This window comes from Caulobacter sp., from assembly GCF_039596335.1.
Classification (GTDB): Bacteria; Pseudomonadota; Alphaproteobacteria; order Caulobacterales; family Caulobacteraceae; genus Caulobacter.
Genome location: NZ_JBCNJZ010000002.1, coordinates 1 through 221,043 on the forward strand (window position 1 = coordinate 1; position 221,043 = coordinate 221,043).

Here is a 221,043-nt window from a genome sequence, read left to right on the forward strand (position 1 = left end):
GTTTCTCTTTCCAAATCAACAATGTCAAAGACCCGAACCGCTTCTCAGCGGAGCCACTCGTTTAGCGCCCGGTGTCGGCGGAGGCGGCTATCTATCCAACCTCGAATTCCGTGTCAAATCGTTTTTTTCAAAACTTTCTGACCCAACCAACGAAACCCAAAAACCGGATCCGCCAGAGCCGGCAGCTTCTAAAGAAACCACCAAAACCAGTCAAGCAATTGTTTCGAAGAAAGTTCGAAGTGATTACCTGGCCAGTCAGCAATCCCGCCGCTGAATTCTTGCGAACTCTTGGCTGAAATGCTTCGGAGCGGCGCTTCTAAAGAGGAGCCATTCCGAAATCAACCGTCTCTTTTCGTTATTTTCAGATCCCGGAGACCGGGGTCAGAAAGACAACAAAAGGATCCCCAGGGCTGCCGAAGCCGCCCTTGCGGATCCATCATCGAGTCGATTGGAGCGCGGTTTCTAACGAAGCGTCTGAACCGATGCAACACCCTTTGAAGGGGCCGCGTCGTCCGGTCGCGATGTCTTCCGTGCGAGGCGGTGATCTAGTCCCACCCCTGACGAATGGCAACCCCTTCGCGACGATATAACGACGCTCTTTTGAAGGGGCTGCGACCTCGTCCTTGGCGACGGCTTAGTGCTGGCTTTCCGGCAGCCGCACGACCAGGCCGTCCAAGGCGTCGCTGACCTTGATCTGACACGACAGGCGGCTGTTAGGCTCGACGTTCTCGGCGAAATCCAGCATCGACTCTTCCATGGCCGACTTGTCGCCGGTCTTCGAGAGCCAGGCGTCGTCGACATAGACGTGGCAGGTCGCGCAAGCGCAGGCCCCGCCGCAGTCGGCGTCGATGCCCGGCACGTTGTTCTTCACCGCGCCTTCCATGACCGTCAGGCCCGGCTTCACGTCCAGGACGTGTTCGGCGCCGTCGTGTTCGATGTAGGTGATCTTGGCCATGCGTCTCTCTTATCCCCTTGGGCGGCCTTAAGCCGCCACTTCCTTCATGGACACCGTGAGATCGGCGAGCTTGTCGGCGCTTACCGGTGTGCGTTTGGCGATCAACAGCTTGCCGGCCATGAACTCGGGCGGCGCATTGACCGCCTCGACGGCCTGGATCAGGTCGCCCTTCATATGGAAGACCGCGAACTTGGCGGCGGCGACGTCGCCACGCACCACCTGGCGGTCGGCCTCGAACGGCAGGCCGGCGATCTGCAGCTTCAGATCATACTGGTCGGACCAGAACCACGGCACCTCGGGCGCCGGACCTGGGCGGCCCATGATCGCGGAGGCGGCCTGCTTGGCCTGCTCCAGCGCATTGGGCACGCTCTCAAGGCGGAACTGGCGCTCATAGAGCGGCAGCGGACGATGAGTGACGTCGCCGATTGCGAAGATCGATGGATCCTCGGTGCGCGCCTCCAGGTCGACGACCACGCCATTGGTCGTGGCCAGACCCGCGTCCTGGGCCAGCTCGTCATTGGCGATGGCCCCGACACCGACCAGGGCGACGTCGCAGGCGATCACGCGGCCGTCGGTGAACTTCACGCCGGTGACGTGACCGTTCTCGCCCTCGAAGCCCGCCACGCCGGCGTTCAGCTCGAAGCCGACGCCGCGCTGGCCGTGATAATCCTGGAAGAAGGTCGACAGGGCGTCGCAGGCCACCCGGGCCAAGACCCGGCTCTCGCGCTCGACGACCAGAGCCTCGGCGCCGAGCGCCCGGGCCGAGGCCGCGGCTTCCAGGCCGACATAGCCGCCGCCGATGACGGCCAGGCGCTTGCCCGGACCGAGCGCGTGCTTCAGCAGCTCGGCGTCGGCCGCCGTGCGGAGAGAGAGCACGCCGGCCAGGTCCGAACCCGGGATCGGTAGGGCGCGGGCGCGGGCGCCAGTGGCCAGGATGAGGAAGTCGTAGGGAATGACCTCGCCCGAAGCGAGCGTCACGGTCTTCTCGGAGCGGTTGATCCGCTGGGCCACACCCTCGAGGCGCAGCATGACGTTGTTCTCGGCGTACCACTCGGAAGGCTTCAGCGAGAGCGAGTCGGCGTCGGCCTCGCCCTTCAGCCAGGCCTTGGACAGCGGCGGGCGCTGATAGGGCAGCAGAGGCTCGTCGCCGATCAGGACGATACGGCCCTCGTGACCGTACTGCCGCAGGAACGCCGCGGCCGAGCCGCCGGCATGACCCGCGCCGACGATGACGACGCACGCGTTCTGATGACTGTCAGCGCTCAATGACGCCCTCCCTTTCGTCAAAAATGACGCCGGCGTCACCTATTGGCAAGCACCTTCGAAACCAGGCGGCATAGATAGACAGAAAAACGGCGGCCGAAACCCTGTCTCGGCCGCCGCTTTCATAAGCAGAGAAACTGCGAGCCCGTCAGACGACGCGCTCGACCATCATCTTTTTGATCTCGGCGATGGCCTTGGCCGGGTTCAGACCCTTCGGGCAGACCTGGGCGCAGTTCATGATCGTGTGGCAGCGATATAGCTTGAAGGGATCTTCGAGCTGGTCGAGGCGGTCGCCGGTCGCTTCGTCGCGGCTGTCGATCAGCCAGCGATAGGCGTGCAGCAGGGCCGCCGGGCCCAGATACTTGTCGCCGTTCCACCAGTAGCTAGGGCACGAGGTCGAGCAGCAGGCGCACAGGATGCACTCGTACAGACCGTCGAGCTTTTCACGGTCCTGCGGGGACTGTTTCCACTCGGTCTGCGGCTCGGGCGTGTCGGTGTGCAGCCACGGCTCGATCGAGGCGTACTGCGCGTAGAACAGCGTCAGGTCCGGGATCAGGTCCTTGACCACCGGCATGTGCGGCAGCGGGGCGATCTGCACGGCCTTGCCTGGGACTTCGGCCCAGCCATGGGTGCAGGCCAGGGTGTTGCGGCCGCCGATGTTCATCGAGCACGAGCCGCAGACGCCTTCCCGGCACGACCGGCGGAAGGCCAGGGTCGGGTCGATGCTGTTCTTGATGTACAGCAGCGCGTCCAGCACCATAGGGCCCACGGCGTCCATATCGACGTCGTAGGTGTCCCAGCGCGGATTGCCGCCCGATTCCGGATCGTAACGGTAGATCTTGAAGGTCTTGACCTTCTTGGCGCCCGCAGGGGCCGGCCAATGCTTGCCCGACTTGACCTGCGAGTTCTTGGGGAGTGCGAGTTCGACCATCGTACCCTCAGTAGACCCGTGCTTTAGGCGGGATGTAGGCGATGTCGTCGGACATCGTGTAGCTGTGCACCGGACGGTAATCGATCTTCACCTTGCCGGACTCCATGTCGAGCCAGGCCAGGGTGTGCTTCATCCATTCGGTGTCGTTGCGATCCGAGAAGTCCTCGCGGGCGTGGGCGCCGCGGCTTTCGGTGCGGTTGGCCGCGCCGTTCACCGTCACGACGGCCTGACCGATCAGGTTGTCGAACTCCAGGGTCTCCATCAGGTCGGTGTTCCACACCAGACCACGATCGCTGACCTTGAGATCGCTCTTCTTTTCCCAGACCTTGGCCAGACGCTCGACGCCGCTGTCCAGGCTTTCGCCGGTGCGGAACACCGCGGCGTCTTCCTGCATGGCCTTCTGCATTTCGAGGCGCAGGTCGGCGGTCGGGGTCGAGCCCGAAGCGTTGCGGAACTTGTCGAAGCGCGCCAGGTGGGCGTCGGTCTGCGAGGCCTTCAGCTCCGGCTGGGTCGCGCCCGGCTTGATGATCTCGGCGCAGCGCAGGCCGGCGGCCCGGCCGAAGACCACGAGGTCGATCAGCGAGTTGGAGCCCAGGCGGTTGGCGCCGTGCACCGAGACGCAGGCGGCTTCGCCCACGGCCATCAGGCCCGGAATCACCTGGTCGGGGTTGTCGCCCGACTTGGTGACGACTTCGCCGTGATAGTTCGTCGGGATGCCGCCCATGTTGTAGTGGACGGTCGGCAGCACCGGGATCGGCGCCTTGGTGACGTCGACGCCCGAGAACACCTTGGCGGTTTCCGAGATGCCCGGCAGACGCTGGTGCAGGATCTTCGGGTCCAGGTGGTCCAGGTGCAGGAAGATGTGGTCCTTGTTGGGACCCACGCCGCGGCCTTCGCGGATCTCGATGGTCATCGCGCGGCTGACCATGTCGCGGGGCGCCAGGTCCTTAACCGACGGAGCATAGCGCTCCATGAAGCGCTCGCCTTCCGAGTTGGTCAGGTAGCCGCCTTCGCCGCGGGCGCCTTCCGTGATCAGGCAGCCGGCGCCGTAGATGCCGGTGGGGTGGAACTGCACGAATTCCATGTCCTGCAGCGGCAGGCCGGCGCGCAGCGCCATGGCGTTGCCGTCGCCCGTGCAGGTGTGGGCCGAGGTGGCCGAGAAGTAGGCGCGGCCGTAACCGCCCGTCGCCAGGACCACCATCTGGGCCTGGAAGCGGTGCAGGGTGCCGTCGTCGAGCTTCCACGCGGTCACGCCGCGGCAGACGCCATCTTCCATGATCAGGTCGAGGGCGAAGTACTCGATGAAGAACTCGGTGTCGTGGGCCAGCGACTGGCCGTACATCGTGTGCAGCATGGCGTGACCGGTACGGTCGGCCGCCGCGCAGGTGCGCTGGATCGGGCCTTCGCCGTAGTTCTTGGTCATGCCGCCAAAGGCGCGCTGATAGATCTTGCCGTCCTCGGTGCGCGAGAAAGGCACGCCCCAGTGCTCGAGCTCATAGACGGCGGCCGGCGCGTTGCGCGTCAGATATTCGATGGCGTCCTGGTCGCCCAGCCAGTCCGAACCCTTGACGGTGTCGAACATGTGCCAGCGCCAGTCGTCCTGGCCCATGTTGCCCAGCGAGGCCGAGATGCCGCCCTGTGCGGCCACGGTGTGGCTGCGGGTCGGGAACACCTTGGTGATGCAGGCGGTCTTGAGGCCGGCTTGCGCGGCGCCCAGCGCGGCGCGGAGGCCCGAACCGCCGGCGCCGACGACGACGACGTCGAACTTGTGGTCGATGAACTTGTAGGCCGACATACTAGGCTCCGGTCACGGTCAGGGCGACCTTGAGGATCGAGAAGATCCCCACGGCGCCGGCGGCCACGCAGACGAAAAGATTGCCGATCACCAGGGCCGACTTGCCGGCGAAGCCGTGGATGTAGTCCTCGATCACCACCTGGACCGCAGCCTGCAGGTGAATGAGGGCCGAAACCAGCAGCAGGCCCAGCAGCACGGCGTTCAGCGGCTGACCGATCCAGGTCGCGACCGTGTGCTGATCGGCGCCGATCATCTTCAGGGCGGCGAACACGCCCCAGATGCTCAGCGGCGCCAGCGCCAGGCCCGAGACGCGCTCGGTGATGAAGTGGCCCACGCCGTGACGCGAGGCGCCCATGCCGCGGGCGCGCGACAGCGGGGTGCGGAACTGGATGGGCTGGAAGAGCTCGTTCTTGCTCATGATCAGAACGCTCCGTTCGCGCCGGCGATGACCCAGGTGACGATCGTCGCCACGACGGCGAAAGCAATCGACATGGCGCCGGTCATGTCGGCGATGCGCGGGGCGAAGCCCTTGCCGATATCCCAGAAGGTCTGGCGGACAGTGTAGGCGATCAGGAAGAAGACCGCGAAGGTCTCACCCAGCAGGACGAGCTTGCCGATCGGCGAGCCCAGGATGCTAAGGAAGCCGGCATAGGCGTCCGGCCCCGAGGCCAGGGCGGCGGCCCAGGCGGCCAGGATCACGGCGCCGACCCACAGGGCGACGACGCAGCCACGGTGCAGGATCGAGCAGGCCATCGTGATGTGCCAGCGCCACACCGTCAGGTGCGGAGACATCGGGCGCTCAGGCAGCCCCCGGCTCGTGTCGGTCATGAAAGGTCCAACCTCGGTAGCCTTTGTGCGTTGCGGGACGCTTTTAAGCGCGAAGGCTTGGGTGTCAATTAAACGGCGCCATGTTGAGAAACGTTCGCACATCCCGTTCCGGGGACAGATCGGAACAATGCCGGCCAAGGTTGCGTTACGGTCCGTCGCTTTAGGGGAAGCACGTTCAGGATGAACGGTCCGATCGATTTCAAGGCGGTGTTCGACCGAATACCCACGCCTTACATGATGATGGACCACGACCTCTTCATCGTGGAGATGAACCAGGCCTATCTGGATGTCACCGGACGCTCGCGCGAAGAGATGGTCGGACGCTACGTGTTCGAGGCCTTCCCGGCGGAAGGCGAGAGCCGCCGCCTTCTGGAAGAGTCCATTCTTCGCACCCGCGACACGGGCGAGACGGACGTCATCGCCGTACTGCACTACGCCATTCCCCGCGCCGAGAGCGTCGGCGGCGGTTTCGACGATCGTTATTGGAGCTGCACCCACACCTGGGTAGCCGGTGAGGCCGGCGGCTTCGTACTGCAGAACACCCAGGACATCACGGACCTCAAACGCCTGAAAGACGCCGCCTTCCGGCCGGAGGCGACGCCGACCACCGCCATGCTGGGCGACAGCGTGCTGCGCCGGGTCGAGACCCTTCAGTCCCAAAGCGTGCAGATCCGCCGCCTGTTCATGCGCGCGCCCAGCTTCGTGGCCGTCTTGCGCGGCCCCGATTACGTCTTCGACTTCGCCAACGACTCCTATCTACGGCTGATCGGCCGCCGAGACATCATCGGCCAGCCGCTGGACGCGGCCATGCCGGAAATCCGCGAGCAGGGCTTCATCACCTTGCTCGACGAGGTCTGTCGCACCCGCGAGCCGTTCCTGGGCCGCGAGATGCCGGTGATGCTAGCGCGCGAGCCGGGCGGGATCTTGGAGGAGCGCTTCCTCGACTTCATCTATCAGCCGATGATCGACGCTGACGGCTCGGTCTCGGGGGTGTTCGTCGAAGGCACCGACATGACCGACCGCGTGCTGGCCAACCAGCGCCAGCGCCTGCTGCTGGACGAGCTGAACCACCGCGTGAAGAACACCCTGGCCACGGTCCAGGCCATCGCCCAGCAGACCCTGCGCGGCGCCAAGACCGCCGAGAGCTTCGCCGAGGCTTTCCAGTCGCGCCTGTTGGCGCTGTCGCACACTCATAACGCTCTGACCGACAGCCAGTGGGCCGGGGCCGGCCTGCGCCAAATCCTGGAACAAGAGCTGGGTCCCTATGGCCCCGAACGCATTCGGCTGGACGGACCCGACGTCCATTTGCCGGCGCGACTGGCCCTGTCCTTGGGCCTGGTCTTTCACGAACTGGCCACCAACGCCGCCAAGTATGGCGCGCTGTCGACCGGCGGCGGCCGCCTGCTGCTGAGCTGGTCGTTGCTGGGCGATGGCGACGCCCTGGAGTTCGGCTGGCGCGAGACTGGCGGACCGGCGGCCACTGCGCCCCTGCGGCGCGGCTTCGGTTCGCGCCTGATCGAACGCAGCATCACCGGCGAGCTGCGCGGCCGCTTCGAGGCGGACTACGCCGAAGGCGGACTGACCGTCCGCTTTGAGACACCGCTAGCCCGCGACTTCGCCTAGGCGCGGAACACCGTCAGGGCCAAGTGCTGCAGCAGCATGATGGTCTTGGCGTCGCGGATGCGGCCGTCGGCGATCATGGCCAGAGCCTCGTCGATCGACGGCTCTAGCACCTCGATATCCTCGCCCTCGTCGGGATGACCACCGCCCTCGCCGATCCGCATCGAGGCGTCGTACTCGGCCACGAAGAAGTGCAGGATCTCGGTCACCGAGCCCGGGCTCATGAAGGCCTCGAACACCTTGCGGACCTCACCCAGGCGATAGCCAAGTTCCTCCTCGACCTCGGCGCGGATACGCACTTCCGGCTCGGCGTCGTCCAGCAGGCCGGCGGCCGCCTCGATCAGCAGGTCGTCATGGCCGTTGACGAAGGCCGGATAGCGGAACTGCTTCACCAACAGCACCGTCCGGTTCGCGAGATTGTAGGGCAGCAGCACCGCCCCGTTGCCGCGGTCGTAGTGCTCGCGGTTCTGGGTCTGCCAGGTCCCGTCGCGGCGCTTCCAGTCGAAGCGCGTCGTCTTCAGGACGTACCAGTTGTCGGAGAGCAGCTTGGTCTCCTGGACGCGAACCCGATCCTTCACCGACATCTCTGTCTCTCCTAGTCGCGGACCCGCGCCACATAGTCGGCCGAACGCATTTCCTGCAGGCGCGACACGGTGCGCTCGAACTCGAACGCGCCATCGCCGGCCGGATACAGCAGCTCCGGTTCGGCTTCCGCCAGCGCCACCAGCTTCACGTCGGCCTCGTACAGGGCGTCGATCAGGGTGTTGAAGCGCTTGGCCGCGTCGCGCCGCTCGGGCGTCAGGTTCGGCACGTCTTCCAGGAACAGCGTGTGGAAGCGCTCGGCGATGGCCAGGTAGTCCTGCGGGCCCAGCGCCTGCTGGCACAGGCTGGCGAAGGACGAGCGCAGCAGGCCACCGGCGGCGCGCGGCAGGCGCATCTTCCGGCCCAACACCTCCAGCGTCGCGCCGGTCTCGGCCGCACCGTCCAGCATGTCGGCCCAAAGGCGCTCGAACTCGGCCTGGGTCGCCGTGTCGTTCGGCGCCAGCCAGGTGCGGGCCGCGCGCAAGCGGTCCAGCCGGAAGTCGACCGGTCCCCGGATGGCGACGACATCCATGGCCGACTTCAGCATGTCGATGAACGGCAGGAAGAGCTGGCGGTTGAGACCGTCCTTATAGAGATCCTCAGGCGGCCGGTTCGAGGTGACGACTAGCGTCACGCCGCGCGCGAACAGGGCGTCGAACAGCCGCCCCAGGATCATGGCGTCGGCGATGTCGGTGACCTGAAGCTCGTCGAAGCATAGCAGGCGCGCATCCTGGGCGATCCGCTCGGCGGTCGGCACGACGGGATCATCGCCCTTGTGCTGGCCGAAGCGGGCCTTGCGGGCCGCCGCGTCGCCCTTGCGCCAGGCGTCGATGTCGGCGTGGACCTCGGCCATGAAGGCGTGGAAGTGGATGCGCCGCTTCCTCGCCACGGGTGCGCTGTCGAAGAACAGGTCCATCAGCATGGACTTGCCGCGTCCGACCGGACCCCAGATGTAGATCCCGCGCTGGCTCTTGGGCTTGCGTCCGAACAGCGAGAAGCCGGGCTCCCCGGCGTTGTCCAGGTCGGTCTCCAGCCGCGACAGGGTTTCGACGGCTGCGGCCTGAGCCGCGTCGGGCCTGATCTCGCCTTGGGCCAGGCGCTCGCGATAGGCGGTGCGTAGGGAAGTCGGCATCCGGTGCGGTTATCGCGTGAGGGCCGGCATTGGAAGCCCGAACCGACCCGCTCCGTCTGCTGACAGAACGGTCCGACGCGCTTAAGCTCCCTTCATGGTTCATGTTCCGGCCGTCGGGGTGGTCGGCGCGAAAGTGGCCGCCTCGCCCCACATCATCGACACCCTGATCGCCGAGCGCGCGCCGCGGCTGACGGCGTCGGCGGTCTGGCCGCTGGTCCGGCCGGGGCTCTACAAGCTGCTGGACTACAGGAAGGCCCGGCGGATGGCCGAGACCATCTGCCAGCTGGGCGGCCGGGCCGCGCTGGATCACGTGTCCGAGCTGCTGGCCCTGAAGGTCGAGGTGTCGGGTCTGGAGAACCTGCCGGCGAACGGTCGCGTGATTATCGTCTCCAACCACCCCACCGGCATCGGCGATGGGGTGGCGGTCTATGACGCCATCAAGGCCCGGCGGCCGGACGTGGTCTTCTACGCCAATGCCGACGCCCACCGGGTGTGCCGCCGCTTCGACGAGGTGCTGATCCCGGTCGAATGGGTCGAGGAAAAGCGCAGCCGCGAGCGCATGCGCCTGACTCTCACCATGACCCGCGAGGCGATGGAGGCCGAGCGCGCCCTGATGATCTTCCCGGCCGGCCGCCTGGCGGTGAAGGACGCCGAGGGCCAACTGCGCGACCCGCCCTGGATGACCTCGGCCGTGTCGATCGCCCGCAAGTACGCAGCCCCGATCGTCCCGATCCACCTGACCGGCCCATGGTCGACCCTGTTCCATCTGTTCGATGGCCGCTGGCAGGAGCTGCGCGACATCACCCTGTTCCACGAGCTGCTGAACAAGAAGGGCCGGGAATTCTCGCTGATCGTCGGCGAGCCGATCGACGCCGAGGCCTTGCCGCACGATGCTGGGGAAGCCACGGAGACCCTGAAGCGCTATGTGGAGCGCGTGTTGCCCGCTGATCCGACGAGCCGCCTGACGTGACTGAAATTCTCCTCGCCGACGAGGCCGCGACCCAAGGCCTGGGCCGCAAGCTGGCCGCGTCCCTCAAGCCGGGCGACGCCCTGTGCCTGACCGGGCCGCTGGGGGCCGGCAAGTCGACCCTGGCCCGCGCCCTGATCCGCGCCCTGACCACGCCGGACGAGGAAGTGCCCAGCCCGACCTTCACGCTCGTCCAGTTCTACGAGACCGCCGCCTTCCCCCTGGCCCATTTCGATCTCTACCGCCTGTCGGACCCCGACGAGGCCTATGAGATCGGCCTGGACGAGGCCCTGGACGAGGGCGTGGCGCTGATCGAATGGCCGCAACGGCTGGAAGGGCGTTTGCCGGCGAATCGGCTCGATATAGACATCGCTCTCGACGGCGACGCACGGCGCGCCGTCATCGTGACGCACGGCGATTTCGAAGGACGTTCCCTTGAGTTCTGAGCGTGAGACGGCCAAGGCCGCGTTCCTGGAAGCCCGCGGCTTCGGCGACGTCCGCCGCGAGAGCCTGGGCGGCGACGCCTCGACGCGGTCGTACGAGCGCCTGCACCGGGGCGACGACAGCTTCATCTTCATGGACCAGCCGCCGTCGGTCGAGACCGCGCCTTGCCCGCCGGACGCCTCGCCTGAACAACGCGCCGCCCTCGGCTACAACGCCCTGGCCCGCCTGGCCGCCGGCCGCGTGGACGCCTTCGTCGCCTGCGCCGGCTGGCTGAACGCCCAGGGCCTCTCCGCGCCCAAGGTGCTGGCCGCTGACGCCGCGATAGGCCTGGCCGTGCTGGAGGACCTGGGCGACGACCTTTACGCTCGCCTGATCGAGACCGGGACCGACGAGGCCGCGCTGTACGACGCCGCCATCGACGGCCTGCTGGCGATCCACGCCGCGCCCGCGCCAGACCTGCTAGACTATGACGGCTCGACCTGGCCGCTGCTGACCTATGACGACCTGGCCCTGAAGACCGCCCACGACATCTTCGTCGAGTGGCAGCCGCAGTTCCGCGACATCACCTTCGACGACGCGGCGATCGCCAAATGGGAAGCAATCTGGGCGCCGATCCGCAAGCACGGCGAGGCCGGCGCGACCGTCTTCTGCCATCGCGACTATCACGCCGAGAACCTCATTTGGCTGCCGCAACGCGACGGCGCGAAACGGGTGGGCATGCTGGACTTCCAGGACGCAGTCCGGGCCCATCCGGCCTGGGACCTGTCGATGCTGCTGCACGACGCCCGCCGCACCGTCTCGCCTGAGCGTGAAGCCGCCTGCCTCGACCGCTACCTGGCCGCTCGCCCTGACCTCGATCGCACCGCCTTCCTGGCCGACTATCACGCGCTGGGCGCGCTCAACATCATCCGGATCCTGGGCATCTTCGCCCGTCTGGTGACCCGCGACGGCAAGCCCCGCTACGCCGACTTCATCCCGCGCCTGTGGGTCTATCTGAACGTCTGCTTCGCCGATCCGGCCCTGGCCGACCTGAAGGCGTGGTTCGACCGCTACGTGCCCGTGGAGACCCGCCGATGAGCGCACCTAAGATCGCCATGGTGCTGGCGGCCGGTCTCGGCACCCGCATGCGGCCGCTGACCAACGACCGGCCCAAGGCCCTGGTCGAGGTCGCCGGCAAGGCGTTGATCGACCACATGCTGGACCGCCTGGCCGCCGCCGGCGTCGAGACGGCTGTGGTCAATGTCCACGCCTTCGCCGATCGGTTGGAAGCGCATCTGAAAGCCCGCACCACGGCCCCCAAGATCGTCATCTCCGACGAGCGCCCCGAAGCGCTGGAGACCGGCGGCGGCTTGAAGCAGGCCCTGCCCCTGCTGGGCGATGGCCCGGTCTGGGTCGCCAACATCGATTCCGTCTGGATCGAAGACGGCGTTCCCGCCCTCGACGCCATGGTCGCCGCCTGGGATCCGAGCCGCATGGAAGTCCTGCTGATGCTGGCTCCGACCGCGACCTCGCTAGGCTTCCACGACAGCGGCGATGTCTTCCTGGAAGACGAGGGTTCGGTGCGGTTCAAGGCCGCCGGCGAGACCGGGCCTCTGGTCTATGTCGGGGTCCACATCTGCGATCCGGCCATCGTCCGGGACGGTCCCGAAGGTCCGTTCTCGCTGACCCCGCTGTGGAAGACCCTGGCCGCCGACGGCCGCGTCCACGGCGTCACGCCCGACGGCCTCTGGATGCACGTCGGCGACCCGGTCACCCGCGACAAGGCCGAGGCGAGGCTGGCGACGGCATGACCGGACCGGCCCCCTTCTTCGAAAGACCGGGGCCGCGCTGGTTCTCGATCGCCGCCCACCGGCCATTCGTCGACGAGCTGGCGCGCGGCCTGCTCAACGCCCTGGAGCCGCTGGGCCCCGAGGCCCTGCCCCGCGCCACCGTCCTGACACCGACCCGGCGCGGCGCCCGAGCCCTGGCCGACGCCTTCCTTGCGGTCGGCGGTGGGCGGGCGCTGCTGCTGCCCCAGATCCGGCCGCTGGGCGACCTGGACGAAGGCGAGCCGCCGTTTGAACCCGGTGAACTGTCCATCGACCTGCCGCCGGCCATTTCCTCGCGCCGCCGCCGGTTCGAACTGGCGCGACTGGTCGTCGACCACGGCGACAAGCTGTCGTTCAAGCCCGGCCCGGTCCAGGCCCTAGAGCTGGCCAAGGCGCTGTCGGACTTCCTGGACAGCTGCCAAATCGAGGAGATCCCGTTCCACGACAAGCTGGACGGTTTGGCCGAGGGCGACCTGGCCCAGCACTGGCAGGTCTCGGCCAAGTTCCTGAAAGCGGTGCTGACCGCCTGGCCGGAGCGGCTGACGCATCTGGGCCTGATCGACGTCTCCGAGCGCCGCGTACGCCTGCTGCGCGCCCTGGAGAAGCAGTGGAAGAACGATCCGCCGACGGAGGTGCTCGTCGCCGCCGGCTCGACCGGCACCGCGCCCGCCACCGCCGACCTGCTGCGCGTCGTGGCCGCCGCGCCCAAGGGCGCCGTGGTCCTGCCCGGCCTCGACGAAGACCTGGCCGACAGCGCCTGGAGCCAGATCGAGGGCACGCAGGGCGAGCAGCATCCGCAAGGCGCGATGAAGCGCCTTCTGGATAGGGCCGGGGTCTCTCGTTCCGACGTCCGCGCCTGGGTCCCCGACGTCGACAGCCGCGGCCGGTGGCGCCGACGGATCGTCAACGAGGCCCTGCGCCCTGCCGAGGCCACCGCCGACTGGCTGGCCCAGATCGCCGCCCTGCGCGCCGAGGCCAAGGATGTGGACCCCATCGCCGAGGGCCTGACCGGCTTTTCGGTCATCGCCGCCCGCGCCGAGGAAGAGGCCGCCGGCGCCTGCGCCCTGCTGCTGCGTGAGGCGCTGGAGGATCCCGAGCGAACCGCCGCCCTGGTCACCCCCGACCAGACCCTGGCCCGCCGGGTGATGACCCGCCTGCAGCGTTGGGGCGTAATCCCCGACAGCTCGGCCGGCGCGCCGCTGGCCGCCGCCGGCTCGGCGATCCTGGCCCTGCACCTGGCGCGTCTGGTCGAGGATCCGCTCAACCCCGTCCGCCTGCTGGCCTTCGCCAAGCACCCGTTGGTGCTGGGCGAGGACGAGGCCACCGCCGCCGCAATGCTGGAACGCAAGGGCCTGCGCGGCGCCGCGCCGGGTTCCAAGGACGTGCTGCGCGCCCGACTGAAGGACTTCCCCGAGGCCCTGGAGCTGTGCGACCGCGTGCTGGCCGCCGTCGATCACGCCGCCGCGCCCTATACCGACGGCTACGCCCCGCCCTGCCGCGCCGCCCAGGCCTTGGTCGAGGCGCTGGAAGGCCTGATCGCCGTCAACCGCCTGTGGGCCGGCGGCGCGGGCGAAAGCCTGGGCGGGCTGATGGCCGCGCTGATCCAGGACGGCGAGCCCCTGCCCGACGCCTCGCCCCAAGCCTTCGCCGACATTCTCGATCGCCTGGTCAACGAGGAAACCGTTCGCGTCGGCGGCGCCACCCATCCTCGCCTTCGCATCCTGGGCGCCATCGAGGCCCGTCTGGTCCGCGCTGATCGGCTGGTGCTGGCCGGGCTGGAGGAAGGCGTCTGGCCACAGGGTGCGCCGATCGACCCGTTCCTGTCGCGGCCCATGCGTAGCCGGCTGGGCCTGCCGCCGCCCGAGCGCAAGGTCGGCCTGACCGCCCACGACTTCGCCCAGGCCGCCAGCGCGCCCGCCGTGGTGCTGGTCCACTGCGAACGCCGTGGCGGCGCGCCGGCCGTCGAGTCGCGCTGGTTGTGGCGGCTGAAGACCCTGGCCGCCGGCGCGGGCCTGTCCCTGCCCCGCCGCGACGACGTGCTGGACTGGGTCCGCGCCCTGGACGCGCCCGATCCCTACGCCCCCATCGGCCGCCCCGCACCGACGCCGCCGGTCGAGGAGCGTCCGCGCAAGATGGCCGTCACCCGCGTCGAGGCCCTGACCCGCGACCCCTACGCCGTCTGGGCCCGCGACATCCTCAAGCTCTACCCGCTGGAGCGCCCCGACGAGCCCGTCGAGGCCCGGGCGCGCGGCACCGCCATCCACGCCGCCTTCGAAAAGTTCGCCGAGACCTACCCCGACGCCGTGCCGGTCGAGGCCGCCGGCGTGTTCGAGCGCTTCTATATCGACGCCCTGGTCACCGCCGGCATGCCGCCGACCGCCCTGGCCCGCGAAAAGGCCTTGGCTCGCGAGGCCGCCCTGTGGGTCGCCGACTGGGAGCGCGCGCGTCGGACCACGGCCCGCAAGGTGATCGTCGAAGCCGCCGGCGAACTGACGCTCAGCATCAACGGCCGACCCTTCATCCTGACCGCCAAAGCCGACCGCATCGAGCCGACCGCCGACGGGACCGCCCACATCCTCGACTACAAGACCGGCGCCGCCCCGTCGCAGAAGCAGGTCGACACCGGCTTCTCGCCGCAGCTGACCCTGACGGCGGCGATCTTGATGCACGGCGGCTTCCCGGACCTCGGCAAGCCCACGCCGGGCGACCTGACCTATGTCCGCGTCACCGGTCGCAAGCCGGCCGGCGAGGAGCAGGTCCGCGCCCTGGCCGGCGAGGAAAGCAGCGCCGCCGCCAACAAGGCGCTGGAGGGACTCTCCGAGCTAATCCGACGCTATGACAACCCGGAGGAGCCCTATCGTTCACGGGTCGCGCCGCAGTTCGTCAAGGAACACCCCGGCGACTACGCCCACCTGGCGCGGGTGTTCGAATGGTCGACCAGCGGCGATGACGGAGACGGCGAATGAGTGCGCCCGACTATCAACGCATCGCCGCCGATCCGACCATCTCGGCCTTCGTCACCGCCAATGCCGGCTCCGGCAAGACCAAGACGCTGATCGACCGGGTCGCGCGCCTGCTGCTGGCCGGGGTCAAGCCCGAGGCGATACTGTGCGTGACCTACACCAAGGCCGCCGCCGCCGAGATGCAGCGCCGCCTGTTCGAGCGGCTGGGCAAGTGGTCGGTGACCAGCGACGCCGACCTGCGCGCTGAGCTGGTGAAGCTGGTTGGCGAGGCGGAGGCCATCTACGACGCCCGCCGCCTGTCCGAGGCCCGCGCCCTGTTCGCCCAGGCGCTGGAGACGCCCGGCGGCCTGAAGATCCAGACCATCCACGCCTTCTGCGAGAAGCTGCTGCGGCGCTTCCCGCTGGAGGCCGGGGTCTCGCCCGGCTTCACCGTCATGGACGACCAGGCCGGCGCCGCCATCGCCCGCGCCGCGCGCCGCGCCACGGCCCAGTGGGTCGACACGCACGACGACGCGTTCGCCGAGGCCTATGCCCGCTTCTCGGTCGCGCTGGATTTCCAGAGCTTCGAGAACATGTTCGCCGGCTTCGAGGCGCGGCGCGGTCAGATCATGGCCTATGTCGCCAGGAGCGGCAGCCTGTCTGAAGCGATCGCCGACGCCTGGGAACGGTGCGGTTTCGATGCGCCGACCTCCGCCGGAGACCTGGCCGCCCAGGCGATGGCCCGGCTAGACCTCGTCGCCTGGCGGGAGGCCGCCGCCCTGCTGTTCGACGGCGGCGGCAAGGCCGACGCCAAATATGCCGAGGCCCTGGCTGCCGTGGCCCGCGATCCGGACGCAACGCTGGACCTGGCTCTACGCGCCCTCTTCACCGAGGGCGGCGAAGGCACGCCGGCGACCTGGCCGGCCAAGACCTCGGGCCTGAAGAGCCGGCCCGACCTGCGCGACGCACTCGTCTTGGAACAGGCCAAGCTGGAGGCGGCCCGCGAGCGGGTCCGCGCCGCGAAGGTGGCCGAGGACACCGAGGGCGCCCTGCGGCTGGCGGTGCTGTACGTCACCTCGCACCAGATCGAGAAGGACGCCCGTGGGGCGCTCGACTTCACCGACCTGATCGACAAGACCCGGGTGCTGCTGACCGAGAAGGTGGAGGCGGCCTGGGTGCTCTACAAGCTGGACGGCGGCATCGACCACATTCTGCTGGATGAGGCCCAGGACACCGCGCCTGAGCAGTGGGAAATCCTGTCGGCCCTGACCGCCGACTTCTTCGCCGGCGAGACCGCGCCGGGCCGAGGCGGCGAGCGCCGGGCCGAGCGGACCCTGTTCGTGGTCGGCGACGAGAAGCAGTCGATCTATTCATTCCAGGGCGCCGACCCGCAGAGGCTGCTGGTCGAGACCCAGAACTACATCACCCGCATCGCGGCCGTGGGCGCGGTCGGCAAGGGCGTACCGCTGACGGTGTCGTACCGCTCGACCCGCGAGGTGCTGAGTTTCGTCGACGCCCTGTTCTCTGATCCCGATACCCGAGAGGGCGTGCCGCCGCCGGTCGGCCAGGACCTGGTCCGCCACGAGCTGTTCCGCCACGGCCATCCCGGCTGCGTCGACCTGTGGCCCCTGACCCGCGAACTGCCCGGTGAGGAGCGCGAGGCCTGGGAAGCGCCGGTGGACTCCGAGAGCGAGCGCAGCGCCAACCGCCGCCTGGCCGAGGCGATCGCCGCCGAGACGGTCGCGATCCTGCAGCGCGGCGACGCCATCTTCGATAAGGAGATCGGCCGCCATCGCGCCGCCCATGCCGGCGATATCCTGGTGCTAGTCCGTCGCCGCAAGGTGCTGTTCGAGGAGATCATCCGGGCCCTGAAACGGCGCGGCGTGCAGGTGGCCGGGGCCGACCGGCTGTCGCTGTCCAGCCACATCGCCTTCGAGGACCTGCTGGCGCTGGGCCGGTTCATCCTGTTCCCGGACGATGACCTGACCCTGGCGGCCCTGCTGAAGACGCCGTTCTGCGCGCTGACCGACGAGGACGTCTACGCCCTGGCCAAGGGCCGACGCGGCGCGCTGTGGGCTGAGCTGCAACGTCGGTCGGAAGAGCGTCCCGAATGGCTCGCCGCGCGGACCGTGCTGGACTGGGCCCTGACCGAGGGCCGCAAGCGCCAGCCGTTCGAGTTCTTCGCCGGCTGGCTGGGCCTGGCCGACGCCGACGGCCGCTCGCACCGCGCCAAGGTGCTGACTCGCCTGGGCGCCGAGGCCGAGGAGGCTCTGGACGAGTTCCTGGCCCAGGTCATGGAGGCCGAGCAGCGCGGGGTGCGTGACCTCGAGGCCCTAGTCGCAGACTTCGCGGCCCTGGACATCGTCGTGAAGCGCGAGATGGAAGGCGCCCGGCGGGAGGTGCGGGTGATGACCGCCCACGGCTCCAAGGGCCTGGAGGCGCCGATCGTCTTCCTACCAGAGACCACGGTGAAGCGCGGGGCCGGCGGCTCGCCGCTTCTGGCCACGGAGGACGGCGGCCTGCTGTGGGCTTCCAGCGCCAAAGGCGACTGCGAGGCCTCGGCCAAGGCCCGACGCTTGCGCGAGGACAAGGAGAGCCAAGAGGCTCTGCGCCTGCTGTACGTGGCCCTGACCCGGGCGCGGGAGCGGCTGATCCTGTGCGGCCGCATCGACGCCCGGACCAAGGACGACAAGGTCGGCGGCTGGTACGCGTCCGCCCGCGCCGCCTTCGACCATGCCGACATCGCGCCGGACGTTCGGCTGATTGGCGACGAGGAGACCGGTTTCCTGCGCTATGGCCCCGATCCGCTGACCGCGCCGCGCGTCGAGGAGACCGAGCGTGCGACAGCGACCGCGCCCGCCTGGATCAAGGCCGTGGCTGCCCCCGAGCCGGCGGCGGCCCGCTACGCCGCCCCGTCGCGGATCGAGGACAACGCCCGCGTTCCCGCGCCCTCGCCCCTGGCCCGGGTCGCGGGCCTGGGCCGCTATCGCCGCGGCGAGATCGTTCACAAGCTGCTGCAGCTGCTGCCCGATGTCGCGCCCGACCAGCGCCCCGGTGCGGCCCGCCGCCTGCTGGCCAGCGAGCGCGACCTGACGGATGAACAGCGCCAGGAGATGGCCACCGCCGCCTTCGGCGTGCTGGATGACGCGCGCTTCGCCGCCGTGTTCGGTCCCGGCTCGCGGGCCGAGGTCGCTTTGGCCGGGACCAGCGCCTACCTCCCCCAGGGCCTAGCGGTTTCGGGCCGCGTCGACCGGCTGGTGGTCGATGATCGCCGCGTGCTGGTCGTCGACTACAAGACCAATCGCCCTTCGCCCGACGCCATCGAGGACGCCGATCCGGCCTATCTGGCCCAGATGGCGGTCTATGCCGCGGTGCTGCGCGAAGTGTTCCCGGGACGGACCGTGGAGGCGGCCCTAGTCTGGACCGACGGCCCCAAACTGATGCCGGTCCCAGAAAAGGTGATGGAGGCCGCACTCGCCAGACTGGCGTAAGGCCGTTGCCGGACGTTCCTTGTGATCCTACATCTTCTGCAACCGTCCGGAACGAGTCTGGGCGCCCGAACCTTATTCGCGTCCTCCGCGCCGACCGCGTGACGCCACACAGGAGCAGACCATGAGCACCGTCACGGTGACTGACGCCACCTTCGAAGCCGACGTCCTGCAAGCCAGCAAGCCCGTCCTGGTGGACTTCTGGGCCGAGTGGTGCGGACCCTGTAAGCAGATCGCCCCGGCCCTGGAGCAGATCTCCGAAGAGCTGGCCGACGTCGTCACCGTCGCCAAGGTCAATATCGAGGACAGCCCCACGACCCCGTCGCGCTATGGCGTGCGCGGCATCCCGACCATGATGCTGTTCCGCGATGGCCAGATGACCTCGATGAAGGTCGGCGCCATGCCCAAGCAGAAGATCCTGGAATGGCTGAACGAAGCCGGCGTCCAACCGGCCTAAGCCGCCTTCAAGGCTCAGATCGAAACGCCCGTCCCGGTCGGTCCGGGGCGGGCGTTTTGCTGTCAGGTCGGCCAGGTCTCTTCGCTCAGGGCCAGGATTTCCCCGGCCAGGTAGAGCGAGCCGCAGATCAGGACGTGCGGCACCGGGTCGATCGCCAGGGCCCGGTCCAGCGCGTCCTCGACGCTGTCGCAGGCCGCGGCGCGCAGGCCGGCCAGTTCGGCGGCGGCGGCGATCTCCGCGGCGCTGGCGGCGGCGTGGCCCTCGAAGGTGACGGTGAAGACCTTGGCCGCCACGCCCCGGAAGGCGCCGAAGAAGCCGCTGGCGTCCTTGTTGGCCAGCAGACCGGCGATCAGCACGACGGGCCGGCCGTCGCGAGCGGCGAGATCGGCGACGGCGCGGGCCACCGCCCGGCCGGCATGCGGATTGTGGCCGCCGTCCAGCCAGAGATCCGTGCCCCTAGCGCGCTCAGCCAGAGGACCTGCGGTCAGGCGCTGGAAGCGGGCGGGCCAGACGGCGCCGGCGATCCCTTGCCCCATGGCCGCCTCGCCGATCCGGTCATCGGCCAGGGTTAGCAGCGCCGCGACGGCCAGGCCGGCATTGGCGAACTGGTGCTCGCCCGGCAAGGACGGCGCGGGCAGGTCCAGCAGGCGGTCCTGCATCTGCACCAACAGTCGGCCGCGCTCGCCCCAGGCGTCGAAGTCGCGGCCCATCAGGGTCAGCGGAACGCCGGCCTTGTCGGCGGCGGCCTCGATCACGGCCTCGGCGTCTTCCTGCTGGCGGGCCGAGACCGTCGGCGCGCCGGGCTTGATGATCCCGGCCTTCTCGACCGCGATCTTGGCGAGCGTGTCGCCCAGGAACTCGCGGTGATCGATGTCGACCGGAGCAATGACGCTGACCTTGGGCGTCACGACGTTGGTGGCGTCGAGGATCCCGCCCAGGCCGACCTCGACGATGCAGAGGTCGGCCGGAACCTCGGCGAAGGCGACGAAGGCCGCGGCCGTGGTGATCTCGAAGAAGGTGATCGGCAGGCCGGCATTGGCCTGTTCGACGCGGTCCAGCACGCCGGCCAAGTCCTCGTCGGTGATCAGGGTTCCGGCCAGGCGGATGCGCTCGGCGAAGCGGACCAGGTGCGGCGAGGTGAAGACGTGGACCTTCAGGCCCGCCGCCTCGGCCATGGCCCGCAGGTAGGCGACCGTCGAGCCCTTGCCGTTGGTGCCGGCCACGTGGATCACCGGCGGCAGGCGGTCTTGCGGATCGCCCAGGGCGGCGCACACCCGCCGCATCCGGTCCAGCGACAGGTCGATCAGCTTGGGATGCAGCGCCTGCAGCCGCGCCAGGGCGGCGTCATGGGCGCGGAGATGGTCGCTCAAGACGGCCCTCAGGCCGCCTTGCGGTTGCGGCCCATCATCAGGGTGCCCAGCAGCGAGCCCAGGACCTGGGGGAGGTCCTTGCGGTGGGTGACGCGGTCGACCATGCCCTTTTCGACGAGGTATTCCGAACGTTGGAAGCCCGGTGGCAGGGTCTCGCGGATGGTCTGCTCGATGACGCGCGGACCGGCGAAGCCGATCAGGGCGCCCGGCTCCGCCAGATGGATGTCGCCCAGCATGGCGTAGGAGGCGGTGACGCCACCGGTGGTCGGGTCGGTGAGGACCACGACGTAGGGCAGGGCCGCGTCCTTCAGCTCGTTAATGGCCAGGGTCGTGCGGGCCATCTGCATCAGAGACAGCGCGCCTTCCTGCATGCGGGCGCCGCCGGCGGCCGTGTAGGCGATCAGCGGAACTTCACGCTCCAGCGCAGCCTTGGCGGCGGCGATGAAGCCTTCGCCGGCAGCCATGCCCAGCGAACCGCCCATGAAGGCGAAGTCCTGAACCAGCACCACGGCGTCGACGCCGCCGACCTTGCCATAACCGATGGCCATAGCGTCCGGCTCGCCGGTCGCCTTGCGGGCCGCGGCCAGGCGGTCCTTGTAGGGCTTGCCGTCCGAGAACTTCAGCGGGTCCTCGACCACCGACGGAGTCGGCAGGGCCTCGAACTGGCCTTCGTCGAAGGTGGCCTTGAAGCGGGCTTCCGGGCCGATCCGCATGTGACGACCGGACGGCGTGACCCACAGGGCCGCCTCCAGGTCGGAGCGGAAGATCATCTCGCCCGTATCGGGGCATTTGACCCAGAGGTTCTCGGGCGTCTCGCGTTTGGCGAACGCGCCGCGCACACCGGGCGCGATGCGCGACAGCCAGCCGCCGCCACGACGGTCGCCGCTCTTGGATTTGTCGCCCTTTTTCGGGTCCTGGGGTTCAGCCATAGCCATAGCCTTAGAGCCTCACTTCGTCCCGACTCGCGCCGAACGCACAGCCTTAGCCAGCTCCGACGCCTTGAGAAGAACCTTCTCAGTCACGTTTTCGTTCAACTTGGTCGCCGCCTCGATCTCGTCGATCAGGGCCGAGCCCACGACAGCGGCGTCCGACACGCGCGCCACCGCAGCGGCGCGTTCGGCGGTGCGGATACCGAAACCGACGGCCACGGGCAAGCCCGAGGCCTTGCGGATGCGCTCCACGGCGGGCGCCACGGCGTCCGCATCGGCTTCCTTCACGCCAGTCACGCCGGCGACCGAGACGTAATAGACGAAGCCCGAGGTGCGGCGGATCACGGCCGGCAGGCGCGCGTCATCGGTGGTCGGCGAGGCCAGGCGGATCAGCGACAGGCCTTCGGCTTCCAGGGCGTCCGACAGCGGATCGGCCTCTTCCGGCGGGCAGTCCACCACGATCAGGCCATCGACGCCGGCGTCGTTGGCTTGCTTGGCGAAGGTCTCGAAACCGCGGTTCACCAGCGGGTTCAGATAGCCCATCAGGATGATCGGCGTGTCTTGGTCGCCTTCGCGGAAGGCGCGGACGATGTCCAGCGTGCCGTTCAGCGTCATCTTCTGGACCAGGGCGCGCTGGCTGGCGCGCTGGATGGTCGGGCCCTCGGCCACCGGGTCCGAGAACGGAAAGCCCAGCTCGATGATGTCGGCGCCAGCGGCCGGCAGGCCCTTGACGATCTCCAGCGCGGTCGCCGCGTCCGGGTCCCCGGCCATGACATAGGCCACGAAAGCGGCGCGGCCCTCGGCCTTCAGCGCCGCGAAGCGACGGTCGATACGGTCCTTGGTCATGGGATCCCTAGATCGAACGCCCGAGGGCGTCGGCCACGGTGAAGATGTCCTTGTCGCCCCGGCCCGACAGGCACAGCACGATCACGCCGCCCTCGCCGATCTCCTTGGCCAGCTGAGGCAGCTTGGCCAGGGCGTGGGCGCTTTCCAGGGCGGGAATGATGCCCTCGAGCTCGGCGCACAGCTGGAAGGCCTTCAGGGCCTCGTCGTCGGTGCAGGTCAGGTACTGGGCCCGGCCGATGTCGTGCAGGAACGAGTGCTCCGGACCGATGCCCGGATAGTCTAGGCCGGCCGAGATCGAGTGTGCGTCCAGGATCTGGCCGTCGTCGTCCTGCAGCAGATAGGTCTTGTTGCCGTGCAGCACGCCCGGGCGGCCGCCGGTCAGCGAGGCAGCGTGCTTGTCGGTGTCCAGACCGTGGCCCGAGGCCTCGACGCCGTAGATCTTGACGTTCTCGTCGCCCAGGAACGGGTGGAACATGCCGATGGCGTTCGAACCGCCGCCGACGCAGGCGACCACCGCATCGGGGAGACGGCCTTCGATTTCCTGGATCTGTTCGCGGGTCTCCGACCCGATCACCGCCTGGAAATCACGGACCATGGCCGGATAGGGGTGCGGGCCGGCGGCGGTGCCGATCATGTAATAGGTGTCGTCGACATTGGTGACCCAGTCGCGCATCGCCTCGTTCATGGCGTCCTTGAGGGTCGCAGCCCCCGAGGTCACCGGACGCACTTCGGCGCCCAGCAGGTTCATGCGGAAGACATTGGGCTTCTGGCGGGCGACGTCGACGGCGCCCATGAACACCACGCAGGGCAGGCCGAAGCGAGCGGTGACGGTGGCCGAGGCCACGCCGTGCTGGCCGGCGCCGGTCTCGGCGATGATCCGGGTCTTGCCCATGCGCTGGGCCAGCAGGATCTGGCCCATGCAGTTGTTGATCTTGTGCGCGCCGGTGTGGTTCAGCTCTTCGCGCTTGAAATAGATCTTCGCGCCGCCGAGGTGCTTGGACAGGCGTTCGGCGAAATAGAGCGGCGACGGGCGACCGACATAGTGGGTCAGATAGCCCTTCAGCTCCTTCTGGAACTCCGGATCGTTCTTGGCCTCGGTGTAGGCCTTGTCCAGCTCCAGCACGAGCGGCATCAGGGTCTCGGCCACATAGAGGCCGCCGTAGTCGCCGAAGCGGCCCTTGGCGTCGGGCTGGGCCGACCAATCATTGGGCTTGGAGGGGACGTTCACGAGCTCATCCAAAGGCTAGGCGCGTTTGACGGCGTCGAGAAACGCCGAGATCAGAGCGGGGTCCTTTAGGCCCGGACCGCGCTCCACGCCAGAAGAAACGTCCACAATGGGGGTTCCGGAGACCTTCACGGCCTCGCCCACGTTCCACGGATCCAGCCCGCCGGCCAAGAAATGCGGGCGAGAAAATCGCCGGCCGGCCAGCAGTCCCCAGTCGAACCTTGCGCCGGTGCCGCCAGGCAGGGCGGATCCTTCCACCGGCTTGGCGTCGAACATCAGGTGCTCGGCAACTGTATCGAAGGCGCCCGCCTGGTCGACGTCGGCGCTGGTGGACACCGAGAAGGCCTTGATCACCCCTACGCCGGCGCGGACGGCGATCTCGCGGACCCGCGAGGGCGTCTCCTTGCCATGGACCTGGATCAGGTCAGGACGCATCGTGGCCATCAGGCGGTCGATCAGGGCGTCGTCGGGATCGACCGTGACGGCCACGGTCTTGATCCCGCGGTTGCGAACCGGCTCGATGAGGCGCGCGGCGACCTCGGGCGCGACGTTGCGCGGGCTCTTCTCGAAGAACACGAATCCCAGGAACGCCGCCCCGCCATCGAAGGCGGCCTTGACGGTTTCGGAGGTGGAAAGGCCGCAGATCTTTGCCGTGGTCATGGATGGGGAGTTACGGGCGGGGAAGTTGGGATGCAAGGGCAGGGAATCTGGAGGGGAGAACAGATCCTCCCCCGCGCTGCGGGGGAGGTGGCCCGGAGGGCCGGAGGGGGCGAGCTGGATGCAGGCCGCATTAGCCCCCTCAGTCACTTCGTGACAGCTCCCCCGCATCGCGGGGGAGCATCTGACTGGACACAGGTCCGCCGCTTCACGCGACCGCTCGCTGAAGTCACAGAAAGGGAAGCGGAGCGCCCGGACAGCGTCCGGAGTGTGAGTAGTGAAGTACCGTTTCGACGAAGCCCAAGCGCTCCGCGCAGCCGTTATCCGGTGAGCCCTCGACGCGCGGGGTCTTAACCCGCTTCCGAAGGAGGCCCCCGACGGGCGGGCCGGGGCGACGACCCCGGTCCCGGAACGCGCAGATGATTTCACCCTGCGCCTGCTGCTCTCATTGGCCCGACATCCCACATCGTTTCTGTGTTCCAGGGCCGACCGCCGCCAGAGGGATGCAGTTGCGGAGTTTCCCCCCGCACCAACGAGCGCTACCCGCTCGACCACCCCTGACAGCCGCCACGATCGCCGGCCGGACGTCCCTTTCAAGCCGTCAGGTGGATTAAGTATGGGGCCGTGCTGAACGCCGAGGATGGAATGGCGCGAGAAATCGACAAACGCTTGATTTCTATGCCTTCGAGATCGCCAACGCCGGGGATTGAGCCATGCCAATGCCCGTAAATTCTTCCCTGCGAAACCCTCGCAAGAGATTCCCTTCATCACACGCAGCCTCTACAGAGACGACGCTTCGCCTTGTGGCGACGAAACATGACGGGTGATCTTGATGCACGATCGGGCTGGACTTCGCGCACTACCGGAAGACCTGATCGACCTGGACGCCTTGCTGCGCGCCTATTTCGAGATCAAGCCGGACGTCTCCGATCCCGGCCAGAAGGTGGTGTTCGGCACCTCGGGTCACCGGGGCTCCAGCCTGGACGGCGGCTATAACGAGAACCACATCCTGGCCATCACCCAGGCCGTCGTCGAGCATCGCGCCGCCCAAGGCGTGACCGGCCCGATCTTCGTCGGTCGCGACACCCACGGCCTGTCCGAGCCGTCGTGGCGCACGGTGCTGGAAGTGCTGGCCGGCAACGGCGTCACCGCCCTGATCGACACGCAAGGCGGCTACACCCCGACCCCGGCCGTGTCGCACGCGATCCTGACCTATAACCGCGAGAACACCGCGCAAGCCGATGGTTTGCTGCTGACCCCCTCGCACAACCCACCGCGCGACGGCGGCATCAAGTACAATCCCCCCAGCGGCGGTCCGGCCGACAGCAGCGCGACCTCGGCCATCGCCGCCCGCGCCAATGAGCTGCTGGCCCAGAACCTCTCGGGCGTGAAGCGCGTGAGCTTCGACGAGGCCGTGAAGGCCGCCGGCCGCTACGACTTCCTGGGTCGCTATGTCGACGACCTGCCCAGCGTCATCGACATAGAGACCATCCGCGCCGCCGGCGTGCGCATCGGCGCCGATCCCCTGGGCGGCGCGGCCGTCGCCTACTGGGGCGCGGTGGCCGAGCGCCACAAGCTGAACCTGACCGTGGTCAACGAGGCGGTCGATCCGTGCTGGGCGTTCATGCCGCTCGACACCGACGGCAAGATCCGCATGGACTGCTCGTCGCCCAAGGCCATGGCCAACCTGATCGAGATCATGCAGGGCGGGGCGGCTTATGACGTGGCCACCGGCAATGACGCCGACGCCGACCGCCACGGCATCGTCACCCCCGACGGCGGGCTGATGAACCCCAACCACTACCTCGCGGCGGCCATCTCCTACCTGTTCTCGAACCGTCCCGGCTGGGGCGCGGACGTCGCCGTGGGCAAGACCCTGGTCTCGTCGTCGATGATCGACCGCGTCGTGTCGGGCCTGGGCCGCCGCCTGCTCGAAGTGCCGGTCGGCTTCAAATATTTCGTGCCCGGTCTGCTGGACGGCTCGGTCGGCTTCGGCGGCGAGGAATCGGCCGGCGCGGCCTTCCTGCGCCACGACGGCAGCGTGTGGACCACCGACAAGGACGGCCTGCAGCTGGCTCTGCTGGCGGCCGAGATCCAGGCCAAGACCGGCCAGAGCGCCAGCCAGCTCTATGCCGGCCTGACCGAGCAGTACGGCGCCCCGGCCTATGCCCGCGTCGACGCCCCGGCCTCGCGGGAAGAGAAGGCCCGCCTGGCCAAGCTCAGCCCCAGCGACGTCGCCGCCAAGACCCTGGCCGGCGAGCCGATCAGCGATATCCTCACCAACGCCCCCGGCAATGGCGAGGCGATCGGCGGCCTGAAGGTCTGCACGGAAAACGCCTGGTTCGCCGCCCGGCCCTCGGGCACCGAGGACGTCTACAAGATCTACGCGGAGTCGTTCCTGGGTCCGGATCACCTGAAGCAAGTCCAGGCCGAGGCCCGCGAGGTCGTGGCGGGCGCGTTGAAGGGCTGATCCCCTAACCTGTCATCCCGGCGAAAGCCGGGACCGCCGGAAACGCCGAGCTTGCCGCGGTCCCGGATAGCCTCTGCGAGGCTTCCGGGATGACAGTTGGAGAGGCAAGGTCTATACGCGCGGCCATGTTTGAAGGCCTTTCCCCCCTCGCCCGCGAAGCCCGCTCCTGGCCGTTCGAGCAGGCGCGCGCCACCATCGCCCGCGTCCTGCGCGTGCGCCTCCCCGACCGCGCCGATCAGGAGGCCGCGAAAGCCCTGATCGACGCCGGCAAGGCGGACGAGGCGGTGAAAGCCTATCCGGCCCTCTCCAAGGCCGTGATCTTCGAGACCGGCTACGGTCCGTCGGGCCTGCCGCACCTGGGCACGTTCGGCGAAGTGGCGCGCACGACCATGGTGCGCCAGGCCTTCCGCGCGCTGGTCGACGACCACATCCCGACCCGCCTGATCGCCTTCAGCGACGATATGGACGGCCTGCGCAAGGTTCCCGACAACATCGAGAACAAGCAGCCGCTGATCGAGGACTTGGGCAAGCCGCTGACGGTCGTCCGCGACCCGTTCGACACCCACGACAGTTTCGGCGCCCACAACAACGCCCGCCTGCGCGCGTTCCTGGACGGCTTCGGTTTCGAATACGAGTTCGTCAGCTCGACCGACTGCTACAAGGGCGGCCTGTTCGACGCGACCCTGCTGACCGCCCTTGAGCGCTTCGACGCCATCCAGAAGGTCATGCTGCCGACGCTGGGCGAGGAGCGCCGCGCGACCTATTCGCCGTTCCTGCCCATCAGCCCCACCACCGGCAAGGTGCTGCAGGTCCCGACCCTGGAGCGCAATGTCGAGAAGGGCACGATCGTCTTCGAGGACGAGGATGGCTCGAAGGTCGAGGTCCCGGTCACCGGCGGCCACGTGAAGATGCAGTGGAAGCCTGACTGGGCCATGCGCTGGACCGCCCTGGGCGTCGACTACGAGATGTCGGGCAAGGACCTGATCGACTCGGTCAAGGCCTCGGGCGCGATCTGCAAGGCCCTGGGCGGCGTGCCCCCGGAAGGCTTCAACTACGAGCTCTTCCTGGACGAGAACAACCAGAAGATCTCCAAGTCCAAGGGCAACGGCCTGTCGATGGAGGACTGGCTGCGCTACGGCGCGCCCGAAAGCCTGTCGTACTACATGTTCCAGAGCCCCAAGTCGGCCAAGAAGCTGTATTTCGACGTCATCCCCAAGGCGACCGACGAATATCTGCAGCAGCTGGACGCCTATCAGCGCCAGGAGCCGGCCAAGCAGCTGGACAACCCGGTGTGGCACATCCACGCGAGCCGTCCGCCGCAATATGGCTCGCCGGTGTCGTTCAGCCTGATGCTGAACCTGGTGTCGGCCGCCGACGCCTCGACCAAGGAGATCCTCTGGGGCTTCCTGTCGCGCTACATCCCGGGCGCCAGCGCCGAGACCCAGCCGCTGCTGGACCGCCTGGCCGGCTACGCGATCAACTACTACGAGGACTTCGTCAAACCGACGAAGTCCTTCCGCGCCCCGACCGATCAGGAGCGCGCGGCGATCCTGGACCTGCTGGCCAAGCTGAAGGCTATGCCGGCCGGAACGCAGGACGCCGAGCTGATCCAGAACGAGGTGTTCGAAGTGGGCAAGACCCACAGCTTCGACCCGCTGCGCGCCTGGTTCCAGGCCCTGTACGAGGTCCTGCTGGGCCAGAGCCAGGGCCCGCGCTTCGGCTCGTTCGCGGCGATCTTCGGGATCGACCGGACCATCGCCCTGATCGAAGAGAAGTTGGGCTAACCACCGCCCCTGCCCCGTCATCCCGCGCCTTGTGCGCGGGACCCATCCGTCCGCCGCAGGTGCGGAGCGGAAGAACGCTCTCACGTGTAAGCTGAACCATGGGTCCCGCGCACAAGGCGCGGGATGACGACGGGTGGCTGGGCAAAGCTTTCGCGCGCTGCGACACCATGCCTCGCAAAATGAACGAAGTCTGAATTCGTGGTTAAGGGTTTGTCCGCCCTTCGGAGTCTAGGCTTACGACCATCAGAACCAAGATTTAAACCTCAAGGTTATTCTCATGGCTTCGTTCACTCTGCGTCCCACCGACCGTCAGGAATTCGATTCCCTGCTCGGCGGCATCGTCCAGCAGTTCCCCGACGCGCACGTCGAGGCGGCTCACAACGACACCTGGGCGTCCTATCGCCTGGACGTCTCGTGCGAGGATCCCTCGGCCGGCCCGCTGATCGCCTGGCTGCTGGACAGCCACGCCAGCTGCCCGCGCACCTGACCCCTACTGGCTGACCCAGACGATCCGGCCGACCCAGGCGACGTCGTCGCGGGCGAGCAGGCGCTCCTCGCCACGACCGCCTAATGGCGTCAGCTCGATCGTCCGGGCCGTGACCCGTCCCAGTTCGCGCACCAGGATCTCGCCGGCGCTCGTCTTGGCCACCACGCGGTCGCCCTTGCGCGGCTCCACGGTGGGCGAGACCAGCAGGCGGTCGCCGTCGCGATAGACCGGCGCCAGCGCGTCGCCCGTGACTTCGAGCGCGAACAGCCCCTCGCCCAGATCCGGCGCAGCAATCTCGTCCCAACCTTCCCCGGCCGGCGCGCCCGCCTCGTCGAACAGCCCCTCGCGCCCCGCCTCAGCCAGACCGATCAGCGGCGCGGCCTTTCTCGCGCTCGCCGGCGCGAACGTCGCCTGCTCCGTCAGGGCGGCGAACTCTGAGAAATTCACCCCTGTCGCTTCGAGCAGCTTGGCCAGACTCTCGGTCGAGGGCCAACGCGCGCGGCCGTCGGTCTCGGCGGAGCCGCGCTTGGAACGGTTGAAGCTGGTGGGATCCAGGCCCGCCATCCGGGCCATGGCCGACGGCGTCATGTCGAAGCGCTCGGCGAGAGCGTCGATCGCGCGCCAGATTTCGCCGTGAGAGAGGGTCGCCATGAGGCTCTCCTTGGAACGGCCTTCCCCGTGAAGCTACGCCCTAAGGTCTAGGAAAGTAAACCTATCAACCGCGCTAAAGTTGACGTTTACGTAAGCGTTGACGCTCGCTCCAGATCGGGTTTAGGGTGATCGCCGATAACAAAGCGGCCCGGCCGCGGTAGCCAGGCCCTCTTCATTGGGAGGTTTCCAACCATGGCCGACCTGCGTCGCCCCGAGCGGACCTTTACGATCCGCCAGCTCTGCAACGAATTCAAAGCCACGCCGCGCGCCCTTCGCTTCTACGAGGACAAGGGCCTGCTCAATCCGGCCCGCGAAGGTCTGAACCGGGTCTATTCGCACAAGGACCGCGTCCGCCTGCAGCTGATCCTGCGCGGCAAGCGCGTGGGCCTGTCGCTGACCGAGATCCGCGAACTGCTGGACCTCTACGACGAGAACGACGAGGGCGCGGCGCAGATGGCCCGCTCGCTGAAGAAGTTCCGCGAACGCGCCAACGCCCTGGAGCAACAGCGCGACGACATCGACAACGCCCTGATCGAGCTGCGCGAGGCGTGCAATCGCCTGGAGCGTCGCCTGACCGAAATTCGCCCCGACCTGCTGCCACGCGCGGCCGACTACGAGCAGGTGCTGCGCGCCCGCCTGGACGGTCACAGCGAAGCGATGCTGGGCAAGTAAGACACACTTTGTCAGCGCCGGTTTCCGTCCAGACGGAAGCCGGTCGCCCCTCTAGCCGTTTCCTCCCCCGACCGATCCAGGACTGCCCATGACCTATCAGCCGCCCGTTCGCGATCACGCCTTCATCCTGCGCGACGTGCTCAACATCGATCAGCATGGCGCCCTGCCCGGCTTCTCGGACGCGCCGTTCGAGACCGTCGAGCAGATCCTGGAGGCCGCGGCCCAGTTCACCGGCGAGGTCCTGGCCCCGCTGAACACGGTCGGCGACAAGAACGGCTGCAAGCTGGACCCGGCGACCAACGTCGTCACCACGCCCCCCGGCTTCAAGGATGCCTACAAGCAGCTGTGCGAAGGCGGCTGGACCGGCCTGGGTTCGGACCCGGCCTATGGCGGCCAGGGCCTGCCGCACGTCGTCAACCTGGCCTTCAGCGAGATGTCGAGCTCGGCCAACATGGCGTTCTCGATGTATCCGGGCCTGGCGCACGGCGCCTATTCGGCCATTCACACCGGCGGCACGGACGAGCAGAAGCAGACCTACCTGCCCAAGATGGTCACCGGCGAGTGGACCGGCACCATGAACCTGACCGAGCCGCATTGCGGCACGGACCTGGGCTTGCTGCGCACCAAAGCGGTCCCGCAGGCCGACGGCAGCTACAAGATCACCGGCCAGAAGATCTGGATCAGCGCCGGCGAGCACGACATGTCGGACAACATCATCCACCTGGTGCTGGCCCGCATCGAGGGCGCCCCGGCCGGCGTGAAGGGTATCTCGCTCTTCATCGTGCCGAAGTTCTTCCCCAAGGACGACGGCTCGGTCGGCGACCGTAACCAGGGCGTCAAGTGCGTGGGCCTGGAAGAGAAGATGGGCATCCACGGCAACGCCACCTGCGTCATGCAGTACGACGACGCCGAGGGCTATCTGATCGGCGAGGAAAACGCCGGCCTGAAGATCATGTTCGTCATGATGAACGAGGCCCGCCTGGGCGTCGGCATGCAGGGCGTGGCCCAGGGCGAGGCCGCCTATCAGGCCGCCGTCGCCTTCGCCAAGGACCGCCTGCAGGGCCGCTCGCTGACGGGCCCGAAGAACGCCGAAGGCCCGGCCGATCCGATCATCGTCCACCCCGACGTTCGCCGCATGCTGCTGGAGAGCAAGGCCCTGATCGAGGGCGGCCGCGCCTTCCTGTTCTGGACCGCCCTGCACGGCGACCTGTCGCACGTCCACCCGGACGCGGCGGTGCGCGAGAAGTCGGCCGACTACATGGGCCTGATGACGCCGGTGCTGAAAGGCTACCTGACCGACAAGGGCTTCGAGGTCTGCTCCAACGCGGTGCAGGTCCACGGCGGCAGCGGATTCACCGAGCACTTCCCGGTCAGCCAGTTCATGCGCGACTGCCGCATCGCCCTGATCTACGAAGGCACCAACGGCGTGCAGGCCCTGGATCTGGTCGGCCGCAAGCTGGCGGCCAAGGGCGGCCGCGCGGTCATGACCTTCTTCCAGGAAGTCGACCAGTTCATCGGCGAGAACGACGCCGACGCCGAGCTGAAGCCGTTCATCGACGCCCTGTCGGGCGTGAAGGCCCAGCTGCAGGACGGCACCATGTGGCTGATGCAGAACGGCCTGCAGAACCCCGACAACGCCGGCGCGGCCTCGACCGACTACATGCACCTCTTCGGCCTGACGGGCCTGGCCTACATGTGGGCGCTGATGGCCAAGGCGGCCAACGCCAAGATCGCCGCCGGCTCGTCGGACCCGTTCTTCACGACCAAGCTGACCACCGGTCGCTATTTCATCGAACGCATCTTGCCTGACGCGGCGGCACACCTCGCCAAGTTGAAGACGGGTTCGGCGACCCTGATGGCGCTGCCCGCGGAGGCTTTCTGATCATGAGCGTGCTCAACGTCGAAAAACCGGCTTTCATGGCCGAGGAAGACATCGCGATCTTTGCGGACGCGGTGGGCAAGTTCTTCGATGAGCACGCGCCTGAAGCCAAGGTCGCGACCTGGCGCAAGAACCACTGCGTCGATCGCGACATGTGGACCAAGGCGGGAGAGGCCGGACTGCTCGGCCTTTCCACGCCCGAGGAATACGGTGGGGCCGGCGGCGACTATCGTCACGAGGTCGTGCTCATGGAGCAGCTGGGGCTTAAGGGCGTCGACGGCTTCGGCGCCAGCCTGCACAACGCCATCATCATGCCGTACATCTTCCACTACGGCACCGAAGAGCAGAAGCAGCGCTGGCTGCCGCGCCTGGCCACCGGCGAGCTGGTCGGCGCCATCGCCATGACCGAGCCGGGCGCCGGTTCAGACCTGCAAGGCATCAAGACCACCGCCAAGAAGGCCGGCAACCAGTACGTCATCAACGGCTCCAAGACCTTCATCACCAATGGCCAGACGGCCAATCTGATCATCGTCGTGGCCAAGACCGATCCAACCGCCGGGGCGCGCGGGACGTCCCTGCTGATCGTCGAGACCGACGGCGTAGAGAGCAAGGAGGGGGGTTTCGAGCGCGGCCGCAACCTCGACAAGCTGGGCCAGGAAGCCCAGGACACGTCCGAGCTGTTCTTCAACGACGTGAAGATCCCGACCGAGAACCTGCTGGGGACCGACGAGGGCCAGGGCTTCTTCCAGCTGATGGGCCAGTTGCCGCAGGAGCGGCTGAACATCGCCGTGCAGGGCATGGCGACCATCGAACGCGCGCTGGAACTGACCATCGCCTACGTCAAGGACCGCAAGGCGTTCGGCAAGGCGGTCATCGATTTCCAGAACACCCAGTTCGTCCTGGCCGAGTGCAAGACCGAGGCGACGGTCGCCCGGGTCTTCGTCAACCACTGCATCGGCCAGCACCTGGATGGCAAGCTGGACGCCGCCACCGCCTCGATGGCCAAGTACTGGGTCACCGATCTCGAGGGCAAGATCGTCGATCGCTGCCTGCAGCTGTTCGGCGGCTACGGCTTCATGAACGAGTACCCGATCGCGCGCATGTACAAGGACAGCCGCATCCAGCGCATCTACGGCGGCACCAACGAGATCATGAAAATCCTGATCGCGAGGACGCTGTGATCACTTCCGCCGTCACGAGCCTGACCCTGGTCGCCCTGCTGGCCGGCCTGCAGAGCGGCCCCAAGCCTCCGCCCCCGCCGGCCGCCGCGGACAATGACCGCTCGGCCGTCGTCTGCGTGCGCGCCGTGCCGGGCCCGCGCCCCCTGACCTTCTCGGGCGAACTGGTCGGCAAGCGGCCCCAGCCGGGCGCCTTCAAGCTGCCGCTGAAGCCCAAGGCCGACGTGTGCCACACCCTGCTGCGCTCCAAGATCGCCGAGTGGCGCCTGGAGGTCACGACCTCGGGCTTCACCGCCTGCACGCTGCCGGCACCGGCGTTCGGCAAGCGCGTCTACTACAGCGCCCAGGCTTCGGCCCGCGGCCTGATCTGCAAGCCGATCGGGACCTATCCGATCGGCAATTGGAGACCCTAGCGACAGGCCACTCCGGCCGCCCGCTAGACAAACATAAGACCATCGCTTCGCAGGAAGGAGCCAGTCCATGGCTGACGCTTACATCTTCGACGCCGTGCGCACGCCGCGCGGCAAGGGCAAGAAGGACGGCTCGCTGCACGAGACCACCGCCCTGTCCCTGGCCACCCAGGTCCTGGAAGCCCTGCGCGACCGCAACGGCCTGGACACCAGCAAGGTCGACGACGTCGTCCTGGGCTGCGTCTCGCCCGTCGGCGAGCAAGGCAGCGACATCGCCCGCACCGCCGTCTTGACCGCCGACTACGCCGAGAGCGTCGCCGGCGTGCAGATCAACCGCTTCTGCGCCTCGGGCCTGGAAGCCGTGAACATGGCCGCGGCCAAGGTCGCTTCGGGCGAAGCGGGCCTGGCCATCGGCGGCGGCGTCGAGAGCATGAGCCGCGTGCCCATGGGCAGCGACGGCGGCGCCTGGCCGACCGACCCGTCCTCGGCCTTCAAGACCTATTTCGCCCCGCAGGGCGTCTCGGCCGATCTGATCGCCACCCTGTACGGCTTCAGCCGCGACGACGTCGACGCCTACGCCGTCGAGAGCCAGAAGCGCGCCGCGGCCGCCTGGGCCGACAACCGCTTTTCCAAGTCGGTCGTGCCGGTGAAGGACCAGCTGGGCCTGACCCTGCTGGCCCATGACGAGACCGTGCGCGGCGCCACCACCATGCAGACCCTGGCCGCCCTGAACCCGTCGTTCACGGGCATGGGCGAGATGGCTTTCGATGCGGTGGTCACCCAGCGCTATCCGCAGGTGGAGAAGGTCAACCACGTCCACCACGCCGGCAACAGCTCGGGCATCGTCGACGGCGCCGCCGGCGTCCTGATCGGCACCAAGGAAATGGGCGAGGCCCTGGGTCTCAAGGCCCGCGCCCGCATCAAGGGCGCGGCCTCGATCGGCTCGGAACCCTCGATCATGCTGACCGGCCCCTCGCTGGTCTCCGAGAAGCTGCTGAAGAAGCTGGGCATGGAGGTCGGCGACATTGACCTCTACGAGCTGAACGAAGCCTTCGCCTCGGTCGTGCTGCGCATGATGCAGGCCCTGGATATCCCGCACGAGAAGATGAACGTGAACGGCGGCGCCATCGCCATGGGCCACCCGCTGGGCGCCACCGGCGCCATGATCCTGGGCACCGTCCTGGACGAGCTGGAACGCTCGGACAAGGAAACCGCCCTGATCACCCTGTGCGTCGGCGCCGGCATGGGCACCGCCACCGTCATCGAACGCGTCTAAGACCTAGGAGCTAGCACCATGGAAAACTTCAAGATCGAGGTCGATTCCGACGGCGTGGCCCTGGTCACCTTCGACGTGCCCGGCCGCTCGATGAACACCCTGACCGCTTCGGTCATCAAGGAAATCGGCGAGGTGGTCGAGACCATCAAGTCGGACGCCGCCATCAAGGGCGCTGTGATCACCTCGGGCAAGACCACCGGCTTCTGCGCCGGCGCGGACCTCGGTGAACTGGGCGGTTCGGGCGGTATCGGCGGCGCGGGTTCGGGCGAAGAAGGCCTGAAGGCCGCCTTCGAAGCCGGCTTCGCGCTCAACAAGGCGTTCCGCGCCCTGGAAACCTGCGGCAAGCCGGTGGCCGCCGCGATCAACGGCCTGGCCATGGGCGGCGGTCTCGAGATCGCCCTGGCATGCCACTATCGCGTGGTCGCCGACCATCCGAAGATTCAGCTGGCCCTGCCGGAAGCCAAGGTCGGCCTGTTGCCGGGCGCCGGCGGCACCCAGCGCCTGCCGCGCCTGGTGGGCGTGATGGCCGCTGCGCCGTACCTGCTGGAAGGCAAGTCGATGAAGCCGGCCGAGGCCCTGGCCCTGAAGGTCGTGCACGAGGTCGTCCCGGCCGATCAGGTCGTGGAAGCCGCCAAGACCTGGATCAAGACCAAGGGCGATCCGGTCGCCCCGTGGGACAAGAAGGACTTCAAGCTCCCGGGCGGCGGGCCCTACACCCCGACCGGCAGCCAGGTCTTCATCATGGGCAACGCCATGCTGCGCAAGCAGACCTATGGCAATTACCCCGCCCAGCTGAACATCCTGAAGGCGGTCTATGAGGGCACCCAGGTGCCGTTCGACGCGGCCATCCGCATCGAGACCCGCTACTTCCTGAAGACGATGATGTCGCCTCAGGCCAAGGGCATGATCCGCACCCTGTTCCTCAGCCTGCAAGAGCTGGGCAAGGGCGCGGGTCGTCCGGCGGGCTTCGCCCCCTCGGAAGCCAAGAAGGTCGCCGTCCTGGGCGCCGGCATGATGGGCGCGGGCGTGGCCTATGTCCAAGCCATGGCCGGCATCGAGACCGTGCTGATCGACCAGTCGCAAGAAGCCGCCGACAAGGGCAAGGCCTATGCCGAAGGCCTGGTGAAGAAGGCCATTTCGCGCGGAAAGATGACCCAGGAGAAGGGCGACGCCGTCCTGGCCCTGATCACTCCGACCACCGACTATGACCTGGTCAAAGGCAGCGACCTGGTCATCGAGGCGGTGTTCGAGAACCGCGACGTCAAGGCCGACGTCACCAAGAAGGCCGAGGCCCAGCTGGCCGAGACCGCCATCTTCGGCTCCAACACCTCGACCCTGCCGATCACCGGCCTTGCCAAGGCGTCGGTGCGTCCCAAGAACTTCATCGGCATCCACTTCTTCTCGCCGGTCGACAAGATGGGCCTGGTCGAGATCATCATGGGCGAAGAGACGTCCGACGAGGCCCTGGCCAAGTCGATCGACTACGTCCTGAAGATCAAGAAGACCCCGATCGTCGTCAACGACAGCCGCGGCTTCTACACCTCGCGCTGCTTCGGCACCTTCGTGCAGGAAGGCCTGGAGATGATGGCCGAGGGCATCGCACCCGCCATCATCGACAACGTCGGCCGCGCCACGGGCATGCCGCGCGGCCCGCTGGAGATGAACGACGACGTCGCGCTGGACCTCTCCTACAAGATCGGCGAGCAGACCAAGAAGGACCTCGGCGACAAGTACGAGGAGCGTCCGTTCGCGCCGGTCCTGGAAAAGATGGTCGTCGAGCTGGGCCGCCTGGGCCGCAAGAACGGCAAGGGCTTCTACGACTATCCGGAAGGCGGCCAGAAGACGATCTGGAAGGGCCTCGCCGATCTGGCGCCGGTGACCACCGCCGACGCCGACCAGGCGCTGATCCAGGAGATCCGCACCCGCCTGCTGTACCGCCAGGCTGTCGAAGCCGCCCGCTGCTTCGAGGAAGGCGTCATCACCGACCCGCGCGAGGCCGATGTCGGCGCCATCCTGGGCTGGGGCTTCGCGCCCTGGACCGGCGGCCCAATCAGCCTGATCGACGGCGTCGGCGCCAAGGCCTTCGTCGAGACCCTCGACGCCCTGGCCCAGAAGTTCGGCACGCGGTTCACCCCGCCGGCCCTGCTGCGCGAGATGGCCGAAAAGGGCGAGACCTTCTACGGCCGCTTCGGCGGCAAGGCGAAGGCCGAAGCCGCCTAAGGCCAAGCTTTGCAAGACTGAAACAACGGAAGGCCCGGCGTCACCGCCGGGCCTTTTTGTTGTCCCGTAAAGCCACGCTCGCGCCCCATCCCCCGCCTACCTCCACCGGGCGCCGCAGCGCCTGGAGAGACGATGACCCCGGCGATCGCCACTGGAACCTGGCGACGTCGCTCGCGTCGGGCGTTGCGGCGCAACCTCGTCGCGCTGGGCGCGGTCGTGGTGGTCCACGCGCTGGTGCTGCTGGCCCTGATCGCCGGCGTTCATCCGGCGCCGCGGCTGGTTGAGCCGCCGGTCATTGAGGCCCTGCTGATGCATCCGCCGGTGGCGAGGTCCGCACCGACTGCTCCAGCGCCCATCGCCAAGGTCGCAACCCGATCTCCGCCAGCGCCCCCGACGCTCTCACCCGTGGTCAAGCCATCGCCCGCTCCACGCGGCATCATCGCCCCGCCCGGCTTCACGGCCCGCAAACTGGTCGAGCAAAGCGATGAAACGCGCGAGGCGCTGCGCGAAAGCCTGGGCTGCCGGAATCCGAAGACCGCCGGCCTCAATCGCGATCAGAAAGCCGCCTGCGCCGAAGCTGCCGGCGAGCGCTCTCGCACCGCTCCGATGTATGCCGCCATCGACCCGTCCAAGAAGGCGGCATTCGACGGCGACTGCTCCAAGGACGACGAATGGTGCCTCTACCGCGTGGGCAAAGGCCCCTACCCCGGCATCTTCGCCCTGGGCCGCAAGAAGAAGCGGCCAGGTTGGGACGACTAGGCCTTGGAGACGTCCATGCCCAGGGTCGGGCCGATGCCGTCGGGATGGTCGCCGAAGTAGTTTCCGCCGCGCTCGCGGGCCACTTTCTCCAGGCGGCTGCGGAACGTGTCGTCCAGCTGCAGGGTCGGCGCATCCTGGAGATCGTCGCCCTCGTCCAGCGGGATCGACGCGGCGATCACCTGCCTCAGCCGCTCGCCGAACCGGTCGTCGTCGGCGCTGCCGGGCTCGGGCGGGGCGTCCAGGAAGGTCATGACTTCTTCGAGGGCGGTGTCGTTGTCGACGCTCTTGGGCATGCGGGTACTCCTTCGAGACTTCAACGGTTCCGCACGGCCCCGGTTGCCGCTCTAAAGCGGCGAAAACCCGGTCTCGGTCAGGTTCAACCGCATCAGGTCCAGCCCCATGCCCTGGGCGCCCTGGTTCACCGCCGCGCCGACCTTCTTCATCTACGCCGCATCCGTCTTGGCCTGGTCGACGGCGGCGTCGATCAGCAACGTCTGGATCAGCAGCGATTCGGTCAGCTCCTGCCTCACGGGATCGCCGGCGCCTACCAGGATAGCCTTGCCGCCCAAGGCCTGGGCCGTCTGGCGCGCACGGCCTTGACCGTGGCCGGGCTGACGTCGTCGTTGCTGCCGCGCGTCGCCTGCCAGGCGGTGGTCCACCAGATAGTATAGGCGTCGGCCGGGTTGTCGACGCGCAGGCCGTACGGGCTCAGCGCCTGACCGGTCATCTCGATGATGTCGCCCTGGGCGAACAGCGCCTCCAGGCTCGCGGCGGCAGCCGGATCAGCCTTGCGGCTCTTGGCGACAAACTGAGCCAGGTTGGCGCGGCGGCGCTCCAGGTCGGGACGATAGGTCAGCGAGCCGGCCTCCACGGGCGCGGCCGCGCGGCGCTCTCGCCCGGCCTCCTGGGCGTTGGCATGGTCCTGGTAGCTCTTGACCGGCCCGTAATAGAGCATCGGGCTCAGCATCTGGTACTGGGCCTGCGCCGCGACCGGCGCGAGGGCGACCAGGCAGGCGAGAAGGATCGGCTTGACGGTCATACGCGTCTCCAAACCCCCGCAACCCGCAATAGAGTACGGCGCACGAAGTCGATCCTGGGGCGAGCGCCCGGATGGCTATCGATCTTGGAGGGAGAAGAAGTGGTGCCGCTTAGGTGACTCGAACACCTGACCCCATCATTACGAATGATGTGCTCTACCAGCTGAGCTAAAGCGGCCCACGTCGCTTCGGACCGTGGTCCGACCGCGAGGAGCGCCTACTTAGCGGGACGCGAGCCACTTGCCAAGCGCCGTCTTGCACCTGAATTGCGACGGGGCGCCGGACCGCCGCCGAGCGGGCCGTCCGGCGGGTCGGAAATCGGCGGCGCGTCATACAGCCCAGGGTCATCGGGCACCGGCATCAGGGCCCCGCCGGTCTCGGCCGCATGGATGAACGGCGTCGACTTGGCGTAGTCGGCATAGGCCGAGGGCAGTTCTGGCAGGTCGTTCATCGTCCGCTCACGACGCTCGTGGCGCGGATGGATCAGCTGGCCGGTCTCGGCATAGCTGACCGCCAGGCGGGCCCAGTCCTCGCGCTGATAGGCGAAGGCGCGGCCTTCGGGGTCGAGGTCGGACCAGTCGGGTTCCTGCGGCGCCTCCAGGCCCTGGGCGACCCAGGCGCGGGCCTCGTCGCCCTGGCCGTTGGCGGCGGCGACGCGGGCCATCAGGCCGGCGAAGCGGGCAGTCGGAGCCTCCTCGTCCAGCAGCCGCGCGGCGGCGCGGGCGGCCACCGGATCGCCGCCGATCAGGGCGCTCTCGACGCGCAGAATGCGGCTTTCGCGCGCCTCGGGCTTCATCGCCGCCAGAGCCGCCAGGCGCTGGGCGCGGGCCTTGGGGGTCTCGTTGGTCTTCAGGTCGCGATAGGCCAGCCACAAGGCCGGATGCGGCTGAGCCTTCCAGGCGGTCTCGATCAGGGCGCCGGCCTTTGCGCCCTTGCCGTCATCGGCCAGCAGGCGCGCGGCCATGACCACGCCGGGGGCGAAGTCGGGCTTCAGCTTCACGGACTGGACGGCGAAGTCCAGGGCCTGGGCGCGGGCGGCCGGGTCGGCCTCCTCCAGGCTGGCGGCCGAGGCGGCCAACAGGGCGGCGCGGCTGCGCTCGGCCACGACCGGCGAGACGATCTTGCGGTCCAGGGCGCTCTTGACCAGGTCCAGGGCGGCGGCCCAGTCGCCGGCTTCCAGCTTGGCTTCCAAGAGGGCCAGCCAGGCCCAGCGGGCGGTGCGGGCCAGGCCGTAGGCAGTCTCAGCGTGACGCACAGCAGCGGCCTTGTCGCCCTCGGCCAGTTCGGTCTGCATCAGGCCGCGTAAGCCCGCTAGGCGCATCTCGGGAAAGCCCAGCATGGCGTTGTAGGCGCTCTTGGCCGCGGCCGTGTCACCGGCGGCTTCGGCGGCCTGGGCGGCCAGGACGCGAACCAGGGCCGGGGCGTCCTCGGCTAGCTCAGCCGACTTCTGGGCCAGGCGGCGGGCCTCCGAACCATCACCGGCGGCCACGGCGAGAAAGCCGCGCGACAGAGCTTCGATCGCCTGCTTGCGCTTGGCCTCGGCGCGCGCGCGGGTGGCGCGGCGGGGGGCCTCGACGATCCAGATCACGCCCCGCCACAGCAGGGTGAACAGCAGGGCCGAGGCCAGGGTCAGCAGGGCCGCGGCGGCGGCGGTCATCTCGATGCGCCAGCCCATCCACTCCAGCCAGGCGCGACCCGGTTCGCCGGTCAGGGCCAGGACCCCCACGGCGACGGCGGCAACCAGGAAGAGGGCGAAGGCGACGCGGGTCATCAGACGCCGGCCCGGGCGACGCGGGCCAGGCCCGCCAAGGCCTCGGTGCGCACGGCCGCCACTTGGCGGTCGATCTCGATGCGGCGGCTGGCGGCGGCGAACCACGGGCCCAGCACGTCGCGGGCGGCGTCGGGCAGCGGGTCCAGGGCGGCGACCGCGCCCTCGATATCACCCTCGTCCAGCAGCGCCTGGGCGCGGGCCAGCATGGCGTCCGGCGTCGTGCCCTTCGTCGAGCCGACATGGCGGATCGAGACGATGCTGGAAAGCGCATAGCGGATGCGGGCGAAGAGGTCAGCCTCAGCCCCCGGATCGCGCGAGGCGCTGGCGGCGCGGCCGGCCAGGTTGCCGAACTGCACGGCCAGGCCGGCGCGCGTCGGCGCTCCGGTACGCGACAGCGGTTCCAGCGCCCGCAGGTTCGGCGAGCCGGGCAGCACCCGCTCCAGCCGGGCCAGCTCGGCGGCGAACGGACGCGAGGTCCCGGCGGCTTCGGCCAGGGTCGAGGCGGCCAGGGCGGCGGCCGCGGCGTCGGTCACCCCACGCTGGCCCGACTCCAGGGCTGTGATTCGCTCGTCCAGACGCTCGACATCGGCGGCCGGCGCGGCCAAGGCTGTCTCGCCGGTCTCGACCGGCAGGGCCGAGCCGGGAGCCAGGCGCTCGGCGACCGGGCGGGAGCTGGGCTGGGCCGAGACCGAACCTTCGGCGGGGCCGCTCTTGAACAGGGCCGGCCCGAAATGGGCGACGCCGGCGCCCAGGCCGATGCACAGCACGCAGAGGATCAGCCAGACCCAAACCCCGGGCCCCAGCACGCGGCGACGGGCGTAGAGCGCCGGATCGCTGGGCGCGACGATTTCAGCGGGATCGGGAGCGGCGGTCATGCTCCATTCGTGCCTGAGGCCGCTGCGCCGCGCAATGTCGCGCTCAAGCTGTAAGCAGCTCCAGCATCGCGGATTCGTCGGGACGCGGCGCGACGGCCACAGACCCCGGTTCGACCAGGCCCGCCAGCGGCGCGGCGACGGCCTTGGAAAGGCACAGGACGCGCAGGTTCGGCGCGGGTCGCTCGGCCAAGATCGCCGCCAATCCGCGGGCCGCGCGCGGCGAGTGCAGCAACACCGTCGTCGCCGTCGTCAGGGTCGCCTTGGCCGGCGCGCGCTCGACCGTTTCGTAGACCGCGATCCCGTGCGCCATCACCCCGCATTCGCGGAGCATCCCGACAAGGTCTCCGGCCGGTTCCTTGGCCCCGGCCCACAGCACCGGACCGCCGGCCGCGCCGACGACCAGGCGGGCCAGGTCCTCGACATCGCCGTCGGCGCTGGAGACGCTGCGAAAGCCCAAGGTCTCGGCCGCCCGGGCCGTGGCGCGCCCAACGGCGAAGACCGGCAGGAAGCGGGCGTCGTGCAAGCGGGCGAAGGCCTCGACCCCGTTGGCGCTGGTGAAGGCCAGGGCGGCGACGTGGTCCAGGTCAATCTCGACGTCCAGCGCCGCGACCGCCAGCAGCGGGTCGATGAGGGGCGTGAAGCCCAGGGCCTGCACGCGTTCGGCCGTGGCCTCGGCGCCAGGACGGGCGCGGGTGATCCAGACCGGCGCGCCTGCTTCCATGGTCTATTCCGGCAGGACGATCGCGTCGCCGCCGGCCTCGCGGACTTCCGCGCCCAGCTTCAGGCCCAGGGCCCGGGCCTCGCCGATGTCGTCGGCGCCGTTCAGGGCGACTTCGCCCTCGCGACGGAAGCGCTGGGCGCCGTCGGGGGTCAGGGCCTCGACGATGATGGACAGGTGCGCGCCCTCCAGCACCGCGCGAGCGCCGATGGCGGTGCGGCACGAACCTTCCAGGGCGAAAAGCGCCCCGCGCTCGGCGGCGACGGCGATGGTGGTCTTGCGGCAGCTGACGGCCTGCAGCCAGGGAGCGTGGGCGTCCTCCAGCCGGGTCTCGATGACCAGGGCGCCCTGGCCGGGGGCCGGCGGGCAGGCCACGGGGTCAAGCCAGCTCTTGGTGATGTGACCCAGGCCCAGGCGGTTCAGGCCGGACTGAGCCAGCAGGATGGCGTCGGCCTCGCCACGCTCCAGCTTGGCCAGGCGGGTGTCGACATTGCCGCGCAGCATGACGATCTCGAGGTCGGGCCGCACGTGCAGGGCCTGAGCCTGGCGACGCAAGGACGCGGTGCCCAGACGCGCGCCCTTGGGGAGGTCTTCCAACCGCTCGCAGACGTGGCTGATGAAGGCGTCGCGTGGGTCTTCTCGCTCGGGCGTAGCGGCCAGGATCAGGCCCGGCGGCAGTTCGGCCGGCATGTCCTTCAGCGAGTGGACGGCGCAGTCGATGCGGCCGTCCAACAGGGCTTCCTCGATCTCCTTGGTGAAGAGGCCCTTGCCGCCGATCTCCATCAGGCGGCGGTCCTGGATGCGGTCGCCGGTGGTGACGATCGGGATCAGGGGCGCGAAGGCCTCGATCTCGTCCTTCGACGCGCCTTCGGGGGCGCCGAGCGCGGCGGCGATGCGCGCCTGCATCAGGCCCGACTGGGCCAGGGAGAGCTTGGAGCCGCGCGCGCCGATGCGGATGGGAGGTTGCCGGGACACGGTCGGAACGTTACCTGCGGTGATGAAATTTCCTCTTCGCTGCTACAGGAGCAGTGGGAAGCCCGCAACTGATGACACCCCTTAAGACACTGACCATCCTCGGCCTTGAGACCAGCTGCGACGAGACCGCGGCCTCGGTCGTGCGTCGCGATGCGGATGGGACAGTCACGGTGCTGTCCTCGGTGATCGGCGCCCAGTTCGAGAAGCACGCCCCGTTCGGCGGCGTGGTGCCCGAGATCGCCGCCCGCGCCCATGTCGAGTCGATCGACGCCATCGCCGCCGAAGCGGTCCGCGCCTCGGGCGTGACGTTCGGCGAGCTGGACGGCGTGGCCGCCACCGCCGGTCCCGGTCTGGTCGGCGGGGTGATGGTCGGCCTGGCGTTCGGCAAGGCCGTGGCCCTGGCGCGCAATGTGCCCCTTGTCGCCGTCAATCACCTGGAAGGCCACGCGGTCTCGGCCCGCCTGGGCGCCGACATCGCCTATCCGTTCCTGTTGCTGCTGGTCTCGGGCGGACACTGCCAACTGCTGGAAGTCTCGGGCGTCGGAGCCTGCAAGCGCCTGGGCACCACGATCGACGATGCAGCCGGCGAGGCCTTCGACAAGATCGCCAAGAGCCTGGGCCTGCCTTATCCGGGCGGTCCGGCCCTGGAGAAGCTGGCCGTCGGCGGCGACGCCGAGCGCTACAAGCTGCCGCGCGCCCTGCTGGGCCGCAAGGATTGCGACTTCTCGTTCTCGGGCCTGAAGACTGCGGCGGCGCGGATCGCCGAGACCCTGACGACCGACGACGAGCGCCGCGACCTGGCCGCCGGCGTTCAGTTCGCCATCGCCCGCCAGCTGTCCGAGCGGGTGCAGAGGGCGATGATGCTCTACAAGGAAAGCCACGCAGGCGATGACCTGCGCTTTGTCGTCGCCGGCGGCGTGGCGGCCAATGGCGCGGTGCGGGCGGCCCTGCTGGCCGACTGCGAGAAGAACGGCTTTTCCTTCGCCGCCCCGCCGCTGGCCTATTGCACCGACAACGCCGCCATGATCGCCCTGGCCGGAGCCGAGCGCCTGGCCCTAGGGATTTCCGACGACCTCGACGCCGTCGCCCGTCCACGCTGGCCGCTGGACGAAGCCGCGGCGCTGGCCAATCCCGCCAACGCCTATGGACGCAAGGGAGCCAAGGCATGACCTTCAAGCATGTGGGCGTGATCGGCGCCGGGGCCTGGGGCACGGCCCTGGCCCAGGTCGCCGCCCGCGCCGGCCTTCAAGTCACCCTGCAGGCCCGCGAGCCCGAGGTCGTGGAAGCGGTCAACGAACGCCACGAGAACGCGGTGTTCCTGCCTGGCATTGCGCTGGAGCCGGGGATCAAGGCGGTCACCGAACTCTCCGGCCTCGCCACGTGCGACCTGATCCTGGCCGTCGCGCCGGCTCAGCATCTGCGCGCGGCCCTGACCGCCTTTGCTCCGCATCACCAGGCCAGCGCGCCTATCGTGCTGTGCTCCAAGGGCGTCGAGCAGGGCTCGCTGAAGCTGATGACCGACGTCGCCGCCGAAGCCCTGCCGGGCGCGCCGATCGCGGTGCTGTCGGGCCCCAGCTTCGCCGGCGAGGTGGCCCGCAACCTGCCCGCCGCCGTCACCCTGGCCTGCGAGGACGAGGCCCTGGGCAAGGCCATCGCCGAAGCCATCGCCATCCCGACCTTCCGCCCCTACACGGCCAACGACCTGATCGGGGCCGAGGCCGGCGGGGCGGTCAAGAACGTGCTGGCCATCGCCTGCGGCATCGTCGAGGGCAAGGGCCTGGGCCGCAACGCCCACGCCACCGTCATCACCCGCGGCTTCGCCGAACTGACCCGCCTGGCTGTGACCCTGGGCGCCAAGCCCGAGACCGTCGCGGGCCTGTGCGGCCTGGGCGATCTCGTTTTGACCTGCTCCAGCCCGCAGTCGCGCAACATGAGCGTCGGCCTGGCCCTGGGCCAGGGCATGACCCTGGAACAGGCCCTGGCCGGCAAGGTCTCGGTGGCCGAAGGCGTCGCCTCGGCGCCGGCCGTCCGCGCCCTGGCCCGCAAGGTCGGCGTCGAGGTCCCGATCTGCGAGGCCGTGGCCGCCATCCTGGCTGGCGAGGTCGAAATCGACGCCGCCATCCAGGGCCTGCTGTCGCGCCCCCTGAAATCCGAAGCTTAAGGTAAGGACCGCCGCATGGCCCTCTTCGTCGTCTACTGCAAGGACAAGCCCGGCGCGCTCGAGACGCGCATGGCCACCCGCCCGACCCACCTCGACTACCTAAACAGCGTGACCGCCCTGAAGGCCGCCGGCCCGCTGCTGGACGACGCCGGCTCGCCGATCGGCTCGCTGCTGATCTTTGAAGCCGAGGACAAGGCTGCGGTGCAGGCCCTGGTCGACAACGACCCCTACACCAAGGCCGGCCTGTTCGAGAGCGTCGCCATCGACGGCTGGCGCGTCGGCGTCGGCTCGATCACCGGCTGACTTGAGAACCGACCCGGACAACCCCGCCCGCCCCGCGCCGGGCACGGTGCTCTGCGCGCTGGACGAGATCGCCTCGCCTGGCTCGAAGGGCTTCCGCTGGCGCGAGGGCGACGCAATGTTCGCCGGCTTCGTGGTCCGCAAGGACGACGTCGTGGTCGGCTATGTCGACAGCTGCCCGCATGCCGGCTGGCCGCTGGCGGGGTTCGCCGGACGCTATCTGACCCGCGAGAACGACCTGATCCTGTGCGCCGGCCACGCGGCCCTGTTCAAGATCGAGGACGGGGCCTGCGTCGCGGGCCCCTGCCCCGGCGACAAGCTGTTCCCCTGGCCCGTCGCGGTCCAGGACGGCCAGATCATCGTCGCTTAAGACCTTTGTTTTACGGTCCCCGCCAATGATTGCGGGAGACCGGCCATGACCGACATGCACTTCGACGCCGAGACGGTCACCCACCGCGCCGGCCTGGCCAAGCTGCGCTCGATCACCAAGATCAATCCGCGCCTGGCCGCGCCCCTGGCCAAGACCATGCTGGGCGGCCAGCGCGACGCCGCCGTGGTCGACGCCTTCAACGCCCACGCCGAACAAGCCGGTTTCGAGTTCACCTCGACCTGGGCCAGCAACAACATCCCGTTCGTGGCCCCGCTGCTGCGCGACTTCGCCGCCAAGCGTCCGGCCGGCGAGACGATCCGCTACATGGAGATCGGCGCCTATGAGGGCCGCAACCTGGCCTTCATGGACTGGCTGCTGCCCAATCGCCTGGCCGTCACGGTCATCGACCCCTGGTTCGACGAGGCCCTGAACCCGGAAGAGAAGTACCACGCCGTCGAGCCGCGCTTCCAACGCAACATGGCCAAGTGCGGCTTCAAGAGCCTGGACACCCACAAGGGTTTCTCGACCTACGTCCTGCCCCAGATGCTGGAGCGCAACGAGCAGTTCGACCTGATCTATGTCGACGGCAGCCATACCGCCCTGGCGGTGCTGATCGATCTCTGCTTCTGCGCCAGCCTGCTCAGCGTGGGCGGCATGATGGTGTTGGACGACTACTGGCACGACATCAGCGAGATCGGCGGCCCCGGCGTGAAGCAGGCCGTCGACCAGTTCCACGCCGCCTTCGGCCGCTACTTCGAGATCGCCGCGGTCTACCGGCAGGTGGCCCTGGTGAAGACGGCGGAGATCCCGCGCTAGGCGACCCAGTCCCCCGACTTGCCGCCGGTCTTTTCCAGGAGGCGCACGGTCTCGATGACCATGCCCTTCTCGGCGGCTTTCAGCATGTCGTAGATCGTCAGGCAGGCCACCGAGGCCGCCGTCAGGGCCTCCATCTCGACGCCTGTGGGGCCGGTGGTCTTGACCCGTGCGGTGACGGTCAGGCCGCCCTCGGCCGGCTCGACCTCGACGACCACCTTCGACAGCGCCAGCGGATGGCACAGCGGGATCAGGTCCGAGGTCTTCTTCGCCGCCATGATCCCGGCCAGCTCGGCTACGGCGCGGACGTCGCCCTTACGGCCCTCGCCCGACGCCGCGAGCGCCAGGGTCTCGGCGCTCATCCGCACGAAGCCGGTGGCCACCGCCTCACGCGCCGTCGCCGGCTTGTCGGAGACGTCGACCATGCGAGCTCGGCCCTCGCTATCGATGTGGGTCAGCTTGCTCACTGTTCCAGAAGCCCTATTGCTCAAGAAGTCGGGGCATCAGCTCGACCATGTTGCAGGGCTTGTGGCGGCTATCCAGCTGGGCGGCGATGACCTTGTCCCAGCCGTCCTTCACCGCGCCATTGCTGCCCGGCAGGCAGAAGACGAAGACGCCGTCGATGATCCCGGCCGTGGCCCGCGACTGCAGGGTCGAGAGGCCGACCGTGGCGTAGCTGACCAGGTGGAAGATCACCGAGAAGCCGTCGATGGTCTTGTCGAACAGCGGCTGCAGCGCCTGGACCGTCACGTCGCGGCCGGTCAGGCCGGTGCCGCCGGTGGTGACGATGGCGTCGACGGCCTTGCTGTCGATCCAGTCGCGGACCTGAGCCCGCACTAGCTCGACATCGTCGCGCACCACCGCCCGGCCAGCGAACGCGTGGCCGGCGTCGCGGACCCGGTCGATCAGGATCTGGCCCGAGGTGTCGGTGCTCTCGTCGCGGGTGTCGGAGACGGTCAGCACGGCGATGCGCACCGGCTTGAACGGCAGTTCCGGCTTGATCCCGCCACCCGGCTTCAGGCCTTCCGACATTCGCGTACTCCTAGTCCCAGCGTTCGGCGTCGGTCCTATCGCGGTCCGTCGGCTCGATCCAGCGCGCGCCGTCCGGACCGTGCTCCTTCTTCCAGAAGGGCGCGCGGCTCTTGAGATAGTCCATCAGGAAGTCGCAGGCCTCGAAGGCCTCGCGGCGATGGCCGGCGGCCGTAGCCACGAAGACGATGGCCTCGCCCGGCGCGATGCGACCGGTGCGATGGACGATCTTGACGTCGTGGAGCTTGAACCGCTCGATCGCCGACGCGGCGATCTCGCCGATCGCCGTGTCGGTAAAGCCGGGATAGGCCTCCAGTTCCAGGGCCGCCGCCGCGCCTTGCTCGGCACGCGCCAGGCCGACGAAGGTGGCGACCGCGCCGGTCTCCTGGCGGTCCGCGCAGAAGGCGGTGACCAGCGCGCCGGGCTCGAAGGGCTCGCTGGTGAGGGTGACGGTCATCCGCCGCTCATCGGCGGCAGGAAGGCGACTTCGGTGTGGACGGCCAGAACCGCCTCGCCGCGCACCAGCACCTTGTCGACGGCGATCTGCACGCCGGGACCGGCCAGGGCCTCGCCCAGCGCGGCGTCATCGGCCGTCAGGACGCCACGCAGGCCCGCGAGATCTGCGGCCTCGACGTTGCGCTCGCGCCAGCCGGCCTGGTCGGCCAGGCGTCCGAACAGCAGCACCCGCGCCATCTAGCCTCCGGTCGTCGACATATGGCGGGCCACGGCGGGGCGAGCGGCGGCGATCTGGAAGTCGTGGCCCTGCGGCTTGGACCCGATCGCCGTGAAGATCGCCTGGCGCAACTCGCCGTCGTTGGCGCCCGACCGCAGCACGGCCCGCAGGTCGCTGGCGTCGTCGCGGCCCAGGCAGGTGTGCAGCGTACCGGTGCAGGTCAGCCGCACCCGGTTGCAGGTGTCGCAGAAGTGGTTGCTGAGGGGGGTGATGAAGCCCAGCCGTCCGCCCGTCTCGGCCACGCGCGTGTAGCGGGCCGGGCCGCCGGTCGCGTGATGGATGTCGTCCAGGGTCCAGAACGACGACAGCGTACGGCGCACGTCCTTCAGCGACAGAAACTGGTCGGTGCGGTCCTGCTCGACCTCGCCCAGGGGCATGGTCTCGATCAGGGTCATGTCGCAGCCGCGCGCGTGGGCCCAGGCGATCAGGTCCGGAAGCTCGGCGGCGTTGTCGTCCTTCAGGGCGACGGCGTTGATCTTGATGGCGATGCCTGCGGCCAGGGCGGCATCAACGCCGGCGATCACCTGGGCTAGGTTGCCGCCCCGGGTCAGCTTGCGGAAGAGATCGGGCTTCAGCGTATCCAGCGAGACATTGACCCGCCGCACGCCGTGCCGGGCCAGCTCGGCGGCGTGCTGCGCCAGCTGGGTGCCGTTGGTGGTCAGGGTCAGCTCGTCCAGCGCCCCCGTCCGCAGGTGGCGCGACAGGCTGGCGACCAGTTGCATGAAGCCCTTGCGCACCAGCGGCTCGCCGCCGGTCAGCCGCAGCTTGCGCACGCCCAGGCCCACAAAGGTCGACGCCAGGCGGTCCAGCTCCTCCAGCGTCAGCACTTCCGCCTTGGGCAGGAAGGTCATGTGCTCGGCCATGCAGTAGACACAGCGCAGGTCGCAACGATCGGTGACCGAAACCCGCAGATAGGTTACGGCGCGGCCGAACCCGTCGATCAGGCGGGGCTCCGTGCGGACCGCTTGCGCGGGGCTGTCGTCATAGGGCGTCATGTCCAGGATCAAGAATAGGCGCTGGGGCCCATGACGCAAAGCGATACCGGAGCATTGGACGCCATCGTGCTGGCGGCGGGGCGCGGCGCCCGTTTCGGTGGCGGCAAGCTGCTGGCCCCGCTCAACGGTCGGCCGCTGGTCGCCGGCGCGCTACGCACGGCCCTGGCCGCGCCGGTGCGCCAGGTCCTGGTGGCGGTCGGCGATGATCCGGCGCTGCATGAGGCCGTCGCCAGCGTGTCCGAACGCCTGGTGCTGGTCCCGGTCCCCGACTCGGCCGAGGGCATGGGCGCCTCGCTGCGGACGGCGGCGGCGCGGGTTGCGGACGACACCGCCGGCGTCTTCGTGTTCCTGGGCGACATGCCGGCCATCGACCCGGCCACGGCGGCGGCGCTGGCCGATGCGCTGGACGCGCCCGACCACATCGTCGCCCCCGTCTTCGACGGCCAGCGCGGGCATCCGGTGCTGTTCGGCGCGGCCTGGCTGCCGGCCTTGCGGGCGTTGTCCGGCGACGAGGGCGCCCGCGTCCTCCTGAGGAATGCTAGCGACCGGCTGACGCTGGTCGCCGTCGCCGACCCCGGCGTCTTGCTGGACGTTGATCGGCCCGAGGATCTCGCGCGGCTCTAGTGCAGCGGCGCGGGCTTGGCGACCAGCACGCGGCGTACCTGGTCGACCAGGGACAGCGCCGCATCGGTGTCGCCGCGTTCCTCCAGCGCCATCAGCCGGGTCATCAGGGCTGCCAGGATCCGCTTGTGATCGTCGCCCACCCGCGCGAAGCCGCGGCGGAACTCGGCCATTTCCAGGTCGTCGGCCGGCTCGACGTCATGACCAAACTTCTTCATTGGCCCGCCTCCGGTCGCGCAGCGTCACCCTGACGGCGACGATGAGCACGGCCATCTGGCACAGCACGAGGACATTGTTGGCGGCCAGAAACCCGTAGCGATGCACCTCCGGATCGACCACCGCGATGACACGAGCCATGACCGGCAGCAGCATCAGCGCCCCCAGCACGGCCGCCCATAACCGTCGCCAGCGCAGCGACACCCAGACGACCAGCAGCGCGACATTGGTGTCGATCACCGCCACCGGCATGTCCCAGTCGCCGCGGCTGAGGTTGGACACCGCCGGCGTCAGCATCCAGCCGATGATGAACGCGCCCGCCGACCAGCGCAGCGGCGCGTCGCCCTTCCAGATCGCCGTCCCGCAGATCGCCAGGGCGACCAGATACAGGACGTAGGGCAGCAGCAGAGGCACGGTCCGATCCCGAAGCAGGAGAAGGTGTCCGGACAGATGAAACGCATGATGGGGTCATGCCGCAAGGTTCCTGTCGCGCGGCTGTGCGGACCGCGCGTCTTGGGTTCGAGACGCTTACAGGGAAGTCGAGCTAGACGCGGTGTTGCAGCGTCAGCATCAGGCTGCGCAGGGCCACGGCGATCACCGCCAGCAGCACCGCAGAGGCCGCGGCGATGGCCAGCACCATGCCCAGCCACTGGAGGGGATTCAGCTCATGGCGCCAATCCCGCCTCCCAGCGGTCGATCGTCGGTCAGGAAGGCCGTCGCCGCCAGCACCCGCAACAAGGTCTTGGACGGCGGCTCGCCAGAGGCCTGGGCCTTGCGCAAGGCCGACACCGCTTCCGGCACCAGGGCTCCACGCTCGGGGGTCCCCGCCAGCATGGTCAAACCCTCCTCCAGCGCGCCCCAGCTGGCCACGAAGAAGGCCGGGCCCGTATGCGGTGGTGTCGTCAGGGTCTCGCTCATGGCCGGCTCCGATCTCGCTCTCAGCAAGCGGCGCCGCCTCAAGCTGGGCCAGATCGTCTGGTCGCCTACGGTAGTCATTACCGGGGTCCCCGCCTTCCCAGGCCACGAAGGCCAGGGCCGCGTCGCGACGGCTCATTCCGGCCAGGCGCCGGCGCGCGCTGAGCACGTGCATCTCGACAGTTTTCGGAGACAGGCCCAGCGCTCTGGCGATCTCCTTTGACTGCAGATGCGCCGCGATCAGCCGCAGAATCTCGCGTTCACGCGGCGTGAGCTTCTCGAAAGCCGTAGTGCGATCGACCATGGCGCGAGCATGCTTGGCCACGCGCGCCGCGTCCAGCACGTCACGCGAGAACCTTTTGAGACGCGGGGGCCCGCCTAGAGCGTGGCAGCCAAAAGTGTAAGCGGTTTTGGCGTTTGCCACGCTCTAAATGTTTGAATTAGAGCCTGTTTATCCGTTTCTGATGTTTCCATCAGAAACGGACAGGCTCTAGGCCCGGACAAACGGCAGGCGGGTGGTCGCGGTCTTGTTCAGGGCCAGTAGCGCATTGGCCACCGCCGGGCCGATCACCGGCGTGCCCGGCTCACCCACGCCGCTGGGCGGATTGCCCGACGGCAGGATGTGGGTCTCGACGGTCGGGGCCTCGTTGATGCGCAGCACGCGATAGGTGTCGAAGTTGCTCTGATCGACCTTGCCGTCGGTCAGGGTCACCTCGCCGAACATGAAGCCCGACAGGCCGTAGCAGGTCCCGCCTTCCATCTGGGCGGCGATCTGGTCGGGCGAGACAGCCACGCCGCAGTCGATGGCGGTGACCACCCGGCCCACGCGCGGCGCGCCGTTCTCCAGCTTGACCTCAGCCACCTGGGCGACGACCGAGCCGAAGCTCTCGTGCACCGCCACGCCGCGGGTCCAGCCGGCCGTAGCGCTGGGACCGGCTTTCTCGACGGCCAGGTCCAGCACGGCCAGGTGCCGGTCGGCGCCGGCCTTCTTGTACAGCGCCCGGCGGTACTCGATCGGATCCTGACCGGCCTTCAGGGCCAGCTGGTCGATGGTGTGCTCCATCACGAAGGCGGTGTGGGTCGCGCCCACCGACCGCCACCACAGAACCGGCACGCCCACCTCGGGCAGGGCCAGCTGGGCGTCGACCACGGGCGTGGCCTTCAGATAGGGCGAGCCGGCCGTGCCCTCGATCGCGGTCTGGTCGGGTCCCTTCGAGGGCATCGGCGAGCCCTTCATGATCGACTGGGTGACGATGCGGTGACGCCAGGCGGCCGGATAGCCGTCCTTGTCCAACCGCACCTTCAGGGCGTGTACGGTCAGCGGCCGGAAGTAGCCGGCCTGCATGTCGTCCTCGCGCGTCCAGACCAGTTTCACCGGCCGGCCCTTGCCGACCTTCTTGGCGATGTGGACGCATTCGGACGCGTAGTCGGACTGGAAGTTGGCGCGCCGGCCGAACGAGCCGCCGGCGAACAGGGTCTCGATCTCGACCGAACCCGGCAGGCAGCCAACGATCTTGGCGGCGTTAAGCTGGTCCAGCGTCTGGCCCTGAGACCCGAAAACAAGCTTGACCTTGTTGCCGTCCACCGAGGCCACGCAGTTCATCGGCTCCATGGTGGCATGGGCCAGGTAGGGGAACTCGTAGGTCGCCTCGAAGACGTCCTTGCCGGTCGCCGTGTCCAGCCCGGTCGCATCGCCGCGCTGGTCGAAGGCCTCCCACTTGGTCTCGGTGTTCTTGCCGGCCGCGATGTCGTTGAACAGCTGGGCGATGGCGGGCGAGCCGCGCTTTTCGGCCTTGTCCTCGTCCCACTCGACGCTCAGCGCCTCACGGCCCATGCGGGCGGCATAGGTGTTCTGGGCCACGACGGCGATGCCGGTCGGGATCTCGAACACGTCGACCACGCCGGCGACCTTCTTGGCCTCGGCGGCGTCGAAGCTTTTGACCTTGGCCCCGAACCGCGGGGCGTGGGCGACCACCGCCGTCAGCATGTCGGGCAGACGGACGTCCTGGGTGTAGCGAGCGGTGCCGTCGCTCTTGGCCTGGGCGTCCTTGCGGCGCACGCGGTCGGTGCCGATCAGGGTGAAGGTCTTGGGGTCCTTCAGCCTGACGTCGGTCGGGGCGGGAACCTTGGCGGCGTCGGCCAGCAGCTCGCTGAAGGTCGCGCTCTTGCCAGAGGTGTGGCTGACGACGCTGTCCTTCACGGTGATCTCGCCGACCGCGACGTTCCAGCGGTTGGCGGCGGCCTGGACGAACATCGCCCGCGCGCCGGCGCCGGCCTTGCGCAGCTGGTCCCACGAGTTGGAGATCGCCGACGAGCCCCCGGTCAGCTGGGCCCCGGCCGTGGCGTTGCCATAGAGCTTGGCGTTGGCGGGCGCGTGCTCGACCAGCACCCGCGTCCAATCGGCGTCCAGTTCCTCGGCGACGATGGCCGCCAGGCCCGCGTGATTGCCCTGGCCCATCTCCTGGTGCTTGTTGATCACCGTCACCACGCCGTCCTGCGCGATGCGGATGAATGGTCCGAAGGCCCCGACCTCGATGTCCGAGCCGGCGCTCATCAGGTCGGCGGGCGAACAGCCGACCACCAGCGCCCCGCCGACCAGGGCCGAGGCGACGACGACGTCGCGGCGGCTGGGTTGCTTAAAGGGCGCGTTCATTGGCCGGCTCCGCGCTGGGTCGAGCCCGAACCGGCGACGATGGCTGCGTCGATATCGGCATGGGGCTCGCCGCGCGGCGGACCGGTGTCGGCCGCGTCCTTGATCGCCGCCCGGATCCGCTGATAGGCGCCGCAGCGACAGATGTTGCCGGACATGGCGCTGTCGATGTCCGCGTCGGAGGGCTTGGCCTGGCGTTCCAGCAGGGCGACCGCCGACATGATCTGGCCCGACTGGCAGTACCCGCATTGGGGAACGTCGTGGCGCACCCAGGCCTGTTGCACCGGATGGCTGCCGCCCAGACCCTCGATGGTGGTGATCTTGGCCGACCCGACCGCCTCGATCGGCGTCACGCAGGAGCGTCTCGGCTCGCCGTCGACATGCACCGTGCAGGCCCCGCATTGGGCCAGACCGCAGCCGAACTTGGTGCCCGTCAAGCCCAGTTCATCGCGCAGAACCCAGAGCAGCGGGGTGTCCGGGCTGGCCTGTACGGCCACGGGCTTGCCATTGATGTCGAGCGTCACGGCCATGCTCTTCGCCTCCCAGCGAGCGTTCCGGAGAATGATAACACTGTTCACATCCGGCTTGGCCAGAGCGATCTGGAGACAGAACGCGCGGGAACGGCCGATCGCTTCCCTGGCGCGCCGGGGACGAAACCCGTTATGCTCCAGGCCTCGCACAGCCTGGAGGTCTCCGACTTGCGCCGCCTTCTCCTTCCCCTCTCCGGCCTGGCCCTTTTCCTGGCCGGCTGCGCCACGGTCGCCCCGATGGACTCGACAGACGCTCCGATCCGCTACAGCTGCAAGGCCGGCAAGCGCTTCACCGCGGCCTACGCCCTGCATGGCAAGCGCGTGGTGGTCACGGCCGGCGGCGCGACCAAGACCCTGAAGCTGGCTCGCTCGGCCTCGGGCGCCCGCTACACGGCCGGCGACGCCGAGATCTGGAGCAAGGGCGCGGACGCCATGCTCAAGGGCTTCCCCGGCGGCCCCTATCAAGATTGCCGCTCGCAGTAGAGCGTTTCGCGACCTGACTGTGTCAGGCCGCGAGCTCTAGTCTTTTATTTTGACGCATTTTTCTTCACGCGAACCGGGACCACTTCGCTCGAAAAATGCTTGGTTCCGAGGACAAGCGTTGAATTCCTTCCCCGCCTATTTCCCCCTGGACGGCCGCAAGGTGGTGATCGCCGGCGTCGGCGAGGCGGCCGAGGCCAAGGCCCGGCTGTTCGACGGCTCGCCCGCGACCCTGATCCGGCTGGAGGGCCACGACGCCTATCTGCCCGGCTCGTACACCGGCGCGACCCTGGCCTTCGTAGCCAGTCCCGACGAGGTGTTCGTGCAGGCCGCCGCCAGCGCCGCCCGCGCCGCGCGGGTGCTGGTCAATGTCGTCGACCGACCCGACCTGTGCGACTTCACCACCCCGGCCGTGATCGATCGCGGCGAGGTGGTGGCGGCGGTCGGCACCGGCGGCGCGTCGCCCGTGCTGGCGACCATGCTGCGCAACGACATCGAGGTTCAGGTGCCCGAAGGCACCGGCCGGGTCGCGGCCCTGCTGCAGAAGTTCCAGACCGAAGTGCGCGGCGCCCTGCCCGCCCTGCACGAGCGCCGGGCCTTCCTGCGAGACGCAGTAATGGGCGAGGCCGCCGAGGCCGCTCGGGCCGGCGACATGGACAAGGCCGGCCAGCTGTTCCGCGAGGCCTTGAGCCGCGGTTCGGCCCGTAAGGGCGTGGTGCGGTTCGTGGCCGGCAAGGGTCCCGCCGATCTCCTGACCCTGCGCGCCGTCCGGGCCCTGGGCGCGGCCGACGCCCTGGTGCTGGACGCCGACGCCGATCCGGAGGTCGTGAAGATGGCCCGCCGCGACGTCGAACGGCTGGACCCGGCCGCGACCAGTCCCGAACAGCTGGTGCAGCTGGCCCGCGAGGGGCGTCAGATCGTGCTGCTGATCACCCACGCGGTCGACCCGACCCTGGTCCAGGCCCTGACCCAGGCGGCGGTGACCGTCGAGGTGCTGCCCTCGGCCAGCTAGGCGACGGCGCCGCGCGCGCCGGGTTCGGTCTCGGCGCTCGACAGCCGTAGGATTTCGGCCACCAGGGCGGCGGGCGAGATCGGCTTGGCCACCACGCCGTCCATGCCGGCGGCGCGATAGGCGGCCCGCTGATGGGCCATGACATTGGCGGTCAGGGCGATGATCGGCGTGGTCGCAGCCACGCCCGCCAGGGACCGGATGCGGCGCGACGCCTCCAGCCCGTCCATGCCGGGCATCTGCACGTCCATCAGGATCAGGTCGAAGCCACCGTCGCGCACCGCCTCAACGCCGGTCGCGCCGTCGTCGGCGACGCTGACCACCGCGCCCAGCTGCTGCAGGATGCGGCAGGCCACCAGCTGGTTGGTCGGATTGTCCTCGACCACCAGCACCTTCACCCCCGCCAGGATGTCGTCGGCCTCGGCTTCGGTCGCGCCCGGCGCCTGGGCGGCCGGCGCGGCGATGGTCAGGGTGAAGGTCGATCCCTCGCCCGGGGTCGAGAAGAAGGTGATGTCGCCGCCCAGCATCTCGGCCAGCTTGCGGCTGATGGCCAGGCCCAGACCAGAGCCACCGAACCGACGCGTCGTGCTGGCGTCGGCCTGCTGGAAGCGTTCGAAGAGCCGCGTCTGGGCCTCGATCGGCACCCCGACGCCGGTGTCGGTGACGTCGAACACCAGCTTCGCCTCAGGGTCGCCGTAATAGGACGTCCCCAGAACCCGCCGCGCTCGTACGGTGACCGCGCCCTGCAGGGTGAACTTCACAGCGTTGCCGATCAGGTTGAACAGCGCCTGGCGCACGCGGGTCGGATCGGTCTGCACCCAGCCCAGGTCGTCGGCGAGGTCCAGCTCCAGCCGCAGCCCCTTGTGCGCCGCCTGGCCGGCCAGCAGCCGCGCGACGCTGCGCACCAGTTCGCGCGGGTCGACGGCCTCGCAGGCCAGTTCCAGCCGCCCCGCCTCGATGCGCGAGATGTCGATGACGTCGTCGAGCAGCGTCGACAGCATCTGGCCGGCAGCCAGGGCCTCGCCCAGCAGCTTGGCGCTGTCGCCCGCCGGCAGTTCCCGCTTCAGCACGTGCATGACGCCCAGCACGCCGTTCATCGGGGTGCGGATCTCGTGGGACATGTTGGCCAGGAACTGGGCCTTGGCCTCGTTGGCCGCCTGGGCCGCGCGCTCGGCGGCGACCAGGGCCAGTTCGGCCTTCTTGCGCTCGTCGATGTCCAGCACTAGGCCGACCGCTTTTCGGGCCTTGCCGGCGTCGTCGCGGCGCACGTCGTGGAAGACGCGAATCCAGCGCACCTCGCCGTCGGGGGTCACCAGCCTCACATCGTATTCGTGGCCGCCCCAGCGACCGATGCGCCGGTTCGCGGCGGCGGCGGCATAGAGCCGTTCGCGATCCTCGGGATGGATCATCGGCCAGACCGCCTCGCGGACGTCCTCGTAGACGATCTGCCGGCCCAGGATGCGGTGGAACTTGGGCGAACCCCAGAAGCTGCGAGTCTGGTGGTCGATCTCGTAGACCCCGGCCCCGGCCGCAGCGAGAGCGACCTTCAGGCGTCGGGCGTTGATGCGCGCCTCGCGCCGCGCCGCCGTCAGGGCGGTGATGTCGTCCATGTAGGTGATGACGCCAACGATCTCGCCGCTGCCGTCACGCCAGGGACGCGCTTCCCAGCGCAGGGTGTGCTCGACGCCCTCGGCGTCATGCAGGCGATCCTCGCGCCGGGTGACGACCTCGCCGGCGAGAGCCCGGCTGACCGCCGAGACGAACCGGCGGCGACCGTCCTGGGTCAGTTCCGACAGGGTCTTGCCGATCACCTGGCCTTCGGTCGACTTGAAGATCTCCAGGAACCGCGGGCTGACCAGGCGCAGGCGCAGGTCCATGTCGTAGACCGCCACGGCGAACGGCGCGTCTTCGATCAGGCGGCGCGCCCGACGCTCGCTCCAGATCGCCTTGTCGCGGCTGCGGGCCATGTCGGTGATGTTCTGCGAGATGCCCTTCAGGGCGAAGCGGCCCGACGGTCGCGGCTCGGTATGGAACGTGCTGCGGAAGGTGTGCCAACGGCCATCGTCGCTGCGCACCCGGTATTCCAACGTGCCGCCTGCGCCGGTTGTCACCGACTTGTGGAAGGCGGCGTTGGTCTCGTCGCGCTGGTCATCGGCCAGGCGGGCCAGGAACAGTTCGGGCGTGGCGACGGCGGCCGGCGAGATGCCGACGGCAACCAGGGCGTCGGGCGACCATTCGATCCGGCCCGCGTCCGGGTCATAGCTCCAGACCCCGACCCCGGCGGCCTCGGCCAGAAGGGTCCGCGTCCGCCGCGCGGCCGCCAGTTCGGCGCGGGCGTTCACCTCGCCGGAGATGTCGTGCATCAGGCCGATCATCTCGCCATTGGGCCCCAGGCGCGAACGGCCCTGCACCCAGACCCAGCCGCCGTCCTTGCAGCGGATGCGCAGCTCGTTGATGACCGCGCCGCTCTCGCGCATCCGCCGGGCGGAGTCGATCAGCTCGGCCTGGCTGTCGGGATGGGCGAACTTCACGGTCGGCTGACCGATCAGCTCCTCCCGCGTCCAGCCGGTCAGGGCGGTCCAGGCGGCGTTGACCGAGACGAAGCGGCCGTCGGGCGAGACCACGGTGAACAGGTCGCTGGCGTTGTCGAAGAACCAGCGCGCGGCCTCTTCCTCGCCGAGGGGCGAGGAGGCGCTGCGGGTCTCAACTATGGGCGACGCGTCGAGCATTCGGTCTCCGCCAAGTTGGACGGATCGTGCAACGCAACCGTAAACTTATGGTTCGCGGACGTATCGTTGTTCTACGAATGGTGGTTCCCGCAACCCGATCTCGGTATTCGGGTCGCGCCCTAGATCTCGGCCCATTGGCGCAGCAGGTTGTGATAGACGGCGGTCAGCGACAGCACGCCCTGCTCGTCGGCCGACAGCTTCTGAGACAGGTGCTGGATGGCCGCGTCCATGTCCAGCAGCAGGGTCCGCTTGGCGTCGTCGCGCACCAGGCTCTGCATCCAGAAGAAGCTGGCGACGCGGGCCCCGCGGGTCACCGGCGTGACGTGGTGCAGGCTGGTGCTGGGATACAGGATCATGTCCCCTGCCCCCAGCTTGACGACGTGCTCGCCATAGAGGTCGTTCACCACCAGCTCGCCGCCGTCATAGTCCTCGGGCTCGGCCAGGAACAAGGTCGCCGACAGGTCGGTGCGCAGGCGGCGGCCGGTGACCGGATCGCGGCGGATGGCGTTGTCGACATGGTCGGCGAAGCCCATGCCCTCGCCATAGCGGTTGAACATCGGCGGCAGGATGACGTGCGGCAGGGCCGCCGACATGAACAGCGGATTGGCTTCCAGCGCCCGCACGATCCGCGCCCCGACCTCGCGCGCTTCGGGGCTCTCCTGCGGCAGCTGCTGGTTCAGCTTGGCCAGCGCCGCCTGCGGACCCGAGGTCAGATTGCCGTCCACCCAGGGACCAGCGTCCAGGATCGCGCGGCACTCGGCCACCTGGGCCTTGGTCAGGACTTGCGGAATCTGCAGCATCATCGGAGCGCTCCTTGGCGAGCCCGGCTTAGGGCGCCCCGCCGAGGGCTTCCTTGATCAAGGTCACGGCAGGCGAGCTGGTCTTAGCTTTCTTGCGATCCAGTCGCAAGAATACCGCACCGGTCGCGCCCCTCCCCATGCTAGAGCTTCTTTCCTCAACGGAGCCCGACCATGCCCGACGCCAAGACCTGGATCGCCTTCGCCCTGGTGTGCCTGGGCATGGCCCTGACGCCGGGGCCGAACATGCTGTATCTGGTCAGCCGCTCGATCTGCCAGGGACGCTGGGCCGGGATCGTGTCGCTGATCGGCACGGCGGCGGGCTTCATCGTCTATCTGTTCTGCGCGGCGCTGGGCATCACCGCCCTCTTGATGGCCGCGCCGATCGCCTATGACGTCCTGCGGTTCGGCGGCGCGCTGTATCTGGCGTGGCTGGCCTGGCAGGCGATCAAGCCGGGCGGCGCCTCGCCCTTCCAGGTCCGCGAACTGCCCAAGGACAGCCCGGCCAAGCTGATCACCATGGGCTTCGTGACCAACATGCTGAACCCCAAGGCGGCGATGCTGTACCTGTCGCTGCTGCCGCAGTTCATCAAGCCCGAGCACGGCGACGTCTTCACCCAGTCGCTGGCCCTGGGCCTGACCCAGATCGTCGTCAGCCTCAGCGTCAACGGCGCCATCTGTCTGGCCGCCGGGACCATCGCCGGCTTCCTGGCGACCCGTCCCAGCTTCGCCCTGATCCAGCGCTGGCTGATGGCCTCGGTGCTGGGCGGCCTGGCCGTGCGCATGGCCACCGAGGCCCGTCGCTAGAGCGTGGCAGCCAAAAGTGTAAGCGGTTTTGGCGTTTGCCACGCTCTAAATGTTTGAATTAGAGCCTGTTCATCCGTTTCTGATGTTTCCATCAGAAACGGACAGGCTCTAGACCTTGCCTTGACGTCGGACGCGGCGCGGGTCCCTATCCGCGCCGTTATCCGGAGCCCGTCATGAAGACCGTTCTCGCCGTCGCCGCCGCCGTCCTGTCCCTGGCGAGCGCCGCCCAGGCGTCCAGCCTGAAGTCCTGCGCGATCCCGCCGAATGTCACGCCGGCCCCGACCGAGATTCCGCCGGCCGACGAGATCCATCCCGACGTGCCGATCGCGGCCTATCTGCTGGCGCTGTACTGGTCGCCCGAGGCCTGCCGGGCCGGCATTCCGGAGTCGGACAAGAAGATCCAGTGCGAGGCCAACCGCTTCGGCTTCACGGTGCACGGCCTGTGGCCCAACGGCCCGGACAAGGTGCATCCGCGCTACTGCCGCTCCAGCCCCCCGATGAGCGTCAAGACGGTCAAGGCCAATCTCTGCATGACGCCCTCGCCGTGGCTGCTGCAGCACGAGTGGCAGGCGCACGGCACCTGCCAGTGGGACACGCCGGAGGCCTATTTCAAGCAGGCCCGGGTCATCCGCGACCGCCTGAACGTGCCGGACCTGAAGCCCGGCGCCGACCAAGCCATGACCGCCGGCCAGATCCGCGAGGCCTTCCTGAAGCGCAATCGCGGCCTCAGCCGTAACGGCCTCAACGTCCGGGTCAAGGACGGCCGGCTGACCGAGGTCTGGGTCTGCATGGACAAGGGCTACAAGTGGGCCGCCTGCCGAGGCGGCAACGGCGCGCCCGACGCGGCGATCGTGAAGGTCACGCCGCGCCGGTAGCCTAAGGGTCGATCAGCCCTCGATGAAGGCCAGCAGGTCGGCGTTGATCGTGTCGGCGTGGGTCGTGGCCATGCCGTGCGGCAGGCCGGGATAGGTCTTCAGCGTCCCGTTCTTGACCAGCTTGATGGCCAGGCGGGCGCTGTCGTCGATCGGCACGATCTGGTCGTCCTCGCCGTGCAGGATCAGCACCGGAACGTCGATGGCCTTCAGGTCCTCGGTGAAGTCGGTTTCCGAGAAGGCGGTGATGCAGTCGTAGTGGGCCTTGGCCCCGCCCATCATACCCTGGCGCCACCAGTTCTCGACCGTGGCCGGCGAGACCTGCGCGCCGTCGCGGTTGAAGCCGTAGAACGGACCGGCCGCCACATCGTGGAAGAACTGGGCGCGGTTGGCCAAGAGGGCCTGGCGGAAACCGTCGAAGACCTCTTTCGGCAGGCCGCCCGGATTGGCGTCGGTCCTCAGCATGATCGGCGGCACCGCGCCGACCAGCACGGCCTTGGACACCCGGCCCGGCTCGGCGCGGGCGACATAGCGGGCGACTTCGCCGCCGCCGGTCGAGTGGCCGATATGGACGGCGTTCTTCAGGTCCAGATGCTTGGCCAGGGCGATGACGTCGGCGGCGTAGGTGTCCATCTCGTTGCCGGTGTCGGTCTGGTCCGAACGGCCATGACCGCGGCGGTCATGGGCGATGACGCGATAGCCCTTGTTCAGGAAGAACATCATCTGGGCGTCCCAGTCGTCCGACGACAGGGGCCAGCCGTGGTGGAAGACGACGGCCTGGGCGTCCTTGGGACCCCAGTCCTTGAAGAAGATGCTGACGCCGTCCGTGGTGGTGAAGAAGCCGCTGCTCATGTCCGTCGTCCTGGTTGGGGAGGCGGCCCGTGGCCGGCCCTCGTGTCTGACAAGGCAAGAATGGACGCGACATCGGGTCGCATAAATGGAAATCATAGAAAGTCATGGTTTCCATTTATGCATGATCAGAATGAAACCGGGACCAGCCCACGACGTGTCCGGCGCTGAACATAGCTCAACGTCAAGACGATCACGAGAACGCTCCCCAGCGCGGCCAGCAGGAACGGTCCGCGCGCCGGCTTGGATCCGGCGAAGATCGCCATGACGTCGCCGGCCTCGCGCCAGCGCCAGCCCAGGGCGCCCAAAGCCAGGGCCAGGGAAACGAGGGTGATCAGCAGCAACAGAAGCTTGGTCGTGCGGTTCACCCCTTTTCCTCCCTGGGTGTGACGGTCGTGGCGGCGGCCGGAGCTCTCCCCGCCCCGATGCCGAAGGTCTCGGCGAAGGCCAGCAGGCCGTCTTCCAGCACCGACAGTTTCAGGCTGTAGGTGATGGTCGTGCCGCGCTTGTCGCTGGCGACCAGGTCGGCCTCGCGCAACACGGCGAAGTGGGCCGACATGGTCGCCTTCGAGAACGGAAACCGCTCGGCCAACTCGCCAGCCGTCATCGGCCGCTCCCGCAACAGCTGCAGCACGCGACGACGGGTCGGGTCGGCCAGGGCCTTGAAGATCTCGCTCATATTTTATATTTAGCTAAATAACGAAATAAGAGTCAAGACGGCGCCCCCGTCGGCCGGACCGGCGGGTTGGAGGGAGGCGGCGGAGCGTCCGGGCGCAGCCCGGAAAACGAGGATGGAGTACCGTTTCGGCCGGGGCCGGAGCGCTCCGCGTGACCGTTATCCGATGAGCCCTCGGCGCGCGGGGTCTTAACCCGCTTCCGAAAGAGGCCCCCGGCGGGCGGAGGGACAAGCGCGCCCTCCGGACCGCGCGGGCGATTTCAGCCCGCGCCTGCCGCGTTGGTCGAACCCTCCACCGCCCGGCTTTCGTCCCGATGTTTCAGGGAGCCCGTCCGGATCCGTCGTGAAGAGGCGTCCTTGTGGGACGCCGACCAGCGCTTCCCGCTCGATCATCCCCGCCGCTCGTTCGGTCGCCAGCTGAACGCCCTCCCCCGCGACGGGGCGAGAAAAAGTATGGATCGGTTTCGAACGCGGATCACACACGCACATCCAGATTTCGTAAGACTTTGATTTCGTACGGCTCCTGATTGGCAACGCCGAGCATTCAGAGCGCTCTATGCCCGTACCGGCGGTCACGCAGACGCCAATCCACCGGACGGCCAGGGCTCATGGCATGTGGCGATTTTTTCCACATTACAATTTCTACGCTAAACTTGCTGATGCCTTGCGTTGGGTATGGTAGCGCTTTCTCAGCCTGAGGTGATCGTATGCGTTACACAGTCCGCAGCGTGTCGGAGGCACCTGAGCTCTCGGGGCGGCGCGCCGTTCTTTGGACACTCGCTGCAGCGCTAACCCCGTTGGCGGGGTGCGGGCTGATCGGGTCACGACACCGTTTCAGGCTGACGGTCGAAGTCGAAGTTGAAGGTCGGCGCTACACGGGCTCCGGCGTTCGGGAGGTCGTTTCGCGTGAAGTCAGCGCGTTCCCTCAAAGCGGAACGAACGTTCTATCGGATGTGCGCGGCGAAGCGTTCTGGATCGATATTCCGGGCAAGCCCACAATATTCGTCACTCTGAAAGAAGTGGAAGGCGGATGGTCTAGGTACTGGATGCCTGGGTCATCAGTAGACGCTCCCGGGGAAGCTGCGTTCAGGCCATCACCGATCCCGCCTAGTCGAGGTCCTGCGCTCGTCTATTTCGAGGACATCAACGATCTATCCTCCATTAGGGCGGTTCGGAGCGAAGTGCTTCCAGACCGATTTGGTCGCGGCGCGAGGGTTGTTGGAATTTCTGTAGCTAAAACCCGAGACCCCTTAAGCATTGGAATACTAGAAAAGCTACCATGGATGGCCCTTGAGCTCTCCGATTACAGGAGACGTCCATCAATATACAGTCATCCATCTAAATACATATTCAGTGTGACCCAGTTTTATCTGAAGTGACAGATTGAGCGACGCTCTTGTGTCGGCCATTTTTGGCCATGGATGCGATACAATCGCGGACCCAATGCGCGCCTGGGAGACGCCGCCGCACTTTCTTTGTTCCTCACCCTTCCGGGAAGTTGGTCGCGTCCGCTTCTGGGCGTCAAGCACCCCTGGCATAGTGGGCGCTGGCCATCCATTGGGTTGGCGCGCTGTACTTGAAGAGCGCCAAGTTTGAAGGAGGAGGGCCTGTATGACGTTCGCGCGTCCAGACCTGTGGGCCATTCTCGGATTGGTGTCCGTCGCGGTGTGGGCGCTGTCGTTGTTCCTGCCGATCGGCGGCGGCTACACGGGCATGGATGTCCTGACGATCGGCTGGCTGGGCGTGATCATCGGCAAGTACGGCTATCTGGCCAACCTGACCGTCTTTCTCGGGCCGCCGTTGTTGATCCTGCGCCAGACGCCCCAGCCGTGGTCGTCGCTGGTGCTGGCGGTCTTCACCGCCTTCACCGGCTATTTCGCCGTGGTCTGGGACGGCATCCTGCTCGGCGACCACATGGAGCTGGTGCGCCTGCGGCCGTTCGGCCCGACCTATTATCTATGGTTGCTGGCGGTGCTCGTCGCGGGCTTCGCGCCGCTCGCGCGCGAGATGACGCGGCGCAAGCCATAGGCCTCAACGCAAAGCGGGCGGCCCCTTTCGGAACCGCCCGCTCGCTTATTCAGTCACTTCGAAAGAAGCGCGGCGCTTATTCCGCGGCGCCTTCCGGGGCCTCTTCGGCCTTCTTCGACAGGTCTTCGCCGGTCTCTTGATCGACGACCTTCATCGACAGCTTGGTCTTGCCGCGGTCGTCGAAGCCCAGGAGCTTCACCTTGACCATCTGGCCTTCCTTCAGCACGTCCGACGGCTTGGCGACGCGTTCGTTGCTGATCTGGCTGACGTGGACGAGGCCGTCCTTGGCGCCGAAGAAGTTCACGAAGGCGCCGAAGTCGACGACCTTCACGACCTTGCCGTCGTAGATCTTGCCCACTTCAGCTTCGTCGGTGATCGACTTGATCCAGTCGATCGCGGCCTTGATCTTGGCGCCGTCCGAGGCCGAGACCTTGACCGTGCCTTCGTCGTTGATGTCGACCTTGGCGCCGGTGGTGGCGACGATCTCGCGGATCACCTTGCCGCCCGAACCGATCACTTCACGGATCTTGTCGGTCGGGATGGTGATGGTCTCGATCTTCGGGGCGAAGTCGCCGACCTCTTCACGCGGGGCGTCCATGGCCTTGTTCATTTCGCCGAGGATGTGAGCGCGGCCTTCCTTGGCCTGGGCCAGGGCCTGCTCCATGATCGCGGGCGTGATGCCGGCGATCTTGATGTCCATCTGCAGCGAGGTCAGGCCTTCGCTGGTGCCGGCGACCTTGAAGTCCATGTCGCCCAGGTGATCTTCGTCACCCAGGATGTCCGACAGAACCGCGAAGCCGTCCTTTTCCAGGATCAGGCCCATGGCGATGCCCGAGACCGGACGGACCAGCGGCACGCCGGCGTCCATCATGGCCAGCGACGAACCGCAGACCGTGGCCATCGACGACGAACCGTTCGACTCGGTGATCTCCGAGACCAGGCGGATCGTGTAGGGGAAGTCTTCCTTGGCCGGCAGCATCGGGCGCAGGGCGCGCCAGGCCAGCTTGCCGTGGCCGATTTCGCGGCGGCCCGGCGAACCCATGCGGCCCGTCTCACCGACCGAGTAGGGCGGGAAGTTGTAGTGCAGCAGGAAGGATTCCTTGTAGGTGCCTTCCAGGGCGTCGATGAACTGCTCGTCGTCGCCGGTGCCCAGGGTGGCGACCACGATCGCCTGGGTTTCGCCGCGGGTGAACAGGGCCGAACCGTGGGTGCGCGGCAGGATGCCGACTTCGCCCAGGATCGGACGCACGGTGCGGACGTCACGGCCGTCGATGCGCAGGCCGGTGTCCAGGATGCCGCGACGCACGACGTCGGCTTCCAGTTCCTTGAAGATCGCGCCCAGCTTCAGCGGGTCGTAGCCGGCCGGGTTGGTGTCCGACAGGCCGAGGGCCGCGACGGCCTTCTTCTTGGCGGCGCCGACGGCTTCGTAGCGGTCCTGCTTCTTCTGGATCTTGTAGGCGGCGGCGATGTCGGCGCCCACGAGGCCCTTCATCTCGGCCTTCACCGCGTCGGTGTCTTCCGGCTCGAACGCGAAGGGTTCCTTGGCGGCGTGCTCGGCCAGCTCGATGATCGCTTCGATCACCGTCTGCATTTCCTTGTGGGCGAAGTTGACGCCGCCCAGAACGATCTCTTCCGAGAGCTCCTGGATTTCCGACTCGACCATCATGACGGCGTCGGTGGTGCCGGCGACGACCAGGTCCATCTTGCTGTCCTTCTGCTCGTCGAGCGTCGGGTTCAGCACGTAGGCGTCATTGATCCAGCCGACGCGAGCGGCGCCGATGGGGCCCATGAACGGGGCGCCCGACAGGCACAGGGCGGCCGAGGCGGCGACCATGGCCAGGATGTCGGGATCATTCTCGAGGTCGTGCTGCAGCACGGTGGTGACGACCTGGACTTCGTTCTTGAAGCCCTTGACGAACAGCGGACGGATCGGACGGTCGATCAGGCGGGAGACCAGGGTCTCCTTTTCCGACGGACGGCCTTCACGCTTGAAGAAACCGCCGGGGATCTTGCCGGCCGCGAAGGTCTTTTCCTGATAGTTGACCGTCAGCGGGAAGAAGTCTTGGCCCGGCTTCTGGGTCTTGGCGAACACGGCGGTGGCCAGGACGACAGTTTCGCCCATGGTGGCCAGAACGGCGCCGTCGGCTTGACGGGCGATGCGACCGGTTTCGAGGACCAGCGTCTTGCCGCCCCACTCGATCGTCTTGCGCTTGATATCGAACATTTTTGCTTCTTTCGGTTCCGAAGGACCCATTTCCTTCAGGACGGACAGGGGCGGGCGGCCGAAGGGCGGTCCCGAGATTTCCTCATCCAGTTCGACAGGCGTCCGAAGATCGTGATCTCCGGCTACGTGTTCGGATCATGCCTACAGCGGATCCGCGACAACCTTTCGTTTCGGCCTGTCTCGAAACGGAAGGTTGGAAAAACGTTCGGCCGCCCTACCGGAGCAGGGCGGCCGAATTGTGCCTTAGCGACGCAGGCCCAGCTTTTCGATCAGGGACTGGTAACGGGCGACGTCGGACTTCTTCAGGTGGTCGAGGAGACGGCGACGCTGGGAAACCAGCTTCAGCAGGCCACGACGGCTGTGGTTGTCCTTCTTGTGCGTCTTGAAGTGCTCGGTCAGGTTCGAGATGCGTTCCGAGAGGATCGCGACCTGGACTTCAGCGCTGCCGGTGTCGCCTTGCGTGCGGGCGTGTTCGGCGATGAGAGCGCTCTTGCGCTCGAGAGTGATCGACATCGGATTGTCTCCGCTCAGGTGAGTTGGAAGACCCGCACCGGATTGAGCTTCCCGGCGCGCATCTCGCACAGGGCCACCAACCTGTCGCCAGACATGGCGGAAACGGTGCGATCGCCGGGCGGAAGCTCGGCTTTCAGCGTTTCAACCTGCCTAGGAAGCAGGACGATGGCGCGTCCCTGTGCAAGCCGGAAGGCGTCTTCATCGGTCACGGCCAACGCCGGGATGTCGTCCAGCGCGGTCTCGACCGGAAGCAATGCCTCCGACAGCCGGGCCTCATAGCTCAAATTCTCGAGGGTTTCCAGCGATATCGAGCCGCTCTCGGTAAACCCGCCCACCCGCGTTCGGCGAAGCTCGGCGACATGTCCACAGGTTCCCAGCGCCTTGGCGAGATCCCGGACCACGGCGCGGACATAGGTGCCCTTGCCGCATTCCATCTCCAGGGTGACGTGGTCGGCGTCGGCGGCGCCGGCGACCTTCAGGTCGAAGATCCTGACCTTGCGGGTGGCCAGCTCGAACTCGACCCCATCGCGGGCCAGGTCGTAGGCGCGCTCGCCATCGACCTTGATGGCCGAAAAGTTCGGCGGGATCTGATCGACCTCGCCGATGAAGGCGGGGAGAGCGGCCTCCACCTGCTCGACCGTCGGGCGCACGTCCGAGGTCCCGGTGGTCTCGCCCTCGCGGTCCAGGGTCGTGGTGTCGCGCCCCCAGGCGATGGTGAAGCGGTAGGCCTTGTCGGCGTCCATCAGGAACGGGACCGTCTTGGTCGCCTCGCCCAGGGCGATGGGCAGGATGCCGGTGGCCAGCGGGTCCAGCGTACCGGCGTGGCCGCCCTTCTGGGCGTTGAACGCGCGGCGCACGCGGCTGACGGCCGTGGTCGAGGTCAGGTCGTAGGGCTTGTCCAGGCACAGCCAGCCCGAGATGGCGTCACCCTTCTTGCGGCGGGCCATCCCTAGTCCTCGTCGTCTTCGACGATGTCCGAGAGGCGGCGGGTGTCCTGCTGGACCCGCGGGTCCAGGAACAGGTTGTCCATATAGGCCGCCGCGCCGAAGCTCTCATCGTGGATGAACTTCAGGTCCGGCGTGAACTTCATGTCGATCGAGCGGCCCAGCCGCCCGCGCAGGAACTTCGACACCCGGTTCAGGCCCTTGATCACCTCGGTGGTGTCCTCGCCCGTCAGGCCCGCGCCCAGCGGTTCGACGAAGCAGACCGCGTGCTTGAGATCGGGGCTCATCCGCACTTCGGAGACGGTGACCGAGACGCCGGTCAGGGCCTCGTCGGCCAGCTCCTCCTCGCGGAGGATCTCGACCAGGGCGTGGCGGATCAGTTCGCCGGCGCGGAGCTGGCGTTGCGAAGGACCCGTCAGGGCGCCCTTCTTATTGTCGGCATGGCGCTTCATGGCGCGAAATCCTTGCGGCCCGGCCGGCGGATCGAACGCCGGTGCGCGGGGAAAATCGGAAGGCGGGGTGTCTAGGCGCGTAACGCCCGAAAGTCCAGCCTGGACCCCTTCCGCGCGGCTCGCAGCCAAAATCAGCCGGGCTGGTTCATGTTGTCGGTCCAGTCCTCCATCGGATCGGGCCGGCGGTTGTCGGGCAGGCGCCACTCACCGCGATAGGTGAAGTCCAGGGTGCCGCAAAGACGCGCCGCACCCGCCTTCTTGGGGTCGTCGCCGAACGCCTGGATGCGCAGGTCGCGGCGGATGGCGATGGTGCTGAACGACAGCCACAGCCGCGTCGAACCCGGGCAGAAGGCCCGGACATAGACCTTGCCCTGGGCGGCCTTGGCGTCGACTTCGAACAGCGCGACCTTGTCGTCGACGCCGTCCATGGCCGCCAGGCCGCCGGGACCCAGGTCCTTCTGGCGACCGCTGGTGAGGCGGGCCTCGGCCGGCACGCCGGTGGCCAGCACCTTGAGCGGGCGGCCGGTCCCCATCAGGCCCTTGTTGAACAGGATGGTGACCCCGGCCCCGGTCAGCCGCTTGGCGTCCGGCGAGATCGGGTCGTACGAGAACATCCGCAGCTCGGCCCGCGCCGCGCCGGCGGCCAGCAAGGCCAGGGCGACGCCCCCCCAGGTCGCGCGGCTCATCGCTTCAGGTAGAGATTGGCCGCCTGCGCATCGAAGCTGGACAGGCGCCAGCGATCGCCCTCGCGGGTGAAGGTCAGCATGCAGGGGCCGTCCTTCTTGGCCGCGCAGACCCGGCCGTCGCCGGTGGGCCGCAGGGTGCTGGCGATCGCCACCCGGCCCGGGATCGGCCGGTCTGGGGTGTAGCCGTAATAGTTGGCGGCGGCATGGAAGGTCTCGGGCCGGATCAGCGCCTCGCCGGCGACGTCGGCCAGCGGCCCCGCGGCCAGGGCGGCGAGCGCCATCACGCTATTGCTCTGCCCACCGCGCTGGCGGGCCTCGTCCATCAATCGGGACTCGATCTGGTACTTCAGCGCCCGACGGTCGACATGGGCGTCGAACGTCGCCCGATCGTTGTCGCGGATCGCCACCAGCAGGTCATGGACATCGCCCGCCGCGTCGAGACGGGTAGTGGTCGCGCAGGCGCCCAGGGCGCCGGCGACGAGGGTCAGGGCAAGGAGAGCTTTGAAGCGCATGGGAAAATCCCTAGCCCGCGATTGGGGCGATTTCCAGTCTGGGTTAGCGCGGCCAGACTTCCACGCCTCTACCTCGCGCCGCGGCGGTCAGTTGGGTGTCCAGCGTCAATAAGGTCGCGTCCAGGCGCAATGCCAGTTCCAGATAGGCCGCGTCATAGATGGTGAGCTCTTCCTCACGCGAAAGCGCCAAGGTCTCGGTCCACGCGCGGGCGTCGGTATGTGGGTCGAGCATGATCGACATCCGCGACAAGTCAGCCAAGCACTCGTCTACGAGACGCGGGGCCACGACACCTTTGCGCACAAGGGTTCTGAAGACGTTGGCGACTTCGAGCCGCCAAAGCGACGGAACCCAGATTGGCCGCCCGCCCGCTTCGATCATAGCGGCCTGCGCGTCGGCGGTCCTGTGCTCCACGACCATCGTGGCCACTGTCAATGAAGCATCAAGGACGATGGTCAACGACGGCCTTCGTCGATGAGCTCACGGATTGAAAGGCCGTGCAGCGGGATCTTTCTGGAACGCTCGAATATCCGTTCCAAAGCCTCGGCGCGAACCTTCGCCTCGTCGATCGACGTGGAGCGATGCAGAAATATGCCCCCGTCCTTGATCGCGATCTCAACGGGCTCGCCTGTAAGTCCCGCAGCCTGGACGATCTCCTCCGGTACAGTCAGGCCCTGCCCCGGGGTATTGACTATGATGCGGCTCATGGCGGTCTCCTGCGAGACGATCATGCCACAGCGACCTGCCGGAGTCGAAAACGCTCAAAGACAAAGGGCGCGGACCTTGCGATCCGCGCCCTCTAACTTCTCGATCTGGCGACCGGCTCCTAGTCGAGCTGGCGCTTGATCTCCTCGACGGTGAAGCACTCGATCGTGTCGCCGACTTTGATGTCCTGGAAGCCCTGGAACATCATGCCGCACTCCTGACCGACGGGGACTTCGTTGACCTCGTCCTTGAAGCGCTTGAGCGTCTGCAGGGTGCCCAGTTCCAGAACGACGATGTCGTTGCGGATGATCCGGACCTTGGCGCCCTTGCGGACCACGCCTTCGGTGACCTTACAGCCGGCGACCTTGCCGATCTTGGAGATGTCGAAGGCTTGCAGGACCTCGGCGTTACCCAGGAAGGTTTCGCGCTGGATCGGGGCCAGCATGCCCGAGAGCACGCCTTTGATGTCGTCCAGCAGGTCGTAGATGATCGCGTAGTAGCGGATCTCGACCCCTTCGCGTTCGGCCAGGGCCCGCGCCTGCGCCGAGGCGCGGACGTTGAAGCCGATGACCGGCGCGCCGGCGCCCTTGGCCAGCATGACGTCGCTTTCGCTGATCGCGCCGGCGCCCGACAGGATGATCCGCGCGCGGACCTCGTCGGTGGCCATCTTGTCCAGCGAACCGATGATCGCCTCGGCCGAACCTTGAACGTCGGCCTTGATGATCAGCGGAAGCTCTTTCAGCTTCTTGTCCTGCAGCTTGGCCATCATGTCGGCCATCGAAGCGCCGGCGCCCACCGGGGCCAGCGACTTCTCGCGCTTCAGGCGGATACGGTACTCGGTCAGCTCGCGAGCGCGGGCTTCGTTCTCCACGACGGCGAACGCGTCGCCGGGCGAAGGAACGCCGTCCAGGCCGAGGATCTCGACCGGGGTGGCCGGACCGGCTTCGGTCAGCTGCTCGTTGCGCTCGTTCAGCAGGGCGCGAACCCGGCCGAACTGGCTGCCGGCGACGACGATGTCGCCGCGCTTCAGCGTGCCGCGGTTGACCAGGACGGTCGAGACGGCGCCGCGACCCTTGTCCAGCTTGGCCTCGATCACAACACCATCGGCGGTGCGGTCGGGGTTGGCCTTCAGGTCCAGCACTTCAGCCTGCAGCAGGATGGCGTCCAGCAGGTCGTCGAGACCCGTGCGCGCCTTGGCCGAGACCTCGATGATCTGGGTGTCACCACCCAGGCTTTCGACGACGATCTCGTGCTGCAGCAGCTCGTTGACCACGCGGGTGGCGTCCGAGCCCGGCTTGTCCATCTTGTTGACGGCGACGATGATCGGCACTTCGGCGGCCTTGGCGTGTTTGATCGCCTCGACCGTCTGGGGCATGACGCCGTCGTCACCAGCCACCACCAGCACCACGATGTCCGTGATGTTGGCGCCGCGGGCGCGCATCGACGAGAACGCGGCGTGGCCGGGCGTGTCGAGGAACGTCACGCGCTGGCCATCCTTCAGGCGAACCTGATAGGCGCCGATGTGCTGGGTGATGCCGCCGTGCTCGCCGGCCGCCACGTCCGTCGAACGCAGGGCGTCCAGCAGGCTGGTCTTGCCGTGGTCGACGTGACCCATGATCGTCACGACCGGAGGACGCGCCTCCAGGTGATCGTCGATGTCCTCGGCGCCGATGAAGCCTTCTTCGACGTCGGCTTCCGACACGCGCTTGACGGTGTGACCGAACTCGGTCGCCACCAGTTCGGCGGTGTCGTTGTCGATGACGTCGTTGATCTTCAGCATCACGCCCTGACGCATCAGGAACTTGATGATGTCGACGCCGCGCACGGCCATCCGGTTGGACAGTTCCTGCACGGTGATGACGTCGGGAATGACGACTTCACGCGCGACACGAGCCTGTTCGGCCACGCCGCCACGGCGCTTTTCCTTCTCGCGTTCGCGGGCCCGGCGAACCGAGGCCAGCGAGCGCATGCGATCGGCGGAATCCCCGTCGCCGCCCACGGCCTGGATGGTCAGGCGGCCTTCGCGGCGCTGAGGGGCGCCCTTGACGCGCGAGACGGCCTTGTTCGGCGCGTTCGCGGTCTTGCGACGATCGTCGTCCTCGTCGGGACGACGGCCGACTTCGCCACCGGGACGCGGGGCCGAGCGCATGGCGCGCTGGATTTCCGGCGTGGCCGGAGCCGAGGGCGCGACACCGGGACGCGGGCCACGCGGCGGACCGCCGGGACCACGGGCGCCCGGCGCGGGACGCGGCGCGAGGGCCGAGTAGCGCACGGTCTGCTGCGGACGATCGCCCTGCGGACGATCACCCTGCGGGCGATCGCCGCGGTAGCCGCCGCCACCGCCGGGACCGCGATCGCCTTGCGGACGATCACCGTCGGGACGCGGACCGCGCGGACGGTCGCCTTCGGGACGGGGAGCCCGTTGACCGAAGTTGGCGCCGGCGTCGGGACGGGGCGCGCGTTGATTGAACGGACGGTCACCCTGCGGAGCCGGACGATAGGTCGTCGTGCTGGAGCGGTCGTCGCGACGGTCGCGGCTGGGCTCGTAGGTGCGGGTCTGGCCGGGGGCCGACGGACGCGGAGCCTCGTTGCGCGGCGCGTCCTGGCGCGGAGCCTCTGCGCGCGGAGCGGCCGGGGCTTGAGCCTGGGTCACGGGACGCGGAGCCGGGGCGGCCGGAGCCGGCGCGGCGGGCGCTGCCGGAGCAGCGGCCTGCACGGGCGGAGGCGGCGGCGGCGGCGCAGCGGCCGCGCGCTCGGCTGCGGCCTTGGCCGCGGCTTCACGCTGGGCGGCCTCGGCGGCGGCGCGGGCGCGAGCCTCGGCGGCGGCCTGATCAGCAGCCTGACGGGCTTGGTTCTCGCGAGCAGCGTCGACGACGCGCTGACGGGCGCGCAGTTCTTCCTGCGAGAGACCGCCGGCCGAACCGCCACCTGCCGGGGCGCCACCTTGCGGCTGCGACGAACGCGGCGGCGGGGCGTCGTGACGACGCTCGGCCGAAGACGGCGCGGCCAGGTTGCCGCTCGCTGGCGCATGCGGACGCGTGCGCTTGGTTTCCACCACCACCGTCTTGGTCCGGCCGTGGCTGAAGCTTTGCTTCACGACCCCGGCGCTCACCGAGCCCTGGCGGGGCTTCAGCGTCATCGGGGGTCGATTGCCGTTACGGCCGTTTTCGTTCTCGTCGCTCATGCGCTCGCTTGTACTTCCGCCGGGCGGTACCCGGCTAAAAAAACCGTTCTTTCCATGTGAGAAAGGGGCCTGGACGTACCTGCCGAAGCAAGCGCGTTTCCCGACCCTTCACTCACGGACGCAGCCCGGATGACTACGCCCCACGTCAAAGATTCTAGAGTTTTTCGATCGCATCGATCGCGCGGTGCGATCGAAAAACTCTAGCTTTCCTCTCGTCCGTTCGCCGACCATTCGGGCGGCAGAAGCGGGCGGAAGCCTGATAAACGCTCGACGTCCAAAGTCCAACGTTCGACGCCAGGCCCGGCGAGGAGCGCCGTGTGTATCACATTCTCCCCACCCAAGGCCAAACCCAATTCGTCCGAAGTGAACGCGCCCAGTAAACGGGGCGGTTTGGGAGCCTTTCGCGCGGCGGAAAGGATCTTGCGGCGACCGTCTTCGGCGCTGTCGGACGCCTCGATCAGCCAGGCGACCTTGCCGGTCGCCACGGCGGCGACCACCTTTTCGAAGCCTGAGATAATGGTCCCGGCCTTGCGCGCAAGACCCAGGCTGTCCAGCACACGCCGGGCCAGCAGCGCCTCAACCTGGTCGGCCAGGTCGGCCGGCGCGGTCAGCTTGGTCTTGGCCGAGCGCGAGAAGAGACCCTTCTTGGCCGCCATCGTCACGGACTCCCGGTCCGCGCCGACCCAGATCCCCCGGCCAGGCAGCTTACGCGCCACGTCCGGCACGACCACACCGTCAGGGCCCGCCACGAAGCGGACCAGACGCGCCTCGTCGGTCGCCTCGCCCAGGACGATGTCCTTGCGCTGACGATTGGCTTCGGCGTGGGTCTTGGGAGAGGCGGTCTCGGTCATGATCTTTCTGGAAGAGCGAACGGCCCCGCGGATCGCTCCGCGAGGCCGTCAATTCACGCTCCGAAGGGCTTAGGCCTCTTCTTCGGGGGCGGCGGCGGAGGCGTCTTCCGAGGCGGGCTCCTCGGCCTCGCCTTCAGCCTCGACCTCTTCGTATTCCGGCTCCGGCGGGGCTTCGACCCAGCCCATGATGATGCGGGCGCGCATGATCAGGGCCTCGGCGTCTTCCGGCGACAGGTTGAAGCTTTCCAGGATGCCCGGCTCGCGCACGCGCTCGCCGCCCTTGTTCTCGAACCAGCCACGCATGTCGTCGGGCACCAGGCCGGCGAAGTCCTCGACGGTCTTCACGTCGCCTTCGCCCAGGGCCACGGCCATGGCCAGGGTCACGCCCTCGATGGCCAGAACCTCGTCCTGCACGCCCAGTTCGACGCGCTTGGCGTCCAGGGCGGCGGCTTCCTTTTCCAGGAATTCGCGGGCGCGGGCCTGCAGTTCCTCGGCGGTCTCGTCGTCGAAGCCTTCGATCGAACCGATCTCGTGCGGCTCGACATAGGCGACGTCTTCCACCGCGGCGAAGCCTTCGGTGACCAGCAGCTGGGCGATGACCTCGTCGACGTCCAGGGCTTCCTGGAACAGGCTGGTGCGCTCGGCGAACTCGCGCTGACGGCGCTCGCTCTCCTGGCTTTCGGTCATGATGTCGATCTGCCAGCCGGTCAGCTGCGAGGCCAGGCGGACGTTCTGACCGCGACGGCCGATGGCCAGCGAAAGCTGCTCGTCCGGCACCACGACTTCGACGCGCTCGTCTTCCTCGTCCATGACGACCTTGGAGACTTCCGCAGGCGCCAGGCCGTTGACGATGAAGGTGGCTTCATCTTCCGACCACTGGATGATGTCGATCTTCTCGCCCTGCAGCTCGGCCACGACCGCCTGCACGCGCGAACCACGCATACCGACGCAGGCGCCGACGGGGTCGATCGAGCCGTCGTTCGAGATGACGGCCATCTTGGCGCGCGAACCCGGGTCGCGGGCCACGGCGCGGATCTCGATGACGCCGTCGTAGACTTCCGGCACTTCCTGGGCGAACAGCTTGGCCATGAAGCCGCCGTGCGCGCGGCTCAGCATGATCTGCGGGCCCTTGGTCTCGCGACGGACGTCGTAGATGTAGGCGCGGATGCGGTCGCCGACGTTGAAGTTCTCGCGCGGGATCGACTGGTCGCGGCGCATGATGCCTTCGCCACGGCCCAGGTCGACGATGACGTTGCCGTACTCGACGCGCTTGACGCTGCCGTTGACGATCTCGCCGACGCGATCCTTGTACTCGTCGAACTGACGCTCGCGCTCGGCTTCGCGGACCTTATGCATGACGACCTGGCGGGCCATCTGGGTCTGGACGCGGCCGATCTCGAACGGCGGCAGGGCTTCTTCGTAGACCTTGCCGATCTCGGCGTCGCGCCAGGTGCGCTTGGCGATCGACAGCTGGACCTTGCCGATCTCGCCTTCCAGCTCGGCGTCGTCCGAGACGACCTCGATCACGCGCTTCTGCGTCGTTTCGCCCGTACGCGGGTCGATCTTGACGCGGATGTCGTGCTCGGCGCCGTAGCGAGCGCGGGCAGCCTTCTGCAGGGCGTCCTCGATGGCCTCGATGACGACTTCCTTCTCAATGCCCTTTTCGCGCGCGACGGCGTCGGCGATCTGCAGCAGTTCAAGCCGGTTGGCGGCGATGCCGATGGCCATGGTCAGTCCTCTTCGCTTTCGGACAGGTCTTCGTTGTCGGATTGAAGACGGGCGGCGCGCTGCTTGGCGCCCCGCTCCATCAAGGTGTCGGTCATGACGAGCTTGGCGTCGATGATCCACTCGAACGGGAAGTAGACGGTAACGTCGTCCTCGCCCTCGATGTTCATGCCCACCTGGTCGTCCTCGACGCCGGCCAGCTCGCCCTTGAAGCGCTTGCGGCCCTCGGCCACGCGGTCGAGTTCGATGCGGGCCTCCAGGCCGGCATAGTCGTCGAAATCCTTCAGGCGGGTCAGCGGACGGTCGATGCCGGGGCTGGAGACTTCCAGCGTATATTCGCCGGCGATCGGGTCGGCGGGGTCGAGAATTTCCGAGAAGCCACGCGACAGGCGGGCGCAGTCCTCGACGTTCATGTCGCCGCCGCTGCCGTCTTCCTGCAGCGGATGCTCGGCCATGATCTGCAGGCGGCGCTGCTCGGTCCCGCCCATCAGACGCAGGCGGACGATCTCATAGCCGAGGCTCTCGGCGATGGGATCGAGCATCTCGATCAGGTCACGATCTTCCTGCGTCTTGCCGCGCACGTTCTCTCAACTCACTCGGGGCTGTCGGTTCGCGCTCATCTGAGCAGACCAACGGCCAAACAAAAAGCGGCAGCCTTTCGGGCCGCCGCTCGAAAGCGCCATCTAGCGCTGACGGACGATGTAGGACGGTTTATAGGCGACCGAACCCGCCTTGTCGACTCTCCGGGGTGAAATCTCCGACACCGGCTTCCGCGCCGCAGCAATTCTGGCCTATAGAAGCCCCGCGCAGGCCGCCTCCCCGCGGTCCTCAAAGATCAAAAAGAGTCAAAATGGACCTTTCCAAGATTCCGACCGGCGAGAACCCGCCTTACGATCTCAACGCCATCATCGAAATCCCGCAGGGCGGCGAGCCGGTGAAGTACGAGATCGACAAGGCCAGCGGCGCCCTGATGGTCGACCGCTTCCTGCACACGGCGATGTTCTATCCGGCCAACTACGGCTTCATCCCGCACACCCTGGCCGACGACGGCGACCCGGCCGACATCATGGTTGTGGGCCCGACCCCGGTGGTGCCCGGCGCGATCATCCGCTGCCGCCCGATCGGCACCCTGATGATGGTCGACGAGGCCGGTTCGGACGAGAAGATCCTGGCCGTGCCGGTCGACAAGCTGCACCCGTTCTACACGGGCGTGACCAGCTGGCGCGACCTGCCGACCATCCTGACCGAGCAGATCGCCCACTTCTTCCAGCACTACAAGGACCTGGAAAAGGGCAAGTCGACCAAGATCAGCGGCTGGGCCGACATCGACGAGACCGCCGAGATCATCCGTACGGCGATCAAGCGCTACAACGAGACGTACTGAGTTCTTAAAGGGTCGGCGGAAACGCCGGCCCTTTTTCCGTTTCAGGCCCGGATGAAGTCCAGGAACACCGGGGCGCAGTCGCCCAGCTTCTTTTCCTCGTAGCGCGTCGTGACGTGGTCCGCCGGGATCGCGTTGCGATCGGCGCTGTCGTCTTCGAAGCGGAAGTTCGGATCGGCCAGCACCCGCTCGGTCGTCCACTCGCCGTAGTCGGCCCAGTCAGTGGCGAAGCGCAGACGCCCCCCCGACTTCAGCACCCGCGCCAGCCTGGCGACGAACTCCGGCTGGATCAGGCGGCGCTTGTTGTGGCGCGCCTTGTGCCAGGGGTCGGGGAACATGATGAAGACCCGGTCCAGGCAGGCGTCGGGCAGCCAGTCCACCACGTCGCGGGCGTCGCCTTCGTGGATGCGAACGTTCTTCAGAGCCTGCTCCTCGACGTGACGCACGGCGCTGGCCACGCCGTTCACGAAGGGCTCGGCGCCGATGATCAGGGTCTCAGGGCTGCGACCGGCCTGCTGCGCCATATGCTCGCCGCCGCCGAAGCCGATCTCCAGCCACACGGCCTTGGCCTCGGGCATCAGGTCCAGGGGCTGGAACGGCCCCTGCGGCACGGCGATCTCGGGCAGCAGGGTGTCGAGCAGGGCCTGCTGGCGCGGCTTCACCGGGCGCGACTTCAGACGGCCGAACGAGCGCAGCGGGCCATGGGGTTGAGTGGGATTGGTCATGGGGCGGCGTCTTAGAGCGTTGAGCGTGAAATGAAAACGGGCTCCGACCCGTGAGGATCGGAGCCCGCTTCGAAGTTCAGGAGGTCGTGGCTTTTACGCCAGGCCCTTCAGGTCGCCCACGAGATCGGTCTTCTCCCACGAGAAGCCGCCTTCGTTGTCCGGCGTGCGGCCGAAGTGGCCGTATGCGGCGGTGCGGGCGTAGATCGGACGGTTCAGCTGCAGGTGCTCGCGGATGGCGCGCGGGGTGGCGCCGCCGATCAGCTGCGGCAGGGTCTTTTCCAGCACCGCCGGATCCACCTTGCCGGTGCCGTGCAGGTCGACGTGGAACGAGACCGGCTGGGCCACGCCGATCGCATAGGCGATCTGGATGGTGCAGCGGTCGGCCAGGCCGGCGGCCACGACGTTCTTGGCCAGGTAGCGGCAGGCATAGGCGGCCGAGCGGTCCACCTTGGTCGGATCCTTGCCCGAGAACGCGCCGCCGCCGTGCGGGGCCGCGCCGCCATAGGTGTCGACGATGATCTTGCGGCCGGTGACGCCGGCGTCGCCGTCCGGGCCACCGATCTCGAAGCGGCCGGTCGGGTTGACCAGCCACTGGGTCTTCTTGGTGATCAGGCCGTCCGGGAAGATCGGCAGGATGTGCGGCTTGATCAGGTCCAGCACGCGCTTGGAGGTCGCGGCCTTGCCGTCGATCTTCTTCTTGTGCTGGTGGCTGACCACGATCGAGACGACGCGGACCGGGCGGCCGTTGCCGTCATATTCCAGCGTCACCTGGCTCTTGGCGTCGGGCTCCAGCTCCGACAGCTCGCCGCTGTGGCGCAGTTCGGCCAGGCGCTTGAGGACGTTGTGGCTGTACTGCAGCGTGGCCGGCATCAGCTCCGGGGTCTCGGTGCTGGCGTAGCCGAACATGATGCCCTGGTCGCCGGCGCCTTCGTCCTTCTTGTCGGTGGCGTCCACGCCCTGGGCGATGTGCGCCGACTGGCCGTGCAGGAAGTTCGAGTACTTGGCCTTCTCCCAGTGGAAGCCCTTTTGCTCGTAGCCGATGTCCTTGATGGCGGCGCGAACCTTGGGCTCCAGGGACTTCAGGATGTCCTTGGTCAGCTCCTTGTTGGCCTTCTTGTCGCCGTCCGGCTTGCCGGCGCGGACTTCACCGGCCAGCACGATGCGGTTGGTGGTGACCAGGGTCTCGCAGGCGACGCGCGCCTCGGGGTCGGCGGTCAGGAAGGCGTCGACGACGGTGTCGCTGATACGGTCGGCGACCTTGTCGGGGTGGCCTTCGGAAACGCTCTCGCTGGTGAAGATGTAGGACGAACGGCTCAAGAGACAGCTCCGATCATGACACGCGCGGACGGATTCACCGTCCCATTCGGCGTCCAGTTAGACCGAAACCATATAAAGATATGTTTATGCCAGCAAGTCAGAGAACCTGCAGGCGCCCTCAGAATCCGCGAAAATCGCGCGAAACCCGCCTTTTTTAGTCGTTTAGCCCGCCCTGGGCTTCTTCCTCGGCCATCGAACGCACCAGGTCCAGGATCTTCCGCCGCACCTTGGCGCGGCTGATGCGCGGGAACACGGTGGCCAGTTCCAGCCCCTCGTCGGTCATCAGGAAGTCGTGGACGAAGGCTTCGCCCGTCTCCGACATGCCGGTATTGGCGTCGACCAGGCCCTCGAAGAAATAGCCGACCGGCGACTGCAGGCTCTTGGCGATTTCGTACAGCTTGCTGGCGCTGACCCGGTTGGCCCCGCGCTCATATTTCTGGATCTGCTGGAAGGTCAGGCCCAGATCGTCGGCCAGACGCTCCTGGCTGACGCCCAGGATCTTGCGGCGCATGCGGATGCGCGCCCCGACGTGAAGATCGACGGGGTTGGGGTGACGCTCGGTATCCGCAGACTCGCTCATACGCACGCTTAATCGCTGAAATTGCGATTTTAATTCAGCTCAAGTCGCCCGTGCGCGCAATAGAGAATGAGTTTTTACCTGCCCTCAGGCGAACTGACGCAACCGCAGATATCAGTAGAAGCGCCCAGAACGGCCAATCCCCCAAGTTATCGAAGGGTGTAGACTCACCCTTCCCCGGTATAAGCGAATCGATCACTCCGCTTTTGCCTAGATCCAGGCGGGTTCCGGGGATGATTCGACCACGCGCGTCGATCACGGCGCTGACCCCGGTGGGGGTGGCGCGCAGGATTGGGCGCGCGCTTTCGATGCCGCGATAGCTGGCCAAGTTCAGATGCTGCAAGGGCCCGGACGTCACGCCGAACCAGGCGTCGTTCGAAACATTGATCAGCACCCGGACGTCTGGATCCTTGCGGGCCAGGCCGGGGAACAGGCTCTCGTAGCAAATCAGCGGCTGGACCAGCAGGTCGGGCAGCACCCGCAGCGGCGCGGGCCGCGGGCCCGTCTCGAAGCCGTCGCCCAGGTGAGCCATGCTCTTGAAGCCGATCGCGGTCAGGAAGGCGTCGGCCGGCAGGTACTCGCCGAACGGCACCAGCCGGTGCTTGTCGTAGATCCCTACCACCTCGACGTCGTCGGCCGTGCGGCGCAGCGCGGCCAGACTGTTGTAATAGATCGGCTTGTCGATCGGGCCGTCCTGGCGATAGCCGCCGATCAGCAGGGTCTGACCGGGCTGCAAGGCGTCGGCGATGGCCTTGCGCGTCCAGATCCCGGGGGCCAGGACCTCGTTCAGCGAGGCCGGCAGGGCGCCCTCAGGCCAGATGACGATGTCGGCGGGCTTGCCGGCATAGGGCTTGGCGGTCAGCGAGACATAGGCCTGGACGATCTGGGCGAAGCGGACCGGGTCCCATTTCAGGTCCTGCTTGATGTCGGCCTGGACGATCCGCACCGTGACCGGCGCGCCCTGTACTGTCGGGCGAGCAATGGCGATCGCGCCGTAGCCGTAGAGGGCGACCAGGCCCGCGGCGGCGGCGCCCAGGGCGACCTTGCCCGCCCTACCCTGCCGCCAGACAGCGGGGGCGGCGGCGATGGCCAGGGTGATCCAGGTCAGGCCATAGGCGCCGACCAGGGCGGCGGTCTGCGACGGCAGGCTGCCCGCCTTCCAGGTCTCGCCCGGCAGATTCCAGGGAAAGCCGGTCAGCACGTGGCCCCGCGCCCATTCCAGGGCCGCGAACACGCCGGCGAAGGTCAGGACCCGCCAGGCGCTCTGCGGGCTGACAAGACGATAGAGCAGACCGGCCAGGCCCCAGAACAGCGCCAGGCCGCCGGCCATGGCCCCGATCGCGAACGGCGCCATCCAACCCTGGTTGGCGGCGTCGACCATGAAGGCTTCGCCCAGCCACCAGGTGCTTAAGCCGAAATAGCCCACGCCCGCCAACCAGCCCCGCCAGAAGGCCGAGCGCAAAGGCTTGTCAGGGCTGGCGTCGTCCAGCAGATGCAGCAGCAGGGCATAGCCCAGCAGGCCCGGCAGCACCCCGAACGGCGGATGGGCCAGGGCGGCGGCGAGACCCGACAACAGGGCCAGCAGCGGCCCGCTCCAGGGCCGCGTCCGGAAGCGGGTCCAGGCTGCGATCACGAGGTGGCGGCGCCCACGACAGCGGGCTCGGCCAGGGCCACCGGCGCCGGGCGCACCCGCACACGGCGGATGCGGCGCTGGTCGACCTCGAGCACCTCGAACAGATAGCCGTCCGGATGGGCCACGACCTCGCCACGATGCGGCACCTGGCCGGCCAAGGCGACGACGAGGCCGGCGACCGTGTCGATCTCTTCTTCCAGGTCGGCCAGGGCCAGTTCGCGGCCCAGGGCGGCTTCCAGCTCTTCCAGCGGCGCGCGGGCGTCGGCGTCAAACACGCCATTGGGACGGGCGATGACACTGGCCACAGCGACGGCGTCGTGCTCGTCGTCGATCTCGCCGACCACCGCCTCGATCAGATCTTCCATCGAGACCAGGCCGTCGGTGCCGCCGAATTCGTCGATGACCAGGGCCATGTGGATGCGCTTGGTGCGCATGCGCAGCAGCAGGTCGGCGGCCTTCATCGAGGCCGGCACATAGAGGGCGTCGCGACGGAGGGTGTTCAGCACCTGGTCGCCGGGCGCGGGGATCTGCTCGTCATCGGCCAGCAGCCGGAAGACGTCCTTGATGTGGACCACCCCGACGGGCGCATCCAGGTTCTCGTCGTAGATCGGCATGCGGGTGTGCTCGGTCTCGACAAACCGGGCGACCACCGCCTCGAACGGCGTGGTCAGCTCGACCGCCACGATGTCGGGACGCGGGGTCATCAGATCTGCGACCCGCAGCGTCTTGAACGCCTCGGCCTGGTCAACCATGTCCACCGCGCCGGGCTGGACCGGCGGCTCGAGCGCGCGCGGCGAGGCGCCGCCCACGGCGATCAGCTGCTTTCGCATGCGTCGGAAAAACGCCCGCACGCCCCGGCTGCGTCGAACCGGTTCGGCGGGCTGTTGACTAGGCTCGTCGCTGGGCATGGCCCGTTAGCGTTCCTCTTCATCCCCGGCATACGGATCTGGAACGTCCAGGCCCGCCAGGATCTCACGTTCGAACGACTCCATCGCCTCGGCGTCAGCGTCGTCCTCGTGATCGTATCCTAGGAGATGTAGCACGCCATGCGCCACCAGATGTTGCAGGTGGTGCGCCAGCGTCTTGTTCTGCTCGGCCGCTTCGCGCGCGCAGACGCCATAGGCCAGGGCGATGTCGCCGATCTGGCCTTCCGGATTGGCCTCCGGTCCCTTCGGCGAGGGGAAGGACAGGACGTTGGTCGCGTAGTCCTTCTGACGGAAGTCGCGGTTCAGGGCCTGGACGCTGTCGTCGTCGGTCAGCAGGATCACGATCCCCTGGCCTTCGATGTCCTCATGGGCGTCCAGCACGGCCTGGGCCGCGCGCCAGACCAGGGCCTCGGCCTCCGGCGCGGCGGCCGTCCAGGCTTCGTCCTCGATCTCGATGTCTACGGTGATGGTCATGTTAGCGGGGTGTATTCTGCGCCGCGTCCGCGTCATAGGCCTTAACGATCCGCTCGACGAGCGGGTGGCGCACGACGTCGGCCGAGGTGAAGCGCGAGATCGACACGCCCTCGACCCCTTCCAGGATCGAGACGGCGTGAGCCAGGCCCGAATCCCGCGGGTTCAGCAGGTCAACCTGGGTCGGGTCGCCGGTGACGACCATGCGCGCGCCCTCGCCCAGGCGGGTCAGGACCATCTTCATCTGCAGGCGCGAGCAGTTCTGCGCCTCGTCGACGATGACGAACGCATGGGCCAGGGTGCGGCCGCGCATGAAGGCGATCGGGGCGACCTCAATCTCCAGCTTCTCGCGGCGGCGACGCAGCTGGTCGGCGCCCATGATGTCCGTCAGGGCTTCCCAGACCGGGGCCATGTAGGGATCGACCTTCTCGTTCAGGTCGCCCGGCAGGAAGCCCAGCTTTTCACCGGCCTCGACGGCGGGACGGGTGACGATCAGGCGATCGACCTCGCCGCGCAGCAGCATGCCCGCGCCGTGGGCCACGGCCAGGAAGGTCTTGCCGGTGCCGGCCGGACCCAGGCCAAAGCTCAGCGGATGGCTGGCCATGGCCTCCATGTAGCGGGCCTGGCCCTTGGTCTTGGGCGAGACATTACCCTTGCGCACCGCGCGGGGCGAGGCCTGGCCGCCGGTCTCCTGCGCGCTGCCGATGGCGATGCGGACGTCGGCCTCGACCACTTCCTCGCCGGCGTCGGCGCGATCGGCCAGGCTCTGTAGCACCCGCTTGGCGCCGGTGCGGCCGCGCGCGTCGCCGGTGATGGTGACGCCGCCGCCCGGCGTCTCGATCAACACCTTGAAGGCGTCCTCGACGAGCGCCGCATGGCGCCCGGAAGGTCCGGAAACAGCGTGGACCGCGTCGTCGGACAGCGGCAGGAACTCAGGGGTGCGGCTCAAGCGGTCTCCAGGGTCGGTTGGCTTTCCAGAACGCCGCCCAGGCTCATCTTGGCGGCGCTCTCGATACGGACGGGTGCGATCGTCCCGATCAGGCTTTCAGGGCCTTCCACGTGGACGGCCTGCAGATATGGGCTGCGACCCACGACCTGACCAGGGTGGCGGCCGGCCTTCTCGAACAGCACCGGCAGCACCTTGCCGACCTGGCCGGCGTTGAAGGCGCGTTGCTGGTCGTCCAGCAGCTGGTTCAGGCGCTCCAGGCGCTCGGCCTTGACCGTCTCGTCGACCTGGCCGGGCATGGCCGAAGCGGGGGTGCCGGGGCGGCGCGAATATTTGAACGAGAAGGCCGAGGCGAAGCCGACCTCGCGGACCAGCTCCAGCGTCTTGTCGAAGTCGCCGTCGCGCTCGCCGGGGAAGCCGACGATGAAGTCGCCGCTCATGGCGATGTCGGGCCGGGCTGCGCGGATCTTCTCGATCAGCTTCACATAGCTCTCGGCCGTGTGGTCGCGGTTCATGGCCTTGAGGATCTTGTCGCTGCCCGCCTGCACCGGCAGGTGCAGATAGGGCATCAGCTCCGGCAGCTCACCGTGGGCCTCGATCAGATCGTCACCCATGTCGCGCGGGTGGCTGGTCGTATAGCGGATGCGGTCCAGGCCATCGATCCTGGCCAGCTGACGCACCAGCTTGGCCAGGGTCGAGCCGTCGCCGTCGTAGGCGTTGACGTTCTGGCCCAGCAGGGTGACCTCGCGCACGCCGGCGCCGGCCAGGCGCTTGGCCTCCTCGACGATGTCGTTGACCGGCCGCGACCACTCGCCGCCGCGCGTGTAGGGCACCACGCAGAAGGTGCAGAACTTGTCGCAGCCCTCTTGCACGGTCAGGAACGCGGTGACCCCGGTCACGTGGCGCTCGGCCGGCAGGGCGTCGAACTTCTCGTCGGCGGCAAAGTCGGCAGCCAGGCGCTCGCCGGTCGCCCGGTGGGCGCGAGCGATCAGCTCGGGCAGTTGGTGATAGGCCTGCGGGCCGACAACCAGATCCACCGCCTGCTGGCGATGCATGATCTCCTTGCCCTCGGCCTGGGCGACGCAGCCGGCCACGGCGATGGTCATGCGACCGCCGTCCTTGGCCTTCCGATCCTTCATCTGCTTGATGTAGCCGAGCTCGGAATAGACCTTCTCGGTCGCCTTCTCGCGGATGTGGCAGGTGTTCAGCACCACCAGGTCCGCGCCTTCGGGGTCATCGACCACGCCATAGCCCAGCGGGCGCAGGACATCGGCCATGCGCTCGCTGTCATAGACGTTCATCTGACAGCCGTAGGTCTTAATAAACAGGCGCTTCTGCGGGGTCTCGCTCATCCCGCGAGGTTATGGGGTCGAGGACCCCGCTGCGCAAGGGCGCGGAGGTCACACCTCCGCGCGCCCTACTCCTCCAGCGGCATCCCGTAGAGTTCCAGCCGGTGGTCCACCAGCTTGTAGCCCAGCTTGCGCGCGATCGCGTGCTGCAGGGCCTCGATCTCCTCGTCCACGAACTCGACGACCTTGCCGGTCTTCATGTCGATCAGGTGGTCGTGGTGGTGGTCGGGCGTCTCTTCGTAGCGCGAGCGGCCGTCGCGGAAGTCGTGGCGCTCGATGATGCCGCTCTCTTCGAACAGGCGCACGGTGCGATAGACCGTGGCGATCGAGATGTGCGGGTCGATGGCGTGGGCGCGGCGGTGCAGCTCTTCCACGTCCGGGTGGTCCTCGGCCGACGACAACACGCGCGCGATCACGCGGCGCTGGTCCGTCATGCGCATGCCTTTTTCGATGCAGGCTTTTTCAAGTCGATCCAAGGCGGAGCCTCCGTCTGAGTCGCGGCAAGATAGGCAATCGGCTCTTAAGTGTTAAGCGCCCGCCGCATCACAAGCGCGTCCTTGGCGCCATCCGGATGGGGATAATAGCCCTTGCGTAAGCCGACCTTGAGAAATCCGGTCGCCTGGTAGAGCGCGATGGCCGCCAGATTGTCGGCCGCAACCTCCAGGAACAGGGCCTCCGCGCGGGTTTCGGTCGCGATCCCGGCCGCCATCTCGACCAGGGCCGCGCCCCAGCCGCGCCGGCGGGCGGCGGGATCGACGGCGATGGTCAGGATCTCGGCCTCGCCGGCGATCGAGCGGCACAGGATGAAGCCCTTGGACTCCGCAGGCTCGCCGGCCTCCCCCAGCACGGCGAAGGCGCCGGGGGATTTCAGCAGCTCGTCCAGGTCCACGGCCGTCCAGGGCCGGTCGAAGGCCTTGTCGTGCAGGTCGGCGAGATCGAACGCGGCTTCGGAGCCGACAGGACGCAGGTTCATGCGGCGGGCAACGTCGCATAGGGCGCGCGCAGATAGAGCGGCCGAGGCGAATGGGCGGGGGTCGGGCGCGCGGCGGCCAGACGGGCCACGGCGACCGGATCGGGCGCGGCCGGGGTCAGGATCGCCGCCCCGCTCATCGTGTCGGCCAGCAGCGGCGCGCCGGAGCCGACCAGGGTCGCCGGACCGCCCGAATGCAGCTCGGCCAGCCGCGCCGCGGCCTCGCCCAACTCGAGAGCGTCAGGGGCCATCAGCGAGACGCCGTCCGCGAACACCTGGATGTAGACCTGGCTCATCCGCGCATCGAGCACCGCGGCGGTGAAGCCCGGGATGCCGAAGGCCAAGGCCTCCAGGGTGGTGACGCCCACGCAGGGGATCGACAGGGCCGTGGCCAGCCCCTTGGCGAAGGCCAGACCCACGCGCAGGCCGGTGAACGAGCCGGGACCAACCGTGACGCCGATGCGGGTCAGGTCCTCGAAGGCAATGCCAGCTCCCGACGCCACCTCGCGCGCGATCATGCCGATGCGCTCCTGGTGGCCGCGGGTCATCGGTTCGGACTTGGTCGCGAGCACGCGCTCGCCATCCAGCACGGCGACCGAGCTGGCGCCGAGGCAGGTGTCGATCGACAGGATCATGGATCAGCCGGCGCCGACCACAGCGCCTTCGGTCGGCCGCCAGATGAACTGGTTCAGCTGGCCCTTGGCCTTCAGCGTCGCCTCGGGCGGCACGGTCTTGCCGGTGAAGCCCGGGACGCCAAACACATACGAGACGGTCGGGGCGTCGGGACGCACGCAGATCGTCATATTGACCTCGCGGCCCTCGCCGGCGCGGCACTGGGCGACGGTGAAGTCCAGCTCGCCCCACTTGGCCAGCAGCTTCTCGTCGCGCGGACCGGTCACGGGGTCGGAGGCGGCGGCGATGTAGCCGATCGCGCCCTCCTCGCCCTTGCCGATCTCCAGCAGCGGGACGTTGTCCTGCTCGACATTGATGATCGGCAGGGCCGGACCCTGGCCGAAGTGGATGAAGGCCTGCTCGACCTTGGCCTTCGGGAACAGGGCCTGAATGGTGGGGATGTCGAAGGCGGTGGCGGCGGTGATCGGGCCGACGCTGTCCTTAGTGATCTTCAGGGTCCCGCCCGTATAGGGCGTGACGGCCAGGGTGGCCGGCGTCTTGGTCTCGGCCGCTTCTGGCGCGGGGGCGGAGGCCGGAGCCTCGTCCTTCTTGGCCGGCCCGCAGGCGGCCAGCGCGAGCAACGGCAGGGCGATCAGGGTGTGGCGCAGGGTCATGGGATCAATCTAGCCAATGTGCGCCAGATGCACAAAACACTTGTCATCCCGGCCGCAGCGCAGCGGAGAGCCGGGACCGCGGAAAGCTCAACGCTTCCGGTGGTCCCGGCTCGGCGCGCTTCGCGCTTGGCCGGGATGACAGGCTTCTACAGGATCTGCGCCGCTTCCTCGAAGTCCAGGCGCGGATTGCGCGGGAACAGGCCTTCGTCGGTGCCGTAGCCGATCGAGGCGATGAAGTTGCTCTTGATGTTCGTGCCGGCGAAGAACGCGGCGTCGACGCCGGCATTGTCGAAACCCGACATCGGACCGACGTCCAGGCCCAGGGCCCGCGCGGCGAGGATGAAATAGCCGCCCTGCAGCGAGCTGTTGCGCAGCGCGCCCCACTCCTTGGCGACCGGGTCGTTGAACCAGTCCTTGGCGCCCGGGGCGTGCGGGAACAGCTTGGGCAGGGTCTCGGGGAAGTCGAGGTCGTAGCCGACGATCACCGTCACCGGGGCCGCCAGGATCTTCGGCGCGTTCGAGCCCGACGACAGCGCGGCCAGCTTGGCCTTGGCTTCCGGGCTGCTGACGTAGATGAAGCGCGCCGGCGTGGCGTTGGCGGCCGTCGGGCCGAACTTCACCAGGTCGTACAGCTCGCGCAGCACGTCTTCCGGAATGGAATCCGGCTTCCAGCCGTTGCGCGTGCGCGCTTCGGTAAACAGTTGAGCGAGCGCAGCGGTTTCGAGCTTGGCCATGGGTGATCCCTGACAGGCAATTAGCAACTTGTCAGGTTACAATAAGAGCTCACCTGGCCGCCCGCAAGGCGCCCCTAGCCGAGAGTCTGCTCGACCCGGGTCACTTCCGGCACATAGTGCTTGAGCATGTTCTCGACGCCCGACTTCAGGGTCGCCGATGAGGACGGGCAGCCCGAACAGGCGCCGCGCATGTGCAGCCAGACGACGCCGGTCTTGGGCTCGAAGCGCGAGAAGACGATGTCGCCGCCGTCCTGGGCCACGGCCGGACGGATGCGGGTGTCCAGCAGCTCCTTGATCTCCGAGACGATCTGCGAGGTTTCCTCGTCGTACTCGCCCTCGTCATGGCCATCACCGGTGGCGGCGTCTAGCATCAGCGGCCGGCCGCTGGTGAAGTGGTCCATGATGGCGGCCAGGATCGGCGCCTTCAGGTGCGGCCACTGGGCTTCGTCGCCCTTGGTGACGGTCAGGAAGTCGGGACCGAAGAACACCCGCGTGACGTCGCCCAGGTCGAACAGGGCCTTGGCCAGCGGCGAGGCGTCGCCTTCCTCGGGCGTGCGGAACTCGCGCGCGCCCTCGCCCAGCACTTCACGGCCGGGCAGGAACTTGAGGACCTCGGGATTGGGCGTGGTTTCGGTCTGGATGAACATGGGCGACAGATGGACCTGACGAAGGCGTGACGCAAGGGCGCCGAAAAGCCGCACAAAAAAGATGACACCAGCGTCATTTTCTGACGTCATGGTCGAAAGAACAATGATCCTTGGGAGGATCCATCATGAGCGACGGTTCAGTTGACCTGACGGAAGCCGCGCGGGCCCAGGCCTATGCCATCCCGCTCGAGGACTATCACGTGGCCGATCCGGCCCTGTTCCAGGCCGACGCGATGTGGCCCTATTTCGAGCGTCTGCGGAAAGAGGACCCCGTCCACTGGTCGAAGGGCAATGAGGAGACCGGGCCCTACTGGTCGATCACCCGCTACAACGACATCATGACCGTCGACACGACCCACCAGGTCTTCTCGTCGGACGCTCACCTGGGCGGCATCACCATCCGTGACTTCGACGAGGACTTCGTCCTGCCGATGTTCATCGCCATGGACCAGCCCAAGCACGACATCCAGCGCAAGACGGTCAGCCCAATCGTCTCGCCGCAGAACCTGGGCCGGCTGGAAGGCGTCATCCGCGAGCGGGTCTGCCAGATCCTCGACACCTTGCCGATCGACGAGCCGTTCGACTGGGTCGACAAAGTCTCGATCGAGCTGACCACCCAGATGCTGGCCACTCTGTTCGACTTCCCCTGGGAAGAGCGCCGCAAGCTGACGCGCTGGTCGGACGTCGCCACCGCCTCACCCGAGAGCGGCATTGTCGAGAGCGAAGATGCCCGCCGCGCCGAGCTGCTGGAGTGCCTGGGCTACTTCACCAACCTGTGGAACGAGCGAGTCAACCAGACCGAGCCGGGCAATGACCTGATCTCGATGCTGGCCCACGGCGAGGCCACCCGCGACATGCCGCCGATGGAGTATCTGGGCAATGTCATCCTGCTGATCGTCGGCGGCAACGACACGACCCGCAACTCGCTGACCGGCGGCCTCTACGCCCTGAGCCAGAACCCTGCGGAAGAGGCCAAGCTGCGCGCCGATCCGTCGCTGATCCCCAACATGGTCTCGGAGATCATCCGCTGGCAGACCCCGCTGGCCCACATGCGCCGCACGGCGCTGGAGGACTTCGAGCTCGCTGGCAAGACTATCAAGAAGGGCGACAAGGTCGTCATGTGGTACGTCTCGGGCAACCGCGACGACACGGTGATCGAAGACGCCGACGCCTTTATCATCGACCGCCCCCAGGCCCGCCGCCACCTGTCGTTCGGCTTCGGCATCCACCGCTGCGTGGGCAATCGCCTGGCCGAGATGCAGCTGAAGATCGTCTGGGAAGAGGTGCTGAAGCGCTTCCCCAAGATCGAGGTCCTGGAAGAGCCCAAGCGCGTCTACTCGACCTTCGTGAAGGGCTATGAGCGGATGATGGTCCGGATTCCGGAGCGCAACTAAAACCTGTCATCCCGGCCAAGCGCGCAGCGCGCCGAGCCGGGACCGCCGGAAACGCCGAGCCTGTTGCGATCCCGGGTCTTCGCCCGGGATGACAATCAAGCCAGCGCCTCGATATCCGCGTCGGTCAGGTCGCCCGGCACCACGGTGACCGGCAGCTTGCGGCCGCTGAACCCCACCCCTTCCTTGGCGATGGCCGAGATCAGGGGGCCGGGACCACGGCCGGAGGTCGAGGCGGCCAGGATCAGGATCTTGATGGTCGGGTCGGCCCCGACCACGGCCTTCAGCGCCGCGCGGACGCTGTCGGCGTGCTTGATGATGAACTCGGGCGGCAGGCCGGTCTCGGCCATGACCTGACCGGCCAGGCTCTGCAGCAAGGTCTCGGCCTCGGCGCGCTCCTGGCGCTCGATCTCCTCGCGCACGCCGCTCCAGTGTTCGAACTCGGCGGGCGAGATGACCTTCAGCATGGCCACGTGACCGCCGGTCGAGCGAGCCCGGCGGCAGGCGTATTTCAGCGCCGCCGCGAACTCCGGGCTGTCGTCGGCGACGACCAGGAACTTGCGGCGGCCCCCTGAGACCTGAGTTGAAGCAGCGTCGGTCATGGAGCCAGAAAACGCCGCTTCAACGTCGATCTCAAGTCCAGTTTCTAAGCCCCCCAGAAGCCGACCAGCTTCTTGACCTCGGCCACGGTCGGGGCGGCGGCTTCGCGGGCCTTTTCCGCGCCCTTGGCCAGGATGGCGTCCAGCACCGCGGGATCGCCCAGCAGGCCGCGCATCTTCTCGCCGACCGGGGCCAGCTTTTCGACCGCCAGCTCGGCCAGGGCCGGCTTGAAGGTTCCGAAGCCCTTGCCGGCGTACTCGGCCAGCACCTGCGCCTTCGTCTGACCCGACAGGGCGGCGAAGATACCGACCAGGTTGTCGGCCTCGGCGCGGGCGGTCAGTTCTTCCAGGGTCTCGGGCAGCGGTTCCGGGTCGGTCCGGGCCTTCTTGACCTTGGCGGCGATGGTGTCGGCGTCGTCGGTCAGGTTGATGCGGCTGTAGTCCGACGGGTCGGACTTGCTCATCTTCGCCGAGCCGTCGCGCAAGGACATGACCCGCGCGCCCGGGCCCTGGATCAGGGGTTCGGGCTGCGGGAAGAAGGCCGGCTGGCCGGCCGGGATGCCGAAGTCGTGGTTGAACTTGCCGGCGATGTCGCGGGTCAGTTCCAGGTGCTGCTTCTGGTCCTCGCCCACCGGCACGTGGGTGGCCTTGTAGACCAGGATGTCGGCCGCCTGCAGCACCGGGTAGGTGTAGAGGCCCACCGAGCTGCGCTCCTTGTGCTTGCCGCTCTTCTCCTTGAACTGGGTCATCCGGTCCAGCCAGCCCAGGCGGGCCGTGCACTGGAAGATCCAGGCCAGCTCGGCGTGCTCGCGCACGGCCGATTGCGGGAAGATCGTCGCCTTGTCCGGGTCCAGGCCCGCGGCGATGTAGGCGGCGGCGATCTCGCGGGTCTGCTGGGCCAGCAGCGCCGGGTCCTGCCAGACGGTGATGGCGTGCAGGTCGGCGACGAAGATGAAGGTGTCGATCTCGTGCTGCAGGCGGGTGAACTTCACCAGCGCGCCGAGATAGTTGCCGAGATGCAGGGCGCCCGAGGGCTGGACGCCCGAGAGCACGCGGGAGGGGCCCGTATAGGTGACGGGAGCTTGATCGGTCATGACTTCAGCCTTGGCTGTCAGAATCTGGAAATGGCGAGGCGCAGGCGCGCAAACCGCATCGCGAGGATGCGGTGATCAAAGTCAGTTGGAGCCGCGCCATCGCGGCGAGAAGAGACCGATCGGAGCCATGCCTTGCTGGTTAGCCCCAGGCTGGACGCGGATCAAGCCTTGCCCCTCCTTAAGGCCGCCTTCAGCTCGGCCGGCTTGACCCCGCCGAACAGGAACAGCAGTGGCGGATAGACCGCCAGGCCCGCCAGGCAGGTCAGGGCGAGGGCGAATTCCTTGGCGCCGATGGCGTGGCCGGTCAGGCCGATCCCGCGCAGCGGCGCCTCGATCAGCGGCCGCCAGTGTGAGGCGGCGGCCAGCAGCAGGCCCATACCGAGGCTGGCGATCAGGATCCGCGCCAACCGCGACCAGGTGTCCAGCGAGGGGTTGTAGTGGCCCTTGCGATAGAGGCCGAAGGCCATCTGCCCGACGTTCAACCACGAGGCCACGGCGGTGGCCGCGGCGATGCCCTTCACCCCGAACAGGTTGAAGAACAGGATGCCCAGGATGATGTTCACGGCCACCGAGACCAGGGCGAACCGCATCGGGCTCTTGGTGTCGCCGCGCGCGAAGAAGGCCCGCGAATACAGCTGCTGCAGCACGAAGGCCGGGGTGCCCAGGCCGTAGAAGAACAGCGCCGAGGCCGTCTGGCTGGCGTCGAAGGCGGTGAACTCGCCGCGGGTGTAGAGGCCGTCCGACAGGAAGCCCGGCATGGCCACCAGGGCCGCGGCGGCGGGGAGCGTCAGGGCCATGGCAAGAGCGATCGCCTGGTCCATCGCGCCTTGCGCGTCGTCCTTGTCCTCGGAGTTCACGGCGCGCGCCAGGCGCGGCAGCAGGGCCACGCCGATCGCCACGCCCACCAGGCCCAGCGGCAGCTGATAGAGCCGGTCGGCAGTGGCCAGCCAGGAGCGGCCGCCGGGCACGTGGCTGGCCAGGTTGCCGGAGATGAAGATGTTGACCTGGGTGGCGCTGGCCGCCAGGGCCCCGGGGATGGCCTTTCCGATCAGCTCGCGCACTTCCGGCGTCAGGCGCGGCAGCCGCCAGTGGACCTTGGCCCCCGACTTGTTGACGCCCCAGACCAGCAGGGCCGCCTGGGCGACGCCGGCCACGACGACGCCGACCGAGCCCCACTGGGCCGCGCCCACCGCCGTGGTCTGCGGCAGGATGAAGATCAGGGTGGCGATGTTCAGCAGGATCGGCGCCCCGGCCGACAGGATGAATTTATCGCGGGCGTTCAGCACCCCCGACAGGTGGGCCACGATCGCCATACACGGCAGGTAGGGCATGGTGATCTGGGTCAGCAGCACCGCCAGCTTGTACTTCTCGGTGCCCCAGCCAAAGCCCGGGCTGATCAGCATCATCAGCCAGGGCATGGCCAGCTGGCAGATCACGGTGATGATGATGGTCGAGGCCGCCAGGGTGGCCATCGCGTCGGCGGCCAGGATATCGGCCTTCTCCTCGCCATCGCGCTGCAGCGACTTGGCGTAGGCCGGGACGAAGGCCGCGGCGAACGCGCCCTCGGCGAAGAACCGGCGGAAGAGGTTCGGGAACGCCAGGGCCGCGTTGTAGGCGTCCGCTGCCGGGGTGGCGCTGGCCCCCATGCGGTACGAGACCGCCAGGTCCCGGAAGAAGCCCATGAACCGGCTGACCAGGGTCAGGCCCGAATAGATCGCCGACGATTTCAGCAGCCCTCCGCCCTTCTTGGCAGGCGGCGGCGGAGCGTCTTGGGCGGCGGGGGGAACGACGTCGGTCACCCGGCGCTTCTGGGCGCTTGACGAGAGGGCGTCAAGGGCGGCGACGCGCCCCTACCGCGCCACGCTGGCTCGCGCCCGGCGCAGGCCCGGCCGGGCCGCCGGGGCGCCTGCTTCGTTCTGCTCCAGGGCGGCCAGCAGGTCCGCCTTCAGGGCGTTGATCTTGCGGGTCTCGGTCACTTTCCCGCCCTGCGCGGTCTGGACATAGAAGGCGTCGACCGCGCGCTCGCCATAGCCGTCGATGTGGGCCGATTGGATGGACAGGCCGCTGTCGGCCAGGGACTTGGCCAGGGCGTGCAGCAGGCCCGGACGGTCGCGGCCTGAGGCCTCGACCACGGTGGCGTCGTTGGAGGCCTCGTTGTCGACCACCACCGTCGGGGCGATCGAGAAGGCGGCGGCGCGGGACTGCTCCGAGCCCCGGCGCGGCTCGACGGATAGGACTTCGCCCCGGCCGGCGGCTTCCAGGGCGTCAGCCAGACGGCGCAGGGCCCGCGGGTTCTCGCAGCCCATCGGCGCGCCGGTCACGTCCTGAACGTAGAACACGTCCAGCGCCTGGCCCTGACGCGAGGTGAAAACCCGCGCCCCGACAACATTGCCGCCCAGGGACGAGATGGCCAAGGCCAGATCGGCGAACAGACCGCGCCGGTCCTGGGCCGCGACCACGATCTCGGCGGCGTTCTGGCCGGAGCGCACCCGGCCCTCGGCCGCCGCCCCGCCCTGGATCGCCGCCCGCCGCGCCAAGCCGGCGTGCTCGAGCAGGTCTTCCGGCGGGAAGGCGCTGAAATAGGCGTTTTCCATCGCCGTCGCCCAGCCCATGGCGGCCGGATCGACCTCCAGCAGGGCGGCGCGGGCGGCCTCGGCGGCGTTCTCCTGGTGACGCACCACATTGGCGGCGGCGTCCTTGCCGCGCCCGCCCCGGAACACCGCCTCGGTGGCGTTGTAGAGCTCTCGCAGCAGCTGGCCCTTCCAGCCGTTCCAAACGCCCGGCCCGACGGCGCGGATGTCGGCCACGGTCAGCACCAGCAGCAGGCGCAGGCGCTCGGGGTTCTCGACGATGCGGGCGAAGGCCGCCACCGTGCCGGGGTCCGACACGTCGCGCTTCTGGGCGAAGTCGCTCATGACGAGATGGTTCTCGACCAGCCAGGCCACCAACTCGACCTTGGTGCGCTCCACGCCCAGTCGCTCGCAGGCGCTGCGGGCGGCGCGGGCCCCGGCCTTTTCCTGACCGCCGACCCCGCCCTTGCCGGTGTCGTGCAGCAGCATGGCCAGGAACAGGGCCTCGCGGTCCTCGATCAGCGGCATGATCGACACGGCCAGCGGATGGTCCTCGGCCAGGCGGCCGGCGGCGATGTCGCCGATCACGCCCATGGCCCGCAGGGTGTGCTCGTCCACCGTGTACGAGTGGTACATGTTGAACTGCATCTGGGCCACGACCCGCCCGAACTCGGGGATGAAGCGGCCCAGCACGCCGGCGTCGTTCATCAGGGTCAGGGTGCGGTAGCTGCGCTTGCCGCGCGCCAAGAGGTCCAGGAAGGTGGCGGCCGCCTCCTCGTCGCGCCGCACCTTGGAGGTGATCAGCGACAGGCTGCGGGTCACGGCCGTGAAGGCGTCGGGGTGCAGATCAAGGTCGCGCTCGTCGGCGATCTTGAACAGCCGGATCAGATTGACCGGATCGGCCTCGAAGATCGACTGCTCCTCGATGTTCAGCCGGCCGCCGTCTTCGTAGAAGCCCTCGACGTCCAGCGCCTTGCGCTTGGGTCGCGCGCCCGGAATGAACCGCGAAATGCCCTTGGGCTCGTTCTTGAAATGCTCGGCTTCCAGCTTGGCCGAGAAGGCGCGGGTCAGGGCCCCGACCTCCTTGGCGATCAGGAAGTAGCGGCGCATGAACCGCTCGACCGCCGGCGCATCGCCCCGGTCGCCATAGCCCATGCGGCGGGCGATCTCGGGCTGCAGGTCGAAGGTCAGCCGCTCCTCGGGCCGGCCCGTCGTGAAGTGCAGGTGGGCCCGCACCGCGTGCAGGAAATCGAAGGCCCGGATGAAGGTCTTGATCTCGCGGCTGGAGAAAATCTCCAGCTTGAAGACGTCCTCAGGCTTGTCGACGGGGTGCAGATATTCGGCGATCCACATCAGGGTGTGGAGGTCGCGCAGGCCCCCCTTCCCTTCCTTGACGTTGGGCTCGACCATGTAGCGGCTGGCGCCGGCGCGGGCCTGGCGGTCGTCGCGCTCCTTCAGCTTGGCGGCGACGAACTGGGCGCCGGTGCCCTTCACCACGTCGTCGCGGAAGCGCTTCTTCAGATCCTCGGCCAGACGCTCGTCACCGGTCAGGCGGCGGGCCTCCAGGATCGAGGTGCGGATCGTGAAGTCTTCCTTCGAGAGGCGCACGCACTCCTCGATCGTGCGCGAGGCGTGGCCGACCTTGAAGCCCAGGTCCCACAGCGCATACAGCATGAACTCGATCACGCTCTCGACGTGCGGCGTCTGCTTGTAGGGCCGCAGGAACAGGAGATCGATGTCCGAGAACGGGGCCAGGGTCGAGCGGCCATAGCCGCCGACGGCCAGCAGGCACAGGCGCTCGCCCTCGGTCGGGTTGCGGGCCCGGAACACGTGCACCGTCGTGAAGTCGTAGAGCGCGGTGATCACCTCGTCGGTGACGCCGCTGATCAGGCGGGCGGTCTCGACGCCGCTTGCGCCGTTCTCCAGCCGCTCCTTGGCGATCATCCGGCCGCGAAACAGCGCCTGCTTGAGGATGTCGATGGCGCGCGCGCGCTGGTCGGCCTCGTTGCCGATGGCGTCCAGCGCGGCGGCCGAAAGCCGCGCACGCAGGGCGTGACCGTCGACGACATGTTCCAGGCGGGTGGGGCGAAGGCGACGGGGCATGACGGCTATATAAGACTTCTCGTTAGGTCTTGAGCAGACCCTTCAGACGATAGAGGGCCTCCAGGGCCTCGCGCGGGCTCATGCCGTCAACGTCGAGATCGCTCAGCGTGTCCTCGACGACACTCGGCGCCGCTTTGGAAGGCGCCGGCGCCACGGCCGCGGCCTGGCTGACGGCGAACAACGGCAGGTCGTCCAGCTTGGCCGGCGACTGGTCCTTGCTCTCCAGGCGATCCAGCACCTCGCGGGCGCGGACCACCACGGGGCCGGGCACGCCGGCCAGCTTGGCCACCTGCACGCCGTACGAGCGGTCGGCCGGGCCGGGCGCGGCCTCGTGCAGGAAGACCAGATCGCCGTTCCACTCCTTGGCCCGCAGAGACAGGTTGGAGACATAGGCCATCCGCTCTTCCAGGGTCGCCAGCTCGTGATAGTGCGTGGCGAACAGGGCGCGGCTCTGGTTGGTGTCGTGCAGGGCCTCGGCGCAGGCCCAGGCGATGGCCAGACCGTCATAGGTGGCCGTGCCCCGGCCGATCTCGTCCAAAATGACCAGCGAGCGCGGGCCGGCCTGGGTCAGGATAGCGGCGGTCTCGACCATCTCCATCATGAAGGTCGAGCGGCCACGGGCCAGGTCATCGCCGGCGCCGACGCGGCTGAACAGGCGGTCGACGACACCCAGGCGGAAGCTGGCGGCGGGTACGTAGCAACCTGACTGGGCCAGGATGGCCAGCAGGGCGTTCTGGCGCAGGAAGGTCGACTTACCGGCCATGTTCGGGCCGGTGACGATCGACAGCCGCGCACCGGTCTCGCCCGAGGCGTCCAGGCAGCAGTCGTTGGGGGTATAGGGATCGCCGGCGCGCTTGACGGCGGCTTCCACCACCGGGTGGCGCGCGCCCTTGGCGTCGAAGGCGTAGGACTTGTCGACGATCGGACGCACCGCGCCGGCGTCCTCGGCCCATTCGGCTAGGCCGGAGGCGACATCGATGCGGGCCAGGGCCTCGGCGGCGATCTGGATGGCGTCGGCCAGCTGGCGGGCCTGCTCGCGCCAGTCCTCGAAGGCGGCGACCTCCATGGCCAGGGCGCGCTCGGCGGCCTGGGCGATGCGAGCGTCCAGATCGGCCAGCTCCACGGTGGTGAAGCGCACCTGGTTGGCCAGGGTCTGGCGGTGGATGAAGGTGGCGTTCAGCGGCGGCTGGAACAGCGGATCGGCCTTGCCGGCTGTGGCCTCGACGAAATAGCCCAGCACGCCGTTGTGGCGGATCTTCAGCGGCACGCCGCTTTCGGCGGTCAGCTGGGCCTCCAGGGCGACGATGACCTTACGGCTGTCATCGCGCAGGCCGCGGGCCTGATCCAGCTCGGGCCGAATGCCGGGGGCGACGAAGCCGCCGTCGCGGGCCAGGGCCGGCAGGTCGGGACCCAGGCCCTGCTCCAGGATCTCCAGATACTGCGACAGGCCGTCGTGCAGCGCCGGGGTCAGGGCCTTGAAGGCGTGTTCAAGCTCGAACGGCGGCGGCGACAGCGGGTCGGGCGAGCCCCCCGCCATGCCAGCCAGGCGCTCGCCGCACTTCAGCGTGTCGCGCAGGCAGCCCAGGTCGCGCGGACCGCCGCGGCCGAGGGCCAGGCGGGACAGCGCGCGGGCCATGTCACCGGCGCCCTTCAGCACCTCGCGCAGACGCTGACGCAGCTGGCGGTGCTCGACGAACCACTCCACTGCGTCCAGGCGCTGGTCGATGGCGGCGGTGTCCAAGAGCGGCCGGGCCAGGCGCGAGGCCAGCATCCGGGCGCCGCCCGAGGTCACCGTGCGGTCGATACAGGCCAGCAGCGAGCCGTTGCGGTCGCCGGTCTGGGTGCGGTCGATCTCCAGGCTGCCGCGCGTGGCCGGGTCGATGGCCATGACGTCGGCGTCGGCCGCGCGACGCGGTGCCCGCAACGCCGGCAGCTTGCCGGCCTGGGTCATTTCCAGGTGGGCGGCGATCAGGCCCAGGGCGCCGATCTCGGCCGGCGTAAGCCCGCCGAAGCCGTCCAGGGTCTCGACGCCATAGAGGCGCTTCACGCGGGCTTCCGAGGCCTGCGGTTCGGACAGGGCCGAAGGCATCGGCTGCACCAGGCCGCCGCAGATCTTCAGGGTCTGGGACAGGTTGTCGTCCGACAGCAGGCGGTCGGCGACCAGGGTCTCGGACGGGGCCAGGGCCGCCAGGATCGGCGCGACGCCTTCCTTGGCCAGGGCGAAGACCTCGACCTCGCCGGTCGACAACTCGACCGACGCCACGGCGGCCTGCCCGGCGCGCAGAGCCACGGCCGCCAGGCGGTTGGCGCCGCGGGCGTCCAGCAGGCCGTCCTCGGTCAGGGTGCCGGGCGTGACCACGCGGACGATGTCGCGGCGGACCACCGACTTGGAGCCGCGCTTCTTGGCCTCGGCCGGGTCTTCCATCTGCTCGCAGACGGCGACCTTGAAGCCCAGGCGGATCAGCTTGGAGAGATAGGCTTCGGCCGCATGCTGCGGCACGCCCGCCATCGGGATCGGCTGGCCCGCATGGGTGCCACGGAACGTCTGGCTGATGCCCAAGGCGGCGGCGGCGCGATAGGCGTCGTCGAAGAACAGCTCGTAGAAGTCGCCCATGCGGAAGAAGATCAACGCATCGGGCTGCCGCGCCTTCATCTCGAAAAACTGCTGCATCACCGGCGTCGCGCCGGTGGGGTCGAGCAAGTGCGCAGGGGTGGACGTATGGGCGTTCATGACGCGCGAAACTACAGAGCGTCGCGGATCGCGTTAAGAGGCGGCGTTAAGGTTTTCCGGGGATGGAACACGGTTCGGCCGACGTTTCATCCGCTCTTGACGCGCAGTCGGCTCAAGGTTGAGCTTGGCGCATGACAAACGCCACGCCTGTCCCGCTTGCCTCCCGGCCCGCCATGCCGGCGCCGTCCCGTCCGGACTGGCTGGAAAAGCCGACGAGCGAGGATCTGGCCGCCTACTATCCGCGCCAGGCTCAGCGCAAGAACCTCTCCGGCAAGGTGATGATGAGCTGCACGGTCAAGGCCGACGGACAGCTTGAAGCTTGCGAGATCCTCGAGGAGACCCCGCCCGGCGAGCGGTTCGGCGAAGCGGCGCTGAAGATGGCGCCGAAGTTTCGGATGACGCCTCCCGGCGACACCAGCACGCCTAGCGAGGTGACAATCCCGCTAATCTTCGAGGTTCCGCCGCCTGTACAGCCGACGCCGAGGGACTACGAGATGATCAAGGTCGTCGGCTTGGGCATCGCCGGCGTTTCGGCGCTGCTGCTGGTGGGCCTGATCGTGTTGCTGGGCCGCTATCATAGTCGCGCGGCCCGGGGAGGGAGCGCAAAGCCCTAGTTCCCCGTCACCTCTTCCCAGAAGCGCTTGGCCTTGCCCGCGAAGCTGGACGACTTGGGGTTCTGCTTTTCGCCGCACAGGCCGGCCAGTTCGCGCATCAGTTCCTTCTGACGGGCGGACAGGTGGGTCGGGGTTTCGACGAACAGTTCGACCACAAGATCGCCGCGCTGGCGGCTGCGCAGGGACGGCATGCCCTTGCCCTTGAGGCGGACAGTCTTGCCGGTCTGGGCGCCTTCGGGGACGGCGACGGTGATCTTGCACTCGCCGTCGCAGGTTTCGCCGCCCAGCAGGCACGGGGCTTCGATCTCGCCGCCCAGGGCGGCCGTGGTCATCGGCACCGGCACGGTGCAGAGCAGGTCCAGGCCGTCGCGCTCGAACAGCTCGTGCGGGATCACCGACAGGAAGATGTAGAGGTCGCCGCGCGGGCCGCCGCGGCCGCCCGCGTCGCCCTCGCCCGCCAGGCGGATACGGGCGCCGTCGTCCACGCCCGCCGGGATACGGACCGACAGGATACGCTCGCGGCGCACCTGGCCGTGGCCATGGCAGTTGGAGCAGGGATCCAGAACCAGACGGCCCGAGCCGCCGCAGCGCGGGCAGCCGCGCTCGACCGCGAAGAAGCCTTGCGTGGCGCGGACCCTCCCTGCGCCGCCGCAGGTGCCGCAGACGGTGGGATTGGTGCCCGGCTTGGCGCCCGAGCCCTCGCAGACCTCGCAGGTCATGGCGGCCGGGACGGTGATCTCGACCTCGGCGCCGGCATAGGCCTGCTCGAGGGTGATCTCCAGGTCGTAGCGCAGGTCCTGGCCGCGCTGGGGACCGTTCGATTGGCGACGACCGCCGCCGAACATTTCGCCGAACACGTCCCCGAAGACGTCGTTGAAGATGTCGCTGGCGTCGAAGCCCTGGCCACCGAAGCCGCCGGCGCCGCCTTGCGGACCGTTGACGCCCGCATGGCCGAAGCGGTCATAGGCCGCGCGCTTCTGCGGGTCGGAGAGGACGCTGTACGCCTCGTTGATTTCCTTGAAGCGACCGGTCGCGTTTTCGCAGCCGCCATTGCGGTCGGGATGGTGCTCCATCGCCAGCTTGCGGAACGCGGACTTCAGACCAGCTTCATCGATGGTCCGGGTCACGCCGAGAATTTCGTAATAGTCGCGCATCGTCAGCGTCTGGCGCCCAAAAGGCCCACGAAAGTGGCGGTGATAGTGAGAGAGGTGGGATAGCGCGCGGCCCGGCGCAAGGCGTCTTCGGGCGTAGCGTCAAGAGGTCGCGGCCGCGGAACAGACCTTTGGAGCATGTTCCGCGGCGCGCGCATGGCGAATTACTTCGCCGACTTGTCGTCGTTGTTGTCGACTTCCTCGAACTCGGCGTCGACGACGCCATCGTCCGCGGCTTCGGCGCCTTCGCCGTCACCCGAGCCCTGCTGGGCCGAGTACATGGCTTCGCCCAGCTTCATCGAAGCCTGGATCAGCGCCTGGGTCTTGGCCTGGATGGCCTCGACGTCTTCACCTTCCAGAGCGGTCTTCAGATCGGTAATGCCGGTCTCGATCGCGCCCTTCTCGGCCGCGCCAACCTTGTCACCGTGCTCGGCCAGGGCCTTCTCGGTCGAGTGCAGGATCGCCTCGCCCTGGTTCTTGGCCTCGACCAGCTGCTTCTTGCTTTCGTCCGCCGCCTTGTTGGCCTCGGCTTCCTTGACCATGCGCTCGATGTCCGCGTCCGACAGGCCGCCATTGGCCTGGATGCGGATCGAGTGCTCCTTGTTGGTCGCCTTGTCCTTGGCGTGGACCTGCACGATGCCGTTGGCGTCGATGTCGAAGGTGACCTCGATCTGCGGCACGCCGCGCGGCGCCGGCGGGATGCCGACCAGGTCGAACTGACCCAGCACCTTGTTGTCCACGGCCATCGGGCGTTCGCCCTGGAACACGCGGATCGTCACGGCCGACTGGTTGTCGTCGGCGGTCGAGAAGGTCTGCGAGCGCTTGGTCGGGATCGTGGTGTTGCGTTCGATCAGCGGGGTGAACACACCGCCCAGGGTCTCGATGCCCAGGGTCAGCGGGGTGACGTCCAGCAGCAGCACGTCCTTGACGTCGCCTTGCAGCACGCCGGCCTGAACGGCCGCGCCCAGCGCCACGACTTCATCGGGGTTCACGCCCTTGTGGGGTTCGCGACCGAAGAAGTCCTGCACCGCCTGCTGAACCTTGGGCATGCGGCTCATGCCGCCGACCAGGATCACTTCGTCGATGTCGCTCTTCTTCAGGCCGGCGTCCTTCAGGGCCTGTTCGCACGGACCGATGGTGCGGGCGATCAGGTCGTCGACCAGGGCTTCCAGCTTGGCGCGCGACAGCTTGATGTTCAGGTGCAGCGGACCCGAGGCGTTCATGCTGATGAACGGCAGGTTCACTTCGTACTGAGCGGTCGACGACAGTTCCTTCTTGGCCTTTTCGGCCTCTTCGCGAAGGCGCTGCAGGGCCAGCTTGTCCTTGCGCAGGTCGACGCCCTGCTCCTTCTTGAACTCGTCAGCCAGGTAGTCGACGATCCGAAGGTCGAAGTCTTCACCGCCCAGGAAGGTGTCGCCGTTGGTCGACTTCACTTCGAAGACGCCGTCGCCGATTTCCAGGATCGAGACGTCGAACGTGCCGCCGCCCAGGTCGTAGACGGCAATCTTCTTGCCGTCGTTCTTGTCCAGGCCATAGGCCAGGGCCGCCGCGGTCGGCTCGTTGATGATGCGCAGGACTTCCAGGCCGGCGATCTTGCCGGCGTCCTTGGTCGCCTGACGCTGGGCGTCGTTGAAGTAGGCCGGAACCGTGATGACCGCCTTGGTCACCGTCTCGCCCAGGTGGGCTTCGGCGGCTTCCTTCATCTTCTGCAGAATGAAGGCCGACACTTCCTGCGGGCTGTAGTCCTTGCCGTGGGCCTTGACCCAGGCGTCGCCGGTCGGACCCTTGACGATCTCGTAGGGCACCATGCCCTTGTCCTTCTCGACCACCGGATCGCTCGCGTTGCGGCCGATCAGGCGCTTGATCGCGAACAGCGTGTTGGTCGGGTTGGTGACGGCCTGGCGCTTGGCGGGCTGGCCGATCAGGCGCTCGCCATCTTCCTGGAAGGCGACCACGGAAGGGGTCGTACGAGCGCCTTCGGCGTTCTCGATCACCTTCGGGTTCTTGCCGTCCATGATGGCCACGCACGAGTTCGTGGTGCCAAGGTCGATACCGATAATCTTGCTCATCTTCGTACCTGTCGCTCCTGTAGGCGGACGGCGGTGACAAGGGCCTTCTCTGAAGCGCCCCGGTTTTTCTCGCTCCGTCCCCGTGGTTCGCACTCTCTCGGGTTTACGTTCCACATCCTGTTCCACCGGCGAAAGCCGAGCGGGCAGAATGCGTTGTGCGAAGTCGACGAGCCCGTCAACCCCGCTTCGAAGGCGGATATGGGGGACGGCTGCTGACACACAAGGCCATAACCCCATACGACTAAGGGGAAATTGCCTGAAAACCGCAGAAAAATGGCCGCACCCCCGGGGAGCGCGGCCATGAAAACCCTAGATCTGTCGGGTGCTTAGTTCGCTTTGGCGGCCCAGGCGGTGATGGCCGGCAGGCGCTGCTCGCGGATCTTGGCGCGGTTCATGACCGCCGCGACGGCCTTGTCGGCTTCCTTGCGCGACCCTTCAGCAATATTGGCCGCGGCATAGGCTTTGATCTTCTCGGCCAGGGCCGGGGTGGCGCCGCCGGCGCCCAGGCCCGGGATGAACCGGGTGCGGGCGCTGTTGTCGACCTTCTCGTTGACCTGGTCCTTGTGAGCCACGGCCCAGTCGAAGGCCAGTTCCGGATGCTGGCCGGCCACGCGCGAGATCATCGTGCTGGACAGGGTCTCGCCCGGCTCCGGGGTCAGGGCCAGATCCAGCGCCTGGCGGGCCAGGGCCGGGTCGGCCGCACCGGCCAGCTGGGTGTAGAGCTGGGCGCGGATCAGCGGCGTCTTCTCGGCCTGGGCCTGGGCGCGGATGGCGTCCCAGGTGACCTGATCGGCATGCTTGGCGACGACGGCCAGGATGGTCCGGCGCAACGGACCCGGCACGGCGGTCGGATCGGTTTTGTCGGCGGCGTAGCGGCGACGAGCCTCGGCCAGCGCCTTGGGCTCGCCCAGGCCGGCCAGGGCGCCGATCAGCGATCCGCGCAGGATGCCGACATTGTCCGGCTCGCCGGCCTTGGCCGTCCAGCCGACCTGGTCCAGCAGCGGCGACAGGCGCGCATACACCACCTTGCGGAACGCGGCCTGCTCGGCCGGCATGCCGTCATAATAGCTGTCGATCGCCTCCATCACGCTGACGATCTTGGACAGCACCTGCGGATCGGCGCTGTCGGGCGTGGCCTTGGCCAGGTCCAGGAAGTCGGTGGCGGGCTGGTAGCCGGCCAAGCCCATCGACCAGGCATCGCTCATCACGCCCAGCTGGTCGATCGACGGCAGCTTGGCGAAGTCCTTGGCGATGGCGGCGAAGTCGGCCGGGCGATACTGGACGCGGAAATAGCCGCTCTGGCCGGCGTTGACGACGACCGGGCCACAGCCGTCAACCGTGACCGAACCCTTGCCGCCGGTGACCAGGGTCTTGGCCTCGCCCCCGCCGACAGCCTTTACAGTCACCGGAACGCGCCAGGTCAGAGGCTTCTTGTCGGGCGCATCCTTGCTGAACTGCCCTTGCGTCAAGGTCAGGGTGGTCTTGCCGGCCGCGCAGGTCGCGTCCGTCACCGTGATCAGCGGCACGCCCGGCTGCAGGGTGAAATCGTGGGCAATGTCGAGGATCGGCTTGCCGGCCGACGCTTCGACGGCGCTCCACAGGTCGTCGCTGACCGTGTTGCCGTGCGCGTGCTTCTTCATGTAGGCGCGCACGCCGGTGCGCCAGGCGTCGTGGCCCACATAGCTTTCCAGCATGCGGATGACGGCCTCGCCCTTCTGGTAGGTGATGCCGTCGAAGGCCTGGCTGGCCTGCTCGACGGTCTCGACGTGCTGAACGACCGGGTGGGTGGTGACCAGCGCGTCCAGGCCCATGGCGTATTCACGCCCGCCGACCGCGGCCAGGGCCGAGTTCCATTCCGGGTGGAAATGCTCGGTGGCCCGGCCTTCCATCCACGAGGCGAAGCCCTCGTTCAGCCACAGGTCATCCCACCAGGCCATGGTGACCAGGTCGCCGAACCACTGGTGGGCCATCTCGTGGGCCACGGTGGTGAAGACGTTCTTCTTGTCAGTCTGCGTGGAGATCTTCGGGTCCAGCAGCATGGCGTATTCGAAGTAGAAGATGGCCCCCCAGTTCTCCATGGCGCTGAAGAACTGGCTGCGGCCGGGGGCGGCGATGTTGTCCAGGGCCGGCAGCGGATAGGCCGTGCCGAAATAGTCGTTGAACCACGGCAGCAGGTCGGCCGCCGAGGTCAGGGCGAACTCGGCCTTGGGCGTGTCGCCCTTCTTGGTGACCACGCCCACGTCGACGCCGGCGACCTTCCTGGTCGCGCGATCGAACTCGCCCAGGCCGAAGAACAGCAGATAGGTCGACATCTTCGGCGAGGTCGCGAACTTGACCAGGGTCTTGCCGCCGCCCAGGTCCTTGGAGGACGCGATCGGCATGTTGCCCAGGGCCATCTGGCCGGTCGGGATTGTCGCCTCGACGGTGTAGGTGGCCTTGTAGAACGGCTCGTCCCACGAGGGGATGAAGCGGCGGGCGTCGGAGTTCTCGAACTGGGTGTAGAGCGCGCGCTTCTTGCCGGCCTCGGTGTCGTAGTCGAGCGCGAACAGGCCGGCGGCCTGCTTGTAGATTTTGCCGGCATAGTCGAGGGTCAGGACGTACTTGCCCTTCGACAGCGGCTTAGCGAACGTGAAGGCGGCGGTCTGGGCCTCCTCGTCGACCTTGATGGTCGCCGAACCCACCCCGGCGATCTGCGCCTTCGAGAACGTCAGGTCGGCGGCCTGCAGGGTCACGGTGCTGGTGGGCTCGACCACCTCGATGGCGATCTTCACCGTCGCGGTGAAGGTGAGCTTGTCGACATCGGGCGTGAAGGCCAGATCATAGTGCGACGGCCGGACGTTGCGCGGCAGCTGGGTAGTGACCGAGGCGAAGGTCGCGCCCTTCGAACCGGGCGCGGCCGGCGTGGCGGCCGCCGCGCTGCCGGCGGCGAAAAGCATCACGGCGACGGCCGCGGAGGACAGAAGACGACGCATGTTGAGCCTTGAGCTGGAAAATTCACCCGGCCCCCTCAGCCGGCGGCGCAAACCAACACCCTTCGTCCGGCCCCGGCGCGTTAATTATCGGTAATGTCCCAGCCTCTGACCGTCATTCCGGGTTTCGACCTGTGGCCCGGCCTCCTGGACCTCGCGACCCAGAAGGCCCTGGTCGAGGCCGCCCTCGCCGCCGCGCAGACCGCGCCGTTCGCGAACTACGAGACCGGCTATGGCAAGGCGATGAGCGTGGCCATGACCGCCTTCGGCCCGCTGGGCTGGACCAGCGACAAGACCGGATACCGCTATGCCGAACAGCATCCGGGAACGGAGCGACCCTGGCCGGCCATGCCCCAGGTCCTGCTGGATCTCTGGACCCGGCTGGGCGATGCGGACACGCCGCCGGACTCGTGCCTGATCAACCTCTATCGCGATGGCGCGCGCATGGGCTTGCACCAGGACCGCGACGAGGCCGACCCCGCCTTCCCGGTGCTGTCGATCTCGCTGGGCGACACCGCGGTGTTCCGGATCGGCGGGACCAGCCGCAAGGACCCGACCCGCAGCCTGAAGCTCACCTCAGGTGATGTCTGCCGGCTTGCGGGGCCCGCGCGTCTGGCCTTCCACGGCGTCGACCGGATCCTGACCGGCTCCTCGGGACTGGTCCCCGGCGGCGGGCGGATCAACCTGACGCTGCGGCGAGCGCGGCTTAGTGCGAAACAGACCGCACCTCAACCTTGACGATAGCCTCACCCGCCGTACCTTGGCGAAGGGCGTTTCGGAGGCTGACGTGTCGGTTCTGGCTTTGATTGTGAGCGGCCTGCTGGCGAGCCAGGATCCGTCGCCAACCACGCAGGCGTCACCGCCGGCGAAAAGCGCCGAAATTCAGCTTCACGGGCGCTTTGTCCCCCTGGCCGCCCGCAAGACCGCCTCCTACGAGCTCGTCCAGGGCCATATTATCTTCAAAGCCGTGGTGGCGGGACGCGACGTCTGGGCCCTGCTCGACACCGGCGCGGAACGCAGTCTCATCGATACGGCCCTGGCGACCAGCGCCGGCCTCCACATCGGCGACCCGGAAGGAAGGCTGCGGACCTCGACGGGCTCCTTCATTCCGAAGCGACGCGTCTCCGATGTTCGGATCGCCGTCGCCGACCAACTCGAGATCCAGAGCCCCGCCGTGGCCGGCATGGACATGACCGCGCTCTCGAAGGCGGTCGGCAGAAAGGTCGAGTTCGTTCTGGGGGCGGAGTTCCTGTCCCTGACCGCACTCAAGCTGGATCCGGCCAAGCGGACCCTAGACCTCTACCCCTCAGGCGCGCTGCGACCGCCCAACGGATTTCCCGCCCTGCCCCTCAAGGGCGGCTACAGGATCGAAATCCTCGTCGACAACAAGCCCGTCCTGGTCGACCTGGATCTGGGTGCGGCGGGCGCGCTCACCTTGGAGCCGGAAGCCTGGGCGCGTGTCGGACCGGCCAACGCCAGGGTCGTGACGGGACAGACCCGGGGCGCCGACGGCCAGGGCCGCGCCGCCGACTTCGGCGTCTTGCCCCTGGTGGTCCTCGGCGACAATCGCTTCACGAACGTGCGGACCAAGATCATGTCCTGGTCCGACAAGGATACCGAGGGCGCCATCGGCATGGAGCTTCTGGACCAGCTGTTCCTCGTCCTGGACGCCAGGGCCGGAAAGATGTGGCTGGCGCCGCGGCGCGGACCACCGCCGAGCCCCTAGCCCAACGCGGCGCCGACGATGAAACTCCACCCAAAGAAAAAGGCTGTTTTCACGTTGAGTGTGGGTGGGTTGGTTAACCGCTAACAGGACTTGGGCGGTACCAAGCGTTTGCGTTCCGTCTCAAGTTGGTCGCGAAGCTCCCCAAGAGCCTTATCGGCCTCTTCCAGAGCTTTGATGGCGGCTTCCTCGATGGAGTCCTCCACCACATGAACATCGAACACGTAATCGCGCGGTCTGGCGGTAGTCACCGTGACGGTGAGAACGCCATACCATTTCCGAGTGTAGCTGAGTTCGAGGTTGTCTCTACCAGTGATGGTTACGGGCATAATGATCCCACACGCTTGAACTAAGCGAGTGATGATGGGCGACTATTTCGCGATCATTGCGGCGAAAACTACTCTCGCTGGCCTATTTCATCAAGAAATCAGCGGCCATGCAGACCGGCACTTTGAAAGAAATGCGATGCGTCACCTGCGATGATGCAGAGTTTTTGGCGTCGTCCTTGCCGCCACTCTTGCCGCTCACGCCCACAGACATAACCTTGAGATCGCCTCCGAACCCTTTTTCCTTCGAGGATGAGGCTTCGGAGGCGTCTGACACTGCAACAGACACGTCGAACTCGATGTAGGTGATTTCGGCGACCATTTTCCCGTCGAGTGTTCCGGGTGAAATGGCGAGAACGCTTCTGGATTTCTCCTTCGCGTTTTTCACGCCGATAGCGATTTCGCTCAATGTGCCTTCGATAAATTCGCTGAGACGCATGTGCCGTGCCTTATGCGAAGATAAATAGCTCTATGGAAAAACTCGAAACTGACCAATGCCCCATCAGAGAAATTATGGGCTACATTCAAGGTATCATTGATAGCAACAATGAAATGATTGCTGAGATCAAGAAGAACAACCGTGAGCTTACCGAGAGCCTTTCTCAATCCGCTCTAAGGCTTCAAAAACCTTCTTAAGCGCAGCGTTTGCCTGCTCGGCATTGCGCTCAATTGCCTTTTCATTCTTGTCGATCACGTCTTTGATGTGGCGGATGTCTTTCTCAATGCGGTCAAGACGGCTTTCGACGCTCTGGTCACTCATGCAGGGCTCCTTCCACTAAGCCGTCAAAATCTCCCCCAACAGGTCGTTGCCGAACGGCTTGTGCTGGGTGATTCGACGAGCCCAACCAAAGTAGTTCATCAGGTAGCGAGTGCCTACGCCCATACACCGCCGGTTGACCAAGTTCTCAATGTCCCGGTGGTAGGCGTCGATACGACCGATGCTCAGATTGCGGGTGTTCCCGCCACCGCCGCCCTTCTTGACGACCATGTGCTCGCAGCCCGTTTGACCCGCCACGCGGGCATAGGCGCCGTTGCCGTCCGAACAGATCATCGACTCCGCTTCGACCCACGGCTTCATAGTCTCGCCAATCGAGACCCATCGCGTATCGGGAAGCTGCGTCTGGAAAATCGTCCCTGAACGATCCAGAGCCGTCAGAACGGGCACTTGCTGATCGCCAAGGCCACGTTGGTCCGCACCGCCACGGCGACGCACCTTGCGTTCTTGCGGACGCGCACCGCGCTTCCAGCCGCGAGAGCCCTTGTAGGACGTGCGGAAGAATTTCTCGTCGGCCTCGATCAGCCCCGCCAGCTTTCCGGTCGGATTAGCGACCAGAGCCGTCAGGAAACGGTGACGCCAGCGATGCAGCGTCGGCAAGCTCAGGTCGATGCCGTGCTGTTCGCGTAATTTCACCAGCGGAATGTGCGTGGTCATCAGGCCAAGATACTTCGACCACAGATGGCGATTGCGAAGCCGATAGAGCGGTGTTCCGGTGGTCGCGCCGAAAGTTGCCTTGCAGTTCCGGCACTTGAACCGTTGTGTGCCGCTATTGGCGCGGCCCCATTGGACAAGACAGGCGAATCCGCAATGGATGCACTCGGACTTGAGAACGGCTTGGCTGCGCTTGGTCAGTGCGACTTGAACCGCTTGGTTCTGGACGTGATTGCCGATGAAGCTGCTGATATCCAAAATATCGGACACCGGAAGCTTCGCAATCACACCCTTTATCGCGCTGATCTTTGACATATCACCCTTTCCGCTTCTAGCAGACGGGCAATATACATAGGCGATACGTCAGAAATGGACGTGTATTTTTGCGAATACAGTTAGTGGGCGATTAACCAGACCGTCCACACTTAACGTGAAAACAGCCAAGAAAAAAGGGCCGCCCCTTGCGGGGCGGCCCTCTTCTCAAAACCGGTTCGACCAGGATCAGCCGCGCAGTTTGCGGGTGATCACTTCCAGGTCGTGGTTCAGGGCGCTGTCTTCGGCGCGCAGGGCTTCGATGCGGCGCACGGCGTGCAGCACCGTGGTGTGGTCGCGGCCACCGAAGCGACGGCCGATGTCCGGCAGCGAACGGGTGGTCAGCTGCTTGGCCAGCCACATGGCGGCCTGACGCGGACGGGCCACGGCGCGGTTGCGGCGCTCGCTGAGCAGGTCGGCCTGCTTCATGCCGTAGTGCTCGGACGTCGCCTTCTGGATGTCGTCGATGGTGATGCGCTTTTCGCCGGTCCGCAGGTGCGGGCGCAGGATGGCCTGCACCTCGTCCAGGGTCAGGCGCGACAGGCCTTCGCCGGCGCGGGCCGACAGAGTGTTCAGCGCGCCTTCCAGCTCGCGGACGCTGTCGGTGAAGCGGTCGGCCAGGAATTGCAGCACGTCCGGACGCATGGTGGCGTCGAAGCCCTGGCCGCCGGCCAGGGTCTGGATCTTGCGCTCCAGGATGCCGATGCGAAGGCTGCGGTCGGCCGGCTCGAGGCCGCAGACCAGGCCCGCCGACAGGTGCGAGCGCAGGTGTGCGTCCATCTCGGTCATGGCCGACGGCGGACGGTCGGCCGAGAACACCACGCGGCCGCCTTCACCAACCAGGGCGGTGAGCGTGTGGAACAGCTCTTCCTGGGTCGATTGCTTGCCGGCGATGAAATGGACGTCGTCGATGATCAGCAGGTCGGCCGTGCGCAGCTCTTCCTTGAAGGCCGCGGTCTGGCGATCCATCACGGCGCGCACGAAGGTCGACAGGAAGCGCTCGGCGGTCAGATAGACCACGCGCTTTTCCGGCGCATTGCGCATGGCTTCCCAGGCCAGGGCATTCAGCAGGTGGGTCTTGCCGAAGCCGTAGGGGCCATGGAACAGCACGGGATTGAAGTGGCCGTCGGCCCAGTTGGCGATGCGGCGCGCCACGGCGTGGGCGAACTCATTGGCCGGACCCGGGACGAATGTCTCGAAGGTGAAGCGCTCTTGCAGACCCTGCGTGCGCGTGGACTTCGCGCTCGTCGGGGCCAGAACGGGGGCGGTGTCGCTGGACACCGGCAGGACGATCTCGATCGGTTCGGCGGCGACGGGAGCAGCCTTGGGGGCGGCCTCCACGTAGGCGCCGGCCGAAGCTTCGAATTCCAGACGCGACTTCAGGTCGATGCGACGACCGGTCGTGTCGCTGGCCGCCCACAGCTCGCCGATACGGCGCCAGGCGCTGCGACGGATCCAATCGCGCGCGATGCCCGTCGAGGTCACCACGACGACATCGCCGGAGGCAGCCTCGCGCAACATCGCCGGCGCGATCCATGACCCGAAGGCCGCATCGCCCAGCTCACGCTTCAGCGCCACGCACACTTTCGACCACACGGTCGCGGCCGGCTCGCAAGCCACCGCCATCGTCGTCGAGAAGTCCTGGCTGGCCACCCCGCCCTTCATCGTCATTCGTCCACCGCCTTGCACAAAAACAACCGCCGCATGAATCCGGCGCTCGCCCCCCATGGCGCTCGACCGGCTTTCCTCAACGCACACAGGTTCTTACTCGGCGAACACAGTTGTTCCGCCGCCGCCTTGTTTTTCCAAGACTGGAGAAGCGTTGAGACGCTCAAACTAGCCACCAGCCCGGGCCGGTCAAACGGAAAACTTGAGTCCGATCGCGGATATTTCTGTTGACTCGCGAGCGCGCCTCGCCCGCCAAGGGAATAGTACAGCCGGACGCTCAGATCACAGATTGCAACGACAAAAGCAGAGCGTTGAATCCATAGAAAAAGCCGACCAGGCTTACCTGATCGGCTTATCTAAATACTTGAATTCGCTTGACGAACGACGTTCGTCAGAATTCTGGACTAGGCGGCGGCCTTATCCAGCTTCTTCAGGCGAGCGGCCAGACGCGAGACTTTGCGCGAGCCGGTGTTGGGGTGAACCACGCCCTTCGAGACAGCGCGCATCAGCTCCGATTGAGCCTCCACGAACGCGGCCTTGGCGACGGCCACGTCGCCCTTGGCGATGGCGTCTTCGAACTTGCGCAGGAAGGTGCGCACGCGCGAACGGCGGGCGGTGTTGACTTCGGTGCGACGGGCGATCTTGCGGATCGCTTTCTTGGCGCCGGGATTATTGGCCATAAGGTTGGACCTTCAAACGGACAGCCCGCGGGCGGCCGCGAAGCAGTTGAAATCGAGCGCGCGGATATACGGGAAGCGCTGGGCGGGGTCAACGGTCCACAGGCGGATTCCTGCGGGCCATGTCCACGCAAACGTTTACTTCCCTTCGAATGCCGGTTTGCGCTTCTCGACGAAGGCCGCCATGCCTTCCTTCTGGTCCTCGAACGCGAACAGCGAATGGAACAGCCGGCGCTCCAAGGCGACCCCCGTCGTCAAGGTCGTCTCATAGGCGGCCTCGACCAGCTCCTTGTTCATGGCAACGGCCAGCGGCGACTGGCTGGCGATCTTGGCCGCGATGGCCAGCACCTCGTCGACCAGGCTGTCGGCCGGGAAGACCCGCGACACCAAGCCCGAGCGCTCGGCCTCGGCGGCGTCCATCATCCGGCCGGTCAGGATCATGTCCATGGCCTTGGACTTGCCGACAAAGCGGGTCAGGCGCTGGGTGCCGCCGATGCCGGGCGCGACGCCCAGATTGATCTCGGGCTGGCCGAACTTGGCGGTGTCGGCGGCCAGAATGAAGTCGCACATCATGGCCAGCTCGCAGCCGCCGCCCAAGGCGTAGCCGGAAACGGCGGCGATGATCGGCTTGCGGCACTGCTCGATCGCCCGCGCGCCCGCCGTAAAGAAGTCGGCCTTGAACATCTGGGCGTAGGTCTTGTCCGACATCTCCTTGATGTCGGCGCCGGCGGCGAAGGCCTTGGCCGATCCGGTCAGCACGATGCAGCCCACGCCGTCGTCGGCTTCCGCCGTCGCCAGCGCCTGGGCCAGCTCGCCCAGCAGAGCGGTATTAAGAGCGTTCAGCGCTTCGGGCCGGTTCAGCCGGATCAGGGTCACCCCGGGCGCGGCCTCGGGGCTCTCGATGATCAAGGTCTGGTAGTCGGCCATGCGCGGTCTCCTGCTTGAGCGCTGCTTTTATAAAGAGGCTCGCGCGCTTGGGGAGTCCCCAACACCGCTGACGTGGGGCCCCGTAAGGGGTTTCACGGGCCCGTCACGACCACCGCCTAGCTTGCCGGCTCCTAGAGTAATGCATAGAGACGCGTCCATGAGTGAGATCGCCATGCAGCCGGGGGCGGTCGCTCGCCCAGACTTGGACAAGGGCCTTGGCGTGGCCGGTCGACTGGGCATGGGGGCCGCCATCGTGGTCACCCTCGTCTACGTCGCCTGGAGCGTCTATTCCGACGCCGAGGCGGCCGGGGTCGGCATCACCGCCTTCCTGCCGTTCGCCCTGCTGTTCCTGGCGCTGCTGATCGCGCTGGGCTTCGAGTTCGTGAACGGCTTCCACGACACCGCAAACGCCGTGGCCACGGTAATCTACACCAACTCGATGCCGGCCAATGTGGCCGTGGTCTGGTCGGGCTTCTTCAACTTCCTGGGCGTCTTGCTGTCGACCGGCGTGGTGGCCTTCGGCATCATCTCGCTGCTGCCGGTCGAGCTGATCCTGCAGGTCGGCTCCTCGGCCGGCTACGCCATGGTGTTCTCGCTGCTGCTGGCGGCGATCATCTGGAACCTGGCCACCTGGTACTTCGGCATTCCCTCGTCCAGCTCGCACACCCTGATCGGCTCGATCATCGGCGTGGGCGTAGCCAACGCCATCATGCACGGCCGCAGCGGCACCGCCGGCGTCGACTGGACCAAGGCCACCGACATCGGCAAGGCCCTGCTGTTCTCGCCGCTGGTCGGCTTCACCCTGGCCATGCTGCTGCTGCTGGCCATGAAGGTGCTGGTCCGCAACAAGGCGCTCTATGAAGAGCCCAAGCCCGGCGTCGCCCCGCCGATGTGGATCCGCGGCCTGCTGATCTTCACCTGCACCGGCGTCTCGTTCGCCCACGGTTCAAACGACGGCCAGAAGGGCATGGGCCTGATCATGCTGATCCTGATCGGCACCGTGCCCACCGCCTACGCCCTGAACCGCGCCGTGCCGCAGGCCTATGTCTCGGAATTCCACGCCAGCTCCACCGCCGTCGCCGGCATTCTGACCGCCCGCGCCCCGGCCGACCCCACGGTGGCGACGCCGGTCCAGGCCCGCCAGGCGGTCACCCGCTACATCGCCGAAAAGACCTATGCGCCCAACGTGGCCCCGGCCATGGCCGTGCTGGTCACCGACATCGACCGCCAGGTCCAGGAATACGGCTCGCTGGCCAAGATCCCGGCCGCCTCGGTCGGCAATGTCCGCAACGACATGTACTTGGCCGCCGAGGGCGCCAAGCGCCTGACCAAGGAGCCGGGCCTGGCCTTCGCCGAGGCCGACAAGACCGCGCTCAATGAATACCGCGCCGACCTGGACAAGGGCACGCGCTTCATCCCGACCTGGGTGAAGATCGCGGTGGCCTTCGCCCTGGGCCTGGGCACCATGATCGGCTGGAAGCGCATCGTCATCACGGTCGGCGAGAAGATCGGCAAGTCGCATCTGACCTATGCCCAGGGCGGCGCGGCCGAACTGGTGGCCATGGGCACCATCTTCGCCGCCGACGGCTTCGGCCTGCCGGTCTCGACCACCCACGTGCTCAGCTCCGGCGTCGCCGGGACCATGGTGGGCAACGGCTCAGGCCTGCAGATGTCGACCCTGCGCAACCTCTTGATGGCCTGGGTGCTGACCCTGCCGGTCTCGATCCTGCTGGCCGGCGGTCTCTATTTCATGCTGTCGAAGGTCTTCTAGGCCGGATCCCGCGCCGCGATCATCCCGACCTTCAGGTCGTTGGCGGTGTAGACGCACTCGCCGTCAGCGATCAGTCGGCCATTGGCCAGGCCCAGGGCCAGCTTGCCGCGCCGCACCTGGCGCAGGCTGACCTCGTAGCGGACCAGCGTCGTCGCCGGCGTGACGTCGCCCCGGAACTTGGCCTCGCCCACGCCCAGCGCGCGGCCCTTGCCGGGCGACCCCGACCAGCCCAGCCAGTAGCCGATCACCTGCCACATGGCGTCCAGGCCCAGGCACCCGGGCATGACCGGATCGCCCGGGAAGTGGCAGGCGAAGAACCAGAGGTCAGGCGTGATATCCAGCTCGGCGGCCACGAAGCCCTTGCCGAACTCGCCGCCATCCACGGTGATTTCGGTGATCCGATCCATCATCAGCATCGGCGGGGCCGGCAGCTGGGCGTTGCCCGGGCCGAAATAGCCGCCCAGACCCGACTGGATCAGGTCGGCCTTGGTATAATGGTCCTTGGGCGTGTGGTGGTCGTGCGGATTGGCCATGACGTCCCTCCCCGGAGGTCGCGACGCCTCCTTGTGATCGGAGGCTGCGGGCGCCGGGGCGAGATCGTCAAGATTGCGCGGTCACACCTGGCAGAGCGGGCAGAAGAAGGTCGAGCGGCCGGCCTGGACCTCGCGGGCGATGACGCCCTTGCAGCCGGGGGTCGGACACGGCTCGCCCTCGCGGTCATAGACGCGGAAGCGGTGCTGGAAATAGCCCAGGGCCCCGTCGGCGGCGGCGAAGTCCTTCAGGGTCGAGCCACCGACCTCAACGGCCTCGGCCAGCACATCCTTGATCGCCGTGGTCAGGGGGGTGAGGCGCTTCTTGGCGATGCCGCCCGACGGCTTGAACGGCGAGATGTGGGCGCGGTGCAGGGCCTCGCACACATAGATATTGCCCAGGCCCGCCACAGTCTTCTGGTCCAGCAGCAGGGTCTTTGGGCCTTGCTTGCGGCCCGCGAAGGCCTTTTCCAGCGTCCTGGCGTCGAAGCCCTCGCCCAGCGGCTCGGGGCCCATGGTCGCGAACCAGGGGTGGCGATCGACGCGGTCGATGGCGATCAGGTCCATGAAGCCGAACCGGCGCGGGTCGTAATAGGTGACTGTCGCGCCCTCTTCGGTTTCAAAGACGACGTGGGCGTGCTTGTCGCCGGGCTTGACCTCACGAGCGAAGTCTCCAGGGCGAACCGCCCCTTCCGGTGCGGCGATCTCGAAGCGCCCGGTCATGCCCAGATGCATCACCAGGGTGTCGCCACGGTCCAGCGGGGCCAGGATATATTTGGCGCGGCGGTCCAGGCGCAGGATCCTCGCCCCCGTCAGCCGCTGGACGAAACCGTCGGGCAGCGGGAAGCGCAGGTCGGGCCGATTGGCGCGAACGCGCGACAGCCGCGCGCCGGACAGGGCGGGCTCCAGGCCGCGGCGGACGGTCTCGACTTCGGGCAATTCGGGCAAGGATCATTCCTTAAGGCGATGACTAGGCGCGCGGGCCGGTCTAAGAGCGGACGTTCATATAGTAGAGCGCGACCCAAAGACGTCATGAGCAACTCGGCCAGCTTCGGATTCAAGGATGTCGACGCCTCGTTGAAGGCGGGCCTGGTGCGCGGGGTCTTCGACCGCGTCGCCAAGAACTACGACGTCATGAACGACCTAATGAGCGGTGGCGTGCACCGCCTCTGGAAGGACGCCGTGGCCGCGCGCCTCAATCCGCAGCCGGGCGAGGTGATCATCGACTGCGCCGGCGGCACCGGCGACATGGCCCGCCGCTTCGCGAAGATGGCCCGCAACGCCCAGGAACGCCGCGGCGGTCCGGACGCCACCATCAACATCGTCGACTACAATGCCGAGATGATCATGGCCGGCATCGAGCGCGGCGGCGAACCGGAGATCACCTGGACCGTCGGCGACGCCCAGCGCCTGCCGCTGCCCGACGCCTATGCCGACGCCTATGTGATCTCGTTCGGCATCCGCAACGTCACCGACATCGACGCGGCCCTGCGCGAGGCGCGCCGGGTGCTCAAGCCCGGCGGCCGCTTCCTGTGCCTGGAGTTCTCGCGTCCGGTCACCGAAGCCCTGGCCAAGGCGTATGACGCCTACAGCTTCAAGGTCATTCCGCAGGTCGGCGAGTGGGTCGCCAAGGACCGCGACGCCTATCAGTATCTGGTCGAGAGCATCCGCCGCTTCCCCGACCAGCGCACCTTCGCGGGCATGATGGAGAACGCCGGCTTCAAGCGGGTGACCTTCACCAACTTCACCGGCGGCGTCGCAGCTCTGCACCAAGGCTGGGCGCTCTAAAGCTGTGGCAAGCTTCGACGCCTTCTGGCGGCTGACCGGAGCCGGCTGGGCCCTGGTGCGGGCCGACGCCCTGGTTCCGCGCGAGGTCGAGCCGCTGCTGCCGCCCTCGGCGCGCTGGGCGGGTCGCCTGCTGCGCCTGTTCGCCGGTCCCGCCGCCAAGCACGGACGCCCGGGCGAGCGCCTGGCGCGGGTGCTGGAAAAGCAGGGGCCGGCCGCGATCAAGATGGGCCAGTTCCTGTCGACCCGCGCCGACATCTTCGGAACGGACTTCGCCGAAGACCTCAGCCACCTGAAGGACCGCCTGCCGGCCTTCCCGCTGGAGGTCGCCCGCGCCGAGATCGCCCGCAATCTGAGCCAGCCCCTCGACGCGCTCTTCCGCGAGATCGGCGAGCCCGTCGCCGCCGCCTCCCTGGCCCAGGCCCATCCGGCCGTTCTGGTCGATGGTCGCAAGGTGGCGGTCAAGGTGCTGCGCCCCGGCGTCGAGCGCCAGGTCGCCCAGGACAGCGGCGTGCTGCGCCTGGCCGCCCGCCTGGCCGAGAAGCTGGCCCCGGCCTCGCGCCGCTTGCGCCCCACCGAGTTCGTCGAGGTCGTGATCCGCTCGCTGGAGCTGGAGATGGACCTGCGCTTCGAAGCCGCCGGCTGCGCCGAGCTGGGCGAGGCCATGGCGCTGGATCCCTATATGCGCGCCCCGGGCGTGATCTGGGATGGCGTCGGCAAGCGGGTCCTGACCCTGACCTGGGCCGAGGGTACGCCGCTGTCCGAAGCCGCCGCTCTCGAACTGCCCGGTTTGGACCGAAAGACCCTGGCCGAGAACGTCACCCGCGGTTTCCTGGCCCAGGCCCTGGACCACGGTCTGTTCCACGCCGACCTTCACGAGGGCAATCTGTTCGTCGCCGCCCCGGACAAGGTCGTGGCCGTCGACTACGGCATCGTCGGGCGTCTGGGTCCCGGCGAGCGCAAGTATCTGGCCGAGATCCTGTACGGCTTCCTCAATCGCGACTACGTCCGCGTGGCCAAGATCCACTTCGACGCCGGCTATGTCCCCGCCCACCAGGACATGGACGCCTTCGCCCAGGCCCTGCGCGCCGTCGGCGAGCCCGTCTTTGGCCGCAACGCCCACGACGTCTCGATGGGCCGCCTGCTGGCGCAGCTGTTCGAGATCACCGCCCTGTTCGACATGGCCCTGCGGCCGGAACTCGTCCTGCTGCAGAAGACCATGGTCACCGTCGAGGGCGTGGCCCGCCGCATCGACCCGACCCACGACCTGTGGGCCGCCGCCGACCCGGTGGTGCGCCGCTGGATCGGCCGCGAGCTGTCGCCCGCCGCCAAGGCCCGCGACTTCGCCGAGGACGCCCTGCGCGCCATCAAGGCCCTGGCCCGCCTGGCCGAGGCGCCCCCGGCCCCGGCCCTCACGGTCGTCGAGCGTCCCCACGCCCGGCCTGTGTTGTGGTTCCTGATCGGCGCAGCGACCGCTGGCGCAGCCTTTGCCGCAGGCGTGTTCCTAGCCAGTTAGCCGCTTTCGGCCTGGTCTCGAGACTTGGCGGCTGAGGCTCGGCGGGTCTCGCGGCTCTTCTGCTGCGCCCAGTAGTCCGCCCCCTCGTCAGGCTTGAACATCGTGCGCGGCGCACCCTCGCGCGAGACCACCGCGAAGACATTGCCCTTGGGATCATAGATCAGCAGGTCGCCGTTCGAACGCTTCAGGGTTTCAGACCCCTTGGGTGGATCGCTGACGAAGGCATGGACCTTGGCGACATAGTCGTCGGCCGACTTGGCCTGGAAGGTCGCGCCGTTGCGCTCGAACGACCGCTGAGCGTTCTCCTCGGCCGAGCGGGTGCGGTTGGCGGCCCAGAACGGCTTGCCGGCCACCAGCTTGACCGGCGCATCGCGCGGGTCCGAGCGACCAGGACCGGTTTCGCCGGGTGTCTCCGGCGCCGCCGGCGCCTGGGTCTGAGCCCGCTCCCCGCCCGTCGGCGCCTTGACCGCCGAAGCCCCGCTGTCGCACGCCGCCAGTCCCGCCAGCAGCAGAAGAGAGACATATCGCACAATCTTCATGATCGTATTCGCCCCATATTTCTACTTTAACGATTGATGAACGAAAGCGGAACGCGAGTCGAGTCTCTTTCTTCGCGCTGCGATTGCCGCGCGATTGCCTCTGGCGCTTCGGCCCCGGCATGGGCATGTGCAGGGCGAGTGAACGCGGCAGGCGGAGCGTGACGTGAGCGGCAAGACCGAGGGCAAGCGGGTTCTTCTGATCGTCGGCGGCGGGGTCGCGGCCTACAAGTCGCTGCTGCTGATCCGGCTGCTGCGCAAGGCGGGCATCGGCGTGCGGCCGATCCTGACCAAGTCCGGGCGCGAGTTCGTCACCCCGCTGTCGCTGTCGGCCCTGGCCGAGGACAAGGTCTATGAGGAGCTGTTCTCGCTGACCGACGAGGCCGAGATGGGCCATATCGAACTGTCGCGCTCGGCCGACCTAGTGGTCGTGTCGCCGGCGACCGCCGACCTGATCGCCAAGGCGGCCCACGGCCTGGCGGGCGACCTGGCCTCCACCACGCTTCTGGCAACCGACAAGCCGGTGCTGATGGCGCCCGCCATGAACGTGCGGATGTGGCTGCACCCGGCCACCCAGCGCAACATCACCACGCTGAAGGCCGACGGCGTCAGCTTCGTCGGGCCCGAGGAAGGCTCGATGGCGTGCGGCGAGTTCGGCTACGGGCGCCTGGCCGAGCCGGAAGAGATCTTCGCCGCCATCGTCGCTATGCTGGAAGGACCCGCCGCTCGTCCGCTGGCCGGAAAGAAAGCCCTCGTCACCGCCGGCCCGACCTTCGAGCCGATCGACCCGGTGCGCGGCATCACCAACCGCTCCAGCGGCAAGCAGGGCTTCGCGATCGCGCAGGCGCTGGCCAAGCTCGGCGCCGAGGTGACCCTGATCGCCGGCCCCGTGAACCAGCCGACGCCGGTCGGGGTCAAGCGCGTCGACGTCGAGACCGCTCGCCAGATGCTGGCCGCCAGCCAGGCCGCCCTGCCCGCCGATGTCGGGGTGTTCGTGGCCGCCGTCGCCGACTGGCGCGTGGACGAGGCCTTCGGGACCAAGCTGAAGAAGGAAAAGGGCGGCCCGCCGGCCCTGACCTTCGTCGAGAACCCCGACATCCTGGCCACCCTGTCGGCCACCGGGCCGACGCGGCCGCAGCTGGTCGTCGGCTTCGCGGCCGAGACCAACGACGTCGAACAGCACGCCCGCGCCAAGCTGGCTCGCAAGGGCTGCGACTGGATCATCGCCAACGACGTGACTGAACCGGGCGTGATGGGCGGCGGCGAAAACGCCGTCCTGCTGATCACCAAGGAAGGGACCGAGCGCTGGGACCGCGCGGCCAAGGACCAGGTGGCGGCGCAGATCGCGGCCCGGATCGCGGCGGCGCTGGGTTAGGCCGGCAAGGCGAAGGCTGGGCCAAGCTTAAGCCGATTTAATGCCGGTCCGCGCACCGATCAGCGCACAGTGCGCGCGCCCGCTGTCGAAGCGCGACGGCATTGCTGCGTGGGGACCCCGATTGTCGAGAAACAGCCTTCGCACAGGCCTGAGTGGCGTACTCGCAGGCTTGGTCGCTCTTCTCCTGCAGACCACGCCGGCCCTGGCTCAGAGCCCGGAGCGCATGGACCGGATCGTGCGCGCCTCTGCCGAGGCGAACGCATTCTCAGGGTCTGTTCTGGTCGCGCGCGATGGCCAGGTCCTGCTCGACAAGGGCTATGGCCTCGCCAATCGCGAATGGCTGATCCCCAATGACAGCGACACCAAGTTTCGCCTGGGCTCGATCACCAAGCAGTTCACCGCCGTCGCCATCATGATCCTGCACGAACGCGGCCTGGTCGATCTGGACGCGCCCGTGAAGACCTGGGCGCCGGATGCGCCCAAGGCCTGGGACGCGGTTACGGTGAGACGCCTGCTGGCCCACACCGCCGGCATCCCCAACTTCACCAGTTTCGACGACTTCCAGTCGACCAAGGCCTTGCCGACGACGATCGACAGTCTCATTGCCCGGTTCCGAGATCGGCCCCTCGATTTCCAGCCCGGCGAGGGACGGAAATACTCCAACTCCGGCTACGTCCTGCTGACCGCGGTCATCGAGAAGGTCAGCGGGAAATCCTATGCCGACTTCCTGTCCGAGACCGTCTTCCAGCCCCTGGGCATGAGCAGCACGGGCTATGACCGCAACGCCGTCATCCTGCCGCGTCGCGCATCGGGCTATACGCCGACCGCCAGTGGCGTGATCAATGCCGAGCACTGGGACATGAGCATTCCGCAAGGCGCTGGCGGGCTCTATTCCACCACCCATGATCTGCTGAAGTGGGAACAGGGGCTGTTCGGAGGCCGCGTGTTGCGGCCCGCCTCCCTGAAGCTGCTCACCACGCCGGTCCGCGACGGCTACGCCTTCGGCGTGTTCGCCGTCGAGACGGAGGGGAACACGACGATCGCCCATTCGGGTGGGCTGCATGGCTTCAACACCTTCATGGCCTACGATCCAGCTCGCCGCCTGACGGTCGTGGTCCTGGGCAACCTCAACGGACCCGCGCCCGATCTTCTGGGCGGATCCCTGCTCGCGCTCGCCCGCGAAGACGCCGGGAGTAAACGCGGCGCGGCGCTGCCTGCGGCGTCGAACCTGCAAGACTATGCGGGCGCCTATGAGCTGACGCCCAGCACGTCCATTGCGATCTCGGCCGTGAACGGGGGACTGGTGAGCCAGGTCTCCGGCCAAGGCGTCGTCCCGCTCGATGCGAAATCAGGCGATGTCTTCGGCCTGCCCGGCGGCGACGCCCGGATCACCTTCACCCGCGACGCCTCTGGCGCGGTCGCCGGGCTGATCCTCTCTCAGGACGGCCAGGATCGGATCGCCGGCAAGTCATAGGGGTCGAGGCCCTGGCCCGCCCCCCGCCAAATCAGCTACAGGCGGGCGGTCCTTCAGGAGAACCGTCCATGTCCGCCATCCCCGCCGGTCTCGCTATCCGTTTCAAGCGCTGGGAAGGCAATGCCGACCTGCCGGTTCCGGCCTACGCCACGGCGGGCGCGGCGGGTTTCGACCTGCGGGCCCACGTGCCGGAAGATGAGCCGATCGTGCTGAAGCCGGGTTCGCGCTGCATGGCGCCGACCGGGTTCTCGGTGGCGGTCCCCGACGGCTATGAAATGCAGGTGCGCCCGCGCTCGGGCCTGGCGTTCAAGAACGGCGTGACCGTGGTCAACGCGCCGGGCACCGTCGACAGCGACTATCGCGGCCAGGTCTGCGTGCTGCTGATCAATCTGGGCGAGGAAGACTTCACCATCCGTCGGGGCGACCGCATCGCCCAGGGCGTGATCGCGGCGGCCCCGCAATGGCAACTGGTCGAGGTCGAGGATCTGGACGCCACCGAGCGCGGCGCTGGCGGCTTCGGCTCGACCGGCGTTTAGAACGCCGGGGCTACCTGGGCGGCCTTGAGGCCCAGGAACAGATAGCCGCCGAAGCCGGTCGCAAAGGCGGCCGCGGCCATCCACAGCACCGGGCGGATCATGTCGAGCGGGGTCTGGCCAGTCTGAGGCTTCATCGGGAACTCCGGCGGCCTTGAGCGAGGCCTTGGATACGCACCGAGTGAGATACGCACGCCAAGCGCGATGGTTGCGCTGGCGGGCGGCTTTTAACGTGTCGTGATTCCGACACAATGAAAATCCTCATCCTCAAGTCCGGTTTGTAACCGTTGATTTCTGGACGACTGCGTCCATTTATCCCTTGAAGCGCGCCCGAGACCCGACTATCCGGCGCTCGAAATCGCATGGATCGCGTTGGGATAAGGGTTGCACATGGCCTCGCCGGAAACGTCGCCGAGCAAGAAGAAGCTGATCCCGATGGTCATCGGCGGGGCGGTCGCGATCGCCGTGCTGGTGGGCGGGGTGCTGTGGTTCCTCGACCGGCAGCACTTCGAAAGCACCGACAACGCCTTCGTCCAGGCCGACACCGTGCAGGTCAGCCCGCAGGTCTCCGGCTATGTGGCCGAGGTCCTGGTGGCCGACAACCAGCGCGTCGAGGCCGGCGAGATCCTGGCCAAGATCGATCCGTCGACCTTCCAGGCCCGCGTCGACCAGGCGATCGCCAACGCCAGCGCCGCCGACGCCGCCATCCGGTCGATCGACGACAAGAACAATCTCGAGCAGGCGATCATCGCTCAGCGCGCCGCCGGCGTGACCAGCGCCCAGGCCGACGCCAGCCGGGCCAAGGCCGACCTGGAACGCTACAACAGCCTGGCCAGCCAGGGCTGGGTGTCGCAGCAGAAGGTTCAGACCGAGCGCGCGACCGCCACCCAGACCGCCGCCGGCGTCGCCAGCGCCCAGGCCGCCCTCGAAGCCGAGCGCCGCACCGCCCAGTCCCTGGGCTCGGCCAAGGCTCAGGCGATCGCGCAAGCCGCCGCCGCCAACGCCGCCGTCGCCCAGGCCAAGCTCGACCTGGAGCGCACCGTGATCCGCGCCCCGGTCGCCGGCGTGGTCGGCGCCCGCTCGGTGCGCCCGGGCCAACTGGTCCAGCCGGGCGTCGCCCTGATGTCGGTCGTGCCACTGGGCCAGGCCTTCATCGTCGCCAATTTCAAGGAGACGCAGGTCTCGCGCATCCGCATCGGCCAGCCGGTCGAGCTCCGCGCCGACGCCTTCGGCAAGGACAAGATCATCGGCAAGGTCGACAGTTTCGCCCCGGCCACCGGCCAGGAGTTCGCCCTGATCCCGGTCGAGAACGCCGTCGGCAACTTCACCAAGATCACCCAGCGCCTGCCCGTGAAGATCGTGGTCGACCGCAGCCAGCTGGGCGCGGCCCTGCGTCCGGGCTTGTCGGTCGAGATCAAGGTCGACGTCCGCGACGACTCCGGCGCCTCGTTCGCCGAGGCCGGCGGCGCGCCCAGGCCGGCCGCCCGTCCGAGCCCGGCGCGCTAAGCCCCCATGTCGGACGCCGCCATCCCCGCTGACGGGTCCGGACCCAAGGGCCCCGCGCCCGCGGCCGCCGCGGCCCCTCCGGGCGCGCCTCAGGTCGAAACAAACTGGACCAAGCTGATGCTTGGTTTCGGGGCGATGGTCATCGGCCAGTTCATGGCCATCCTCGACATCCAGATCGTGGCGGCCTCGCTGCCGCAGATCCAGGCCGGGGTCGGAGCCAGCACCGACCAAGTGAGCTGGATCCAGACCGCCTATCTGATCCCCGAAGTCGTGATGATCCCGCTGTCGGGCTATCTGTCGCGCCTGTGGGGCACTCAGCGCCTGTACCTGGCCTCGTGCGTCGGCTTCATCGTCATGAGCGTGCTGACGGGCCTGTCCTCGTCGATCGACATGATGATCCTGACGCGGGCCCTGCAGGGCTTCATCGGCGGGGCGATGATCCCGACGGTGTTCGCCGTGGCCTTCACCGCCTTCCCGCCCGAGAAGCGGATCACCGCCAGCGTGGTCATGGGCCTGATCGTCACCCTGGCCCCGACCGTTGGCCCCACCCTGGGCGGCCACCTGACCGAGTGGCTGTCGTGGCGCTGGCTGTTCTTCATCAACGTGCCCACGGGCCTGATCGTGCTGTTCGGCGTGGCCCGCTGGGCCGACTTCGACAAGGGCGATCCCAGCCTGTCCAAGGGTTTCGACTGGTTCGGCCTGGCGGTCATGGCCATCTTCCTGATGAGCATGCAGTTCGTGCTGGAAGAAGGCGCCAAGGACGACTGGTTCGACGACAGCCTGATCCTGTGGCTGACCGTCACCGCCGTTATCGGCGGCGGCCTGTTCATCTGGCGGCAGCTGACCTATCGCAACCCAATCGTCGAGCTGCGCGCCTTCGCCAACCGCAACTTCACGGTCGGGGTGGTGATGACGGCCGTATCGGGCGCCAGCCTGTTCGGCGGCACCTTCCTGCTGCCGCAGTTCCTGGGCCGGGTGCGCCACTATTCGGCGTCGGAAGTCGGCACCACCATGATCATCTCGGGCCTGTCGATGTTCCTGACCGGCCCGATCGCCGGCCGCCTGGTGCGCAAGACCGACCCGCGCCTGCCGATGTGCATCGGCTTCCTGATGGCCGGCTGGGGCATGTACATGGCCCACGGCGTGACCAAGGACTGGGGGTTCTGGGAGTTCGCCGGGGTCCAGGCTTGCCGCGGGGTCGGCGTCATGATCGCCATGATCGCGACCCAGCAGATCACCATGAGCACCCTGCCCCCGCACATGATCAAGAACGCCTCGGGCCTGGTGAACCTGTCGCGCAACACCGGCGGGGCCATCGGCCTGGCCCTGCTGGCGACCTCGATCACCCAGCAGACGGCGCTGTACTACGACGACATGTCCTCGAAGGTGATGGCCGGCGGCAACGCCGCGTCCATGCTGGCGGGACTGACCCAGCGCATGGCCCAGCTGGGCGTGGCCGATCCGGCCGGCGCGGCCCGCAAGGCCATTTCCGGCATGATGCAGCAGCAGGCCACGGTCATGGCGTTCGGCGACAGCTTCACCCTGCTGGCGATCGGCTGTTTCGTGGCCGCCTTCGTCTCGCTGCTGGCCGCGCCGGTCAAGAACGCCCCGCCGCCGCCCTCGGACGCCCACTGATGCCGCGCGTACCCGGACAAATCGACGTCGCCAAGACCGAGGCCATCCTCGACGCCGCCGTCGAGGTGATCGGCGAACGCGGCCTGGCCGCCCCCATGGAGGCCATCGCCCGCCGGGCCGGGGTCTCCAAGCAGACGGTCTATAACCACTACGGCTCCAAGGCCGAGCTGATGCGGGCCCTGATGCAGCGGCGGGTCGACATGATCACCGCGCCCCTGCGCGACAGCGGCGCGGTCGATAATCCGACCGAGACGCTGGAGGCCTATGCCCGCTCTCTGCTGGAGACGGTGATCACCAACAAGAGCTACTCGATGATGCGGGTGGTGATGCTGGGCGCGGGCGAGATGCCCGACGTGGCCCAGGAGGTCTATGAGGCCGGCCCGTTGAGCGCCCGCCGGCAGCTGGCGGCCTTCTTGCAGGCCGAGACGGAGCTGGGCCGCATGAAGGTCGAGGACTTCGACCAGGCCGCCGAGATCTTCTCAGGGATGGTCATGGGCCAGACCCAGATGCGCTCGCTGCTGCGCCTGCCGTCGGAGAAGACCCCAGACGAATACGGCCGCCTCGCGAGGGAGGCGGCCGTCCGTTTCATGCGAGCTTACGCGCCGTAGAAGCTTAGGCCTCTTCGGCGTCCGGCATGCCCATCATGTGGAAGCCGGCGTCGACGTGGACGACTTCGCCCGTGGTCGACTTGCCCAGATCCGAGGCCAGCCACAGGGCGCAGCCCGCGACGCCTTCCATCGAGGTGTCTTCCTTCATGGCGCTGAACGCGCGGCCTTGGGCGATCATGCCACGGCCGCCCGAAATGCCGGCCAGGGCCAGGGTGCGCATGGCGCCGGCCGAGATGGCGTTGGCGCGGATGCCCTTGGGGCCCAGGTCGCGGGCGATGTAGCGGGTCGAGGCTTCCAGAGCCGCCTTGGCCACGCCCATGGTGTTGTAGTTCGGGATGGTCCGCTCCGACCCCAGATAGGTCATGGTGATCAGCGAGCCGCCGTTCGGCATGATCTTCGAGGCGCGCTTGGCGACGTCCACGAAGCTGAAGGCCGAGATGTTCATGGCCAGCAGGAAGCCTTCACGGGTGGTGTTCTCGACGAACGACCCCTTCAGCTCGTTCTTGTTGGCGAAGGCCACCGAGTGGACGACGAAGTCCAGCGTGCCGAACTTGGCTTCGATGGCGGCGAAGGCCGCGTCCATCGAGGCGTCGTCGGTGACGTCGCAGGGGATCATCGTCTCAACGCCGATGCTTTCGGCCAGCGGACGCACGCGGCGCTCCAGCTCTTCGCCCTGATAGGTGAAGGCCATCTCGGCGCCCTGGGCGGCCAGTTGGCTGGCGATGCCCCAGGCGATCGAGTTGTGATTGGCCACGCCCATGACGAGGCCCTTCTTGCCCCGCATCAGCTCGCCCTTGGGGAATGCGTAGTCGTCGGCCATGTGTCGGGCCCTCTTCAGGAAATCGTTGCCTGCTGGGTTAGCAGGGCTCGCCGTCCGGCGGAACCCTGCCACTTGAACCCTAGATCTTGCTGATGATCAGCGTGCCGTTGGTGCCGCCGAAGCCGAAGCTGTTGGACATCACCGTTTCCATCGGCTTGTCCGACCGCTGGCGCAGGATCGGCAGGTCGGCGAACTCGGGATCCAGCTCTTCGATATGAGCGCTTTCGGCCGCGAAATCGTTGTTCAGCATCAGGATCGAATAGATCGCTTCTTGCGCGCCGGCGGCGCCCAGGCTGTGGCCGGTCAGCGACTTGGTCGACGAGATCATCGGCGGCTTGTCGCCGAACACCTCGCGCACCGCGCCCATCTCCTTGCTGTCGCCGACCGGCGTCGAGGTGCCGTGCGGGTTCAGATAGTCGATGGTGCGGTTGCCGGCCTCGGCCATGGCGATCTTCATGCAGCGCGCAGCGCCCTCGCCCGACGGGGCGACCATGTCGAAGCCGTCCGAATTGGCGGCATAGCCCACGACTTCGCCGTAGATCTTGGCCCCGCGCGCCTTGGCGTGCTCGTACTCTTCCAGCACCACTATGCCGGCGCCGCCGGCGATCACGAAGCCGTCGCGGGCCTTGTCATAGGCGCGGCTGGCCACGGCCGGGCGGTCGTTGAAGTTGCTGCTCATGGCGCCCATGGCGTCGAACAGGTTCGACAGGGTCCAGTCCAGCTCCTCGCAGCCGCCGGCGAAGATCACGTCCTGCTTGCCCATCTGGATCTGTTCGGCGGCCGCGCCGATGCAGTGGGCGCTGGTCGCGCAGGCCGAGCTGATCGAATAGTTGACGCCGCGGATCTTGAACCAGGTCGACAGCACAGCCGACGGACCCGAGCTCATGGCCTTGGGTACGGCGAACGGACCGATGCGCTTGGGACCCTTCTCGACCGTCGTGGCCGCAGCCTCGACGATGACGCGGGTGGACGGGCCGCCCGAGCCCACGATCAGGCCGGTGCGCTCGTTGGAGATCTCGCTCTCCTCGAGACCCGAGTCCGCGATCGCCTGCTCCATGGCAATGTGGGCATAGGCCGTGCCGGGCGCGAGGAAGCGCGCCGCGCGACGGTCGACCAGGCTTTCCCACTCGATCTGGGGCGCGGCGTGAACCTGGCAGCGGAAGCCGCGCTCGGCGTATTCCGGCGCGAAGATCACGCCGGACTTGGCTTCGCGGAGGGAAGCCAACACCTCATTGGCGTTGTTGCCGATGGACGAGACGATCCCCAGTCCGGTGACGACGACGCGACGCATGCTCAATTCCTCTTCTCCCCCCATCCCGAACCGAAACTCGGGCCGGCTCTCGGGGGCCGGTCTCGTCTAAAACGCGTTAGGCCATCTGCTCGGGCGTGAACAGCCCGACCTTCAGGTCCTTGGTTTCGTAGATCACCTTGCCGTCGGCTTCCATGACGCCATCGGCGATTCCCATGACCAGCTTGCGCATGATGACCCGCTTCAGGTCGATCTTGTAGACGACCTTCTTGACGTCCGGGGTCACCTGGCCGGTGAACTTCACCTCGCCGACGCCCAGGGCGCGGCCGCGGCCAGGACCACCCGACCAGCCCAGGAAGAAGCCGACCAGCTGCCACAGGGCGTCCAGGCCCAGGCAGCCGGGCATGACGGGGTCACCGATGAAGTGGCAGCCGAAGAACCAGAGGTCCGGATTGATGTCGAATTCGGCTTCGACATAGCCCTTGCCGTACTTGCCGCCCTCGGACTCGATCCGGACGATCCGGTCGAACATGAGCATCGGCGGAGCCGGCAGCTGAGCGTTGCCGGGGCCGAACAGTTCGCCGCGGCCGCAAGCCAGGAGTTCTTCGAAGGTATAGGCGTTCTTCTGCATAGGGGACGCCCTAGCACGGCGGTGGGTCAGGTCTCAACGTTTCCCTGAAGAGGTGCGTTCCGGTTTCCGGCCGGCGTCCGGACCTATCCCTTGCGGCACTGGATGGCCGGATCGGCGCCCCAGATGTCGCTTTCGCGCGCCCAGCCCGATGATCCGTCGGCGCGCAGCCGGCACCAGCCGTCCTCGCACTTGTCCAGGCTGGCCGTCGATCGGCCCTTCAGATAGGCGCTGACCTTGGCGTCCGGCTTAGGGGCGCTAAGCAGCGGCAGGTTCTCGGGTTTCACCCGCATGGCCGAGCGACGGCCGTCGATGACCCGCCGGTGCACCCAGGCCAGGCCGCCTTCCGGGTCGCAGATCCGCCGCCACTCGCGCGTTTCAGCCACGATCTGCACCGGCAGACCCTTGGCGCGGTAGATCCACAGCAGGCGCTGGGCCTCGTCGGGACCGTTGCGCGCATTGACCTCGGCATATTTCAGCGAGACGTAGCGCGGCACTTCCAGGCCCGACGGCGTGATCTTCGGCGCGGCCTGGGCGGGCGCCGCCAGCAGCATGGCCGCCACGGCTCCCAGCGCGAACCCAATCCGCGGCGAACGTTGTTCTGTTTTCGACGCCATGTTGCTTGGCCCCTTCGGGCCCCTTTGATACAGCTTTCAAACGCCCGTCAGTGAGAGCTTTTCAAACCGCCCATGGCCGCCCGCAAGCTCAAAGTCGTCGTCACCCGCAAACTCCCCGATCCGGTGGAGACGCGCATGTGCGAACTGTTCGACACCGAACTGAACACAACCGACAAGCCGATGTCCGCCGACGAGCTCGTCGAGGCCATGGGCCGGGCCGACGTGCTGGTGCCGACGATCACCGACCGCATCGACTCGCGTCTTCTGTCGCGATCCGGCGACCGGCTCAAGCTGATCGCCAATTTCGGCGCCGGCGTCGACAATATCGACGTCGCCACGGCCAACGCCCGCGGCATCATCGTCACCAATACGCCGGGGGTCCTGACCGAGGACACCGCCGACCTGACCATGACCCTGATCATGGCCGCATCCCGCCGGATCGTCGAAGGCGCCGAGGTGGTCAAGGCCGGCGGCTTCCAGGGCTGGTCGCCGACCTGGATGCTGGGCCGCCGCCTGTGGGGCAAGCGCCTGGGCATCATCGGCATGGGCCGTATCGGCCAGGCCGTCGCCCGCCGCGCCAAGGCCTTCGGCATGCAGGTGCACTATCACAACCGCAAGCCGGTCAGCCCCCGCATCGCCGAGGAGCTGGGCTGCACCTATTGGGAAAGCCTGGACCAGATGCTGGCCCGGATGGACTTCGTCTCGGTCAACTGCCCGCACACGCCGGCCACCTATCACCTGCTGTCGGCCCGCCGCCTGAAGCTGCTGCGGCCCCATTCGGTGATCGTCAACACCGCCCGCGGCGAGGTCATCGACGAAGGCGCGCTGGCCAACATGCTGGCCAAGGGCGAGATCGCCGGCGCAGGCCTGGACGTCTACGAGCACGAGCCCGCGATCAATCCCAAGCTCCTGAAGCTGCCCAACGTCGTGCTGTTGCCCCACATGGGCTCGGCCACGGTCGAAGGCCGTATCGACATGGGCGAGAAGGTCATCGTCAACGTGAAGACCTTCATGGACGGGCATAGGCCGCCAGACCGGGTGATCCCGTCGATGCTCTGACGCCTCAGTGCGCTCGCATACCTGACGCCATTCGACCGAAAACCTCGTTCAGGGCTTCGGCCAAGTCCGCATCGACCTCGACCTGAGCCAGGGCGCGCTTCATCGCGTCGGTCCACTGGCCGGCGGTGGCGGCGTCGATCGGCATGGCGCGGTGCATCGACATCATGCAGACGCCCGGATGCTGGGCGAACCAGTCGCGCGAACCGCCCAGCCAGCCGGTCAGCCAGCCCTTCAGCGAGGCCCGCACCGGGGTCATGTCGGCCGCGTGCATCGCCCTAAGCTCAGCATAGGCTGGATCGGTCTCGATGAAGTCGTAGAAGGCTTCGACCAGGACGTCGATGCGGGCGGCCCCGCCGATCTGGTCGAAGGCGGTGTCCTGGGTGTCGACGCTCATCGCAGGCTCCGGCGAAAACGCCAGGATCGGCGCGATCCGAAGACCGCGCCTTGACCTGCCTCAAGCCTTTTACGCCCGCATGTCGCCCTTCTCGACGAACCGCTGGTGCCAGGCGAAGGCCTCCATCAGCAGGGTCGGCGATTGCTGGCCGTAGGAGTCGCGACGAGCGCGGGCCAGATAGTCCTTCAGCGCCGGGCGATAGTCCGGGTGCGAGCAGTTTTCGATGATCACCTCGGCCCGCTGGCGGGGCGACAGGCCGCGCAGATCGGCAAGGCCCTGTTCGGTGACCAGGATCTGGACGTCCTGGTTGATGTGGTCGACATGCGGGGTCTTGGGCACGATCGTCGAGATCTTGCCGCCCTTGGCCGTCGAGGGGGCCATGAAGATCGAGACATAGGCGTTGCGGGCGAAGTCGCCGCTGCCGCCGATGCCGTTCTGGATGCGAGAGCCCATCAGGTGGGTCGAGTTCACCGCCCCGTGGATGTCAGCCTCGATCATGCCGTTCATGGCGATGCAGCCCAGGCGGCGGATCACCTCGGGGTGGTTGCTGATCTCCTGCGGGCGCAGGATTAGACGATCGCGATAGGCGGCCATGTCGGCGTTCAGCTCGCGGGCGGCCTCGGGGCTGAGCGAGAAGGCCGTGGCCGAGGCGCTGAGCAGCTTGCCCGACTTCATTAGCTCCAGCATCCCGTCCTGCAGCACCTCGGTATAGGCGGTCATGCTGTCGAACGGCCCGTCAACCAGACCGAACATCACCGCATTGGCGATGTTGCCCACGCCCGACTGCAGCGGCAGCAGAGTGGCCGGCAGGCGACCGCGCGCCACCTCGTGGCGGAAGAACTCCATGATGTGGCCGGCGATGGCGCGATGGTCCTCACCAGGGGCGTCGAACGGCAGGTTGCGGTCGGGCGCGTCGGTCTCGACCACCGCCACGACCTTCGAAGGATCACAGCGGAAATAGGCCTCGCCGATGCGATCGTTGGGCTTCTTCAGCGGGATCGGAACGCGGTTCGGCGGCAGGGCCGTACCGTAGTAGATGTCGTGCATCCCTTCCAGCGCCGGGTTCTGCCAACGGTTGACCTCCAGGATCACCTTCTCGGCGCGGTCGATCCAGGTCTTGTTGTTGCCCACCGAAGAGGACGGGATCAGCGAGCCGTCCGGGCGAATGCCGCTGACCTCGATCACCGCCGTGTCCAGCGGGCCCAGGAACCCCTGCCAGGCCATCGGGGCCACTTGGGAGAGGTGCATGTCGAAATAGTCCATCTCGCCGCGATTGATCTTCTCGCGGGCGATGGGGTCGGAATTGTAGGGCAGGCGGAACTCGATGCCGTCGGCCTTGGCCAGGGCGCCGTCCAGCTCCGGGCCGGTCGAGGCGCCGGTCCAGACCCGCAGGCGGAACGGATTGCCCGCCGCGTGCTCGGCCTCGATGCGGCCAGCCAGGGCCAGCGGCACGGCCTTGGGATAGCCCGAGCCAGTGAAGCCGCTCATGCCGACGGTGCTGCCGGGGGTGATCAAGGCCGCGGCGTCTTCCGCCGACATCACCTTGGACTTCAAGCTTTCCAGTTCGATCCGAGCGCCAGCCATCAGGATCCTCCGTTACTGTCGGGGAGGCCTTACCCCAAAGGGATGACGGCCGCGCCTCCGTAAAGTCCCGGACATCTAGGAACGCGGCGGGTGCGACACCAGCCAAGCCTTGAGGTCGGCGGCCGAGCGTTCGGGGATCTGCTCCATCGGCACGTGGCCGACGCCGGGGTAAATGATCAGGGTCGCGCCCGGTATGGCCTTGTGGAACTTCTCGCCGTCGGCGGCCGGGATCAGCCGGTCGTCCTGGCCGAACAGGATCAAGGTTGGGACGTGGATGCGCGAGAGGTCCGCCGCCCTCGCCTCACGCCGCGGGCCGGTCTGCAGCGACAGCATGATGTCGCGATGGCCGGGCGCGCGGGCCAGGTCGGCATAGCGGTTGATCAGGGCCGGGGTGACCAGCCTGGGATCCAGATACGCCGCCCGCAGGCCCTGGGCGATCAGCGGCCGGGTGTCGATATCCTTTAGCAGCGCCCGGCCGAGCGGCATGCGCATGATCGAGAAGATCGCCGCGCCGCTGGGCTTGTTCGCCGGCCAGCCCGCGGCGTCGACCAGCACCAGGCGCTCGACCTTGTCCGGATGGTCCAGGGTGTAGACCCAGGCGACACCACCGCCCATGGAATTGCCGCCCAGGGTGAAGCGGGTCAGGCCCAGATTGCGCGTCACGCCATCGACCACCGCTCCGAAGCCGTCGCGACCGCCGACCAGCGGACCTCGGGTCAGGCCGTGGCCCGGCAGGTCCAGCACGACCACGCGGTAGTCCTGGGCCAGCGCGGCGATCCAACCGTTCCAGGCATAGGTCGAAGACGAGAAGCCGTGGACCAGGACGATGGCGGGCGCGTCGCGGGGGCCCAGGTCGCGGTAGTGCGCTCGTACGCCGCCGGGCAGGTCCATGTACTGGCTGTCGGCGTGGCCATACCGCTGCTCGAGCGTGGCGTAGGGGATGTCGGGCCGCTGCAGCAGAAACCACGCCCCGACCAGCAGCACGACGACCACGCCCAGGCCGATCAACAGTCCGCGCGCCAGCCTGCTCATTCCGCCCTCCCCGCCGAGACGCTCAGCGAACCGCGCCAGAGCTTGCGCGTCAAGAACCGCAGGCGGGACAGGCCGGGTCGGCGCCGATGCGCACCGTGCGGGTCTCGGCGGCCAGGGCGTCGTAGATCAAAAGCCGGCCCGAGAGGGGCTGACCGGCGCCGACGATCAGCTTGATCGCCTCCAGCGCCATCATCGAGCCGATCACCCCCGCCAGAGCCCCGACCACCCCGACCAGCGAACAGGTCTCGGCGTCCGGCGGGACTTCCGGCACCAGGCAGCGGTAGCAGGGCTGGCCGTGGAACACCCCGACCTGACCGGTCCAGCGGCCCAGGGCCCCACTGACCAGCGGCTTGCCATGGGCCAGACAGGCGTCGCTGACCGCGAAGCGGGTCTTAAAATCGTCGGTGCCATCCAGGACAAGGTCATACTGCGCGACCACCGCGCCGGCGTTGGTTTCGTCCAGCCATAGCGGATGGGTTTCGACGGTCGTGTGCGGGTTCAGAGCGCTTAAGTGCTCGACCGCCGCCTCGACCTTGGGCCGGCCGACATCGCCCGTGGCGTACAGCACCTGGCGCTGCATATTGGACAGCGAAACCGTGTCTGGATCGACCAAGCCAATGGTCCCGACGCCCGCCGCGGCCAGGTACAGCGCGGCCGGCGCGCCCAGGCCGCCGGCTCCGACCATTAGCACCCGCGCGCCCTTCAGCTTCTGTTGTCCCGGACCGCCGACCTCGCGCAGGACCAGGTGGCGGGCATAGCGCTCGACCTCTTCCGGCGTGAAGCTCATCCTTGATCTCCGGGAAAAGCCTCGCCACATGCGAAGCCATGCAAAACTCGAATTCCTTCCCGGACTGGCACGGCACGACCATTCTGGCGGTGCGCAAGAATGGACAGACCGTGATCGCCGGTGACGGACAGGTCTCCATGGGCCCAACCGTCGTCAAGGGCAACGCCCGCAAGGTGCGCCGCCTGGCCGGCGGCAAGGTCGTGGCGGGCTTCGCCGGCGCCACCGCCGACGCCTTCACCCTGATCGAGCGTCTCGAGGCCAAGCTGGAGCAGTATCCCGACCAACTGGCCCGCGCCTGCGTCGACCTGGCCAAGGACTGGCGCACCGACCGCTATCTGCGCCGGCTGGAAGCCATGCTGCTCGTGGCGGATGCGACCGCCATCTACACCGTCACCGGCGTGGGCGACGTGCTGGAGCCGGGCGAGAGCGCCAATGGCAACGCCGTGGCGGCCATCGGCTCGGGCGGCAACTACGCTCTGGCCGCGGGTAAAGCGCTCCTCGACCAGGATCTCTCGGCCGAAGAGTTGGCTCGCAAGGCCATGAGCATCGCCGCGGAGATCTGCGTCTACACCAACGGCAACCTGACCGTCGAAGTCCTATAAATCATGACCGAATTTTCCCCCCGCGAGATCGTTTCCGAGCTCGACCGCTTCATCGTCGGCCACAACGAGGCCAAGAAGGCCGTCGCCGTCGCCTTGCGCAACCGCTGGCGTCGCCGCCGCGCGCCGGCCGACATCCGTGACGAGCTGACCCCGAAGAACATCCTGCTGATCGGCCCCACCGGCGTCGGCAAGACCGAGATCGCCCGCCGCCTGGCGCGCCTGGCCCAGGCCCCGTTCCTGAAAGTCGAAGCCACCAAGTTCACCGAGGTCGGCTATGTCGGCCGCGACGTCGACCAGATCGTCCGTGACCTGGTTGAAAGCGCCCTGGCCATGGTCCGCGACAAGCGTCGCGCCGCCGTCAAGGCCAAGGCTGAAGGCGCCGCCGAGGATCGCATCCTCGACGCCCTGACCGGTCCCGGCGCGACCGCCGCCCGCGAGGCCTTCCGCAAGAAGCTGCGGGCCGGCGAGCTGGACGACAAGGAGATCGAGCTGCAGCTGGCCGACACCGGCGGCGGTCAGACCTTCGAGATCCCCGGCCAGCCCGGCGCGGCGATGTTCAACCTGTCGGACATGATGAAGTCGCTGGGCGGCGGTAAGACCAAGACCCACAAGACCACCGTGTCCGGGGCCTGGGCGCCGCTGATCGCCGAGGAAAGCGACAAGCTGCTGGACCAGGAGGCCCTGACCCAGGAGGCCCTGGAGCTGGCCGAGAACCACGGCATCGTCTTCCTGGACGAGATCGACAAGGTGGCCAGCAGCTCGCAGCGCTCGGGCGCCGATGTCTCCCGCGAAGGCGTGCAGCGCGACCTGCTGCCGCTGATCGAGGGCACGACGGTCTCGACCAAGTACGGGCCGGTGAAGACCGACCACATCCTGTTCATCGCCTCGGGCGCCTTCCACGTCGCCAAGCCGTCCGACCTGTTGCCCGAACTGCAGGGCCGTCTGCCGATCCGCGTGGAGCTGAAGGGCCTGACCCGCGACGACCTGCGCCGCATCCTGACCGAGCCGGAAGCCAACCTGATCCGCCAGCACCAGGCGCTGATGGCCACCGAGGGCGTAACCCTGGCCTTCAGCGACGACGCGATCGACGCCCTGGCCGATGCGGCCGTGGCCGTGAACGCCTCGGTCGAGAACATCGGAGCGCGGCGGCTTCAGACCATCCTGGAAAAGGTGGTCGAGGAGATCAGCTTCACGGCGGCCGATCGTGGCGGCGAGACCATCACCATCGATGAGGCCTATGTGAAGGACCGCGTCGGCGCCCTGGCGGCTAACGCGGACCTGAGCCGGTTCATCCTCTAGCGGGCGACTAGGAGGCGGCGGCCACCGCCTCCATCCCCAAAATCGCCGCCTTCCGCGCCAGGCCCCAGTGGTAGCCGGTCAACTTGCCGCTTTTGGCGATCGCCCGGTGGCAGGGGATCAGCAGCGAGATCGGGTTGGCCCCGATCGCGCCGCCGGTCGCCTGGAAGGCCTTGGGCTTGCCGGCCCAGTGGGCGACCTGGCCATAGGTGGCCGTCTCGCCGGCCGGGATGCGCAGCAGAGCCTTCCAGACCTGCACGTGATAGGGCGAGCCGATCAGCACGACCGGCACCGGCCCCTCCCCGCCCGCGAAGGCGTGCAGGGCCATGGCCTGGGCGGCCATGTCGTCGCGGGTCCAGGTCGCCGCCGGGAAGCGGCGGTGCATGTCGGCGAAGCTGGCCTCGTCATCGCCGTCCGAGAAGGCCAGGCCCGCCAGGCCGCGGTCGGCCATCACGAACAGGCCCTTGCCGAACGGCGTAGGGGCCCAGCCCCAGCGCAGCTTCATGCCCTCGCCGCGACGCCGCACCTCGCCGGGGGTCGCGGCCTCCTGGGCGATGAACAGGTCGTGCAGTCGCGAGGGCCCCGACAGCCCGGCGTCGAAGGCCGCGTCCAGCACGGTGCCGCCGGCCTCCAGCGAGCGGCGAGCCTCGGCGTGGGCGATGGCCGCCACGAAGCTCTTGGGGCTGACCCCCGCCCAGCGGGTGAAGATGCGCTGGAAGTGGAACGGCGAGAGGCCCACGGCCTGGGCCGCCTCGTCCAGCGAGGGGTGATCGGACCACCGCGCGGCCAGCCAATCCAGCGCCTTGGCCATGCGGTGATAGTCGACCGAGCGTTCGGCGAGGCGAACGAGCTCGAGGTTCTCTGCGGGGGGTGCGTCGTATGCCATGGTCATCAGGCTAGGCCCCTCGTCGAACGGCGTCCGCCCGGTTCTTGCGGCGATTTTACGGGGCTGTCCGGCGCTTGGCGAGCCACCTGTCTTGGTGTTTCAGGCGCATCACGGCATGGTCCGCGCCATGGCCGTCGTGAAGAAAAAGCCCGTCAAGCGCATCAGCCCCGCCGAGCGCGAGCGGGTCAGGATCCTGTTCGAGCGCTTCGAGAGCCTGGACCTGCATCCCAAGACCGAGCTGAACTATTCCAACCCCTACGAACTGGTCACCGCCGTGGCCCTGTCGGCCCAGGCCACCGACGTCCAGGTCAACAAGGCCACCGGCCCGCTGTTCCAGGTCGCCGACAGCGCCGAGAAGATGCTGGAGCTCGGGGAAGAGGGGCTGATCAAGTACATCGCCTCGATCGGCCTCTTCCGCACCAAGGCCAAGAACGTCATCGCCGCCGCCCACATCCTGATCGACAAGCACGGCGGCCAAGTGCCGCTGAACCGCTTGGACCTGGAGTCCCTGCCGGGCGTGGGCCGCAAGACCGCCTCGGTGGTGCTGAACGAACTGGACATCGAACCGGCCATCGCCGTCGACACCCACGTGTTCCGGGTCTCGCACCGGCTCAAGCTGTCAGCCGGCAAGGTCCCGGACGCTGTCGAGCAGGACCTGATGCGGATCGTGCCGGGGCCCTACCAGACGCGAGCGCACCACTGGCTGATCCTGCACGGGCGGTATGTCTGCGTGGCGCGGAAACCGAAGTGCGAGGTGTGCAAGATCAGTGATCTATGCCCGTCGCGGGAGTTGTTCCTGGGGGCCTGACCGGCCCAGAGGATCCTCCCCCGCGTTGCGGGGGAGGTGGCCCAGAGGGCCGGAGGGGGCTAATGCGGCCTCGATCCAGCTCGCCCCCTCAGTCGCTTCGCGACAGCTCCCCCGCATCGCGGGGGAGCATCCATCAGCCGATTGCCCTGACCACCGCCGCCGCAAACCCCGCGCCCCCGTCATGCGCATGCTGCAGGAAGAGATCCGGCTCGATCACCTCCAGCTCCATCAGCTGCGGGGTGTGGTCCAAGCCGCGGATCAGGTCCACCCGCGCATAGGTCAGGTTCGCCGGCGCGGCCTCCAGCACCAGTTCCGCCGCCCGCAGAGCCTCGCGCTCCGGAGCGATCTGGCTGACCACGCCGCCGAACTGCGGCTGGACGCGGAAGTCGCCCAGCACGGCGACCTTGGCCACCGCGTGACTGAACTGGCCGTCGAAATAGAACAGCGACAGCTCGCCCTCCTCGCCCACCGCCGGCAGGAACGGCTGGATTAGGGCCGGCCCGGTCGGACCGCCTTCCAGCGAGCCATGGCGCTTGACCCGGATGGTGTCCTGCGAACCAGCCGAGACCTGCGGCTTGACCACCACCTCGTCGACCCCGAAGGCGTCGAAGGCGGCGTGGGCGATCTCGTCGGTCAGGCGGTCGTGAGCCTGCGTCGGCACCACCGGCGCGCCCTTGCCCTCAAGCTCGACCAGGTAGGTCTTGGTCGAGTTCCAGCGCATGATCGACGGCGCATTGGCTACCCGCACGCCGTCGGCCTCCAGCCGATCCAGCAGGCCGAACCACTCGGGCTGGCGATGGTGGTAACCCCAGGCCAGGGACGGCATGACCAACCGGGCCTGGTCCTTGTCGATCGGGTCGGTCCAGGGCTGAGGCTCAACCGTCAGGCCCTTATCACGCAGCGGTGCGGCCAGGCGCTCGAACAGCGGGCTCCAGCTATTGGCGAACCGCGGCTCGTCGCGGGCGGGGACCAGGATCAGGACGTCGACCATCGGTTTACTCGCAGCTGCTAGGGCTTCGCAGCTAGGCCTTGGCGGGCCGCCGGGCAAGCCTCGCGTTGCCTTGCACCGCCACTTCCTTTAATCGCCGTCCCTGATGGGCCTCTCAGCCCTGTTCTTTCAAAGGTTTGTCCCGCCCCATGACCGCGCTCTACGACGTCGCCGCCATCGGTAACGCCATCGTCGACGTCATCGCCCAGTGCGACGACGCGTTCCTGGAACGCGAAGCCATGGTCAAGGGCTCGATGGCCCTGATCGACGTCGCCCGCGCCGCCAGCCTGTACGACGTCATGGCCTCGGGCATCGAAGCCTCGGGCGGCAGCGCCGGCAACACCGTGGCGGGCGTGGCCAGCTTCGGCGGCAAGGCCGCGTTCATCGGCAAGGTCGCCGACGACCAGCTGGGCCGCGTCTTCACCCACGACATGCGCGCCATCGGCGCCACCTTCAACACCCCGCCGCTGGCCGACGGCCCGGCCACCGCCCAGAGCCTGATCAACGTCACCCCCGACGCGCAGCGCACCATGTCGACCTATCTGGGCGCGTGCGTCGAGCTGACCTCGGCCGACGTCGACCCGGCGATCATCGAGGCCGCCCAGTATTCTTACCTGGAAGGCTATCTGTTCGACCCGACCGAAGCCCGCAAGGCCTTCGCCAAGGCCGCCGCGCTGAGCCACGGCGCCGGTCGCAAGATCGCCATCACCCTGTCGGACAGCTTCGTCGTCGAGCGTCACCGCGACGCCCTCCTGGGCTTCATCGAGACCCAGTGCGACATCGTCTTCGCCAACGCCGCCGAAGTCTGCTCGCTGTTCCGCACCACCAATTTCGACGCCGCCGTTCAGGCTCTGGCCGGCAAGGTCGACATCGCCGCGGTCACCCGCAGCGAAAAGGGCTCGGTGATCACGCAGGGCGGCGCCCTTCACGAAATCTCGGCCTACCCCGTGGAAAAAGTCGTGGACACGACCGGCGCGGGCGACCAATACGCGGCGGGTTTCCTCTACGGCCTTTCCCAGGGTCGCCCGCTGCCGGTCTGCGGCCAGCTGGGCTCGCTCGCGGCCGCCGAGGTGATCGACCACTATGGTCCGCGCCCGCAGGTCAGCCTGCGTGAACTGGCCGCGAAGAACGGACTGTAAGGATTTCAATGGCCCGCACCGCTGAAGTGGTCCGCGAGACGAAAGAGACCCAGATCCGGGTCTGGATCGATCTCGACGGGACCGGCGTCTCGACGATCTCCACCGGCATCGGTTTCTACGACCATATGCTGGAGGCCTTCGCGCGCCACGGCGGCTTCGACCTGAAGGTCGAGACCAAGGGCGACCTGCACATCGACATGCACCACACGGTGGAAGACACCGGCATCGTGCTGGGCCAGGCGATCAACAAGGCGCTGGATGGCTTCAAGGGCATCCGGCGCTTCGGCTCGGCCTATATCCCGATGGACGAGACCCTGACGCGTTGCGCCATCGACCTGTCGAACCGGCCGTATCTGATCTGGAAGGTCGAGTTCAAGCGGCCCAAGGTCGGCGAGATGGACACCGAGCTGTTCAAGGAGTTCCACCACGCGTTCGCCATGAACTGCGGGGCGTGCATCCACCTGGAAACCCTGTACGGCGACAACACCCACCACGTCGCCGAAAGCGGCTTCAAGGCCCTGGCCCGGGCGCTGCGTCAGGCGGTCGAGATCGACCCGAAGACCGGCGGCCAGGCTCCGTCGACCAAAGGCGTGCTGTAGGACATCCCATGCAGACCGTCGCCCTGATCGACTACGGGTCGGGCAACCTGCGTTCGGCCGAAAAGGCCCTGCGTGAGGCGGCCCGCCGCCGCGATATCGCCGCCGAGATCGTCGTCACCGCCGACCCCGACCTTGTCGCCAAGGCCGATCGCGTCTTCCTGCCCGGCGTCGGGGCCTTCGCCTCGTGCCGCGCCGGCCTGGACGCCACCGGCGTTTACGAGGCCATGAACGAGGCCGTGCACGGGCGAGGCCAGCCGTTCATGGGCATCTGCGTCGGCCACCAGCTCCTGGCCACCGAAGGCCTGGAGTTCGGCGTCACCCCCGGCCTCGACTGGATCGGCGGCCAGGTGAAGAAGCTGCAGCCCAGCGATCCGGCCCTGACCATCCCGCACATGGGCTGGAACGCCGTGACCCTGGTCCGCGACCACGCCCTGTTCGCCGGCGTCCCTGACGGCGCGCATATGTACTACGCCAACTCCTTCGCCCTGACCGCGGCCGACCCGGCCGACGTCGTCGCCACGACGGACCACGGCGGTCCGTTCACCGCGGCGGTGGCCAAGGGCAATGTGGCTGGCCTACAGTTTCACCCTGAAAAGTCACAAGCCGCGGGGCTCGCCCTGCTCGCCAACTTCCTGGAATGGCGCCCATGATCCTCTATCCCGCCATCGACCTGAAGGACGGCCAGTGCGTGCGCCTGCTGCACGGCGACATGGAGAAGGCCACGGTCTTCAACAACTCGCCCGCCGACCAGGCCCAGCGCTTCGTCAAGGACGGCTTCTCGTGGCTGCACGTGGTCGACCTGAACGGCGCCATCGAGGGCAAGTCGGTCAACACCAAGGCCGTCGAGTCGATCCTGGAGTCGATCTCGATCCCGGTGCAGCTGGGCGGCGGCATCCGCACCCTGGAAGGCGTCGAGGCCTGGATCGAGGCCGGCGTTTCCCGCGTGATCCTGGGCACCATCGCCGTCCATGACCCGGACCTGGTCCGCAAGGCCGCCCGCCTTTGGCCGGAACAGATCGCCGTCGCCGTCGACGTGCGTGACGGCAAGGTCGCCATCGACGGCTGGACGGGCCTGTCGGACCTGGACGCCATCACCCTGGGCAAGCGCTTCGAGGACGTGGGCGTGGCCGCCCTGATCGTCACCGATATCAGCCGCGACGGCGCCCTGACCGGCGTCAATGTCGAGGGCGTGGGCGAGCTGGCCGACGCAGTCTCCATTCCCGTCATCGCCTCGGGCGGCGTCGCCGCTGTGGCCGACATCGAGCGCCTGAAGGCCCGTCCCGGCGTCGAGATCGCCGGCGCCATCCTGGGCCGCTCGCTCTATGCCGGCACCATCAAGCCCTCCGAAGCCCTGATCGCGGCGGCGATCTGATGCTGAAGACCCGGATCATTCCCTGCCTCGACGTGAAGGACGGGCGGGTGGTCAAGGGGGTCAATTTCGTGGCCCTGCGCGACGCCGGCGACCCGGTGGAGCAGGCGACCGCCTATGACGCCGCCGGCGCCGACGAGCTGATGTTCCTCGACATCACCGCCTCGAGCGAGAACCGCGGCCTGCTGCTGGACGTTATCTCGCGCACGGCCGAGGTCTGTTTCATGCCCGTCTCGGTGGGCGGCGGCGTGCGGCAGGTGTCGGACATGCGCCGGCTGCTGCTGGCCGGGGCCGACAAAGTCTCGACCAACACCGCGGCCGTCGAGAACCCTGACCTGATCGCCGGCGGCGCCGACGCCTTCGGCAGCCAGTGCGTGGTCGTGGCCATCGACGCCAAGCTGCGCGAGGACGGCTCGGGCTGGAACGTCTGGACCTATGGCGGCCGCAAGGACACCGGTCTGGACGTCGTCGACTGGGCCGCCAAGGTGGTCGAGCGCGGCGCGGGCGAGATTCTGCTGACCTCGATGGACCGCGATGGGGCCAAGATCGGCTACGACATCCCGCTGCTGAAGGCCGTGACCGGCGCCGTGAACGTGCCGGTGATCGCCTCGGGCGGCGCGGGCAAGACCGAACACTTGGTCGAAGCCGCCCGCGAAGGCCACGCCGCCGCCGTGCTGGCCGCCTCGATCTTCCACTTCGGCGAGATCAGCATCGGCGAGGCCAAGCAGGCCATGGCTGCCGCCGGCGTGCCGGTACGCCTGGACGGGGTCGCCGCATGAGCCGCCTGACCGACGTCCTGGACCGCCTGGCCGCCACGATCGAGAGCCGCAAGGGCGGCGACCCGACCGCGTCCTACACCGCCAAGCTGCTGAACGATCCGGCCCTGGCCGCCAAGAAGCTGGGCGAAGAAGCCGTCGAGACGGTGATCGCGGCGGTGGCTCAAGGGCCGGATGCCCTGGCCGCCGAGAGCGCCGACCTGCTCTACCACTGGCTGGCCCTGATGGCCGCCTCGGGCGTGTCGCTAGACGCTGTGGCCGAGAAGCTGGAGGCCCGTGAAGGCACCTCGGGCATCGCCGAGAAGGCTTCGCGCCCCAAATAGGCTGGAAGGCTAAGCCTTCCGCTTCAGCGCCACATACAGCGCGCCCTCGCCGCCGTGACGCTGGTCGGCGGTGGACACGCCGGCGATCATCTCGCGCACCGCTGCGCCGGCCAGCCACTCGGGCGTACGCTGCTTCAGTACGCCGTGACCGACCTTGCCCTTGCCGGTGATCACCAGCACCGCGCGGTGACCGTCGTCATAGGCGCGGCGGATAAAGCCCTCGAGCGTCGCCCGGGCCTGGTCCTGGTCGAGGCCGTGCATGTCCAGGCGCGCGCCGATCGGGTCGTGTTCCTTGACCAAGCGGCGCTTGCGGTTGGGCTCGATGCGGTCGGGCGCGTATTTCAGGGTCTTGGCCGGGGCCGGCTTGATCTCCTCGGGCGACACCCGCAGGGGCGCGATCGAGGCCAGGTGGGTCGGCGCCTCAACCGGGATCGCGGTGGCGGTCTTCACCGACCGGATCCGCGCCTTGCTGCGCATCTTCTCCGGCTTTTGCGGCGCGCGCGGAATCACCGTCGAGGCGACGAGCTTCCAGAGGCGGCGATCGTCATCCGGAGAGGGCGGCGGCTTCTTAGCCACGTCAGGGGTTCGGAACCAGGCGGTACATGCGCAGGGTGTGGCGCACGCGGCCGGCCTCGGCCCCCGCGGCGGCGCCCGAGCCCATATAGAGGTCCGCGCGGACCTCGCCCTTGATGGCCCCGCCGGTGTCCAGCGCCACGGCCAGGCGGCGATAGGCCGGGAAGGCCCCCGCCAGCTTCGGCGCGGCCGCGTCCAGCCAGAAGAGGCCGCCCATGGCGTGTCGGCTCAGATCAACGGCGATGGCGCGGCCGGCCGGCAGCGGAATGCCCGCCGCCCCGACCGCTTCCTTGCCATCGTCGGCCGCCATCTTGAAGAACACGTAGCGCGGGTTCAGCTGCATGATCGCGTCGGCCTTGGGCCCGCGATGAGCGGCCAGCCAGCTGCGGATCGACTCGCCGGAGGTGTTGTTGTCGGGCAGCAGGCCCTTGTCGCGCATCGGCGTGGCGATGCCGACGAACGGCCGGCCGTTGGTGCCGGCAAAGGCCGCGCGCACCCGGCGACCGTCGGGCAGCACCAGGATCCCCGAACCCTGGATCTGCAGGAAGAACAGCTCCTCGGGCCGCATCCAGGCCAAAGGCTTGTCGGTCGGCACGGCCTCAATGGCGGCGCGGTCCGGATAGGGCGTCAGGGTCGGGCCGTCGGGCCCGTCGGTCTTCTGGCTGATCAGGGAGGGCTCGCCCGCCATGTCCACGACCACCAGATCGGAGGGCAGGCCACGCACCGGCACGGTGAACTCGGTGTTGCGCGACATCCGCGCGTCGTACTGCGGGGCGAAATAGGCCGTCAGCAGGCCCTCGTCGCCGCCCTCCTTCACGCCTAGCGCCTCGGGGCGGAAGTTGGTCTCCAGGAACGCCCGCGCGCCGGCGGCGTCCTGGACGCTGGAGCTCTTGGCCAGACTGCAGACGCGGGCCAGCGCCGGATCCTTGGACACGCCGCAACCCGCGCGGAACGCGTTCAGCGCCGCCAGATGATCCTCCTCGCCCCAGCCCGGCAGGCTGGAGAACGACAGGGTTGGTGTCGGCGGGGTGGTGGCCGGCGGTGGCGTCGTCGTGGGCGGCGCGACCGGGCCGGTGGTGGGCGGCACGGGCGTCGTCACGCTGGCGCAGGCGCTCAGCAGCAGGCCCGCCAGGACCAGAGGGGCGAAGGCGCGCGAGAACACTCCGGTCATCACGCCTCGGCGGCGGCGACGAAGGTCAGGAACCAGTTGGGGTTGGCGCTCTTGACCTCGCGCTCGAAGGTCCAGAGTTCGGCCGTGCGGCGATCGTCGACGCCCTCGCCGCGCTCGTCCTTGGTGCGGGTGCGCACCTCGGCCAGGATGCGGACCACGGCCTTGGCGCTGTCGCCGACCAGGTCGATGCTTTCCAGGTCCAGGCGCGGCGGGGTCAGGAACTCGACCTTCTCGGTGCGGCCGGCGGCCTCCCGGGCGGCCATGGCCTGCTCGAAATTGGCCATCACCTCGGCCGACAGCAGCGGGCGCAGGGTCTCGCGATCGCCCTCGGCATAGGCCGAGACGATCTGCTCGTAGGCCGAGCGCGCGCCGGTCAGGAACTTGTTGGGATCGAAGTCGGGCTGCTTGGACTTCAGCGCCGCCAGGCCTTCCGAACGCAGCACCGGATGGGTGTCGGCCGCAGACGGCGCAGGACCCGGAACGGCGGCCGCGGGCGCGTCCTCGGGCTGACGCCCGACCCGACGCCCCAGCGTGGCGTAGAGTTGATACAGGACAATGGCGGCGACCGCGGCGAGGAACAGGATCTGGAGCACTTCAGGGTCCGGCTACAGGCTTCAAGCCCAGGGGTTCGTAGCTATATAGGCGAGACGCGTTCTCCCGTCAGGCGCCTGGCGTTGCGCCAGACGGACCCTCATGGTAGCAGCGCCCACCTTCTCTAGGCGTTTTAGGCGCCGATTACGGATTTTATCCTAATGACCGACACCACCGCCCCCGAGGCGACTTCGGCCGAAAACGCTGAACAACCCGGCGTCCGCATTCTGGCCCAGTTCGTTCGCGACTTCTCGTTCGAGAACCCGCTGGCCCCCGACAGCCTGCGCGCCGGCGCCGCCCAGCCGCAGATCGACATGGGCGTGGAAATGAACGCCCGCGGTCGTCCGGATGGCCTGTTCGAAGTCGACCTGAAGCTGTCGGCCCGCGCCCTGCGCGACGACCAGGCGGTGTTCCACGTCGAAGTCGTCTATGGCGGCCTGTTCCACATCGCCGGCGTTCCGGAAGCCGAGCTGGAGCCGGTCCTGCTGATCGAGTGCCCGCGCTTCCTGTTCCCCTACGCCCGTCGTCTGGTTTCGGACGTCACGGCCGAAGGCGGCTTCCCGCCCTTCCTGATCGACCCGATCGACTTCGCCGGCGTCTACGCCGCGCGCAAGGCCCAGGCCGAAGGCCAGCCGGTCGGCAACGCCTAAGTCCAGGCGGATCTGGTTTTGAGAGGGGCTCGACCGGAAGGTCGGGCCCTTTTCTTTTGCGCCGAGGGTCCGTCCTCGCCCTTCGACAGGCTCAGGGTGAGGACACTTTCAAGGCCGTTCAGTAGAAAACCTCACCCTGAGCTTGTCGACTTGTCGAAGGGCGAGGTTTGCGGGCCCACCTATGGCTGCAGCCTGTACCCGCCCATCTCGGTGATCAGGATGCGCGCCGTGGCCGGATCGGGCTCGATCTTCTGGCGCAGGCGATAGACGTGGGTCTCCAGCGTGTGGGTGGTGACCCCGGCGTTGTAGCCCCAGACCTCGGTCAGCAGCTCCTCGCGCGACACCGGCTTGGAGCCTGCGCGGTAGAGGTACTTGAGGATGTTGGTTTCCTTCTCGGTCAGCCGCACCTTCTTCTGCTTCTCGTCGACCAGCAGCTTGGCCGACGGGCGGAATTCGTACGGGCCGATACGGAACAGCGCGTCTTCCGAAGCTTCATAGCTGCGCAGCTGGGCGCGGATGCGGGCCAGCAGCACGCCAAAGCGGAAGGGCTTGGTGACGTAGTCGTTGGCGCCCGATTCCAGGCCCAGGATGGTGTCGCTATCGCTGGCGGCGGCCGTCAGCATGATCACCGGCGCGGTGACGCCGTTCTTGCGCATCAGGCGGCAAGCCTCGCGGCCGTCCATGTCGGGCAGGTCGACGTCCAGCAGGATCAGGTCCGGCTTGATCTCGCGCGACAACCGCACGCCTTCGCCGGCGCTGGAGGCCTCGTTGACGGCGAACTCCTCGTGCAGCGCCAGCTGCTCGGCCAAGGCGCCGCGCAGGTCGTCATCGTCGTCGATCAGCAATAGGGTCTTACGTTGCGCCATAAGGCGAAACATGCACCGCTGCGGCCCCTCGGGACAACCCCGGCCACGTTATAAGTCTTGGAGCCGACGCTTCCGATGTCCTTCCGCGCTCACACCGACGGCCGTTTCGACTTCGGGGGCCGCACCGTGCGTTGCGCGATCGGCAAGGCCGGCGCCCTGCCCGCCGCCGACAAGCGCGAGGGCGACAACAAGAGCCCGCTGGGCGCCTGGGTGATGCGCGAGGTCTGGTATCGGCCCGACGTCTATCCGGACGGTCCGAAGACCGCCCTGCCCGTGCGCGCCACGCGGCCGGAGGACGGCTGGTGCGATGCGGCGCAGGATCCGAACTACAATCGACCGGTCGTTCTGCCCTATCCGGCCAGCGCCGAGCGGATGTGGCGCGACGACCACGTCTACGACCTGGTGGTGATCCTGGGCCACAACGACGACCCGCCGGTTCCAGGGATGGGCTCGGCGATCTTCATGCACCTGGCGCGCGAGGGCTATCCCGGTACTGAGGGCTGCGTGGCCCTGGCGCGGGAGGATATCGAGGCGGTGCTGGCGGCCGCCCAGCCGGGCGACGCGGTCGAGATCGTCGCCGACTAGGCATAGTCGCGGCGACCAAAGATCGCCGAACCCACCCTCACCGAGGTCGCGCCCTGTTCGATGGCGGTCTCGAAGTCGTCGCTCATGCCCATCGACAGCTTCTCCACCCCGTTCGCCAGCCCGATCGCCTTCAGCAGGGCGAAGTGCGGCGCGGGATCCTGGTCGAAGGGCGGAATGCACATCAGGCCCTCGATCGTCAGGCCGTAGGTCGCGCGGCAGGCGGTGATGAAGGCCTCGGCCTCACTGGGCGAGACGCCGGCCTTCTGGTCCTCCTCGCCGGTATTGACCTGGACATAGAGGCGCGGCGCCCGGCCGGCGCGCTGGATCTCGTCGGCCAGCACCTTGGCCAGCTTCTCGCGGTCCAGGGTCTCGATGACGTCGAAGAAGCCGACCGCCTCACGGGCCTTGTTGGTCTGCAGCGGGCCGATCAGGCGCAGCTCCAGGCCTTCGCGGCGATCGCCCCAGCGCTCCATCGCCTCTTGAACCCGGTTCTCGCCGAACACTTTCTGTCCCGCTTCCAGCACCGGCGCGATATGGTCCCAGGGCTGGGTCTTGGAGACCGCCACCAGGGTCACCGCACCCGCCGGGCGGCCCGCGCGGGCCTCGGCGGCGGCGATGCGGCCGCGGATATCGACAAGCGCTTGAGACATGGAGACGGACCCGGCGTGGACGGCGTGAGCGAACTGGAGGTCCTGTCTAGGACGGCGGCGACCTTTCCGCCAAGGACCGTGCGCGGGATCACCCTGCCCGGCCTGCTGTTCTTCACCGATCCGGTCCGCGTCCCGCACCCCGAAGCCGTGGCCGAGCGCCTGCCGCGTGGCGCGGGGATCGTGTTCCGGGCCTTCAGCGCAGCCGACGCCGTCGAGCAGGGCCTTCGCCTGCGGGAGATCGCGACCGCGCGGGGGCTGCTCCTGCTGGCCGGCGCCGAGCCTGAACTGGCTCAGGCGATTCAGGCGGATGGCCTGCACATGCCCGAACGGCTGGCGGGCGAGATCCCGAACCTGAAGGTAGCCCGCCCGGGTTGGCTGGTCACCGCGGCGGCCCACAGCCCGGCGGCGCTCATGGCCGCGGAGCAAGCCGGCGCCGATGCGGCCGTCGTCTCCCCGGTCTTTGCCAGCAATAGCCCCTCGGCGGGAACGCCGCTTGGGATCGAGGGCCTGACGGCGCTGGTTTCGGCCACCACCCTGCCCGTCTATGCGCTAGGTGGCGTGCGCGCAGAAACCGCCGCGCGGCTGGCCGGCAGCAGGATCGTCGGATTGGCGGCGGTGGAAACCCTGGCGGGCTAGAACTTGAACGCGGTCTCGAGACGGACGCGCGGGGCGGCTTCCGTCGGCTCGGCCTTGCGGGCGGCCAGGGCCGGATTGCGTTCGCCCAGGGCCACGGCGCCGCCGACGCGGATCGACGGGGTCACCTTGAAGTAGGCGCCTGCCTGCACGTCCTGCAGTTCCATTTCACGGCTGGAAGGCTGGTCGAGGTCCAGCTTCAGGCCCCAGCGGCCTTTCTTGGCGTCCCAACGCAAGGCGCGCTTCTCGTCCTGCGGATACTGGACGCCGGCGGCGGCGCTGGTGAAGTCGTTCTTGACGCTGAAGTCAGGCGTCACGGCATGCGGCTTGGCCTGCGCAAACGCGGTCGCTGCCGATCCCGTCAGGATCAGCGCGGCAGCCCCCGCCAAGAAGAAACGCGTCGCGACCATCGCTACTCGCCGCCTATACTCAGTTGTCCCCACCCATCCCATATAGGAACGAGCCCCTTGCGTTGCGATTAAAGGCTTGGCCGGAACGCGGTCAACCGCACATCGGTCCCCGTTCCTGCTGAATCATATGATTCAATCGAGTCCTGTTGCGACGAGGTCACGCGATTCCTGTTTTGAGGCGACGCAGCCATGCTATAGACCGGCTCCCGGCCGCGGGGGCGCGCCAGGAATGCGTGAACCGCGCCGGCGAGACATTGGAGCGAGGTACTATGGCGTTTGAGCGTGGGTCTGTGATGCGCGGCGTCGCCGCGGGCGTCCTGGCTCTGTCGGTGCTGGGCGTTGCGGCTTGCGGCGGCAACCCCAAGTCGTTCTCCGCCGAAGGCGAGAAGAAGGGCGGCTTCCTGGGTATCGGCGGCAAGACGGTCGCGGCTCCCGAAGCGTCGATCGGCGTCAACGGCTACCTGTGGCGCGCCAGCCTCGACACCCTGTCCTTCATGCCGCTGGCCTCGGCCGACCCGTACGGCGGCGTGATCGTCACCGACTGGTACATCAATCCAGAGACCCCGGCCGAACGCTTCAAGGCCACGGTCTACATTCTCGACACCCGCCTGCGCGCCGACGGCCTGAACGTCACGGTGTTCAAGCAGTCCAAGGACATCAACGGCGCCTGGGTCGACACCGAGGTCACGCCGCAGACGGCCACCGACATCGAGAACGCGATCCTGACCCGCGCCCGTCAGCTTCGTTTGTCGAACATCAAGGGCTAAGGCCCCCAGGGTCTCCGCCTTCGCGGCGGAGACCCTGATTTCCTATTTCTCTGCGCGCTCCGGCCGCGAAACCGCTTAACTTGACGCGGCCGCGCTCCCTGGAGCGCTTTTCCGCATCCAAGACCTGGTTTCCGATGGCCCGTTACAATCCCAAAGACACCGAGCCCAAATGGCGTGACGCCTGGGCCAAGGCCGACGTCTTCAAGACCGGCGAGATCAACGACGGCCGTCCGAAATACTACGTGCTCGAGATGTTCCCGTATCCGTCGGGCCGCATCCACATGGGCCACGTGCGCAACTACGCCATGGGCGACGTCGTGGCCCGCTACAAGCGTGCCCAGGGCTTCAACGTCCTGCACCCGATGGGCTGGGACGCGTTTGGCATGCCGGCCGAGAACGCCGCCATGGAGCGCGGCGTCCACCCCAAGGGCTGGACCTACGACAACATCGCCGCCATGCGTGAGCAGCTGAAGGCCCTGGGCCTGTCGGTCGACTGGGCGCGCGAGTTCGCCACCTGCGACCCGGAATACTATGGCAAGCAGCAGGCCTGGTTCCTCCGCCTGCTGAAGCGCGGCCTGGTCTATCGCAAGGAAGCCTCGGTCAACTGGGACCCGGTCGACATGACCGTCCTGGCCAATGAGCAGGTCATCGACGGCAAGGGCTGGCGCTCGGGCGCGACGGTCGAGAAGCGCAAGCTGACCCAGTGGTTCCTGCGCATCACCGACTACGCCGACGCCCTCATCGACGGCCTGAAGACCCTGGACCGCTGGCCCGACAAGGTTCGCCTGATGCAGGAGAACTGGATCGGCCGCTCCAAGGGCCTGCGCTTCAAGTTCAAGTTCGAGGGCGACGCCCCCGACGGCATGGCCGACGGGCTGGAGGTCTACACCACACGTCCCGACACCCTGTTCGGCGCCAGCTTCGTCGGCATCGCGCCCGAGCATCCGCTGGCCGAGCGCCTGGGCATCGAGAACCCCGACGTCCAGCAGTTCATCGCCGACTGCCGCAAGGGTGGCACCTCGGAAGCCGAGATCGAGAGCGCCGAGAAGCTGGGCTACGACACCGGCCTGCGCGTGCAGCACCCGCTGGACCCGTCGATCACCCTGCCCGTCTGGATCGCCAACTTCATCCTGATGGACTACGGCACCGGCGCGATCTTCGCCTGTCCGGCCCACGACCAGCGCGACCTGGACTTCGCCCGCAAGTACGACCTGCCGGTGAAGCCCGTCGTCCTGCCGAACGGCGAGGATCCGGCTACGTTCGAAGTCGGCAAGGAGGCCTATGTCGGCCCCGGCAAGATCTTCAATTCCGAGTTCCTGGACGGCATGGACGTCGAGACCGCCAAGGCCGAGGCCGTGGCGCGCATCGAAGGCGCAGGCCAGGGCCAGGGCGCGACCGTCTATCGCCTGCGCGACTGGGGCATTTCGCGCCAGCGCTACTGGGGCTGCCCGATCCCGGTCATCCACTGCCATGACTGCGGCGTGGTGCCGGTGCCGGAAGACCAGCTGCCGGTCGCCCTGCCCGAGGACGTCACCTTCGACAAGCCGGGCAACCCGCTGCTACGTCACCCGACCTGGCGCCACACCACCTGCCCGTCGTGCGGCGCCCGCGCCGAGCGCGAGACCGACACGCTCGACACCTTCATCGACAGCAGCTGGTACTTCGCCCGCTTCGCCGACACGCAAGCCGACGAGCCGGTGGGCAAGGACGCGGCCGACCACTGGATGCCGGTCGACCAGTATATCGGCGGCGTCGAGCACGCGATCCTGCACCTGCTGTACGCGCGCTTCATCACCCGCGCCCTGAAGGACGAGGGCCTGCTGTCGGTCGAGGAGCCGTTCGCGGGCCTCTTCACGCAAGGCATGGTCACTCACGAGGCCTACAAGAACGAGGCCGGCGAGTGGGTCGAGCCGGCGGACGTCGAGATCGTCGCCGACGGCAACAAGCGCACGGCCAAGCACGCCAAGACCGGGGCCCCGATCATCATCGGCGACATCGAGAAGATGTCGAAGTCCAAGAAGAACGTCGTCGCGCCCGAGGACATCTTCGAGGCCTATGGCGTCGACAGCGCGCGCCTGTTCGTGATGTCCGACAGCCCGCCCGAGCGTGACGTCCAGTGGACCAACTCGGGCGTCGAAGGCAGCTGGCGCTTCACGCACCGTCTGTGGAACGAGTTCGACGGCCAGCCGGCCGGCGACTTCGCCCATGACGACAGCGACGAAGCCGCCGTGGCCCTGCGCAAGTCGGCCCACAAGCTGATCGGCTACGTCACCGACAGCATCGAGGGCTTCCGCTTCAACAGCGGCGTGGCGCGCCTGTACGAGTTCCTGAACGTCCTGAAGGCCGCCCCGGCCGAAGGCGCATCGGAAGCCGTGCTGGCCGCCCGCAATGAGGCGCTGAACATCCTGGCCCGCCTGGTCGCCCCGTTCACGCCCCACCTGGCCGAAGAGGCCTGGGCCAAGCTGGGCGGCGAAGGCATGGTCGTCGACGCCCCCTGGCCCAAGGCCGATCCGGCCCTGGCCGCGGACGACGAGCGCGTGCTGCCGATCCAGATCAACGGCAAGCGTCGCGGCGAGGTGAAGGTGAAAGCCGGCGCCCCCGACGACGAGGTCCAGAAAATCGCGCTGGCGGATGCCAACGTCATGGCTCACCTTGAAGGCCTCACGGTCCGCAAGGTGATCGTGGTGAAGGACCGCATCATCAACATCGTGGCCAACTGAGCCCCCGAGCGAGATTCATGAAACGCTTCCTGGCGGTCTGCGCCCTCTCGCTCTCGACCCTGACGCTCTCGGCCTGCGCCGGCTTCACGCCGCTGTACGGCCGCCCCGGCGTCGAGGGCGGGCTCTCCAGCATCCAGCCGATCGCGTCCGAAGGGCGTGGCGGCTATCTGCTGCGCGAGAAGTTGGACGACGCCCTGGCCTATCGCCAGGGCACGCAGGCCAGCTATCGGCTGACCTATGCGATCAACGAGCAGCGCTTCGCCCGCGGCGTTCGCCTGGACAACAACGCTAACCGCTACGAGCTGCGGATGGCCGTGACCTGGCAGCTGGCCGACGCCACGACCGCCGCCGAGGTCCACAAGGGCTATACGGAAGTGTCGGTGACCTACGACTCGGCCGACCAGCCCTATGCCGCCATTGCGGCCCAGAACGACGGCCAGGAGCGCGCTGCGGCCGAAGTGGCTCGCAAGATCCAGCTGGAGCTCGCCACCTGGCTGGCGGGCCGTAAACCGGCCTAATCAGCGATGATCCTGTCCAAGCGTCCGGACGTCGAGCGCTTCCTGCGGGAGCCGACCCCGGACATCCGGGCCGTGGTGCTGTACGGCAAGGACCGGGGCGTGGTGCGGGATCGCGCCAACGCCCTGGCCAAGCGCGTCGTCGAACGCCCGGACGATCCCTTCGACACCGCCCAGCTGACCGACGGTGACTTGGACGCCGACCCGGCCAAGCTGGAGGACGAACTGTCGGCCATGTCGCTGATGGGCGGCCGCCGCCTAGTGCGGCTGCGCCTGAACGGCGAGAAGGCCGGTCCCGACAAGCAGGCGGCCGAAGCCCTGACCCGCCACGTCGAGGGCCTTCTGAACCCTGACGCCTTCTTCCTGGTCGAGGCCGGGGCCCTGGGCCGCGACTCCCAGCTGCGCAAGGTCGGCGAGAAGGCCAACGGCTGCGCCGTCATCCCCTGCTATGAGGATGAAGCGGGCGACCTGGCCCGCATGACCCGCGACCTGTTGGCCAACGACAAGGTCAGCCTCAACGCCGAGGCCCTGGATCTCTTCGTCTCGCGCCTGCCCAAGGAGCGCGGCGTCGCCCGGGCCGAGATCGAGCGCCTGGCGCTGTATCTGGGCCCCAACAGCGGCATCAACGCCACCGCCGCCGATCTGACCGACTTCCTGGGCGTCGAGCCCGAGGCCTCGCTCAGCGACGCCGCCGCCGACGCCTTCGGCGGAAAGGTCGGCCTGGCCCAGGCGGCCCTGCGCCGCGCCGCCGCCGAGGGCGAAGGCGGTCCGGCCGCGGTCCGGGCCATGGGCTATTATCTGGGCCGTCTGCGCCGGGTGCTGACCCTGCACAAGAACGGCGTCGACCTGCAGGCGGCCGCCAAGGCCTCGGGCGTCTTCTGGAAACAGGAGCGCGAGTTCCTGCGTCAAGCCCGCGCCTGGAACCTGGAAGCGATCCTCGACATTCAGGGCGAGATCCTGACCGCCGACCGCGCCTGCAAGACCTCCGGCTCACCGGATCAACTAATCGCCGAACGCCTGGCGCTGATGATCGCGGGTCGCGCGCGCCGGCTGGGCCTTTAGGGCCGAAAACAGAGCCTTTGCGCCGCTGTGGACGCTTGTCGAGAAAGCGTTACGGCACAAGGGTTTGGAGTCTGATCGGACTCGAACCGCCCTCCTCTCACGAAAACGGCGCCTCCCGGAGTACGGAAAGGCGCCGCTTGGTGCGTCACAGAGGCAATTTTGGAAGGCCCAAAAATCCGGTCACTCGCACCCTTTTAGGTGCGATCGATCAGACCCCTCGCGTCAACCGGTTGCAGAGATCGTCCAGCTGCTCGAGCGTTGCATAGGTGATGGTCAGGGTCCCGGTCGCGCCGCGATGATCGATCGAGACGTCCAGGCCCAGCACCGACGACAAGTCGGCTTCCAGCGCCTGGGTGTCGGTGTCCTTGACCTTGGCCGGACGGCCGCCCTTGCTCTTGGCCGGCTTCACGCCCGGCGCCTTGCGGGCCAGGGCCTCGGTCTCGCGGACGGACAGACCGCCCTCGATAATCTGCTTGGCCAGGGCCACCGGGTCGGACGCCGCGGCGATGGCGCGGGCGTGACCGGCCGACAGCTCGCCGCTGACCAGGTACGACTGAACCTCGTCCGGTAGGGCCAGCAGGCGCAGCGTGTTGGCGACGTGGCTGCGGCTCTTGCCGATGGTCTGGGCGATGTTCTCCTGGGTGCGCTCGAACTTCTCCATCAGCGCCTTGTAGGACAGCGCCTCTTCCAGGACGTTCAGGTCGGCGCGCTGGACGTTCTCGATGATGCCGATTTCCAGCACCGCCAGGTCGTCCAGCTCGCGCACCATGATCGGCACGGCTCGCAGGCCAGCCCGCTGGGCCGCACGCCAGCGGCGTTCGCCGGCGACGATCTGGTATTCCCCGGGGGTGTCCGGCGACGGCCGCACCAGGATCGGCTGCAGGACGCCCTTCTCGCGGATCGAGTTGGACAGGTCCTCCAGGTCCTCTTCGCGGAAGGTCCGGCGCGGCTGGTCCGGGTTGCGCTTCAGGAGCTCGATCGGCGCTTCGCTGGAGCCGGCGGCGCGTTCGCCCGGCGCCTGAGCCGGCGCGGCGTCGACCTCGCCCAGCAAGGCGGACAGACCCCGACCCAGACCACGACGCCCTTCGGAACTACCGGGCTCTGCCATTGCGACGGACTCCATCTTCTTCTCAGTCAAACTACGGTTCGGTATGGCCAAGCTCGCGGTTAGGCCGCTTTCGCCTGGCGGTCGCGCTCGCGGCTGATCACCTCGCGGGCCAGCTTCAGATAGGCCTGGCTGCCGGCGCATTTCAGATCGTACAGCAGCACGGGCTTGCCGAACGACGGGGCCTCCGAGACGCGGACATTCCGCGGGATGACCGCGTCATAGACCTTGTCTCCGAAGTGCTCGCGCACGTCCTTGGCCACTTGCTCGGACAGGCTGTTGCGGCGGTCATACATGGTCAGCACCACGCCCTGGATCTCCAGGCGCGGGTTCAGGCTGCCACGGACACGCTCGATGGTGCGCATCAGTTGGGTCAGACCTTCCAGGGCGAAGAACTCGCACTGCAGCGGCACGAACACCGCGTCGGCGGCGGTCATGGCGTTGACCGTCAGCACGTTCAGCGACGGCGGGCAGTCAATCAGCACATAAGTGTAGGGGCCGTTGACGCGAATGGCCTCCAGGGCGTCGCGCAGGCGGTACGAGCGGCGGGCAGTCTGGCCCAGTTCGATCTCGATGCCCGAGAGATCCGCGTCGGCCGGGATCACGTCCAGGCCTGGCAGTTCGCTCTTCACCGCCGCGTCGACCACGGGCGACTCGCCCATCAGCACGTCATAGAGCGTGGTGCGGCGCTGGGTGCGGCCGATACCAAGCCCCGTGGAACAGTTTCCCTGCGGATCGGAGTCGATCAGCAGCACGCGCTCGCCGCAGGCGGCCAGGGCTGTGCCCAGGTTGATGGCGGTCGTGGTCTTGCCCACCCCGCCCTTCTGGTTGGCGATGGCGAGGACGCGGAGAGGATTAGCGGACACGGGAAAGCCTCTTCACTTGAACGATGCGACCCCGGGGGTCGCTCTGACTGGTGCGCAGGTCACTGTCGAACTTCCAGGCCTTCTTGGCCTCGATCAGCTCGGCTGCGACATCCTGTCCCTTCAGGAACAGGCCGGTCGCGCCACGGCGCATATAGGGCTCGGCGAAGCCGAACAGCTTGGTCATCGGCGCGCAGGCCCGCGCGGTGACGATGTCGACGTCCAGCTTCAGCGCTTCGGCGCGGGCATTGTGGATCTGGACCGGCAGGTCGAGGTCCTTGGCGACGACCTCCAGGAACCGGCAGCGCTTGGCCATCGACTCGACCAGGTGGACGCCGGCGTCCTCCCTGCCCTTCAGCAGAATGGCCAGCACGACGCCGGGCAGACCCGCGCCAGCGCCCAGGTCGGCCCAGCTCAGAGCGCCCGGCGCCAGCGGCAGCAGCTGCGAGCTGTCCAGGGCGTGACGGGTCCAGTAGGTGGCGATGGTCAGCGGACCGACCAGATTCATGACCTCGTTCCACTCGGCCAGCAGCTCCTGGAAGCGCGTCAGGTCCGCCATCTGGGCGTCGGTCGCGCTGGTCAGGGCCTGGTAGCCCGCGGCGTCGAGGACCTGGGGTTCAGCGGCAGTGGTTTCGCTTATCGTTTCCGGCATGGCGTCAGGCTGCACGGCTGCGTCGCACGTGGGCCAGCAGCGCGGTCAGCGCCCCGGGGGTCACGCCCTCGATGCGGGCCGCCTGGCCCAGGGTCAGCGGACGGACGCGCTGCAGTTTTTCACGGACCTCGTTCGACAGGCTGCCGATGTCGGCATAGTCGAGGTCGGCCGGCAGGCGCAGATCCTCGTCCTTGCGCAGCGACTCGGCGTCGGCGCGCTGGCGGTCGAGATAGCCGGCATAGGCCGCCTCGATCTCGATCTGCTCGCGAACGTCACTGTTCCACGTGAAAACATCGGGCCAGATCCGGCCGAGGTCGTCCAGAGTCACATCGGGATAGGCGAGCATGGCGAACAGGTCGCGGCGCACGCCATCGCTGTTGACCTTGAAGCCGGCCTTCACCGCCTCGTTCGGGGTCAGAGTCACAGACCGGGCGAAGATCCGGGCCGCTTCCAGCCGCGCCTTCTTCTCGGCCCAGGCCTCGGCGCGGGCCTCGCCGACGACGCCCAGGGCGACGCCGCGATCGGTCAGGCGCTGGTCTGCGTTATCAGCGCGCAGAGTCAGGCGGAACTCGGCCCGGCTGGTGAACATGCGATAGGGTTCGGTAACGCCACGGGTGACGAGGTCGTCGATCATTACGCCGATATAGGCTTCGTCGCGGGCGAAGACGGCCGGGTCCCTGCCCTGCACGGCCAACGCCGCGTTCAGCCCGGCCATCAGGCCCTGGGCTCCCGCCTCCTCGTAGCCCGTGGTGCCGTTGATCTGTCCGGCCAGATACAGGCCCGGCAGCCGCTTGGTCTCCAGCGTGGCGTAGAGCTCGCGCGGATCGACATAGTCATATTCGATCGCATAGCCGTAACGGACGACCTCGACCTTCTCCAGACCGGGGATCGTGCGCAGGAACAGCAGTTGGGTCTCTTCGGAGACCGACGTGGAAATGCCGTTCGGATAGACCGTTGTGTCGTCCAGGCCTTCCGGCTCCAGGAAGATCTGGTGGCTGGTCTTGTCGGCGAAGCGAACGACCTTGTCCTCGATCGACGGGCAATAGCGCGGACCGACACCCGTGGCGCGGCCGCTATAGACCAGCGACTCGCCGATGCGTTCGGCGATGATCCGATGGGTCTCTTCGGTGGTGAAGGTGACGCCACAGGCGATCTGCGGCACGTCGATCTTGTCGTTCAGATACGAGAACGGGACCGGGACCTCGTCGGCCGCCTGCATTTCCAGCTGGTCCCAAGCGATCGTCGATCCGTCCAGGCGCGCTGGCGTGCCGGTCTTCAGACGGCCCATCTGGAAGCCCAGGCCGTAGAGGCGATCCGACAGGCCGATGGCCGGCTGGTCGCCGACGCGTCCGGCGGGGATGCGATCGTCGCCGCGATGGATAACGCCCTTCAGGAAAGTGCCGGTCGTCAGGATGACACGTGGAGCTCGGTAGAACCGCCCTTCCCCGTCGATCGCGCCGGCGACCTTACCGTCCTCGACGATCAGGTCCTCAGCGGCGGCGGCGATGATGTCGAGGTTGGCCGTGGCGTACAGCTCGGCCTGCATCGCCTCGCGATAGAGCTTGCGGTCGATCTGGGCGCGCGGGCCACGAACGGCCGGGCCCTTCGAGCGGTTCAGCATCCGGAACTGGATGCCGGCCTTATCGGCCATGCGGCCCATGACGCCGTCCAGGGCGTCGATCTCGCGCACCAGGTGCCCCTTGCCCAGGCCGCCGATGGCCGGGTTGCAGGACATCTCGCCGATGGTTTCCAGCTTGTGGGTCAGCAGCAGGGTGCGCACGCCCGCGCGCGCCGACGCAGCGGCCGCCTCGCAGCCGGCGTGACCGCCGCCGATGACAATGACATCCCAAGTGTTGGACAAAGAACTCGCCTCAATGCGAACGCCCCCGAACGAGCGGGGGCGTTGGACTCGTCATATACGCCAATCAGGCGAATGGGTCGATCTGACTCGCCGGCGTTTCACGTGAAACACCCCCATCACAGCTGTGAGCGCGCTGTGGATAATATAGGGGATGTTTCTCGTGGAGCATCACTTGCCGATGCAGAAGGTCGAAAAGACGCGGCCTAGCACGTCCTCGGGGTCGACCCGGCCAGTGATCTTCTCCAGCGCCCTGGCGGCCAGACGGACATCCTCGGCGGCCAACTCGACTTCCAGCCCGATATCGGAAAGCGCCCGGGCGAGATACCCACGGGCTTCCTTCAGGCGCTCTGCGTGGCGCAGACGGGTCGCGGCTGGGAACTCCGCGCCGGACAGGGCGTCGGCGACATAGTCGCCCAGAACGGTGCGTAGCTCATCGACGGCCTCGCCTGAACGTGCCGACAAACGAGCGACCTTCAGCCCCTCTCCTGCCCAGCGCGCCTCGGCGGCCGTCAACTCGGAAGCCTCGGCGATGTCGGCCTTGTTGAGAATCAGCCAGTCGCCGGCCCGAACGGTCTCTTCAAGCTTCACTGTATGTTTCACGTGAAACCCATCAGCCACCCAAAGCCTTAGGTCAGCTTCCTCAGCCCAGGCCCGCGCCCGGCGGACACCTTCGGCCTCAATGGCGTCGGCGGTTTCGCGGATCCCGGCCGTGTCGGCGACCAGTACCTTATAACCGCTCAGCACCAACGGAACCTCGATGACGTCACGGGTCGTACCGGGCGTGTCAGTGACGATGGCCGCGTCGCGCTCGACCAGGCCGTTCAGCAAGGTGCTCTTGCCGGCATTAGGCGCGCCGACCAGAGCGATGCGGAAGCCGTCGCGCACCCGGCGTCCCCGGGAAACATCGGCCAGGGCCGCGTCGAGTTCGCCGCTCAGAATGCGCAGCGCCGGACGGGCCCGCTCGGCCACCTCCTCCGGCAAGTCCTCGTCCGGGAAGTCGACGGCGGCCTCCAGCATGGCCAGGGACTGGACCAGTAGATCTCGCCAGCGGTCGTACCGATCGCTCAGCGCGCCGCCCAGCTGACCCAGCGCCTGTCGTCGCTGGCCCTCCGTCTCGGCGTCGATCAGGTCAGCCACGCCCTCGGCCTGGGCCAGATCCAGCTTGCCGTTCTCGAAGGCGCGGCGGGTGAATTCACCGGGCTCGGCCAGGCGCAGGCCCAGGTCGCTCAACGCCGACAGTAGCGCCTCGACCACGGCCCGGCCGCCGTGCACGTGAAACTCCGCGCTGTCCTCGCCGGTATAGCTGGCGGGTCCCTGGAAGCGCAGCACCAGCGCCTCGTCCAGTTCGACGCCCTGGTGACGCAGCTTGCGCACGGCCGCCATCCGCGGCGCCGGGGCCTTTCCGCATAGAGCCTCGACGATCGACGAGGTCGCCGGACCCGAGACGCGCACCACGGCCACCGCCGCTCGCCCGGCCGCCGTAGCCAGGGCGAAGATCGTATCGGTCATGCGGTCAGGGCTTCCCGGCGGCCGCGCCAGCAGCGGCGGTCATCAGCTTGCGGAACTGCTCCTGGGCCCCAGCCCCGAACGCCATCCAGTTCTTCATCAGCTCCTCGGGGGCCAGCATCGCCATGTTGGCGTCCATGCGATTCTGCATCTCCTTGACGAGATGGTCGTTCAGGGCGCTGACGTCCGGCAGGCCCAGAAAGGCCCGCGCCTCGACCGGCGTACAGTCGATCTCGATGGTCATCTTCATGAGGTGGTTCCCTTCGGGCAGGGCACTATATTGTGACGGGCCTGGCCTCGCGGCGCAGGTTAGAGCGCTTTGGTCGAAAGTCACATCGACCCTGAACAGCGGCCCCCCAAGAAGCGACAACGGAATAGACGGAGTTCCCGATGAGCGAGACCCTCACCATCACCACGCCCGACGGCGACTTCTCGGCCTATGTCGCCCGGCCCCAGGCGCAGAGCGCTCCAGCCATCGTCGTGATCCAGGAGATCTTCGGCGTCAACAAGGTCATGCGCGACATCTGTGACGGCCTGGCGGCCCAGGGTTATGTCGCCATCTGCCCCGACCTGTTCTGGCGGATCGAGCCCGGCATCGACATCACCGACCAATCGGAAGCCGAGTGGAAGCGGGCCTTCGAGCTGTTCAATGCGTTCGACGTGGACGCCGGCGTCTCGGACATTGGGGCGACCATTGCCGCGGCTCGCGAGCTGGACGGGGTCAACGGCAAGATCGGCGCGGTCGGCTATTGCCTCGGCGGCCTACTGGCCTTCCTGACCGCCACGCGCACCGACGTCGACGCTTCGGTCTCCTACTATGGCGTCGGGCTGGAGAAGCACGTCGGCGAGGCCGAGAAGCTGACTAAGCCGCTGCTGATGCACATCGCCGAGAAGGATCAGTTCGTGCCGCCGGAAGCGCGCCAGGTCATCCTGGCCGCCCTGAAGGATCACCCGCAGATCGAGATCCATCTCTATGAAGGCCGCGACCATGCCTTCGCGCGAGAAGGCGGCGCGCACTATGACGCGTCCGATGCGGCCAAGGCCAACGGCCGCAGCCTGACCTTCTTCCAAAAGGCCCTCGCCTGATGCTCGCCATCCAAGCCATCCGTACCGGTGGCCCGGAGGTCCTTGAGGCCGCCGACCTGCCCCTGCCCTCGCCCGCCGCCGGCCAGATCCTTGTCCGTCACCAGGCCGTGGGTCTGAACTATATCGACACCTATCACCGGTCCGGCCTCTACCCAATCAAGACGCCATGCGTGATCGGGCTGGAAGCGGCGGGTGTGGTCGAGGCGGTCGGCGACGGCGTCACCCGGTTCCAGATCGGCGACCGCGTCGCCTATAACGGGACCATGGGCGCCTATGCCGAGGCGGCTGTCGTCCCGGCCGATCGCGCGGTGAAGGTGCCGGACGACGTCAGCCTGGAGGTCGCCGCCGCGGCTCTACTGAAAGGCATGACGGCGGAGTTTCTGATCCGCCGATGTTTTCACGTGAAACTTGGCCATACCGTTTTGGTCCATGCGGCCGCCGGCGGCGTCGGCCAAATCCTGGTGCAATGGTGCAAAGCCGAGGGTGCGACCGTCATCGCCACGGTCGGCTCGAACGCCAAGGCCGCCATCGCCCGTGAGCTAGGGGCCGATCACGTCATCGACTACAGCCACGAAGACGTCGCCGCGCGCGTCGCGGAGATCACCGGCGGCCAGGGCGTGGCCGTTGTCTATGACGGCGTCGGCAAGGACACGTTCGAGGCCAGCCTCAAGAGCCTGGGCCGTCGCGGCGTGCTGGCCACCTTCGGCAACGCCTCCGGTCCGGTACCGCCATTCGCGCCTCTGGAGCTGTCGGCCAAGTCGGCCTACGTCACCCGTCCGCGCCTTTTCGACTACATCGTCACGACCGAGGAACTGGACGAGAGCGCCGCGGCGCTGTTCGAGGTCATCGGCTCGGGCGCGGTGAAGATCGACATCGGACAGACCTTCCCTCTCGCCGAAGCGCGCGCCGCCCACGAGGCTCTGGAAGGCCGCAAGACCAACGGGTCCACCCTGCTGATCCCGTAGGACCGAACGCGGTACGGCCAACAAAAAAGGCGCCGGGTAGAACCGGCGCCTTTTCCATATCTGGGATGAGTCTGTTCGGACTCAGGTGTTCATCGACTGGAAGAAGTCGCCGTTGGTCTTCGACTGCCGCAGCTTGTCCAGCAGGAACTCGATCGCGTCCGACGCGCCCATCGGGTTGAGAATCCGGCGCAGGACGTAAGTCTTCTGCAGCTGGTCCTTCGGGGTGATGAGCTCTTCCTTGCGGGTGCCCGACTTGAGCACGTCGATGGCCGGGAAGATGCGCTTGTCGGCGACCTTGCGGTCCAGGACGATTTCCGAGTTACCGGTGCCCTTGAACTCTTCGAAGATCACTTCGTCCATCCGGCTGCCGGTGTCGATCAGGGCCGTGGCGATGATCGACAGCGAGCCCCCCTCCTCGACGTTGCGCGCCGCGCCGAAGAAGCGCTTCGGACGCTGCAGGGCGTTGGCGTCGACACCGCCGGTCAGCACCTTGCCCGACGACGGGACGGTGGTGTTGTAGGCGCGGCCCAGACGGGTGACCGAGTCCAGCAGGATGACGACATCGCGCTTGTGCTCGACCAGGCGCTTGGCCTTCTCGATGACCATCTCGGCCACCTGGACGTGACGGGTCGCCGGCTCGTCGAAGGTCGAGGCGATGACCTCGCCCTTCACCGTGCGCTGCATGTCGGTGACTTCTTCCGGGCGCTCGTCGATCAGCAGGACGATCAGATAGCATTCCGGATGGTTGGTCTCGATCGACTTGGCGATGTTCTGCAGCATCACCGTCTTACCCACGCGCGGCGGAGCGACGATCAGGCAGCGCTGGCCCTTGCCCAGCGGGGCGACGATGTCGATGACCCGGCCCGAGCGATCCTTGATGGTCGGATCGGGCAGTTCCATGTTCAGGCGCTCTTCGGGATAGAGCGGCGTCAGGTTGTCGAAGTGCACCTTGTGGCGCACGTTGTCCGGGCTCTCGAAATTGATCTTCGAGACGCTGGTCAGGGCAAAGTAGCGCTCGCCTTCGCGCGGCGAACGGATCGCGCCCTCGACGCTGTCGCCGGTGCGCAGGCCATACTTCCGGATCTGCGAGGGCGAGACGTAGATGTCGTCCGGACCCGGCAAGTAGTTGGCTTCCGGCGAGCGCAGGAAGCCGAAGCCGTCCTGCAGCACTTCCATGGTGCCTGACCCTGCGATCTCCACGCCTTCTTCGGCGAGGGTCTTCAGGATGGCGAACATCATGTCCTGCTTGCGCATGGAGTTGGCGTTCTCGACCTCGAAGGTCTCGGCGAACGCCAGCAGGTCGGCCGGGGATTTCTCCTTCAGCTCCTGCAGGGACATGGACTTCAGGCCCATGGCCGCGATGGTCGCGGCGATGTCGGAGCCGTCGTCGTCTTCCGAAGCTTCGGCCGTCTCGACGGCGGCTTCGGTGGTGACGTCGGCGACGTCAGCAACAGTGTCCTCGATGGTCGTCTCTTCGACGGCCGGGACTTGGTTTTCGGTTTCTTCGGTCATGGCAAGACTCAAGACTGGGCGCGGACTCCAGGGCGGAGTCCGGCCGGTAGGATTTCGATGGTCATGCCGGCCAGGCCATCAGGTCGGACCAGAATGCGCGTCGGTTGACGATGACGCGGATCGTTGGGGAACAGACCTTGCGGCGGGATCGCTCGCGGGGCGCGCCAGGACGGGCGCCAGTCCGTGAAGATGATGTCCGGAAGTTCCGAACGTCTTGGGATGCAAACCACGCGGGAGACGGCCGGTCAAGCGCCGGCCGCGTCCTCAGCCCAGCATAAACTTCGTCGTCACCGACAGGACGATGATGATCGCCAGCACGAACGGGATCTCGTTGGTGATCCGCCAGAACTTTTCCGAGCGGGCGTTTTCGCCGCGCTCGAACTTCTTGCGCGAGGCCGACAGGAAGCCGTGCCAGCCGTAAAGGCCGAACAGGGCTACCAGCTTGGTGGCCATCCAGGGCTGGGTCAGGAAGGCCACGACACCGGCGGCCTGGCTATCGATGGCGATCAGCAGCACGCCGAACAGGGCCGTGGCGATTGAGGCGGGATTGATGATCCCGCGCAGCAGCCGGCGCTCCATGACCTTGAAGGTCTCGTCCATCTCAGAGCCGGCGGCGGCCTTGGTGTGATAGACGAACAGCCGCGGCAGGTAGAGCATGCCGGCCATGAAGGCGATGACCGACAGGATGTGCAGACCGCGCACTAGGTTGTAGTGCGCCGAGAGGGCATCCATCACGCCGCGGCTCCTTTGGTGTCGATGCAGTCCCAGGCGCAGGCTTCCGTCGGCCCTGCCCCATCCAGGGTCGAAACGACGCTGCGGGCCAGGCCGGCGATGAACTCCGGCGCCACGCCGACAGCCGGTACGCGCAGATAGGGGGCGACCCCCGCCTCCTTCGCCAACTCGGCGTATTCGTGGTCCAGCTCGACCAAGGTCTCGACGTGCTCGGAGACGAAGGCGATCGGCAGGACGAGGACGCCCTTGCCGTCCGCGCCCGCCCGGCGGATCTCTTCGTCGGTCGAGGGGCCGATCCACTTCAGCGGTCCAACCCGGCTCTGGTAGCAGACGGTCCAGTCCAGACCGGCCGGCAGCTTGGCGGCCACCGCCGCGGCCGTGGCCTCCACCTGTTGCTGGTAGGGGTCACCGGCCAGGATCACCTTCTCCGGCAGACCATGGGCCGAGAACAGCACCCGGACGTTGGTCGGGGAGCCGGCCTTCTCCCAGGTCTCGCGGATCAGGCGGGCGTGGGCGTCGACCAGGCCCTCCTCGGTCGGATAGCAGCAGACCGTCGTCTGACGGCCGCCGCCGGCATAGCTCCCGCGCCAGGCCTTCAGCGACGAGGCCGTCGTGGTCGCCGAATATTGCGGATAGAGCGGCAGCAGCACGATCTCGTCCGGCGCGAAGACTTTCACCTGCTTGGCCGTCTCACCGGTCAGCGGATGCCAGTAGCGCATGGCGATGAAGCACTTGGCCTCGACGCCCGGCAGGCTCTTGGCCAGCTCGGCTTCCAGCGCGGCGGCCTGTTTCTTTGTCTCGGGCAGCAGCGGCGAACCGCCGCCCATCATCGCGTAGTTGGCCTTGGCCATCTTCTCGCGGGTCGTCGAGATCAGCGCCGCCAGCGGATAGCGGATGATCGCCGGCGCACCGATGATCGCCGGATCGCGGAACAGGTTGAACAGGAACGGCCGCACCGCGCGCGGACCGTCCGGCCCGCCGAGATTGAACAGGACGACGGCGAGCTTCTTGGTCACTTAGCCGACCTTCTGGCCGGTGACGCGCTCGAGCACGGCCTCGACGTTGGCGATCGGGGTGTCGGGCAGGATGCCGTGACCCAGATTGAAGATGTACGGGCCCTGGTTCCACTGCTCGACCAGCTCGTCGACGCGCTTGAGCAGCGCGTCGCCGCCGGCCCGCAGCAGCAGCGGATCCAGCGCGCCCTGGATGGTCTTGGTCTTCTGGATCGAGAGACCCAGCTTCGCGGACGCCGAAGTGTCCAGCGCCACACCCTGCACCGGGGTCTTGGCGGCGTAGTCCTCGACCAGCGTGCCGGCTCCGCGCGGGAAGCCAATGATCGGCACGGTGACACCGCGGGCGCGCAGGCCTTCGATGATCTTGATGTGCGGCTGGGTGACCAGGCGATCGAACAGCGGCTCGGACAGGCCTTCGGCCCAGCTTTCGAACAGCTTCAGGGCCTGGGCCCCGGCGTCGACCTGCATGGCCAGATAGTCGATCGTCGAGTCGACCAGCACCTGGATCAGGGCGTCCAGCTGTTCAGCGTTCTGATAGGCGTAGGTTCGCGCGCCGCTGCGATCGCTGGACCCCTTCTCGATCATGTAGGTCGCCACCGTCCACGGCGCGCCGGCGAAGCCGATCAGGGCCTTCGACGGATCGAGCTGCGAACGAACCCGGGTCAGCGTCTCCCCGATGAGCGAAAGGGACTTGCCCGCCTCACCGGCCTTTTCGGCCATGGACTCGATCGACGGCATTTCGCCCAGCTTCGGGCCTTCGCCGGCTTCGAACCAGACCTTCTGCCCAAGCGCGCCCGGGATCAGCAGGATGTCGGCGAACACGATCGCCGCATCGTACGGGAACCGGCGCATCGGCTGCAGCGTGACTTCCGCCGCCTTTTCCGGATCGAAGCAGAACGAGATGAAGTCCGGGGCCGTAGCCCGCACCGCTCGGTACTCGGGCAGATACCGTCCCGCCTGGCGCATGAACCAGATCGGAGGGTTAACCTGGCGTTCACCACTTAGGGCGGAAAGAAACTTGGGACCCGCTTGGGGTTCGGTCTGGGAGGTCGGCGCGGTCATGGATCGCGTTAAAGCCCGGAGCGGGCTCGGGCTCAAGCCCGGAAGCCCCCTAAGGTCTTTCTATCATTTCTTAATAAGAATTTAAGAATTGAAAGAGGATGTGGGAGGGCAACTGGACAGTGGGGAAAACCTCTGTCGGGCGAGTTCGCCCCACATACCGTAGCGCTTTGCCCCCAGCCCGCCCCACATGTGATTAACCCTCTGTTAACTTTGTGGACGTTCCAGCAGCGCTTTGAATTTCTTAATGAAATATTAATCGCCGAAGACGGGACAAAAACCCCTCACGAGACTCTATCCCGTGTTCTGGACAACCGGGATTCAGACTTCTGGGGATGCGGTCCCAGCCTGGGGATGATACGCGAGCAATGCGACCGTTGATCACAGCGGCGCCGTGTCACGACGCCTAGGACCCTGATTGGCCCCCGGGCATCCCCAGAGGCGAGGCAAGTGGTTAAGCAACCGTTAACGGATGATCCACAGGAAGGTCTGGCCGCCGGCGGCGACGGCGAACGGCTACCGCAGCGTTTTGCGACCTACTTCCACATCCATCTGGTGTCGGATTCCACGGGTGAGACCCTGAACGCCATGGCGCGTGCGGTCTGCGCCCGGTTCACCGACATCCTGCCTATCGAACACATCTACGCGTTGGTTCGTTCCACCCGGCAACTTGACCGAGCGTTGGAGGAGATCGGCGGTGCGCCGGGCGTGGTGATGCACACCATCGTCGATCCGGGCCTGCGCGCGGCGCTGGAAGAGGGCTGCCGCAAGCTGGAGATGCCTTGCATCGCGGCGCTGGATCCGGTGATCAGCGCCATGTCGCGCTATCTGGGCGCGCGGATCTCGACGCGGGTCGGCGCCCAGCACGCCCTGACCAACGACTATTTCGACCGCATCGAGGCCCTGGACTACGCCATCGCCCACGATGACGGCCAAGGCGGCCAGGACCTGACTCAGGCCGACGTCATCCTGGTCGGCGTGTCGCGCACCTCGAAGACCCCGACCTGCATCTATCTGGCGCACCGCGGCGTGAGGGCGGCGAATGTGCCGCTGGTGCCAGGCCGCCCGCCGCCGCCCGAGCTGTTCGAACTGAAGAACACCCTGATCGTCGGCCTGATCACCTCGCCCGATCGGCTGATCCAGATCCGTCGCAACCGCCTGCTGTCCCTCAAGGAAAATAGAGAGAGCGACTATGTCGACAGCGACGCCGTGCGGCAGGAGATCATCGCCGCCCGCCGGCTGTTCGAGCGGATGAACTGGCCGGTCATCGACATCACCCGCCGCTCGGTCGAGGAGACGGCCGCGGCGATCGTCAACCTGCTGTCGGGCGGCCGCGGCAAGGTCGAGGTGCTGGGATGAGTTTGACCCCCGTCACCCTCGCCTCGAAAAGCTCGGCGCGGCAGATGATCCTGAAGAACGCCGGCGTCGCTTTCGAGGCGGTCAGCCCCGGCGTCGACGAGGATACGGCCAAGGCCGGCCTGCTGGCTGAAGAAGTCACGCCGCGCGACATCGCCGACGCCCTGGCCGAGATGAAGGCGGTCAAGGTTTCGACCAAGCGGCCAGGCCTGGTGATCGGCGCTGACCAGACGCTGGATCTCAAGGGCAAGCTGTTCGACAAGGCCGAGACCCTGGAGGAGGCGCGCGAACATCTGCTGGAACTGCGCGGCACGACGCATAAACTGCACTCGGCCGTGGTTGTGGCCCGCGACGGCCGGGCGATCTGGCGGATCGTTGAGACCGCCAAGCTTTCGGTGCGCCCGTTCAGCGAGGCCTGGCTCGACGCCTATATTGAACGTCGCGGCGAAGCTCTGCTTTGGTCGGTCGGCTGCTACGAGCTGGAGAGCGAGGGCGTGCAGTTGTTCGACGCCGTCGACGGCGACTATTTCACGATCCTGGGCCTGCCGCTGATCGGCCTGCTCGACTTCCTGCGACTACATGGAGCTCTGGCGGCATGACGATTTCCGGAGCCGCCATTGTCGGCGGCGTGTGCGGCCTGCCGATCAAGCACTCGATGAGCCCCCTGATCCACAATGCCTGGATCCAGGCGGCGGGACTGGACGCGGCCTATGTGCCGTTCGCGCCGAGCGATGCCAGCTTCGAGACCTTCGTCAACGGCTTCCGGGGCGGTGCGATCCGGGGCCTGAACGTCACCATCCCGTTCAAGGAGCGGGCGCTGGCCGCCGCCGACCACGCCAGCGACCTGGCCCGGATGGCCGGCGCGGCGAACCTGCTGATCTTCGAAGCTGACGGCTCGATCCACGCCGACAACACCGACGGTCCGGGCTTGCTGGGCGCGATCGCCGAGCAGGCCCAGGGCTTCGAGGTTTCCGCCGCGCCGGTCGTGATCCTGGGCGCCGGCGGCGCGGCGCGCGGCGCGACCGCTGCCCTGCTGCTGGCCGGCGCGCCGCAAGTGCGGATCGTCAATCGCACCGTCGCGCGCGCCCAGGAACTGGTCGATGCGTTCGGCGACAAGGTGGTCGCGGCGGGCGAGGCGGACCTCCCTGCCCTGCTGGCCGATGCCGGCCTGGTCATCAACGCCACCTCGCTTGGCCTGGGCGGCGGCGAAGGTCCGGCCGCCGACCTGGCGCTGACGCCGGAAACGGCAGTTGTCATGGACATGGTTTACAAGCCGCTGCGCACCGAGTTCCTTCAGCGCACGGAAGCCGCCGGCCGTCGCACGGTCGATGGCCTGGAAATGCTGCTGCGCCAGGCGGTCCCTTCGTTCGAGCGGATGTTCGGCGTCGCGCCGCCGTCCGAAGTCGACGCGCGCGGCATGCTGCTGCGCATCCTGGGCGAGGCTTGAGACCATGCTGGTGCTGGGCCTGACCGGATCGATCGGCATGGGCAAGTCCACGACCGGGGCGATGTTCCAGGCCGAAGGCGTGCCGGTCTACGACTCCGACGCCGCGGTTCACGCGCTCTACGCCAGCGGCGGCGCGGCCGTTGCGCCGGTCGAGGCGGCTTTTCCTGGTGTCGTCGTGGATGGCGCGATCGATCGGGCCAAGCTCAGCTCTCGGGTTGTCGGTGATCCCGAGGCCTTGGCCAAGCTAGAAGCCATCGTCCACCCGCTGGTCGGTGGTCATCGCATCGGCTTCTTCGAACAGGCCCAGGCCGAGGGCCACGATATCGTGGTGCTGGATATCCCGCTCCTGTTCGAGACCGGCGGCGAGAAGAAGGTCGACAAGGTCGTGGTCGTCTCGGCCGCCGCGGACATCCAGCGGGCCCGCGTCCTGGCCCGGCCCGAGATGACGCCCGAAAAGTTCGAGGCCATCCTGGCGCGCCAGACCCCCGACGCCGAAAAGCGCGCTCGGGCCGACTTCGTGATCGATACCGGCCAAGGCCTGGAGCACGCTCGCCAGCAAGTCCGCGACGTTCTGACTCTGTTGAGAACTCCCGGCTCAGCTTGAAGACCGGCTCGAAGCGGCCCATTGAAGGGCCATGGCCCGGGAAATCATCCTCGACACCGAAACCACCGGCTTCGATCCGAAGACGGGCGACCGCCTGGTCGAAATCGGCTGCATCGAGGTGGTCGACTTCATGCCGACCGGCCGCAATTTCCACGAATATTGCGACCCGCTGCGCGACATGCCGGCCGAGGCCGAGAAGGTTCACGGCCTGTCGTCGGCCTTCCTGACCGGCAAGCCCAAGTTCCACGAGGTCGCCGACAAGTTCCTGGAGTTCGTCGGCGACAGCGTCGTGGTCGCCCACAACGCCGCCTTCGACCGCTCGTTCATCAATTTCGAGCTGGAAAAGTGCGGCCGTGCGCCGATCCTGGAAGAGCGCTGGATCGACACCTTGGCCATGGCCAAGAAGCGCTTTCCGGGCATGTACAACTCGCTCGACGCGCTGTGTAAGCGGTTCAAGATCAGCCTCGACAGCCGCGACAAGCACGGGGCGCTGATCGACTCGCACCTCCTGGCGGAGGTCTATCTGGAACTGCAGGGCGGCAAGGAACGCGCCCTGGAACTGACCCATGTCGAGGCCCTGTCGGTGTCGGCGGCGATCCAGGGCTCGTACGGTGCGCGCACCCGGCCTCTGGCCCCGCGCTCGACCGACACCGAGCGTGAGGTCCACGCCGCCTGGGTGCGCAAGAACCTCAAGGACCAGGCCCTGTGGATCAAGGCGGGCGTCGTCACCGCCGAGGGTTGAAGCCAGGTTGTACCCCGCAACCGTACGTGTACGTCGCATAACGTTGGTCTTACCGACACCCTAACGTCGTCATCGCGCCCTATCGCCCAGCCATCACGAACGCTGGAGGGGTCCCGTGTCGAACGTCGAAACCAAGAAACTGCTCATCGGCCTGCTGGCCACCAGCGCCCTGTGCGCTCCGGTCTTCGCCTTCGCCCAAGAGGCTACGGACGTCGACGAGGTGGTGATCGTCGGCCAACGTGAAGCCCAGCGCGCCGCCATCGCGGTCAAGCGCGAGGCCTTCGTGGTCGAGGACGTGGTCTCGGCCGATGACATCGGCAAGCTGCCCGATCACAACACTGCCGCCGCCCTGCGCCGCATTCCCGGCATCTCGGTGATGGAAGACCAGGGCGAGCCGCGCTTCCCGGTCATCCGCGGCCTGCGCTCGACCTATAACCGCACCACCATCGACGGCGCCCTGGTTGCCTCGGTCGACGAGAGCGGCCGCACCGTGCCGATGGACATCGTCCCCTCGGTGATGGCCGGCCGCCTGGAAGTCATCAAGACGGTGACGCCCGAGAACGATGGCAACGCCATCGGCGGCGTCATCAACGTGACCACTCGCAGCGCCTTCGACGCCAAGTCGCCGTTCTTCAACGGCATGGCTTCGTACGGCAAGTACGAGCGCGCCGGCGACGTGCGCAACGACAAGCCATCCTATCGCCTGGCCTTCGCCGCCGGCCGCCGCTTCGGGGCTGACGACCAGTGGGGCGTCGTGATCGGCGCCTCGCACGAGCAGCTGGACTACGACATCCCGCAGGTCGAAGCCGCCGATCCCAGCGTGCGCGAGTACACCGCCGCCGGTGCGCAGACGACGTCGGGCTCGCCGACCGGCAACGGCATCCAGGTGCCGACCCAGGTCCGCCTGTTCTGGTACAACAACACCAAGCAGCGCAGCGGCGTGAACGCCAAGCTTGAGTACCGTCCGACCGACAGCTTCCGCTGGGACGCCTCGGTGCTGGCCTCGCGCATGGAGGACGACGAAGAGCGGATCGAATACCGCATCGAGCCGCTCGGCAATGTCGCCAACCAGACGGCCACCTCGGGCTCGTTCGCCCGTGGCCGCGGCATCATCCAGCTGAACCAGCCGATCACCACCCGCGAGATCGGCCTGGCCCGCAGCGGTTTCACGTGGAACTTCGCCAAGGGCTGGAAGGCCTCGGGCGACCTGGTCTATTCGCTGGCCGGCCTGGATGTGCCAAACCACTCGGTCGAGTTCCGCACCGTCGACGCCCAGGGCGCCAACTATGCCTTCAACTACGACACCACCAACCCGCTGTTCCCGACCTTCAACCCGGTCAACGAAGCGGCGATGCGCAACCCGGCCAACTACGTGCTGCAGCAGCACCGTGACGCCCTGACCAAGACCAACGAGACCACGACCCAGGCCCGCCTGGACCTGGCCTTCGACGACGACACGGCCTGGACCCTGAAGTTCGGCGGCGTACTGCGCGCCAGCGATCGCGAATTCCGCAACTCGCAGGTCAACTACCGCGCCGGCGCGGGCTTCAACTACACCCTGGCCGAGGTCGACAAGGAAGGTCCGACCGAGCTGATCGCCGGCCGCTATCGCCTGAACCCGCGCATCGATGCCGGCGCGGCCATGGACTTCTTCAAGGCCAACCGCAGCCGCTTCACCACGGCCGTGACCGCGCCGACCGGCAATTACGACGTCAGCGAGGACGTCCAGGCCGGCTATCTGCAGGGCAGCTATCGCTTCGGCGACCTGACCCTGCTGGGCGGCCTGCGCTATGAGCACACCAAGATCGAGTCCGACGCCGTCCGCAACACCGGCGGCGTCCTGACCCCGGTCTCGAACGACGGCAGCTACGGCAACTGGCTGCCCAGCGTTCACCTGCAGTGGAAGCCGCGCGAGGACGTCATTGTCCGCGCCGCCTGGACCAACACCATCGGCCGCCCGGACTACGGTTCGCTGGCCGCGACCGAAAACCTGAACTTCGACGGCAGTCAGCCGACCCTGTCGCGGGGCAATCCGGGCCTGAAGGCGCGCGAGAGCGAGGGCTTCGATGTCTCGGTCGAGTTCTACCCGACCGACGGCATGGTCTCGCTGGCGCTGTTCTCCAAGGACATCAAGAACGAGATCTTCACCCTGTCCTCGACCGCCCAGATGGACGTGGGCCGGGGCGTCGAGACAGTGCTGGTCTCGACCCCGCGCAACGCCGAGACCGCCAAGATCAAGGGCGTCGAGTTCGCCGTGCAGCAGGCCTTCACCTTCCTGCCCGCGCCGCTCGACGGCTTTGGCTTCAACGGCAACGTCACCTGGCTGGACACCGAGTTCACGTTCCTGACCGCCACCGGTCCGCGCGTCACCGGCCTGTTCCAGCAGCCCGAGATCACCACCAACGAGTCGATCTACTACCAGCGCGGTCCGTTCGAGGCCCGGGTGTCCCACAACTACATCGGCGGCCAGCTGGAGACGATCAACGACGGCAACGTCAATTCTGACCAGTACTGGAAGGGCCGCCATGTGTTCGACGCCAGCCTGTCCTGGCGCTTCAACGATCACATCAGTGTCTTCGTCGAAGGGCAGAACCTGTCCAACACCGGCCGCCAGGAAGTGACGGGTCCGGGGCGCCGCTACCTGCAGGAATGGGCCAACTACGGCCGCACCTACTGGGTCGGCGCGGCGTTCAACTTCTAAGCGGAGATCCTGGAAATGCCGATCGCCCTGCTCCTGGCCGCCGCACTGCAAGCGGCCCCTGCTCCCGCACCCTCGCCCGAGGGTTTCGAGACGGTGCGCCGCTATGGCGGCAACGCCAGCCAAGGCGCGGCGGTCGGCCCCAAGGACGTCTATTCGGTCAGCAACTTCACCATCGTGCGCTTCGACAAGAAGACCGGTGAGAAGCGCGCCGAGTGGGTCGGTCCCAAGTCGCGCTTCCCACACATCAACTCGTGCGCCTTGATCGGCGGCGAACTGGTGTGCGCCAGTTCGAACTTCCCGGCCGTGCCGCATGTCAGCACGGTCGAGATCTTCGATCCGATGACCCTGGCCCACAAGAAGAGCATCTCGCTGGGCCTGGGCACGGGGTCGCTGACCTGGGTCGACCGCAAGGACGGCTTCTGGTGGGCGATGTTCGCCAACTACGACGCCAAGGGCGGCGAGGTTCCACGCGATCACCGCCACACCACCCTGATCAAGTTCGACGATCAGTGGCGGCGGCTGGAAGGCTGGGCCCTGCCCGCCACGATCCTGGAGCGCATCAAGCCGATGAGCATTTCGGGCGGCGGCTGGGGTCCGGACGGCCGGCTCTATCTCAGCGGCCACGACCTGCCGGAGGCCTATGTCGTGGCCATCCCGCTGGGCGGCGGCGTACTGGACCACCTGGAGACCCTGCCCATGGACGCCGAGGGCCAGGCCATCGACTGGGACGAGAGCGAAAAGGGCATGCTGTACGGCATCACCCGCAAGACCCGCGAGATCCTGCAGATGAAGGCGCCGGCCTCGGTCCGCCGCTAGATCTTCAAATCCGCCGTCACCGGCGCGTGGTCGCTAGGGCGTTCCCATTCCCGCACGGTGTCGTGGACGCGCGAGGTCGCCTTGCCGTCCACGATCGCTGCGTCGCGCAGGCCCGGGCTGGCCAGGATGTGGTCCAGGCGCAGGCCGCGGTTGGACTTGCGGAAGTCGGCGGCGCGATAGCTCCACCAGGAAAACAGCTTCTCGGGCTCGGGCGTCGCCAGGCGCGGCAGGTCCAGCAGGTCCATCGACTTGATCATCGCGTCGAAGGCTTCCAGTTCGGCCGGGGTGTGGCTGACCACCTTCAGCATCTGGCGGTGGCTCCAGACGTCGTTCTCGCCCGGTGCGATGTTCAGGTCGCCGGTGACGATCAGCGGGGCCTTGGGGTCACGCTTCTGCAGGGCGGCGGTCAGGGTCTCGTAGAAGTCCAACTTGTGGTCGAACTTCGGATTGGCGACGCGGTCGGGCACGTCGCCGCCGGCCGGGATGTAGAAGTTCTGAATGTCGACGCCGGCCACCTTAACCGCCACGCAGCGGGCATGACCCTCGCGGCAGTTCATCAGGGTCGGCACGTCCTCAAACGGCAGGCGTGAGGCGATGGCCACGCCGTGCCAGCCCTTCTGGCCGGCGATCTTGATGTGGGGCAGCCCCATGGCCTCGAAGGCCTCGCGCGGGAACTCGCCCTCCTGGCACTTGATCTCCTGCATGCACAGAACATCGGGGGCCTGCTCGTCGACGAAGCGGGCGGCCTGTTCGGCGCGGAGGCGGACGGAATTGACGTTCCAGGTGGCGATACGGAGGCGCATGCGCTGCCTCTAGCCTGGAAACCTGCACCGGAAAAGAAAAACGCCCGGCCTGTCCTAGCTGGCGCTCGGCGAGCGGCCGTCCACCCAAACGAAAAACGCCCCGGCTTCCTTGGAAGCCGGGGCGAAAGTCAGGTCTCTCATGCCGCCGCCGGGAGGGGATAGGTTCCGGCACGGTTCGCGAGGAGCGGGTCGGTCGCTCATCGCCATGCGTGTTAAATATGCCACGTCAAAACTTTTAGTCAACCCCGAAGTCGCTTGATTCTTGCCTGTTGTGAGAATGTCACAAATCAGCGTCCGGACTTTCTGCGGGGGTCGGTCAGCTCGAATAGTTTCGGATCCAGGCCCGAGGTCGGGCCGAAATCGCTGAGGCGGACACGGATCTGGCCGCCCTTGATGTCGGTGATCGTCCAGCCCATCAGGCCCAGCGGGCTGTTGGAGAAGTCGATCGTGATCTTGCCCAGCGCCTGGCGGCGGGCGTCCTGGGCCACGATGGTGAAGCCGTCGGCCAGCGGGCGCACGTCGGTGATCACCACGCCGCGGTCCAGGCGGACCTCGCGGGCCAGCAGCAGGTTCAGAGGCGTCTTGCTGAGCGGATAGCTCTCGAACGTCTTTAGCCGGCTGTCGAAGATGTTGACGTTCTTCCCGTTCGAAACGACCAGCAGGCCGGCCGGGGCGTCATAGGCAAAGCGGGCCTTGCCCGGACGCTGCAGATAGAGCGTGCCTTGGGTGACCGTGCCGCGGGCGTCGGTCTGCACGAAGCGGCCCTTGGCCGAGCTGAGGTTCTGGATATAGGCCGTGGCCTTGTCCAATTGCGCCTGCTGCTGAGGGGTCAGCTTGGCGGGCTGTGGCGCGCCTTGCTGAGCGAAGGCGGGCGAAGCGAGGGCGGCGGCCAAGCCGGCCGCGATGAGGATACGGCGAGTGGTCATACAGACTCCTTAGCGCCAACCTTGGCCTGCGCGAAGGCCGCCGCAAGGCCATTTTCCGGCGCTCCGATGAAGCCCCGTTCAGGTTGGGAGCGACGGGAACGCACTGCCCAAGGTGAAGGTTGCCTACAGCGGCGGCGGGGGCGGAGCCAGGATCTCGCGCTTGCCGGCGTGATTGGCGGCGCCGACGACGCCTTCCTTCTCCATCCGCTCCATCAGCGAGGCGGCGCGGTTGTAGCCGATCTGCAGGCGGCGCTGGATGTAGCTGGTCGAGGCCTTGCGGTCGCGGGTGACCACGGCCACGGCGTGATCATAGAGGTCGTTGGCTCCGCCCTCGCCCGAGAACGCGCCCTCGATGGCCTCTTCCTGCTCCTCGTCGCCGCCGGCGGTGACTTCTTCCAGGTACTGCGGAATGCCCTGGTCGCGCAGGAACTTGGCCACGGCCTCGACCTCACCGTCGGACACAAACGGACCGTGCAGACGGGTGATGCGGCCGCCGCCGGCCATGTAGAGCATGTCGCCCTGGCCCAGCAGCTGCTCGGCGCCCTGCTCGCCCAAGATGGTGCGGGCGTCGATCTTCGAGGTGACCTGGAAGCTGATCCGGGTCGGGAAGTTGGCCTTGATGGTGCCGGTGATGACGTCGACCGACGGGCGCTGGGTGGCCATGATCAGGTGGATGCCGGCGGCGCGGGCCATCTGGGCCAGACGCTGCACGGCGCCTTCGATGTCCTTGCCGGCGACCATCATCAGGTCGGCGACCTCGTCGATGACCACGACCAGATAGGGCATGGCCTCGGGACGGATCTGCTCGGTCTCGTAGATCGGGCGGCCGGCGTCGTCGAAGCCGGTCTGGACGGTGCGCTCGAAGTGCTCGCCCTTCTCCAGCGCCTCGTTGGCCTTCTCGTTGTAGCCGGCGATATTGCGCACGCCGATCTTGGACATGCGGCGATAGCGGTCCTCCATCTCGCGCACGGTCCACTTCAGGGCCACGACGGCCTTCTTGGGATCGGTTACGACGGGGGCCAGCAGGTGCGGGATGCCGTCATAGACTGACAGTTCCAGCATCTTGGGGTCGACCATGATGAAGCGGCACTTCTCGGGCGGCAGCTTGTACAGGATCGACAGGATCATGGCGTTGACGCCGACCGACTTGCCCGAGCCGGTCGTACCGGCGATCAGCAGGTGGGGCATCTTGGCCAGGTCGGCGATATAGGGCTCGCCGCCGATGGTCTCGCCCAGAGCCATGGGCAGGATCTGGCTGGCCTTCTCGTAGTCGGCGCTGCTCAGCAGGTCGCGCAGATAGACCGTCTCGCGCTTGGAGTTCGGCATTTCGATGCCGATGGCGTTGCGGCCCTGGGCCACGGCGACGCGGCACGAGATCACGCTCATCGAGCGGGCGATGTCGTCTGCGAGCGCCACGACGCGGGCGGTCTTCACGCCCGGGGCCGGCACCAGCTCGTACATGGTGACGACGGGACCGGGACGGATCTGGTCGATCTGGCCCTTCACGCCGAACTCGGCCAGCACGCTTTCCAGCAGGCGGGCGTTCTGGCGAAGGGCGCCGGCGTCCACTTCCGACGAGCGCGGCTTGGACTTGGCCAGCATGGCCAGCTCGGGAAGCTGGAAGCCTTCCTCCTCGTCGAAGTCGAAGGCCTTCTGCTGCTCGCGCTGCTCGCGGCCGGATTCCTTGGCCGGGGCTTTCGGCTTGGCGATCGCCATCGGGCGGGCGTCCAGCATGTCCTCGAATTCGTCCTCGTCGCTTTGCGGCGGCGGGGGCGTGTAGGCGCGCTCCGGGGGCGCGGCGCGGGCAACTTGCGGCGCCGGCGCAGCGATTGGCGTCTCGCCGTCGAAGTTGTCTTCGTCGGCCTCCAAAGGCGGCAGGCGGCCTGGACGTTCGCGACGCGGCGCGGCCTCGGCCTTTTCCTTCTTCGCGCGGGCAGGCTTGGCGGCGGGCGTCGGCGCGGGCTCCGGCTCGGCGCGCATGCGCGGCTGCAGGGCGTTGCTGACGGCGGCGTGGATGGCGTCGGGGTCGACCTCGCGCACGCCGATGGCGAAGCCCAGGGCGACGATGGCGGCGATGGCGAACAGGATGGCGGCGATGATGTTGGCGCCGGGAATGTGGGCGAAGCTCAGGATGCCACCCACCATTTGCAGCAGGCCGTCACCCCAGAAGCCGCCCAGACCCTTTTCCAGCTGCCAGATGGCCGGCGGCGGTGGTGCGGCCAGGGTGGCCGACAGGGCCAGCAGGCCCAGGGCGCCGACGCCTGCGCGCTGGCGCAGGTCCTTGCGCTCGGCGTCCGGGTCGGCCTGGGCCACGCGGGTGACGCCGAACACCAGCATCAGGAGCGCGACGCCCCAGCCCGACAGGCCCAGCGACTGCATCAGGAGATCAGCCACGGCCGCGCCGGGACCGCCCAGCGCGTTACGGGCCGGCTCGCCGGTGGCGGCGTTGAGGCTGGGATCGGTGGCGTTGTAGGTGGCGATGGCCAGCAGCAGGCCGGCCCCGATCACGGTGACGACCCCGCCCCGGAACCGGGCGGTCCAGGGCTGGACCCAGCCGTAACGGAATGCATCCCACAGGAGCTCCGTCGTGGATCGCCGCGCGGCTCGCGCCATGGAAAGTCTCCGAACTCAACTTCGTATGCCTCGGCCTGCCGAAACAGGGCGAACCGCGATGTTGTGCCCGAAGAGCGTTAAGAGGCGTTTACGGCGTTCGTCAGGAAATGATTCAGAATGTCGCGGCGCCTCAGGCGGCGTCGAACGTCACCGGACCACCCCAGAACCCTCGCACCAAGCCATTCTGCGGACCCGGCGTTCCGGTGGTCAGGAAGACGCGGCTGCCGCTGGTCCCTTGGACGTAGTCCGGGTGGCGCTCCAGATAGAGCTCCAGCGCGTCGGCGGTCGAGGCCGGCTGCTGGATCAGCGGAGTGCCGGCCGGCAGGGCGGCGCGGAAGATGTCGGCGATGATCTCGTAGTGGGTGCAGCCCAGCACCACGCGATCGGGGAAGCGGCCGATCCTGGCCTTCAGCGCCTGGACGTGGGCTTCGACGGCCTTGGCCAGGTCGACGGCGCTGGCGTCGCCCTCGATCAGCGGCACCAGTTCCGGGCAGGGCTCGGAGAACACCGCCAGGTCCTGTTTGCGCTTGTCGATCTCGATCTCGTAGACCCGCGAGCGCACCGTGGCCTGGGTGGCGAAGACGCCCAGAATGTCGACCTTCTCGGCCTTCTCGCCGCGGCGCTCGGCCTCGTGCTCCCACGGCAGGCCCGTGGCCGCCTCGATGGTCGGCACGATGATGCCCAGGATGTTGACCGGCCGACCGATTTCCTTGCGGTAGCCTGGCAGCCAGGTCTGCTGCAGGCGGCGCAGGGCGATGGCCGAGGCGGTGTTGCAGGCCAGGACCACCAGGCTGGCGCCACGCTCGAACAGGCGGATGCAGCCGGCCTTGGTCAGTTCGACAATTTCCTCGCCGGTCTTTACGCCATAGGGGGCGTTGGCCTGGTCGGCCAGATAGGTGAAATCCGCCTGCGGCAGGCGGTGCACGAGGGCGCGGTGGACCGTCAGGCCGCCCACGCCGGAGTCGAAGACGCCGATCATGCCTGGAGATTTAGACCCCCGAAGGCCTTCCGTCCACGCGATGCTGAAGGTTACGGTCCTGTCATGTGACGCGCCCGGCCCCATATTCTAGGGTCGGGCGTAAATTCCTACCGGAGACCCTCCGCCGTGCAACGTCGCACCTTCCTCGCCTCGGCCGCCGCCACCGGCGCCGCTGTCGCCCTCAATCCGAGCCTGTCCATGGCGCAAGCTTCAAATCCCCTCACCGCCAAGTGGACCGGCCCCTATGGCGGCGTGCCGGCCTTCGACAAGGTCAAGGTCGCCGACTTCAAGCCGGCCCTCGAGGCGGCCATGGCCAAGAACCTGGCCGAGATCGATGCGATCACCAACAACAAGGCCGCCCCGACCTTCGAGACCGTCATCGCGCCGCTGGAAGACACCGGCCGTCTGCTGAACGACGTCGGGACCTTCTACGGCATCTGGGGCTCGACCATGAGCTCGCCGGAGTTCCAGGCCATCGAAGAAGAGATGGATCCCAAGCTGTCGGCCCACAGTGACAAGATCACCCAGAACGCGGCGCTCTTCGCCCGCATCGAGGCGGTCTACAACTCGCCGGCCAAGGCCAAGCTGACGCCCGAGCAGCAGCGCGTGCTGTGGATCTACTACCGCAACTTCGTGCGCGCCGGCGCCAAGCTGTCGCCCGAGGCCAAAGCCCGGGTCGCGGCGATCAACACCGAGCTGGCCGGTCTCTTCACCAAGTTCAGCCAGAACCTGCTGGCCGACGAGAACACCTGGATCGAGCTGTCCGACGCCGACCTGGCCGGCCTGCCCGAGGGCCTGAAGGCCGCCGCCGCCTCGAACGCCGCGGCGCGCAAGCTCCCGGGCAAGTTCATCGTCGTCAACACCCGCTCCAGCGTCGACCCGTTCCTGACCGAAAGCCCCGTGCGCGCGGCGCGTGAGAAGGTTTGGCGCGCGTTCGTCAACCGCGGCGACAACGGCGGCGCGACCGACAACAACGCCATCATTGCAAAGATCCTGAAGCTGCGCGTCGAGCGCGCCAAGCTGCTGGGCTACAAGACTCACGCTCACTGGCGCCTGGAAACGGCCATGGCCAAGACGCCCGAGAACGCCATGGCGCTGATGGAGGCGGTATGGACGCCGGCCATCGCCCAGGTCGCCCTCGACGTCGCCGACATGCAGGCGATCATCGACAAGGAGAACGGTGGCTTCAAGCTCGAGCCCTGGGACTACCGCTTCTATGCCGAGAAGGTCCGCAAGGCGAAGTACGACCTCGATATGAACGAGGTGAAGCCCTACCTGCAGCTCGACAAGCTGCGCGAGGGCATGTTCTGGGCCTCGGGCCAGCTGTACGGCTTCGAGTACAAGAAGATCGAAGGCCTGCCCGTCTATCACGAGGACGTCACGGTCTATGAGGTGACCCGCGCCGGCAAGCATGTCGGCCTGTGGTACTTCGACCCCTATGCCCGTCCCGGCAAGCGCTCGGGCGCCTGGATGAACAACTATCGCACCCAGGAGCGCTTCAAGGGTGAGGTGACGACGATCGTCTCCAACAACTCCAACTTCATCAAGGGCAAGCCCGGCGAGCCGGTGCTGATCTCGTGGGACGACGCCACCACCCTCTTCCACGAATTCGGCCACGCCATCCACGGCCTGAACGCCAACGCCACCTATCCGTCGGTGTCGGGCACGTCGGTGGCCCGCGACTATGTCGAGTTCCCCAGCCAGCTGAACGAGCACTGGCTGCCGACGCCGCAGGTGCTGAACCAGTTCGCCCTGCACGCCACGACCGGCAAGCCGATCCCGCAGGCCCTGGTCGACAAGATCGAGGCCGCCGGCCAGTTCGGCCAGGGCTTCGGCACGACCGAGTACCTGGCCTCGGCCCTGATCGACATGAAGCTGCACCTGGCCGGTGACGTGGACATCGATCCGGACGCCTTCGAGCGCGAGGAGCTGGCCAAGCTGAAGATGCCCAAGGAGATCGTCATGCGGCACCGCACGCCGCAGTTCGGTCACGTGTTCTCGTCGGACGGCTATTCGGCCGGCTACTACAGCTATCTGTGGGCCGACACCCTGACCGCCGACGTCGCCGAGGCCTTCGAGGAGGCGCCGGGCAAGTTCTACGACAAGCCCACCGCCAAGCGCCTCTACGAGACCATCATGTCGAAGGGCAACACGGTCGATCCGGTCGATCAGTTCAAGGCCTTCCGCGGCCGCGACGTGAAGATCGGCGCCCTGATGCGCAAGCGCGGCTTCCCGGTCCCGCCGGGGGCCTAAGGGCTCAAGCGCCCCCTCCCGCTTGGGAGAGGGCGCGTCGCGCGCTAGAACTGTCCCGTGGCTGAAGGAGCATCCATGTCCGCGTCCGCCGCTCTGGCGCTATCCGCCCTCCTCGCCGTTCAGGCCGCGCCCGCCCCGACGGTGGATCTCGGCCAGGCCCCGGCCCAGGACGAGAGCGCCGTGGTCGCCGAGCTGACCGTGGTCGCCAAGCCGCCAGGACCCGCCGTCTGGCTTGTCGAAAAGGACGGCGCCAAGCTCTACATTCTCGGGTCCGCCCACCCCCTGCCCCATCGCCTGAAATGGGAAAGCCCGCGCCTGAACAAGGCGCTGGACAAGGCCAGCCTGGTCCTGGTTCCGCCGGAGGCCTCGGTCGGTGTGACCCAGGTGGCCGGCTTCATCCTGAAATTCGGCGGCGGCCTGCGCCAGCCATTGGGCAAGTCGCTGGAAAGCGAGTTGCCGCCCGACCTGCGCGACCGCTTCGTCGCCGCCCGGCAGCAGGCCCGCAAGGGCGCCGGTGACTACAAGAACTGGAAACCGGCCGTGGCGGGCTTCCTGCTGCTGTCCGACCTGCGCCAGGCCGCGGGCCTGTCCGAGGCCAAGCCGGTCAGCACGATCGAGCGTATGGCCAAGGCCCGCAAGCTCAAGGTCAAGGCCGTCGGCCAGTACCGGATGAGCGCGGTGACCACCATCGCCTCCAAGCTCTCGCCGGAAGACCAGCTCTACTGCCTGCGGGTGGCTCTGGACGAGGTCGCCTATGACGCCGCCCACTCCACCACGATCGGCCAGGACTGGGCCGAAGGGGATCTCGCCTCGGTGCGGGCCCGCTATCGCGCCAGCGGCGTGCAGCGCTGCCTGACCCGCGCGCCCGGCGGTCCGGCCCTTCTGGAAAAGGGCATCGACCAGACGGCCGACGCCATGACCGAGGCCCTCAAGCGCCCTGGCGTCACCGTGGCGGTGGTCGACCTGGGTTTCCTGCTGCCGGGCAATGGCGTCCTGGACCGCTTGAAGGCTGGCGGGGCCACGGTGACCTCGCCGATCGAATAGGAGACGGCCCATGAAGACGATGACTGCCGCCCTCGCCTTCCTCGTCCTGGCAGGCGCCGCCCGCGCCGAGGTCGTCGAAGCCCAGCCGAACGGCTTTGAGGTCCGCCACGTGGCGGTGGTTGAGGCCCCGGCTGCCGTCGTCTGGGCCACCCTGCTTCAGCCCTCGAAATGGTGGTCGTCCAGCCATACCTGGTCGGGCTCGGCCGCCAACCTGTCGCTGGCCGCGGCCTCGGGCGGCTGCTTCTGCGAGCGCCTGCCCAATGGCGGCTCGGTGCTGCACATGACCACCGTCCAAGCCGTGCCGAACCAGAAGCTGGTGCTGACCGGCGGCCTCGGACCCCTGCAGAGTTCCGGAGCCTCGGGCGCCCTCACCGTCCAACTAGCCGAGAGCGCCGGCCGCACCACCGTGACCTTCACCTACGATGTCGGCGGCTGGTTCAAGGGCGGTCTCGACAAGATCGCCGCGCCGGTGGACGGGGTGCTGGGTCAGCAGGTGGTGGGCCTGAAGCGCGCGGTGGAAGGAAAGTAGCCGCGATTGGCCAAGGTATGCTTCCGACCCTTGGCGGGAGCTACAACCCCTCTCTCTGTGAGAGAGGGGTTTTGAACGTCCGCTAACCACCCCTTCTGGAGGTTCGCGCACCCGCCCGTCAGACGCAGAAACGCCCGCGAACCTCTCGGCTCGCGGGCGTTCTGATCTTCAAGCTTGATGCGGCGGTTACGCCGTTTCCTGCATGTCGCCGTCGCTGGCGCCCAGCAGGGCCATCTGCAGGCGCGAGCGGTCGCGGCGGGCGGCTTCCAGGGCGCCTTCGGCCAGCGCGGCTTCCGAGGTCAGGCGCTCGATCGTGGCCTGCAGTTCGGCGACCTTGTCCTCGTGTTCGCGACGGACCTGGTCCTGGGCTTCCTGCATGGCGTCCAGGCGCGTGCGCAGCTGCTGAGAACGTTCCTCGGCTCGCTTGAGGGCCTTGTCCTGGGCGACGGCGCCCTTGGCCAGCTGGTCGGCGCGCTCGATGGCGGTGGCGCGGGCGGTGTCGACGCCGGCGTGACGCTGACGCAGGCCTTCGGAATCCTCTTCCAGCGTACGGATACGTTCCAGGGCGCGTTCCAAGGCGACGTTGAGGTCGCCGGCGCGGCGCTCGACCGCCTTCTGGTGCGCGCTGGACTCGGCGAGACGGGCCGAGATCTGGCCGTTCATCTCCTCCAGCTTGTCGGCGCGGCCCGAGGCGGTCTCCAAGCGGGTCTGCAGGGCCGAGATCTCGGCGCGGCCGGCTTCGACCTGGCCTTCCAGGCCACGGATGATGCGGCCGGTGTCGGTTTGGTGGGCGTGCAGGGCGTTCTCGGCGGCCTGGATGCGGGCGCGTTCGCCGGCCAGCTGGGCTTCCAGGTCGGTCTCGATGCGCGAGAGGCGGGCGACGTCGACGCCGGCTTGGTCGACGCGCTTCTTCAGCGTGGCCGACTCCTCGGCCAGCAGGGCGTTGTCCTGATTGGCGCGGGCCAGGGCGGCCTCGGCGTCACCACGACGGGTGTCGATGTCCTGGCTCTGGATACGCAGGCTTTCGACGTCCTGGGTCAGGTGCTCGATGCGGCTGGTGGCGTCGCGCAGCGAGGCGTCGAGGCTGGAGACCTTCAGGTCCGACTGCAGCAGGGCGTTGCGCAGGCGGTCGATCTCGAGGGCGTTGTCTTCCAACGCCGCGTCCTGCGTCTGGCGGCGGGCGTCGGACTCGCCCAGGGCGGTTTCGGCGGCGGCCAGGCGGGCGCTGACTTCGCGTTCTTCGGACTGGATCTGGGCGACTTGGCGCTGAGCCTGGTCGTAGTTGGCGCGCAGCGCGATCAGTTCGGCGTGCTCGGCGCGGCGGGCTTCGAACTCCTGGGCGACGGGACCGCGGATCTCGGAGATCAGCGGCTCGATAGCCTTCAGGTGCTCCATCACGCGGCCGATGCTGTCGAGGCCGCCGTGGATGGTCTCGTAGCGCTGACCGATGGCCTGGGTGGACTCGATCTGGTGCTGCACGATCTCGGTGCGCGCGTCGTCGTCCCCGAGCACGGTCGGCTTGCCATTCTTGGCGTCGCGCGAATTCTTCGACAGCAGTCTCATGTGCCCACTTTCGCCCCGTGCGGACCCTAGCCCCTCCCATCGGGAGGTTGCGGAGCCGCGAATCTCTTACCCAGAGGTTAACAACTTAGTTTACGGACAGGATGAATGTCGAGGGGCCGGGACCGTAAACGGGGCGCGACGGGGCGTCGCGCCTGGCTTTCAAACGCCCGAAAACTGGGGACGATCCAGGGATTCGACCGCCAGAACCTTGGCGGCGGCGTGGACGACGGCCGCGATGCGCAGGGCGGCCTGCACCTGGATCGGCTCGGCGCCGCGCCGACGAAGCTCGGCCTCGTGGCTGTCCAGACAGGCCCCGCAGGCGTTGATCGCCGAGACCGCCACGCACCAAAGCTCGTAGTCGACGGGATCCACGCTCGGGTGGCGCAGCCGGTTCATGCGCAGGCGCGAGGGCAGATGGTCGTAGTCCGCCGTCGCCATGATGTGCAGGGCGCGGAAGTAGACGTTGTTCATGGCCATGATCGCCGCGGCGGTCTTGGCGGCCTCGAAGGCGTCCGGCGACAGGCCGGCCTCGCGGGCGGCGGTGGTGACGGCGCGCAGAGTTTCGGGTTCGCCTACGGCGCAGGCGCTGGCCAGGAAGGTCCCCCACTTGGCTTGATCGGACAGCACGCGCTCCTCGGCCAGGACCGCGAGGTTGGTGGCGATGTCCTTGGCGTAGGCGGGCAGCTGGGCGCTGAGGGCCGAAATCGGCATGGGACCTCCTGAGGTTGGAAGACCCTTAGCATCGGGGGTGTGGGGCGTCCCGGTCCGCGCCGCGAGGGAGACTGGGCGCAGACCGGGACCTGGCGGGACGTTCGAAGCCGGTGGGGGAGAAGCCTCGAACCGTTCGCCTTGAAGCTTTCGTACGCCCTCGCCCGAAACACATCCAATCGATAGTTTTTGGATTCTTGATAGATTGATCCTATCTTATGGCCATGCTCCCGACCCTTCGCCAGCTGCAGTATCTCAAGCTCCTGTCCGAGCATGGCTCGTTCAGCCGGGCGGCCGAGAACGCCCACGTCACCCAGCCGACCCTGTCGGCCGGCATCCAGGAACTGGAAAAGATCCTGGGCGCGCCGGTCGTCGATCGGGCCCGCTCGGGCGTGATCCTGACCGCCGCCGGCCAGGAAGCGGTGCGGCGGGCTGAGGACATTCTGGCCCGCGCCGAGGACCTGGTGCAGGCCGCGCGCGGGGCCGGCCAGCCGTTGGCGGGCCGTTTCCGTCTGGGCGTGATCCCGACCGTGGCCCCCTATCTGCTACCGCGCGCCCTGCCCGTCCTGCGCGACCGTTTCCCCAAGCTGAAGCTGTTCCTGCGCGAGGACCTGACCCAGCGGCTGATCGGGGCCCTGAAGAGCGGCGCCCTGGATGCGGCCCTGATCGCCCTGCCCTACGACATGTCCGGCCTGGACTGGGCCCATGTCGAGGACGACGAACTCTTGGCCGCCGCCCCGGCCAACCACCCGATGGCGGCTTCGACCCGGGTCGATCCGGCCAGCCTGGAGGGCGACGACCTGATCCTGCTGGAGGACGGCCACTGCCTGCGCGACCACGCCCTGGCCGCCTGCGGGCTGGAGCCGCCGCGTGGCGTGGGCGACGAGGAGAGCTTCGCGGCCACCTCGCTGCCAACCCTGGTGCAGATGATCGGCTCCGGCCTGGGCGTGTCGTTCCTGCCGGCCATGGCGGTCGAGGCGGGTCTGGTCGACCGCGCCTCAGTCACCGTGCGGCCGCTGGCGACCGAGCATCCCAGCCGCGAGATTGTGGTCGCCTGGCGGGCCGGGTCCAGCCGCTCGGTCGAGGGCCGACTGCTGGCCGAGACCCTGCGCGAAGCCCCTTAAGGCGCAGCGAGTTTAGCGCGAGCGCCCTGCTCCACCTGGTCGATGCCCTTCAGGACGTCGTCGGTGTGGTCTAGCGAGTGGTTGAAGGCGCGAAGGTCGCCCAGGTCGATCTTGCGGATCAGCTTGCTGCGCGACCATTCCAGCCCGATCAGCTGACCCAGGCGGCAGGCCTTGGCCAAGGCGGTCTGGCGCTGGGCCGGCGCGCTCCGGGCCACCAGCTTGCCGACCATCTCGTTCCAGTTCGGCGAGCCGGGGATGCAGCGGGGGATCTGTGGGTCGCAGGATCCCGTCCAATAGCGGCGGTACCACAGCGCGTGCGTCGGCGTGTCGAACCGTCCGGGCGAGACGCCGACATGGGCCTGGCAATCGCCGCGGATGAAGCTCTGGGCTTGCGCGCCCGCTCCGGAGAGCAGGCTCGCTGTGAAGAAAAGGACGCCGGCCGTCCTAGACCGCATGCGAGATCGGCCCTTCGGCGCGACCTTCGACGAACTGGCGGACGTAAGGGTTGTCGGTGGTGTGCAGCTCGGCGGCCGGGCCGCGCCAGATGATCTTGCCGTCGTGCAGCATGGCGATCTCGTCGCCGATCGTCTGGGCGCTGGCCAGATCGTGGGTGATCGACACGGCGGTCGAGCCCAGGCGACGCACTTGGTTGGAGATCAGCTCGTTGATCGCCGCGGCCGTGATCGGGTCCAGGCCCGTGGTCGGCTCGTCGAAGAATAGGATCTCCGGCTGGGCGACGACGGCGCGGGCCAGGCCAGCGCGCTTCTGCATGCCGCCGGACAGTTCGGACGGGTAGCGATCAGCGACGGCCGGAGCCAGGCGCACCTGCTCCAGCGCCTCGATAGCGCGCTCCTTGGCGATCTTGCGCGAGACACCATCGGCGTTCAGCAGGCGGAAGGCGACGTTCTCCCAGATGGTCAGGCTGTCGAACAGGGCTGCGCCCTGGAACAGCACGCCGATCCGCGAGAACAGTTTGCGCCGTTGGCCTTCCGAGAGGCCGACGATGTTCTTGCCGTCCAGCTCGATCTGGCCGGCCTCGGGGCGCAGCAGGCCCAGGGCCGTCTTGATCGTTACCGACTTGCCCTGGCCCGAACCGCCGATGATCACCAGCGACTTGCCGGGCGCCACCGACAGATCCAGACCGTCCAGCACCGCGCGGCCGCCGAAGCGCTTGGTCACGCCCTTCCAGGCCAGTTTCGGAGTCTGGGTCATTGGGCGGCGTGGGTGAAGAAGGTGGTCAGGAGGTAGTCGGAGGCGAAGATCAGGATCGCCGAGGAGACCACCGCGTGGGTCGTGGCCCGGCCGACGCCCCGGGCGCCGCCCGAAGCGTTGTAGCCGTGATAGCAGCCCATCAGCGTGACGATGAAGCCAAACACCCCGGCCTTGATCAGGCCCGAGATGATGTCCCAGCTTTCCAGGAAGCTGATGGTGTTGCGGATGTAGACGGTCGGGCTGAAGTCCAGCACACGGGTCGCCACTAGCCAGCCGCCGGCGATACCGATGGTGTCGGCCACAGCGGTCAGGATCGGCAGCATCAGCACGCCGGCCAGCAGGCGCGGGCCGACCAGATAGCGGAACGGATCCGTCGATAGGGTGCGCATGGCGTCGATCTGCTCGGTGGCGCGCATGGCCCCGATCTCGGCGGCGATGGCGGCCGAGACCCGGCCGGCCAGCATCAGGGCGGCCAGCACGGGACCCAATTCGCGGGTGATCCCCAGGGCCACGATCTGCGGCATCACCTGCTCGGCGTTGAAGCGGCCGCCGCCGGTGAAGATGTTCAGGGCCAAGGCCGCGCCGGTGAAGACAGCGGTCAGGCCCACGACCGGCAGCGAGAAGAAGCCGATGGCCACGATCTGACGCCACAGCTGGCCGAAGAACCAGGGCGGGGTCAGGGCCGCGACGACGCCGCGCACGGCGAAGACGCCGACGCCGCCGACCGTGCTGATGGCGGCCAGTGTCGAGCGTCCGATCGCCCGGACGGGGTTGGGCGCGGCCTTGCGGGCCGCCTGGGCGGTCATCTCAGTAGCTCTCGGCCGGTTGCGTGGCCGGGTTGGCCGCAGCCGGAGCCGCCGCCGCGTCATCGTCGCCGCCTTGCGGGCGGATCACCGAACCGATCAGGCCGAAAATGTCCACGGCGCCTTGGGTGTTGTCGATCTCGCCGCCCGGCTTGAGGTCTTCCATCGACCCGCCCGGGGCGATGGCGATGTGCGCCCCGCCCAGCAGGCCGTCGCTGGTGATCTTGGCCGTCGAGTCAGCCGGCAGCTTGACGTTCGGGTCCATGCTCAGCTTAGCCACGGCCAGATAGGTCTTGGGCTCAAGCGTCACCTGCGAGACCGTGCCGACCTTGACACCGGCCACAGTCACCGAGGCGCCGGGCGCCAGGGAGCCGGCCTCGCCGAACTTGGCGCTGATCTCGTAGTTGCCGCTCTTCACGCCGACCCCGCCGACGCTCAGCGAGTAGGTCAGGAAGCCCGCGGCAAGTGCGAGCACGACGACGCCCATGGCCGTTTCGGCCCATTGTTCGCGCAAAGCCATATCCCCTTAGTCCGCGATCCAGCCGCTCTTAGCGACGGCTCGAACCGCCCTTTTGTAGTTGATTGATGAGCACCTCGACATTGCCGCCGGCGTTGTCGATCGTTGAGACGAAGTCCTGTTGCTGGGTGATGGCCAGCCAGACGCCCTTGAACTGGACGTCGACGACCTTCCAGGTCTGACCGTTGCCGAGCACGCGCCAAGAAACAGGCAGGGGCGACTTGATCTGACCGCCCGAGATCGTGGTGTTGACGATCACGTCGCCCGGCTTGCGGACCACCGAACCGGTAACGGTGAGCTTTTCGCCGCGATAATCGTCGATGCGGTTCTGGTAGACGTTCTCGGCATAAGTCCGGAACACCGGCGTGAAGCGAGCCCGCTGGGCGGGTGTGATAGTGCGGGCGTACTTGCCCAGCACGAAGTTGGTGATGCGCGGCACATCGGCCAGCTCGTCCACCGCCTGCTTGAAGATCTGCTTCTTCTGGGCGTCGGGCATGCCCTTGTTGGCCAGGACGCTGATCACGCGCTGGCCCTTGGCCTGCACGAAGGCCTCGGCGCCGGCGTCGCGGGCTTGAGCGAAAACGGGACCGGCCAGAGCCAGGGCGCCGATGAACGTCAAAAGCGCGGCGTTGGCGCCGCGCCGGGTGGGGGAGGTGGTCATGGTTCTACCGATAAGGATCATGGAGTGGGCGGCGCGGGCGGAGCATCCGCGGGCGGCGTGTCGAAATCAGGGAGATCTTCAGTTTCGCCGGTGGCCTCGCGAATGAAGGCTTCGCGGAACTGGGTGTAGGCCGAACGCGCGGTGGCGTAAGGGTCGTTGGAGTCCTTCACGGCGCGCAGGGCCGGATCGGCCTGGGTGCGGGCGTCCAGGATGGTGGCGGCCAGGCGCGCCTTGCCGAAATCGGTGTTGAAGCCGCCGCCGACCATGCGGACGGGGTCTGTGACGATGTCCAGCGCGCGGCCGACGCCGTCGCGCACGTTCATCGGCCCCATGACGGGCACATAGAGGTAAGCGCCGGGTTGGGCCCCCCACGTGCCGAAGGTCTGGCCGAAGTCGGCGGCGCGCGGCGGCAGGTTCATCTTGGCGGCCACGTCGAACAGGCCCAGCACGCCGATCGTCGAATTGACCAGGAAGCGGGTGGTCGAGCGCATGGCCCGCTTGGGCTTGCCCTGCAGCACGTGGTTGATGACGGTGTTGGGCTCACCCAGATTGTAGACGGCGTTGCTGACGCGATCGCGGACCACTTCAGGCGTCACGGCCATGTAGCCGTGGGCGATGGGGCCCAGCAGAACCTTGTCGACGCCCATGCTGAACTTGAACGAGGCGCGATTGGCGCCTTCCAGCGGATCGTTGACGGTCAAGGCAGCGCTGTCGTCGGCGATTGCCGGTGCGGCGACGGCGGGGGCAGGGACGGTCGGAACCTGTTCCTGGGCCTGCTCCTGGGCGTGAGCGGCAGGGGCGAGCGCCAGCAGACTGGCGGCCGACATCAGCCCGACGGCGACGGCGAAACGCCGGCCGGCGGCCTTGCGGCGCGGGCTCTGGGGCTGGTCGCTCAAGCTGATGCTCCTGCTTCTGATACGCGGCATGTATTCACGACCTCCTCCGTATCAAGATTGACCCGGAGATTTCGGTCACGCTGTGGCCGCTATACCTCAGGTCGTTTCCCGTTCGGCGAGGGGCGGGCAGCGTAAGGCCATTTGCGCTCGGAAGCTAGAGCGTAATTCATCCGATGCAACCAGATATATCGAAATAGGCTTGACGTTTGATGGTTTCGATATATCTATAATTTCGATATAACGAAACAGGATCTAAAACACATATGTTTGGACGACACCATCATCACCGCCGGGGCCACTGGGCCGCTCATGGCGGTGAACATCACGGCCGACACCCCTTCGGTTTCCATGGCGAACACGGCGGTCCGCGCGGCCGCGGCGGTCGCATGGGCCGGTTCTTCGACCACGGCGACCTGCGCTTCGTGGTTCTGAAGCTGATCGCCGACAAGCCCAGCCACGGCTACGAGCTGATCAAGGCGATCGAGACGGCGGCCGGCGGCGCCTATACCCCCAGCCCGGGCGTGGTCTACCCGACCCTGACCCTGCTGGAGGAGCTGGGCTACGTTACGGCGGGCGACGCCGGCGGCGGCAAGAAGCTCTACACGATCACCCCCGAAGGTCAGGAATTCCTGGCCGGCAACGCCCAGCCCGTCCGTTCGCTGTTCGAGCGCATGGCTGAGGCGGCTTCTGCCAGCGCGGCCTTCTCGCCGCAGATCCTGCGGGCCCGCGAGAACCTGAAGACCGCCCTGCGCCTGAAGCTGCACGGCGGCCAGCTGACGCCTGAGCAGATCAGCGCCGTGGCCAAGGCCCTGGACGACGCCGCCGGCGTCATCGAATCCATCTGAGAGGAGCGGCGATCATGGAAAGCCACGCCCGCGTCGCTACTGAAAGCGCCGCCCGCTACATGACCCAACTGGCCAAGCATTGGAGCCACAAGTTCGAGGTTCAGTACGACGCGACCACCGCCACCTTCCCGCTGCCGGCGGGGACGTGCCAGATGGTCGCCCATCCGGACGGCCTGGACATCACCATCGAAGCCGTCGACGGCGAAAGCCTGGCCAGGCTGGAAGACGTGGTGGCCGTCCACCTGAACCGCTTCGCTCACCGCGAGGGCGAGCTGCAGTACGGCTGGACCCGAGCCTAGCTCGTCGTTAGGCGAAGGGCTTGAAAGGCTGGTCGGCCGAGGCGACGACGCGGCCGGCGTCGTCGAATGTCACGGCGATCAGGCCCGGCTTCTCGCGGAACGGCATCTGTTCGTCATTGCCGAAGAAGGTCTGCCACCAGCGGCCCGTCTTGTCGCGGAACAGGTTGCCGCCGCCGCCGCCCGGCGGGCCCTCGTGGCGTCCGGAATAGGGGCCCAGAAGCTTGTCCGAAGAGGCGAACCAGAAGGAGTAGCGCCCTTCATCCTTGTTGCACGCGCCGACATAGTAGCGGCCGTTGGCCTTGAACAAGGTCACGCCCTCGAAGCCGACCCGGCGCAGCGGCTTGCCGTTCCGCTCCGCCTTGGGATCGATGCCGGAGTCGTCGAAGGTCAGGTCCAGCCAGTCGCCGGCGAAGTCACTGAAGTCGGGTTTGATCTGGCGGATCCGCTCGCCCGCGCCCCAGGACAGATAGATCTTGCCGTCGTCGTCCTGGAACAGGGTCGAGTCGATGCCGCCCTTGATGGGTTGGTCCGACAGGACGTGGACATAGGGCCCCTCGGGGCGCCCAGTCTGGCTCTTCAGCACGCCGATGCCGACGCCGCTGATGCAGTGGCAGATATAGTAGTTGCCGCCCAGGAAGTGGATCTCCGGGGCCCAGATCGACCGGAACGGCACGCCGGCCCGGGCGGTCCAGTTCTTCTCCCAGGTTCCGTCGCGATCGATGCTCCAGACCAAGCCCAGATAGGTCCAAGTCTTGAGGTCGGTCGAGCGCCATAGCTCGACGCCGTCGTTCCGGGCCCAGCAGTTGTCGCCCGTGGTGCCGGTCATGTAGTAGGCGCCGTCGCCGCCCAGGCAGACGATCGTATCGCGGATGTGGACGTCCCAGATCGGCCGGATGGCGGGCAGCTTGCCGCTCTTCACCGCCGAGCCGGAATCCGCCGATCCCCAGGCCGCGGTCGGATAGGGGCGCGGCTTCGGACCCTTGTAGGCCACTTCCGACAGGCCCGAGATCCAGCCGCCGTCCTGGGTGGCCTTGGTCACCGCCTGGCCCGCGCCGCTGATCCCCGCATAGGGCCAATAGTCCTTGGCCGGCGGCGGGATGATACGGCGGCTGTTGTCCGCACCCTCCAGCTTCGGCGTCCCGGGCTTGGGGTAGGTGGGATAGAAGAGGGCCTGGGCGAAGGCGGGGCCGCCTGCCAGGCCCAGGGCCGCGGCGCTCAGTCCGGTCAGCAGCGACCGTCGATCCAGGCGCGAGCCCGTCGTGTCCTGGCGTTTCATCTACCCCTCGTACAGGCTTATTACTCCGACAATTACTGCCGGCAGCGGTCCTGTCAAATGGGGGAGGGGATCAGTGCAAGCCGCGCAGCAGGTCCATGCGCCGCATGGCCTTGCCGGGAAGGTCGGAGATCCGGCCCAGCGGCAGGGCCTCGGCCATGCTGCGCACGCCATAGGCGGCGTGACGGAACAGGCTGGGCATTGAGGGCGAGCCCAGGAAGCCGAACACCACGGTCTGGCGTGCGTTGGAAAGCTCCCGCTTGAAGCGGTAGTCGCCGGTGCCCAGGTCCAGGCGCATGTAGGGCGTGCCGTCCATGCTCTTCAGGATGTCCTGGAACAGCATCAGGCCCGGCGAATAGCGCTCCAGGTCGGGATTGTGGGCGATCAGCCAGCCGTGGATCGTGTGTTGGCCGCGCAGATGCAGATGCACCGCCGCCAGGCGCTCGCCCAGGTGCAGGGTGTAGAGCCCGCCGCCGAACTCGGCGTCGCGGCGCAGGAAGAGATCGTCCAGCAGCTTGTTGACCCACGAGGCCTTGAAGAGGTCGGTCTGGTGGGTCAGCAGCAGCTGCACACGCTTCCAGGCGATCAGCTGGTCGAAGGCCGCCCGGCTTTCCGACATGGCGGTGAAGCGGCAGGGGCCGATCTCGCGCTCGGCTTTGCGGCGCTTCTTGTCGATGTCCTTCAGCACCCCGACGCCGGCGGCTTTGCGCTCGGCGGCATAGGCCTCGTAGCCGTCCGGGGTCTCGATCACCCAGCTGTCGGCCTGGCCGCGCGCGTGGCGGCCCAGGGTCACGTCGTCGGCCATCATGTGGCAGAAGTCGATGCGCGCCGCGCCCAGCACAGACAGCAGCTCGCGTGGGTTCATGGTCGCGCCGGAGGCCGAGATCAGGGCTTGGTAGTCGCACATCGGCGCGCCGACCGGCATGGCCACGTCGTGGCGGACGCGTGTCGGCAGGAAGGCTACCGCCTCGCCCGTCGCGCCGCGCTCGATCGCCACCTTGATGGCCTGGCCCTTTTCGCATTGGGCCCGGGCCACGGCCTGGGTCCAATGCGGAGACAGGAAGGGTGAATCCAGGCGCGTCTGGCCACGCTGAAGCTCGCTCCACCGCGCGATGTCGGCAGGCGAGAGGTCCAGGGCGTTGACGACTTCGATAGGCAAGGGGGCGAACCCGTAAAGTTAATTACGGCGCATCCTGACGCCGATAACTTTCCTTAGGGTTGACGATACGGCGTTATGCGAAATTGAGGCGGCTCCATTTCTCGCGCAGAGACATCGAGCCGCCCGCCGTTTTCAGTCCATCAGCTTGCGCGTCAGGTAGATGAACTCCAGCGCCTGGCGACGCGCGGTCTCGGCCAGGTTGGCGCTGGCCGCGTGGCCGCCGTCGACGTTCTCGTAATAGAGCACCGGATAGCCCAGGGCCTCGAGCTTGGCCGCCGCCTTGCGGGCGTGAGCCGGGTGGACGCGGTCGTCCTTGGTCGAGGTCTCGATGAACACCTCGGGATATTTCTGGCCGGCCTTGAGGTTTGAATAGGGGTCGTACTTAGCGATGACCGCCCGCTCCGACGGTATGGCCGGGTCGCCATACTCGCCCACCCACGAGGCTCCGGCCCCGATCTGGCTGTAGCGGATCATGTCGAACAGCGGCACCTGCACGACGATGGCGTTGTAGAGCTCGGGCCGCTGGGTCAGGGCCACGCCCATCAAGAGGCCGCCGTTCGACCCACCCATCACGCCCAGGTGGCGCGGCGAGGTGATCTTGCGGGCGATCAGGTCTTCGGACACCGCGAAGAAGTCGTCATAGGCCTTCTGGCGATTTTCTTTCAGCGCCGCCTCGTGCCAGGCCGGGCCGAACTCGCCGCCCCCACGGATGTTGGCCACGACATACGTGCCGCCGCGCTCCAGCCACAGCTTGCCCATCACGCCCGAATAGGACGGGGTCATCGACACCTGGAAGCCGCCGTAGGCGTAGAGCAGCGTCGGGGCCGCGCCGTCATACTTCACGCCCTTGGGGTGGACGATGAAGTAGGGGACCTTGGTCCCGTCCTTCGACGTCGCCTCGAACTGCTCGACCACGTGGGTCGAGGCGTCGAAGCGCGCAGGCGAGGCCTTCACCTGCTCCAGCTTCAGCGTGGCGGTGTCGGCGATCCAGTAGGTGGTCGGGGTCAGGTAGCCGGTGACGGTGACGAACAGGCGGTCGTCCTTTTCCGACGCCGAGCCCAGGCCGATGCTGGAATTGGCGGGCAGGTCGAGCTTCTGCTGGCTCCAGCCCTTGGCGCCGTGGGTGAAGACCAGGGTCGCGCCCTTGACGTTGTCCAGTATGGCCACGACCAGCTTGCCGCGGGTGTTGGTCACCGACTCCACCGACTGCTTGGCGGTGGGACGGAAGATCAGCTGCGGCTTGGCGCCGGCCGGCTTGCCGTGGCCCAGGCTGGCGTGGGCGTCCACCGTCAGCGGGTCGATGTTGTACTCGGCGAGATCCCCGACTTTGAGGCCGTGTTCGGGCCAGTCCTGTTCCAGCAGGAACACCAGGCGACCGTCGACGAAGGTCTGGATCGAGCTCTTGGCCGGGAAGGGCAGGCGGGCCGCGCCCATCGGGGTGATCAGATAGTCTTCGCTCTCGAAGAAGGTCACGCCGCGGTGGGCGATGACGCCCATCACCTTGCCGTCTGGATCGCGCAGGACGTAGGGGCTGACCGACACGTCGGTCTCGGTCCCGCGATAGACCTCCTGGGCCTGGTCCAGGCTCTGGCCGCGCTTCAGCGTCTTCAGCACATAGGCGTAGCCCGACTTGGTCAGCTCGCCGGACGTCCACTCGCGGGCAACGAGGAGTGTGTCCTTGTCCAGCCAGGTGTAGTTCTGCTTGCCCTCTGGCAGGACGAAGCCGCCCTTGGCCGGATCGACGAAGGTCTCGGTCGTGGTGTCGAACTCGCGAACCGTCACGGCGTCCTTGCCGCCGTTCGACAGGGTGACCAGGCAACGGGTGTCGTCCGGAGCCAGGCACGAAGCCCCCTTGAACACCCAGTTGGCGTTCTCGGCCTTGGACAGGGCGTCGATGTCGAGGATCGTCTCCCAGGCCGGCTGGTCCGTGCGGTAGCTCTCCAGCGTCGTCTTGCGCCAGACACCGCGGACGTGGTCCGCGTCCTGCCAGAAGTTGCGCAGCGAGCCGTCGCCGGCGAACGAGACCCCGGGCACACGGTCCTTGGCGTTCAGGATCGCCAGGGCCTGGGCCTCCAGCCCGGCATAGCGCGCATCGCCCTGCAGCACCGGTAGGGTCTTGCCGTTCTGGGCCTTGGCCCAGTCCATGGCGCGGGTCCCCTCGATCTCTTCCATCCAGAGGTAGGGATCGTCCTTGCCCAGCTCGGCCAGCGGTGTGCGCGCTTCAGCGGGTTTCGTGGTGTCGGCGGCGATCGCAGGGGTCAGGGTCATCAGACTCGTGGAAGCGAGGAGGGCGAAAAGCAGGTTACGCATCTAGTCATCCCGAAAGCGGCGCGACAGGGGAGGGGACCCTAGCGCAAAAATCGACCCTGGCCAGAGCTTGACCGGGGCCGATCAGAGCCCGTCGTCGGGGATGTTCAGCACGAGACCGCACGCCTTGCAGTGAACCGCGTCCGGATCGTGCCGGCGCAGGCCGCAGCAGGGGCAGGGGTGGATCACCTTGTGCGGCCGCAGGATCGACTGGATCAGGCCGATGAACAGCGACACTCCGCCCAGCATCACCGCGATCGACAAGAGCTTGCCCCAGGCGCCGGGCAGGGTGACGTCGCCATAGCCGGTCGTCGTCAGGCTGGTGACGGTGAAATAGAGGGCGTCGACATAGCCGTTCAGCCCCTCGTGCCGGCCGACGAAGCTCGTATAGACAAAGCCCGTCACCACGAAGACGAAGGTCAGCAGCGAACTGGCCGCGCGGGTGATGTCTTCGATCCGGGTGTCGTCATAGCGCCGGGCCACGGTGCGCCAGAAGAACTCGCTGTGGATCAGCGTCCACAGTCGCACCACCCGCAGGAAGCCGAAGTTGAACAGCCAGGCCGGGAACAGCAGGGTGGCCAGCACGAACAGATCCAGCCAGACGATCGGCTTCTTCAGCCAGGACTTGATGTCGCCGTGAGCGATGGCCCGCGCGCCCAGGTCCAGCGCCAGGAACAGCGCCACCCCATAGTCGATCAGGTAAAAGGTCACGCCGTGGTGCTGCATCAGCGGCGCGGCGATGAAGAAGGCGATGATCGCCAGGTCGATCAGGATCACCGCATAGCGGAACCGCACCGCCGTCGGCGACGCACCGTGGTAGAGGGCACGCAGCCGGGCGCGCAGGCGAAGCTCCTCGCGGACGGGCTCAGCCATTGTCGGCGACCAGGCGCAGCGGCGGACGAGCCTCGACCGGCTCGGGCGCGGGGCCGCCAACCAGCGCCAGGGCGGCCTCATAGGCGCCGCCGAAGTCGATCCGGGTCACGTCCTCCAACGACCGGGCGGTGGCGCGCGCGTCCCAGATCGCGTCGGGTCCGATGTCCTGCATCCAGACCACGCCGCCGTCCACGCGGACGACCGCGCCGATGTAGCTGACATTCTTGTCGGTATGCACCGTGACCATCGGGAACAGGACGCCGGCGGTCGCCAGGATATCGCTGACGCTGTTGAGCGCCACGGGCGGCGTCTCGGGCTGGACTTCGCCCAGCTTCTCCAGCGCCGCTTCCATGAATTCGGAATAGGCCGCCGGCCGCAGGTTTCTGATGTCGGCCAGCCGATAGCAGCCGAAACCGTTGAACCGGACGTGATCGCTGACCTCAGCGAGCATCACGAAGGCCGGCCCGATCCCGACGACGTAGCCGTTGACCCAGCCGTCCTCGAAACGGCGGTGAAAGCGCATCAGCGTGCGCTCGCCCATGGCGCTGGTCAGCTGCTCGCGAATATCCTTGGCCGTCATGCTACTGCGTCGTCCCGCTGCGGTGCATTTTGCACGGCTTTCCACTATATAGCCGCGTCATGAGCCGCACCTTCCTGAAGATGAACGGGCTCGGCAACGACTTCGTCGTCATCGAGACCGCCACCCAAGCTTTTGAACCGACCCCCGAGGAGATCCGCGCGATCGCCAAACGCGGGGACGGCGGTGTCGGCTGCGACCAGGTCATCGCCATCGATCCGCCCAAGGCGGCGGGCGCGGCGGCCTATGTGCGGTTCTGGAATTCCGATGGCGACGAGATCGGCGCCTGCGGCAACGGCACGCGCTGCGTGGCGTGGCTGCTGATGCAGTCGTCGGGCAAGGAGGCCGTGGCCTTCGACACCAACGCCGGGCGCCTGTCGGGCGTCGCGGCCGGCGAGAAGCTGGTCACGGTCGACATGGGCCCCCCGGCCCTCAACTGGGACCAGATCCCGCTTTCGGAAGAGATGAACACCGAGCGCGTGGAGCTGCAGGTCGGTCCGATCGACGCGCCGCTGGTCCACACGCCGGTCTGCGTCTCGATGGGCAATCCGCACGTGGTGTTCTTTGTCGATGCCCCGGTCAGCGATGAGTTCGCCACCAAGACCGGCAGTCTGGTCGAACACCACCCGCTCTTCCCAGAGGCTGTAAACGTCGGCTTCGCGCACATCGCGGCGCGCGACCACATCCAGCTGAAGGTCTGGGAACGCGGCGCGGGCCTGACCCTGGCCTGCGGCACCGGCGCCTGCGCCGCCCAAGTCGCCGCCGTGCGTCGCGGCCTGACCGACCGCAAGGCGCGCGTCCAGTTCGAGAGCGGCTCGCTGGTCATCGAATGGCGCGAGAGCGACGGCCACGTGATCATGACCGGCCCCGTCAGCATGGACTTCGCCGGCAAGCTCGAAGGGGTGGCTGCATGACCGTCCATCCCGCCATCGCGGCCGGTAAGACCGCCGTCATCACCGGCGCGGCCGACGGCATCGGCCTGGCCGCGGCCAAGATCTTCCGACGCCTGGGTCTGAATGTCGTCATGGCCGACATCACCGGCCGCAAGCTGAAGACCGAAGCCGAGGCTATCGGCGCCCTGGCCGTGCCGACCGACGTCTCGGACCGCGCGGCGGTCGAGGCGCTGAAGGCCGCCGCGATCGAGGCCTATGGCAGCGTCGACGTGCTGATGAACAACGCCGGGGTCGGTGGCGGTGGCGACGCCTTCGCCGGCGACGACGCCTGGAAGCGCATCCTCGACGTCAACCTGTGGGGCGTGATCAATGGCGTGCAGGTGTTCGGCGAAGAGATGGCCGCCTCGGGCAATCCCGGCCTGATCATCAACACAGGCTCCAAGCAGGGCATCACCCAGCCGCCGGGCGACACGGCCTACAACGTCTCCAAGTCGGCGGTGAAGTCGCTGACCGAAGGCCTGGCCCATACCCTGCGCGAGACCGAGGGCTGCCAGGTCAGCGCCCACCTGCTGGTGCCCGGCTACACCTTCACCGGCATGACCAAGCGCGGTCCGGGCGACAAGCCCGCTGCCGCCTGGACCTCGGAACAGGTCGTCGCGTTCATGCTGGAGCGGATCGCCGCCGGCGACTTCTATATCCTATGCCCGGACAACGACGTGTCACGCGACCTCGACAACAAGCGCATGGCCTGGGCCTTGGGCGACATCATCGAGAACCGCCCGGCCCTGTCGCGCTGGCACAAGGACTGGAAGGACGCCTTCGCGGCGTTTGTCGAGAAGCCGTGACGACCTACACCGTCATCAAGGCGACCCCGAAGCCCAAGCCCGAAGTGGGCGAGGAGGGCGGTCCCGCGACCACCCTGTCCGGTCCGGACGGCGTCGACGTCGTCACCTTCGGCTGCCGCCTGAACGCCTATGAAAGCGAGGCCATCCGCGCCCGCGCCGCTGCCGATGGCCTGTCGGACGCGGTGGTGTTCAACACCTGCGCCGTCACCAACGAAGCCGTGCGCCAGGCCCGCCAGGCGATCCGCAAGGCCCGCCGCGAGCGTCCTGGCGCGCGGATCATCGTCACCGGTTGCGCGGCCCAGGTCGACGCCGCCGCCTTCGCCGCCATGCCCGAGATCGACCTGGTGCTGGGCAATGCCGAGAAGGCCGCCCCCGGCGCGCTGATCGATACCTCCACCCGCGTGCGGGTCAACGACATCATGTCGATCAAGGAAACCGCCGGTCACCTGATCGACGGTCTGAAGGATCGCGCCCGGGCCTATGTCGAGGTCCAGAACGGCTGCGACCACCGCTGCACCTTCTGCATCATCCCCTATGGCCGCGGGAATTCGCGCTCGGCCCCGGCCGGCGAGGTCGTGGAGCAGGTGCGCAAACTCGCTGCGGAAGGCTATCGCGAGGTGGTGCTGACCGGCGTCGACGTCACCTCTTGGGGCACGGATCTGCCCGGGACCCCGACCCTGGGTCAGCTGGTCGGTCGCATCCTGCGCATGGTTCCGGACCTGCCCCGGCTGCGCCTGTCGTCGATCGACGCCGCCGAGATCGATCCGGACCTTTTCAAGCTTCTCGAAACCGAGCCGCGCCTGATGCCGTATCTGCATCTGTCGCTGCAGGCCGGCGACAACCTGATTCTCAAGCGCATGAAGCGCCGCCACAGCCGCGAGGACGCCCTGAAGCTGGTCTCGGAAGTGCGCCGCGTGCGCCCCGACACCGCCTTCGGCGCCGACCTGATCGCCGGCTTCCCGACCGAGACCGACGAGGCGTTCGAGAACACCCTGCGCCTGGTCGAGGAGGCAGACCTGGCCTTCCTGCACGTCTTCCCCTACAGCGCCCGCCCCGGCACGCCGGCCGCGCGGATGCCGCCGGTGAAGGGGCCGCTGATCAAGGAGCGCGCTCGCCGTCTGCGCGAGGCGGGCCAACGCGGGCTGGAGCGGCACCTGCAGCGCCAGGTCGGCCGCACCTTGCCGGGTCTGGTCGAGCGCGAGGGCGTGGCCCGGGCCGACGACTTCACCGAGATCCGCTTCGAGGGCGAGGCCCCGCTGGGCGAGATCGTGGCCTTCCGGATCACCGGCCAAGACGGCGCGCGTGTGATAGCGGAGCGCGCCGCCTGATCCGCAAAGCCTGGGCACTTGTCGCGCTAGCCTTTCTGGCCGCCGCCCCGGTGCGGGCGAGCGAACCCGCGCCCAAGGACGCCGCGGGCGTGACCTTCAGCGTCATGACCTACAATGTCGAGGGGCTCCCCTGGCCGATCCGCAAGAAGCGCGGCTCGGCGTTGAAAAAGATCGGCCACGAACTGGCCGCCCTCCGCTCACGCGGCGAAGAGCCAGACGTTGTCCTGATTCAGGAAGGCTTCCGCGGTGAGATCTGGGACCTGATCGACGAGAGCGGCTATCCCTACGTGGCCCGAGGACCACGCAAGGGCCAGCGCGACAAGAACGTCTTTTCCAAGGGCGAGCGGCCCGAGTACCGGCGCGTCAAGTATCGCCGGTTGGGGGAAGGCTGGGGCAAGTGGGGCTCGAGCGGCCTTTGGGTGCTAAGCAACCATCCGATCGAGACGGTGACGTCTCACGCCTACCGCTACTGCGCGGGCTTGGATTGCCTGGCCAACAAGGGCGTGATGCTGGTCAGCCTCAGTGTTCCCGGCCTGCCAGCGCCGGTCGAGATCGCCAACACCCACTTGAATTCCCGCGCGGCCTCAGGCGTGCCTCGGCGACGGTCGACGGCGGCGCACCATTATCAAGCCGACGAGCTCAAGCGCTTCATGCAGACGGACCGCGCCCCGGGCGCGCCGCTGATCGTGGGCGGCGACTTCAATGTGATGAAGGCGCCCGACCGCTACGACTACGTCATGGCCGACTATCCTTTTGAGGTCGTCAGCCAGTGGTGCCACGCGCGCCCACAAGCCTGCGACACCAAGATCTCCTATGACGGCGATGCGCCGTGGCTCGACACCCAAGACCTGATCGGTTTTCTGGATGGCGAACAGGTCCTGGTCAGGCCGACTGCCGTCGAGGCGACCTTCGATGGCTCAGCTCAGCCGGTGCTGTCCGACCACGACGGTTACAAGGTGACCTTTCGGCTGACGCCGAAGGGCTAGGTCTCGTCCTGTTGGCTGAGAAAGCCCGGCAGGCTCCAGCCGAACAGGATGGCGCAGGCGCGCAGGGCGAAGGCGGCGGTGAAACCGGCGATGCCGGCCGGCCAGAACGGGACCTTCAGCAGCTGCAGCACCACGAACACCCCGGCCCCCAGCATGGCGGCGGTGATATAGATTTCGCGGCGTAGCAGCAGGTTTGGCTCCTCAGCCAGCACGTCGCGGATCACGCCGCCGAAGGCGGTGGTCAGCACGCCCATGACCGCGGCGGTGAACGGATGGACGCCCAGGCTAAGGGCCTTGGCGGTGCCGACCACGGCGTAGGCGGCCATGCCCAGCGCATCTAGCCACAGCAGGGCCCGGAACCGCCACCCCCGCTTGCCCAGCAGCCAGACCCCGGCGGCGGCGGCCAAACAGGCCAGGATGTAGCCGGGTCGCTGCACCCAGAAGACCGGCGCCCCGATCAGCAGGTCGCGCAGGGTGCCGCCGCCCACGCCGGTGATGGCGGCGAAGAATCCGAAGGTGATGACGTCATGCTTGCGCCGGGCCGCGGCAAGGGCGCCGGTTGCCCCGAAAACCGCCACGGCGGCATAGTCGAGCCAGAAAAGCGTGGTCCCCAAGGGGTCAAGCTGCACGTCCATGCCTGTCGATCCCCCTCCACGCCAACCCTGGCGCCAGTTCTGTGAACCATGACCCGGTAATATCCGATTTACACTTTCGCCCGTTCGACTAAAGGGGCGCGGATGAGCGATAAGCCCGAGCAGAAAAAAGGCTGGTTCCAGCGCCTGACGTCAGGCCTGACCCGGTCTTCGCAAGCGATGACCGATCAGGTCACGGGGGTCTTCACCAAGAAGCCCCTGGACCAGGAGCAGCTGGACGCCCTGGAAGAGATGCTGATCGAGGCCGATCTGGGTCCCCAGATCGCCGCCCGCATCACTGACGCCTTTGGCAAGGCGCGCTTCGGCAAGTCGTCGACCGACGACGAGGTCAAGGAAGCCCTGGCCGAGCTGATCGCCGCCGAGCTTTCCGATCGTCAGGGCAGCTTCGAGCCCCTCAGCGGTCCACGCCCCTATGTCGTGCTGTTCATCGGCGTCAACGGCTCGGGCAAGACCACGACCCTGGGCAAGATCGCCGCCGACCTGACCGAGAAGGGCGCGCGCGTCCTGATCGCCGCTGGCGACACCTTCCGCGCCGCCGCCGTCGAGCAGCTGAAGGTCTGGGCCGACCGGGCCGGGGCCGACTTCATGTCCAAGCCCACCGGTTCGGACGCCGCCGCCCTGGCCTATGAGGCCGTCGAGCGCGCCAAGGCTGAGCACTATGACGTGGTGCTGATCGATACCGCCGGCCGCTTGCAGAACAAGCAGGGCCTGATGGACGAGCTGCTGAAGGTCATCCGCGTGGTCAAGAAGGTCGATCCCGACTATCCGCACGAGACCCTGTTGGTCCTGGACGCCACCGTCGGTCGCAACGCCCTGGCTCAGGAGAAGATCTTCGGCAACCAGGTCGGCGTCTCCGGGATTGTCATGACCAAACTGGACGGCACCGCGAGGGGCGGGGTGCTGGTGCCGGTGGCCCGCGCCTCCGACAGCCCGATCAAGCTGATCGGCGTGGGCGAGGGGGTCGATGACCTGCAACCGTTCGACGCCCGCGCGTTCTCGCGTTCGCTTGTCGGCCTGAAGGACTAATCCGTGAGCGAAACGCCGGCGACCGAGACCAAGAACAAGAACGGCTGGGTGCGGACGGTCGTCGACTACGGCGCGGCCATCGCGTTCGGCGTCACCTATTTCGCCACCAAAGATTTCCAGAAGGCCACCTGGGTTCTGGTCGCCGCCTCGGGCGCGGCCCTGGCCATCGGCTTCGCGGTCGAGCGCCGCCTGGCCCTGATGCCGCTGTTCTTCGGCGGCATGGCCCTGATCTTTGGCACCCTGGGCCTGATCTTCCACTCCGACGTCTTTGTGAAGATCAAGGTCACGGTGATCAACCTGGCCCTGGCCGGCTTCCTGTTCGGCGGCGTGCTGACCAACCGTCAGCCGCTGAAGGTGATCATGGGCGAGGCCCTGCACATGCCCGACGCGGCCTGGCGGACCCTGTCGATCCGCTATGGCTTCTATTTCGCGGCGGTCGCCGTGCTGAACGAGATCGTCCGCAACACCCAGGGCACCGACACCTGGGTCAAGTTCCGCCTGGGCCTGCTGCCGCTGGCCCTGGTGTTCGTCGCCAGCCAGATCCCCTTCATCATGAAGCACATGGCCAAGGGCGACGAAGCGGCTGCGACCGAGCCGCCTGACGCGGGCTTCTGACGCTGGTTTCCAGCTTCCGCCGTCCACGGACCGTCTGTCGTCAAATCGACGTCTAGTGATGCTAACTTTCGTCCGTCGGCCGATCGGCCGGCTCGGGGACTTGTGGCTGGACGGGGACTGAGCATGGCCAAGGGCAAGGGCGAGAAAACGGTTGGCGGCCTGCTGGAGCGTTCGCCCAGCCACCTGCTGCACCGGGTCCTGCAACTGGCGCTCGACATCTATGCCGAGGAGTGCGGCGAGGCCGGCGTCACCCAGCGCCAGTTCGCGGTTCTGGCCGCCGTGGCCGAGAACGAGGGCGTCACCCAGACGGCCCTGGTCCGCGCCACCGGCATCGACCGCTCGACCCTGGCCGACATGGTCGCCCGCATGATCACCAAGGGCCACCTGGAGCGTCAGCGCTCCAGCGAAGACGCCCGCGCCAACAGCGTGCGCCTGACGACCGCCGGCCGCGAGGCGCTGGAAAGCATCCGCCCGATGGTGGCGATGGCCGACGCCCGCATCCTGGCCCTGCTGAAGCCCGGCAAGCGCGAGGGCTTCCTGGACCTGCTGTCCGACATGGCCGGCGCCGAGCTGCACCCGGCCGAGGCCGCGCCCAAGGTCAAGAAGGACAAGGCGCCCAAGGCCGAGAAGGTGAAGAAGGACAAGAAGCCCAAGAAGGACAAGGCCGCCAAGAAGGCGGCTTGATCTCTCGCTCATCCCCGCGAAAGCGGGGATCCAAGCTGAGTTTCAGCGAAGAGCGCTTGTGTTGGGTCACCCTCCGCATGGGTCCCCGCTTTCGCGGGGATGAGCGGATTTCCTAGACCAGGATATTCAGCAGCGAGCCCGGGCGCAGGACTTTCTGCGGCTGGGTTTCCGGCTGCACGAAGGCCTTGGGCGGCGCGGTGCGCTGCTGGGGCGGAGCCATGGTCTGCATCTGCAGCGTCGAGGGCGCCGCGGCGGGCCGCGTCGGGGTCGCATCGCCGAGCGCCGTCTGGAAGAAGGCCGCACGCGTCTGCGCCGCCGCGCCCGTAGCGGGCGTCGAGGCGGTCTTGGCGGGGACGGACGGCCAACCGGCGGGACGGACGTTGCTCATGACGCGGACTGTAACATGGTTAATGGAAAGTCGGCCAGTATGGTCAACGCGCCGTTAACGCGGTAGCTCCGCGACCTGTGCGCGCACCCTTTCGGCCGGAGACCCCCCTTGAGCCGCTACAAGATCGTCTTTCTGATCGTGCTGGCCGCGGTCGGCCTGTTCATCGCCGCCATCGTCGGCTCGATGTTTGCGGCCAAGGAAAAGCTGCCCAACGGCTATGAGCTGTCGGTCGGCGGCAAGGGCGAGACCTGGATACGCTCGCCGGACCAGACGCTGGTGACGGACGTGACCTCGGTCTGGCTGTCCCCGGAGCGGATGATCGTCGAGCGCCGCCAGCCCAGCGACACCCCGCCCTACAAGGATCGCGATTGCGACTATCTGGTCGCCCAGGCCAAGGGGCCGCTGGCGCCGATCGCCAGCGCCGAGGCGCTGGGCCTGGTCGCCGGCATGAAGCGCGAGACAGCGGGCCCGAAGACCTGCGTCCAGTAGGCGGCTAGCGCGCCTTCTTCAGCAGCTCCTCGGCCTTGTCCGGAGTCAGCGGGCCGGTGTGCTTGGCGATGATCACGCCGTCGGCGCCGATGAGGTAGGTCTCGGGCACGCCGGTGACGCCGAACTCCAGGCCCGCTCGGCCGTCACGATCGACCAGCCGGGCGGCGAAGGGGTTGCCCAGGCGGGTCAGGAAGGCCTGGGTGTTGGCCGGGGCGTCCTTGTAGGCGATGCCGACCACCTTCACGCCCTGGGCCTTCAGCGCCATCAGCTGCGGGTGCTCGATCTCGCACGGGGCGCACCACGAGGCGAAGAAGTTGACCAGGATCGGGCCTTCGCCCGGGACGCGGATCGGGGCCGAGGCGCCGGTGCTCAGGTCGGGCAGGGACAGCGCCGGTGCGGGCTTGCCGACCAGGGCGTGCGGCTGGACCTTGGGATCGCGCTTGAGCGCATAGCCCGCGAACAGCACCGCCACGGCGACCAGCATCAGCAGCGGGGTGAAGGCCAGCCAGCGCTTCACGACTTCAACTCGTCGAGTTCGGCCTGGCGGCGTTCGGTCTCACGGCGCCAGCGGCGGGCCATGGCCAGGCTGTCGGCGATCATCCAGGCGAAGGCGATGGCCGAGATCCCGAAGGCCGGCCACAGATAGACGGCGTACTTGCCCGCGTCGAAGTCGAAGCTCATCGCGCGCCCTCCGCCAGTTTCATCGCCAGGCTGCGGGCTTTGCGCCGCCAGATCAGGGCGCGGATGCGCACCAGCCACAGCGCGCCGAAAGCGCCCAGATAGGCCAGGCCCATCATCAGGGCGGGCCAGGCATAGATGGCCGGCAGACCGTCGCCGCGCTTGGCCCCGAAGGTCGAGGCGCCCTGGTGAAGGGTGTTCCACCACTCGACCGAGAACTTGACGATCGGCAGGTTGATCAGGCCGACCAGGGCCAGGATGGCGGCGGCGCGCGCGGCCTTCTGCTCGTCGTCGAGCGCGCCGCGCAGGGCCATGTAGCCGAGATAGAATAGCAGCAGCACCAGCACCGAGGTCAGGCGGGCGTCCCACACCCACCAGGCGCCCCACATCGGCTTGCCCCACAGGGCGCCGGTGATCAGGGCCAGAACGGTGTAGACCGCGCCGATCGGGGCGCAGGCCTGGGCGGCCAGGTCGGCCAAGGCCTGGCGGAAAACGAGCGCCAGGAAGCTGGCGACGCCGAGACAGACATAGATGAACAGCGAGATCGAGGCGGCCGGGATGTGGATGAACATCATCCGCACCGTGTCGCCCTGCTGGTAGTCTTCGGGGACCATGAAGGTCAGCACCAGGCCGATAACCCCCGCGATCGCCGACAGCACGCCCAGCAGCGGCGCGGCCCATCGCGAGAACGCCATGAACCGCTCGGGGTTGGTCAGGAAATCGAGCGGGTGGCGAGGATCCATGACGGCTGATTAGAGCGGACGCCGGTCTGCGGCAATGGCCGTATGATTACGGACCGCGCCAGCGGGGCGGGCAGCCTGGAGAAGAGGCGACGCGTGCAGGCGCGCCGCCCCTTCACGCCCCATCTCGCGCAGGATCGGAGGTCAGCCGACCTTGCGCTCGATGACGACTTTGCTTTGGCCGCCCTTGAAGACCGGCGCGCCGCGGGTGTCGAAGCGATGCACCCGCACGCGCGGACCGCCGAACTCCTCAGCCATGCCCAGCACGTCGAAGGTCTTCTGCTGGCTGGGGGTCAGGGCCAGGTAGAAGGCGCGGGTGGCGGCGGCGCGCTTCTGCATCGCCTCGCCGGCCTGGGTCATGCGGTCCAGGCGCTCCAGGGTGGTCGGCGGCGTGGGCTCGACATCGGCGCCGTCCTTGGGGGTCTTCACGACCTTGCGGACCTCGATCTTCGGCGTGGTCGCCTCGACATAGGCTTTCAGCGCCCCGTCCTGGTCGCCGCGCAGCTGCAGGACATCGCGCAGGCGCTGGGCGCGCTTTTCCGGATCGGCCGTACGGCTGTGGCTCCAGATCGCGCCAGGGCCCATGGCCATCATCTCCATAGGTGGGGCTGGCGGGGCGGGCGGAGCCGGAGGCGGCGGCGGAGCCGGGATCTGGGCGGAGGCGGCCCCGGCGGCCAAGCTGGTGACGGCGACGCCGGCGAGCGCCAGGCCGATAAGCGTTCTACGCATGGTGATGGTGCTCCCTCGAAATCTGATGACGGGAGCTTGGCCATCGCCATATGGCGCGAAAATGTCCGAAAACATGAACAATGTTCCATGTTTGACGGGCGGCGAAAGGGGCGGGTTTGCGCGGCCCGCGACTGGCGCTACAGGCAGCTGACAGTTTCGGGATCCGTCTTGCCTAAGGACACGCCGGTCGCCCCTTGTCGCCGGCCCGGAGCCCGTCATGAAGTCGCTCGCCTTTGTCGCCCTGGCCCTGGCCGGTCTCTTCTGGGGCATGGGCTTTCCGACCGGCAAGCTGATCCTGGGTGAGACCAGCGCCGCCCACATGGTGCTGCTGCGCTTCCTGGTCGCCGCGGTGGTGGCTGCGCCGTTCGCCCTGCGCAGGCCCGAGACCCGCGCCCTTTTCCGCTCACCGATCGTGCTGCTGACCGGCGTGCTCTACGGCGTGGCGTTCCTGGTGCAGTTCGAGGGCCTAGCCCATGTCAGCGTCACGGTGGCGGCCCTGCTGGTCGGGGCCATGCCGGCCCTGATCGCGGTCAGCGCCCGGATCCTCGGCGAGAAGGTCACCCCGGCCTCGTGGGCCGGCGTTGCGGCCGCCACCCTGGGCGCGGCCCTGATCGCGGGCAAGCCGGACGGAGCGAGCTCGACCCTGGGGATCGCCCTGTCGATCGGGGCCCTGTTCATCTTCCTGGCCTGGCTGCTGGTGCTGCGCCGCGTGCCCAAGTCCGATGACGCCATGGCCGTCACGGCGGTGACCATCATCGTGGCCGCCGCCACCATCCTGCCGATCGCCTTCGTCATGCATGGCGCGCCGAGCCTAGCCCTCAGCACGCCGACCTGGATCGCGGTACTGGCCCAGGGCGTGCTGGCGACCCTGCTGGCCACGGCCGCCTGGCAGTACGGCGCCTCGCGGGTCGGAGCCGCCAGCGCCGGGGTGTTCATCAATATCGAGCCGCTGATCGGCGCGGCCTGCGGCGTACTGCTGTTCGGAGATCACCTGACCGCGGCCCTGCTGACCGGCGGGGCGCTGATCATCGGAGGATCGCTGACGGTGGTGCTGGGCGAGAAGCAGGCCCAACCCGGCGAGCTGCAGGCGACGGTCGCCCCGACTCCCTAGTCGAGGGCGTTGCGACAGGCCGCGCCCATCGCCAGGGGCGACAAGGCCACCGCGCCGGCGCAATAGGCCAGCATCAGCATCAGGCCGCCGGTCCAGGGCAGGCCGGCCATGTAGCCGTCCAGGGCCCCGGCGCCGAAGATCACCGGCGGCGCGAACAGCGGCAGGACGATGACCGCCACCAGCAGGCCGCCGCGCTTGCTGCCCAGGGCCAGGGCCGCGCCCATGCCGCCCAGGAACGCGAAGGCCAGGCCGCCGGCCAGGCTGCACAGCACCAGCAGCGGGATGACCTTCAGGTCCGCGCCCAGCATCAGGGCCGCGACGGGAGCTGCGAAGGCCAGGGGGGCGCCGGACGCCAGCCACTGGGCAAGGCACTTGGCGATGGCGACCGCCTCCAGCGGCGCGGGACCCAGGGCCAGCAGTTCCAGAGCGCCGTCCTCGTAGTCGCGCTCGAACAGGCGCTCGAGCGACAGCAGGGCGGCCAGGGCCAGGGCCAGCCAGGCGATGCCGGGCGCGATGGCGGCCAGGCGCTCTGGCGCGCGGCCCGACGCCATCGGCAGCAGCACGACGACGCAGGCATAGAAGGTCAGGGCCAGCAGCGGCCCGCCGCCTCGGCCCCAGGCCAGGGCCAGCTCGCGACGCAGGAGAACGCCGAACGCCTTCATGCCCCGATCTCCACGGTGCGGGCGGGAATGGGCAGCGGGTCGTGCACCGAGGCCAAGATCATGCCGCCACCGGCCAGATGCTCTGCCATCACAACGCCGAACGCCTCGCGCTGAGTGGCGTCCAGCGGGGCCATCGGCTCGTCCAGCAGCCACAGGGCGCGCGGACTGGCCGCCAGCCGGGCCAGGGCCAGGCGCCGGCGCTGGCCGGCCGACAGGCGGCGCACTTCCAGGTCCAGCAAGCGGATCAGGTCGAAACGCTTGGCGGCGGCGCGGGCGCTGTCCTCAGTCCCGCCCGTCCACAGGGTCTGGAAGCGCAGTTCCTCCCAAGCCGTGCGGCTGGCCTTCAGGCCGTCGTGGTGGCCCAGCAGATGCAGCTGTTCGGCCCGCGCGGCGTCGGCCTCGACGGGGCCGTTGGCGCTCTCAAACGTTACCGTACCCGCCATGGGTCGCAGCAGGCCCGCGACCGCGCGCAGCAGGCTGGTCTTGCCCGCGCCGTTGCGACCCACCAGGGCGGCCGCTTCGCCGGCGTTCAGGGTCAGATTCAGGCCCGAAAACAGCGTACGTTCGCCGCGCGAAATGGCGAGATCCTTAATGAGAACAACTCTCAACATGCCAAGTCCCCGCGCGCGACATGGACGTTGAAGACCTGTGGCGCTAAGAAGCGCGCGGTCGCCCCCCTCCAGTCGTTCAGGGTGGTACGCGGCGCGGAGGCGGAACCTGTGTGTCCCTTCCGATCAGCGCGTGATCCCGGGAGTGGTTTTCGGGCGGCCGTGGACAGAGAAGGATCCTTGAGAATGGCGTCTGTTGACAGCCTGAAAGCCCGTCGCGAGCTCACCGTCGGCGGCAAGTCGTACGTCTATTACAGCCTTCGCGCCGCTGAGGAAGCCGGTCTGGCCGGAACTTCGTCGCTGCCGATCTCGATGAAGGTTCTGCTCGAGAACCTGCTGCGCAACGAAGACGGCGTTTCGGTCGCTGAAGACGACCTGAAGGCCGTGGCCGCCTGGCTGCAGAACAAGGGCGCCGTCGAGCACGAGATCAGCTTCCGCCCGGCCCGCGTGCTGATGCAGGACTTCACCGGCGTTCCCGCCGTCGTCGACCTGGCCGCCATGCGCGACGCCATGGTTGCCCTGGGCGCCAACCCGGCCAAGATCAACCCGCTGAACCCCGTCGACCTGGTCATCGACCACTCGGTGATGGTCGACAACTTCGGCGACGCCAAGGCCTACGACAACAACGTCAAGCGCGAGTACGAGCGCAACATCGAGCGCTATCGCTTCCTGCGCTGGGGCTCGTCGGCCTTCAACAACTTCCGCGTTGTCCCGCCCGGCACCGGCATCTGCCACCAGGTGAACCTGGAATATCTGGCCCAGACCGTCTGGACCAACGAAGTCGACGGCGCCGAAGTCGCCTATCCCGACACCGTCGTCGGCACCGACAGCCACACGACCATGGTCAACGGCCTGGCCGTCCTGGGCTGGGGCGTTGGCGGCATCGAGGCTGAAGCGGCCATGCTGGGTCAGCCGATCCCGATGCTGATCCCGGAAGTCATCGGCTTCAAGCTGACCGGCGCCATGCCGGAAGGCGCGACGGCCACCGACCTGGTGCTGACCGTCACCCAGATGCTGCGCAAGAAGGGCGTGGTCGGCAAGTTCGTCGAATTCTACGGCGACGCCCTGGCCAACCTGACCCTGGAAGATCAGGCGACGATCGCCAACATGGCCCCGGAATACGGCGCCACCTGCGGCTTCTTCCCGATCTCGGCCGCCACCGTGGCCTTCCTGAAGGGCACCGGCCGCACGCCGGAACGCGTCGCCCTGGTCGAAGCCTACGCCAAGGAACAGGGCATGTGGTGGGAGCCCGGCGTCGCCGAGCCGACCTTCACCGACAGCCTGGAACTGGACCTGTCGACGGTTCTGCCGTCGCTGGCCGGCCCGAAGCGTCCGCAAGACCGCGTCCTGCTGTCGGAAGCCTCGTACAAGTTCGCCGAGTCGCTGGGTGGTGAATTCGGCAAGTCGGAAGCCCCCGACCTGCGCGCCCCGGTGGAAGGCGAAAACTTCGACGTCGGTCACGGCGACGTGGTCATCGCGGCCATCACCTCGTGCACCAACACCTCGAACCCCTCGGTGCTGATCGCCGCCGGCCTGCTGGCCAAGAATGCGGTGGCCAAGGGCCTGAAGGCCAAGCCGTGGGTGAAGACCTCGCTGGCCCCCGGCTCGCAAGTCGTCACCGACTATCTGGCCAAGGCCGGTCTTACCAAGCACCTGGACGCCCTGGGCTTCAACCTGGTCGGCTACGGCTGCACCACCTGCATCGGCAACTCGGGCCCGCTGCCGGAAGCCATCAGCAAGACGATCAACGACAACGACCTGGTCGCTTGCTCGGTGCTGTCGGGCAACCGCAACTTCGAAGGCCGCGTGAACCCGGACGTGCGCGCCAACTACCTGGCCTCGCCGCCGCTGGTGGTGGCCTACGCCCTGGCCGGCACGATGAAGATCGACCTGGCCACCCAGCCGATCGGCCAGGACAAGAAGGGCAACGACGTCTTCCTGAAGGACATCTGGCCTTCGAACGAAGACATCGCGACCCTGCAGCGCAAGGCCATCAACGAGAAGATGTTCGCCAGCCGTTACGGCGACGTCTTCAAGGGCGACAAGAACTGGCAGGGCATCAAGACCACGGGCGGCCAGACCTACGCCTGGGAAGGTGACTCCACCTACGTCCAGAACCCGCCGTACTTCCCGAACATGTCGATGACCCCCGCTCCGGTCACGGACATCGTGGAAGCCCGCATCCTGGCCGTCTTCGGCGACTCGATCACCACCGACCACATCAGCCCGGCCGGTTCGATCAAGACGTCCAGCCCGGCCGGTCAGTACCTGATCGACCAAGGCGTGCAGCCGGTGGACTTCAACGGCTACGGCGCCCGCCGCGGCAACCACCAGGTGATGATGCGCGGCACGTTCGCCAACATCCGCATCCGCAACAAGATTACGCCGGAAATCGAAGGCGGCGTGACCAAGCACTTCCCGACCGGCGAAGTGATGCCGATCTACGACGCCGCCATGAAGTACCAGGAAGAAGGCCGCCCGGCGGTCGTCTTCGGCGGCAAGGAATACGGCACCGGCTCGTCGCGTGACTGGGCCGCCAAGGGCACCAAGCTACTGGGCGTCCGCGCGGTGATCTGCGAAAGCTTCGAGCGTATCCACCGCTCGAACCTGGTCGGCATGGGCGTTCTGCCGCTGCAGTTCGTGCAGGACGGCTGGCAGAAGCTGGAACTGACCGGCGAGGAGATCGTCTCGATCCGCGGCCTCACCGACCTGGCGCCGCGCAAGCAGCTGATCGTCGAGCTGTACCGCCCGACCGACGGCCGCATCGCCCGCTTCCCGGTCCGCTGCCGCATCGACACCCCGACCGAGCTTGAATACTTCAAGAACGGCGGTGTGCTGAACTACGTGCTGCGCAACCTGGCCAAGGGCGAATAGTCCAAGGCTTGGAAGACCGACTAAAGGCGGCCGGCTCCCTCGCGGGGCCGGCCGCTTTCGTTTCGGCGGCGCCTGACAACGATGTCTCCACCGTTTCTCCCCATCGACTGCCCCGCTTCACGGCCTCGTGAACGGCGCGTGTCGACGTTCTTGGCTTAAGTGACCCGCAATGCGTAAGGCCGCCCTTTTCCCGTTCCGTTTGGCCCTGTTCTGCCTGGCCCTGTCCGGCGTGACGGTTCCCGCTGTGGAGGCCGCCCCGAAGGCGCACGCCAAGTCGCCGGTGGTGGTCGAGCTGTTCACCGCCCAGGGCTGTTCGTCCTGCGGCAAGGCCAATCAGATCGCGGCCGACCTGTCCAAGCGGGAGGGCGTCCTGGCCCTGACCTACGCGGTCGACTACTGGGACTATCTCGGCTGGAAGGACACCTTCGCCAAGCCGGCCTTCGCCGAGCGCCAGCGGACCTACGCCAAGAAATTCGCCCTGCGCGACGTGCCGACACCGCAGATGGTGGTCGGTGGCCGTGTCCAGGCCTCGGGCGCCAAGGCCGGGACCGTCGAGGACCTGGTCAAGACGAGGGCCAACGCCCCGTCCAATCCGCCGGACATGGAGTTCGTCGGCAATGCGCGCGTCGCCGTCGGCTCGGGGCCTGCGCCGCGCGGCGGGGCCGAGGTCTGGATGATCCGCTACGACCCGCGCGAGCAGGACATCGCCGTCAAGCGCGGCGACAACAAGGGCCAGACCCTGGTCCACCGCAACGTGGTGCGCGAGCTGGTCAAGCTGGGCCCCTGGGCCGGCCGGCCCAAGCTGTATCGCCTGCCGACCGCGATCGGGACCGATCCCGACCTGGCGACGGTGATCCTGGTGCAGGGCGCCAAGGGCGGCCGCATCCTGGGCGTGCTGGAAACCATCACCCCCGAACGCTGAAGCTCAGTTTCCGGACAGAAGAAAACCCGTGTGACAGGAGGGGAGCGTCACACGGGTTCCTTTTTGCATGTCGGCGAAGGCCGTAGTGACCGGGTGGGCTGGGGGGGGCTGGACAGGACCCCGATCCGGTCTTCGTCGACGCTCTTTTTATCGAGCCTCAAACCGGCAAGGGCTGGACCAAACCAAGGTCGTTTCGGGGCGGGTCGTGGCCGATATGCGGCGGCGAGATTTCCGCGACGCGCACAGCAAAAAGCCCGCGCGGTGGGGGATGATCCGCGCGGGCCTCTTGGGGGAGGGGATATAGAGTTTGTCGGCTGACCGGCCCGCAATCTGGGGGGCTGGGGGGGCTGTTCAGGATCCTGGACCGCAGGGTCTCCGATCAGCCGACGATGTTGTTATCGACCCGCAACCGGGCGGCCGAAGGACCGAAATAAGGTCATATCGAGGCGCAGCGTGGCTACCTCGTGTCATTTGCAACCGGGCGTGTCCGGGAGGCCACGGAGCGACCGTCGGGGCGGCGCCTGTTCCATTCGTCCGATTTAGGATTAGATTCCACCGATGGCCCTGGATTCCCATCCCACGCCGGTCGGCGGCGTCACCTTCTTCGAACGGCGCGAGCTGGACCAGCTGATGCGTCTTTACGGCCGCATGGTCGCGGCCGGCGAATGGCGCGACTACGGCATCGCCGGCCTATCGGACTGTGCGGTGTTCTCGATCTTCCGCCACGCCGCCGAAGCCCCGCTCTATCGCGTCGAGAAGCGCCCGGCCCTGGCCCGCAAACAGGGCGCCTGGGCGGTGTTCGGTCAGGGCGGCCAGATCCTCAAGCGCGGCCACGAGCTGACCCAGGTGCTGAAGGTCTTCGAGAAGGGCAAGTTCTCGGTCGTTGACTGACAGCTAGAACGAAACGGCCAGCTTCGCGCCGACGAAGCGGCCATCGTTGTCATAGCCGCGCGCCGTGCCGATCGTGCTGCTGTCGGCGTTGGGCTTGAGCCCGCATAGCACGCCTGCCGAACCGGTAACGCCGCCTTCTGAGCGCTCTACCGAGGTCTTGGCGATCCCGCGTGGCAACATGATCGGGGCCCGGTCGTAGGCGACCGCGAAGGACATCGGCGCCGTCGACGGTATGGGCGACAGGGCCAGGCGCTTGGCGGCTTGGGAAGAGGCTGGAACGGTCTGCGCCTGGCTGGCGGCGGCGGCCAGGATCAGCGGCAGGGCGAACGCGAATGTCCGGATCATCGTCGTCTCCATCATGCCCCGCCGTGAATGTGGTCCCGGGAGCGGCGCGCGTCGAGGGTGACGCAACATCGCAGGTCAACAAAAAGCCCCGGCGGTTTCCCGCCGGGGCTTCGTCGTTTCGACCTGTCGCCGGTTTTAGCGGCGGCTGCCCATGATGCTGAGCAGGAATTGGAACAGGTTGATGAAGTTCAGGTACAGGCTGAGGGCGCCGTAATTGGTGGCCACGGCCGCCGACTGCTGGTCGCCGCCCAGCTGGTAGTAGGTCATCTTCAGGTTCTGGGTGTCGTAGGCGATCAGGCCCGCGAAGATCAGAACGCCCAGGATGCTGATAATGAAGGACAGGCCCGGCAGCTGCAGGAACATCTGGAACAGCGACGCGACCACCAGGCCGATCAGGCCCATGATCAGGAAGCTGCCGAAGCCCGACAGGTCCTTCTTGGTCGTGTAGCCGAACAGGCTCAGACCGCCAAAGGCGATGGCGGTGACCAGGAAGGTCGCGGCGACCGAGGCGCCGGTATAGGCCAGCAGCCACACGCCCAGACCCGCGCCGATCGAGGCGACCAGCGCCCAGTACAGCAGGCCCGACGAGCGAGCGGTCGGGTTCTTCATGGCGAACATCGACACCAGCATCATCACCAGGGGCGCGAAGCGGATGATCGTGCCGGCCAGAGTGAAGCCCGCCAGACGGCCGTCGGGGGTCAGCACGTACAGCAGGCTGGCGACCGGCTGGTAGGCGCTGGTCAGGAAGGCCAGGCCCGCCGACAGCAGAAGACCCAGCGCCACCTTGTTGTAGACGCCGAGCATGAAACTACGCAGGCCGGCGTCAACCGACATGTCGGCGCGATCCGCCGGGATCGAGCGCGCGTAGCCGCGGTTGAAGTCGTTCATTGAATTAAAGCCCTTGAGCTAGAGCGCCCACGACGGACGCCTGACGAATATCGGGTGTGAAAGGCGGTCGCGCAATCCCCTCGCGCATGTGTTCATGGTACGCACTTTGGACTTATTGGCGTCCGTGACGCAAAACGGTTCACGCCTTGCCGGGGCTCACACCGAACTCTTACAAAGTGTGTCTGGCAAAGAGTGTCTGATCTCGAGGGAAGAAATGCCTATGGACTACGCCAAGCTTGGCCGCACGGACGTGTCGGTGTCGCGTTGCTGCCTGGGCACCATGACCTGGGGCTCGCAGAACACCGAGGTCGAGGCGCATGAGCAGATGGACTACGCCGTCTCGCGCGGCGTGACCTTCTGGGACACGGCCGAGATGTACGCCAGCCCGCCCAGCCCCGAGACGCAAGGGCGCACCGAAGAATACATCGGCTCGTGGCTGGCCAGGACCGGCAAGCGCCAAGAGATCGTGCTGGCCTCGAAGGTCGCCGGCCAGGGCGCGGCGTTCGGCGGTCTGTCCTGGATGCGCAAGGACGGCGCAGTGACCCGCCAGACCAAGGCCCAGATCGACGAGGCCGTCCAGGGCTCTCTGCGCCGGCTTAAGACCGACTATCTGGACCTCTACCAGCTGCATTGGCCTGACCGCCGCGTGCGGGTGTTCGGCGGCCAAAGCTTCAAGGACTACGACCAAGACTTCGAAAGCTTTGGCGACATCCTCGAGGCGTTGGACGCCCACGTGAAGAAGGGCACGATCCGCCACGTCGGGGTCTCGAACGAGTTTCCGTGGGGCGTGATGAAGTTCCTGGGCGAGAGCGAAGCCAAGGGCCTGCCGCGCATCGCCTCGATCCAGAACGCCTACCACCTGGCTAACCGCACCTATGAATACGGCCTGGCCGAGATCGCCATGCGCGAGCAGGTGGGCCTGCTGGCCTATTCGCCCCTGGCCCAGGGCCAGCTGACCGGCAAGTACCTGAACGGCGCCCTACCGGCCGGGTCGCGTAAGGCGCTCTACAACCGCATGCAACGCTACGAAGGCCCCGGTTCTCAGGAAGCCTTCCAGGCCTATGTGAACCTGGCCCAGGCCCATGGGATCGACCCGGCGCAGCTGGCCCTGAAGTTCTGCGACACCCGCCCGTTCGTGACCTCGACGATCATCGGCGCCACCTCGATGGAACAGCTGAAGACCAATATCGACGCCTTCGACTTGGCTTGGACCGACGACCTGGAAGACGCCGTCAACGCCATCCACGCCCGCCAGCCCAATCCCTGCCCGTAAGCCTTAGGTCTCGATGATCCGTCTCTTCACCGCCATCGCCATCCCGCCGGAGATCGGCCAGGGCCTGCTCTCGCGCCAGCACGGGATCGAGGGCGCGCGCTGGCGGCCGCTGGAGGCGTTTCACATCACGCTGAAGTTCATCGGTGACGTGCAGGAGCCGGTCGCGGCCGAACTGGACGAGGCCCTGGCCGAGATCGTCGCGCCGGCCTTCGACCTGGAACTGGCCGGGGCCGGTCACTTCGGCGAGGGCGTCGATATCCACGCCGTCTGGGCCGGGGTCGCCGACAGCGCGCCGCTGCGCCGGCTGCGGAAGGCCAATGAGAGCGCCGCCCGCGCGGCCGAGCTGAAGCCCGAGAGCCGTCTCTACACGCCGCATGTCACCCTGGCCTATCTCAAGCGCGCCGCGGTTCCGGAAGTCGGGGCCTGGATCCAGGCCAACAACCTGCTGCACTCGCCGGCCTTCCACGTTGACCGCTTCGGCCTCTATTCCAGCTGGCAGACCAGCGAGGGCTCGGCCTACCGGCTGGAGCGGGAATACCCGCTGGAGGCTTAAGCCGCCGTCAGCGCGCGCGAGATCAGCCGGCGCACCGGATGGGCCTGGCGACCCAGCCGCAGCAGGGCGTGGCGGGCCAGCTTGGCCGGGGCGGTCTCGGTCGCATACAGGCGGGCGATGGCGTTGGTCGCCGTATAGAGCGGCAGGGCGGCGCGGCGATGCTCGCTCTCATAGGCCGACAGGACGTTGAGGGCGGCGAGGTCGCGGCCGGCCCGAAGGCGTCGCGCCAGGCCGACGGCGCTGAGCAGGCCCAGGTTGAAGCCATGGGCGGTGACCGGATGCATGCCGACCGCCGCGTCGCCGATCAGGGCAAAGCCGGGTCCGGCGAAGCGGTGCGACCAGGTCGTGACCAGCGGATAGGCGTGGCGAGTGCTGACCAGTTTCAGGGCCCCCAGGCGGCCCTTGTGGCGGCGGGTCATCTCGGCCTCGAAGGCGGCCTCGTCCATGGCCATGAGCTTGTCGATCTCGGGCGCGGCCAGGGTGACCACGATCGACGAGCAGCCCGGTCCCAGCGGCAGGATCGCCAGGGTCTGGCCGTGGTCGAACCACTCGGTGGCGACGTGGCCGTGGTCGGCGTCGTGGGTCATGCGGCAGACCAGCATCGCGCGACCCAGTCGGTTCATGTCGGCCCCGACGCCCAGCTGGTCGCGGAAGGTCGAAAAGCGCGAGTCGGCCACCACCAGCAGCTTCGCCTCGATTGCCTCGTCGTCGCCCAGACCGATGCGGAACCCGGTGTCGGTGCGTTGCGCAGAAGCGCCAACGACGTCGGTCAGCAGGGTCACGTCATCGGCGCCGTCGGCCAGCTGATACAGCGCCTTGCGGATGTGATGGTTGGCGACCAGGGCTCCCAGCTCGCCGGCAGCTCCGCCTTCCGGCTCGAAGGTCAGGGCCATGGGCGAAGCGCCGTTCAGCACCTTGGCGGCGCGCAACGGCCAGACGTCGTCGGCGGGGAAGAGGTCCCAGGCGCCCAGGGACTTGAGGGTGGCGATCGAGCGCTGGGTCAGGGCGATCTCGCGGCCGTCGAAGGCCGGATCGGCCAGGGCCGCGCGCGGCTGGCGCTCGATCAGGGTGATCTTCCGGCCCGAGCCCTGCATCGCTCGGGCGAAGGCCAAGCCGGCCGGGCCGGCGCCGATGATGGCGATGTCCTGCGGGTTCATCGAAAAGCTCCCTCGATACGCAGGGATCTAGTAGCGCCGCTCGGCCCCGGCGCGATTGATCAGGCTCAGGTCGCGGCGTGATCCTTGAGAACGCCCAGCGGCGCGACCGCCAGCATCTCCTCGTGGGTGGCTTCCAGCACGACCTGCGGAGCCATGCCGGCCTCCAAGGCTTCGGTCCAGCGGCCTGCGCACAGGCACCAGCGGTCGCCAGGC

The 221,043-nt window shown here is 67.7% G+C and carries 222 protein-coding genes, 1 tRNA gene and 7 pseudogenes (1 of these 230 only partly in view); 90 read left to right on the top strand and 140 right to left on the bottom strand.

The window, feature by feature from the left end; all coding sequences use genetic code 11:
- Positions 1-274, top strand: a pseudogene (locus ABDW31_RS03970) (hypothetical protein); the annotation flags it as partial.
- A 360-nt stretch (positions 275-634) separates the two neighbouring features.
- On the opposite strand, the gene ABDW31_RS03975 reads toward ABDW31_RS03970, so the two are convergent.
- The 6 genes from ABDW31_RS03975 to sdhC form a co-directional block, all read right to left on the bottom strand.
- Positions 635-955, bottom strand: coding sequence for a 2Fe-2S iron-sulfur cluster-binding protein (locus ABDW31_RS03975; protein WP_184714741.1), 321 nt, complete (start codon positions 953-955; stop codon positions 635-637).
- 27 nt (positions 956-982) lie between these two features.
- Positions 983-2,221 carry an FAD-dependent oxidoreductase gene (locus tag ABDW31_RS03980; protein WP_184714743.1) on the bottom strand — a complete coding sequence of 413 codons (1,239 nt, stop codon included), beginning with the start codon at positions 2,219-2,221 and terminating at the stop codon, positions 983-985.
- A 145-nt stretch (positions 2,222-2,366) separates the two neighbouring features.
- Complete coding sequence (locus tag ABDW31_RS03985; protein ID WP_343698308.1) at positions 2,367-3,149, bottom strand: succinate dehydrogenase iron-sulfur subunit; 783 nt, start codon at positions 3,147-3,149, stop codon at positions 2,367-2,369.
- A gap of 7 nt (positions 3,150-3,156) precedes the next feature.
- Complete coding sequence (sdhA, locus tag ABDW31_RS03990) at positions 3,157-4,944, bottom strand: succinate dehydrogenase flavoprotein subunit (protein ID WP_343698309.1); 1,788 nt, start codon at positions 4,942-4,944, stop codon at positions 3,157-3,159.
- Position 4,945: 1 nt separating this feature from the next.
- Positions 4,946-5,398, bottom strand: coding sequence for a succinate dehydrogenase, hydrophobic membrane anchor protein (sdhD, locus tag ABDW31_RS03995; RefSeq protein WP_343698434.1), 453 nt, complete (start codon positions 5,396-5,398; stop codon positions 4,946-4,948).
- Positions 5,365-5,772: a succinate dehydrogenase, cytochrome b556 subunit gene (gene sdhC, locus ABDW31_RS04000; protein WP_343698310.1), complete on the bottom strand. Its 408-nt coding sequence runs from the start codon at positions 5,770-5,772 to the stop codon at positions 5,365-5,367. The genes sdhD and sdhC overlap by 34 nt, the downstream gene beginning before the upstream one ends.
- A 180-nt stretch (positions 5,773-5,952) precedes the next feature.
- On the opposite strand from sdhC, the gene ABDW31_RS04005 reads away from it, so the two are divergent.
- Positions 5,953-7,395, top strand: a complete 1,443-nt coding sequence (locus tag ABDW31_RS04005) for an HWE histidine kinase domain-containing protein (protein WP_343698311.1) — start codon at positions 5,953-5,955, stop codon at positions 7,393-7,395.
- Here the strand turns inward: ABDW31_RS04005 and ABDW31_RS04010 are convergent.
- Together ABDW31_RS04010 and zapE are read right to left on the bottom strand one after the other, a co-directional pair.
- A complete protein-coding gene (locus ABDW31_RS04010) occupies positions 7,392-7,976 on the bottom strand; it encodes an NUDIX domain-containing protein (RefSeq protein ID WP_184714753.1) in 585 nt (194 codons plus the stop codon). The genes ABDW31_RS04005 and ABDW31_RS04010 overlap by 4 nt on opposite strands.
- Positions 7,977-7,987: 11 nt before the next feature.
- A complete protein-coding gene (zapE, locus tag ABDW31_RS04015) occupies positions 7,988-9,106 on the bottom strand; it encodes a cell division protein ZapE (protein WP_184714755.1) in 1,119 nt (372 codons plus the stop codon).
- A gap of 94 nt (positions 9,107-9,200) precedes the next feature.
- On the opposite strand from zapE, the gene ABDW31_RS04020 reads away from it, so the two are divergent.
- The 7 genes from ABDW31_RS04020 to trxA all read left to right on the top strand — a co-directional run bounded on the left by ABDW31_RS04020 (position 9,201) and on the right by trxA (position 19,212).
- Positions 9,201-10,076 carry a 1-acyl-sn-glycerol-3-phosphate acyltransferase gene (locus tag ABDW31_RS04020; protein WP_343698312.1) on the top strand — a complete coding sequence of 292 codons (876 nt, stop codon included), beginning with the start codon at positions 9,201-9,203 and terminating at the stop codon, positions 10,074-10,076.
- Positions 10,073-10,519 carry a tRNA (adenosine(37)-N6)-threonylcarbamoyltransferase complex ATPase subunit type 1 TsaE gene (tsaE, locus tag ABDW31_RS04025; protein WP_184714759.1) on the top strand — a complete coding sequence of 149 codons (447 nt, stop codon included), beginning with the start codon at positions 10,073-10,075 and terminating at the stop codon, positions 10,517-10,519. The genes ABDW31_RS04020 and tsaE overlap by 4 nt, the downstream gene beginning before the upstream one ends.
- A complete protein-coding gene (gene amgK, locus ABDW31_RS04030; protein WP_184723486.1) occupies positions 10,491-11,594 on the top strand; it encodes an N-acetylmuramate/N-acetylglucosamine kinase AmgK in 1,104 nt (367 codons plus the stop codon). Before tsaE ends, amgK begins: the two co-directional genes overlap by 29 nt.
- Entirely contained in the window at positions 11,591-12,307 is a 717-nt protein-coding gene (gene murU / locus ABDW31_RS04035; RefSeq protein ID WP_343698313.1) for an N-acetylmuramate alpha-1-phosphate uridylyltransferase MurU, read from the top strand. Before amgK ends, murU begins: the two co-directional genes overlap by 4 nt.
- Positions 12,304-15,291 carry a double-strand break repair protein AddB gene (gene addB, locus ABDW31_RS04040; protein ID WP_343698314.1) on the top strand — a complete coding sequence of 996 codons (2,988 nt, stop codon included), beginning with the start codon at positions 12,304-12,306 and terminating at the stop codon, positions 15,289-15,291. Before murU ends, addB begins: the two co-directional genes overlap by 4 nt.
- Complete coding sequence (gene addA / locus ABDW31_RS04045) at positions 15,288-18,758, top strand: double-strand break repair helicase AddA (protein ID WP_343698315.1); 3,471 nt, start codon at positions 15,288-15,290, stop codon at positions 18,756-18,758. Before addB ends, addA begins: the two co-directional genes overlap by 4 nt.
- Before the next feature lie 121 nt (positions 18,759-18,879).
- The gene (trxA, locus tag ABDW31_RS04050) at positions 18,880-19,212 is read left to right on the top strand and encodes a thioredoxin (RefSeq protein ID WP_172267553.1); all 333 of its coding nucleotides are present in this window, start codon (positions 18,880-18,882) and stop codon (positions 19,210-19,212) included.
- A gap of 62 nt (positions 19,213-19,274) precedes the next feature.
- Here the strand turns inward: trxA and ABDW31_RS04055 are convergent, their stop codons facing one another.
- Genes ABDW31_RS04055 through ABDW31_RS04075 form a run of 5 tightly spaced genes read right to left on the bottom strand, consistent with a single transcriptional unit; the run spans position 19,275 to position 24,242 of the window.
- Positions 19,275-20,582 (bottom strand): folylpolyglutamate synthase/dihydrofolate synthase family protein, encoded by a 1,308-nt coding sequence (locus tag ABDW31_RS04055; protein WP_343698316.1) that lies wholly within the window; start codon positions 20,580-20,582, stop codon positions 19,275-19,277.
- Between the two features lie 8 nt (positions 20,583-20,590).
- Positions 20,591-21,517, bottom strand: coding sequence for an acetyl-CoA carboxylase carboxyltransferase subunit beta (locus ABDW31_RS04060; protein ID WP_343698317.1), 927 nt, complete (start codon positions 21,515-21,517; stop codon positions 20,591-20,593).
- A 12-nt stretch (positions 21,518-21,529) separates the two neighbouring features.
- A complete protein-coding gene (gene trpA / locus ABDW31_RS04065; protein WP_343698318.1) occupies positions 21,530-22,357 on the bottom strand; it encodes a tryptophan synthase subunit alpha in 828 nt (275 codons plus the stop codon).
- Positions 22,358-22,364: 7 nt separating this feature from the next.
- Positions 22,365-23,585 (bottom strand): tryptophan synthase subunit beta, encoded by a 1,221-nt coding sequence (trpB, locus tag ABDW31_RS04070; RefSeq protein WP_184714775.1) that lies wholly within the window; start codon positions 23,583-23,585, stop codon positions 22,365-22,367.
- Between the two features lie 15 nt (positions 23,586-23,600).
- Positions 23,601-24,242 (bottom strand): phosphoribosylanthranilate isomerase, encoded by a 642-nt coding sequence (locus tag ABDW31_RS04075; protein ID WP_343698319.1) that lies wholly within the window; start codon positions 24,240-24,242, stop codon positions 23,601-23,603.
- 826 nt (positions 24,243-25,068) lie between these two features.
- Here ABDW31_RS04075 and pgm point away from each other — a divergent pair.
- Positions 25,069-26,709: a phosphoglucomutase (alpha-D-glucose-1,6-bisphosphate-dependent) gene (pgm, locus tag ABDW31_RS04080; RefSeq protein WP_343698435.1), complete on the top strand. Its 1,641-nt coding sequence runs from the start codon at positions 25,069-25,071 to the stop codon at positions 26,707-26,709.
- 125 nt (positions 26,710-26,834) lie between these two features.
- Positions 26,835-28,493, top strand: a complete 1,659-nt coding sequence (locus ABDW31_RS04085) for a lysine--tRNA ligase (protein WP_343698320.1) — start codon at positions 26,835-26,837, stop codon at positions 28,491-28,493.
- Between the two features lie 16 nt (positions 28,494-28,509).
- On the opposite strand, the pseudogene ABDW31_RS04090 reads toward ABDW31_RS04085, so the two are convergent.
- A pseudogene (locus ABDW31_RS04090) lies at positions 28,510-28,593 on the bottom strand (hypothetical protein); the annotation flags it as partial.
- A 177-nt stretch (positions 28,594-28,770) separates the two neighbouring features.
- Here ABDW31_RS04090 and ABDW31_RS04095 point away from each other — a divergent pair.
- Positions 28,771-28,980, top strand: coding sequence for a hypothetical protein (locus tag ABDW31_RS04095; protein ID WP_099581947.1), 210 nt, complete (start codon positions 28,771-28,773; stop codon positions 28,978-28,980).
- A 3-nt stretch (positions 28,981-28,983) separates the two neighbouring features.
- Here the strand turns inward: ABDW31_RS04095 and ABDW31_RS04100 are convergent, their stop codons facing one another.
- On the bottom strand, positions 28,984-29,631 hold the full coding sequence (locus tag ABDW31_RS04100; protein ID WP_184714785.1) for a helix-turn-helix transcriptional regulator: 648 nt from the start codon (positions 29,629-29,631) through the stop codon (positions 28,984-28,986).
- 192 nt (positions 29,632-29,823) lie between these two features.
- Here ABDW31_RS04100 and ABDW31_RS04105 point away from each other — a divergent pair, with 192 nt between their 5' ends.
- From ABDW31_RS04105 to ABDW31_RS04135, 7 genes are all read left to right on the top strand, one after another.
- The gene (locus ABDW31_RS04105) at positions 29,824-30,303 is read left to right on the top strand and encodes a MerR family DNA-binding transcriptional regulator (protein ID WP_172266557.1); all 480 of its coding nucleotides are present in this window, start codon (positions 29,824-29,826) and stop codon (positions 30,301-30,303) included.
- Between the two features lie 88 nt (positions 30,304-30,391).
- Positions 30,392-32,185, top strand: coding sequence for an acyl-CoA dehydrogenase C-terminal domain-containing protein (locus ABDW31_RS04110; protein WP_343698321.1), 1,794 nt, complete (start codon positions 30,392-30,394; stop codon positions 32,183-32,185).
- Between the two features lie 2 nt (positions 32,186-32,187).
- A complete protein-coding gene (locus ABDW31_RS04115; protein ID WP_343698322.1) occupies positions 32,188-33,363 on the top strand; it encodes an acyl-CoA dehydrogenase family protein in 1,176 nt (391 codons plus the stop codon).
- A gap of 38 nt (positions 33,364-33,401) precedes the next feature.
- A complete protein-coding gene (locus tag ABDW31_RS04120; RefSeq protein ID WP_343698436.1) occupies positions 33,402-33,773 on the top strand; it encodes a hypothetical protein in 372 nt (123 codons plus the stop codon).
- Positions 33,774-33,840: 67 nt separating this feature from the next.
- The gene (locus ABDW31_RS04125; RefSeq protein WP_184714791.1) at positions 33,841-35,046 is read left to right on the top strand and encodes an acetyl-CoA C-acetyltransferase; all 1,206 of its coding nucleotides are present in this window, start codon (positions 33,841-33,843) and stop codon (positions 35,044-35,046) included.
- Between the two features lie 18 nt (positions 35,047-35,064).
- Entirely contained in the window at positions 35,065-37,266 is a 2,202-nt protein-coding gene (locus ABDW31_RS04130; RefSeq protein WP_343698323.1) for a 3-hydroxyacyl-CoA dehydrogenase NAD-binding domain-containing protein, read from the top strand.
- A 132-nt stretch (positions 37,267-37,398) separates the two neighbouring features.
- A complete protein-coding gene (locus ABDW31_RS04135; protein WP_343698324.1) occupies positions 37,399-38,025 on the top strand; it encodes a hypothetical protein in 627 nt (208 codons plus the stop codon).
- Here the strand turns inward: ABDW31_RS04135 and ABDW31_RS04140 are convergent.
- The 8 genes from ABDW31_RS04140 to hemC form a co-directional block, all read right to left on the bottom strand.
- Positions 38,022-38,318 carry a hypothetical protein gene (locus ABDW31_RS04140; RefSeq protein WP_343698325.1) on the bottom strand — a complete coding sequence of 99 codons (297 nt, stop codon included), beginning with the start codon at positions 38,316-38,318 and terminating at the stop codon, positions 38,022-38,024. The genes ABDW31_RS04135 and ABDW31_RS04140 overlap by 4 nt on opposite strands.
- Positions 38,319-38,468: 150 nt before the next feature.
- Positions 38,469-38,594, bottom strand: a complete 126-nt coding sequence (locus ABDW31_RS04145) for a hypothetical protein (RefSeq protein ID WP_343698326.1) — start codon at positions 38,592-38,594, stop codon at positions 38,469-38,471.
- The gene (locus ABDW31_RS04150) at positions 38,570-39,064 is read right to left on the bottom strand and encodes a hypothetical protein (protein ID WP_343698327.1); all 495 of its coding nucleotides are present in this window, start codon (positions 39,062-39,064) and stop codon (positions 38,570-38,572) included. The genes ABDW31_RS04145 and ABDW31_RS04150 overlap by 25 nt, the downstream gene beginning before the upstream one ends.
- A gap of 100 nt (positions 39,065-39,164) precedes the next feature.
- A tRNA-Thr gene (locus ABDW31_RS04155) sits at positions 39,165-39,240 on the bottom strand.
- Positions 39,241-39,279: 39 nt separating this feature from the next.
- The gene (locus tag ABDW31_RS04160) at positions 39,280-40,833 is read right to left on the bottom strand and encodes a heme biosynthesis HemY N-terminal domain-containing protein (protein ID WP_343698328.1); all 1,554 of its coding nucleotides are present in this window, start codon (positions 40,831-40,833) and stop codon (positions 39,280-39,282) included.
- A complete protein-coding gene (locus ABDW31_RS04165; protein ID WP_343698329.1) occupies positions 40,833-41,708 on the bottom strand; it encodes a hypothetical protein in 876 nt (291 codons plus the stop codon). The genes ABDW31_RS04160 and ABDW31_RS04165 overlap by 1 nt, the downstream gene beginning before the upstream one ends.
- Before the next feature lie 43 nt (positions 41,709-41,751).
- Complete coding sequence (locus ABDW31_RS04170) at positions 41,752-42,429, bottom strand: uroporphyrinogen-III synthase (RefSeq protein WP_343698330.1); 678 nt, start codon at positions 42,427-42,429, stop codon at positions 41,752-41,754.
- 3 nt (positions 42,430-42,432) lie between these two features.
- On the bottom strand, positions 42,433-43,401 hold the full coding sequence (hemC, locus tag ABDW31_RS04175; RefSeq protein WP_343698331.1) for a hydroxymethylbilane synthase: 969 nt from the start codon (positions 43,399-43,401) through the stop codon (positions 42,433-42,435).
- A gap of 71 nt (positions 43,402-43,472) precedes the next feature.
- Here hemC and tsaD point away from each other — a divergent pair, with 71 nt between their 5' ends.
- The 5 genes from tsaD to ABDW31_RS04200 are packed head-to-tail and all read left to right on the top strand — an operon-like array spanning position 43,473 to position 47,048.
- A complete protein-coding gene (gene tsaD / locus ABDW31_RS04180; RefSeq protein ID WP_343698332.1) occupies positions 43,473-44,570 on the top strand; it encodes a tRNA (adenosine(37)-N6)-threonylcarbamoyltransferase complex transferase subunit TsaD in 1,098 nt (365 codons plus the stop codon).
- A complete protein-coding gene (locus ABDW31_RS04185) occupies positions 44,567-45,562 on the top strand; it encodes an NAD(P)H-dependent glycerol-3-phosphate dehydrogenase (protein ID WP_343698333.1) in 996 nt (331 codons plus the stop codon). The genes tsaD and ABDW31_RS04185 overlap by 4 nt, the downstream gene beginning before the upstream one ends.
- 15 nt (positions 45,563-45,577) lie before the next feature.
- Positions 45,578-45,865, top strand: a complete 288-nt coding sequence (locus ABDW31_RS04190) for a YciI family protein (protein ID WP_184714813.1) — start codon at positions 45,578-45,580, stop codon at positions 45,863-45,865.
- A 1-nt stretch (position 45,866) separates the two neighbouring features.
- Positions 45,867-46,232, top strand: coding sequence for a Rieske (2Fe-2S) protein (locus tag ABDW31_RS04195; protein WP_184714815.1), 366 nt, complete (start codon positions 45,867-45,869; stop codon positions 46,230-46,232).
- Positions 46,233-46,277: 45 nt separating this feature from the next.
- A complete protein-coding gene (locus ABDW31_RS04200; RefSeq protein WP_343698334.1) occupies positions 46,278-47,048 on the top strand; it encodes a class I SAM-dependent methyltransferase in 771 nt (256 codons plus the stop codon).
- Here the strand turns inward: ABDW31_RS04200 and moaC are convergent.
- Genes moaC through moaA form a run of 5 tightly spaced genes read right to left on the bottom strand, consistent with a single transcriptional unit; the run spans position 47,045 to position 49,802 of the window.
- Entirely contained in the window at positions 47,045-47,512 is a 468-nt protein-coding gene (gene moaC / locus ABDW31_RS04205) for a cyclic pyranopterin monophosphate synthase MoaC (protein WP_343698335.1), read from the bottom strand. The genes ABDW31_RS04200 and moaC overlap by 4 nt on opposite strands.
- A 13-nt stretch (positions 47,513-47,525) precedes the next feature.
- Entirely contained in the window at positions 47,526-48,077 is a 552-nt protein-coding gene (gene moaB / locus ABDW31_RS04210) for a molybdenum cofactor biosynthesis protein B (protein ID WP_343698336.1), read from the bottom strand.
- Between the two features lie 10 nt (positions 48,078-48,087).
- Entirely contained in the window at positions 48,088-48,531 is a 444-nt protein-coding gene (locus ABDW31_RS04215) for a molybdenum cofactor biosynthesis protein MoaE (protein ID WP_343698337.1), read from the bottom strand.
- Positions 48,528-48,767: a MoaD/ThiS family protein gene (locus ABDW31_RS04220; protein WP_184714825.1), complete on the bottom strand. Its 240-nt coding sequence runs from the start codon at positions 48,765-48,767 to the stop codon at positions 48,528-48,530. Before ABDW31_RS04220 ends, ABDW31_RS04215 begins: the two co-directional genes overlap by 4 nt.
- Positions 48,768-49,802: a GTP 3',8-cyclase MoaA gene (moaA, locus tag ABDW31_RS04225; RefSeq protein WP_184723492.1), complete on the bottom strand. Its 1,035-nt coding sequence runs from the start codon at positions 49,800-49,802 to the stop codon at positions 48,768-48,770.
- 30 nt (positions 49,803-49,832) lie between these two features.
- On the opposite strand from moaA, the gene ABDW31_RS04230 reads away from it, so the two are divergent.
- Positions 49,833-50,426 carry a nucleotidyltransferase family protein gene (locus ABDW31_RS04230; protein ID WP_343698338.1) on the top strand — a complete coding sequence of 198 codons (594 nt, stop codon included), beginning with the start codon at positions 49,833-49,835 and terminating at the stop codon, positions 50,424-50,426.
- Here ABDW31_RS04230 and ABDW31_RS04235 read toward each other — a convergent pair.
- From ABDW31_RS04235 to ABDW31_RS04265, 7 genes and pseudogenes are all read right to left on the bottom strand, one after another.
- A complete protein-coding gene (locus ABDW31_RS04235) occupies positions 50,423-50,641 on the bottom strand; it encodes a hypothetical protein (protein WP_184714829.1) in 219 nt (72 codons plus the stop codon). The two genes, ABDW31_RS04230 and ABDW31_RS04235, sit on opposite strands and share 4 nt — an antisense overlap.
- Complete coding sequence (locus ABDW31_RS04240; RefSeq protein ID WP_184714831.1) at positions 50,622-51,053, bottom strand: hypothetical protein; 432 nt, start codon at positions 51,051-51,053, stop codon at positions 50,622-50,624. Before ABDW31_RS04240 ends, ABDW31_RS04235 begins: the two co-directional genes overlap by 20 nt.
- Before the next feature lie 246 nt (positions 51,054-51,299).
- Positions 51,300-51,557: a hypothetical protein gene (locus tag ABDW31_RS04245; protein ID WP_343698339.1), complete on the bottom strand. Its 258-nt coding sequence runs from the start codon at positions 51,555-51,557 to the stop codon at positions 51,300-51,302.
- 124 nt (positions 51,558-51,681) lie between these two features.
- Positions 51,682-51,858, bottom strand: a pseudogene (locus ABDW31_RS04250) (helix-turn-helix transcriptional regulator); the annotation flags it as partial.
- 77 nt (positions 51,859-51,935) lie between these two features.
- Positions 51,936-52,028 (bottom strand): annotated as a pseudogene (locus ABDW31_RS04255) (hypothetical protein); the annotation flags it as partial.
- Positions 52,029-52,044: 16 nt separating this feature from the next.
- Positions 52,045-54,207, bottom strand: coding sequence for a xanthine dehydrogenase family protein molybdopterin-binding subunit (locus ABDW31_RS04260; protein WP_343698340.1), 2,163 nt, complete (start codon positions 54,205-54,207; stop codon positions 52,045-52,047).
- Positions 54,204-54,734: a (2Fe-2S)-binding protein gene (locus tag ABDW31_RS04265; RefSeq protein WP_184714837.1), complete on the bottom strand. Its 531-nt coding sequence runs from the start codon at positions 54,732-54,734 to the stop codon at positions 54,204-54,206. Before ABDW31_RS04265 ends, ABDW31_RS04260 begins: the two co-directional genes overlap by 4 nt.
- A 132-nt stretch (positions 54,735-54,866) precedes the next feature.
- Between ABDW31_RS04265 and ABDW31_RS04270 the strand changes: the two genes are divergently transcribed.
- Both ABDW31_RS04270 and ABDW31_RS04275 read left to right on the top strand, forming a co-directional pair.
- The gene (locus ABDW31_RS04270) at positions 54,867-55,217 is read left to right on the top strand and encodes an MliC family protein (protein ID WP_343698341.1); all 351 of its coding nucleotides are present in this window, start codon (positions 54,867-54,869) and stop codon (positions 55,215-55,217) included.
- Between the two features lie 118 nt (positions 55,218-55,335).
- Positions 55,336-56,226 (top strand): NAD(P)-dependent oxidoreductase, encoded by an 891-nt coding sequence (locus tag ABDW31_RS04275; protein WP_343698342.1) that lies wholly within the window; start codon positions 55,336-55,338, stop codon positions 56,224-56,226.
- Here ABDW31_RS04275 and ABDW31_RS04280 read toward each other — a convergent pair.
- Positions 56,223-58,952, bottom strand: coding sequence for a PAS domain S-box protein (locus ABDW31_RS04280; protein WP_343698343.1), 2,730 nt, complete (start codon positions 58,950-58,952; stop codon positions 56,223-56,225). The two genes, ABDW31_RS04275 and ABDW31_RS04280, sit on opposite strands and share 4 nt — an antisense overlap.
- Before the next feature lie 119 nt (positions 58,953-59,071).
- Positions 59,072-59,755 (bottom strand): Fe2+-dependent dioxygenase, encoded by a 684-nt coding sequence (locus ABDW31_RS04285; protein ID WP_343698344.1) that lies wholly within the window; start codon positions 59,753-59,755, stop codon positions 59,072-59,074.
- A gap of 168 nt (positions 59,756-59,923) precedes the next feature.
- On the opposite strand from ABDW31_RS04285, the gene ABDW31_RS04290 reads away from it, so the two are divergent.
- Both ABDW31_RS04290 and ABDW31_RS04295 read left to right on the top strand, forming a co-directional pair.
- Positions 59,924-60,556, top strand: a complete 633-nt coding sequence (locus ABDW31_RS04290) for a LysE family translocator (protein WP_343698345.1) — start codon at positions 59,924-59,926, stop codon at positions 60,554-60,556.
- 173 nt (positions 60,557-60,729) lie between these two features.
- Positions 60,730-61,431 carry a ribonuclease T gene (locus tag ABDW31_RS04295; RefSeq protein WP_343698346.1) on the top strand — a complete coding sequence of 234 codons (702 nt, stop codon included), beginning with the start codon at positions 60,730-60,732 and terminating at the stop codon, positions 61,429-61,431.
- 12 nt (positions 61,432-61,443) lie between these two features.
- On the opposite strand, the gene ABDW31_RS04300 is transcribed toward ABDW31_RS04295, so the two are convergent.
- From ABDW31_RS04300 to ABDW31_RS04310, 3 genes are all read right to left on the bottom strand, one after another.
- On the bottom strand, positions 61,444-62,280 hold the full coding sequence (locus tag ABDW31_RS04300; RefSeq protein WP_343698347.1) for an alpha/beta hydrolase: 837 nt from the start codon (positions 62,278-62,280) through the stop codon (positions 61,444-61,446).
- Positions 62,281-62,405: 125 nt separating this feature from the next.
- The gene (locus ABDW31_RS04305; RefSeq protein WP_343698348.1) at positions 62,406-62,645 is read right to left on the bottom strand and encodes a hypothetical protein; all 240 of its coding nucleotides are present in this window, start codon (positions 62,643-62,645) and stop codon (positions 62,406-62,408) included.
- Positions 62,642-62,956 (bottom strand): autorepressor SdpR family transcription factor, encoded by a 315-nt coding sequence (locus tag ABDW31_RS04310; RefSeq protein WP_343698349.1) that lies wholly within the window; start codon positions 62,954-62,956, stop codon positions 62,642-62,644. The genes ABDW31_RS04305 and ABDW31_RS04310 overlap by 4 nt, the downstream gene beginning before the upstream one ends.
- A 1,608-nt stretch (positions 62,957-64,564) precedes the next feature.
- On the opposite strand from ABDW31_RS04310, the gene ABDW31_RS04315 reads away from it, so the two are divergent.
- Positions 64,565-64,981 (top strand): hypothetical protein, encoded by a 417-nt coding sequence (locus tag ABDW31_RS04315; protein ID WP_343698350.1) that lies wholly within the window; start codon positions 64,565-64,567, stop codon positions 64,979-64,981.
- A gap of 76 nt (positions 64,982-65,057) precedes the next feature.
- On the opposite strand, the gene pnp is transcribed toward ABDW31_RS04315, so the two are convergent.
- The 12 genes from pnp to rimP all read right to left on the bottom strand — a co-directional run bounded on the left by pnp (position 65,058) and on the right by rimP (position 77,356).
- Positions 65,058-67,205, bottom strand: a complete 2,148-nt coding sequence (gene pnp / locus ABDW31_RS04320) for a polyribonucleotide nucleotidyltransferase (protein WP_184714861.1) — start codon at positions 67,203-67,205, stop codon at positions 65,058-65,060.
- 243 nt (positions 67,206-67,448) lie between these two features.
- Positions 67,449-67,718: a 30S ribosomal protein S15 gene (gene rpsO / locus ABDW31_RS04325; protein ID WP_172266664.1), complete on the bottom strand. Its 270-nt coding sequence runs from the start codon at positions 67,716-67,718 to the stop codon at positions 67,449-67,451.
- A 14-nt stretch (positions 67,719-67,732) separates the two neighbouring features.
- Positions 67,733-68,665, bottom strand: coding sequence for a tRNA pseudouridine(55) synthase TruB (gene truB / locus ABDW31_RS04330; protein WP_343698351.1), 933 nt, complete (start codon positions 68,663-68,665; stop codon positions 67,733-67,735).
- A gap of 2 nt (positions 68,666-68,667) precedes the next feature.
- Positions 68,668-69,114 carry a 30S ribosome-binding factor RbfA gene (gene rbfA / locus ABDW31_RS04335; RefSeq protein ID WP_184714865.1) on the bottom strand — a complete coding sequence of 149 codons (447 nt, stop codon included), beginning with the start codon at positions 69,112-69,114 and terminating at the stop codon, positions 68,668-68,670.
- A gap of 131 nt (positions 69,115-69,245) precedes the next feature.
- A complete protein-coding gene (locus ABDW31_RS04340) occupies positions 69,246-69,800 on the bottom strand; it encodes a hypothetical protein (protein ID WP_343698352.1) in 555 nt (184 codons plus the stop codon).
- Positions 69,797-70,312, bottom strand: a complete 516-nt coding sequence (locus tag ABDW31_RS04345) for a DUF2939 domain-containing protein (protein WP_343698353.1) — start codon at positions 70,310-70,312, stop codon at positions 69,797-69,799. The genes ABDW31_RS04340 and ABDW31_RS04345 overlap by 4 nt, the downstream gene beginning before the upstream one ends.
- A 43-nt stretch (positions 70,313-70,355) precedes the next feature.
- A complete protein-coding gene (locus ABDW31_RS04350) occupies positions 70,356-70,769 on the bottom strand; it encodes a type II toxin-antitoxin system VapC family toxin (RefSeq protein ID WP_184714871.1) in 414 nt (137 codons plus the stop codon).
- Positions 70,766-71,017, bottom strand: coding sequence for a hypothetical protein (locus ABDW31_RS04355; RefSeq protein WP_184714873.1), 252 nt, complete (start codon positions 71,015-71,017; stop codon positions 70,766-70,768). The genes ABDW31_RS04350 and ABDW31_RS04355 overlap by 4 nt, the downstream gene beginning before the upstream one ends.
- A gap of 119 nt (positions 71,018-71,136) precedes the next feature.
- The gene (infB, locus tag ABDW31_RS04360; protein WP_343698354.1) at positions 71,137-74,199 is read right to left on the bottom strand and encodes a translation initiation factor IF-2; all 3,063 of its coding nucleotides are present in this window, start codon (positions 74,197-74,199) and stop codon (positions 71,137-71,139) included.
- A gap of 200 nt (positions 74,200-74,399) precedes the next feature.
- Complete coding sequence (locus ABDW31_RS04365) at positions 74,400-75,050, bottom strand: RNA-binding protein (RefSeq protein WP_343698355.1); 651 nt, start codon at positions 75,048-75,050, stop codon at positions 74,400-74,402.
- A 69-nt stretch (positions 75,051-75,119) separates the two neighbouring features.
- Positions 75,120-76,778 carry a transcription termination factor NusA gene (gene nusA / locus ABDW31_RS04370; RefSeq protein WP_184714879.1) on the bottom strand — a complete coding sequence of 553 codons (1,659 nt, stop codon included), beginning with the start codon at positions 76,776-76,778 and terminating at the stop codon, positions 75,120-75,122.
- A 2-nt stretch (positions 76,779-76,780) separates the two neighbouring features.
- Positions 76,781-77,356, bottom strand: coding sequence for a ribosome maturation factor RimP (rimP, locus tag ABDW31_RS04375; protein ID WP_184714881.1), 576 nt, complete (start codon positions 77,354-77,356; stop codon positions 76,781-76,783).
- A gap of 269 nt (positions 77,357-77,625) precedes the next feature.
- On the opposite strand from rimP, the gene ppa reads away from it, so the two are divergent.
- Entirely contained in the window at positions 77,626-78,159 is a 534-nt protein-coding gene (ppa, locus tag ABDW31_RS04380; protein ID WP_184714883.1) for an inorganic diphosphatase, read from the top strand.
- 41 nt (positions 78,160-78,200) lie between these two features.
- Here ppa and trmB read toward each other — a convergent pair whose 3' ends face one another.
- From trmB to ABDW31_RS04450, 14 genes are all read right to left on the bottom strand, one after another.
- Positions 78,201-78,881: a tRNA (guanosine(46)-N7)-methyltransferase TrmB gene (trmB, locus tag ABDW31_RS04385; RefSeq protein ID WP_343698356.1), complete on the bottom strand. Its 681-nt coding sequence runs from the start codon at positions 78,879-78,881 to the stop codon at positions 78,201-78,203.
- Between the two features lie 93 nt (positions 78,882-78,974).
- On the bottom strand, positions 78,975-80,198 hold the full coding sequence (metK, locus tag ABDW31_RS04390) for a methionine adenosyltransferase (protein ID WP_343698357.1): 1,224 nt from the start codon (positions 80,196-80,198) through the stop codon (positions 78,975-78,977).
- 154 nt (positions 80,199-80,352) lie between these two features.
- Positions 80,353-80,784, bottom strand: coding sequence for a helix-turn-helix transcriptional regulator (locus tag ABDW31_RS04395; protein ID WP_343698358.1), 432 nt, complete (start codon positions 80,782-80,784; stop codon positions 80,353-80,355).
- Between the two features lie 28 nt (positions 80,785-80,812).
- On the bottom strand, positions 80,813-82,405 hold the full coding sequence (gene lnt / locus ABDW31_RS04400) for an apolipoprotein N-acyltransferase (RefSeq protein ID WP_343698437.1): 1,593 nt from the start codon (positions 82,403-82,405) through the stop codon (positions 80,813-80,815).
- On the bottom strand, positions 82,405-83,316 hold the full coding sequence (locus ABDW31_RS04405; RefSeq protein WP_343698359.1) for a hemolysin family protein: 912 nt from the start codon (positions 83,314-83,316) through the stop codon (positions 82,405-82,407). Before ABDW31_RS04405 ends, lnt begins: the two co-directional genes overlap by 1 nt.
- Positions 83,317-83,322: 6 nt before the next feature.
- Complete coding sequence (gene ybeY, locus ABDW31_RS04410) at positions 83,323-83,790, bottom strand: rRNA maturation RNase YbeY (protein ID WP_343698438.1); 468 nt, start codon at positions 83,788-83,790, stop codon at positions 83,323-83,325.
- Between the two features lie 19 nt (positions 83,791-83,809).
- Positions 83,810-84,754, bottom strand: coding sequence for a PhoH family protein (locus tag ABDW31_RS04415; protein ID WP_184714893.1), 945 nt, complete (start codon positions 84,752-84,754; stop codon positions 83,810-83,812).
- Entirely contained in the window at positions 84,751-86,103 is a 1,353-nt protein-coding gene (gene miaB, locus ABDW31_RS04420) for a tRNA (N6-isopentenyl adenosine(37)-C2)-methylthiotransferase MiaB (RefSeq protein ID WP_343698360.1), read from the bottom strand. The genes ABDW31_RS04415 and miaB overlap by 4 nt, the downstream gene beginning before the upstream one ends.
- A gap of 65 nt (positions 86,104-86,168) precedes the next feature.
- Positions 86,169-86,576 carry a Fur family transcriptional regulator gene (locus tag ABDW31_RS04425; protein ID WP_184714897.1) on the bottom strand — a complete coding sequence of 136 codons (408 nt, stop codon included), beginning with the start codon at positions 86,574-86,576 and terminating at the stop codon, positions 86,169-86,171.
- Between the two features lie 44 nt (positions 86,577-86,620).
- On the bottom strand, positions 86,621-87,073 hold the full coding sequence (locus tag ABDW31_RS04430; protein WP_184714899.1) for a GNAT family N-acetyltransferase: 453 nt from the start codon (positions 87,071-87,073) through the stop codon (positions 86,621-86,623).
- Positions 87,070-87,705 (bottom strand): tRNA (adenosine(37)-N6)-threonylcarbamoyltransferase complex dimerization subunit type 1 TsaB, encoded by a 636-nt coding sequence (gene tsaB, locus ABDW31_RS04435; protein ID WP_343698361.1) that lies wholly within the window; start codon positions 87,703-87,705, stop codon positions 87,070-87,072. Before tsaB ends, ABDW31_RS04430 begins: the two co-directional genes overlap by 4 nt.
- A gap of 3 nt (positions 87,706-87,708) precedes the next feature.
- Positions 87,709-88,356: a DUF1131 family protein gene (locus ABDW31_RS04440; RefSeq protein ID WP_343698362.1), complete on the bottom strand. Its 648-nt coding sequence runs from the start codon at positions 88,354-88,356 to the stop codon at positions 87,709-87,711.
- Positions 88,357-88,502: 146 nt separating this feature from the next.
- Entirely contained in the window at positions 88,503-89,090 is a 588-nt protein-coding gene (locus ABDW31_RS04445) for a malonic semialdehyde reductase (RefSeq protein ID WP_343698363.1), read from the bottom strand.
- Positions 89,091-89,164: 74 nt separating this feature from the next.
- Positions 89,165-89,737, bottom strand: a complete 573-nt coding sequence (locus ABDW31_RS04450; RefSeq protein ID WP_184714907.1) for a NifU family protein — start codon at positions 89,735-89,737, stop codon at positions 89,165-89,167.
- Between the two features lie 125 nt (positions 89,738-89,862).
- Here ABDW31_RS04450 and ABDW31_RS04455 point away from each other — a divergent pair, with 125 nt between their 5' ends.
- Positions 89,863-91,131, top strand: a complete 1,269-nt coding sequence (locus ABDW31_RS04455; RefSeq protein WP_343698364.1) for a cytochrome P450 — start codon at positions 89,863-89,865, stop codon at positions 91,129-91,131.
- A 95-nt stretch (positions 91,132-91,226) separates the two neighbouring features.
- On the opposite strand, the gene ABDW31_RS04460 is transcribed toward ABDW31_RS04455, so the two are convergent.
- The 5 genes from ABDW31_RS04460 to mutS form a co-directional block, all read right to left on the bottom strand.
- Complete coding sequence (locus tag ABDW31_RS04460; RefSeq protein ID WP_343698365.1) at positions 91,227-91,730, bottom strand: universal stress protein; 504 nt, start codon at positions 91,728-91,730, stop codon at positions 91,227-91,229.
- A 44-nt stretch (positions 91,731-91,774) separates the two neighbouring features.
- A complete protein-coding gene (gene trpS / locus ABDW31_RS04465) occupies positions 91,775-92,821 on the bottom strand; it encodes a tryptophan--tRNA ligase (RefSeq protein WP_184714912.1) in 1,047 nt (348 codons plus the stop codon).
- A 161-nt stretch (positions 92,822-92,982) separates the two neighbouring features.
- Entirely contained in the window at positions 92,983-94,620 is a 1,638-nt protein-coding gene (gene murJ / locus ABDW31_RS04470) for a murein biosynthesis integral membrane protein MurJ (RefSeq protein ID WP_343698366.1), read from the bottom strand.
- Between the two features lie 51 nt (positions 94,621-94,671).
- The gene (locus tag ABDW31_RS04475) at positions 94,672-97,494 is read right to left on the bottom strand and encodes a [protein-PII] uridylyltransferase (RefSeq protein WP_343698367.1); all 2,823 of its coding nucleotides are present in this window, start codon (positions 97,492-97,494) and stop codon (positions 94,672-94,674) included.
- 22 nt (positions 97,495-97,516) lie between these two features.
- Complete coding sequence (mutS, locus tag ABDW31_RS04480) at positions 97,517-100,225, bottom strand: DNA mismatch repair protein MutS (RefSeq protein ID WP_343698368.1); 2,709 nt, start codon at positions 100,223-100,225, stop codon at positions 97,517-97,519.
- A gap of 173 nt (positions 100,226-100,398) precedes the next feature.
- Between mutS and ABDW31_RS04485 the strand changes: the two genes are divergently transcribed.
- Positions 100,399-100,839: an energy transducer TonB gene (locus tag ABDW31_RS04485; RefSeq protein WP_343698369.1), complete on the top strand. Its 441-nt coding sequence runs from the start codon at positions 100,399-100,401 to the stop codon at positions 100,837-100,839.
- Here the strand turns inward: ABDW31_RS04485 and dnaJ are convergent.
- The 3 genes from dnaJ to ABDW31_RS04500 form a co-directional block, all read right to left on the bottom strand.
- A complete protein-coding gene (gene dnaJ, locus ABDW31_RS04490) occupies positions 100,836-101,993 on the bottom strand; it encodes a molecular chaperone DnaJ (protein ID WP_184714922.1) in 1,158 nt (385 codons plus the stop codon). The two genes, ABDW31_RS04485 and dnaJ, sit on opposite strands and share 4 nt — an antisense overlap.
- Before the next feature lie 161 nt (positions 101,994-102,154).
- Complete coding sequence (dnaK, locus tag ABDW31_RS04495) at positions 102,155-104,059, bottom strand: molecular chaperone DnaK (RefSeq protein ID WP_184714924.1); 1,905 nt, start codon at positions 104,057-104,059, stop codon at positions 102,155-102,157.
- A 326-nt stretch (positions 104,060-104,385) separates the two neighbouring features.
- Positions 104,386-107,031 (bottom strand): M1 family metallopeptidase, encoded by a 2,646-nt coding sequence (locus ABDW31_RS04500; protein ID WP_343698370.1) that lies wholly within the window; start codon positions 107,029-107,031, stop codon positions 104,386-104,388.
- Positions 107,032-107,124: 93 nt separating this feature from the next.
- On the opposite strand from ABDW31_RS04500, the gene ABDW31_RS04505 reads away from it, so the two are divergent.
- On the top strand, positions 107,125-107,766 hold the full coding sequence (locus ABDW31_RS04505) for an alpha-ketoglutarate-dependent dioxygenase AlkB (protein ID WP_343698371.1): 642 nt from the start codon (positions 107,125-107,127) through the stop codon (positions 107,764-107,766).
- Positions 107,767-107,815: 49 nt separating this feature from the next.
- The gene (locus ABDW31_RS04510; protein WP_343698372.1) at positions 107,816-108,754 is read left to right on the top strand and encodes a pepsin/retropepsin-like aspartic protease family protein; all 939 of its coding nucleotides are present in this window, start codon (positions 107,816-107,818) and stop codon (positions 108,752-108,754) included.
- A gap of 80 nt (positions 108,755-108,834) precedes the next feature.
- On the opposite strand, the gene ABDW31_RS04515 is transcribed toward ABDW31_RS04510, so the two are convergent.
- From ABDW31_RS04515 to ABDW31_RS04545, 7 genes are all read right to left on the bottom strand, one after another.
- Positions 108,835-109,080 carry a hypothetical protein gene (locus ABDW31_RS04515; protein ID WP_343698373.1) on the bottom strand — a complete coding sequence of 82 codons (246 nt, stop codon included), beginning with the start codon at positions 109,078-109,080 and terminating at the stop codon, positions 108,835-108,837.
- A gap of 82 nt (positions 109,081-109,162) precedes the next feature.
- Entirely contained in the window at positions 109,163-109,516 is a 354-nt protein-coding gene (locus ABDW31_RS04520; protein ID WP_343698374.1) for a hypothetical protein, read from the bottom strand.
- 147 nt (positions 109,517-109,663) lie between these two features.
- Entirely contained in the window at positions 109,664-109,837 is a 174-nt protein-coding gene (locus ABDW31_RS04525; protein ID WP_343698375.1) for a hypothetical protein, read from the bottom strand.
- A 15-nt stretch (positions 109,838-109,852) separates the two neighbouring features.
- Positions 109,853-110,821 carry an IS1595 family transposase gene (locus ABDW31_RS04530; RefSeq protein WP_343698376.1) on the bottom strand — a complete coding sequence of 323 codons (969 nt, stop codon included), beginning with the start codon at positions 110,819-110,821 and terminating at the stop codon, positions 109,853-109,855.
- Between the two features lie 186 nt (positions 110,822-111,007).
- Positions 111,008-112,489, bottom strand: a complete 1,482-nt coding sequence (gene dnaA / locus ABDW31_RS04535; protein ID WP_184714931.1) for a chromosomal replication initiator protein DnaA — start codon at positions 112,487-112,489, stop codon at positions 111,008-111,010.
- 401 nt (positions 112,490-112,890) lie between these two features.
- Positions 112,891-113,166: a 30S ribosomal protein S20 gene (gene rpsT / locus ABDW31_RS04540; protein ID WP_004617408.1), complete on the bottom strand. Its 276-nt coding sequence runs from the start codon at positions 113,164-113,166 to the stop codon at positions 112,891-112,893.
- A 135-nt stretch (positions 113,167-113,301) separates the two neighbouring features.
- Positions 113,302-114,090, bottom strand: a complete 789-nt coding sequence (locus tag ABDW31_RS04545; RefSeq protein ID WP_343698377.1) for an enoyl-CoA hydratase — start codon at positions 114,088-114,090, stop codon at positions 113,302-113,304.
- Positions 114,091-114,247: 157 nt separating this feature from the next.
- On the opposite strand from ABDW31_RS04545, the gene ABDW31_RS04550 reads away from it, so the two are divergent.
- The gene (locus ABDW31_RS04550) at positions 114,248-115,861 is read left to right on the top strand and encodes an inorganic phosphate transporter (RefSeq protein WP_343698378.1); all 1,614 of its coding nucleotides are present in this window, start codon (positions 114,248-114,250) and stop codon (positions 115,859-115,861) included.
- On the opposite strand, the gene fabA (ABDW31_RS04555) is transcribed toward ABDW31_RS04550, so the two are convergent.
- Both fabA (ABDW31_RS04555) and mutM read right to left on the bottom strand, forming a co-directional pair.
- Entirely contained in the window at positions 115,858-116,394 is a 537-nt protein-coding gene (gene fabA, locus ABDW31_RS04555) for a bifunctional 3-hydroxydecanoyl-ACP dehydratase/trans-2-decenoyl-ACP isomerase (RefSeq protein ID WP_343698379.1), read from the bottom strand. The genes ABDW31_RS04550 and fabA (ABDW31_RS04555) overlap by 4 nt on opposite strands.
- A gap of 81 nt (positions 116,395-116,475) precedes the next feature.
- Positions 116,476-117,339, bottom strand: a complete 864-nt coding sequence (gene mutM / locus ABDW31_RS04560; protein WP_343698380.1) for a bifunctional DNA-formamidopyrimidine glycosylase/DNA-(apurinic or apyrimidinic site) lyase — start codon at positions 117,337-117,339, stop codon at positions 116,476-116,478.
- An 84-nt stretch (positions 117,340-117,423) separates the two neighbouring features.
- Between mutM and ABDW31_RS04565 the strand changes: the two genes are divergently transcribed.
- Both ABDW31_RS04565 and ubiB read left to right on the top strand, forming a co-directional pair.
- A complete protein-coding gene (locus ABDW31_RS04565; RefSeq protein ID WP_184714943.1) occupies positions 117,424-118,179 on the top strand; it encodes a class I SAM-dependent methyltransferase in 756 nt (251 codons plus the stop codon).
- A gap of 4 nt (positions 118,180-118,183) precedes the next feature.
- The gene (gene ubiB, locus ABDW31_RS04570) at positions 118,184-119,692 is read left to right on the top strand and encodes a 2-polyprenylphenol 6-hydroxylase (protein WP_343698381.1); all 1,509 of its coding nucleotides are present in this window, start codon (positions 118,184-118,186) and stop codon (positions 119,690-119,692) included.
- Here the strand turns inward: ubiB and ABDW31_RS04575 are convergent.
- Positions 119,689-120,231, bottom strand: a complete 543-nt coding sequence (locus tag ABDW31_RS04575) for a hypothetical protein (RefSeq protein ID WP_184714947.1) — start codon at positions 120,229-120,231, stop codon at positions 119,689-119,691. The genes ubiB and ABDW31_RS04575 overlap by 4 nt on opposite strands.
- A 163-nt stretch (positions 120,232-120,394) precedes the next feature.
- Between ABDW31_RS04575 and coaBC the strand changes: the two genes are divergently transcribed.
- The 3 genes from coaBC (at position 120,395) to dut (ending at position 123,613) form a co-directional block, all read left to right on the top strand.
- Positions 120,395-121,603 (top strand): bifunctional phosphopantothenoylcysteine decarboxylase/phosphopantothenate--cysteine ligase CoaBC, encoded by a 1,209-nt coding sequence (coaBC, locus tag ABDW31_RS04580; RefSeq protein ID WP_343698382.1) that lies wholly within the window; start codon positions 120,395-120,397, stop codon positions 121,601-121,603.
- Positions 121,604-121,772: 169 nt separating this feature from the next.
- Complete coding sequence (locus tag ABDW31_RS04585) at positions 121,773-123,077, top strand: serine hydrolase (RefSeq protein ID WP_343698383.1); 1,305 nt, start codon at positions 121,773-121,775, stop codon at positions 123,075-123,077.
- 68 nt (positions 123,078-123,145) lie between these two features.
- A complete protein-coding gene (gene dut / locus ABDW31_RS04590) occupies positions 123,146-123,613 on the top strand; it encodes a dUTP diphosphatase (protein WP_184714953.1) in 468 nt (155 codons plus the stop codon).
- Here the strand turns inward: dut and ABDW31_RS04595 are convergent.
- Entirely contained in the window at positions 123,610-123,747 is a 138-nt protein-coding gene (locus ABDW31_RS04595) for a hypothetical protein (protein WP_343698384.1), read from the bottom strand. The genes dut and ABDW31_RS04595 overlap by 4 nt on opposite strands.
- Positions 123,748-124,000: 253 nt before the next feature.
- Here ABDW31_RS04595 and ABDW31_RS04600 point away from each other — a divergent pair, with 253 nt between their 5' ends.
- The 3 genes from ABDW31_RS04600 to ABDW31_RS04610 are packed head-to-tail and all read left to right on the top strand — an operon-like array spanning position 124,001 to position 127,359.
- The gene (locus ABDW31_RS04600; RefSeq protein ID WP_343698385.1) at positions 124,001-125,116 is read left to right on the top strand and encodes an HlyD family secretion protein; all 1,116 of its coding nucleotides are present in this window, start codon (positions 124,001-124,003) and stop codon (positions 125,114-125,116) included.
- Between the two features lie 6 nt (positions 125,117-125,122).
- Positions 125,123-126,751 (top strand): DHA2 family efflux MFS transporter permease subunit, encoded by a 1,629-nt coding sequence (locus ABDW31_RS04605; RefSeq protein WP_343698386.1) that lies wholly within the window; start codon positions 125,123-125,125, stop codon positions 126,749-126,751.
- Positions 126,751-127,359 carry a TetR/AcrR family transcriptional regulator gene (locus tag ABDW31_RS04610; RefSeq protein WP_184714961.1) on the top strand — a complete coding sequence of 203 codons (609 nt, stop codon included), beginning with the start codon at positions 126,751-126,753 and terminating at the stop codon, positions 127,357-127,359. The genes ABDW31_RS04605 and ABDW31_RS04610 overlap by 1 nt, the downstream gene beginning before the upstream one ends.
- Positions 127,360-127,363: 4 nt before the next feature.
- On the opposite strand, the gene ABDW31_RS04615 is transcribed toward ABDW31_RS04610, so the two are convergent.
- The 4 genes from ABDW31_RS04615 to ABDW31_RS04630 all read right to left on the bottom strand — a co-directional run bounded on the left by ABDW31_RS04615 (position 127,364) and on the right by ABDW31_RS04630 (position 130,673).
- Complete coding sequence (locus ABDW31_RS04615) at positions 127,364-128,179, bottom strand: enoyl-ACP reductase (protein ID WP_343698387.1); 816 nt, start codon at positions 128,177-128,179, stop codon at positions 127,364-127,366.
- A gap of 79 nt (positions 128,180-128,258) precedes the next feature.
- Complete coding sequence (gene fabB / locus ABDW31_RS04620) at positions 128,259-129,470, bottom strand: beta-ketoacyl-ACP synthase I (protein WP_343698388.1); 1,212 nt, start codon at positions 129,468-129,470, stop codon at positions 128,259-128,261.
- A gap of 76 nt (positions 129,471-129,546) precedes the next feature.
- Positions 129,547-130,059 carry a 3-hydroxyacyl-[acyl-carrier-protein] dehydratase FabA gene (fabA, locus tag ABDW31_RS04625; protein WP_184714968.1) on the bottom strand — a complete coding sequence of 171 codons (513 nt, stop codon included), beginning with the start codon at positions 130,057-130,059 and terminating at the stop codon, positions 129,547-129,549.
- Positions 130,060-130,142: 83 nt separating this feature from the next.
- On the bottom strand, positions 130,143-130,673 hold the full coding sequence (locus ABDW31_RS04630) for an SH3 domain-containing protein (protein ID WP_184714970.1): 531 nt from the start codon (positions 130,671-130,673) through the stop codon (positions 130,143-130,145).
- Between the two features lie 72 nt (positions 130,674-130,745).
- On the opposite strand from ABDW31_RS04630, the gene ABDW31_RS04635 reads away from it, so the two are divergent.
- A complete protein-coding gene (locus ABDW31_RS04635) occupies positions 130,746-131,732 on the top strand; it encodes a D-glycerate dehydrogenase (protein WP_184714972.1) in 987 nt (328 codons plus the stop codon).
- A gap of 4 nt (positions 131,733-131,736) precedes the next feature.
- Here the strand turns inward: ABDW31_RS04635 and ABDW31_RS04640 are convergent, their stop codons facing one another.
- From ABDW31_RS04640 to moeB, 4 genes are all read right to left on the bottom strand, one after another.
- Positions 131,737-132,126: a group II truncated hemoglobin gene (locus ABDW31_RS04640; RefSeq protein ID WP_343698389.1), complete on the bottom strand. Its 390-nt coding sequence runs from the start codon at positions 132,124-132,126 to the stop codon at positions 131,737-131,739.
- 69 nt (positions 132,127-132,195) lie between these two features.
- Entirely contained in the window at positions 132,196-133,710 is a 1,515-nt protein-coding gene (locus ABDW31_RS04645; RefSeq protein WP_343698390.1) for an acetyl-CoA hydrolase/transferase family protein, read from the bottom strand.
- Between the two features lie 75 nt (positions 133,711-133,785).
- On the bottom strand, positions 133,786-134,742 hold the full coding sequence (locus tag ABDW31_RS04650; RefSeq protein WP_343698391.1) for an alpha/beta hydrolase: 957 nt from the start codon (positions 134,740-134,742) through the stop codon (positions 133,786-133,788).
- Between the two features lie 49 nt (positions 134,743-134,791).
- Positions 134,792-135,529: a molybdopterin-synthase adenylyltransferase MoeB gene (moeB, locus tag ABDW31_RS04655; RefSeq protein WP_343698392.1), complete on the bottom strand. Its 738-nt coding sequence runs from the start codon at positions 135,527-135,529 to the stop codon at positions 134,792-134,794.
- 38 nt (positions 135,530-135,567) lie between these two features.
- On the opposite strand from moeB, the gene hslV reads away from it, so the two are divergent.
- Together hslV and hslU are read left to right on the top strand one after the other, a co-directional pair.
- Complete coding sequence (hslV, locus tag ABDW31_RS04660) at positions 135,568-136,131, top strand: ATP-dependent protease subunit HslV (RefSeq protein ID WP_184714983.1); 564 nt, start codon at positions 135,568-135,570, stop codon at positions 136,129-136,131.
- A gap of 3 nt (positions 136,132-136,134) precedes the next feature.
- The gene (gene hslU, locus ABDW31_RS04665; protein ID WP_184714985.1) at positions 136,135-137,430 is read left to right on the top strand and encodes an ATP-dependent protease ATPase subunit HslU; all 1,296 of its coding nucleotides are present in this window, start codon (positions 136,135-136,137) and stop codon (positions 137,428-137,430) included.
- A 7-nt stretch (positions 137,431-137,437) separates the two neighbouring features.
- Here hslU and ABDW31_RS04670 read toward each other — a convergent pair whose 3' ends face one another.
- Positions 137,438-138,319 (bottom strand): bifunctional helix-turn-helix domain-containing protein/methylated-DNA--[protein]-cysteine S-methyltransferase, encoded by an 882-nt coding sequence (locus ABDW31_RS04670; RefSeq protein WP_343698393.1) that lies wholly within the window; start codon positions 138,317-138,319, stop codon positions 137,438-137,440.
- A gap of 109 nt (positions 138,320-138,428) precedes the next feature.
- Between ABDW31_RS04670 and nth the strand changes: the two genes are divergently transcribed.
- A complete protein-coding gene (gene nth / locus ABDW31_RS04675) occupies positions 138,429-139,121 on the top strand; it encodes an endonuclease III (protein WP_343698439.1) in 693 nt (230 codons plus the stop codon).
- Positions 139,122-139,254: 133 nt separating this feature from the next.
- On the opposite strand, the gene ABDW31_RS04680 is transcribed toward nth, so the two are convergent.
- Positions 139,255-140,112, bottom strand: coding sequence for a transporter (locus ABDW31_RS04680; protein WP_343698394.1), 858 nt, complete (start codon positions 140,110-140,112; stop codon positions 139,255-139,257).
- 146 nt (positions 140,113-140,258) lie between these two features.
- Between ABDW31_RS04680 and ABDW31_RS04685 the strand changes: the two genes are divergently transcribed.
- The 6 genes from ABDW31_RS04685 to ABDW31_RS04710 are packed head-to-tail and all read left to right on the top strand — an operon-like array spanning position 140,259 to position 144,315.
- A complete protein-coding gene (locus ABDW31_RS04685; protein WP_343698395.1) occupies positions 140,259-141,248 on the top strand; it encodes an adenosine kinase in 990 nt (329 codons plus the stop codon).
- Positions 141,249-141,256: 8 nt separating this feature from the next.
- Positions 141,257-141,847 carry an imidazoleglycerol-phosphate dehydratase HisB gene (hisB, locus tag ABDW31_RS04690; RefSeq protein ID WP_184714993.1) on the top strand — a complete coding sequence of 197 codons (591 nt, stop codon included), beginning with the start codon at positions 141,257-141,259 and terminating at the stop codon, positions 141,845-141,847.
- A gap of 8 nt (positions 141,848-141,855) precedes the next feature.
- On the top strand, positions 141,856-142,497 hold the full coding sequence (hisH, locus tag ABDW31_RS04695) for an imidazole glycerol phosphate synthase subunit HisH (RefSeq protein WP_184714995.1): 642 nt from the start codon (positions 141,856-141,858) through the stop codon (positions 142,495-142,497).
- Positions 142,485-143,219 carry a 1-(5-phosphoribosyl)-5-[(5-phosphoribosylamino)methylideneamino]imidazole-4-carboxamide isomerase gene (hisA, locus tag ABDW31_RS04700; protein WP_184714997.1) on the top strand — a complete coding sequence of 245 codons (735 nt, stop codon included), beginning with the start codon at positions 142,485-142,487 and terminating at the stop codon, positions 143,217-143,219. Before hisH ends, hisA begins: the two co-directional genes overlap by 13 nt.
- Positions 143,219-143,995: an imidazole glycerol phosphate synthase subunit HisF gene (gene hisF / locus ABDW31_RS04705; RefSeq protein ID WP_184714999.1), complete on the top strand. Its 777-nt coding sequence runs from the start codon at positions 143,219-143,221 to the stop codon at positions 143,993-143,995. The genes hisA and hisF overlap by 1 nt, the downstream gene beginning before the upstream one ends.
- Positions 143,992-144,315, top strand: a complete 324-nt coding sequence (locus ABDW31_RS04710) for a phosphoribosyl-ATP diphosphatase (protein WP_343698396.1) — start codon at positions 143,992-143,994, stop codon at positions 144,313-144,315. The genes hisF and ABDW31_RS04710 overlap by 4 nt, the downstream gene beginning before the upstream one ends.
- A gap of 9 nt (positions 144,316-144,324) precedes the next feature.
- Here the strand turns inward: ABDW31_RS04710 and ABDW31_RS04715 are convergent, their stop codons facing one another.
- From ABDW31_RS04715 to timA, 3 genes are read right to left on the bottom strand one after another with little or no spacing between them, the layout of a single operon-like run.
- Entirely contained in the window at positions 144,325-144,891 is a 567-nt protein-coding gene (locus ABDW31_RS04715) for a Smr/MutS family protein (RefSeq protein ID WP_343698397.1), read from the bottom strand.
- Between the two features lies 1 nt (position 144,892).
- Entirely contained in the window at positions 144,893-146,059 is a 1,167-nt protein-coding gene (locus ABDW31_RS04720) for an MltA domain-containing protein (RefSeq protein ID WP_343698398.1), read from the bottom strand.
- Positions 146,059-146,652: a TIM44-related membrane protein TimA gene (gene timA / locus ABDW31_RS04725; protein ID WP_184715007.1), complete on the bottom strand. Its 594-nt coding sequence runs from the start codon at positions 146,650-146,652 to the stop codon at positions 146,059-146,061. Before timA ends, ABDW31_RS04720 begins: the two co-directional genes overlap by 1 nt.
- Positions 146,653-146,811: 159 nt before the next feature.
- On the opposite strand from timA, the gene secB reads away from it, so the two are divergent.
- On the top strand, positions 146,812-147,300 hold the full coding sequence (gene secB, locus ABDW31_RS04730; protein WP_184715009.1) for a protein-export chaperone SecB: 489 nt from the start codon (positions 146,812-146,814) through the stop codon (positions 147,298-147,300).
- A gap of 179 nt (positions 147,301-147,479) precedes the next feature.
- On the opposite strand, the gene ABDW31_RS04735 is transcribed toward secB, so the two are convergent.
- Positions 147,480-148,166: a response regulator transcription factor gene (locus ABDW31_RS04735; protein ID WP_184723505.1), complete on the bottom strand. Its 687-nt coding sequence runs from the start codon at positions 148,164-148,166 to the stop codon at positions 147,480-147,482.
- A gap of 75 nt (positions 148,167-148,241) precedes the next feature.
- On the opposite strand from ABDW31_RS04735, the gene ABDW31_RS04740 reads away from it, so the two are divergent.
- A complete protein-coding gene (locus tag ABDW31_RS04740) occupies positions 148,242-148,751 on the top strand; it encodes a L,D-transpeptidase family protein (RefSeq protein WP_343698399.1) in 510 nt (169 codons plus the stop codon).
- On the opposite strand, the gene ABDW31_RS04745 is transcribed toward ABDW31_RS04740, so the two are convergent.
- Positions 148,748-149,401 carry a YggS family pyridoxal phosphate-dependent enzyme gene (locus tag ABDW31_RS04745; protein ID WP_343698400.1) on the bottom strand — a complete coding sequence of 218 codons (654 nt, stop codon included), beginning with the start codon at positions 149,399-149,401 and terminating at the stop codon, positions 148,748-148,750. The genes ABDW31_RS04740 and ABDW31_RS04745 overlap by 4 nt on opposite strands.
- A gap of 15 nt (positions 149,402-149,416) precedes the next feature.
- Between ABDW31_RS04745 and ABDW31_RS04750 the strand changes: the two genes are divergently transcribed.
- A complete protein-coding gene (locus ABDW31_RS04750) occupies positions 149,417-150,037 on the top strand; it encodes a thiamine phosphate synthase (RefSeq protein WP_343698401.1) in 621 nt (206 codons plus the stop codon).
- Here the strand turns inward: ABDW31_RS04750 and ABDW31_RS04755 are convergent.
- Positions 150,034-150,444, bottom strand: coding sequence for an NtrZ family periplasmic regulatory protein (locus ABDW31_RS04755; RefSeq protein ID WP_172267073.1), 411 nt, complete (start codon positions 150,442-150,444; stop codon positions 150,034-150,036). The two genes, ABDW31_RS04750 and ABDW31_RS04755, sit on opposite strands and share 4 nt — an antisense overlap.
- Positions 150,445-150,698: 254 nt before the next feature.
- On the opposite strand from ABDW31_RS04755, the gene ABDW31_RS04760 reads away from it, so the two are divergent.
- From ABDW31_RS04760 to holA, 4 genes are all read left to right on the top strand, one after another.
- Entirely contained in the window at positions 150,699-151,211 is a 513-nt protein-coding gene (locus ABDW31_RS04760) for a DUF3576 domain-containing protein (RefSeq protein ID WP_184715017.1), read from the top strand.
- A 134-nt stretch (positions 151,212-151,345) separates the two neighbouring features.
- Positions 151,346-153,931, top strand: a complete 2,586-nt coding sequence (gene leuS, locus ABDW31_RS04765; RefSeq protein WP_343698402.1) for a leucine--tRNA ligase — start codon at positions 151,346-151,348, stop codon at positions 153,929-153,931.
- Between the two features lie 17 nt (positions 153,932-153,948).
- Complete coding sequence (lptE, locus tag ABDW31_RS04770; protein WP_184715022.1) at positions 153,949-154,449, top strand: LPS assembly lipoprotein LptE; 501 nt, start codon at positions 153,949-153,951, stop codon at positions 154,447-154,449.
- Between the two features lie 6 nt (positions 154,450-154,455).
- A complete protein-coding gene (gene holA / locus ABDW31_RS04775; protein ID WP_184715024.1) occupies positions 154,456-155,508 on the top strand; it encodes a DNA polymerase III subunit delta in 1,053 nt (350 codons plus the stop codon).
- A gap of 208 nt (positions 155,509-155,716) precedes the next feature.
- Here holA and ABDW31_RS04780 read toward each other — a convergent pair whose 3' ends face one another.
- The 6 genes from ABDW31_RS04780 to ABDW31_RS04805 form a co-directional block, all read right to left on the bottom strand.
- Positions 155,717-156,631 carry a ParB/RepB/Spo0J family partition protein gene (locus ABDW31_RS04780; protein ID WP_172267058.1) on the bottom strand — a complete coding sequence of 305 codons (915 nt, stop codon included), beginning with the start codon at positions 156,629-156,631 and terminating at the stop codon, positions 155,717-155,719.
- 44 nt (positions 156,632-156,675) lie between these two features.
- Positions 156,676-157,479 carry a ParA family protein gene (locus ABDW31_RS04785; protein ID WP_184715026.1) on the bottom strand — a complete coding sequence of 268 codons (804 nt, stop codon included), beginning with the start codon at positions 157,477-157,479 and terminating at the stop codon, positions 156,676-156,678.
- A complete protein-coding gene (gene rsmG / locus ABDW31_RS04790) occupies positions 157,469-158,128 on the bottom strand; it encodes a 16S rRNA (guanine(527)-N(7))-methyltransferase RsmG (RefSeq protein WP_343698440.1) in 660 nt (219 codons plus the stop codon). Before rsmG ends, ABDW31_RS04785 begins: the two co-directional genes overlap by 11 nt.
- A gap of 4 nt (positions 158,129-158,132) precedes the next feature.
- Positions 158,133-159,989 (bottom strand): tRNA uridine-5-carboxymethylaminomethyl(34) synthesis enzyme MnmG, encoded by a 1,857-nt coding sequence (gene mnmG, locus ABDW31_RS04795; protein ID WP_343698403.1) that lies wholly within the window; start codon positions 159,987-159,989, stop codon positions 158,133-158,135.
- Between the two features lie 168 nt (positions 159,990-160,157).
- Positions 160,158-161,528: a tRNA uridine-5-carboxymethylaminomethyl(34) synthesis GTPase MnmE gene (mnmE, locus tag ABDW31_RS04800; RefSeq protein WP_343698441.1), complete on the bottom strand. Its 1,371-nt coding sequence runs from the start codon at positions 161,526-161,528 to the stop codon at positions 160,158-160,160.
- Positions 161,503-161,745 carry a DUF6489 family protein gene (locus ABDW31_RS04805; protein ID WP_184715028.1) on the bottom strand — a complete coding sequence of 81 codons (243 nt, stop codon included), beginning with the start codon at positions 161,743-161,745 and terminating at the stop codon, positions 161,503-161,505. Before ABDW31_RS04805 ends, mnmE begins: the two co-directional genes overlap by 26 nt.
- A gap of 140 nt (positions 161,746-161,885) precedes the next feature.
- Between ABDW31_RS04805 and ABDW31_RS04810 the strand changes: the two genes are divergently transcribed.
- Both ABDW31_RS04810 and ABDW31_RS04815 read left to right on the top strand, forming a co-directional pair.
- Positions 161,886-162,581 carry a dienelactone hydrolase family protein gene (locus ABDW31_RS04810; protein ID WP_184715030.1) on the top strand — a complete coding sequence of 232 codons (696 nt, stop codon included), beginning with the start codon at positions 161,886-161,888 and terminating at the stop codon, positions 162,579-162,581.
- Positions 162,581-163,546, top strand: coding sequence for a quinone oxidoreductase (locus ABDW31_RS04815; RefSeq protein ID WP_343698404.1), 966 nt, complete (start codon positions 162,581-162,583; stop codon positions 163,544-163,546). The genes ABDW31_RS04810 and ABDW31_RS04815 overlap by 1 nt, the downstream gene beginning before the upstream one ends.
- A gap of 81 nt (positions 163,547-163,627) precedes the next feature.
- On the opposite strand, the gene rho is transcribed toward ABDW31_RS04815, so the two are convergent.
- The 4 genes and pseudogenes from rho to hemE all read right to left on the bottom strand — a co-directional run bounded on the left by rho (position 163,628) and on the right by hemE (position 167,865).
- Positions 163,628-165,058, bottom strand: coding sequence for a transcription termination factor Rho (gene rho / locus ABDW31_RS04820; RefSeq protein WP_343698405.1), 1,431 nt, complete (start codon positions 165,056-165,058; stop codon positions 163,628-163,630).
- 264 nt (positions 165,059-165,322) lie between these two features.
- Positions 165,323-165,790 (bottom strand): CopD family protein, encoded by a 468-nt coding sequence (locus ABDW31_RS04825; RefSeq protein ID WP_184723517.1) that lies wholly within the window; start codon positions 165,788-165,790, stop codon positions 165,323-165,325.
- A 77-nt stretch (positions 165,791-165,867) separates the two neighbouring features.
- Positions 165,868-166,806 (bottom strand): annotated as a pseudogene (hemH, locus tag ABDW31_RS04830) (ferrochelatase); the annotation flags it as partial.
- Positions 166,807-167,865, bottom strand: coding sequence for a uroporphyrinogen decarboxylase (hemE, locus tag ABDW31_RS04835; protein ID WP_184715038.1), 1,059 nt, complete (start codon positions 167,863-167,865; stop codon positions 166,807-166,809). It abuts the pseudogene before it with no gap.
- Between the two features lie 447 nt (positions 167,866-168,312).
- On the opposite strand from hemE, the gene ABDW31_RS04840 reads away from it, so the two are divergent.
- The 7 genes and pseudogenes from ABDW31_RS04840 (at position 168,313) to ABDW31_RS04870 (ending at position 175,528) form a co-directional block, all read left to right on the top strand.
- Positions 168,313-169,221, top strand: coding sequence for a pyruvate, water dikinase regulatory protein (locus ABDW31_RS04840; protein ID WP_184715041.1), 909 nt, complete (start codon positions 168,313-168,315; stop codon positions 169,219-169,221).
- The gene (locus ABDW31_RS04845) at positions 169,218-169,817 is read left to right on the top strand and encodes a Maf family protein (RefSeq protein WP_184715043.1); all 600 of its coding nucleotides are present in this window, start codon (positions 169,218-169,220) and stop codon (positions 169,815-169,817) included. Before ABDW31_RS04840 ends, ABDW31_RS04845 begins: the two co-directional genes overlap by 4 nt.
- Positions 169,814-170,665 (top strand): shikimate dehydrogenase, encoded by an 852-nt coding sequence (gene aroE, locus ABDW31_RS04850; RefSeq protein WP_343698406.1) that lies wholly within the window; start codon positions 169,814-169,816, stop codon positions 170,663-170,665. Before ABDW31_RS04845 ends, aroE begins: the two co-directional genes overlap by 4 nt.
- A gap of 4 nt (positions 170,666-170,669) precedes the next feature.
- On the top strand, positions 170,670-171,269 hold the full coding sequence (gene coaE, locus ABDW31_RS04855) for a dephospho-CoA kinase (protein ID WP_184715047.1): 600 nt from the start codon (positions 170,670-170,672) through the stop codon (positions 171,267-171,269).
- Positions 171,270-171,300: 31 nt separating this feature from the next.
- Positions 171,301-172,011: a DNA polymerase III subunit epsilon gene (gene dnaQ / locus ABDW31_RS04860; RefSeq protein ID WP_343698407.1), complete on the top strand. Its 711-nt coding sequence runs from the start codon at positions 171,301-171,303 to the stop codon at positions 172,009-172,011.
- 85 nt (positions 172,012-172,096) lie between these two features.
- Positions 172,097-174,712 (top strand): annotated as a pseudogene (locus ABDW31_RS04865) (TonB-dependent receptor); the annotation flags it as partial.
- Between the two features lie 15 nt (positions 174,713-174,727).
- Complete coding sequence (locus ABDW31_RS04870; RefSeq protein ID WP_184715053.1) at positions 174,728-175,528, top strand: hypothetical protein; 801 nt, start codon at positions 174,728-174,730, stop codon at positions 175,526-175,528.
- On the opposite strand, the gene ABDW31_RS04875 is transcribed toward ABDW31_RS04870, so the two are convergent.
- The 4 genes and pseudogenes from ABDW31_RS04875 to murI all read right to left on the bottom strand — a co-directional run bounded on the left by ABDW31_RS04875 (position 175,525) and on the right by murI (position 180,849).
- Positions 175,525-176,331 (bottom strand): exodeoxyribonuclease III, encoded by an 807-nt coding sequence (locus ABDW31_RS04875; RefSeq protein WP_184715055.1) that lies wholly within the window; start codon positions 176,329-176,331, stop codon positions 175,525-175,527. The two genes, ABDW31_RS04870 and ABDW31_RS04875, sit on opposite strands and share 4 nt — an antisense overlap.
- Positions 176,332-176,618: 287 nt before the next feature.
- On the bottom strand, positions 176,619-177,257 hold the full coding sequence (locus ABDW31_RS04880) for an outer-membrane lipoprotein carrier protein LolA (RefSeq protein WP_184715057.1): 639 nt from the start codon (positions 177,255-177,257) through the stop codon (positions 176,619-176,621).
- Between the two features lie 123 nt (positions 177,258-177,380).
- A pseudogene (locus ABDW31_RS04885) lies at positions 177,381-179,889 on the bottom strand (DNA translocase FtsK 4TM domain-containing protein).
- Between the two features lie 111 nt (positions 179,890-180,000).
- Positions 180,001-180,849 (bottom strand): glutamate racemase, encoded by an 849-nt coding sequence (gene murI, locus ABDW31_RS04890; protein ID WP_184715061.1) that lies wholly within the window; start codon positions 180,847-180,849, stop codon positions 180,001-180,003.
- Between the two features lie 126 nt (positions 180,850-180,975).
- On the opposite strand from murI, the gene ABDW31_RS04895 reads away from it, so the two are divergent.
- The 3 genes from ABDW31_RS04895 to ABDW31_RS04905 all read left to right on the top strand — a co-directional run bounded on the left by ABDW31_RS04895 (position 180,976) and on the right by ABDW31_RS04905 (position 184,675).
- The gene (locus ABDW31_RS04895; protein ID WP_184715063.1) at positions 180,976-183,102 is read left to right on the top strand and encodes a M3 family metallopeptidase; all 2,127 of its coding nucleotides are present in this window, start codon (positions 180,976-180,978) and stop codon (positions 183,100-183,102) included.
- A 75-nt stretch (positions 183,103-183,177) separates the two neighbouring features.
- Complete coding sequence (locus tag ABDW31_RS04900; protein WP_184715065.1) at positions 183,178-184,146, top strand: TraB/GumN family protein; 969 nt, start codon at positions 183,178-183,180, stop codon at positions 184,144-184,146.
- Positions 184,147-184,156: 10 nt separating this feature from the next.
- Positions 184,157-184,675 carry an SRPBCC family protein gene (locus ABDW31_RS04905; RefSeq protein ID WP_184715068.1) on the top strand — a complete coding sequence of 173 codons (519 nt, stop codon included), beginning with the start codon at positions 184,157-184,159 and terminating at the stop codon, positions 184,673-184,675.
- A gap of 186 nt (positions 184,676-184,861) precedes the next feature.
- Here the strand turns inward: ABDW31_RS04905 and creS are convergent, their stop codons facing one another.
- Together creS and ABDW31_RS04915 are read right to left on the bottom strand one after the other, a co-directional pair.
- The gene (gene creS, locus ABDW31_RS04910; protein WP_184715070.1) at positions 184,862-186,238 is read right to left on the bottom strand and encodes a crescentin; all 1,377 of its coding nucleotides are present in this window, start codon (positions 186,236-186,238) and stop codon (positions 184,862-184,864) included.
- Positions 186,239-186,397: 159 nt separating this feature from the next.
- Positions 186,398-186,949, bottom strand: a complete 552-nt coding sequence (locus tag ABDW31_RS04915; protein ID WP_184715072.1) for a carboxymuconolactone decarboxylase family protein — start codon at positions 186,947-186,949, stop codon at positions 186,398-186,400.
- Positions 186,950-187,170: 221 nt separating this feature from the next.
- Here ABDW31_RS04915 and ABDW31_RS04920 point away from each other — a divergent pair, with 221 nt between their 5' ends.
- Positions 187,171-188,070: a hydrogen peroxide-inducible genes activator gene (locus ABDW31_RS04920; RefSeq protein ID WP_184715074.1), complete on the top strand. Its 900-nt coding sequence runs from the start codon at positions 187,171-187,173 to the stop codon at positions 188,068-188,070.
- Here the strand turns inward: ABDW31_RS04920 and ABDW31_RS04925 are convergent.
- The 6 genes from ABDW31_RS04925 to ABDW31_RS04950 are packed head-to-tail and all read right to left on the bottom strand — an operon-like array spanning position 188,067 to position 192,189.
- Positions 188,067-188,525, bottom strand: coding sequence for a hypothetical protein (locus ABDW31_RS04925; protein ID WP_184715076.1), 459 nt, complete (start codon positions 188,523-188,525; stop codon positions 188,067-188,069). The genes ABDW31_RS04920 and ABDW31_RS04925 overlap by 4 nt on opposite strands.
- Entirely contained in the window at positions 188,515-189,282 is a 768-nt protein-coding gene (locus ABDW31_RS04930; protein WP_184715078.1) for an ABC transporter ATP-binding protein, read from the bottom strand. The genes ABDW31_RS04925 and ABDW31_RS04930 overlap by 11 nt, the downstream gene beginning before the upstream one ends.
- Complete coding sequence (locus ABDW31_RS04935) at positions 189,279-190,088, bottom strand: ABC transporter permease (protein ID WP_184715080.1); 810 nt, start codon at positions 190,086-190,088, stop codon at positions 189,279-189,281. The genes ABDW31_RS04930 and ABDW31_RS04935 overlap by 4 nt, the downstream gene beginning before the upstream one ends.
- A 1-nt stretch (position 190,089) precedes the next feature.
- Positions 190,090-190,605, bottom strand: a complete 516-nt coding sequence (gene mlaD, locus ABDW31_RS04940; RefSeq protein WP_184715082.1) for an outer membrane lipid asymmetry maintenance protein MlaD — start codon at positions 190,603-190,605, stop codon at positions 190,090-190,092.
- A 28-nt stretch (positions 190,606-190,633) separates the two neighbouring features.
- Positions 190,634-191,284: an ABC transporter substrate-binding protein gene (locus ABDW31_RS04945; protein ID WP_184715084.1), complete on the bottom strand. Its 651-nt coding sequence runs from the start codon at positions 191,282-191,284 to the stop codon at positions 190,634-190,636.
- Complete coding sequence (locus tag ABDW31_RS04950; RefSeq protein ID WP_343698408.1) at positions 191,281-192,189, bottom strand: VacJ family lipoprotein; 909 nt, start codon at positions 192,187-192,189, stop codon at positions 191,281-191,283. Before ABDW31_RS04950 ends, ABDW31_RS04945 begins: the two co-directional genes overlap by 4 nt.
- A 233-nt stretch (positions 192,190-192,422) precedes the next feature.
- Between ABDW31_RS04950 and ABDW31_RS04955 the strand changes: the two genes are divergently transcribed.
- Both ABDW31_RS04955 and ABDW31_RS04960 read left to right on the top strand, forming a co-directional pair.
- Positions 192,423-193,004 (top strand): PadR family transcriptional regulator, encoded by a 582-nt coding sequence (locus ABDW31_RS04955; protein ID WP_184715088.1) that lies wholly within the window; start codon positions 192,423-192,425, stop codon positions 193,002-193,004.
- 14 nt (positions 193,005-193,018) lie between these two features.
- The gene (locus ABDW31_RS04960; protein ID WP_184715090.1) at positions 193,019-193,303 is read left to right on the top strand and encodes a DUF2218 domain-containing protein; all 285 of its coding nucleotides are present in this window, start codon (positions 193,019-193,021) and stop codon (positions 193,301-193,303) included.
- A gap of 7 nt (positions 193,304-193,310) precedes the next feature.
- Here ABDW31_RS04960 and ABDW31_RS04965 read toward each other — a convergent pair whose 3' ends face one another.
- The 5 genes from ABDW31_RS04965 to ABDW31_RS04985 form a co-directional block, all read right to left on the bottom strand.
- Complete coding sequence (locus tag ABDW31_RS04965) at positions 193,311-194,579, bottom strand: family 43 glycosylhydrolase (protein ID WP_221444591.1); 1,269 nt, start codon at positions 194,577-194,579, stop codon at positions 193,311-193,313.
- A gap of 70 nt (positions 194,580-194,649) precedes the next feature.
- Complete coding sequence (locus tag ABDW31_RS04970) at positions 194,650-195,735, bottom strand: GNAT family N-acetyltransferase (protein ID WP_184715092.1); 1,086 nt, start codon at positions 195,733-195,735, stop codon at positions 194,650-194,652.
- Positions 195,736-195,867: 132 nt separating this feature from the next.
- Positions 195,868-198,045: a prolyl oligopeptidase family protein gene (locus ABDW31_RS04975; RefSeq protein ID WP_184715094.1), complete on the bottom strand. Its 2,178-nt coding sequence runs from the start codon at positions 198,043-198,045 to the stop codon at positions 195,868-195,870.
- Positions 198,046-198,126: 81 nt separating this feature from the next.
- Positions 198,127-198,915, bottom strand: coding sequence for a potassium channel family protein (locus ABDW31_RS04980; RefSeq protein WP_184715096.1), 789 nt, complete (start codon positions 198,913-198,915; stop codon positions 198,127-198,129).
- On the bottom strand, positions 198,908-199,495 hold the full coding sequence (locus ABDW31_RS04985; protein ID WP_184715098.1) for a hypothetical protein: 588 nt from the start codon (positions 199,493-199,495) through the stop codon (positions 198,908-198,910). The genes ABDW31_RS04980 and ABDW31_RS04985 overlap by 8 nt, the downstream gene beginning before the upstream one ends.
- A gap of 59 nt (positions 199,496-199,554) precedes the next feature.
- Between ABDW31_RS04985 and dapF the strand changes: the two genes are divergently transcribed.
- From dapF to ABDW31_RS05005, 4 genes are all read left to right on the top strand, one after another.
- Positions 199,555-200,406, top strand: coding sequence for a diaminopimelate epimerase (gene dapF, locus ABDW31_RS04990; protein WP_184715100.1), 852 nt, complete (start codon positions 199,555-199,557; stop codon positions 200,404-200,406).
- Entirely contained in the window at positions 200,322-201,230 is a 909-nt protein-coding gene (locus ABDW31_RS04995; protein WP_184715102.1) for an SDR family NAD(P)-dependent oxidoreductase, read from the top strand. The genes dapF and ABDW31_RS04995 overlap by 85 nt, the downstream gene beginning before the upstream one ends.
- Positions 201,227-202,558 (top strand): tRNA (N(6)-L-threonylcarbamoyladenosine(37)-C(2))-methylthiotransferase MtaB, encoded by a 1,332-nt coding sequence (gene mtaB / locus ABDW31_RS05000; protein WP_184715104.1) that lies wholly within the window; start codon positions 201,227-201,229, stop codon positions 202,556-202,558. The genes ABDW31_RS04995 and mtaB overlap by 4 nt, the downstream gene beginning before the upstream one ends.
- Before the next feature lie 89 nt (positions 202,559-202,647).
- Positions 202,648-203,544, top strand: a complete 897-nt coding sequence (locus tag ABDW31_RS05005) for an endonuclease/exonuclease/phosphatase family protein (protein ID WP_343698409.1) — start codon at positions 202,648-202,650, stop codon at positions 203,542-203,544.
- Here ABDW31_RS05005 and ABDW31_RS05010 read toward each other — a convergent pair.
- Entirely contained in the window at positions 203,541-204,179 is a 639-nt protein-coding gene (locus ABDW31_RS05010; protein ID WP_184715106.1) for a trimeric intracellular cation channel family protein, read from the bottom strand. The two genes, ABDW31_RS05005 and ABDW31_RS05010, sit on opposite strands and share 4 nt — an antisense overlap.
- Before the next feature lie 102 nt (positions 204,180-204,281).
- Here ABDW31_RS05010 and ftsY point away from each other — a divergent pair, with 102 nt between their 5' ends.
- The 3 genes from ftsY to ABDW31_RS05025 all read left to right on the top strand — a co-directional run bounded on the left by ftsY (position 204,282) and on the right by ABDW31_RS05025 (position 206,522).
- Positions 204,282-205,223 carry a signal recognition particle-docking protein FtsY gene (gene ftsY, locus ABDW31_RS05015; protein WP_184715108.1) on the top strand — a complete coding sequence of 314 codons (942 nt, stop codon included), beginning with the start codon at positions 204,282-204,284 and terminating at the stop codon, positions 205,221-205,223.
- A gap of 3 nt (positions 205,224-205,226) precedes the next feature.
- Complete coding sequence (locus ABDW31_RS05020; protein WP_184715110.1) at positions 205,227-205,838, top strand: inner membrane-spanning protein YciB; 612 nt, start codon at positions 205,227-205,229, stop codon at positions 205,836-205,838.
- A gap of 123 nt (positions 205,839-205,961) precedes the next feature.
- Positions 205,962-206,522: a MarR family winged helix-turn-helix transcriptional regulator gene (locus tag ABDW31_RS05025; RefSeq protein ID WP_184715112.1), complete on the top strand. Its 561-nt coding sequence runs from the start codon at positions 205,962-205,964 to the stop codon at positions 206,520-206,522.
- Positions 206,523-206,634: 112 nt separating this feature from the next.
- Here ABDW31_RS05025 and ABDW31_RS05030 read toward each other — a convergent pair whose 3' ends face one another.
- Positions 206,635-206,910 carry a hypothetical protein gene (locus tag ABDW31_RS05030; protein ID WP_184715114.1) on the bottom strand — a complete coding sequence of 92 codons (276 nt, stop codon included), beginning with the start codon at positions 206,908-206,910 and terminating at the stop codon, positions 206,635-206,637.
- Between the two features lie 108 nt (positions 206,911-207,018).
- Between ABDW31_RS05030 and ABDW31_RS05035 the strand changes: the two genes are divergently transcribed.
- Entirely contained in the window at positions 207,019-207,399 is a 381-nt protein-coding gene (locus ABDW31_RS05035) for a hypothetical protein (protein WP_184715116.1), read from the top strand.
- A gap of 4 nt (positions 207,400-207,403) precedes the next feature.
- Here the strand turns inward: ABDW31_RS05035 and ABDW31_RS05040 are convergent, their stop codons facing one another.
- From ABDW31_RS05040 to ABDW31_RS05055, 4 genes are all read right to left on the bottom strand, one after another.
- Positions 207,404-207,916 (bottom strand): DsbE family thiol:disulfide interchange protein, encoded by a 513-nt coding sequence (locus ABDW31_RS05040; protein ID WP_184715118.1) that lies wholly within the window; start codon positions 207,914-207,916, stop codon positions 207,404-207,406.
- The gene (gene ccmD / locus ABDW31_RS05045) at positions 207,913-208,080 is read right to left on the bottom strand and encodes a heme exporter protein CcmD (RefSeq protein WP_184715120.1); all 168 of its coding nucleotides are present in this window, start codon (positions 208,078-208,080) and stop codon (positions 207,913-207,915) included. The genes ABDW31_RS05040 and ccmD overlap by 4 nt, the downstream gene beginning before the upstream one ends.
- Positions 208,077-208,820 carry a heme ABC transporter permease CcmC gene (gene ccmC / locus ABDW31_RS05050; protein ID WP_184715122.1) on the bottom strand — a complete coding sequence of 248 codons (744 nt, stop codon included), beginning with the start codon at positions 208,818-208,820 and terminating at the stop codon, positions 208,077-208,079. Before ccmC ends, ccmD begins: the two co-directional genes overlap by 4 nt.
- A gap of 141 nt (positions 208,821-208,961) precedes the next feature.
- Entirely contained in the window at positions 208,962-209,546 is a 585-nt protein-coding gene (locus ABDW31_RS05055; protein WP_184715124.1) for a Spy/CpxP family protein refolding chaperone, read from the bottom strand.
- A gap of 217 nt (positions 209,547-209,763) precedes the next feature.
- Here ABDW31_RS05055 and ABDW31_RS05060 point away from each other — a divergent pair, with 217 nt between their 5' ends.
- Positions 209,764-210,657, top strand: coding sequence for a DMT family transporter (locus ABDW31_RS05060; protein ID WP_184715126.1), 894 nt, complete (start codon positions 209,764-209,766; stop codon positions 210,655-210,657).
- On the opposite strand, the gene ccmB is transcribed toward ABDW31_RS05060, so the two are convergent.
- A complete protein-coding gene (ccmB, locus tag ABDW31_RS05065; protein WP_184715128.1) occupies positions 210,654-211,319 on the bottom strand; it encodes a heme exporter protein CcmB in 666 nt (221 codons plus the stop codon). The two genes, ABDW31_RS05060 and ccmB, sit on opposite strands and share 4 nt — an antisense overlap.
- Complete coding sequence (gene ccmA / locus ABDW31_RS05070; RefSeq protein WP_184715130.1) at positions 211,316-211,930, bottom strand: heme ABC exporter ATP-binding protein CcmA; 615 nt, start codon at positions 211,928-211,930, stop codon at positions 211,316-211,318. Before ccmA ends, ccmB begins: the two co-directional genes overlap by 4 nt.
- A gap of 183 nt (positions 211,931-212,113) precedes the next feature.
- On the opposite strand from ccmA, the gene acnA reads away from it, so the two are divergent.
- The 3 genes from acnA (at position 212,114) to ABDW31_RS05085 (ending at position 216,614) form a co-directional block, all read left to right on the top strand.
- Positions 212,114-214,801 carry an aconitate hydratase AcnA gene (gene acnA / locus ABDW31_RS05075; protein WP_184715132.1) on the top strand — a complete coding sequence of 896 codons (2,688 nt, stop codon included), beginning with the start codon at positions 212,114-212,116 and terminating at the stop codon, positions 214,799-214,801.
- A 169-nt stretch (positions 214,802-214,970) separates the two neighbouring features.
- Positions 214,971-215,723 carry a DUF1223 domain-containing protein gene (locus ABDW31_RS05080; RefSeq protein WP_184715134.1) on the top strand — a complete coding sequence of 251 codons (753 nt, stop codon included), beginning with the start codon at positions 214,971-214,973 and terminating at the stop codon, positions 215,721-215,723.
- Between the two features lie 558 nt (positions 215,724-216,281).
- Positions 216,282-216,614, top strand: a complete 333-nt coding sequence (locus ABDW31_RS05085; RefSeq protein WP_184715136.1) for a DUF2794 domain-containing protein — start codon at positions 216,282-216,284, stop codon at positions 216,612-216,614.
- A gap of 3 nt (positions 216,615-216,617) precedes the next feature.
- Here ABDW31_RS05085 and ABDW31_RS05090 read toward each other — a convergent pair whose 3' ends face one another.
- Together ABDW31_RS05090 and ABDW31_RS05095 are read right to left on the bottom strand one after the other, a co-directional pair.
- Complete coding sequence (locus tag ABDW31_RS05090) at positions 216,618-216,959, bottom strand: hypothetical protein (protein ID WP_184715138.1); 342 nt, start codon at positions 216,957-216,959, stop codon at positions 216,618-216,620.
- Between the two features lie 135 nt (positions 216,960-217,094).
- On the bottom strand, positions 217,095-217,847 hold the full coding sequence (locus ABDW31_RS05095; RefSeq protein ID WP_184715140.1) for a Bax inhibitor-1/YccA family protein: 753 nt from the start codon (positions 217,845-217,847) through the stop codon (positions 217,095-217,097).
- A 220-nt stretch (positions 217,848-218,067) separates the two neighbouring features.
- Here ABDW31_RS05095 and ABDW31_RS05100 point away from each other — a divergent pair, with 220 nt between their 5' ends.
- A complete protein-coding gene (locus ABDW31_RS05100; protein WP_184715142.1) occupies positions 218,068-219,120 on the top strand; it encodes an aldo/keto reductase in 1,053 nt (350 codons plus the stop codon).
- 13 nt (positions 219,121-219,133) lie between these two features.
- Positions 219,134-219,673, top strand: coding sequence for an RNA 2',3'-cyclic phosphodiesterase (gene thpR, locus ABDW31_RS05105; protein ID WP_184715144.1), 540 nt, complete (start codon positions 219,134-219,136; stop codon positions 219,671-219,673).
- On the opposite strand, the gene ubiM is transcribed toward thpR, so the two are convergent.
- Together ubiM and ABDW31_RS05115 are read right to left on the bottom strand one after the other, a co-directional pair.
- Complete coding sequence (gene ubiM, locus ABDW31_RS05110; protein ID WP_184715146.1) at positions 219,670-220,830, bottom strand: 5-demethoxyubiquinol-8 5-hydroxylase UbiM; 1,161 nt, start codon at positions 220,828-220,830, stop codon at positions 219,670-219,672. The two genes, thpR and ubiM, sit on opposite strands and share 4 nt — an antisense overlap.
- A 65-nt stretch (positions 220,831-220,895) precedes the next feature.
- Positions 220,896-221,043, bottom strand: partial view of a DUF2237 domain-containing protein gene (locus ABDW31_RS05115; protein ID WP_184715148.1) — the 3' end only. 236 nt of this gene lie beyond the right edge of the window; the window shows 148 of its 384 coding nt (coding positions 237-384); the start codon falls outside the window, past its right edge — the gene reads right to left on this strand; the stop codon is at positions 220,896-220,898.

Coding starts and splice junctions, on each gene's coding strand:
- ABDW31_RS03975 (WP_184714741.1), bottom strand. CDS start 955: ATGGCCAAGATCACCTACATCGAACACGACGGCGCCGAACACGTCCTG.
- ABDW31_RS03985 (WP_343698308.1), bottom strand. CDS start 3,149: ATGGTCGAACTCGCACTCCCCAAGAACTCGCAGGTCAAGTCGGGCAAG.
- sdhA (WP_343698309.1), bottom strand. CDS start 4,944: ATGTCGGCCTACAAGTTCATCGACCACAAGTTCGACGTCGTCGTCGTC.
- sdhC (WP_343698310.1), bottom strand. CDS start 5,772: ATGACCGACACGAGCCGGGGGCTGCCTGAGCGCCCGATGTCTCCGCAC.
- ABDW31_RS04005 (WP_343698311.1), top strand. CDS start 5,953: ATGAACGGTCCGATCGATTTCAAGGCGGTGTTCGACCGAATACCCACG.
- ABDW31_RS04010 (WP_184714753.1), bottom strand. CDS start 7,976: ATGTCGGTGAAGGATCGGGTTCGCGTCCAGGAGACCAAGCTGCTCTCC.
- zapE (WP_184714755.1), bottom strand. CDS start 9,106: ATGCCGACTTCCCTACGCACCGCCTATCGCGAGCGCCTGGCCCAAGGC.
- ABDW31_RS04020 (WP_343698312.1), top strand. CDS start 9,201: ATGGTTCATGTTCCGGCCGTCGGGGTGGTCGGCGCGAAAGTGGCCGCC.
- murU (WP_343698313.1), top strand. CDS start 11,591: ATGAGCGCACCTAAGATCGCCATGGTGCTGGCGGCCGGTCTCGGCACC.
- addB (WP_343698314.1), top strand. CDS start 12,304: ATGACCGGACCGGCCCCCTTCTTCGAAAGACCGGGGCCGCGCTGGTTC.
- addA (WP_343698315.1), top strand. CDS start 15,288: ATGAGTGCGCCCGACTATCAACGCATCGCCGCCGATCCGACCATCTCG.
- trxA (WP_172267553.1), top strand. CDS start 18,880: ATGAGCACCGTCACGGTGACTGACGCCACCTTCGAAGCCGACGTCCTG.
- ABDW31_RS04060 (WP_343698317.1), bottom strand. CDS start 21,517: ATGGCTATGGCTGAACCCCAGGACCCGAAAAAGGGCGACAAATCCAAG.
- trpA (WP_343698318.1), bottom strand. CDS start 22,357: ATGACCAAGGACCGTATCGACCGTCGCTTCGCGGCGCTGAAGGCCGAG.
- ABDW31_RS04075 (WP_343698319.1), bottom strand. CDS start 24,242: ATGACCACGGCAAAGATCTGCGGCCTTTCCACCTCCGAAACCGTCAAG.
- ABDW31_RS04085 (WP_343698320.1), top strand. CDS start 26,835: ATGTTTGAAGGCCTTTCCCCCCTCGCCCGCGAAGCCCGCTCCTGGCCG.
- ABDW31_RS04095 (WP_099581947.1), top strand. CDS start 28,771: ATGGCTTCGTTCACTCTGCGTCCCACCGACCGTCAGGAATTCGATTCC.
- ABDW31_RS04100 (WP_184714785.1), bottom strand. CDS start 29,631: ATGGCGACCCTCTCTCACGGCGAAATCTGGCGCGCGATCGACGCTCTC.
- ABDW31_RS04105 (WP_172266557.1), top strand. CDS start 29,824: ATGGCCGACCTGCGTCGCCCCGAGCGGACCTTTACGATCCGCCAGCTC.
- ABDW31_RS04110 (WP_343698321.1), top strand. CDS start 30,392: ATGACCTATCAGCCGCCCGTTCGCGATCACGCCTTCATCCTGCGCGAC.
- ABDW31_RS04115 (WP_343698322.1), top strand. CDS start 32,188: ATGAGCGTGCTCAACGTCGAAAAACCGGCTTTCATGGCCGAGGAAGAC.
- ABDW31_RS04125 (WP_184714791.1), top strand. CDS start 33,841: ATGGCTGACGCTTACATCTTCGACGCCGTGCGCACGCCGCGCGGCAAG.
- ABDW31_RS04130 (WP_343698323.1), top strand. CDS start 35,065: ATGGAAAACTTCAAGATCGAGGTCGATTCCGACGGCGTGGCCCTGGTC.
- ABDW31_RS04135 (WP_343698324.1), top strand. CDS start 37,399: ATGACCCCGGCGATCGCCACTGGAACCTGGCGACGTCGCTCGCGTCGG.
- ABDW31_RS04140 (WP_343698325.1), bottom strand. CDS start 38,318: ATGCCCAAGAGCGTCGACAACGACACCGCCCTCGAAGAAGTCATGACC.
- ABDW31_RS04150 (WP_343698327.1), bottom strand. CDS start 39,064: ATGACCGTCAAGCCGATCCTTCTCGCCTGCCTGGTCGCCCTCGCGCCG.
- ABDW31_RS04160 (WP_343698328.1), bottom strand. CDS start 40,833: ATGACCCGCGTCGCCTTCGCCCTCTTCCTGGTTGCCGCCGTCGCCGTG.
- ABDW31_RS04165 (WP_343698329.1), bottom strand. CDS start 41,708: ATGACCGCCGCTCCCGATCCCGCTGAAATCGTCGCGCCCAGCGATCCG.
- ABDW31_RS04170 (WP_343698330.1), bottom strand. CDS start 42,429: ATGGAAGCAGGCGCGCCGGTCTGGATCACCCGCGCCCGTCCTGGCGCC.
- tsaD (WP_343698332.1), top strand. CDS start 43,473: ATGACACCCCTTAAGACACTGACCATCCTCGGCCTTGAGACCAGCTGC.
- ABDW31_RS04185 (WP_343698333.1), top strand. CDS start 44,567: ATGACCTTCAAGCATGTGGGCGTGATCGGCGCCGGGGCCTGGGGCACG.
- ABDW31_RS04190 (WP_184714813.1), top strand. CDS start 45,578: ATGGCCCTCTTCGTCGTCTACTGCAAGGACAAGCCCGGCGCGCTCGAG.
- ABDW31_RS04200 (WP_343698334.1), top strand. CDS start 46,278: ATGACCGACATGCACTTCGACGCCGAGACGGTCACCCACCGCGCCGGC.
- moaB (WP_343698336.1), bottom strand. CDS start 48,077: ATGTCGGAAGGCCTGAAGCCGGGTGGCGGGATCAAGCCGGAACTGCCG.
- ABDW31_RS04215 (WP_343698337.1), bottom strand. CDS start 48,531: ATGACCGTCACCCTCACCAGCGAGCCCTTCGAGCCCGGCGCGCTGGTC.
- ABDW31_RS04220 (WP_184714825.1), bottom strand. CDS start 48,767: ATGGCGCGGGTGCTGCTGTTCGGACGCCTGGCCGACCAGGCCGGCTGG.
- moaA (WP_184723492.1), bottom strand. CDS start 49,802: ATGACGCCCTATGACGACAGCCCCGCGCAAGCGGTCCGCACGGAGCCC.
- ABDW31_RS04230 (WP_343698338.1), top strand. CDS start 49,833: ATGACGCAAAGCGATACCGGAGCATTGGACGCCATCGTGCTGGCGGCG.
- ABDW31_RS04235 (WP_184714829.1), bottom strand. CDS start 50,641: ATGAAGAAGTTTGGTCATGACGTCGAGCCGGCCGACGACCTGGAAATG.
- ABDW31_RS04245 (WP_343698339.1), bottom strand. CDS start 51,557: ATGAGCGAGACCCTGACGACACCACCGCATACGGGCCCGGCCTTCTTC.
- ABDW31_RS04260 (WP_343698340.1), bottom strand. CDS start 54,207: ATGAACGCGCCCTTTAAGCAACCCAGCCGCCGCGACGTCGTCGTCGCC.
- ABDW31_RS04265 (WP_184714837.1), bottom strand. CDS start 54,734: ATGGCCGTGACGCTCGACATCAATGGCAAGCCCGTGGCCGTACAGGCC.
- ABDW31_RS04270 (WP_343698341.1), top strand. CDS start 54,867: ATGCTCCAGGCCTCGCACAGCCTGGAGGTCTCCGACTTGCGCCGCCTT.
- ABDW31_RS04280 (WP_343698343.1), bottom strand. CDS start 58,952: ATGCTCGACGCGTCGCCCATAGTTGAGACCCGCAGCGCCTCCTCGCCC.
- ABDW31_RS04285 (WP_343698344.1), bottom strand. CDS start 59,755: ATGATGCTGCAGATTCCGCAAGTCCTGACCAAGGCCCAGGTGGCCGAG.
- ABDW31_RS04290 (WP_343698345.1), top strand. CDS start 59,924: ATGCCCGACGCCAAGACCTGGATCGCCTTCGCCCTGGTGTGCCTGGGC.
- ABDW31_RS04295 (WP_343698346.1), top strand. CDS start 60,730: ATGAAGACCGTTCTCGCCGTCGCCGCCGCCGTCCTGTCCCTGGCGAGC.
- ABDW31_RS04300 (WP_343698347.1), bottom strand. CDS start 62,280: ATGAGCAGCGGCTTCTTCACCACCACGGACGGCGTCAGCATCTTCTTC.
- ABDW31_RS04310 (WP_343698349.1), bottom strand. CDS start 62,956: ATGAGCGAGATCTTCAAGGCCCTGGCCGACCCGACCCGTCGTCGCGTG.
- ABDW31_RS04315 (WP_343698350.1), top strand. CDS start 64,565: ATGACGTTCGCGCGTCCAGACCTGTGGGCCATTCTCGGATTGGTGTCC.
- pnp (WP_184714861.1), bottom strand. CDS start 67,205: ATGTTCGATATCAAGCGCAAGACGATCGAGTGGGGCGGCAAGACGCTG.
- rpsO (WP_172266664.1), bottom strand. CDS start 67,718: ATGTCGATCACTCTCGAGCGCAAGAGCGCTCTCATCGCCGAACACGCC.
- truB (WP_343698351.1), bottom strand. CDS start 68,665: ATGGCCCGCCGCAAGAAGGGTGACGCCATCTCGGGCTGGCTGTGCCTG.
- rbfA (WP_184714865.1), bottom strand. CDS start 69,114: ATGAAGCGCCATGCCGACAATAAGAAGGGCGCCCTGACGGGTCCTTCG.
- ABDW31_RS04340 (WP_343698352.1), bottom strand. CDS start 69,800: ATGAGCCGCGCGACCTGGGGGGGCGTCGCCCTGGCCTTGCTGGCCGCC.
- ABDW31_RS04345 (WP_343698353.1), bottom strand. CDS start 70,312: ATGCGCTTCAAAGCTCTCCTTGCCCTGACCCTCGTCGCCGGCGCCCTG.
- ABDW31_RS04355 (WP_184714873.1), bottom strand. CDS start 71,017: ATGAGCCGCATCATAGTCAATACCCCGGGGCAGGGCCTGACTGTACCG.
- infB (WP_343698354.1), bottom strand. CDS start 74,199: ATGAGCGACGAGAACGAAAACGGCCGTAACGGCAATCGACCCCCGATG.
- ABDW31_RS04365 (WP_343698355.1), bottom strand. CDS start 75,050: ATGACCGAGACCGCCTCTCCCAAGACCCACGCCGAAGCCAATCGTCAG.
- nusA (WP_184714879.1), bottom strand. CDS start 76,778: ATGGCCATCGGCATCGCCGCCAACCGGCTTGAACTGCTGCAGATCGCC.
- ppa (WP_184714883.1), top strand. CDS start 77,626: ATGGACCTTTCCAAGATTCCGACCGGCGAGAACCCGCCTTACGATCTC.
- trmB (WP_343698356.1), bottom strand. CDS start 78,881: ATGACCAATCCCACTCAACCCCATGGCCCGCTGCGCTCGTTCGGCCGT.
- ABDW31_RS04405 (WP_343698359.1), bottom strand. CDS start 83,316: ATGCCCAGCGACGAGCCTAGTCAACAGCCCGCCGAACCGGTTCGACGC.
- miaB (WP_343698360.1), bottom strand. CDS start 86,103: ATGAGCGAGACCCCGCAGAAGCGCCTGTTTATTAAGACCTACGGCTGT.
- ABDW31_RS04430 (WP_184714899.1), bottom strand. CDS start 87,073: ATGAACCTGCGTCCTGTCGGCTCCGAAGCCGCGTTCGATCTCGCCGAC.
- tsaB (WP_343698361.1), bottom strand. CDS start 87,705: ATGATCCTGTCGATCGACACCTGCCTCGGCGCCAGCTCGGTCGCCGTG.
- ABDW31_RS04440 (WP_343698362.1), bottom strand. CDS start 88,356: ATGACCCTGCGCCACACCCTGATCGCCCTGCCGTTGCTCGCGCTGGCC.
- ABDW31_RS04445 (WP_343698363.1), bottom strand. CDS start 89,090: ATGGCCAAGCTCGAAACCGCTGCGCTCGCTCAACTGTTTACCGAAGCG.
- ABDW31_RS04450 (WP_184714907.1), bottom strand. CDS start 89,737: ATGTTCATCCAGACCGAAACCACGCCCAATCCCGAGGTCCTCAAGTTC.
- ABDW31_RS04455 (WP_343698364.1), top strand. CDS start 89,863: ATGAGCGACGGTTCAGTTGACCTGACGGAAGCCGCGCGGGCCCAGGCC.
- ABDW31_RS04460 (WP_343698365.1), bottom strand. CDS start 91,730: ATGACCGACGCTGCTTCAACTCAGGTCTCAGGGGGCCGCCGCAAGTTC.
- trpS (WP_184714912.1), bottom strand. CDS start 92,821: ATGACCGATCAAGCTCCCGTCACCTATACGGGCCCCTCCCGCGTGCTC.
- ABDW31_RS04475 (WP_343698367.1), bottom strand. CDS start 97,494: ATGCCCCGTCGCCTTCGCCCCACCCGCCTGGAACATGTCGTCGACGGT.
- mutS (WP_343698368.1), bottom strand. CDS start 100,225: ATGAACGCCCATACGTCCACCCCTGCGCACTTGCTCGACCCCACCGGC.
- ABDW31_RS04485 (WP_343698369.1), top strand. CDS start 100,399: ATGCCGGCGCCGTCCCGTCCGGACTGGCTGGAAAAGCCGACGAGCGAG.
- dnaJ (WP_184714922.1), bottom strand. CDS start 101,993: ATGCGCGACTATTACGAAATTCTCGGCGTGACCCGGACCATCGATGAA.
- dnaK (WP_184714924.1), bottom strand. CDS start 104,059: ATGAGCAAGATTATCGGTATCGACCTTGGCACCACGAACTCGTGCGTG.
- ABDW31_RS04500 (WP_343698370.1), bottom strand. CDS start 107,031: ATGCGTCGTCTTCTGTCCTCCGCGGCCGTCGCCGTGATGCTTTTCGCC.
- ABDW31_RS04505 (WP_343698371.1), top strand. CDS start 107,125: ATGTCCCAGCCTCTGACCGTCATTCCGGGTTTCGACCTGTGGCCCGGC.
- ABDW31_RS04515 (WP_343698373.1), bottom strand. CDS start 109,080: ATGCCCGTAACCATCACTGGTAGAGACAACCTCGAACTCAGCTACACT.
- ABDW31_RS04520 (WP_343698374.1), bottom strand. CDS start 109,516: ATGCGTCTCAGCGAATTTATCGAAGGCACATTGAGCGAAATCGCTATC.
- ABDW31_RS04525 (WP_343698375.1), bottom strand. CDS start 109,837: ATGAGTGACCAGAGCGTCGAAAGCCGTCTTGACCGCATTGAGAAAGAC.
- ABDW31_RS04530 (WP_343698376.1), bottom strand. CDS start 110,821: ATGTCAAAGATCAGCGCGATAAAGGGTGTGATTGCGAAGCTTCCGGTG.
- dnaA (WP_184714931.1), bottom strand. CDS start 112,489: ATGACGATGAAGGGCGGGGTGGCCAGCCAGGACTTCTCGACGACGATG.
- rpsT (WP_004617408.1), bottom strand. CDS start 113,166: ATGGCCAATAATCCCGGCGCCAAGAAAGCGATCCGCAAGATCGCCCGT.
- ABDW31_RS04545 (WP_343698377.1), bottom strand. CDS start 114,090: ATGGCCGACTACCAGACCTTGATCATCGAGAGCCCCGAGGCCGCGCCC.
- ABDW31_RS04550 (WP_343698378.1), top strand. CDS start 114,248: ATGAGTGAGATCGCCATGCAGCCGGGGGCGGTCGCTCGCCCAGACTTG.
- fabA (WP_343698379.1), bottom strand. CDS start 116,394: ATGGCCAATCCGCACGACCACCACACGCCCAAGGACCATTATACCAAG.
- ABDW31_RS04565 (WP_184714943.1), top strand. CDS start 117,424: ATGAGCAACTCGGCCAGCTTCGGATTCAAGGATGTCGACGCCTCGTTG.
- ABDW31_RS04575 (WP_184714947.1), bottom strand. CDS start 120,231: ATGAAGATTGTGCGATATGTCTCTCTTCTGCTGCTGGCGGGACTGGCG.
- dut (WP_184714953.1), top strand. CDS start 123,146: ATGTCCGCCATCCCCGCCGGTCTCGCTATCCGTTTCAAGCGCTGGGAA.
- ABDW31_RS04595 (WP_343698384.1), bottom strand. CDS start 123,747: ATGAAGCCTCAGACTGGCCAGACCCCGCTCGACATGATCCGCCCGGTG.
- ABDW31_RS04600 (WP_343698385.1), top strand. CDS start 124,001: ATGGCCTCGCCGGAAACGTCGCCGAGCAAGAAGAAGCTGATCCCGATG.
- ABDW31_RS04605 (WP_343698386.1), top strand. CDS start 125,123: ATGTCGGACGCCGCCATCCCCGCTGACGGGTCCGGACCCAAGGGCCCC.
- ABDW31_RS04610 (WP_184714961.1), top strand. CDS start 126,751: ATGCCGCGCGTACCCGGACAAATCGACGTCGCCAAGACCGAGGCCATC.
- ABDW31_RS04615 (WP_343698387.1), bottom strand. CDS start 128,179: ATGGCCGACGACTACGCATTCCCCAAGGGCGAGCTGATGCGGGGCAAG.
- fabB (WP_343698388.1), bottom strand. CDS start 129,470: ATGCGTCGCGTCGTCGTCACCGGACTGGGGATCGTCTCGTCCATCGGC.
- fabA (WP_184714968.1), bottom strand. CDS start 130,059: ATGCAGAAGAACGCCTATACCTTCGAAGAACTCCTGGCTTGCGGCCGC.
- ABDW31_RS04630 (WP_184714970.1), bottom strand. CDS start 130,673: ATGGCGTCGAAAACAGAACAACGTTCGCCGCGGATTGGGTTCGCGCTG.
- ABDW31_RS04635 (WP_184714972.1), top strand. CDS start 130,746: ATGGCCGCCCGCAAGCTCAAAGTCGTCGTCACCCGCAAACTCCCCGAT.
- ABDW31_RS04640 (WP_343698389.1), bottom strand. CDS start 132,126: ATGAGCGTCGACACCCAGGACACCGCCTTCGACCAGATCGGCGGGGCC.
- ABDW31_RS04645 (WP_343698390.1), bottom strand. CDS start 133,710: ATGGCTGGCGCTCGGATCGAACTGGAAAGCTTGAAGTCCAAGGTGATG.
- ABDW31_RS04650 (WP_343698391.1), bottom strand. CDS start 134,742: ATGAGCAGGCTGGCGCGCGGACTGTTGATCGGCCTGGGCGTGGTCGTC.
- moeB (WP_343698392.1), bottom strand. CDS start 135,529: ATGAGCTTCACGCCGGAAGAGGTCGAGCGCTATGCCCGCCACCTGGTC.
- hslV (WP_184714983.1), top strand. CDS start 135,568: ATGCAAAACTCGAATTCCTTCCCGGACTGGCACGGCACGACCATTCTG.
- hslU (WP_184714985.1), top strand. CDS start 136,135: ATGACCGAATTTTCCCCCCGCGAGATCGTTTCCGAGCTCGACCGCTTC.
- ABDW31_RS04670 (WP_343698393.1), bottom strand. CDS start 138,319: ATGACCATGGCATACGACGCACCCCCCGCAGAGAACCTCGAGCTCGTT.
- nth (WP_343698439.1), top strand. CDS start 138,429: ATGGTCCGCGCCATGGCCGTCGTGAAGAAAAAGCCCGTCAAGCGCATC.
- ABDW31_RS04680 (WP_343698394.1), bottom strand. CDS start 140,112: ATGGTCGACGTCCTGATCCTGGTCCCCGCCCGCGACGAGCCGCGGTTC.
- ABDW31_RS04685 (WP_343698395.1), top strand. CDS start 140,259: ATGACCGCGCTCTACGACGTCGCCGCCATCGGTAACGCCATCGTCGAC.
- hisB (WP_184714993.1), top strand. CDS start 141,257: ATGGCCCGCACCGCTGAAGTGGTCCGCGAGACGAAAGAGACCCAGATC.
- hisH (WP_184714995.1), top strand. CDS start 141,856: ATGCAGACCGTCGCCCTGATCGACTACGGGTCGGGCAACCTGCGTTCG.
- hisA (WP_184714997.1), top strand. CDS start 142,485: ATGGCGCCCATGATCCTCTATCCCGCCATCGACCTGAAGGACGGCCAG.
- hisF (WP_184714999.1), top strand. CDS start 143,219: ATGCTGAAGACCCGGATCATTCCCTGCCTCGACGTGAAGGACGGGCGG.
- ABDW31_RS04710 (WP_343698396.1), top strand. CDS start 143,992: ATGAGCCGCCTGACCGACGTCCTGGACCGCCTGGCCGCCACGATCGAG.
- ABDW31_RS04720 (WP_343698398.1), bottom strand. CDS start 146,059: ATGACCGGAGTGTTCTCGCGCGCCTTCGCCCCTCTGGTCCTGGCGGGC.
- secB (WP_184715009.1), top strand. CDS start 146,812: ATGACCGACACCACCGCCCCCGAGGCGACTTCGGCCGAAAACGCTGAA.
- ABDW31_RS04735 (WP_184723505.1), bottom strand. CDS start 148,166: ATGGCGCAACGTAAGACCCTATTGCTGATCGACGACGATGACGACCTG.
- ABDW31_RS04740 (WP_343698399.1), top strand. CDS start 148,242: ATGTCCTTCCGCGCTCACACCGACGGCCGTTTCGACTTCGGGGGCCGC.
- ABDW31_RS04745 (WP_343698400.1), bottom strand. CDS start 149,401: ATGTCTCAAGCGCTTGTCGATATCCGCGGCCGCATCGCCGCCGCCGAG.
- ABDW31_RS04755 (WP_172267073.1), bottom strand. CDS start 150,444: ATGGTCGCGACGCGTTTCTTCTTGGCGGGGGCTGCCGCGCTGATCCTG.
- leuS (WP_343698402.1), top strand. CDS start 151,346: ATGGCCCGTTACAATCCCAAAGACACCGAGCCCAAATGGCGTGACGCC.
- lptE (WP_184715022.1), top strand. CDS start 153,949: ATGAAACGCTTCCTGGCGGTCTGCGCCCTCTCGCTCTCGACCCTGACG.
- holA (WP_184715024.1), top strand. CDS start 154,456: ATGATCCTGTCCAAGCGTCCGGACGTCGAGCGCTTCCTGCGGGAGCCG.
- ABDW31_RS04780 (WP_172267058.1), bottom strand. CDS start 156,631: ATGGAGTCCGTCGCAATGGCAGAGCCCGGTAGTTCCGAAGGGCGTCGT.
- rsmG (WP_343698440.1), bottom strand. CDS start 158,128: ATGCCGGAAACGATAAGCGAAACCACTGCCGCTGAACCCCAGGTCCTC.
- ABDW31_RS04805 (WP_184715028.1), bottom strand. CDS start 161,745: ATGAAGATGACCATCGAGATCGACTGTACGCCGGTCGAGGCGCGGGCC.
- ABDW31_RS04810 (WP_184715030.1), top strand. CDS start 161,886: ATGAGCGAGACCCTCACCATCACCACGCCCGACGGCGACTTCTCGGCC.
- ABDW31_RS04815 (WP_343698404.1), top strand. CDS start 162,581: ATGCTCGCCATCCAAGCCATCCGTACCGGTGGCCCGGAGGTCCTTGAG.
- rho (WP_343698405.1), bottom strand. CDS start 165,058: ATGACCGAAGAAACCGAAAACCAAGTCCCGGCCGTCGAAGAGACGACC.
- ABDW31_RS04825 (WP_184723517.1), bottom strand. CDS start 165,790: ATGGATGCCCTCTCGGCGCACTACAACCTAGTGCGCGGTCTGCACATC.
- hemE (WP_184715038.1), bottom strand. CDS start 167,865: ATGACCGCGCCGACCTCCCAGACCGAACCCCAAGCGGGTCCCAAGTTT.
- ABDW31_RS04845 (WP_184715043.1), top strand. CDS start 169,218: ATGAGTTTGACCCCCGTCACCCTCGCCTCGAAAAGCTCGGCGCGGCAG.
- aroE (WP_343698406.1), top strand. CDS start 169,814: ATGACGATTTCCGGAGCCGCCATTGTCGGCGGCGTGTGCGGCCTGCCG.
- coaE (WP_184715047.1), top strand. CDS start 170,670: ATGCTGGTGCTGGGCCTGACCGGATCGATCGGCATGGGCAAGTCCACG.
- dnaQ (WP_343698407.1), top strand. CDS start 171,301: ATGGCCCGGGAAATCATCCTCGACACCGAAACCACCGGCTTCGATCCG.
- ABDW31_RS04870 (WP_184715053.1), top strand. CDS start 174,728: ATGCCGATCGCCCTGCTCCTGGCCGCCGCACTGCAAGCGGCCCCTGCT.
- ABDW31_RS04875 (WP_184715055.1), bottom strand. CDS start 176,331: ATGCGCCTCCGTATCGCCACCTGGAACGTCAATTCCGTCCGCCTCCGC.
- ABDW31_RS04880 (WP_184715057.1), bottom strand. CDS start 177,257: ATGACCACTCGCCGTATCCTCATCGCGGCCGGCTTGGCCGCCGCCCTC.
- murI (WP_184715061.1), bottom strand. CDS start 180,849: ATGATCGGCGTCTTCGACTCCGGCGTGGGCGGCCTGACGGTCCACCGC.
- ABDW31_RS04900 (WP_184715065.1), top strand. CDS start 183,178: ATGTCCGCGTCCGCCGCTCTGGCGCTATCCGCCCTCCTCGCCGTTCAG.
- ABDW31_RS04905 (WP_184715068.1), top strand. CDS start 184,157: ATGAAGACGATGACTGCCGCCCTCGCCTTCCTCGTCCTGGCAGGCGCC.
- creS (WP_184715070.1), bottom strand. CDS start 186,238: ATGAGACTGCTGTCGAAGAATTCGCGCGACGCCAAGAATGGCAAGCCG.
- ABDW31_RS04915 (WP_184715072.1), bottom strand. CDS start 186,949: ATGCCGATTTCGGCCCTCAGCGCCCAGCTGCCCGCCTACGCCAAGGAC.
- ABDW31_RS04920 (WP_184715074.1), top strand. CDS start 187,171: ATGCTCCCGACCCTTCGCCAGCTGCAGTATCTCAAGCTCCTGTCCGAG.
- ABDW31_RS04925 (WP_184715076.1), bottom strand. CDS start 188,525: ATGCGGTCTAGGACGGCCGGCGTCCTTTTCTTCACAGCGAGCCTGCTC.
- ABDW31_RS04930 (WP_184715078.1), bottom strand. CDS start 189,282: ATGACCCAGACTCCGAAACTGGCCTGGAAGGGCGTGACCAAGCGCTTC.
- ABDW31_RS04935 (WP_184715080.1), bottom strand. CDS start 190,088: ATGACCGCCCAGGCGGCCCGCAAGGCCGCGCCCAACCCCGTCCGGGCG.
- mlaD (WP_184715082.1), bottom strand. CDS start 190,605: ATGGCTTTGCGCGAACAATGGGCCGAAACGGCCATGGGCGTCGTCGTG.
- ABDW31_RS04945 (WP_184715084.1), bottom strand. CDS start 191,284: ATGATCCTTATCGGTAGAACCATGACCACCTCCCCCACCCGGCGCGGC.
- ABDW31_RS04950 (WP_343698408.1), bottom strand. CDS start 192,189: ATGCCGCGTATCAGAAGCAGGAGCATCAGCTTGAGCGACCAGCCCCAG.
- ABDW31_RS04955 (WP_184715088.1), top strand. CDS start 192,423: ATGTTTGGACGACACCATCATCACCGCCGGGGCCACTGGGCCGCTCAT.
- ABDW31_RS04960 (WP_184715090.1), top strand. CDS start 193,019: ATGGAAAGCCACGCCCGCGTCGCTACTGAAAGCGCCGCCCGCTACATG.
- ABDW31_RS04965 (WP_221444591.1), bottom strand. CDS start 194,579: ATGAAACGCCAGGACACGACGGGCTCGCGCCTGGATCGACGGTCGCTG.
- ABDW31_RS04975 (WP_184715094.1), bottom strand. CDS start 198,045: ATGCGTAACCTGCTTTTCGCCCTCCTCGCTTCCACGAGTCTGATGACC.
- ABDW31_RS04980 (WP_184715096.1), bottom strand. CDS start 198,915: ATGGCTGAGCCCGTCCGCGAGGAGCTTCGCCTGCGCGCCCGGCTGCGT.
- ABDW31_RS04985 (WP_184715098.1), bottom strand. CDS start 199,495: ATGACGGCCAAGGATATTCGCGAGCAGCTGACCAGCGCCATGGGCGAG.
- dapF (WP_184715100.1), top strand. CDS start 199,555: ATGAGCCGCACCTTCCTGAAGATGAACGGGCTCGGCAACGACTTCGTC.
- ABDW31_RS04995 (WP_184715102.1), top strand. CDS start 200,322: ATGGCGCGAGAGCGACGGCCACGTGATCATGACCGGCCCCGTCAGCAT.
- ABDW31_RS05010 (WP_184715106.1), bottom strand. CDS start 204,179: ATGGACGTGCAGCTTGACCCCTTGGGGACCACGCTTTTCTGGCTCGAC.
- ftsY (WP_184715108.1), top strand. CDS start 204,282: ATGAGCGATAAGCCCGAGCAGAAAAAAGGCTGGTTCCAGCGCCTGACG.
- ABDW31_RS05025 (WP_184715112.1), top strand. CDS start 205,962: ATGGCCAAGGGCAAGGGCGAGAAAACGGTTGGCGGCCTGCTGGAGCGT.
- ABDW31_RS05030 (WP_184715114.1), bottom strand. CDS start 206,910: ATGAGCAACGTCCGTCCCGCCGGTTGGCCGTCCGTCCCCGCCAAGACC.
- ccmD (WP_184715120.1), bottom strand. CDS start 208,080: ATGAGCTTCGACTTCGACGCGGGCAAGTACGCCGTCTATCTGTGGCCG.
- ccmC (WP_184715122.1), bottom strand. CDS start 208,820: ATGGATCCTCGCCACCCGCTCGATTTCCTGACCAACCCCGAGCGGTTC.
- ABDW31_RS05055 (WP_184715124.1), bottom strand. CDS start 209,546: ATGCGTAGAACGCTTATCGGCCTGGCGCTCGCCGGCGTCGCCGTCACC.
- ABDW31_RS05060 (WP_184715126.1), top strand. CDS start 209,764: ATGAAGTCGCTCGCCTTTGTCGCCCTGGCCCTGGCCGGTCTCTTCTGG.
- ccmB (WP_184715128.1), bottom strand. CDS start 211,319: ATGAAGGCGTTCGGCGTTCTCCTGCGTCGCGAGCTGGCCCTGGCCTGG.
- ccmA (WP_184715130.1), bottom strand. CDS start 211,930: ATGTTGAGAGTTGTTCTCATTAAGGATCTCGCCATTTCGCGCGGCGAA.
- acnA (WP_184715132.1), top strand. CDS start 212,114: ATGGCGTCTGTTGACAGCCTGAAAGCCCGTCGCGAGCTCACCGTCGGC.
- ABDW31_RS05080 (WP_184715134.1), top strand. CDS start 214,971: ATGCGTAAGGCCGCCCTTTTCCCGTTCCGTTTGGCCCTGTTCTGCCTG.
- ABDW31_RS05085 (WP_184715136.1), top strand. CDS start 216,282: ATGGCCCTGGATTCCCATCCCACGCCGGTCGGCGGCGTCACCTTCTTC.
- ABDW31_RS05090 (WP_184715138.1), bottom strand. CDS start 216,959: ATGATCCGGACATTCGCGTTCGCCCTGCCGCTGATCCTGGCCGCCGCC.
- ABDW31_RS05095 (WP_184715140.1), bottom strand. CDS start 217,847: ATGAACGACTTCAACCGCGGCTACGCGCGCTCGATCCCGGCGGATCGC.
- ABDW31_RS05100 (WP_184715142.1), top strand. CDS start 218,068: ATGGACTACGCCAAGCTTGGCCGCACGGACGTGTCGGTGTCGCGTTGC.
- thpR (WP_184715144.1), top strand. CDS start 219,134: ATGATCCGTCTCTTCACCGCCATCGCCATCCCGCCGGAGATCGGCCAG.
- ubiM (WP_184715146.1), bottom strand. CDS start 220,830: ATGAACCCGCAGGACATCGCCATCATCGGCGCCGGCCCGGCCGGCTTG.